This is a genomic window from Leucobacter japonicus, assembly GCF_001273855.1.
Lineage (GTDB): Bacteria > Actinomycetota > Actinomycetes > Actinomycetales > Microbacteriaceae > Leucobacter > Leucobacter japonicus.
In genome coordinates this window covers 1-230,686 of sequence record NZ_JHBX01000077.1, presented here as the reverse complement: position 1 = coordinate 230,686, position 230,686 = coordinate 1, and the positions used below count along the sequence as shown (strand labels likewise).

Genomic DNA, 230,686 nt, shown 5'->3' with positions numbered 1-230,686 from the left:
TGCGCTCGACGATGCGCTCGTCGTCGTGGGATCCGACGAACCGTTCCCCGAAGTGGGTTCGGGGGCGCAGCCGACGAGCGAACCGACCAGCGTCACGCTGGTCGCGAGGAGTACCGTCGCGCGAATAGTCAGTAGTGGTCGTTTCGTCATGCCTGCTCCTCAGCTCAACCAATCGTCGTCATCTGGGTCATCGTCAGACTCCGGTGCCGACCCAGTCGAACTGCCGTGCGGTTCGAGATCTGCTGCGAGCATCGTTCCCGAAGCACCTGGGAGGGCGCCGCTCAGCACCCTCCCGCGAACGTCGAGACCAACGAAGGCGATGTCGTCAAGCACGCAGCGCGGCCGGCCCTCAAGCCAGGTCAGTGTCCAGGAGCCGGCGTTCGGATGTGCCGACTCCTGGCGAGCAATTTCGGCATGCAGCAGCGGGGGCACACTGCGATGTGGGGTCGCCCCCGTCTGCCACCGTGCCCCCAACTGCATGCTTAGGCCTCTACCGGTGCGAGCTGAATGTCGGCGACGACCACGCCCGAGGCGTCGTCGCCGGACGCCACGAGCTGCAGTTCCGCGATGCGGCCAACCGCCGCGAGATCAACTGAGGCGGATTCAAGACGGGGCAGGTCAGCGGCGGGCGCCTGAATGAGGGCGACGGAGACCGGCGTCTTCTGAGAAGCCTTAGCCGCGGTCTTCGCGCCTCGAATGCCGACGAGTGCGCCACCGACGAGGCCGAGCAGCCCGGCATCGGCACCCTCGCCTGCGAGATCGGTCGCTTCTGCGGCCACCGGCCACGCGGCTTGGTGCACCGATCCCTCGCCGAACCATGACCACACCTCTTCGGTCGCGTACGGCAGGAACGGAGCCAGCAGCCGCACGAACACCGAGAGCGAGGTGCGGAGTGCGGTGACCGCCGAGGCCTGAGTCTGGCCGCTGCCGTTGTGCGCGCGCTCCTTCACGAGCTCGAGATAGTCGTCGCAGAACGTCCAGAAGTAGGACTCGGTGAGTTCGAGCGCACGGGCGTGATCGTAATTCTCGAACGCGCGCGTCGCATCATCGATCACGGTAGCGAGCCCGGCGAGCACCGCGCGGTCGAGCGCTTCGGTGACGGTGCCCGCGCCAGACGCATCGAAGCTCAGAGTGAACTTCGCGGCGTTCAGCAGCTTGATGGCCAGGCGTCGACCGATCTTGATCTGCGTCGGGTTCTGCGGGTCGAAGGCCGCGTCGGTGCCGAGTTTCGCCGATGCCGCCCAGTAGCGCACGGCATCTGAGCCGTGCTGGTCGAGCATGCCCGCGGGGGTCACGACGTTGCCCTTCGACTTCGACATCTTCTTGCGGTCGGGGTCGAGGATCCAGCCCGAGATGCCCGCGTGCTGCCAGGGGAGCTGACCGCTTTCGAGTTCCGAGCGCAGCAGCGTCGAGAAGAGCCACGTGCGGATGATGTCCTGGCCCTGCGGGCGGATGCTGAAGGGGAAGACGAGATCGAAGAGTTCGGGATCGCGCTCCCACCCGCCCGCAAGCTGCGGGGTGAGCGACGACGTCGCCCACGTGTCCATCACGTCGACCTCGCCCTGGAAGCCACCCGCGACGCCGCGCTGATCGGCGGTGTAGCCCGCAGGCACATCACTCGATGGGTCCACCGGAAGCTGCTCGACGGAGGGAAGAATCGGCTGATCGAAGACGGGGTTGCCTTCGGCATCGAGCGGATACCAGACCGGGATCGGCACGCCGAAGAAGCGCTGGCGCGAGATGAGCCAGTCGCCAGACAGGCCCTCGACCCAGTTCTCGTAGCGCACGCGCATGAAGTCGGGGTGCCACGACAGCTCACGGCCGTGTGCCAGCAGCCGCTCGCGCAGGGACTCATCGCGCGCGCCGTTGACGATGTACCACTGACGGGTCGAGACGATCTCGAGCGGCTTGTCGCCCTTCTCGAAGAACTTCACGGGGTGCGTGATCTTGCGGATGTCGCCGACGAGCTCGCCCGACGCCTGCAGCGCCTCGACGACCGTCTGCTTCGCACTGAAGACGGTCTTGCCCGCGATGTCCGCGTAGGCGGCGAGACCGGCCTCGCTGGTGATCGCATCGGGGGCCTCGGCGATGACGCGCCCGTCGAAGCCAAGAATTGCGCGGTTCGGCAGACTCAGCTCACGCCACCAGATCACGTCGGTCACGTCGCCGAAGGTGCAGATCATGGCGATGCCGGTGCCCTTGTCTTGCTGCGCGAGGTGATGCGCGACAATCGGAACCTCGACGTCGAACAGCGGGGTGCGCACGGTGCTGCCGAACAGTGGCTGGTAGCGCTCGTCATCGGGGTGCGCGACGAGCGCGACGCACGCGGCGAGAAGCTCGGGGCGGGTCGTGTCGATGAGGATGTCGCCCGATCCGTCTGACTTGTGGAACGCCAGGGTGTGGTAGGCGCTCGGCTGATCGCGATCTTCGAGCTCAGCCTGCGCGACCGCGGTGCGGAACGTGACGTCCCACAGCGTCGGCGCTTGAGCCTGATACGCCTCGCCGCGCTCGACGTTGCGGATGAACGCGAGCTGCGAGGCGCGCAGCGACTCGGGTCCGATGGTGCGGTAGCTCTGCTTCCAGTCCACCGACAGGCCGAGGGTGCGCCACAGGGCTTCGAACTGCTGCTCGTCTTCCTCGGTCAGGCGTTCGCACAGCTCGATGAAGTTGCGGCGCGAGATCGGCTGCTGATCCGCCGCCTTGATGCTCTTGCCGTCGCCGCCCTCGTGCGGAGGCACGAATCCTTCGACGTAGGGGAGCGTCGGATCGCAGCGTACGCCGTAGTAGTTCTGCACACGGCGCTCGGTGGGCAGACCGTTGTCGTCCCAGCCCATCGGGTAGAAGACGTCTTTACCCTGCATGCGCTGATAGCGCGCGACGGTGTCGGTGTGGGTGTATGAGAAGACGTGCCCGACGTGCAGCGAACCAGAGGCGGTGGGCGGCGGCGTATCGATGCTGTAGACGTTCTCACGCGTCGCGCGCTCACGCGGGAAGGCGTATGTGCCCTGCTGCTCCCAGACCGGACCCCACTTCGCTTCGAGGCCTTCGAGTGCTGGCTTGTCGGGAATCGCGCTCATGCGTGGGGCTCCGCTTCTCGATCCCGTGACGTCGCGGGATCGGGGTTCGATGTGGACGGCACCGCGTGATCGTGCGGCAGATTTCGCTGCACTGGTGCCTGATGGTGTGGCATCCAGCTTACCCGGAGTCACTGAGCGCGGAGCGGCACCCCGAGCAGTGTTTCATTCAGTGCCGGGTCGCCTCCCGGCTCGGGTTCGGTGAGGTACTGCTCCCAGGAGATATCGCCGGCCGTCTCGCCCGCAGCGGCGATCCATTCGTGCAGACGCTGATATCCCGGGCCGATACCGGAGTAGTCGCCACGCACGAGCAGCGTTGCCGTGCGCGCAGCGGGGATCGTTTCCGACGACACCGCAGCATCATCCGGGTCGCCGAGCTCCGCGAGCGCGCACGCGATCGGCACGGCAACTGACAGGTCAAGGCCGGCCGCCGTCGGGTTGCCGTGCACGACCGCCATCGGGGGAGCGGCGGGGGCGCCCCCAAGTCGCTCGAGCGCGCCGAAGAGCGTCGGGTACGCACGATCGTAGAACGACGGCAACTGATCGAACGGAACGGTCTCGCGCACCACGATGAGGTGGGTGAGCGGTAGTTCACGGATCTCTGGCTGGGGTGCTGCTGCAGGGGACGTGCTCATCGGGTGCCTCCTCGGTGCCGTTCGGGCCGGATCCGCCCGCCGTTTCGATCCTAAACGCCGCGCGCGGACCGACCCCGGGGAGCTTCCCGTGAGTCGGCCCGCGCGCGGCGTACCGAAAGCCTCGCTCAGCTGGCGATCAATCCGGGGTAGGCGTCGCCGTACTCCTCGAGCCACGCGTCCACGGCGCCCTCGGGGTCGTTCTTGTACTCGTCGCCGGTCACGAGCCCCTCGAGTGCGCCGTAGGCCTCGTCGTCGAGCTTGATCTTCGCGATGTAGTCGGCCACCTCGGGCATCTCCTCCGAGAAGCCCTGCTTCGCGAGGAAGTGCAGCGACTCCGGGTCGCCCATCGCACCCTTGGGGTCGGCAAGATCCTTCATGGGGAAGGCGTCGTTCGCCCAGAAGGGGCGCCACAGGGTTACCACGACATCTTCCTGGCTCTTGATCTTGTCCTGCAGCGTCGCAAGCATCGTGGCGGTCGACGAGGTCACGAGCTCGTAGTCCGAGTCGAGGCCATACTCCGGCATCGCCACTTCCTGCGTCTGCTTCGTCAGGCCCGCACCGGGCTCGATGCCGATGATCTGACCGTCGAAGCGCTTTGCGTCGCCCGCAAGATCTTCGATCGAATCGATGTCGACGTAGTCGGGCACCGCCATCGTGAGCACCGCGCCGTCGTAGTAGGCGCCGAGGTCTTCGATGTCGCTCGAGTACTGCTCCATGTACGACGCGTGGGTCACCTCGGGCCAGGCGGAGGGGTAGATGTCGAAGTCGCCGCCGGCGAGTCCCGCGTAGAGCACGCCTGCCTCGGTCAGCTCGTCCATCTCGACCGTGTAGCCCATCTTGCCGAGCTGGTCTTCGAGCAGGTAGGCCGTGCTCAACCCGTCGGTCCAGGCCGGCAGGTATCCGAGCTTGACGGTGCCCTTGTCGTCGCCATCGGCCGATCCGCCGTCGCTCGAGCACCCCGCGAGTGCCAGGGAGGCCGCGGCGCCGAGGGCAATGACTCCGGCAATTGTTCGTTTCTTCTGCATCGTGCGTCCTTTCGTGCGGCGCACCGGGGTGCGCCAAATGGGAAGAGAGATGTGGTTAGGCGGCCTTCGCCACGGTCTGCTTGCGTGCGGCATCACGTCGGCGGCGCAGCGTGCCCAGCACGGAGCGGGGGTAGTCGCCGGGGTTGCCGAGGGCCGCCGTGACACGGTCGAGGAAGACGGCGAGGATCACGACCCCGAGGCCGGCTTCGACGCCCTTGGCGGTGTCGAGCGTCGAGATCGCTGCCACCACCTCCTTGCCGAGGCCGTTGGCGCCGGTGATGCCGGCGACGACTGCCATGGAGAGCGCCAGCATGATGACCTGGTTGATGCCGGCCATGATGGTGGGCGTTGCGAGGGGGAGCTGGATGCCGCGGAGGATCTTGCCGGGAGCCGCACCGAAGGCGTATCCGGCCTCGACGGTCTCGGAATCGACGCTCCGGATGCCGAGCTCGGTGAACCGCACACCCGGCGCCACCGAGAACAGCACGGTGGCGAACACGCCCGGCACGAAGCCGACGGTGAAGAACGTCACTGCGGGAATCAGGTACACGAAGGCCGGCATCGTCTGCATAAAGTCGAGCACCGGCTTCAACACGGCACTGAAGGTGTCGTTTCGCGCCGCCGCGATGCCGAGCGGCACCGCGATGACGATGGCGATCGCAGCGGCGATCAGTACGAGTGCGAGCGTGAGCATCGCGTTCTCCCACTGATCCATGGCGACGATGAGCAGCATCGTCACCAGCGTGCCGACCGCGAGCTGCCACGATCGCACGACCCAACCGATGAGGGCGAACACGACGATGAGCACGATGGCAGGCACGGAGGTGAGACCGTCGGCGAGGCCCTCGACCAAGAACTTGACGATAATCGTGATGACATCGAGCAGCCCGTCGAAGGTGTCCTTGATCCAGTCGAGGGCCGAGGCGACCCAGTCGCCGAGCGGAATGCGGAACCCGTCCATCAGCGCACCTCCTCAGTTCCGAAGGCGAGATCTTCGGCGGCATCGGCCTCCGAGGTCTCGCCGAGCGTTGCGGTAATCATGTCGGCGGGAATCGTCGGCGTCGGTTCGATGACCGGAATCTCCGTCGTGACGGCGGGGAGGTCGGTGAGCGCTGCGAGCAGCGTGACGCGAGGCACCACGCCGATGAGGCGATCCTCATCGTCGGTGACGGCGACCGGGAGCGGGCTTTCGACCGCGAGCTCGAAGAGTTCGGAGATCAACTGCTCACGCTTCACGATCGACGGCGTCGGGCGCAGTCGTTCGGTGATGTCGGTGCCGCCCTCGCGCACCTGACGGAGCACGTCCTTGTCGCGCACGACACCGAGCAGCTTCCGCGACCCGGTGGTGACGAAGCAGGCGGACGTCTGCAGATCTCGCATGGTGCGCAGCGCCGTCCGCGGTCCGGCGCTCGCCGGCACCACGGCGCGCGGCGGTTCCATGACGTCGCCGGCGGTCAGCACGCGAGCGCGGTCGACGTCTTGCACGAACTGGGCGACGTAGTCGTTCGCCGGATCGGTCAGGATGTCATTGGGGGTGCCCACCTGCACGATCCGGCCGTCGCGCATTACGGCAATCCGGTCGCCGAGGAACATCGCCTCGTTGAGGTCGTGCGTGATGAAGACGATCGTCTTGTTCAGCTCTTGCTGCAGCTCAACCAACTGCTCCTGCATCTCGCGTCGGATGAGCGGGTCGAGTGCCGAGAAGGCCTCGTCCATGAGCAAGATGTCGGTGTCTGCGGCGAAGGCGCGGGCGATGCCGACGCGCTGCTGCATCCCGCCTGAGAGCTCTCCGGGGAGGCGATCCTCCCAGCCCGAGAGTCCGACGCGCTCCAACCAACCGCCTGCGCGTTCGCGGCGCTCGGCCAGGCCGACGCCCTGCAACTCGAGCCCGTACGCGACATTGTCGAGCACGGTGCGGTGCGGCAACAGGGCAAAGTGCTGGAAGACCATGGACATCCGGTCGCGGCGGAGCTCGCGCAGATCAGATCCACTGAGGCCGACGACCTCGTTCCCGAATACGGTGATCGACCCGTCGGTCGTCTCATTCAGACCGTTCAGCATGCGAATCAAGGTCGACTTTCCTGAACCGGAAAGCCCCATCACGACAAAAATCTCGCCCTGGGTCACGGTGAAACTGGCGTCGATGACCGCTGCGGTTCCCTGCGCGCGAACCTCGTCGCGCGTCGCGCCTTTCCGGAGGCGCTTCACCACTTCCTTCGGGCGGCGCCCAAACACCTTGTACGCATGTGACACCTCGATTGCGGGTGATGCGGTTGTACTGGTCACTCTCAACTCCTCGTTTCGTGGCACGACGAAATCGGAGGCACGCCAGATACAGCGACGGGAACGCGGCAGTTTCAGCGCGCGTCTCGCCCGGCGGCCTCACGATTGGCCAGTTGTCTATTGCGGAGACGGAGCCGCCCGTGACACTCCGACGCATCGGGTACCGAATCTCGGCAGAATTTCCCCGGCGCGATTTCGGAGGTCTGGCACGCGGCCGGCCTCAACGCTGCTTCGACGCTAACAACGTGTTGCACGGATGTGCAAGGCGTGGAGGGCAGAAACACGCCCGGGATACCGAGTTATATATGAATTGATCGGGGATTTTGCGTAAACCGCATCGTTACCTCTTCGTGACCAAATGGGCGATCTCGGCTCGGCTGGCGGCGTATTACGCGGCGTCCCGGCCCGCGCGCAGCTCACGACAATGCGTACAGGGGAGACGCTTCCCGCTGAGGTAGACTCTCTCTATCGACTGCGATCCGGCCATCACCGGGGAGTCTTCGGAAGAACCGCCACCTGGGTTCCGGGAAACCGGAATGCGCTCGGCACAGTAGAACCGAACGGTCACGGCCCGTCATCGCCGAATGAAGCGGTTACCGCGACGCCCGGCACCGGGCGAGTGGTGGCAAGCGGGGTGGTACCGCGGGAGACGGATCGCGATCCGGAGCTCGTCCCGGCAACAGGAGTAACGACCGACGCCGGAATCGAGAAGGACCCATGCCGTATCCTCAGCAGCCCACGGGAACCCCGTCAGACCACGCCGCACCCTCGTCGCCCGCAGCCGGCGCAGCATTCGGTGTTTCGCCTTCACCCCGATTCCCCGAGATCGAACAGCGTGTGCTCGACTTCTGGTCGGCCAACGACACATTCGCGGAATCGATCCGCCAGCGCGAGCACGCCGAAGAGTGGGTATTCAACGACGGCCCGCCCTTCGCAAACGGCCTGCCGCACTACGGCCACCTGCTGACCGGTTACGCCAAAGACGTCTTCCCGCGGTTCCAGACCATGCTCGGAAAGAAGGTCGAGCGCCGCTTCGGGTGGGATACCCATGGTCTTCCCGCAGAACTCGAGGCGATGAAGCAGCTCGGCATCACCGAGAAGTCCGAGATCGAAGAGATGGGCGTCGCGGCGTTCAATGGCAAGGCTCGTGAATCGGTGCTGCAGTACACCCGCGAGTGGGAGGACTACGTCACCCGTCAAGCGCGCTGGGTCGACTTCGAGCACGGGTACAAGACGCTCGATCTGACGTACATGGAGAGCGTCATCTGGGCGTTCAAGCGACTGTACGATCAGGGTCTCGCCTACGAGGGCTCGCGGATTCTGCCGTACTGCTGGCGCGACGAGACCCCGCTGTCGAACCACGAACTGCGCATGGACGACGACGTCTACCAGATGCGCCAGGATCCCTCCGTGACGGTTGCGTTCCCCTTCATCGGGGAGCGCGCAGCGGAGCTCGACCTCACCGGCGTGCGCGCCCTCGCATGGACCACGACGCCGTGGACGCTTCCCACGAACGCGGCGCTCGCGGTCGGACCGGCCATCGCCTACGCGGTGGTGCCCGCGGGCCCCGCGGGTGCGGGCGACGGCGCCGACGCGACAGCCGCGTACCTGCTGGCCGAAGATCTGGTCGGCGCGCACGCCAAGGATCTCGGCTACGACTCGGCCGACGCCGCGGTCGCCGCGGTCTCGCGCGTGATCGCTGGGTCCGAACTGAGCGGGGTCCGCTACGAGCCGCTCTTCGACTACTTTTCCGATGTCGAGACGTGGGGCACCGAGCGCTGCTGGCAGGTGCTCGCCGACGACTACGTGTCGACCACCGACGGCACGGGCATCGTGCACCAGTCGCCGGCCTACGGCGAAGACGACTACCGCATCACCACGGCGGCCGGCATGCCGACCATCGTGAGCGTCGACGCGGGTGGCCGGTTCATTGCTGCCGTGACCGACGTCGCCGGTGAACTCTGGATGGATGCGAACCGCCCCCTGATTCGTCTCGTGCGCGAGCGGGGGCGCCTGCTGCGCGAGCAGAGCTACGAGCACTCGTACCCGCACTGCTGGCGCTGCCGCAATCCGCTGATCTACAAGGCGGTCTCCAGCTGGTTCGTGCGCGTCACGGACATCAAGGAGCGCATGCTCGAGACCAACGAGCAGATCACCTGGGTCCCTGAGAACGTGAAGCACGGTCAGTTCGGGAAGTGGCTCGAGGGCGCGCGCGACTGGTCGATCAGCCGCAACCGCTACTGGGGCAGCCCCATCCCGGTGTGGAAGAGCGACGACCCCGAGTACCCGCGCGTCGACGTCTACGGCTCAGTTGCCGAGATCGAGGCGGACTTCGGCGAGCTGCCGCGGAACGCGGACGGTGAGGTTGACCTCCACCGCCCGTACGTCGACGAACTCACGCGACCGAACCCCGATGATCCGACCGGCCGATCGACGATGCGCCGCATCGAAGACGTGCTCGATGTCTGGTTCGACTCCGCATCGATGCCGTTCGCGCAGGCCCACTATCCGTTCGAGAACCAGGAGTGGTTCGAGACGCACCAGCCGGCCGACTTCATCGTCGAGTACATCGGGCAGACCCGCGGCTGGTTCTACGTGCAGCATGTGCTCGCGACCGCGCTCTTCGATCGCCCGGCATTCACCAACGTCATCAGCCACGGCATCGTGCTCGGCTCCGACGGCAACAAGATGTCGAAGTCGCTGCGCAATTACCCCGACGTGAACGAGGTCTTCGACCGCGACGGCTCCGACGCGATGCGCTGGTTCCTGATGGCGTCGCCCGTGGTTCGCGGCGGCAACCTCGTCGTCACCGAGGAGGGCATCCGTGAGGGCGTGCGGCAGTTCATCCTGCCGCTGTGGAGCACCTGGTACTTCTTCTCGCTGTACGCGAATGCCGACGGGCTCACGGCCGAACGACGCACCGATTCGACCGACCCGCTCGATCGGTACATCCTCGCGAAGACGGGGCGCCTCATCCGCGATGTGCAGTCCCACCTCGAAGGGCTCGACACCACTTCGGCCGCTGAAGCGCTGCGCGCCTATGCGGAAGTGCTCACCAACTGGTACGTGCGGCGATCGCGCGACCGGTTCTGGGAAGGCGTCGCGGGCGACAACGGCAAGCCCGAGAACCAGCAGGCCTTCGACACGCTGTACACCGTGCTCGAAACGGTGGCGCGCGTCGCCGCCCCGCTTGCTCCGCTCGTCACCGAAGAGCTGTGGCGCGGCCTGACCGGGGGCCGATCCGTGCACCTCGCCGACTGGCCCGATGCCGCGGAGTTCCCGGGCGACGACGAGCTCGTCGACGCGATGGACGAGGTGCGCCAGATCACGTCGCAGGCGCTCGCCCTCCGAAAGAGCCGCGGCCTGCGCGTGCGCCTGCCGCTCGCAGAATTGACCGTCGTCGCGGAGCACCCCGGCGCGATCGAACCGTTCGCGGGCATCCTCCGTGAAGAGCTCAACGTGAAGTCCGTGCGTCTCGTGCAGCAGACCGACACGAGTGCGGACGAGCACGGCATCGTGCAGACGCTCGCCGTGAACGCCCGTGCGGCCGGCCCGCGACTCGGCAAGCAGGTGCAGCAGGCCATCAAGGCGGCGAAGACCGGTGATTGGAGTGAGACCGACGGCGTGGTGATCGCGGGCGGTATCGCACTCGAACCGCACGAGTACGAGCTCACCCTGCGCGCGGGTTCCGGAGACGCCGCCGATGGCGGACCGGCCCTGACGCTGCTGCCCGGTGGCGGTTTCGCGATCCTCGACACCGTGCTCACGACGGAACTCGAGGCCGAGGGCATCGCGCGCGATGCGATCCGCGCCGTCCAAGAGGCACGAAAGAACGCGGGCCTCGATGTCAGCGACCGGATCGTGCTCGCGATCAACGCCGAGCCTGCGCACGTCGAGGCGCTGGAGGCGCACGCCGCTCTCATCGCCGCCGAGACGCTCGCCGAGGGGTTCGCGGTGCAGGAGGCGATCGGGATCGACGCGATCGTCGACGATCTCGTCTCGCCGGGTGGCGGGGTGCACGTGTCGGGAGCCCGCGCCATCGGTGCTGAGAAGGCTCCGATCGTCATCACAATCGACGCCACCGAGTCCGCTTCGACGCAGGGAGGTGCCGCGTGACCGGTCCGGCGGAACGCGTCTACGCTGAACTCCTCGAGCGCGTCGGCGAGGCGAACCCGCGCCCACGCATCGAGCCGGTGCGCCGACTCGCCGAGCTCGCGGGATCGCCCCAGCTCTCGTACCCGGTGATCCAGGTGGCGGGCACGAACGGCAAGACGTCGACGAGTCGGGCCATCGCCTCGCTCATGCAGGCGCACGGGCTCCGCACGGGGCTGTTCACCAGCCCGCACCTCGTCGAGTTCACCGAGCGGTTCCAGCTCGATGGAGAGCCGATTGACGGCTCCGTGCTCGCGGGAGCGTGGGACGAGCTGAAGCTGCCCCTCGAGGTGGTCGATGCCGAGCTCGTCGCGGCCGGGCACGGCCCGATTACGTTCTTCGAGGCGCTCGCGGTACTCGCGTTCGCGGCGTTCGCCGACGCACCCGTTGATGTCGCCGTGATCGAGGTCGGCATGGGTGGCGAGTGGGACGCGACGAACATCGTCGAAGCCCAGGTCGCCGTGTTCACGCCGATCGGCCTCGACCACACCGCGATCCTCGGCACAGATGTCGAGACGATCGCGCGCACGAAGGCCGGAATCATCAAGGACGGCTCCACGGTGGTAACCGCCGAGCAAGACGTCGACGCGCTCGCCGAGCTCGAAGACGCGGCTGCCCGACACGGCGCGCGACTGTACATGCAGGGCCGCGACTTCGCGCTTGCCGACGATCGCCTCGCAGTCGGCGGGCGCCAGATCGATGTCGTCGGGCTCTCGGGCCTCGCCTACGATCCGATCTTCGTACCGCTGTTCGGCCACCATCAGGCTGAGAACGCAGCGCTCGCGATCGCCGCGGCCGAGGCGTTCTTCGGTGCGGATCGCCCGCTGCCGACCGAGGTCGTCGACGACGGCTTCGGAGCCTTGACGTCACCGGGTCGACTCCAGCTCATCGGAACCGAGCCGATCGTGTACGTCGACGCGGCGCACAATCCGCACGGTGCCGCCGCGCTCGTCACGGCCGTCACCGAGTCGTTCTCGTTCGAAGAGCTCGCGCTCGTCGTGGGCGTCCTCGCCGAGAAAGATGCCACCGGGCTGCTCTCGACGCTGGCGCCGATTGCGCACCGCGTCACCGTGACCCCCGTCGACTCGCCGCGCAGCACGAGCGGCGATGAGCTGCGCGAGCTCGCGGAGGAGGAGCTTCCCGGCACGCCGATCGAGGTCGCCGAGTCGCTCCCCGAGGCACTGGATGAGGCACGCGCCTGGGCGGCACGCGCCGACGGTCGCGCTGTGCTCGTCGTGGGCAGCGTGCTCCTCGCCGGCGAAGCCATCGCGTTCGCGCGTGCCGAGGGCTGGGGGATTGCATGAGCGGCACGCAGCCCGAGCACGACGGGCCGGGAACGGGCGGGCAGGATCCCGAACTGCAGTTGTCTCCGTCCGAGACCGCGGCCCACAACTCCGCCATGCGCATTGCCGGCGCCCGGCGCGGCCCGGCATCCACCCAGAAGGCACTGGCCTCCGTGGTGCTCGGCTTCGAGCTGTTCATCGTGGTGCTGATCGGCCTCACGCTGTTCGGGCTCGCGACGCTCGAGCCGCGCGAGCTCGGCCTGTATCTGGGCGGCGGGCTCGCGGTCGTGATTCTTGTTGGCCTTGCCGGAATGCGTCGCGGCCGCTTCGGCATCATCACCGGGTGGGTGCTGCACGCGCTCATGCTGCTCACCGCGATCATTCTGCCCATGGCGCTCATCGTCGGCGTACTCTTCACCGCGCTCTGGATCTACTGCATGGTGCGCGGTGCCCGCATCGACCGCGACCGCGCCGCGTGGCTGGCGGCACAGGGCGACACCGCCTGAATTCGCTACACTCGGTGCTCGGGCCACCCGCCCGAGCACTTCCCGATCACCGAACCATGAGGAGTATGCATGTCGGCAGAAGAGACCCTGATCCTGGTGAAGCCCGACGGCGTCGCCCGCGGACTGACCGGCGAGATCATCCGCCGCATCGAGGCCAAGGGGTACACGCTCACCGATCTCCGCTTCGTGCACGCCGACCGCGAGCTGCTCGCCGCGCACTACGCCGAGCACGAGGGAAAGCCGTTCTTCGAACCCCTGCTCGAGTTCATGTCGTCGGGCCCGTCGGTCGCGATCCGCGCAACCGGTGACCGCGTCATCGAGGGGTTCCGCTCCCTGGCCGGCACCACCGATCCGACCACGGCGGCCCCGGGCACCATCCGCGGCGATCTCGGCCGCGACTGGGGCCTCAAGGTGCAGCAGAATCTCGTACACGGCTCCGACTCGCCCGAGTCGGCCGCGCGCGAGCTGGGTCTCTGGTTCGCCTAACGCGCAACACACCACGACGGCCGCGGGGGAGCAACTCCTCCGCGGCCGTCCTGCTGTCTCGGCGACGCTCGACTAGATCTCGGGCACTATGCGCACCGCGCCCTTGTCGGCCGACTGTGCGAACGTGGCGTACGCGCGCAGCGCCGGCGACACCTCGCGTTCGCGGGAGCGCGGGCGATAGCCGCCCGCCAGTTCCAGCGCCGCGCGCCGTCGGTCGAGCTCGGCCGCGGGAACGTCGAGCGTCAGCTCGCGCGTCGGGATGTCGATGACGATGCGGTCGCCGTCCTCAACGAGCGCGATCACGCCACCGGCCGCGGCCTCGGGGGAGATGTGTCCGATCGAGAGCCCCGAGGTGCCGCCCGAGAAGCGGCCATCGGTGATGAGCGCGCAGCTCTTGCCGAGGCCACGGCCCTTCAAGAACGACGTGGGGTAGAGCATCTCCTGCATGCCCGGGCCTCCCTTCGGGCCCTCGTACCGGATGACCACGACGTCGCCGGCGCTCACCCGCTTGTTCAAGATCTTCTCGACGGCCTCGTCCTGCGACTCGCAGACGACGGCGGTGCCCTCGAAGTGCCAGATGGACTCGTCGACGCCGGCCGTTTTCACGACTGCGCCGTCGACCGCGACGTTGCCGCGGAGCACCGCGAGACCGCCGTCCGCAGAGTAGGCGTGCGCGATATCGCGGATGCACCCGTGCGCCGCGTCGAGGTCGAGGCTCTGCCACCGTTCTGACTGGGAGAACGCCGTCGAGGAGCGCTTGCCGCCGGGAGCGGCGTGCCACAGGTCGAGCGACTCCTGAGACGCGGTGCCGCCGCGCACGTCCCACTCGTCGAGCCACTCGCCGAGGGTGGCCGCGTGCACCGTGTGCACGGTGTCGTCGAGGTGCCCGCCGCGGCGCAGTTCGCCGAGGAGGGCCGGAATGCCGCCCGCACGGTGCACGTCTTCCATGTAGTAGGTGCGGTCGCCGGCGACGTTCGGTGCGACCTTGGCGAGGCACGGCACGCGGCGGGAGACCGTGTCGATCTCGTCGAGGCCGAACGCCACCCCGGCCTCGTGCGCGGCCGCGAGCAGGTGCAGGATGGTGTTCGTCGAGCCGCCCATGGCGATGTCGAGCGCCATGGCGTTGCCGAACGCCTCGGGGGTCGCGATGCTGCGGGGGAGCAGGGTGTGGTCGTCGCCCTCGTAGTGACGCTTCGTGATGTCGACGACGAGCGATCCGGCACGCTCGTAGAGCGCCCGTCGCGCCGTATGAGTCGCGAGCGTGGAACCGTTGCCCGGCAGGGAGAGTCCGATCGCCTCGGTGAGGCAGTTCATCGAGTTGGCGGTGAACATGCCCGAGCACGAGCCGCAGGTCGGGCATGCGGACTCCTCGATGGTCTGCAGGTCCGCGTCCGAGATGTTCTCATTCACCGCGTCCGAGATCGCATCGACGAGATCGAGCGTGCGCACCATGCCATTCGCGAGCACGGCGCGCCCCGACTCCATCGGGCCTCCCGACACGAACACGGTCGGAATGTTCAGCCGGAGGGCGGCGAGCAGCATGCCGGGCGTGATCTTGTCGCAGTTCGAGATACAGACGAGCGCGTCGGCGCAGTGCGCGTTCACCATGTACTCGACCGAGTCGGCGATGAGATCGCGCGAGGGCAGCGAGTAGAGCATGCCGCCGTGGCCCATCGCGATGCCGTCGTCGACCGCGATAGTGTTGAATTCGCGTGGCACTCCGCCCGATTCGGTGATCGCATCAGAGACGATGCGCCCGACCGGCGCGAGATGCGTGTGCCCGGGTACGAACTCGGTGAACGAGTTCGCCACCGCGATGATGGGTTTGCGGCCGATGTCGGCACCCGGAACGCCGGCGGCGCGCAGCAGTGCTCGCGCTCCCGCCATGTTGCGTCCGTGGGTGACCGTGCGTGAGCGATATGGAGGCATGCTTCACTGCATCACGGGCACAGTACTGCGCGGAAGAGAGCACTGGTCCTAGTACTCGCAGTACTATCAGAGTATGCCCCGGCCTCGCACTCCACGACGCGTGCAACTGGGTGAGTTTCTCGCGGCTCGCCGGCGGCAGCGGGATCGCGTCGGGCTCGGTCTCCCTGCGGCTGCGGGGCGCGGACGCGCAGGTGCGGCCCGGTCGCAGGGGCTCAGCCGCGAGGAGATGGCGACGCTCGCCGGCATGAGTGTGAGCTGGTACACCTGGCTCGAGCAGGGGCGCGACATCAATGCGTCGCGCCAGGTCATCGATGCGGTCGCCCGGGTTCTCGCGTTGACCGATGCCGAACGCGAGTATGTGCGATCGCTCGTCGAGACGGGCGATGTTGCCGGCGACGTGCCCGACCGTGCCACTCCGGCGCACCTGCAACGACTCATCGATGCGCTCGAGCACCCGGCATTCATCGTCGGCACGGACTGGGCGATTCTGGGCTGGAACCACCACTACGAGTGGCTCTACGGTCCCATCGCCTCGACGCCGAAGCCCGAACGCAATCTGCTCTGGCTCATCTACACCGACCCCCGACTGCGCGCACTGCTCCCCGACTGGGAGCGCGACAGTCGTCGCTTCCTCGCCGAGTTTCGAGCCGAGTCGGGGGTGCGGCTCGACTCGGACCGGCATCGCGCGCTCATCTCACGCCTGCACGCGCACAGCGCCGATTTTCGGGTGCAGTGGGCCGAGCACGCCGTGGAGCGGTTCGCCTCGCGGCAGCGCGCGTTCGTGCACCCGGACGTCGGGCCGGTGCTCTTCGAGCATCATCGCCTGGTGCCCTCGGACGCCACGGAGTTGCACGTCGTCATCTACGTGCCGATTCCCACGCACACACCCGCCGACGCCGACGGGGCCGTGTGGTTTCCGGTGCCGCAGATCGGCAGTGCCGGATCACCCGGCGCCCCCGACGCTCCGCGCCGCGATGTCGGTGGCGCGCGATAGCGTACCCGCATGACTCTTTCGCTCAGCGCACCCGAGGCCCGACGCGTCGCCCTTGCCGCACAGGGCTTCGCCAACACGGCGAAGCTGCGCGTGCGCCGACCCTTCGATACTGCTCTCGATCGGCTGCACGTGCTGCAAATCGACTCGGTGAACGTGTTCGCCCGGAGCCACCATCTGCCGGTGTTCTCGCGCCACGGTCGATACGATGCCGACGCACTCGATCGGCATCTGTGGGAGAGCGGTGAGTTCACGGAGTATTGGGCGCATGAAGCGGCGTTCATCCCCGTCGGCGACCGTCCGCTGTTCCAATGGCGCATGGCTGAGCGCCGCCTCCGCGACCAGCGGTCGGGCCGCGCAGACGCCCTCGCCCCGGTGCTCGACCGAGTGCGCGCGCACCTCGCCGACGCAGGCCCGTCGCTCGTGCGCGATCTCGAAGACGGCCCCCGCGCGAACCGCGGACCCTGGTGGGATTGGAGCGACACGAAACGCGCGGTCGAGGTGCTCTTCGCCTGGGGCGAGGTGGTGACGGCGGGGCGTACTGGGTTTCAACGCAGATACGCGCTCGCAGAGCAGGTGCTGCCGGCCGCGGGCCTCGACGACGTATCGGCGGTACGCGCGCAGCGCTCGCTTATCGAACGAGCCGCCCGGTCGCTCGGCGTCGGTACCCTCGCCGATCTCGCCGACTACCATCGGCTGAAGTCGACGCCGGCGCGCGCGGCGGTCGCCGAGCTCGAGGCCGAAGGCGTGCTGCTGCCCGTCGTCGTTGACGGGTGGCGCACGCGCTCCGGGGCACCCGAACGCGCGTGGATGCACCGCGACGCGGTGGTGCCGTCGCGCCTCGCACCGAACGCCCTGCTCACCCCCTTCGACCCGGTGGTATGGTTCCGTCCTCGCGCCGAGCGCATGTTCGACTTCCACTACCGCATCGAGATCTACACTCCGAAGGAGCAGCGCAAGTTCGGGTACTACTGCCTGCCGCTGATGGTCGGCGGCACACTGGCGGGCCGCATCGATCTCAAAGCGGATCGCGCCTCCGACACGCTGCTCGTGCAGGCCGCGTGGCAAGAGCAGCGCGCACCCGCGCGAACACCGGAGGTCGCGGCGTCGTTGCTGGCGCAGGCGGCGGCGTGGCAGGGGCTCGCAGACGTGCGCGTTTCGGGTATCGGCAACTTGCCGCTGCCCGAGACCATTGCCGTCGGCTGATCGCCATCCGACCGGCGTGACAGCGGCCGATCCGAGCTGACAGCGCTCCGACAGTGCTGTGACAGTGCCGGGCATCACACTGATGCCATGATCCAACAACACAGCGAATGGGCCGTCGAGGCCGAGTCTCTGGTCAAGGTGTTCGGAACGCACCGTGCGGTCGACGGAGTCGACCTGCAGGTACGCACTGGAACCGTGGTCGGCGTGCTCGGCCCGAACGGCGCCGGCAAGACCACCACTCTGAGCATGCTCGCGACGCTCCTGCGTCCAGATGGCGGCTCGGCCCGCGTCTTCGGGCACGATGTCGCGCGCGAGCCCCACATCGTGCGCCAGCTTCTCGGCGTGACCGGGCAGTACGCCTCGGTCGACGAGGCGCTGTCGGCAACGGAGAACCTCGTCATCTTCGGCCGACTGCTGGGCCTATCGAGCCGTGAGGCGCGCGCCAAGTCCGAGGAACTGCTCGAGCGCTTCGGCCTCACTGAGGCAGCGCGTCGTCCCCTCAAGCACTTCTCGGGCGGCATGCGACGGCGTCTCGACCTCGCGGCGTCACTGATCGCCCAGCCACCGCTCATCTTCCTCGACGAACCGACCACGGGCCTCGACCCCCGCACCCGCGGCCAGATGTGGGAGACGATTCGAGAACTGGTCGCCACCGGGTCCACCGTGCTGCTCACCACGCAGTACCTCGATGAGGCAGACCAGCTCGCCGATCGCATCGCCGTCATCGACCACGGGCGCGTCGTCGCCGAGGGCACGGCCGAGGAACTCAAGTCTTCGGTCGGCACGGCATCCCTGCACCTGCGCGTCGCCGAGCGGGGCGACCGCACGGAACTCGAGGTGCAGACCGCTCTCGAGGCGGTGCAGCGCGTTCTCGGAGTGCCTGCCGTGCGCTCACCCGAGGGGTCGCGCCTCACCGCGCCGATGACCGACCCCGATCGCCTCGCCGACCTCCTCATCGAGCTGCGCGCAGCCGACGTCTCGGTCACCGAGATCAGCGTGCAGAAGCCCACCCTCGACGAAGTCTTCCTCACCATCACCGGGGTGCCCGACTCCACGGCCTCCTCAGACACCTCGAGCGACGCCGAGCGCTCCAGCGCACAGGAGATCCACGCATGAGCACCACCGCTGCCGCACCCGCATCGCACACCCCGATCGTCCCGGCGCACGCGCGGTCGCTGCATCGTCGTCCGAGCTTCTCCGAGAGCTTCGCGCACACGCGCACCATGGCGTACCGCGGCCTCATCAAGATCCGGCGCACCCCCGAACAGCTCGTCGACGTCACGATCCAGCCCATCATCTTCACCCTGATGTTCGCCTACATCTTCGGCGGCGCAATCGCGGGCGACGTGCAGACGTACCTGCCGCAGCTGATCCCGGGCATTCTCGTGCAGACCGTCATCACCGGCTCCGTCGTGACCGGCACGCAGCTCCGCGAAGACATGGACAAGGGCGTGTTCGATCGATTCAGGTCCCTCCCGATCGCGCGCATTGCCCCGCTCTCCGGAGCGCTCCTCGCCGACACCGTGCGATACGCGATCGCCACGACCATGACGATGCTCATGGGCGTGCTGATGGGGTGGCGTCCGGGCGGCGGGCTCGCCAGCGTGGTGCTGGCAGGCCTGCTTGTCATCGCGTGCGCCTGGGCACTCAGCTGGATCTTCGCGCTCTTCGGCGTCATCGCACGCACCGCGGCCAGCGTGCAGGGCATCTCGATGCTGATCCTGTTCCCGCTGACCTTCCTGTCGAACGCGTTCGTTCCCGCCGATTCGCTGCCGAACTGGCTGCAGTGGTTCGCCGATATCAACCCGGTGTCGCACCTCGTGACCGCGGTGCGCGACCTGGCGAATTCGGGAACCGTCGGGGTCGACCTGTGGACCTCGCTGCTTGGCGCCGCCGTGGTTGTCGCGATCTTCGCGCCGCTCACCGTCCGGGCCTACATGCGGAAGGCGTAGACGCGGGTCAGCCCCGGGAAGCGGGTTCCGCGAGTACCTCGAGTGCCCGCGGCACCCGCGTCTCCGCGGCGGCAGCGGCCGCACGCGCGGCGGTGTCGGCGATGCGCGACGCGCCGTCGGCCCCCCGAGCTTCGAGCACCTCGATCGCACGAGCCCGGTGCGACTCGAGGCGCAGCGCCGGCTGATCCTGACGCGCCCCCAGCACACCGGCCCAGGCCAGCGCCTCGATGCCGCGGTCCATCAGCTCGTCATGCTCGATCGCCCACGCGCCCCAGGCGATCAATGCGGTGCCCAGAATCGGGCGATCAATGTATCCCTGCTGGACGCGATGCATAGCGATCACACGGGTGCGAATTCGGTTCGCCCACGATGCGCGTTCAGCTTTCGTGAGCGTGCCGTCGAGGCACGCGGCGGCAAGCATGCCCGACATGGCGACCAGATACCACGGCGACGCCCGCTGCTCCGGGGTTTCGAACGCGAGCATGGCACGGGCGAACCGCCGCGACGACTCTGCGGTGTCGCCCTCGGCGCGCGAGACCTCGGCCAGCCCGAACCAGGAAATTGCCGCGAACTCATGGCGATCCCGCGACCCCGGATGGGCATCGACAAGCTCCTCGAACAGCACGCGAGCCTCTCCGGTGCGACCGAGCGACAGCAGGGTCAACCCTCGCAACCAGTTCCGCTCGTCGGCCTCATCCTCCGCATCGAACGCGTGCAGACCTGCCGCCGCGCGATCGAGCCAGGTCAGTGCGTCGCCCGGGCGGGCCGACTGGCTCGCGAGTTGGGCCAGCGTGTTCGCCGCCATCGATTCCAGCCACACCTGGCCAGAGCTCCGTGCATCGCGCCAGGCTTCGCGAGCCGACTCCTCTGCACGGCGATGCTCACCGAGATTCTCATCGAGCATCGCGGCGAAGAGTGCACCGGCAAGCATTCCTTCGGGATCGCCGACGGCGCGCAACCGAGCAATTTCTGCGGCGACCCGCTCGAGATCCGGAAACACCGCGATGATCGCGGCCATGCCGCGCAACACCGAGCGCACCGCGCTCACCCGTCTCATCACCAAGCCGAGCAGCGCGACGAGTCGGGGCAAGCGCACATCTTCGATGCTCGCCAACCAGACGATACAGGTCAGCTGAGCCAGCACGATCGCCTCGTCGGGGAGCCCATCGAGCTCCGAACGCAGACGCGCGCGCGCCGTCTGAATCACGAGGTCCGCGGCTTCTGCGCACACCACCTGGAGTTCGGTGTGAGCACCGCGCACGATGTCCGTGTGCCCCAGGAGACACACGATCAGCACCGCTGTCTCCGAGTCGTTCTGGCGGATCGCGTGACGCAGAATCGCCACCAGGTTGTCGCGCTCCGCACGTACCTCGCGGTGCCGCGCAGCGCCGATCGCTCCAGGCACTCCGTACAACTGCGGGGCGCACCCGCGCACGAACCCGCGTGCCCACTGCGTGACCGCATGCTCAGCGCGTTCCCTCGTCGCCGACTCGCGCAGGCGATCCAGGCCGAATTCGCGCACGGTTTCGTACATTCGGAACCGCACGGTGTGGGTTCCCACATCGTCGTACGCGGTCAACATCGACTGCTCGACCAGGGAGGTGAGCGCCGCATCCGCATCTTCGGCGGCGATTCCGCTCAGTTCGAGCACAGCAAGGGCGGTCGGAGTGCTCCACCCGCCGGGCAACAGCGCGAGCACCGCCAACGCCTCTTGCGAGGTCGCATCGAGCAGTTCCCAACTCCAGTCGATGACCGCACGCAAGGTCTGGTGGCGCTCGGGCGCGCTCCGATCTCCGCCTTGCAGCAGGGTGAACCGCTGCTGCAGTCGGACCTCGATCTCGGAGATGCTCATCGTTCGCGTGCGCGCCGCCGCGAGTTCGATCGCGAGCGGAAGCCCGTCGAGTGCGCGGCACAAACGGGCAACGGTCGCAACGTCCCCGGCGGCACTCGCGCGAATCGAGCGGGCGCGGCGCTCAAAGAGCTGTTCCGCCGACCCGGTGCCGTCACCGACGACCTGCAGCGGGGCCAACTCGAACACCTGCTCGCCCGGGAGCCCGAGCGGTGCCCGACTCGTCGTCAGCACCGAGAGTGTCGGAATCTGGCCCAGCACATCGTCTACCCAGCGAGCGACGTACGCGATGATCTGCTCGCAGTTGTCGAGTACGAGCAGCGTCGGGCGCTCAGCCAGTTCCGCGAGCACCAATGCATGGAGGTCCGAGCGCACGTCTGAGAGACGTGCATTGGTGGTCGCCTCGCGCACACCGAGAGCGCTTGCAACGGCGCCGAGGAGGTCGGCGCCCGCGCGGACGGTCGCCAAGCGAACCATCACTACAGCGTGTTCGACTCGATGGGCGGCAGCCTGCACGAGGCTCGTCTTGCCGAGCCCGCCGATGCCGAGCACCGTGACCAGGCGGTGACTGTCGAGCACCGACTCCAATGCGGCCAGGTCGGCAGCGCGCCCGACCAATCCGTCCAGCGGCCCCGGCAGCGCACCGCGCGTGCGGCTCGCAGAACGTGTATCGAGTCGAGACCCATCGACCGGCCCCTCCGATGCGCGCAGCGCTTGGAGATGGGCCGACACGACCTCGGGGCCGGGTGAGGCGCCCCAGACTTCGCGAAGACGCACCTGCAAGCTTGCGAACACCGCGAGTGCTTCCGCAGTGTCGCCCTGTGCAACGAACGCTCCGATCGCCTCCGCGTGCAAATGCTCATCGAATGGACGCTCGCCGAGCAGGCCTCGGTAGGCGTCAAGAGCGTCTCGTCCGCGACCGGCGTGACGCAGGCCGAGCGCTCGCTGCATGCGAATCTCGAGATGCACCGCAGCCGCCTGCTCCGCGAGCAGCAGCCCAACCGGCGCATCGCCCAGATCGGCACCGGGTTCACCGGCCCAGAGCGCGAGTGCCGCCTCGAGATGCTGCAGGCGTTCGGGCGTGCGCGCCTCGGGATCTTCCCGGTCCTGCGCCACCGCTCGTGCGATGGCCCAATCGCTTCTCCCGTACTCGGCAGAGAGCGCGTACCCGGCGGCCGTCGTCACGATGACGGGCCCGCAGGCCGCACGCACGCGTGACACCAGGCTCTGCAGTGCCGCCTTGGGATGGGTCGGAAGCGCATCGCCCCAGAGCAGCTCGCCGAGCGCGGGAACGCTCATGCCCGATGAAGCCCCGCTGGCCACTGCGGCCACGAGTGCGCGGGGGAGTCGTCCCCCGGGATTGACACCATCGACGCGAATCTCGCCCAGCACCGTGATGCGTGGCGGCTCGATCGACATGGGAACGAGTGTATCGCCGCGGGCCTCCTCCTCAGCGCGTTCTCGGAGCCGTGCCGACGAATGTCGGCGGCCGCGAGTACGCTCGGAGACATGGAACCCACGCGCAGCGTCCGCCCTTTCGAAGTGGTCAGCGAGTACGAGCCGAATGGCGATCAGCCGAAGGCGATCGAAGAGCTCGCGCATCGCATCAACGCCGGTGAAACCGACGTGGTGCTGCTCGGAGCCACCGGTACCGGCAAGTCCGCGACGACGGCCTGGTTGATCGAGGCGGTGCAACGCCCGACTCTCGTCCTCGCCCATAACAAGACGCTCGCCGCGCAGCTCGCAAGCGAGTTCCGAAGCCTGCTTCCGAACAACTCGGTCGAGTACTTCGTGAGCTACTACGACTACTACCAGCCTGAGGCCTACGTGCCGCAGACGGACACGTTCATCGAGAAAGACTCCTCCGTGAATGCCGAAGTCGAACGCCTGCGGCATTCGACGACCAACGCATTGTTGAGCCGGCGTGACACCGTGGTCGTCTCCACGGTTTCCTGCATCTACGGACTCGGTAAACCGGAGGAGTACTACGAGGCGATGGTGCCGCTCGCCGTCGGCGATCGGCTCGACCGCGACGTGCTGCTGCGCCGCTTCGTCGACATGCAGTACCAGCGCAACGACATCGAATTCGTTCGCGGCAACTTTCGCGTGCGCGGCGACACGGTCGAGATCATCCCGATGTATGAGGAACTGGCGATTCGCATCGAGTTCTTCGGCGACGAAATCGAAGCGCTGTACTATCTGCATCCGGTGACCGGTGACGTGATCAAACAGGTCGAGACGATCTCCGTGTTTCCCGGCTCTCACTACGTCGCGAGTCGCGAGGTGATGCATCGCGCGATGGGGCAGATCTCGGAAGAACTCGACGTGCGCACCCGAGAACTCAAGCAGCAGAACAAGCTGGTCGAGGAGCAACGGTTGCGCATGCGCACCACTTTCGATCTCGAGATGATGGAGCAGATCGGATTCTGCTCGGGCATCGAGAATTATTCGATGCACATGGACGGGCGCAGCCCCGGCGAGGCTCCGCACTGCCTGCTCGACTACTTCCCCGACGATTTTCTCGTCGTCATCGATGAGTCGCATGTCACCGTGCCGCAGATCGGTGCGATGTTCGAGGGTGATGCGTCGCGCAAGCGTACCCTCGTCGATCATGGCTTCCGCCTGCCGAGCGCGCTCGACAATCGACCGTTGAAGTTCAGCGAATTCAAAGATCGCGTCGGCCAGACGGTCTACCTGTCGGCCACTCCCGGTAAGTACGAGCTCGAGCGGGCCGATGGCGTCGTCGAGCAGATCATTCGGCCGACCGGCCTCATCGATCCGAAGATCGTGGTCAAACCGAGCGAGGGGCAGATCGACGACCTCCTCGAAGAGGTGCGCCTCCGGGCCGAACGCGATGAGCGAGTGCTGGTCACGACGCTCACGAAGAAGATGGCCGAACAGCTCACGACGTTCATGGAGGAGTCGGGCGTACGCGTGCGCTATCTGCATTCCGATGTCGATACCCTGCGCCGCGTCGAACTCCTCTCAGAGCTTCGCGCCGGTGTGTACGACGTGCTGATCGGTATCAATCTGCTGCGTGAGGGTCTCGACCTCCCAGAGGTCTCTCTGGTCGCTATTCTCGACGCCGATAAAGAAGGGTTCCTGCGCTCAAGCACCTCCTTGATCCAGACGATCGGTCGCGCCGCGCGCAACGTTTCCGGTGAGGTGCACATGTACGCCGATCGCGTCACGCGCTCCATGCGTGAGGCCATCGATGAGACCGATCGTCGCCGTGAAATCCAGGTCGCGTACAACGCGGAGCACGGCATCGATCCTCAGCCCCTGCGCAAAAAGATTGGTGACATCACCGAAATGCTGCAGCGCGAGGCGGCAGATACCGAAGACGTGCTTTCTCGCACGGGGGCGCATGCGCAACGCAGTTCGGGCGGATCATCGCAGCGGGCCAAGGGCAAGGCCGCAGCGCGAGCGGGAGCGATCGCAAGCGAAGGCGCCGGCAAGCTGCAAGAACTGATCGCTGATCTGACCGACCAGATGCTGGTCGCCGCCGAAGAGCTCAAGTTCGAGCTCGCCGCGCGGCTCCGCGATGAGGTCTCAGAGCTCAAGCGCGAATTGCGCAGCATGGACCAGGCCGGCCACCTCTAGGCCCGAATCTGAGGCGGCCGAGATGTACCGGGAGTTCGCTGTAGCGGGCATCGGCGTGCTGTGGCGCGCCGATGCCGATTACCCCGGTGCTCGCGCCCATGCGGTGCTCGCTGAGCGCTCTCGCCGCGTGCTCATCCCGGCCGATGGCTGCACCGACCTCGTGCTGCATCGCGATGAGTTGCGGATTGCGGGGCCATCGACGCGCGTCATCCATGCTGACGCGGCGACGCCAGGTTCAGCGGCGTCCGTCGGTATCCGCTTCCAGCCCGGAACCGCCAGCGAATTCCTCACCCACCCGCTTACCGAGCTGCGCGATCAATCGATCGTCGCGGACGCGGTCGTCGATACACGCCTCGCCCGAAGCCTACGGCTCGGCATGGAGCAGCTGGCTGCGGCCCCCGCTGACTTCGTGCATGACCTCGGAGAGCAGCTGTTCCGCGAACTGCGGGAGGTCCGCGCCAGTCGGCGAGGCATGCACGCGTTCGACCGCGAGAACTCCGTCGACTGGCGAGCGTGCGTGCGGCGAAGCGCCGAACGAGGCCTCTCGCTCCCGGCGGTGCTCTCCGAACTCGACTTCTCAGAACGTCAGTTGCACCGCCGTATGGCGTCGGAGTTCGGGTACGGGTACACGGCACTCCGCAGAGTGCAGCGGTCGAGGCAAGCCCGCACCCTGCTCCGGTCGGGAGTCACCGCGTCCGACGTTGCCGCGCGCCTGGGGTTCGCCGATCAATCGCATCTCACCCGCGACCTGCGCAGCACAGCGGGCGTCACCCCGGCCACGCTGCACCGAAGTGAGGCACGGCCGGCGGAACCCTCCGCGGCCGCGGGCTAGTCCGCGGCTGGCAGCGCCGCGTAGAGATCGATCGAGTTGCCGTCAGGGTCGAGCACCGTCGCGTAGCGCTGACCCCACGGGGCATCCCATGGCGCCGTCTCGCCGGCGTTCGGATGCTCACGGACGATGCTGGCGTAGGCCTCGTCGACGGCGCTGGGGGATTCGGCGCTGAACGCGAACGCGATCCGATTGTCGCCGGTCGGCAGCGTGAATCCAGGAATAAAACTTTCGAGTGTCGAGACCGGATCCCATGCGAGCTTCATGCCATTCGGGAGCACATGCTCGACATGCGGAGCCTCGTCCTGCCCGTCTGGGATGTTCAGACCGAGCGAACGATAGAACGCGAGCGAAGCGCCGAGGTTTGAGGTAACAATGCCGATGAAATCGAATGTGAGCGTCATGGCTTCAGAGTAAGCGGCGCGGAGCCTGACGTATTGAACAATTCGGACACCGACGCATCGGACTCACAGGATCAGGTACCCGTAGCGATCGGCCGCGCGATCGACCACGCCCGAGAGCTCATCGCGATCCAAACGCATGCGCGCGAGCGGATGGCGGGGGAGCGCCGACTGTGCCGGCGCCCACATCGCGACGACGCGCTCGCTGGGGATCACCGAAGACGCAGAGATCACGCCGTCGAGCTGAGGGTAGGCCTGTCGAATCGCGCGTGCCCATCGCCGGCTCTGTGCTCGTTCACCCGATGAGATCGCGGCGTTGCCGCCGGCGACGGAGATCCAGTCACTGTCGCTGACGTCGAGGAGCCGGAGCTCTCGGGTCACCGCAAAGATCGTCACCTCGGGCGCATCTTCGCAGCGACGGATGATGCGCGTTGATTGGAACACTTCGAGCACGCAGGCGTCGAACGCCGTGATCGCCGGCCGTTCGAGGACCGCGTAGAGCACGCCCTCCTCGGGGTGCTCACCGACCGGCTCGGGGTGCGGATCGAACCGGGCGTCGAGCGGGCCGTAGTTCCGGAAATCATGCCAGCGCACGGGGTGCGGGCCGGCCGTCTTCGAAATACGAGCGAATGCGGTGCCGGCGGGAAGTGAGCGCACCCAGGTGGGGTCGGCCTCGAGGTCGGGGAAACGAGAAGGATCGACCTCGGGCAATCGTTCACTCATGGGAGTCGATGCAGCGCATCGTCGACCGCAATGGCCGCGGCCGCCGGATCCCCGCCCTGTGCGAGCCATTCGAACGGAGCGAGTTCCTCCCCATCGCCCCGAAGCGACGGTGCCGGTGACGTCAGTACCCGTTCAGCCAGCAGCATGGGGGTGCCTGCCGGAATCGCCCGCGCCACCGTGCCCCAGCCGTTGAGCTCGCGGTCATGCGGGAACTGGAATCGCGGCAGGTACCAACCGTCGCTGCGGCGCTGCGCGAGCAGCGAGCCAGCCGCGCACCGCTGCCGCACCCGGGCCGCAGTCACGCCGAGCATCTCGGCGGTTTCCGTCACCGTCGCGCTTCGATCGGCGACGTGGCGATCCCACAGCATTCCACGCGTCGTCGCTGCAAGCGGGGTCGGCTCGCGGAGTTCGGTTTCCGTCACCCCGAAACGTGCCAACGACTGAACTTCGGAGGCGCTCAGCCCTCGCGAGTCTGCAGCTTGATGCGCGAGCACGCCGGCGAGCAATGCCTCGGCGGCGTCCAGGCGCTCGTGATCGATCTGCGTGACGAGCGCATGGACACGCTCGACGGCGGGATCAGTACGTGCGCGGGTGGAGCGACGCGCGATGGGCGAGAGCTGCGGCAGGGACACGGCGATTCCTTTCGTTGCCTTATGTCGATAATACTCGCGCGCGATCGAACTCGCCAAGGCCGAAAGGCGATCCATCGTACGTATGTTCGAATTCTCGGCAACGGCGACGTAGAATGGAGCGGTGACTACGACGCCCACTGCTCCCATCCGCTCCTCATCCGCTCACGCCCAGATCAGCGTGCAAGGGGCGCGCGTCCACAATCTCCAGAACGTTGACCTGTCGATTCCGCGCGACTCAATGGTGGTGTTCACCGGGTTGTCCGGCAGCGGCAAATCGAGCCTGGCGTTCGACACGATCTTCGCCGAGGGGCAGCGACGTTACGTCGAATCGTTGAGCGCCTATGCCCGACAGTTCCTCGGCCAGGTGGATCGGCCTGACGTCGATTTCATCGAGGGCTTGAGCCCCGCCGTGTCCATCGACCAGAAATCGACCAACCGCAACCCTCGATCGACGGTGGGCACGATCACCGAGATCTACGACTACATGCGGTTGCTCTGGGCCCGCATCGGCGTGCCGCACTGCGCCGTATGTGGGGAGCGAATCGCCTCACAGACGGTGCAGCAGATCGCCGACCAGTTGATGGAGCTTGACGAGCGCACGCGCTACCAGGTGCTCGCGCCGGTCGTGAGCAAGAAGAAGGGGGAGTTCGTCGACCTCTTCCAAGACCTCGCCGCGAGCGGGTATTCTCGCGCACTCGTCGACGGCGAGATGATCCAGCTCTCCGATCCGCCCCAGCTGAAGAAGCAGGTGAAGCACGACATCTCAGTCGTCGTCGACCGGCTCGTCGCAGGCCCCGAGATCCTCGGCCGCCTCACCGACTCACTCGAAACCGCACTCAGGCTTGCGAGCGGCATCGTCGCGATCGAATTCGTCGATCAAGACGCCAACGCCTCTGATCGAGTGCAGCTCTTTTCGGAGCATCTCTCGTGCCCGAACCAGCACCCCGTGCAACTTACCGAAATCGAGCCGCGCACATTCTCGTTCAATGCACCCTTCGGCGCATGTCCGACCTGTTCCGGTCTCGGCACCAGCATGTCGGTCGATGAAGATCTGGTTTTGGGCGACCCCGAGCTCTCCATCGCGGAAGGCGTCATCGTCCCCTGGACCAGCCAGGGCAAGAGCCTGTACCAGTACTACGAGAAGCTGCTCGTCGGCCTGTCCGACGACCTCAATTTCTCGCTGAAGACTTCATGGTCCGATCTCGGTGAAGAGGTGCAACAGGCCGTTCTCTACGGCAACGACTTCAAGGTGAATGTGCGCTGGCGCAACCGGTTCGGGCGCGAAGTGAAGTACTCCTCGGGGTTCGAAGGGGTGATTCCCTTCATCGAACGCCAATACGCGGAGGCAGAGTCCGACACGAAGCGCGATCGCTGGTCTGAGTTCCTGCGCGAAGTGCCTTGCCATGCGTGCCAGGGGCAGCGCCTCAAGCCGGAGGTGCTCGCGGTGACCGTCGACGCGCAGTCCATCGCGAGCGTCGGCGAGTACAGCTTGACCGACGCGAAGCGCTTCTTCGACGAGGTCGTGCTCTCCGACCGTGAGGCGAAGATTGCCGCGCAGGTGCTTCGCGAAATCCGATTGCGCTTCGACTTCCTGATCGAGGTCGGTCTCGGCTACCTCACTCTGGCACGGGCGGCAGGCACGCTCTCGGGCGGCGAAGCGCAGCGCATTCGTCTCGCCACTCAGATCGGCTCCGGTCTCACGGGTGTGCTGTACGTGCTCGATGAGCCCAGCATCGGGCTGCATCAGCGAGACAACCGCCGCCTCATCGAAACCCTGATCAAATTGCGCGACCTCGGCAATACGCTGATCGTCGTCGAGCACGATGAGGAAACGATCGAGGCCGCAGACTGGATAGTCGACATCGGCCCAGGTGCCGGCGTCGAGGGTGGAACCGTCGTCCATTCAGGCAAGTACGACGAATTGCTCGAGAACACCGCTTCGATGACCGGTGACTACCTGGCAGGTCGGCGAGGCATCGACACTCCGAAGCGTCGGCGCAAACGCGACCGCAAGCGCGAACTCAAGGTCATCGGTGCGCGCTCGAACAACCTCCGCAACGTCGATGCCACGTTCCCGCTCGGAGTGATGACCGCGGTGACCGGCGTTTCGGGGTCAGGCAAATCGACGCTCGTGAACGACATCCTCTATCGAGTGCTCGCCAACCAGCTGAACGGCGCGCGCCTGGTGCCGGGTAAGCACACGCGGGTGACCGGCCTCGAACACCTCGACAAGGTCGTGCACGTCGACCAGGCGCCGATCGGCCGCACGCCGCGTTCCAACCCCGCGACGTACACCGGTGTCTTCGACAAGATCCGCAACCTCTTCGCAGAAACTCCTGAGGCGAAGACTCGCGGCTATCTGCCCGGTCGTTTCAGCTTCAACGTCAAGGGCGGTCGGTGCGAGGCGTGCTCCGGTGACGGCACCCTGAAGATCGAAATGAACTTCCTCCCCGACGTGTACGTCGCGTGCGAGGTCTGCGGCGGGTCGCGGTACAACCGAGAGACGCTGCAGGTGCGATACAAGGGCAAGAACATCTCCGAGATTCTTGAGATGCCCATCGCGGAAGCCGAGCAGTTCTTCGAGCCGATCTCGTCGATTCACCGGTTCATGAAGACGCTGGTCGACGTCGGCCTCGGCTATGTGCGCTTGGGGCAGAGCGCGACGACCCTCTCCGGTGGTGAAGCGCAACGCGTCAAGCTCGCAACAGAACTGCAGAAGCGGTCGAACGGTCGCAGCATCTACGTACTCGATGAACCGACGACGGGGTTGCACTTCGAAGACGTGCGCAAGCTCCTGCTCGTCTTGAACGGTCTGGTCGAGAAGGGCAACACGGTGATCACGATCGAACACAACCTCGACGTCATTCGGAGCGCCGACTGGGTGATCGATCTGGGCCCCGAGGGCGGCTCCGGTGGCGGCATGATCATCGCGGAAGGCACCCCTGAACAGCTCTCGACCGTCGCCGAGAGTCACACTGGCCAGTTCCTCGCCGAGGTCCTGAACGGTCGCGCGAAAGCGTCCGCTTGATCGACACCGACCGCAGAGCCGATTTCCGTCCGGCTCAGGGGGAGATCCCGACGTCACCTGGGGTGTATCGCTTCAGCGATCGACACGGTCGCGTGCTGTACATCGGCAAGGCGAAGAACCTGCGTGCGCGGCTCGCGAACTATTTCCAGCCGCTGCACTCGCTCATGCCGCGCACGCGCACGATGCTCTCGCTCGCCGCGAAGCTCGACTGGACCGTGGTCGCGACGGACACTGAGTCACTCGTGCTCGAGCACACCTGGATCACTGAATACAAGCCGCCGTTTAACGTCCAGTTCAAGGACGATAAGACCTATCCGTATCTTGCGGTGACCCTGCGGGAAGAGGCGCCCCGCCTCGTCATCACGCGGAATGAGCGTATTCGCGGCGCCAAGTACTTCGGGCCGTATCCGAAGGTGTGGGCGCTGCGCGAAACCACTGCGCTCTTGCAGCAGGCATTTCCGATTCGCACCTGCAACGACAGCGACTACCATCGCGCGATGTCGACGGGCCGTCCGTGCCTTGCCGGCCAGATCGGGCGCTGCAGCGGTCCGTGCTCGCAGCTCGTCACCCTCGATGAGCATCGGGAACGAGTGAATGATCTGGTCTCGTTCTTGAACGGGGGAGACACGCGGCACCTGAAAGACTTGCACGTCGCCATGCGCTCAGCCGCACTCGAACAGCGCTATGAAGACGCTGCTCGACTGCGCGATCAGGCCCAGGCGGTCGAACACGTCATGGAGAAGAACGCGGTGGTTCTGGCACTCGACGTGAACCTCGATGTGTTCGGACTGCGCTCGGATGAACTGGCCGCAGCCGCCCACCAGTTCATCATTCGCGGCGGCAGAATTCGCGGCGAACGCAGCTGGATCGTGGATGTGGAGCTCGACGATTCTCCTGAAACGCTGCTCGAACAAGTGCTCCAATCCGCATACGAAGGCGAACGCGAACCGCCGCCTCAGGTCCTGGTACCGCGGCTTCCCGCCAATGCTCCCGATCTGGAGGTGGCTCTCGCCGCACGACGCCCGCGCAAAGGCAAGGTGCAGATCCGCGTCCCGGAGCGCGGCGACAAAGTGCAATTGATGGACCGGGCGGTGCTCAACGCCGGCGAGCATCTGATTCGGCACAAGTTGAAGCGCGCCGCAGATCTGACCGCGCGTACCGATGCACTTGCCGAGTTGCAGCGCTCGCTCGACATGGACGAGCCTCCGTTGCGTATCGAATGCATCGATGTGTCCCATCTGCAGGGAACCGGAGTCGTGGCGTCACTGGTGGTGTTCGAGGACGGGCTGCCCGCCAAGGGCGCGTATCGCAAGTACCGGATCGAGCAGACCACGGACGACACCGACTCGATCTATCAGGTGGTCTCGCGCCGCGCTGCACAGCTGAACGCCGCACGCGAGTCTGGCGAGGCTCCCAGCGGCATCTACCGAGACCGGCCGCAACTCCTCATCGTCGATGGCGGAGAACCGCAAGTTCGGGCGGCGGCGCGCGCGCTCGCGGAAGCCGGGATCACTGATGTGGCACTCTGCGGCATCGCCAAGCGCCTCGAAGAGATCTGGCTGCCGAACGACCCGTTCCCGGTGATCCTTCCGCGCACGAGCGAGGCACTCTTCCTCGTGCAACGAGTTCGCGACGAAGCACACCGCTTCGCGATCACCTTCCAACGGCAGCGACGTAGCACGTCAATCTCGAGTCGACTCTCCGAGGTTCCCGGTCTCGGGCCCAAGCGCGTGCAGGCACTCCTGAAACACTTCGGGTCGGTGACCCGTCTGCGTGCGGCCTCCCTCGCCGAGCTCGCAGCAGCTCCGGGCGTCGGCGAGAAATTGGGTGAGCAGATTCTCGCCCACCTGCAAACGGATCCTCAGCCGGGCGCTAAGCTAGAGGCCGCACCGGACGCGATTCAAGGAGAGGAGCACGGCGCATGAACGACGCGGCAACTCGACAGGAAATCCTCATCGTCACCGGCATGTCCGGCGCAGGTCGCAGCACCGTCGCGAACACCCTTGAAGATCTGGGCTGGTACGTCGTCGATAATCTTCCCCTGCCGATGTTGAAGACGCTCGCCGATATGGCCGATCGTTCCGGGGGAGCGCTCCCGCGCATCGTCGCGGTTGTCGACGTTCGCGGGCGCGATCTGTTCGAAGACATTCAGGCCACCGTCGCTGAGCTCCGTGATAACGCGACCGTTCGCGTCGTATTTCTCGACGCAACGGACGACATCCTGGTCCGTCGATACGAATCCGTTCGTCGGCCGCACCCGCTACAGGGCGATGAGCGCAGCCTCGCCGAGGGTATCGGCTTGGAGCGCGAGCGTCTTCAAGAGCTTCGGGCCTCCAGCGATGTCGTCATCGACACTTCGCGTTACAACGTGCACGAACTCTCGACGGCGACCCGCGAGCTGTTCTCCGATGACAACACTCCCGGCCTGCAGCTCTCCGTATCGAGTTTCGGCTTCAAATACGGCGCGCCGACCGATGTCGATCTGATGGTCGACATGCGTTTTCTGCCGAATCCGTTCTGGGAGCCCGAGCTGCGCGCCCTGACCGGAGTTGACCCAGAAGTGAAAGACTACGTGCTCAGTCGCGAAGGTGCGACCGAGTTCCTGGACCACTACGTCGCAGCTCTTGCTCCAGTGCTCGCGGGCTTCCAGCGAGAGAACAAACGACATGCTTCGCTCGCGGTAGGATGCACCGGCGGCAAACACCGCTCCGTTGCGACTGCGCGAGAACTCGCGGACCGGCTCGCCGGGCTGCCGGGCGTCAGTGTGAATCTGCGCCATCGCGACCTCGGTCGCGAGTAGTCGACGCTGCACCGTCGACCGATCTACCGAACCACCCCTTCCCGAAAGGACCCCATTCGTGCTGTCTACCACCGAGGTCAAAAGTGAACTCGTGCGATTCCCGGTGCAGCGCACCGGCGAACGCGTCGCCGAGGTCGCCACGATCCTCCGTCTTGCAGGCGGGCTGCACACGATTTCCGGCCGAATCGCCCTCGAGGCCGAACTGCACACTCCGCAGATCGTCCAGCGCGTGCGCAAGGATTTGGCCGAGTTGTACGGCATCCGCTCAGAAGCGAAGCAGTTGCCCCCGTCGAGCACCCGCCCGGGTGCGCCCCAGTTCCTCGTCCGCGTACTCGATGGCGAAACCCTCGCGCGTCAGCTCGGACTCCTCGACCAGCGTCGTCGCCAGATCCGCGGCCTTCCGAACCGTTTAACCACGGGGGCTCAGCCCGAGCTCGCCGCGATCTGGCGCGGTGCGTTCCTCGCCCGCGGCGGACTCACGGCGCCTGGCCGTTCCGCAAACCTGGAGATTGTCTGCCCGAGCAACGAGGTCGCCATGGCGTTGGTCGGGGCCGCGGGGCGCATTGGCGTCGATGCGAAGAGCCGTGAGATTCGCGGGCAGCACAAGGTCTTGATCCGCGACAGCGAAGCCATCAGCCAGATGCTTGGGCTCATGGGCGCTGAAGACGCTCGGAGCAGTTGGGATGAGTTGCGTCGCGCGCGTGAGACTCGTGCAACGGCGAATCGCCTCGTGAACTTTGACGATGCGAACCTGCGACGCTCAGCCCAGGCTTCGGTGGCGGCATGTGCGCGCGTGGAACGCGCGCTCGAGATTCTCGGTGACGGTGTGCCTGAGCACCTGCGGTACGCGGGGGAGCTGCGTCTCACCCACCGTGAGGCGAGCCTCGATGACCTCGGTGCGCGCGCCGAGCCGGTGTTGACGAAAGACGCTGTGGCCGGTCGCATTCGACGCCTCCTCGCCATGGCCGACAAGGAGGCTGAGTCCCGCGGCATCCCGGGTACCGAGGCAAGCCTCCCCGACGAACTCGACGCAATTTAGCGCAAGGCGAACATCCCGGCAATCCCCGGTGTCACTCGGCGCCATCCTCTCCACGAGGGTGGCGCCGAGCCATAGACTGAAGTTGATCGACTGTCCCCGAGAGATTGGATCGCCACATGGCTGCCTACTCACTTCCTGAACTTCCCTATGATTACGCTGCCCTTGAGCCGCACATCAGCGGTAAGATCATGCAGTTGCACCACGACAAGCATCACCAGGCATACGTGACCGGAGCGAACACCGCTCTCGATCAGCTTGCTGAGGCCCGCGAGACCGGCAACCTTGCTGCCGTGAACAAGCTCGAGAAGGACCTGGCGTTCAACGTCGGCGGTCACGTGAACCACACGATCTTCTGGAATAACCTGTCGCCCGAGGGTGGCGGAAAGCCTGAGGGCGAGCTTGCAGCTGCGATCGACGAGTACTTCGGCGACTTCGAGAAGTTCCAGGCCCACTTCACCGCCACCGCCCTCGGTGTGCAGGGTTCGGGCTGGGCAGTGCTCGCCTGGGACGCGCTTGGACAGCGCCCGAACATCGTGCAGCTCTTCGACCAGCAGGGCAACCTTCCTGCAGGCACCATTCCGCTGCTGCAGCTGGATGTCTGGGAGCACGCGTACTACCTCGATTACCTCAACGTGCGCGCGGACTACGTGAAGGCCTTCTGGAACATCGCCAACTGGCAGGACGTCGCACGTCGCTTTGAGGCAGCGCGCACGCAGACGCCCGGCCTGATCTAACCCGCCGGTCAAGGAGCCCCCACACCCCATGCGCACCATCGACACTCTGGGATCCCTGCGCGCCAAGACGGTTATCGTCCGCGTTGATCTCAATGTTCCGCTCAGCGACGACGTCATCACCGATGACGGCCGCATTCGCGCCTCGCTCACCACGATCCGCGAGCTGAAAGATGCGGGCGCCAAGCTCGTACTGATCAGCCACCTGGGCCGCCCGAAGGGTGAGCCCGACCCGCAGTACTCGCTGCGGCCGGTGGCGGAACGCATGGCTGAACTTCTGGGGGCTCCGGTCGAGTTCGTTCCGGAGACGATCGGAGACGCAGCCTCGGCCGCGATCTCCGGTCTCTCCGAGGGCGACATCGTTCTGCTCGAGAATCTCCGATTCAACGCTGCGGAGACCAGCAAGAACCCTGATGAGAGGCTCGCTTTCGCTCAGCGACTCGCGGCTGGCGCCGATGCGTTCGTCTCCGACGGGTTCGGAGTCGTGCACCGTCAGCAGGCGAGCGTCTTCGAGCTCGCACAGATACTCCCGAGTGCTGCTGGCCGCTTGGTCGCTGCCGAACTCGAGGTGCTGCAGCGTTTGACGGTCGATCCGGCGCGGCCGTACACGGTCGTGCTCGGCGGGTCGAAAGTCTCCGACAAACTGGGCGTCATTTCGCACCTGATCGAACGTGTCGACACCCTGCTGATCGGTGGCGGAATGGTCTTCACTTTCCTCAAAGCACAGGGTCATGCGGTTGCGTCGAGTCTCCTCGAAGAGGATCAACTCGACACGGTTCGTGGGTACCTCGCAGATGCGGAGCGCCGTAACGTTCAGATTGTGCTCCCGACGGACATCGTGGTCGCGGAGAAGTTCGGCGCCGACGCCGCGTTCGAAACCGTGCCGGCTGACGCGATCGAGTCGTCCCGCTTCGGTGCGTCAGGTCTCGGCCTCGATATCGGCCCTCAGTCGGCCGCAGCGTTTGCGCAGGTCATCGCCGAATCGAAGACGGTCTTCTGGAACGGCCCCATGGGCGTGTTCGAGATCGACGCATTTGCGTCAGGAACACGTGCGGTCGCTCAAGCGTTGACCGACACCAGCGGTTTCACGGTCGTCGGCGGTGGCGATTCAGCCGCTGCAGTTCGCGCGCTGGGCTTCAGCGACGATCAATTTGGTCATATCTCCACCGGCGGCGGTGCGAGTCTCGAATATTTGGAGGGCAAGACCCTCCCCGGTCTGGAGGTACTCGCATGAACGACACCGCACCCGAACAGTCCACCGTGCCGACCGTGCGCGAACCGCTCGCGCCGACCGAGCGCACGCCGCTCATCGCCGGCAACTGGAAGATGAACCTCGATCACCTGCAAGCCATTGCGCTGGTTCAGAAGCTCTCCTGGGGGCTGCAAGACGTGCGCCACGACTACAGTGATGCCGAAGTCGTCGTCTTCCCCCCCTTTACGGATCTTCGCTCGGTGCAGACTCTGCTTGCAGCCGACAAGCTCTCACTGGGTCTCGGTGCACAGGATCTCTCACCCCACGCATCCGGCGCCTACACCGGAGACATCTCTGCTGCGATGCTCTCGAAGCTCGACGTCGCGTATGCGCTCGTCGGGCACTCTGAGCGACGCGACGGCCACGGCGAAAGCGATGAGGTCGTAGGCAACAAAGCTCGAGCCGCGCACGAGGCCGGCATCGTTCCGGTGATCTGCGTGGGGGAGACCGCCGAAGATCTCGAACAGCACGGTGCCGCGGCGATCCCGGTCGCGCAGCTCACCGCCGCGCTCGCGCTTCTCCCGAGTGACGCCGAGTTCGTCGTCGCATACGAGCCGGTCTGGGCGATCGGAAGCGGGCAGGCCGCGACTCCCGAGCAGGCCGAAGAAGTGGCTCGCGCGCTGCGCGAGCATCTCCGCGACATTCGCGATGACGCGCGCGCGGCATCGACGCGGATTCTGTATGGCGGCTCGGTGTCCAGCCAGAACATTGCGGGGTTCCTCGCCCAGCCCAATGTCGATGGCGCGCTCATCGGAGGCGCCAGCTTGAAGGTCGATGAATTCACGCGAATCATCCAGTTCAAGAAGCACGTCACGGCCGGCTGAACCCGGCCCCGGTATACTGGGGTCTGGCCTCTCGCGCCCGCGACCCCTGAAAGGTGCACTTCGTGCTCATTCTGAAGATCATTCTGCTCGTTATCCTCGTGCTGACGAGTTTGCTGTTGACGCTGTTCATCCTCCTGCACAAGGGGCGTGGCGGCGGTCTTTCCGACATGTTCGGTGGCGGCGTGACCTCGAGCCTCGGTTCATCGGGCGTGGCTGAGCGCAACCTGAATCGCATTACGATCGTCGTCTCACTCGTGTGGTTCGCGGCGATCGTCGGGCTCGGGCTGATCGCGCGTTTCTCCGTCGTCTAATCGACAGAGTGACCGCACCCCGCACCCGTATTAGAAAGGCAACTCTTGGCAGGCAGTAACGCCATTCGTGGCGCTCGCGTCGGTTCCGGCCCGATGGGCGAAAAGGATCACGGCTCGCGCGCCGAACGCACCCAGATCTCGTACTGGGACGCTCTCGGCAATGAGACGGTTCGCTATTTCGCGGCTGACGTCCCCGAAGACGAAATTCCCGAGCAGATCGATTCCCCGACGACTGGCCTTCCGGCTGGCCGTGACAAGGAGAATCCGCCGCTGCTCCCGAAGAACGAGCCCTTCAAGACGCACCTTGCGTACGTGAAGGAGCGCCGTACCCCTGAGGAAGCCGAAGAGCTCCTTGAGGCTGCGTTGGAGAAGCTGCGGACCCGTCGCGGTACCGCGCGCAAGTCCGCGTAGTTCAGTCCGCGATACGACGAAGGCCCCGGTGTTCCACCGGGGCCTTCGTCGTTGGTGCAGGTATCGCTCAGTTCAGAGCGCTGCGCCCAATGCACGAACCGTTGCCGCGAGGTCATCCGCAGCCAGTGCAAACACCGGTCGCCCGCGCTCGATGAGCACGCTGCGATCGCCTCGCGCCTGAGCGGTGATGAGCGCATCAAAGCCGCCGTCGCCGCCCGGAATCGGGAAGGGCTCAGGCGATGCGTCGGAAATCTGCAGGAAGACGGCGTTCGCCGGCCCGCCCTTGTGCAGCTGTCCGGTCGAGTGCAAGTAGCTCGGCCCCCAACCCAGCGCCACCGGAATCTGCAGCACTCCGGCAAGCTGGTCTCGAAGCTGTTCCAGGGGAGCGACGGCATCGCCGTGCGGATCCGCATAGGCCTGAAGCGAGAGATAGCCCGCGTCAGCGGCCGCCTGCTGCAGCGCGGAGACGAGCGACGCGGCATCAGAGACGTGCGCGCCCTCGGGTTCCGCAAGGAGGATGGCCCCTGCGAGCTCGGCGAGCACCGTGCCCGTGGGGGCAGTAGTCGTCGGCTGCGCGGCAAGTGCGGAGCGTGCAGCGACCTTTGCCGATTCGACGTCGGGTTGGTTGAACGGGTCGATCCCCATCAGCCGGCCCAACGCAGCAGTCGCGACCTCCCACAGGAGGAACTGGCCACCGAGAGAGCCCGACACCGAGACGTCGGGGAAGAACGACGCGGCAGATTCCGCGTCGGACTCATCCGTCACCGCGACCACCTGTGCGCTCTGCGGCACCGCGCTCAGTTCTGGCGCATCGGCCTGGAGCGCGATCGGGAGCACCCCGAGCCCGTCCTTGCCCGTCGATTCCGCGACGAGCTGTTCGATCCAACGGCCCAACCCCCAGCGCGCGCTGGTCGACTCAGCGACGGCCAGCACAAAGCGACGGGGGAGGCCCGCAAAGATTGCAGCCGCGAGGCGCAGCGCCGGGTTCTCCGCGTCATCCGACGCGACGATGTCACGCACAGACTGCTCCTCCGCGATCAAGCGAGCAAGATCGACGCCAGCCAGTCCGGAGGGCACGAGCCCGAACGCGGTGAGTGCCGAGAAGCGGCCGCCGATCGTGGGATCTGCCGTGAAGACATGACGCCCGGCAGCAATCGATTCTGCCTCGAGCGGGGAGCCGGGGTCGGTCACGATGACGACACGCTCCGACGGCGTGATTCCCGCGACGCGGAACGCGTCCTCGAATGCGGCGAGGTGGCTCCTGGTTTCGATCGTGCTGCCCGACTTCGAGCTCACCACTACGGCGGTTCGCGCGAGATCGCCTGCAAGTACACGACGCACCTCTGTCGGAGCGGTGGAGTCGATCATGGTCAGCTCGACGTCTGCCCACTGCGTGATGACGGCGGGAGCCAAACTCGAACCACCCATGCCGCACAACACAATGCGATCGACACCCGACTCGTGGAACGCGTCGCGAAGTGCGGTGATTCGAGGAATCAGATCGTTGGCTGCAGAGGTAATATCCGTCCAGCCGAGACGAATCGATGCTTCGGGCTCCGCTGCCGAACCCCAGAGCGTCGCATCATGCGCAAAGATGCGACTCGCGACGCGGTCTGCGACGAGCTGCGCAAGGGCGGTGTGCGCAGCCTCGCCGAACTGCGCTACTCGAACGTCGAGCGTCATGATCAGCGTGCCTCGCGGAGCGCACGCTCCACGGTGCCGAGCAGGTCCGCCCACGAAGCATCGAACTTCTCCAGGCCTTCGCGCTCGAGCAGTTCGGTGACCTCGGAATATGCAATGCCCTGTGCGTCGATCGCGTTGAGCACCTGGTTCGCTTCCGCATAGCCCGAGGTAACCGTGTCACCCGGGGTTTCGCCGTGATCGGCGAACGCATTCAGCGTCGCCTCGGGCATCGTATTGACCGTGTGCGGCGCGATCAGCCCGGTGACGTATGCGGTGTCGGGAAGCGCGGGATCTTTCACACCCGTCGATGCCCAGAGCGGACGCTGCAGGTTGGCGCCGAGACCGACCAGGAATCGGGCCCGCTCGCTCGCGAACGACTGCTCGAATACCTCGTAGGCGAGACGCGCGTTGGCGATGCCTGCTTGGCCGGTGAGCGCCAGCGCTTCGGGTGTGCCGATCTCGCGCAGTCGGCGATCGACCTCGGAATCCACGCGCGAGACGAAGAACGATGCGACCGAGTGGATGCCGGCGAGATCGATGCCCGCCTCGCGCGCGCGCTCGAGACCGGTCAGATATGCGTTAATGACTTCGCGGTAGCGCTCAAGGCTAAAGATCAACGTGACGTTGACACTAATGCCCGCAGCAATCGTCTCGGTGATGGCATCGAGGCCCTCGACAGTCGCAGGGATCTTGATCATTGCGTTCGGGCGGTCGACCCGTGCCCACAGCTGCTTCGCCTGCGCCGCAGTGCCGGCGGTGTCGCGTGCCAGGCCAGGCTCGACCTCGATGGAAACGCGGCCGTCACGACCGTTGGTCGACGCGTACACGCCTGCAAGCAGGTCGCACGCGTCGGCGACATCGGCCGTGGTGAGCTCGACGATCGCGGCGTCGGCGTCGAGGCCGCGCGATGCGGCGTCGGCGAGACGATCGCCGTATCCGTCGCCTCCGCCGATCGCGTTCGCGAAGATCGTCGGATTCGTGGTGACACCGACGACGTTGACGTCTTCGAGCAGGCGCGCCAGTTCGCCGCTCTCCAGTCGTCGACGCGAGAGATCATCGAGCCAGATGCTGACGCCGGCCTCGCTGAGGGCGGCGGTACGGGTATTCGACATCGCGTGATGTTCCTTTCGGGAGGGCAGATTCAGGCGGCGAGCGACGCGTGGGCAGCGGCCACAACGGCGTCGGTCGTGATCCCGAATTCACGGAAGAGGGTCTCGTAGTCGGCCGATGCTCCGAAGTGCTCGATCGAGACGGAGCGGCCGCGGTCGCCGACAATGCGCTCCCAGCCGAGCGAGAGGCCTGCCTCAACGCTGACACGAGCAGTGACGCTCGCAGGAAGCACGCTCTCGCGGTACTCCGCGGTCTGCTCGGCGAACCATTCGAGGCTCGGTGCGGACACGACGCGTGCACCAATGCCTTCGGCGGCAAGTCGTTCACGCGCTTCGACGGCCAACTGCACCTCGGAGCCCGTGGCGATGAGCAGCACGTCGAGCGAATCGCTGGGGGAGTCGGCGAGCACGTACGCGCCGCGGCGCACGCCCTCGGCGGCCTGAGCCGCGGTGGCGAATCCGTCACCCTGAGGCAGCACCGGCACATTCTGACGGGTCAGCGCAATACCAGCGGGACCCGCGGTGCGCGTGAGGATCTCGTGCCAGGCGATCGCGGTCTCATTCGCGTCGGCCGGGCGCACGACAGCGAGGTTCGGGATCGCGCGCAGCGTCGCCAGTTGCTCGATGGGCTGGTGCGTCGGGCCGTCCTCACCGAGGGCGATCGAGTCGTGCGTCCACACGAACACACTGGGCACATTCATCAACGCGGCGAGGCGAACGGCGGGCCGCATGTAGTCGCTGAAGATCAGGAACGTGCCGCCGTAGCTGCGGGTCTTGCCGTGCAACTGGATGCCATTGAGGATTGCGCCCATGGCGTGCTCACGAATACCGAAGTGGAGCACGCGGCCGTAGGGATCGCCCTGCCAGGTCGAGGTGGAATGGTCGGCGGGCACGAACGACGGGACACCAGGAATCGTGGTGTTGTTGGAGCCCGCGAGATCAGCGGACCCGCCCCAGAGCTCAGGCATGACCGGGCCGAGGGCCGCGAGCACTTTGCCGCTCGCAGCGCGGGTCGCAATGCTCTCGCCGGGTGCGAAGCTGGGGAGCACGTCGAGCGCCTCCGCCGGCAGCTGCTGCGCCTCGATGCGATCGAAGAGCGCCTTCCGCTCGGGGTTCGCCGCGGCCCAGGCGTCGAAGCCGACCTGCCACTCAGCCCGCTTTGCCGCACCGCGGGGCACGGCCTCGCGGGCGTGCTCGATGACCTCAGGGGCGACTGCGAAGTGCTGATCCGGGTCGAACCCGAGCGCGGTCTTGAGGCCCGCGAGCTCCTCAGCGCCCAGCTTCGATCCATGGATGCCGCCGGTGTTCTGCTTCCCGGGCGAGGGCCAACCGATGATCGTCTTCAAGATGATGAGCGACGGCTTCGTCGTCTCGGCCTGGGCAGCCGTGATGGCGCGATGCAGCTCAGCGATGTCTTCGACGTACTCGCCGGACTTCTTCCAATCGACCTCGAGCACCTGCCATCCGTAGGACTCATAGCGCTTCGCGACATCTTCGGAGAACGAGATATCGGTGTCGTCCTCGATCGAGATCTGGTTGGAATCGTAGATCGCGATGAGGTTGCCCAGATCTTGGTGGCCTGCCAGCGAAGACGCCTCGCTGGTGACGCCCTCCTGCAGATCGCCATCGCCGGCGATGACGTAGATGAAGTGATCGAAGGGGCTCGTGCCGGGCGCCGCCTCCGGATCAAACAGCCCGCGCTCGTATCGCGCCGCGTAGGCGAAGCCGACCGCCGAAGCGAGCCCCTGGCCGAGCGGGCCGGTCGTAATCTCCACACCGTCGGTGTGACCGTACTCCGGGTGCCCCGGCGTCTTCGAACCCCAGGTGCGCAGCGATTCGAGGTCTTCGAGCTCAAGCCCGTAGCCGCCGAGGTAGAGCTGCACGTACTGCGTCAGCGACGAGTGGCCCACGGACAGAATGAAACGGTCACGACCGACCCACTTCGGATCGGTCGGGTCGTGGCGCAGCACTTTCTGATGCAGCAGATACGAGACCGGTGCGAGGCTGATCGCGGTGCCGGGGTGACCGTTGCCGACCTTCTCCACGGCGTCAGCCGCCAGCACGCGCGCAGTGTCCACTGCGCGATCGTCGAGTTCGTTCCACTGCAGTTCGTTCGCCAAGAGTTCCCTTTCGACCGGAAGCGTGCGCGCAGCCTTGCCGCACCTCGCACAATCTTATCGAACGGCGAGGTACCATAGGAGGTGATGTCCACGCAGATCCCAGCCCAGACTCAGGCCCGCGCTACCGCCGGGCGACCCTCGTTCGGCCGCACGGTCAAGAACTATGTCGCCCTGACGAAGCCTCGGGTCATGGAGCTGTTGCTCGTCGTCACGGTGCCGGCGATGATCCTCGCTCAGGGCGGCTTGCCGAACCTCTGGTTGGTATTCGCAACGCTCATCGGCGGGGCGATGAGCGCCGGGTCTGCCGGCGCATTCAACTGCTACATCGACCGCGACATGGATCGCAAGATGAAGCGCACCGAGAACCGTCCGCTCGTCACCGGCGAGATTTCGGATCGCAACGCGCTTATTTTCTCCTGGGTCATGGGCGCACTCTCCGTCGTGTGGCTCGCCGCCACCACGAACTGGCTCGCCGCGGCGCTCTCCGCCGGCGCGATCTTCTTCTACGTGGTCATCTACACGATTGTGCTCAAGCGCCATAGCGAGCAGAACATCGTTTGGGGCGGTATCGCCGGGTGCTTCCCGGTGCTCATCGGCTGGGCTGCCGTCAACAACTCGCTCGACTGGCCCGCGTGGGTACTGTTCCTCGTAATCTTCCTCTGGACGCCGGCCCACTACTGGCCGCTCTCGATGAAGTACCGCAACGACTATGCGAACGCTGGAGTGCCGATGCTCGGCGTGGTCCGCGGACGGGTCACGGTCGGCCTGCAGGTGATTCTCTACACCTGGGCGACGGTCGCTGCGAGCCTGCTCCTCATTCCCGTGGCAGATATGGGTTGGACCTACACCGTGGCATCGATCGTCTTCGGCGGCTACTTCATTTACCAGGCGCACCGCCTGTACGCGCACGCGATCCGCGGCGAGGCGGGGAAGCCGATGCAGGTCTTCCACACGGCCAACATCTACCTCTCGGTGCTCTCGCTGGTCATCGCGATCGACGCACTGCTGCCGTTCTAGGCACGCCCGCGCGCACCTGAGTGCGGCTCCGCCTGGACGGTGACTCGGGGCCGCGCGCCGGGGTCTGTGGCTTCTGTCGCGTATGTCTCGGGTGGGCATCCCTCGCTGACTTCAGGCTTCTCGAAACACCAAGAACCCTCACTCGCAGGGTGCCGCATCGACCAGAGAACGTCGTCGAAAGCCATCTCGATTCACTCGGCTGAGTGAGCGCTTTTCGTCCGTATCTGCGCGCAGAATGGCAGCATTTGCTCACTTACGGGCGTGTCATGCCGCAGGCTGCACGAACTCGGAGTTCCCCGCACCGGCAGGCTCGACGTGGCCTGTACTGGGTCGCAGGCTCGCGACACGGGTCACAACAACGCGAGCTCGCGCATCAACCGCGGTTGCACAGTGGTGAGCACTTCAGACGGGTCACCGCACTGTCACCGCGTTCGCGGTCATCGACGTGGACGCCTCCCTGGCGCCCCGATAGCAGTGCGGAGTTCTTGCGCGTTCGATGCGGGGGAGAGCCCCGGGCTACTCTGCCGAGACCGGACGCTTGAGGCGCAGCACGACGACGGTCATCGTCGCCGCTGTCAGCGCCGCGAGCACCATGTGCACGCCGACCGCGAGCTCAGGCAGGCCATGGCGCGCTTGGTAGACCCCGACGGAAATCTGCACGATCAGAGCGGCGAGCAAGACGAGCGTCCACTTCAGCGGGCGGAGTCGGCGGGCAACCGCCCACACGAGTACGGCCACCGTCAGAGCGAAAGCGGCGTACCCGGGCAGGGAATGAATATGACTCATGAGCGTCGCATCGACGCCGTCGCGCTGAATAGTTGCATCACCCGAATGCGGCCCCGAGCCCGTGGTGAGCACCCCGAACAGCACCGTGATCGCCATGAAAAGCGTTGTCACGTGGGTGAGGATCGCAAACCCCTTCGGGACCGCACGTTCGCGTGCGGTGCCCGGTTCGTACATTCGCGTCAGGAATGCCGCGGTGATACAGACGAGCGCGAGCGAGATGACGTAGTGAATGCCCACGAGGTTGGCGTTGAGGTGCAACCACACGATGACACCGCCGATGAGCGCCTGCAGCAGCACCAGCCCGAACACGACGATCGAGATGACGAACAAGTCGCGACGTGCGGTTCGGATGCGCCACGCGAGGATCACGACCAGGATCGCACTGATCAGCAGCGGGCCCGAGATCGTACGATTGCCGAACTCGATCAGGGAGTGGTAGCTGAGTTCTTCGGTCGGTACGAGGGAACCGGGCGAGCAGAGCGGCCAGTTCGGGCAGCCCAAGCCGGACCCGGTGAGGCGCACCGCGCCGCCGGTACCGATGATGACCGTGTTCAACACGAACGAGATCCAGGCGACGACGCGCAGGAACCGCGGCGGGGTGCCGATCCCTGAGCGCGGGGCTCTGGGGGCGGACGTGCTGGCGATGGGCGCGCTGGACAACGAGTCTCCTCTCGGGCGCTTCCCCTGAGTTTGCGAAGCCCTGAGCGGACATCCCACCGAAACTATCGGAACCCTGTAGAATGGGAAGCTGTGGTTGCGAACGATACGTCGGGCGTTCGATGCTCCGCATCGGATCGCTCCGGCCCCGTCCGAGGCCCAGAATACTGCACCGCTGCAGGGAACCCGATGTGTGCGTGAGCTCGCCGAGCTCACACGCCGTCAGGCCGGATCCCTCCGGCTCGACACCGGGTCCCCGTGCGAGACGAAGAATGAGGGAGGGATCATGCCTGAGGTACTGATCGACCGACCCGAGCTCGAAGGCTTGGGCCAGTACGAGTTCGGCTGGCACGACAGCGACGAGGCCGGCGCGATCGCCAAGCGCGGCCTGAGTGAGCAGGTCGTGCGCGAGATCTCGGCACTGAAGAACGAGCCCGAATGGATGCTGAAGCGTCGGCTCAAGGCATTGCAGATCTTTGATCGCAAGCCGATGCCCGCATGGGGCGCCGATCTCTCTGAGATCGACTTTGACAACATCAAGTACTTCGTGCGCTCCACGGAGAAGCAGGCGACCACCTGGGAAGACCTGCCCGAGGAAATCAAGGAGACGTACGAGCGTCTCGGTATCCCCGAGGCGGAACGCCAGCGCCTCGTCGCCGGTGTCGCGGCTCAGTACGAGTCCGAGGTCGTCTACCACCAGATCCGCGAGGATCTGGAAGAGCAGGGCGTCATCTTCCTCGACACCGATACCGCACTCAAAGAGCACCCGGAGATCTTCGAGCAGTACTTCGGCACGGTCATCCCGTCGGGCGACAACAAGTTCGCCGCACTCAACACCGCCGTGTGGTCGGGCGGCTCCTTCGTGTACGTTCCGAAGGGCGTGCACGTCGAGATCCCGCTCCAGGCCTACTTCCGCATCAACACAGAGAACATGGGTCAGTTCGAGCGCACGCTCATCATTGCTGACGAAGACAGCTACGTTCACTACATCGAGGGCTGCACGGCTCCGATCTATCAGTCGGACTCGCTGCACTCGGCCGTCGTCGAGATCATCGTGAAGAAGAACGCTCGCGTGCGCTACACGACGATCCAGAACTGGTCCACCAACGTGTACAACCTCGTGACGAAGCGTGCGATCGCTGAAGAGGGCGCCACCATGGAGTGGGTCGATGGCAACATCGGCTCGAAGGTGACGATGAAGTACCCGTCCATCTACCTCACTGGTGAGCACGCCAAGGGCGAGACGCTCTCTGTTGCGTTCGCCGGCCCGGGGCAGCACCAGGACACGGGTGCGAAGATGATTCACCTCGCTCCGAACACCAAGTCGTCGATTCTCGCGAAGTCCATCGCCCGCGGTGGCGGCCGCACGGGCTACCGCGGTGAGGTCCGCATCGAGGCGAACGCACGCCACTCCGCCAACTCGGTGGTGTGCGACGCGCTGCTCGTCGACACGATCTCGCGCAGCGACACCTACCCGGCGATCGATATTCGTACCGACGACGCCGAGCTCGGCCACGAGGCCACTGTTTCCCGCGTCAGCGAGGAGCAGCTGTTCTACCTCATGAGCCGCGGCCTCGCCGAAGAAGAGGGCATGGCGATGATCGTGCGCGGCTTCATCGAGCCGATCGCACGCGAGCTGCCCATGGAATACGCGCTCGAACTGAACAAGCTCATTGAGATGGGCATGGAAGGATCCGTCGGATAATGACCGAAGCTGTCGCTACGAAAGAAACGGCTCAGCACGGCCTGACCGAGCATTCCGACGGAGACTGGGCCAACCGCGTGCCCGTGCAGACCCGATCGGATCGCCCGAAATCGACGAATGTCGCAGATTTCGCCGCGGTCACCGGCCGCGAAGCGGTCTGGAAGTACACCCCGGTCGCGAAGCTCGACGTGGTGTTGCACGGCGACCTCGACGGTGCGCGTGTACCGGTATCGGTGACGGAGATCGCCGGAGTCAGTTCCGAGTGGATTCCTCGCGATGACGCACGCGTCGGCCGCGCCGGGATTCCCGAGGAGCGCGGTGCCGCCGCGGCCTGGTCTGCATTCGGTGAAGCGCATCTCGTGACGATCTCGTCGGAGGAGCAGGTCACCGCGATCATCACGCGTGACGCACTCGATGCCGCACCGCGCGCGGCGCACACCATCATCGAGGCGGCTCCGCACTCGCAGGGCCTGGTCATCATCGAGAACTCGGGCGACGCGCAACTCTCCGAGAACGTCGAGATCGTCGTCGGCGACGGCGCCAAGCTGACCGTCGTGAGTGTGCAGCAATGGAACGATGAGGCGATCCACCTCGCGAGCCACTACGCCACGGTGGGCCGCGATGCCTCGATTACGCACATCGTCGTCTCGTTGGGAGGCAGCATCGTTCGCCTGAACCCCTCGATTCACCTCGACCACGAGGGCGCGAACGGCGAAGCGCTCGGCGCGTACTTCGCCGATGCGGGCCAGCACCTCGAGCACCAGGTCTACCTCGATCACGATGCGCCCCACACGCGCAGCCGTGTCACCTACAAGGGTGCCCTGCAAGGCGAGGGGGCGCACACGGTGTGGATCGGTGACGTACTCATCCGCAACAACGCCACCGGCACCGACAGCTATGAGCAGAACCGCAACCTCGTGCTCACCGAAGGCACGCGAGCGGACTCGATTCCGAACCTGGAGATCGAGACCGGCGACATCGAGGGCGCCGGTCACGCGAGTGCCACCGGTCGTTTCGATGACGAGCACATCTTCTATCTCCAGAGCCGAGGCATCTCGGCAGAAGAGGCGCGGAAGCTCGTCGTCCGCGGCTTCCTCATCGAGGTCATCGCGCAGATCGGTGATGCCGCGACCGAGGAGCGCCTGCAGGCGGCGGTCGAGGCCGAACTCGCCGGCTCCGTCCGCTGATGCCGAGGCAGAAGGTGCTCGCCGTGAGCGATCTGGTGCAGGATCAGGCGACCCGCGTGGTGGTCGACGACGTACCGATCGCGATCGTGCTCGACGGCAACGGCGAGATCCACGCGATCGGCGACACCTGCAGCCACGGTCAGATCAGCCTCGCGGAGGGTTTCGTCGAGGGCGACACCCTCGAATGCTGGGCCCACGGGTCGGCATTCTCCCTCCGCACGGGCGTTCCGCAGAACCTTCCGGCGTATGAGCCGGTTCCCGTTTACGCCGTCGAGATCGCAGACGGCGACGTGTACATCGACCCCAACGTTACGAAAGAGATTGAACAATGAGCTCCGTTCTGGAAATCAAGGACCTGCACGTCAGCGTCGAGACCGAGCAGGGTGCGAAGCAGATCCTCAAGGGGGTCGACCTCACCATCAAGCAGGGTGAGACCCACGCCATCATGGGCCCGAACGGCTCGGGCAAGTCGACGCTGGCGTACGCCATCGCCGGCCACCCGCGCTACGAGGTCACGGGCGGGTCGATCCTGCTCGACGGCGAAGAGGTGCTCGAAATGGGCGTCGACGAGCGCGCTCAGGCGGGCATGTTCCTCGCGATGCAGTACCCGGTCGAGATTCCGGGAGTGACGAACGCCAACTTCCTCCGCACGGCGAAGACCGCCATCGACGGTGAAGCGCCCGCCATCCGTACCTGGATGAAGGACGTCAAGGAAGCCATGGGCAACCTGCGCATGGACGAGTCGTTTGCCGCGCGCAACGTCAACGAGGGCTTCTCGGGCGGCGAGAAGAAGCGCAACGAGATCTTGCAGCTCGAACTGCTCAAGCCGAAGTTCGCCGTGCTCGATGAGACCGACTCCGGCCTCGACGTCGACGCGCTGAAGATCGTCTCCGAAGGCGTGAACCGCGCCAAGGAGAACACCGGCCTCGGTGTTCTGCTGATTACGCACTACACCCGCATCCTCCGGTACATCAAGCCCGACTTCGTGCACGTGTTCGTCAACGGCCGTGTTGCCGAGCAGGGCGGCCCCGAGTTGGCCGATCGTCTCGAGAACGAGGGTTACGATCGCTTCCTCGAGTCGGCCTAGGGCGTAGGCTGGTCGTATGAGCGAGGAAACCACGACGGCACCGCAGTCGATCGACCCGGAGTTCCGCGAGCAGGCGATTGACTCGTTGAAGAACGTGTCTGACCCCGAGCTCGGCGTGAACATCGTCGATCTCGGCCTGATCTACGATCTCGCCTTCGATGAGGAGCACGATGCGCTCGTCATCAGCATGACGCTCACCAGCGCGGGTTGCCCGCTCACCGACGTCATCGAGAACGATATCGCTGAAGCGCTCGACGGGCTCGTCACGGCGTTCCGCATCAACTGGGTGTGGATGCCGCCGTGGACGCCGGAGCGCATTACCGACGATGGGCGCGACATGATGCGCGCACTCGGCTTCGCGATCTAACGCCGCGTGAACAACACGGCAGACGCCTTCGCAGTGCCCGGTCCGGGCTGGGAATCTTCGGGTTCCACCCGGCCGGGCAATCCGCTGCGCTCAGCAGACGACCCGCGGCTCAGCCGCATTGCCGGCCCGAGCTCCCTCGTCATTTTCGGGGTGACCGGAGACCTGTCGCGCAAGAAGCTCATGCCCGCGGTCTACGACCTCGCGAACCGTGGGCTTCTGCCCCCGGGCTTCGCGCTGGTCGGCTTCGCCCGCCGCGATTGGAAAGATCGTGACTTCGCGGAGATCGTGCACGATGCGGTGCGCAAGTACGCTCGCACACCGTTCCGCGAAGACACCTGGCAGCAGCTCGCTGAAGGCATTCGTTTCGTACAGGGCCAGTTCGACGATCCCGAGGCGTACGATCGCCTGCGCGACACGGTCGAGACGCTCGACCGTGAGCGGGGCACGATGGGCAATCACGCCTTCTACCTGTCGATACCGCCGACGGCGTTCCCCGAGGTCGCGAAGCATCTCTCGAGTTCGGGGCTGGTCGATCGCACACCCGATGATCAACGGTGGCGTCGCGTCATCATCGAGAAGCCCTTTGGCCATGACCTCGCCTCGGCGCGCGATCTGAACGATGTGCTCGAGTCCGCGTTCCCCGCCGACTCGATCTTCCGCATCGATCACTATCTGGGCAAGGAGACGGTCCAGAACATTCTCGCGCTGCGGTTCGCGAACGCGATGTACGAGCCGATCTGGAACCGGAACTACGTCGACCATGTGCAGATCACCATGGCGGAAGACATTGGCGTGGGCGGCCGCGCGGGCTACTACGACGGCGTGGGCGCAGCACGCGACGTGATCCAGAATCATCTGCTGCAATTGCTGGCGCTCACCGCGATGGAGCAACCCATCAGTCTCTCCGCGCAGCATCTGCGCGACGAGAAGGAGAAAGTGCTCGAAGCGGTCGTGCTACCCGATGATTTGGAGCACTCGACCGCTCGTGGCCAGTACGCGGCCGGCTGGCAGGGCGGCGAGTTCGTCAACGGCTTCCTCGATGAAGAGGGCATGGCGCCCGATTCGCGCACGGAGACGTTCGCCGCGATGAAGCTCGGCGTGCAGACGCGTCGCTGGACGGGCGTGCCCTTCTACCTCCGCACCGGGAAGCGTCTGGGGCGCCGCGTCACCGAGATCGCCGTCGTCTTCCGCAAGGAGCCCGGCGAACTCTTCGGCCAATCGCAACGGCAGGAGCAGGGTTCGAATGCGCTCGTCATCCGGGTACAGCCCGACGAGGGCATCACGATTCGGTTCGGGGCGAAGGTGCCGGGCAGCGGCACGCGCGTGCGCGACGTGACGATGGACTTCGGCTACGGCCACGCGTTCACCGAGGCGAGCCCCGAGGCCTATGAGCGTCTGATTCTCGACGTCTTGCTGGGTGACGCCCCACTCTTCCCTCGGCAGCGCGAGGTGGAGCTCTCATGGCGCATCCTCGACCCCATCGAGCGCCACTGGGCAGCGCAAGACGCATCGCTCGAGCCCTACGTTCCCGGTTCCTGGGGCCCCGCATCCGCGGATGAGATGCTCGCCCGCGACGGTCGCACCTGGAGACGCCCATGATTGAGAGCCTGCCGAACACCACCGTCAGCGCCGTCACCCGCCGACTCGTCTCGATGCGCCAGGAGAGCGGCGTCTCAGCGTTGGGCCACGTGCTCACGCTCGTCATCTCGGCGTCGGGCGAACTCGACGAGTCCGTCATCGAAGCGGCGAATCACGCCTCGAGTGAGCACCCCATGCGGGTCATCGTGCTGCAGGCGACTCCCGACGCCGATGCACGTCTCGACGCGGAGATCCGCGTCGGTGCTGACGCGGGCGCGAGCGACGTCATCGTGCTCCGCGCGTTCGGCGATGTCGCGAGCGGGGTCGAAGGCCTGGTCACCGGCTTGCTGCTGCCCGACGCCCCGGTCGCGGTCTGGTGGCCCGATGAGGCCCCGGATCGCCCGGGCGCCGATCCACTCGGTCGCATCGGGCAGCGCAGGATCACCGACGCGGCAGCACCGGACGGTTCGGGGTGGGACACCCGCATCGCGGGGTACTCCGCCGGCGACACCGACCTCGCGTGGACGCGTTTGACCCGGTGGCGCGAGTATCTTGCCGCCGTACTCGATCAGCCCCCGTTCGAACCGGTCACCGCGGTCGAAGTGGTCGGGTCGGAGGCGTCCCCTTCGACGGAATTGCTCGCGGCCTGGCTGGAGCTCGCACTCGGTGTGCCCACGACCTGCACCCTCCTCGATCGTGCACTGCACGCCGAAGGGTTGCACTCGGTGAAGCTGGTGCGCGCGAGCGGTGAAGCGAAGCTCAAGCGGCTCTCGCCGACGCATGCGGCGCTCAGCCAGCCGGGCCAGCCCACCCATCAGATCGTGCTGCCGCGGCGCACGCTGAGCGAGTGCCTCGCAGAAGAACTGCGCGGGCTCAATGAAGACGTGATGTACGGCCGCGTGCTCGAGCAACTCTCGCGCACGCGCGCTGCCGCATCCCAGCACTGAACACACTGACGAAGGAGCGAGCGTGACTGACAGCGCAGCGAACATCGGGGTCGTCGGCCTCGCCGTGATGGGTGCGAACCTCGCACGCAACCTCGCGAGCCGCGAGGGCAACACCGTCGCGGTGCTCAACCGCAGCCCGGAACGCACCCAGACGCTGATCTCGGAGCACCCCGAGGCCGGATTCGTGGCGGCATACGATTACGCGGAGTTCGCGGCATCGCTGTCGCGCCCCCGCACCGCGATCATCATGGTGCAGGCAGGTGCCGCGACCGACGCGACGATCGACGCCCTGGTCGAGGTGTTCGAGCCGGGCGACATCATCGTCGATGGCGGCAACGCGTTCTTCCCCGACACGATTCGTCGCGAGCGCGCGGTGCGCGAGACCGGGATCAACTTCGTCGGTGCCGGCATCTCCGGTGGTGAAGAGGGCGCGCTCAACGGTCCGAGCATCATGCCGGGCGGCTCGGATGAGGCCTGGCAGACGCTGGGCCCGATTCTGAAGTCGATCGCTGCGGTCGCCGAGGGCGAACCGTGCGTCACGCACGTCGGCCACGATGGTGCGGGGCACTTCGTCAAGATGGTGCACAACGGTATCGAGTACGCCGACATGCAGCTCATCGCGGAAGCGTACGACCTGATCCGCCGCGGCACCGGCAAATCCCCGGCAGAGATCGCAGACATCTTCGCCGAGTGGAACCAGGGCGAGCTCGAGTCGTACCTGATCGAGATCACCGCCGAGGTGCTGCGTCAGATTGATGCCGCAACGGGGGAGCCGCTCGTCGACGTGATTCTCGACCAGGCCGGCGCGAAGGGCACGGGGGCGTGGACGGTGCAGACCGCGCTCGCGCTCGGGGTACCGGTGTCTGGAATCGCCGAGGCGACGTTCGCCCGGTCGCTGTCGTCGCACCCGGAGCAGCGCGCCGCCGCGTCGGCACTGCCCGGGCCCGCCGCGGGCGTCGCGGTCGCCGATGAGGCCGCCTTCATCGAAGACGTGCGACAGGCGCTCTACGCCTCGAAGATCGTTGCGTATTCGCAGGGATTCGACGAGATTCGCGCGGGTGCTGCAGAGCATAACTGGACGATCGACCTCGGAGCCATTTCGCGTATCTGGCGTGCCGGGTGCATCATCCGCGCACAGTTCTTGAATCGCATCGCCGATGCGTATCTCGCAGAGGCCGACCTGCCGCTCCTGATGAGCGCACCGTACTTCGCCGAGGCGCTGACCCGTGGGCAGGAAGCATGGCGTCGTGTCGTGGTGCACGCGACGCAGACCGGAATTCCGGCCCCCGCCTTCTCATCGTCGCTGGCGTACTACGACGGGCTGCGCGCGGAACGCCTGCCCGCGGCGCTCATTCAAGGGCAGCGCGACTTTTTCGGAGCGCACACCTACCGCCGCACCGATCGCGACGGCAGCTTCCACACACTGTGGTCGGGCGACCGCACCGAGATCAGCGCGTAGTTCGGCTGCATCATGCGCATCGAGTCACGCACTGACCTGGCGAGCCTCGCAGCCGATGCGGCCGCGTCCGCGATCGAATTGCTCGCCGGCCGCCAGGCGCAGGGGGAGATTCCCTGCGTCGTGCTCACCGGTGGCACCGGGGGTGCACGGGTGCTCGAAGCGATCGGCGCACACGCGGAGCGCGATCGCGTGGAGTGGTCGCGAGTGCGCGTGCTGTGGGGCGACGAACGGTGGGTGCCGGCGGGGCACGAGGATCGCAATGACCTGCTCGCCGACCGCACGCTGTTGCAGCACGTCGAGACGGACCCGGCGCTCGTGCACCGGGTGGCGGGCGCTGACGCGGGTCTGACGCTCGACGACGCCGCAACCGCCTACGCCGAGATCGTCGCGCGCATCGACCGCATCGACCTCGCACTCAACGGAGTGGGGGAGGACGGGCACGTCGCGTCGCTCTTCCCCGGTCGCCCGGAGATCGATGCGGTCGCCGCCGACACTCCGAGCGCACTGGCGATCCGGAACTCGCCGAAGGCGCCTCCCGAGCGCGTCACGCTTTCACTCCCCGCGCTCAATCGAGCGGAGCACGTGTGGCTCATCGCGGCCGGCGCGGGCAAGGCCGATGCCATTTCGCAGGTGGTGACTGCGGTTGACCCCACGCTGCCCGCCGCTCGGCTCGTCGGGCGCACCGACACCGTGCTCTGGGCCGACGAGGCCGCCCTCGCTGGCGTGTGATCTCAGCACCGTCCACTAGACTGTTGCGGTTGCCGTGCAGACGCACGGACGGTGTATCTGGGAGCCCCACAGCATGATTTCGGTCGAAGACCTCGCCATCGACGTCGGTGCACGGCGCCTCATGTCGGAGGTGACCTTCCGCGTGAACCCCGGCGACAAGATCGGGCTCGTGGGGCGCAACGGTGCCGGCAAGACGACGCTGACGCGCACGCTCTCGGGGGAGCTGCAGCCTGCAGAGGGCAAGATTACGGTGACCGGCGAGCTCGGCTTCCTGCCGCAGGATCCGCGCACCGGCGACCCCGAGCAGATCGCCCGCCATCGCATTCTCGATGCGCGCGGGCTCGGCACGCTGCAGCAGAACATCGCGAAGGCGACCGAAGACATGGGCTCAGACGATCCCGCCGTCGCCGAAAAGGCGATGAAGCGCTTCGGCAACCTCACCGACCGCTTCCAGGCTCTCGGCGGGTACGCCGCAGAATCTGAGGCCGCCTCGATTTCGAACAACCTGGGCTTGCCGGATCGCATCCTCGATCAACCGCTGAAGACGCTGTCGGGCGGTCAGCGTCGCCGCATCGAGCTGGCGCGCATTCTGTTCTCGGATGCCGACACGATGATTCTCGACGAACCGACCAACCACCTCGACGCCGACTCGATCGTCTGGTTGCGGGAGTTCCTCAAGAACTCGAAGGCCGGGGTCATCGTCATCAGCCACGACATCGATCTCGTCGGCGAAACCGTGAACCGCGTCTTCTATCTCGACGCGAACCGCCAGGTCATCGACATCTACAACATGAACTGGAAGCTGTATCTGCGACAGCGCGCCGCCGATGAGGAGCGCCGCCGCAAGGAGCGCACCAATATCGAGAAGAAGGCGTCGGTCCTGAAAGATCAGGCGGCGCGCTTCGGCGCGAAGGCGTCAAAGGCAGCCGCCGCGCACCAGATGGTCGCGCGAGCCGACAAGATGCTGGCGAGCCTGGAAGACGAGCGCCAAGTCGAACGCGTCGCAAAGCTCCGTTTCCCGGACCCGGCCCCCTGCGGCAAGACCCCGCTTATGGCCGAGGGGCTTTCGAAGTCGTACGGGTCGCTCGAGATTTTCGCGGGTGTCGACCTCGCCATCGATCGCGGGTCAAAAGTGGTCGTGCTGGGGCTGAACGGCGCCGGCAAGACGACGCTGCTCCGCATGCTCGCCGGGGTCGACGAGCCCGATACGGGAGAACTCATCGCCGGTCACGGCCTGAAAGTCGGGTACTACGCGCAAGAGCACGAGACGCTCGACGTGAAGGCGAGCGTGCTCCACAACATGGTCTCGGTGTCGCAGCACCTCACCGAAACCGAAGCCCGCCGCGTGCTCGGCTCATTCCTCTTTACGGGAGACGACGTCCACAAGCCCGCCGGCGTGCTGTCGGGCGGTGAGAAGACGCGCCTCGCGCTCGCCATGCTCGTCGTTTCGAGCGCGAATGTGCTGCTGCTCGACGAGCCCACGAACAACCTCGACCCGGCCAGCCGCGAAGAAGTACTCGATGCGCTCGCGCACTTCTCCGGCGCAGTGGTGCTCGTGTCGCACGACCCGGGGGCTGTCGAGGCGCTCAACCCGGAGCGCGTGCTCATCATGCCCGAGGCCACCGAGGATCACTGGTCGAAGGAGTACCTGGAGCTCATCGAGCTCGCCTGAGCGGACGCCGCAACTGCGTGCGTCGCGTCTGACAGCGGCAGCTCAGCCGTCGCTGTCAGACGGCGTCGGAGTCGGCACGACGCTCGGCGTCGGGGGAGTCCGTGAGATCTTGTCGTCGTTCGCGGACTTCTCCAGGGCGTCGATCCGGGCCAGCACGAAATCGGCACCCTCAGACGGCATGCCGTTCGAGTAGTACGCGATATGCGGCTTCTCGTCGAAGTCGAGGCTGCTCTGGCAGATGAAGTCTCCGGCGACGCAGTAGTCGCGTATGCGGTTGGCGACCGCGTCGAGCGCGTCTTCGGGTCTCGGAAGGAGCCCGTCGAGCGACGCATCGAAGCTTCCGACGTTGTACTCAGCCGCTCCTTCGAAGCGCGGATCACCGAACAGCACGACCGCGAGCACGCGTTCCATCGCGCCCTCGTCGACGGTGCCGACGGTCTCGCCGACCATCCGGTCTTCAGGGGGCGAGAGGGAGTCGCCGATCACGAGTGCGCCCTGCGAATACCCGAGCAGCACGAACCGCTGATCCGGGCAGGCCTCCGACTGCACATTCAGAATGTCGACCAGGGTCCGCGCACCGATCGTGCCGCCCTCCTTGACATCGCTGTCTGCCGGGTAGTCGACGTCGAGCACACGAACATCGCCCGCGTGCGCCTTCGAGATTTTTCGCGTCATCCCGGTGACGAGCTGCCCGGAGCTCGGTTCGCCGGTTCCGCGCGCTGTGATCAGCAGATAGGGCTCACACGATCCGGCATCCACGACGGGATCCGGGTGCAACTCGGCGCTGTACGCATCAGCGGCCTCGGGAGGCGCGGGATCTTGGGTGACGTCCGAGAGAGACTCGCGCGCCTCGACGGGATCGACCGGTGCCGCGCAGGCGGAGAGCAGCAGGGCGCCGCCGAGCACGATCACGAGTGCGGAGATCGCCGTCACTCGCGAGCCCCGACGCTGGAACGCATCACCCATCGAGCAGCGCATCCTCAATGTCGGCGTCACTCGGGCCGCGACGCCGTTTGCGTTCGGCCTCTCGCAGATCCTGCGCCGCCACCTCATCGCTGCCGGCGTTGAAGGTGCGATACTCCCGACGGGCGGCATAGACGACCCCGATCGCGGCGATGATGATGAAGATGTACCACTGCACCGCGTACGACAGGTGGGGACCCTCGTCGCGCTCGGGTTTCGCAGGGAGCACGCCGTGATCAGCCGTCGGCGACTCAGCGACGAGCATGCCGTACGCTCCCGTATACGACTCGGTCGGTGCGCCGGCGAGCGTCGCGAGTTCGGGCAACTCGATACTGGCGACGGCGCGACCAGCGGTCGTGCGGTTCGCAATCGCGGGCTCCGAAGCGCGCAGGCGCACCTCGACGGTCACACGCCCAGACGGGGGAGTGGGGAGGTCGGCATCGTCCACGTGCTCCGCAGCGGCACCATCGACGGGCACCCATCCGCGGTCCACGAAGAACAGCAGCCCGTCGTCGGTGCGCAGCGGCTGGATCAGGTCGGACCCGACGCCCTGCGGCCCGGGACGGTTGCGCGCGAGATACGGATCGCCGACGTACTCGCCCGTCACGGTGACCGTGCGCCACTTCTGGCGATCCTCATCGAAATGCGAGGGATCGGGCAGCTCTTCTTCGAGAGCCACCGGTACGGCGTCGTAGTTGTTGTCGATCCGATCAATCTCCGCTCGTGCTTCGGCGCGGCGAGCGAATTGCCAGTTGCCGAGCAGCACGCAGGCGATCGAGAAGACCAGGAGCATCGCGACATAGCCCACCCATCGACCGGACCGCAAAAAACTCCACCCCACGTGTGTCGGTATGCTCCCAGGCTCCGCCGCATCGTCGACGGACGCGCGCAGATCAGTCATCGAGTTCTTCCACCGTTCGTACGTCGAGCGGGAAGCCGCGAGCTTCCAAGAAATCGTGCAGCACCTGACGGTGCTCCGTGCACGCGAGCCAGGTCTTGCGGCGATCGGGCGTGTGGATCTTCGGATTGCGCCAGAGGATCGCGAATGCCGCGGCCTCCCGACAACCCGCCCGCGAGCACATGAATCGATGCTCCGGCGTACCTCCGAGCGTCAGCGTCGGGGTGACCACGCCGCTCACGAAGCCTCCTCGGCAGCGGTCGAATCGGATTCGGCCGATGCTCCGGTCGCAGGTGCGCTCCGGCGTTCGGGGTCGACATCAATCACGATGACCTCCGACGCCGCACTCGGCGGCGCGACTGGCCCAGTCTCGGTCGCAGTGAGTTCCAGCGGGTCGGGCGCATCGGGGGTCTGCTCACCTCCGTGGGCCACCGCGTTGCCCACGAGCACCGCAAACCACGGGAGGATGATCGCTCCGGCAGCAGCGAGAAGCACCCACCACCCGCGCACCCAGAAGAGGGATACCACGCAGAGCACGCGCAGACTCATGGCGATGAAGTACATGCGCATGCGGTGCGCGCGATCTTCGACCGGGTTCACCCCGGCCGACGTCACGTCGTAACTCTTCGCCATGCGTCCCTTCTCCGTACCCGTCTAGCCTACGCCGTCCGGCTGGATCCAAGCCCGACAACGCGCATGCGCGTCTGCCGAGTTGCGCGTCGGTAGGCTGGTGCGCAGTTGTCCGTACGGAAGGAACCCCATGACCACTTCGCGCACCGTCCTCGTCACCGGCGGGAACCGCGGCATCGGATACGCCATCGCCGAGCGCATGATCGCCGAGGGGCACCGCGTCGCGATCACGTCGCGTTCAGGTGAGGGCCCGGAGGGCTCGATCACCGTGCGAGCGGAGATGACCGATGCCGCATCGATCGATGCCGCATTCACCGAGATCGAGGCGCAGCTCGGGCCCGTTGAGGTCGTGGTGGCCAATGCCGGGATCACCAAGGACACGCTGCTGCTGCGCATGACCGAGGAGGAGTTCACGAGCGTCATCGATACGAACCTCACCGGCACCTTCCGAGTCGTCAAGCGCGCCGCGAAGGGCCTGCTGAAGGGTCGTTTCGGCCGTGTCATCCTGATCTCGAGCGTCGTCGGTCTCTACGGAAGCCCGGGCCAGATCAACTACTCCTCGTCGAAAGCCGCCCTCGTCGGCTTCGCCCGCTCGCTCACGCGGGAGCTCGGATCGCGCGGCATCACGGCGAACGTCATTGCCCCGGGGTTCATCGAGACCGATATGACGGCTGCGCTTCCCGAAGCACAGCAGCAGCAGTACCTCGCCTCGATTCCCGCTGCCCGCTTCGGCCAGGTGGCCGAGATCGCGGGTGCCGCGGCCTTCCTCGCCGGTGACGACGGCGGCTACATTTCCGGCGCGGTCATCCCGGTTGACGGCGGCCTCGGCATGGGCCACTGACCTTCCACAGCGTTCTCCGTAGGAACGCCGTCGCCTGTTCGCGGAGAGCGAGCGGCCGACGGCGTTCCTATGCGCCCACCCCCTTTCGCGGGGTTCGATGCGCGCACTAGCCTGAGCGCATGAGCACTCCAGAGCAGCCCCGTACCGCCACCCGCGTCGCCGTCGACGCCCAGACCCTCGCCGAACTCTACGCAGCCCCCGAGGTGCTGCGCGTCGTAAACGTCTGGGACGCCGCGAGCGCCCGCGTTGTCGCAGACCTGCCCGGCACTCGCGCGATTGCGACCGCGGGGCACGGCATCGCTGCGAGCCATGGCTATGCAGACGGCGAACAGATTCCGCTCGACTCCATGATCGCCGCAATCGCCCGAATCGCCGCGGTGACCGATCTGCCGGTCACGGCCGACCTCGACGGTGGATTCGCCGACGCGGGGGAGACGGTGCGACGCGCGATCGGGGCCGGTGCCTCGGGGGCCAACATCGAAGACCGGCTGCGCCCACTCGACGAATCGGTCGCGATCATGCGCGCGGCGGTGCAGGCCGGTGAGCGCGAGGAAGTCTCATTCGTGCTGAACGCCCGCACGGACGCGCTGGTGCGCGGCGGCGACCGGCCACGCGCCGAATCGATCGCCGACGCGATCGAGCGCGGCCGAGCCTATCTCGACGCCGGCGCGACCGCGATCTTCGTGCCGGGCGTGCTCGACGCCGACGACACCCGCGCGCTCGTGGAGGGTATCGGAGAGCGCAAGGTGAGCGTGATCGGGTTGCCCGGGGCACTGACCGCCGCAGAGTACGAGGCGCTCGGCGTCGCGCGGGTCTCGTACGGCCCGATGCCGCAGAATGTGGCGCTGACAGCGCTCAAGCACCTCGGAGTTTCGCTGCTCGACAACGGGGTGATCCCGAGCGATACCGAGGTACTCAACAACCTCTAGGCGGTCAGGAGAGCCGGTCGAGCAACGGGATCGCGAGCGACAAGTCGTCATCGATCGACACGTCGGCGCGCTCGCGGACGACCGGCTTTCCGTTGAACGCCACCCCGATCGCCGCGATCGCCATCATGTCGAGGTCGTTCGCACCGTCTCCGATGGCGATCGTCGCGCTCAGCGGAATATCCTCTGCCTGCGCCCACTCACGCAGGGCGGCAGCCTTCGCCGCTGCGTCGATGATCGGCCCGACCGTGCGGCCGGTGAGCACGCCGTCCACGACCTCCAGCCGGTTCGCGCGCCAGGCGTCGAGCCGTAGGTCGCGCGCGAGTGGGTCGAGCACCTCATGGAAGCCCCCGGAGACCACGCCGACGCGGCCGCCCCGATCGTGCACCGCAGTGATCAACTCCGTGATGCCCGGGGTCGGCCGAACGCGTCGGTAGGCGTCGTCGAAGACCGTCTCAGGCGTACCGGCGAGCGTCGCCACGCGTGCCGCCAGGCTCTCGGCGAAGTCGAGTTCTCCGCGCATCGCGCGTTCGGTCACCTCGGCGACCTCGGCGCGGCTGCCCGCCGCATCTGCGAGCAGCTCGATCACCTCGTCCTGGATCGTGGTGGAGTCGCAATCGAGCACGACCAGGGGGCGTGTGGCGCCGAGAGAAGTCATGCTTCCCAGGATAGGCTGAGGGCCATGGTCAATGTGCTCCGCCTCACCGATGTCAGCTTTGTGCGCGACCGCCGGCCGATCCTCGACGGGATCACCTGGTCGGTTGACGACTCCGAGCGGTGGGTGATCCTCGGCCCGAACGGAGCCGGCAAGACCTCGCTCATGAAGCTCGCCACCGCGAACGATTTTCCGACGAGCGGCAGCGTCGAGGTGCTCGACGAGCGACTCGGCAAAGTCGATGTCTTCGAACTGCGCAACCGCATCGGCTTCGTCTCGTCGGCGTCCGCCCGCCGCATCCCGGCCTCGGAACTCGTGCGCGATGTGGTGCTCACCGCGGCGTACTCGGTCGAGGGCCGCTGGAATGAGCACTACGACAGCATCGATGTGCGCCAGGCCGATCGCATTCTCGCCGAGTGGGACCTCGCGCAGTTCGCCGATCACGCGTTCGGCACGCTCAGCGATGGCGAACGCAAGCGCGCTCTGATCGCCCGCGCGGTCATGACCGACCCCGAGCTGCTGCTGCTCGACGAGCCGAGCGCCAGCCTCGATCTGGGCGCTCGCGAACGCCTGCTCCAGATGCTCTCCGGTTTCGCGGCGTCGCCGGCGTCACCGGCAATGATCATGGTCACGCATCACGTCGAGGAGGTGCCGCCGGGCTTCACGCACGTATTGCTGCTGCGCAACGGCACGATCCAAGCCGCGGGCCCCATCGCCGAGACGCTCACCGCGGACGCGCTCGAAGCGACGTTCGGGCTGCCGTTCGACCTGTCAGTGCACAACGGACGCTACTCGGCGATCGCGCGCCCCGCTCCGCAGGCGTAAGCGCACATGTGCGCACCGCCCGAAAAGCGAGTCTGCTAAAGTAGAACGTTGGTGCGGTGAATCCGCCGATCCCAAGTCCTCAGAGCGTGCTGCTACACGCTCACCCCCAGGCAAACACTAAGGAACTCCCATGAAGACCGAAATCCACCCCGAGTACAACGCGATCGTGTTCCGCGACCTCGCGTCGGGCGAGACCTTCCTCACCCGCTCCACGCTGACCAGCGAGAAGACCATCGAACTCGACGGCGAGACCTACCCCGTCATCGATGTTGAAATCTCGAGCGCATCGCACCCGTTCTACACGGGCAAGCAGCGCATCATGGACTCGGCCGGTCGCGTCGAGAAGTTCAACCAGCGCTTCAAGGGCTTCGGCGCCTAAGTCGCAGTTCCGCACGAAGGGCGGGCGATCCGATCAGGATCGCCCGCCCTTCGTCGTACCCCCACGTTTCAGGCGGGGAGCACGAGAGCGCTCAGCGGAGCGGCCACCGCCCGTCGGCGACGAAGCTGGGGTCGCGCACGCGGCGCATGTAGTCCTGGAAACTGGCGGCCTGGGCAGCAGCCCATCCGATCTGCGCCTGGTGGAGTTCGTCGAGTTCGCCCGGAATCACGTCCGCGTATTTCGTCGCGATGTGCTGCAGCACACGGCCGGCCGCGATCGCATCGTCACCAGCGTCGTGCGCATTGCCGATGACCACACCGTAGTGACCGGCAACCGCCTCGAGGGTGCGCTTGCCCTTGCGGTACCGGTCGAGTTGTTTATCGAGCACGAGGGGGTCGATCACGGGTGCGAGCTCGCGGGGGAGCGGCACGCCGTGCCGTGCGGCTTCGGCGGAGAGCAGGGACAAATCGAAGGGGGCGTTGTACGCCACAACGGGAAAACCTCGCTCGATCATCTCAAGCAGCTGCTCAACGATCTGTCGCACGCCGACCGACGCCTCGATGCCGCTCGTGCGCGCGATCTCGGTGCTGATGCCGTGCACCTGCACTGCGGCAGCGGGTATCTCAACCCCCGGATCGAGCAACCAGTCGTAGCGTTCCTTGACGTCACCGCCATCGCCGAGCAGGGCGACCGTCGCGCTCACGATGCGGGCCTCGTTGGTGTCGATGCCGGTCGTCTCCGTATCAAAGACGGTAAGGTCGGTCGCCCAGAGCGGAAGCGTTGCGGTCACATCAGTCCTTTCGACGGCGAAAATTCGTCTCCATCGATGCTATCGAGTGCGGGGGCGACGCGTGCCGCATCAGGAGGTTTGTCGGCGGCCACCGGTAGAATTTCCCTGTGAATTCCGACCCGACCGACTTCGCCGTTCCCACGCTCGGCATGCAGACGCGCGCGTGGCGATACGGTGCTGATGCCGGCGAGACCCTGGTGCTCGTGCACGGGTTCCGTGGTGATCATCACGGTCTCGCCGGCATTGCCGCCCGCATTGTCGAGCTGCGCCCCGAGCTGCGGGTCATCGTCCCCGATCTGCCCGGCTTTGGTGAGACTCCAGCGATTCCCGATCGTGCGCACGACATCGAGCTCTACGGGGAGTGGCTGTCGACATTTGTCGCTGCCGTCGCTCCCGATGGTGCCGATGTGCTCGGCCATTCGTTCGGCACCCTGGTGGTCTCTGCTGCAGTCCGCGCGGGCCTCTCGCCGCGACGGCTGATACTCATCAACCCGATTTCCGCGCCGGCACTCGAGGGGCCGCAGGCCGCGCTCACCCAACTCGCGATTGGGTACTACCGCGCCGCTGATGTGCTCCCCGAGCGTGCTGCGCGGCAACTGCTCGGCAATCCGCTGATTGTCCGCCTGATGAGTGAGGTGATGGCGAAAACCGGAGATCGCGACCTGCGCCAGTGGATCCATGGCCAGCACGCGCAGTACTTCAGTGCATTCGCGGATTCGACGACGCTACTCCAAGCCTTCCGGGCCTCGGTCTCGCACACCGTCGCCGAGGCTGCAGCCGCGCTGACAATGCCGACACTGCTGATCGCCGGCGACCGCGACGACATCACGCCGCTCGCCAAACAGCTGGAGTTGCGACGGCGTCTGCGCGACGCGAGGCTCCACATCGTGCCAGGCGTCGGGCATCTCGTGCACTACGAAGCCGTGGCCGATGCGTCAGGTGCAATCGTCGATTTTCTCGCTCCGCTCGTTCGTTCCACGGGTCGACCTGTCTCTGAACTTCCGGCGACGCTTCAACACACGGGGGAGCGCACCGCGTGAAGCTGACACGAATCGACGATCTCACGGCGCCCGAGCTCGCGGACTATACGCAGCTCACCGACGTCGCACTCCGCCGCGTGCGCGAGCCCGAAGAGGGCCTCTACCTGGCGGAGTCGCCCAAGGTCATCGAGCGCGCCCTGCGCGCCGGCCACCGCCCGCGTTCGGTACTGCTGCTTGAAGAGTGGGTGCCGAAGGTCGAGCCACTACTCACGGCCTACCCCGATGTTCCGGTGTATGTGGGTGAGACCGATCAGCTCGCCGCACTCACCGGGTTCCACCTGCACCGCGGCGCCCTGGCGTCGATGCATCGCCCCGCTCCGCTCGACCCCGGCGAGCTGCTGCAGCAGGCGCGTCACGTCGTGGTGCTTGAAGACCTCGCAGACCATACCAACGTCGGCGCAATCTTCAGATCCGTTGCCGCGCTCGGTGCGGATGCCGTACTCCTCACCCCGGCATGCGCCGACCCGCTGTACCGCCGGGCCGTCCGCGTCAGCATGGGTGCCGTGCTGCAGGTGCCGTGGGCCCGTCTGCCCGAGTGGCGCGAGGCCGGCCCGCTGATTCGCGACGCCGGGTTCGAGCTGACTGCTTTCGCGCTGCGAGACGACGCCGAAGATCTCGCCGACTACGCAGACGAGCTTCCGGACCGGTTGGCCCTCATGTTCGGCACCGAAGGCGCTGGGCTCAGCAGGCGTGCACTGGCGGCGTCCACACGATCCGTGGTCATTCCGATGGAACACGGCGTCGATTCGCTGAACGTGTCGACTGCTGCGGCATTGGCGCTGTGGGCCGTGCGCACCGCAGATCAGCGAGCGGCCCCTCACGAACTCGGCGCGTCTCGGTGACCGGGATCCGTGTGAGCGGCCGCCGCAGAGCCGTCTGGTTCCTCATCTTCTGGTCTGCCGTCGGCATCGCCTCGTATCTCCTCGGCGTGCGCAATGCGCTCGGACAGCGCGCAGAGGACAGCGTGCTCGATGCGGCCCAATTCACCACCGATCCGCCGCCGCCACTGAATCTCGTCTCCATTCCGACCGTCGCGATCGCGCTGATCATCGTCGGCGTCATCGCGTGGATCTCGCATGGCTTCAGTCGGGCGATCGCGGTGACCGTCATTCCTGCAACGGCGATCGTCGCCTCACAGTTACTGAAGCTCCGCTTGCTCACGCGACCCGAACTGTTCGAGCTCGATGCGGCGAATACCTTTCCGAGTGGTCACATGACGGTCTTCGCCGCGCTCACCGCGGCCCTCGTCTGGGCCGTCCCTGCGGCCGCCCGAGGCTTCGTCGCGCTTCTCGGCACCGCACTCGTTGCGGCAGTCGGCTGGCAGTTGCTCGCCTATGGTTGGCATCGTCCCAGCGACGTCTACGGCGGAATCGCGCTCGCCGTCATCGCGTTCTCACTCGCCGCCCTCGTGCGTCCCGCCGCATCCCGAGGTGCAGTGGTGCTCGGTGGAACGGTATCCATCGGGCTCGCACTCGTCGGGTGGATCACGGTCGGGGGAGCACTGCTGCTCGCCGCGATCGCGGCTGCAACGAGCAATCCCGCATTGATGCTGAGCGCAGGGGAGTTCGGGGGAGTCGCCGCTGCCGCCCTCGCCATGCGTTCAATGCTGCACTTGGCCGCCGGGCGCGTCTAGGCGCGTTCGTGGTCGCGCACTCAGTCGGCGCCTAACGGCGCCTCTGCGGCATCTCGCCAGGTTGCAGGCTCCCACGCCCGGTGTGCCAGGGGGAGTCGGTGCATGTCTTCGAATGCGAGCTCGGCCGCGACCGGATCGCCGGTGAGAAGCGCCGTGCGCATGCCTGACCATCCGTGCAACAGCAGTTGCCAGTTCGGTGTACGCTCTTCGAGTTTGCGACCGTACCGGATCCGCATTTGGGCGAGTGTGGTCGCCGCGAGTTCCGAGAGTGTCGCATTCGGGCACCGCGTGATGAGCCAATCGTAGAATTCGAGCGCGACAACGGTGTGCGCTGCGGCGTCTCGTTCTTCCGCGGCGATGCAAGCGCGCTCGATGATCTCGAGTACGTGGAGCTCACCGTCGACGTCGAGTTTCGGGGTCACAATACGCATGACGCCGCCGAGCACGACGCCGAGTGTCTGAATAGCATCCTCCGCGTTGCGGCGATCGTAGTGGGTCGTGACCGCGCGTCGCGCACGTTGTGCGGGCATGGAGCAGGTTCCTTCCGGTGGGGTAACAACTCAGATTCGGGTGCGGGCTGATTCGGGAACACCAGCACGGAGGTGTCGGAGGGCGCACACCGCGAGAGCGTCATCACGTGCGCCGAAGGCGACACGCAGGAGTCTCGCGCCATCGTCGACCTGTCGCGCATGCTCGGTTGACCATTCGCGCTGTGGCAGCTCATCGGCGGCGAATTGCAACACTTCTTGCGCTGCTTGCGCCAGGTCACTGCCGAACCGACTGAGCTCGATGATCCGCATCGCGAGCCTCATGACCGTGCTCGAGAGCTCACTCGAGCCAGTCGCCGAAATCTCTGTACAGAGCGCGACACAATCACGCGACAGTTCGTCGAGCGATGCCTGAGACCACGAGCGCATCGGGTCATCCACGGCGTCGAAAGCGACCGTTCGACTGCGCAGCGCCACCGACATCCTTGCATCCATTCACTCACTTGTACTCTATATTTTAGATTCTAGTGCATTGGACGCAGGTTGGCCACAGAAATACATGGCGGCCCAAAAACAACAGCAACTCCGGCAGGCCCGGCTGACCGAGCGCCGGCATTGAGCACCTGAGTAAGCAGGCAACCGATGATGTGCACCCCGAAGCCGGTCACCCAAAGGGAAACTCCGAGCGAAACGGTCGTCGAGCGATCAGCGCAATATGTACACGCGGGCCGGCAATCGACCCACCATGAGATGTGCACGATAATCTATATTATGTCAGCTTGAGTAGACGAAGCCTCCCCACAGAGCTGCTGTGCGCTCTGCACCCGCAGAGCGCACAGCAGACAACGAGTTCAGAGCAGATCGTCTGCAGCCTCCTCCAGCGGACCAGACCACCAGCACGAATCCTCGAGCGCCGCAGGGTCAGCGGCGCCCAGAGCAGCCCTGAGCGCCGCAAGACGCTCATCGTGTGTTGCCGGGGCGGCAACCGACTGCGCGGGCACAATGGCGCCTGCTCGGAAGGCGGCAAGTTTCGCCGCAGCCTGTTCCGCCGTCATCATTGTGGGAGCCGTCGTCGGTGCACCGGAGTGCGCATATCGATGAAACGCGGCGAGACAGACTTCCGCGGCGTCGCGGTTGCGATTGAGGTGGTGCCACTCCCCGGTGCCGGCGTCGACGATCCGCATGGTCCGGTCGGTGACGACCTCAACGACCAGGTGTTCGCCACCCCAGAGCGTACCGACGACGCGACCATCCCAGGCCTCCTCGTGCACGCTCCCGAACACTGCTGGGTACTCAGCGTCTCGATCCAACCAGGAGAATCCGAGCACGGGTGAAAATGCATCGTCGACCATGGTGTCATCGTAGTCCGCGCACCATCGCTCCTCCCCTGGTGACCGCCGCGACTTACCCCAGCCACCCGAGCGCGCCGCCGAGCGCGCCGCCGAGCACCACACCCCAGGGCGGCACTCGCGCGTGCAGTGCAGCCAAAGACGCGCCCACCCAGATGACTGTCTGAAGACCGTCGACACCGTGCACGAGCACCGGATCGAACCACGCGGCCGCCAGCACTCCGACAACCGCCGCGTTGATACCGCCCAACGCACCGCGCGCACGCGGCGAACGCAGCATCCGTGACCAAACGGGTGAAACGGCGGTGACGAGGAGCATTCCGGGCAGGAAGATCGCGAAGGTCGCAGCGGCCGCGAGTGCAATGCGCGCACCCCACGCGGCATCGGGTTCGAACATCATGCCCAGGTACGTCGCGAGGGTGAACATGGGCCCCGGCACCGCTTGCGCCGCGCCGTAGCCGAGGAGCAGGTGATCCTGAGCAATGCTCTGCCCCACGGCGGGTTCGCTGTGCAGCATCGCAAGCACCACGTGCCCGCCGCCGAACACTGTGGCACCCGCCCGCGTGATCGCGTCGAGCAACTGCACCGTCGGGTCGCGCGTCAGCACGGCGAGCAGCGGGAGCGTTCCGAGCAACACGACCAGTGCGATCGCAGCGCCCGCCGCATGTCGAGGAGTCGCTGCGAGCGGCGACCCCGGCACCGCTTCGGTCGCATCGGTGCTCCCCCGGAGCCAGATGAGGCCGGCGATGGCACCGATGACCACCGCGCCGAGGGATGCCCCAGGGCTCCCCCAGACGAGCACGAGCGTGCCGCACAGGATCGCGATGAGCGCGCGAGCCAGATCCGGCGCGAGCGCAACCGCCATGCCGCGCACGGCCAGCGCGATGACAGCGACCGCGACGGCGAGCACCCCGCGAATCGCCCCCTCACGCGCGCGTTCGAGACTCGGATCGCTGAGGTCGCCGTCCGACGTCATCACCCCGAGGGCCAACGCCCCGAGCAGCAGTGCGGATGGCAATGTGAAGCCGACCCAGGCCGCGACTCCCCCAGCGACGCCGGCGCGATACCGGCCGATCGCGAATCCCACCTGGCTCGAGGTGGGCCCGGGCAGCACCTGGCACAGGGCCACACACTCGGCGTACGCGGCATCGGTGACCCAACGGCGACGCACCACGAACTCAGTGCGGAAGTACCCGAGATGCGCGATGGGCCCACCGAATGAGGTGCACCCGAGGCGCAGACACACGATGAACACCTCCCAGATCGCGCGCACGAGCCGATCCTAGGGGGCGAAGTGGCGCTCGTGGAGTGCATTCACGAGGAGTTCATACGCGCTCTCCGGCGCACCGCCACGACACGAACCGGAGCGATCGGGCTACGCTGAAGTGTCGAAGACGCCCGGCATCACGAGTGCAGGGCCAGGGCCGAACGAGGGACACCGAATGTATGTCAAGATTTGCGGACTGCGCGAACCGCAGCACGCCGCCCTTGCCGCAGAGCTCGGCGCCGACGCGGTCGGGGTGGTCATGAGCCCCGCGAGTCCGCGCCACGCCAGCAGTGACGAGGCGCGCAGCGTACTGAGTGCTACGCGCGCCGTCCGCGCCGGCATCGACACGGTGCTGGTCGTGAATACGTTGCCCGCCGACGAGGCCGCTCGTATCGCCGCGGACCTCGGGTTCGACGTGCTGCAGCTCCACGGCGCCTACACCGCGCGCGACGTCACCGTGGCCCAGGAGATCATTCCGCGGGTCTGGCGCGCGACGTCGCTCGCCGACGCTCCGCAGCTCCGCGCCGGCGAGCTCGGCGAGGAGCGACTGCTGCTGGATGGGGCCGTGCCCGGATCGGGATCCTCCTGGAACGTCGCTCCCCTTGGCGTCCCGGGCGAACTGCGCGAACGCATTGGCGACTCGTGGCTGCTTGCCGGCGGCCTCTCCCCCGAGAACGTCGCCGACGCCATCGTCGCGGCGCGGCCGGGTGGAGTCGATGTTTCAAGCGGCGTGGAGTCGAGCCGCGGAGTCAAGGACCCGGATCGCATCGCCCGCTTCATCACCGCCGCCCGCAGCTGAGCGCGCCGCAATCGTTTTGCCTCACCCCGCACCGACCGCTTCGAACGGAGAGGGATCCCACGCATGAGCACCTCGCAGCCGCCCGGCAAACGCACTCGCAAAATCACACTGCCCGCGCCGCCGCCGCTCCCCCACCCCGGCCTGATTCCCGGCATCGGCGTGGAGCAGACGGGCCTGCGTTTCGCGACGAACTGGGTCGTGTTCGGCGTCGCCATGACGTTCACTCTCGGGGTCATCGTCTGGGCGTTCATCGCTCCAGATTCGATTGCTGTCGTCGGCGGCTCGTCACTTCAGTGGGTCACCGAGCACTTCAGTTGGCTCTTCGGTGCACTCGCGATTTCGGTGGCGGGCTTCATGCTGGTCGTCGGCTACGGTCGCACCGGCGGTATCCGACTGGGCGCCGATGACGAAGAGCCCGAATTCACGACGACGTCGTGGATCTCGATGCTCTTCGCGGCAGGGCTCGGAATCGGTCTCCTCTTCTACGGGCCGCTCGAACCGCTCACGTACTTTCTCAACCCGGCACCGGGAGTCCACGTCGAACCGGGCAGTGCCGATGCCGCATTGCCCGCTCTGGCGCAGACCATTCTCCACTGGGGCCCGATCGCCTGGGCGTTCTATGCGCTCGTCGGCGGCGCCATCGCTTACAGCGCGTATCGTCGCGGGCGCGCGCCGCTGATTTCCGCGCTCTTCGAACCTGTATTCCCGGGCAGCAGTCATCGCGTGCTCGGGCGCGTGATCGACATTTTCGCCATCATCGTGACACTCTTCGGCACCGCGGTTTCGCTGGGCATCGGCGCCCTCCAGATCGAGAGCGGGTTCCGCCTCGTCACCGGACTCGGCCCGATGGGCAACGCGTTCATCATCGGCGCGATCGCCATTCTGACGGCGTTGTTCATCGCCTCCGCGGTCTCCGGCGTGAAGAAGGGCATTCGGCGGCTCTCGAACCTGAACATGGCGTTGACGGGCGCGCTCGGAGTCTTCGTGCTGATCGCGGGCCCGACCGTCTACATCCTGAACTTCATGCCCGCCTCACTCATCGAGTTCTTCGCGCAGGCGCCCGCCATGCTCGCCCGCAACCCAAACCAGGGAGAAGCCGCGACGACCTTCCTCTCGAGCTGGACCACGTATTACTGGGCATGGTGGGTCTCGTGGACGCCATTCGTCGGCATGTTCATTGCCAAAATTTCGCGCGGTCGCACGCTTCGAGAGTTCGTGACCACCGTTGTACTGGTGCCCTCGGCAATTGTCGTTGCCTGGTTCGTGATCTACGGCAGCACCGCGATCTTCCAGACGTCTCAGGGTGCCGATCTCGAAGCCGGTGGTTCGGGTGAGGCGGTCCTTTTCGAAGTGCTCCATGAGTTGCCCCTCGGCGCAATCACGTCGGTGGTCGCGATGGTCGCCGTGCTCGTGTTCTTCGTGACCGCGGCCGATTCGGCTTCGATCGTCATGGCTTCGATGTCGCAGGGTGGGCGCCCGGAGCCGGCGAAGTGGGTCACGATTGTCTGGGGTCTCCTCCTCAGTCTGATCGCTGTGGCGCTCCTGCTCGCCGGCGGGCGGAATACCCTCTCGGGTCTGCAGTCGCTGATGGTCGTATCGGCGCTCCCGTTCGCCGTGATCGTCATCGGGATCATGATTTCGTGGGCGAAGGATCTGCGCACCGATCCGTACCTCATCCGCCGCGCGTATGCCCGAGCCGCCATCGCGCAGGGCGTGCGCCGCGGCATCGACGAGTACGGCGACGACTTCGTTTTCGGTACCGATCAGGTGCCTGCCGACGAGGGCGCCGGTGCCGGGTTCGACAGCGACGACCCGGCGCTCACCGACTGGTACGTCGACGCGACCACCGGTCCGATCCAGCAGATCACTCCGCCAGATGTACAGCGGACGCTCGACCCCGGGCGCATCCAGCCGCGCGGGCCCGAACGCGCTGACCACACGGCCTCGGGCGACGCGTCGCTCGCCACGGGTCGCCGCTCCCCCGACGGTCGCCCCATTGCGAAGCGCGATCTCTCCACGGCATCTGAGCACGGGCACGACATGCGTGAGGACGACGACACGCGCTCGTGACTCCCCCGAAACGTTGACGTCGTTTCCGACCCTTCACTAAGCTGGGAGACGCACTGTTTTGAAACGATTCAACTCAACGGCGAGTGCAGAGGTGCATTGACGCCGTTGTCGCAAGGGAGCGCACACGCATGTCTTCACCCGTCCACGGGCAGCCGTATGGCCTGACTCGCCGGCAACTGCTCAGATACTCGGCGATTACGGCCGCTGGGGTCGCGGCCGCGACATCCGCGAGCCCAGCATGGGGCGCGCCGCCCCCGGGCGCGGTCGACAGTGCCGCCGCCACGCCCACCCTCGAAGGGTTCACGGCGCCGACGGCGGCGACCGCGCCCCGATTCCGCTGGTGGTGGCCGAATGGTCAGGTCGACCTCGATGAAATCGCTGCGGAGGTGCAGCAAGCAGCCCGTTCGGGGTTCGGCGGCCTGGAGATTTCTGACGTGCATCACAGCGTCAAGGGCGGGCTCGATCTCGACACGTACGGCTGGGGCGGCGAGCACTGGGTCGCCGCCGTCGAACGCGCCTTGCAGACCGCGGCCGAAGAAGGCATCGAGATCGATATCACACTCGGACCGTCATGGCCGGCGGCGACGCCGAACATCACACCGCAATCTGCGGCGGCGATCAAGGAGCTCGCGCACGGCAGCGTGACCCTCGCACCGGGCGCCGAGTTCAGCGGCGCACTGCCCGAACCGATCACTCCACCGGATACTGGCGTGACAGAGCGCCACTTGATCGCAGTGCATGCGTTCGAAATCGTCACCGTCGTGACCAACAAACCGACGGTGCTCAAGCGGGGCAGTTTCATCGATCTCACCGCCCAGGCTTCCGGCGAGACACTCTCGTGGACGGCACCCGGCACGGGCGGCAACTGGGTACTGCTCGCCTATTGGGAGCGCGGCAGCGGTCAACGCCCCGAAGGCGGCGATCACACGAACCCGACGTCTTATGTCGTCGATCACTTCAGCGCGGCGGGCGCCCAGACGCTCATCGACTACTGGAAGACGAATCTGCTGACCCCGCGCATCATCGAACTCCTCGGTTCGGTGGGCGGCACGTTCTTCGAAGACTCTCTCGAAATCGAGACGCACGCCACCCTGTGGACTCCGGCGATCGCCGCCGAGTTCCAGACCCGCATGAGCTACGACATCCTGCCATTCCTCGCCGCCATCGTCGAGACCAAGGAAAAGTACCAGTACGACTTCGACGACATCGTGACGACCCGGGTGCGCGACGACTACAACCAAGTCATGAGCGAGCTGTACTCGGAACACCATCTGATCCCGCTTCGCGATTGGGCGCACTCGTACGGCCTCGAGTACCGGGTGCAGGCGTACGGCCTCGAGCAGGATTCGCTCGAGCAGGCCGGCATCGTCGACATTCCTGAGACCGAGTCACTCGGGGCGAAGAACATCGACGACTACCGAGTGCTCGCGAGCGGCCGCGACATCGCCGGACGCACGCTGCTCAGTTGCGAATCCTCCGCATACCTCAATAAGGCATACCTCACGACCTGGCGTAATGAGGTGCTGTTCACACTGGCCGAAACCTTCTGCGGGGGCGTCAATCAGACCGTCCTGCACGGGTTCCCGTATGCGGCGGCACCGGGTGCCGGATGGCCGGGTTTCGCAGCGTTCTCCCCGTATAACGGAGGCGTCGGCTATTCGGAAGCCTGGGGACCCCGCACCCCGGTGTGGGGGCATCTCGATCGCGTCGCGGCAGCGATCGCACGGACGCAGTGGGTACTGCGTCAGGGACGCGCCGAATACGACATCGCGTTCTATCGGCAAAAGGGCTGGGCGCAAACCGGCATCGGCGCGCCGTGGGCAACCGCCTCGGGAATACCGATTGGCTGGACGCACGGATTCCTGAACGAATCCGGCCTCTTCCAGGAGGCATCAGTGCTTGCCGGCGGTCGCTTCGCTCCCGACGGTGGAAACTATCGGGCCCTGATTCTCGACATCGACCGGTTCCGCGGCAACGAGGCGACGATGTCGGTGCGCGCCGGCGAACGCCTGCTGGAACTCGCGCAGGGCGGGCTTCCCCTGGTGTTCTTCGGTGACTGGAACAAGCCGGCGTCGACCGGCTACCGCGACGCGGCGACGAACCAACGGGTGGTCGAGCTCATCGCCGCAATGCGCGCGCTGCCCAATGTGGCGACGGCCGCCGGCAATGACGACATCCCCGTCGCGCTCGCTACGCTCGGCGTGCAGCGCACCGCCAGCTATGCGTTCTCAAACCTCAAGCACATCCACCGCGTCGCTGATGGAGTGGACTACTTCTACCTCGTGAACGCGAAACACAACCCGGCAAAAGACAAGCTCGTACGCATTGAGCAGGAAGTCGCGCTCACCGCCCGCTCCGAGGCGCACGTGCCGTACGAACTCGACTCGTGGACCGGGGAGGTGCGACCGATCGCGCGCTACACCCGCGACGGTGCCACGGTCTCGCTCACTATTCGTCTGAACCCTGCGCAGTCCACCGTGGTCGTGCTCGCGCCGGAAGGCTGGGCCGGAGCCGTCACGCCCCGCGCCGTGGTCACGACCACAACGGGTGACGCCATTGCCGTCGACCGCGACGGATCGGTCGTCTTGCATTCCACGCAACCGGGAACCCACACGGTCGCGTTTGCGGATGGCCGAGAGAAACGCACACTCGTCCCCGCGCTTCCCGACCCCATTGCGCTCAACGACTGGTCGCTCGCGCTCGAAGATTGGCATCCCGGCGGGGATGGGGTGAGTACGGAGCGTTCGACGACGCAGATCGATTCGACGCCGCTCGGCGCCTGGAAAGATCTCGGGTTCGCGGACACTGCAGGCGTCGGCACCTATCGCACCACGTTCAGCCTCGACGGGGCGTGGCGCGCAGGAACCGGTGGCGTCCGGCTCTCACTCGGTCAGGTGCTCGACACGTTTAAGGTCTGGGTCAACAGCGCACCGGTCGCCCACGTTGACCTCACGGACACCGAGCTCGACATCTCGGAATATGTGCGCTCGGGTCGCAACACGCTTCGCATCGAAGTCGCCTCTCCGCTCATCAATCGCCTGCGTGTGGTCAACCCCGCGGTGTACGGCTCCATCGCCAGCCAGTCGTACGGGCTCATCGGCCCGGTGTCCGTGCTCCCCTTCGGAAAGGCGCGGGTGGCCTGATCATGCATCTCATTCAGTTCGTCAACAGAAAGCGCACGATGTCACTCTCCCGTACAGCGCCCCGAATCGACCGCGTCATCGGCCGCCTCGCGGCGGCGTCGGGACCACAGCGGGCGATGCGCAGTTCGGGTGCCGGATCGAACCGGCTCGTCGGCTCCGCCGTGGTCGTCGGTCTCGCGCTGACTGGCATCGCACTCCCGTGGAGTTCGACGGCTGCTCGCGCGGTTGATGCCACCATCGGCGGAATCGTCCGTGAGGGTGATACGGTGCTCGATCGCGTCGAGGTATCCGCCTACCGATGGGATGACGGAGTCGGGGCGTACGTGTTCGAGCAGGAAACCGAATCCGACGCCAGCGGGGCCTGGCAGCTCGGGTTCCTGCCCGACGGCGCGTACACCCTGGATTTCGCCACCGATGTCTCGAACGCCCGGTTCGCACTGGGTGAGTCACTCGGCGGCAACGCCGACTACACCGACGATTCTCCAGAGTTCACGATTGCAGACGGAGCAACGAACGATGGTGCATTCGCTGATGTCAGCCTCACACGACTCGGAGGCGAAGCGGTGCTGCGCGTCGTCGAAGGCGATGACACCCTCATCGATCTCGATGACGCGGCCGCACAGTTGCGCGGCATCGATGCAGCGGGTGCCTCTGTGACCTCGGCCCGCGTCTTTGCCGACGCGGATGGCACCGTGACCATTCCCCGGATTCCTTCCGGAGGGTATGTACCTTGGGTGGCAGCCCGCGGCAGTGACTTCGCACCATCGACGACCGACGCGCTCATCTTCTCCCAGGATCACATCGATTTCGGCGACCTCGAACTCGGAACCGGCCCCGAAGCCACCCTCGAAGCCGCCCCGCCAACGCTGTCAGGCGATGCCCGAGTCGGAGCGGTGCTCACCGTCATCGACCCGGAATTTGCCGCGGCGCCCGACTCGATCTCGCACCATTGGAGCGCCGACGCCGTCGCCCTCGAGCACGCGAGCACGGAACTCGCACTCACTGATGCACACGCCGGCGCGACAGTGTCCGCCTGGGTCTTTGCACATGCGGCCACCAGCGTCCCGTACATCGGGGTCGTCTCATCTCCCCCGGTCGCTCCGTCGACCTCGGGTGCTGCGGATGCCGGTTCAGACGCCGACTCGGCCAACGCCACCGCCGATGCCGACGCCGCAGTCGACGGCGGATCCGGCTCAGCGGGAGCAGCGACTGCCGCCAGCGACGCTGGCGCCGCGGCGAGCTCGAACGCCGCCGGAGCCGGCTCACGCGGTGCGGACGGCAGCAGCGACGGGCGCGGATCGGGAAGCGACGGTCACGGGACACTCCCTCTCACCGGCGGTGCGGTCGCAGCGACGGCGCTTCTGGGCGCGGCCCTCATCGCGGTCGGAGCCCTGGTCTTCCTGCGGCGACGGCGCGTCCGCAGAGTCGAGGAGTCCGCATAACAGCAGGTCGGGGCGGATTTTCCGCCCCGACCTGGCACGAGGCCACCAGACCTTGTAACCTGAACGTTATCTTTCGGGTTGAAGATCAGCACCCCGATCCCGACCCGAAAGCCCGCATGACCGATCCTGAACTTCGCCCGGCGCAGCACGTCGTTACGTCCGGCACGACGCTCGGTCCTGGCGACTCCGTGGTCAGCCCGCGCGTCGCCCACGTGCCCGACGATGCCCCACTGGCAGATTCCCCTGCGCCTCGGCCGCGCCATCGCATCGCACGACTTGCCGCAGGCATCAGCGTCTGCGCACTCGTGGGCACACTCGCACTGCCGCTGGTGCAGCAGTCGAACGCGCTCGAAACGCCTGCCGCACAGCAGAAGCTCTTCTCGGAAGTCACAGGTGACGACGTGCCTTCGACGCTCACGGAAGTCGCGATCGTCGACACGGACGAGCCCTCAACGATCGGATACGAGTTCCGCGCACGCTCCCTGGTGAACTACCCCTTCGCCTCACCGGTTCCGCTGACGGACACGTTCGGGTATCGCACCGCACCCGTCGCGCAGTTTCATGACGCGCAAGACTTCGGGGCGGGCGCTGGCACTCCCGTACTCGCCATCGCCGATGGAACGGTGCTCGAGGCGGGCTACGCCACCGACGGCTGCGGGTTCGGCCTGAAGCTCGAGCACGAGATCGACGGCCAAGAGGTGACCAGCCGCTACTGCCACATGCAGAACGACTCGCACACGTGGAAGGTGGGAGACACCATCAAGATGGGCGACCCCGCCGGCAAAGTCGGCGCGACGGGAATCGCCTTCGGCGCACACCTCCACCTCGCACTCCGCGTGGATGACAAACCCATCGATCCGATGCCGTTCCTTGCGAAGTACTACCGGCTCGACCGCGACGCTCCTGCTCGAACGCCGCAGAATGCCACGGCAACGACCGAGCCAGCTACTACTGAGAAACCGGAGTAGCGCCGGCCGCCGAGGTCGCTCCGGCCCATGCTGCGAGCTTTGCCGCAGCTCGTCCGGAATCGATGGCGTCGGCGGCGACCTGAAGTTTCTCAGCGAGGCGATCGAGCAGTGCTCGCTCGACCGACTCGGGGTTCTGGGCCAAGTCGAAGGCGACAAGGCCCGCCGCCGCATTCAGCAGCACGATGTCGCGTACCGGGCCGGTCTCGCCCGCGAGCACGCGGCGCACGACCTCGGCGTTCTCCTCCGGGGTGCCGCCGACCAAGTCGCTGATCTGAGCGCGCGGGATCCCCAGATCTCTCGGGTCGATGTCGTGCTCGGTGAGCCCGCCTCGACTGACCTCCCACAGTCGGGAGTGACCGGTAGTCGTGAGCTCGTCGAGCCCATCATCTCCGCGGAAGACCAGCGCGGAGGCACCGCGAAGGCGGAACACACCGACGAAAATCGGGACTCGGTCGAGATCCGCGACGCCGACTGCCGACGCCTCTGGGCGCACCGGATTGCACAGCGGCCCGAGAAAGTTGAACACCGTTGAGATGCCGAGATCTTTGCGCGCTTCGCCCACGTGACGGAAACCGGGGAGGAATCGTGCGGCGTGCACGAACGCGATCCCGGACTCTTCGAATGCCGTCACCAGCTGTCGTGCGTCAAGACCGAGATTGATGCCGAGTGCGCTCAGCACGTCTGACGCCCCCGACAGGCTGCTCGCTGCACGGTTGCCGTGCTTGACGACCGGCGCACCAGCAGCCGCCGCGGTGATCGACGCCATGGTTGAGATATTGACGGTGCCGAAACGATCGCCACCGGTGCCCACAATGTCCAGCGACATTGCCGGAAGCTCAATCGCGAGCGCTTCCGCAAGAATGGCGTCGCGGAAACCGATGGTCTCATCGACCGTCACCCCCTTGGAGCGGAGCGCAACGAGAAACGCCCCGATCTGAGCCCCGCTGGCCTCACCCGTCATGAACCTTGACATTGCCCACTCGGCCTGAGAGACGCTGAGATCGTCGCCCTCGAGCAGTGTCGTCAGTACAGTCGGCCAGGTACGTTCGTCGATCATGGCTCGATTCTATCGAGGGGCCGAAAACCGCGTCGTAGCGCCACTTCATCGGATGAATGCGGGTCGCTTGAGGCGCTTCAGGCCCCCCGGAAGACGGTAGGCTACCGGGGAAGGATGCAGAAAGTTCGGCGCGCCGTGTCCGAGTGAAAATGCACACCTGACTTTCAGCCATAATGGAGGGGTGACAACGACCACTATGAATACCAAGTCAGCCGTGCCTGCGGTGAAGCGACCGAATATCGTCGCCGTCGGCACGATCGTGTGGCTCGGCAGCGAGGTCATGTTCTTCGCGGGCCTCTTCGCGATCTACTTCACGCTGCGCGCAATGAACCCCGAGCTGTGGGCAGAACAGACCGAGAAGCACAACTTCACGTTCGCGCTGATCAACACGCTGATTCTGGTCGCGTCTTCGTTCACCGCTCAGGCCGGCGTCTTCGCCGCCGAGCGCATGCAGCCGCGCGCCACCGGAGCGAGCCCGAAGAAGTGGGGCACCGTCGAGTGGTTCTACCTCACGTTCTTCATGGGAGCGATCTTCGTCGCGGGCCAGTCGTTCGAGTACGCGACGTTCGTTTCCGAGGGCATCACCCTCGCTTCTGATCCCTACGGTTCAGCCTTCTACATGACCACCGGCTTCCACGGCATTCACGTTTCGCTGGGTCTGGTCGCATTCCTGCTGGTCATTGGTCGCATCTACGCGGTCAAGAACTTCACGCACAAAGAAGAGACCACTGCTGTCGTGGTGTCGTACTACTGGCACTTCGTCGACATCGTGTGGATCATCCTCTTCATCGTCATCTACGTCCTCAAGTAGGGTCAGGAGTCATCGACAACATGGTTCGCACCAAGAAGAACCTGCGCAAGTCCGGCCGCCGGCACCCGCTGGCCACAGCCGCTCTCGTCGCAGTCGGTCTGCTCGTGACCGGCGCCGCGTACGCCGGCTTCAGCCAGACGTCGGCAACGGCAGAGGTCGATCTGACCTCGCCCTCCACCATCGAAGCCGGCGAGAAGCTCTTCGGCGCCAACTGCGCCACCTGCCACGGTGCCGCGGCTCAGGGCACGAACGACGGCCCGACGCTGATCGGCGTCGGTGCGGCCTCGGTGAACTTCCAGGTCGGCACGGGGCGTATGCCGCTGGCCTTCCAGGGCCCGCAGGGCATGGTGAAGCCTCAGCAGTTCACCGAGGAGCAGACGCTGCAGATGGCGGCCTATGTCGCCTCGCTCGCTCCCGGCCCGGGACTGCCTGAGACGCAGTACCTCCAGGCCGACAGTGACGACGAGGGCGTCGCGAATGGCGCCGAGCTCTTCCGCATCAACTGCGCGATGTGCCACAACGTGGCCGCGGCAGGCGGCGCGCTCACCGAGGGCAAGTTTGCGCCGAAGCTCACCGGGGTGGCCCCGACGCACATCTATGAGGCCATGATCACCGGTCCGCAGAACATGCCCGTGTTCAACGATGCGAACATTTCGCCGCAGGACAAGGCCGACATCATCTCGTACCTCAAGTACATCGAGAACCAGCCGGCCGTCGGTGGATTGACCCTTGGGTCGATCGGCCCGGTCGCAGAGGGCCTCTTCATCTGGGTGATCGGACTGGGTGCCGTGATCGGCCTCACGGTCTGGGTCACCGCGAAGTCGAACTAGTCGACGACGCACACAGCATTCATGAGTCAGGAGTCAAGGAGCAACATGGCAGAGGAAGCGAAGCACAACGGCGAACACGCCGTTGTCGCCGCGGACGGCCACGGCTCGGTCGAAGCCGCCGTCGGTACCGCGGTGATCTCGTCCGACGCCGTGCAGAATCCGGGCCTGCCCCCGCATCGCAAGCGCGTCACGGATCTTGATCCGAAGAAGGCGAAACGTGCTGAACGCACCGTTTACACCCTCTTCTACCTCTCGATCGCCGGCAGCCTCGGCGCCGTGCTTGCCTACATGTTCTTCCCGATTGAAACGGGAGATCTCATGGCGGTGCGCCTGCACACCATGTTCGTCGGTCTCGGCATGGCACTCGCTCTGCTCGCCGTCGGCATCGGTGCCGTGCACTGGGGCAAGGCCATCATGGCCGATCACGAGTCGATCGACATCCGCCACGACGTCGCCAGTGATACGCCGACACGCGAGGCCTCGGCCGAGGTCTTCAAACTGGCCGATGAGGAGTCGGGCTTCTCCCGTCGCTCACTGGTGCGCAACAGCTTGATCGGTGCATTGATCGCGTTCCCGCTGCCGGGCATCACGCTGCTTCGCGGCCTGGCGCCGCAGGACCGCGACGCTGTGGAGCTGCTGCACCACACGATGTGGACCGAGGGCGTGCGTCTTGCGCGCGATCCCTCTGGTGTTCCCATCAAGGCCAGCGAAGTCACGATCGGTTCGGCCTTCCACGTCATTCCCGAAACCCTCAATCATGAGGATTTTGAGAAGATGACGCTCGACGAGCGTGGTGGCAGCACCCATCTGCTTGATGCCAAGGCCAAGGCCATCGTTCTGCTCATGCGCCTCGATCAGAAGGACCTCAAGGAGCTCCCCGAACGCGAGGGCTGGTCGTACAACGGCATCGTCGCCTACTCGAAGGTCTGCACCCACGTCGGTTGCCCAGTGGCGCTCTACGAGCAGCACACGCATCACCTGCTGTGCCCCTGCCACCAGTCACAGTTCGATGTCTCCGAGCACGCCAAGGTGATCTTCGGGCCTGCGAAGCGACCGCTTCCCCAGCTTCCGATCACTGTTGACGACGAGGGCTACCTCGTCGCCCAGAGCGACTTCCACGAACCTGTCGGCCCGAGCTTTTGGGAGCGTCTCAAGTGAGCAGCACCGTCACCGAATCACCGTCGAGCCAGCAGGCTCAGAGCGGATCGAGTCGCTTCACCGCCGCTGCGGCGAACTATATCGACGAGCGCACCAAGATCGGTGTCGCCGTCAAGGAGTTCGGTCGCAAGGTCTTCCCCGACCACTGGTCGTTCCTGCTCGGTGAGGTCGCGCTCTACAGCTTCGTCGTCATCCTGCTCTCGGGCACCTTCCTGACGCTGTTCTTCCAGGCATCGATGGTCGAAACACACTACACCGGCCCCTACGTGCCGATGAAGGGTGTGGAGATGTCGGCCGCAATGGCTTCGACGCTCGATATCTCGTTCTCCGTGCGTGGCGGCCTGCTCATGCGTCACGTGCACCACTGGGCGGCTCTCCTCTTCGTCGCTTCCATCGGCCTGCACATGCTCCGTATCTTCTTCACGGGCGCATTCCGCAAGCCGCGCGAGCTCAATTGGGTGATCGGCTTTGTGCTCTTCATCCTGGCCATGGCCGAAGGCTTCACCGGCTACTCGCTCCCCGACGACGTGCTCTCCGGCAACGGCCTCCGCATCATCGACGGCATCATCAAGGCGATCCCGGTCGTGGGAACCTACCTGTCGTACTTCTTCTTCGGAGGCGAGTTCCCGGGTACTGCCATCGTCGGTCGCCTCTACATGCTGCATATCATGGTGCTGCCCGCCTTGGTCATCCTCTTCGTCGCGATGCACCTCGCCTTTGTGATCATTCACAAGCACACGCAGTACCCTGGCCCGGGCAAGACGCAGCAGAACGTGGTCGGCTTCCCGATCCTCCCGGTCTACGCAGCAAAGGCCGGCGGCTTCTTCTTCATCGTGTTCGGTGTGATCGCACTGATCGCATCACTCGTCGGCATCAACCCGATCTGGAACTACGGGCCGTACGACCCATCCCCCGTGTCGGCGGGTACGCAGCCTGACTGGTACATCGGCTTCGCCGACGGCATGCTCCGTCTCGTGCCTCCGGGCCTCGAGACCGAGTGGTTCGGTTGGACATGGTCGTGGAACATGTTGCTGCCGCTCGGCATCATTGGCCTGTTCATCGTGCTCGTGATGGTCTACCCCTTCATCGAAGCTTGGGTCACCGGCGACAAGCGCGAGCACCATATCCTGGACCGCCCCCGCAATGCGCCGACGCGTACCGCAATCGGCGCTGCCGGCGTCACGTTCTACGCAGTGATGTGGGCCGGTGCGAGCTCCGACCTGATGGCGACTCACTTCCAGCTGTCCATGGAGGGTGTCATCCACGCCCTGCAGTTCCTGCTGATCTTCGGGCCGATCTTCTCCTACCAGGTCGCGAAGCGCATTTGCCTCGCCCTGCAGAAGAAGGACCGCTCGATCGCGCTGCACGGCTACGAGTCCGGTCGCATCGTCCGCATGCCCGGTGGTGAGTTCATCGAGGTGCACAAGCCGCTCGACGCGTACGAGTCGTGGCAGCTGGTGAGCTACCACGACTACGCACCGCTGATGCTCCGTCCGAACGATGATGGTCGCATTCCCTTCTCCAAGCGACTGCGTGCCGGCTTCAGCCGTTGGTTCTTCGAAGACCGCATCGTTCCCCCCAGCAAGGGCGAACTCGAGCAGGGACACCACGAGGGCCACTAACCCCTCAGTCCCGCTCCGCGGCTCGCAAGAACGCCCCATCCGAACATGTTTCGGGTGGGGCGTTCTTGCGTTCTTCTCCCCCACGGCGCGTGCGGTTCACGAAGCCGTAGTACCGACTCAATCCATCATGCCGAGCTGCCAGAGGCACCCACATTACCGGCTGCCAGCAGACGAACCCTCCAGCGCAGGCGAGACATCACCCAAACCACTGCAGCGCGGTAGCTTCGCGTGCAGCTGCTCCCCTGGCTCATGCACATCGCCGACTACAGTACTTGGCGGGTCGGCCAGGCTCCTGCGCTGCGCCGGGACAACCCGTGGCCGACGCACGATTCGACGGTAAAGCGCTCCTCCTCACACATTGCGCGTACCGAAATTTCCGCACGTGTTTTGCCCAGCCGTTCGAAACACGGTCGGGCGCCGCACGGTTCAATTCGCGATCAGTGACCCTCGCGAGTCGCTCTGAGGCACGCGCATATGTCGCTCGAGCGATGTTCAGGCGTCAGCTGATGTCGCAGAGGGCACGATCCAGTGATTCGATCACAACGCTCCCGAACCGAGCAATCATCCAAGCAGATCCGAGACGTTCACGCAGCTCCGCGAGAATCCGTGCGAGCGGGTCACGAAGCTCGGCGACACCCAGCGCTGCGAATGCCTGCAACACGCACTGAAGCGCCGCCGGCGCCGTGATATTGCTGACCACATCCTTGGCGCCAAAATGCGCCTGAGGGCTGTCTCGAGGGCGTTCTCCGTCTTGCCCAGAGACGTCGACGTGCTCTACGGCTGGGCTGGGCACGACAGGCTCGGTGAGTATCTGCGATGCGAGGGTGCAGCATTCGAGAAAGAGAGCCTGCTTCGTCGCAAAGCTCGCGTAGACGTGTGGTTGGGGCACATCTGCCCGCGCGGCAATGCCGGCGGTTGACGCCCCGTGAAAGCCAAAGAGGCCGAACTCGATGAGTCCGGCCTCTCGGAGACGTTGACGGTTCTCGCCGGGCTTTCGCCGCGCACGACGTTCCGTCATGCGCTATCCCAGTTCGAGAATCTTGCGGTAGTGCTCACCAACCGCTTCAAAGCCGCGGTGATTGTAGAAGGAACCGAATCGAGCGGTCGAGGCCGACAGCTGTCGCACGCCACGTCCCATGCAGTAGTGCTCGTTGGCCTGCATCAGTCGATCGCCGACTCCGTGGCCGCGTGAACCTTCGTCGACCACGATCTCTTGGAGATGCGCGGTAAGACCCGGTGCGTGCAACAGCCGAGAGACCGTCATCAACGAGTAGCCGACCACACGATCTTCGAGCTCTGCAACGAAGAGCACGTTCGCTTCCTGGTCGCGGTGCCGCAGCACGTTGTCGAAGGCGACGGTGAACTCATCGCGACCGATGGGCTCGCGGCCCGTGGTGAACTGGCGCGCCAGTCCGAGAACGTCTGCGCCGTCTTCGCTGCGACCGCGTCGAATGATGATTCCCAATTGCAACCGCCTTAGCGCGCGAAGTTACCGCGGTAGTACTCGTAAACCCAACCGACGACACCGACGATGACGATGGGGAGTGTCAAGAACGACAGCCAGAAGTTGAACCCGATGCAGAGGCCGAGCACCACGATTGCGGCGCCGAAGGCAAGCACGAGCGGCCACCAGCTCCAAGGGCTGAATTCGCCGAGCTCCGGGTCTCCATCATCGATATCGGAGTCCTCGAGATCTTCGACGAGCACGCCGCCCTGCTTGCGCTGCACAAGCACCAGGTAGGAAGCGATGAAGCCCGTCAGGGCACCCGACAACAGGATCGCGGTGGAGCCGACCCATTCGACATAACCGTGAGCAATGATGTTCCACACGGTGTACACCGCGGCAAGCACGACCAAGTAGACCGTGAGAATCCAGAAGATAACGATATTGGATTTCATAACTGGTGACTCCTCAGCTCACTGCTTGTCAGCGAGCTCGCGCTCGGTCTGCCGAATCGGCTGCTCCACACCGCTGATCTCGGGGTGGTTGAGATCGAATGCGGGCGACTCCGAACGAATGCGCGGAATCGACGTGAAGTTGTGGCGCGGCGGCGGGCAGGAGGTCGCCCACTCGAGCGAACGGCCGTAGCCCCACGGATCATTGACCGTGACCTTCGGTGCGCGGCGCGCGGTGATGTACACGTTCAGCAGGAACGGAATCATCGATGCGCCAAGAATCATCGCACCAACGGTCGAGAGCTGGTTGCCCCAGGTCACGCCGTCAGAAGGCAGGTAGGTGTAGTAACGACGCGGCATCGCCATCACGCCCAACCAGTGCTGCACGAGGAACGTGGTGTGGAACCCGATGAACAGCACCCAGAAGTGGATCTTGCCGAGACGCTCGTCGAGCATCTTGCCGGTCCACTTGGGCCACCAGAAGTAGAAGCCCGCGAACATCGCGAACACGACCGTTCCGAAGACCACGTAGTGGAAGTGCGCGACCACGAAGTACGTATCCGACAGGTGGAAGTCGAGTGCCGGCGACGCGAGAATGACGCCCGTGAGACCGCCGAAGACGAAGGTGACCAGGAAGCCGATCGACCAGAGCATGGGCGTTTCGAACGTGATCGATCCGCGCCACATGGTGCCGAGCCAGTTGAAGATCTTCACGCCCGTCGGCACGGCGATGAGCATCGTCATCAGTGCGAAGAACGGCAGCAGCACCGAGCCGGTGACATACATGTGGTGAGCCCACACGGTCATGGAGAGCGCGGCAATCGCAATGGTTGCGTAGATCAGCGTCTTGTACCCGAAGATCGGCTTGCGGCTGAACACCGGGAAGATCTCGGACACGATGCCGAAGAACGGCAGCGCGATGATGTACACCTCGGGGTGGCCGAAGAACCAGAAGAGGTGCTGCCAGAGAATGGCACCGCCCTCACCGTTGTAAATCTGAGCGTGGAAGATTCGGTCGGCGGCGAGGCCGAACATCGCCGCAGCGAGCACCGGGAACACCAGCAGCACCAGGATCGAGGTGATCAGCGTGTTCCAGGTGAACACGGACATGCGCCACATCGTCATACCCGGAGCGCGCATCGTGATGATCGTCGTGATGAAGTTCACGCCACCCATGATGGTACCGAAACCGGAAACGCCGAGGCCAAGCACCCAGAGATTGCCGCCCACACCTGGCGAGTACGTCATATCTGACAGCGGAGCATACGCGAACCAGCCGAACGAAGCCGCTCCCTGCGGGGTGAGGAAGCCGCCGACGGCGATCAGCGAACCGAACGTGTAGAGCCAGAACGCGAAGGCGTTGAGTCGCGGGAAGGCGACGTCAGGAGCACCGATCTGCAGCGGCATGATGACATTGGCGAAGCCTGCGAACAGCGGGGTCGCGAACATCAGCAGCATGATGGTGCCGTGCATGGTGAACAGCTGGTTGTACTGCTCTTTGGTCGGAATGACTTCGAGGCCCGGCGCAAACAGCTGCGCACGGATGACGAGAGCCATGAGGCCGCCGATCAGGAACCACACGAAGGAGCTGATCAGGTACATGTACCCGATCACCTTGTGGTCCGTGGACGTCAGCCACGAGACAATGACATTGCCCTTCTTCATGTTTTCGTATCCCTCGTTACTCGTTCTGAGCCTTGGCCTGGTCGCTCTGGAACTTCTCCTGGTTCGGGTTCAGATCTTCAGAGACCTGCCCCTCGTTCCCGGATTCGCGGAGCGACTTGACGTAAGCGTCGTACTCGTCTTGTTCGACGACCTTGACCTGGAAGAGCATCATCGAGTGGTACTCGCCGCAGAGTTCGGCGCACTTGCCCATGAAGGTGCCGGTCTTGGTCGGAGTGAAGCTCATGTAGTTCGTCTGACCCGGGATCATGTCCTTCTTGTAGAGGAACTCCACCACCCAGAAGGAGTGAATGACATCGCGGGTCTCGAGACGAATCTCGGTGGTCTTGTCGACCGGCAGGTAGAGCACCGGCATGGTATCGGCCTCGGCCTCACCGTCGTCATCGGTCTGCACCTGGACGCCCTGGAAGTAGACATCGTCGTTGACGTAGTTGAAGTCCCACGACCAGCGCTTGCCCACAACCTCGACGATGTTCTCGGGGTTGTCGTAACGCGCCTCGATCTTCGACTGTTCCTGTGCGGTGAACGCGAAGAAGCCGATCACGAGGATCACGGGGACGACCGTGAAGAACGTCTCGATCGGCATGTTGTAGCGCAGCTGCACGGGCAGGCCAGTCTGGCCCTTCCGGCGCCGGTAGGCGATGGTGGCCCAGATGATGAGCCCCCACGTGATGACGCCCACAGCAAGCAGCACGATCCAGGAGGTGACCCAGAGGCCCGTCACTCCATCGGTGTGGTTCGTGGCCCCCTCGGAGCCTGCAGGGAGGAAGCCTCGCTGCTGCTCGGGAGTACAGCCCGCCAGAAGCAGCGCTGCGGAGAGCGCTACCGGGGCCGCGACCCATTTCATTCGACGATTGGAACGCACCGCATACCTTTCGAAAACATTGTTTCGCTTCGATTCGCACGCATGCGAGCGAAGCTGATGACTCCCTGACAGCTTAGCGCGAACACGACCGTTCCCCGAACCACGAGGGGGTGTCGCGGATACTGGTGTCGCGCGGGCGCGGATTCAGCTGAAGCTGTCGCCGCATGCGCAGCTGCCCTGCGCGTTCGGATTGTCGATCGTGAAGCCCTGCTTCTGAATCGTGTCTTCAAAATCGATCGTGGCACCGTTGAGATACGGAATGCTCATCGCATCGACGACCACGCCGACACCGTCGAAGTCGACCACTGCATCGTTGTCGAGCTCGCGCTCGTCGAAGAACAACTGGTAGATCAGCCCCGAGCAACCGCCGGGCTGCACGGCGATGCGCAGACGCAGGTCGCCTCGTCCCTCCTGGGCGAGCAGGCTGCGCACCTTGTCTCGTGCGTTTTCGCTCAGTGCGACGCCGTGCGCCTGTTCTGCTGCGGCCGCGGTACCCGCCGGTGCGATCGTATCGATGCTCATGCGTAACTCCTCGCTCACGTCGTGATCGTTTGCAAGCAGTCTACCGCGCCGGGCGCGTCGTGAACGCGGAGCCGAGCACGGTACTCTTGGGGGTATGTCGGCCCCGGCCGATCACCGCGTGCACCGAGCGCGTGCAGCACCACCGGGCGCAGCGTTTGCGTGCAGCCCACGACTTCCGTGCCTCGGCGCGGCCAATGGAGAGGATTCGCGTGGCAGAGAAGGGCGCTGCGAACGAGCAGCAGGCATCAGACGGCGACGACGCCGTCGTAGGCAAGGGCCGCCCGACGCCCTCGCGCAAGCAGGCCCAGGCCGCGAACGCTCGCCCGATCGTCGGCTCACGCGACAAGTCCGCGGTCAAAGAGCAGCGTCGTCAGCAGGCAGAGACTCGCGAGCGGATGCGCGTCGGCATGATGCAGGGCGATGAGCGCTTCCTCGGCCCGCGCGATCGCGGCCCGCAACGCCGTTACGTCCGCGAGTATGTGGACGCTCGATGGAACGTCGGCGAGATGCTGATCCCGATGATGCTCGTGGTCCTCGTGATGACATTCATCCCCGGCCCCATTCAGGTCGTGAGCCTCTTCGTGATCTGGGCGTTCGTCGGTCTTGCTGTGCTCGACGCCGTCTTCCTCGGCATGCGCTTGAAGCGCAAGCTCGGCGACAAGTTCGGTGAGGATCGCGTGCAGCCGGGCTTCCGCTGGTATGCAGCGATGCGCGCGTTCCAGTTCCGGCCGCTCCGCGCACCCAAGGCGCTCGTCAAGCGAGGCGCGTTCCCCAGCTGAGCCCATTCCGAACACGCAGTGAGCCCGCGCCCCTCATCTGGGGCGCGGGCTCACTGCGTTGCGGAGCAGAAGCAACACGACAGGCGCGGCTTCGGAACCCGCCGGGTCACTTCGGGGCAGCACTCCCCCGGTAACCGGCGCGTCGCAGTCCCCGGTTGATTGCGCGGGCCCACAGCGGCCCTTCGTAGATGAAGGCCGTGTACCCCTGGACGAGTGTTGCACCGGCCCGCAGACGCTCGAGCACGTCAAACGCACTCGTCACTCCACCGACGGCGATGACGCAGAATTCGGGATCGGGTTCAACCGCTCGGATGCGTCGCAGCACGTCGAGTGCACGATCACGCAGTGGCTCGCCCGATAGTCCACCGGCCCCGATGCGCTCGATCTCCGCCGAAGACGCGTTGAGCCCCTCACGAGCGATCGTGGTGTTGGTCGCGATGATGCCACTCAGCCCCGTCTTGCACGCCAGCGCGACGATGCCATCGATCTGTTCGTCGCCCATATCGGGGGCGATCTTCACGAGCACCGGAGTCGTTCCGGCGGCATCACGCACTGCCGCGAGCAGAGGCTCGAGCATTTCCAGTTCCTGGAGCCCGCGCAGGCCAGGGGTATTCGGCGAACTGACGTTGATCGCGAGGTAATCCGCGATGGGAGCGAGACGCTCTGTGCTCCACACGTAGTCGTGCACGGCGTCTTCGACTTCGGTCACCCGGCTCTTGCCGATGTTCACCCCGATGATCGGCCGGTGGCGTGCGAGTCGCGCACGTTCGATCCGCGGCAAGGCTGCTGCGGAGCCACCGTTGTTGAATCCCATGCGGTTCACGAGCCCTCGGTCGCTCACGAGTCGGAACATGCGGGGCTTCGGGTTGCCGGGCTGCGCGTGTCGCGTCAGCGTGCCCACTTCGACGTGGCCGAAGCCGAGCGCTCCGAGCCCCGCGATCGCAGTCGCATTCTTATCGAATCCGGCGGCGAGCCCGAACGGGCTGGGAAACACGGTGCCGAGCGCCGCGACGCGTAGCGACGGATCGGCACCGGTCACGCGCCGAGCGATTGCACCGGCGAACGGAATCGCCTGGATCACGCGGAACGCGAGGTGGTGCGCCCGTTCGGGATCCATGCGGCGGAGCACGGTCTGGAACAGCAGCGGATAGCAGCGCACGGGTCAGGCCTCCGGGTCAGTCGTGGACGCAGCGGTCGCCGCGGCCGGGCGAGCACGCAATTCTTCGATCGCGGCATCGAAGTCTTCGAGCGACTCGAATGCCTGGTACACGCTCGCGAAGCGCAGGTACGCCACTTCGTCGAGCTTGCGCAGATGGGGCAGGATCGCCAGCCCGATCTCGTTAGCATCGAACTGGGCGATGCCGCTCGAGCGAACCGACTCCTCGACCTGCTGGGCCAGCACGGCGAGATCTGCCTCGGTGACGGGTCGCCCCTGGCACGCTTTGCGCACGCCGCTCATCACTTTCTCTCGGCTGAACGGCTCGACGACGCCGGATCGCTTGATCACGGTCAAACTTGCCGTCTCAGTGGTGGTGAATCGGCGTCCGCACTCCGGGCACTGGCGGCGGCGGCGAATTGACAGTCCGTCATCAGCGGTGCGCGAGTCGATGACGCGCGAGTCGGGGTGACGGCAGAACGGGCAGTGCATCAGCGGGTCTCCATTGCTGATTCGAATCGAACGCTCACGGCGTCTCCGTGGGCGGGGAGGCCTTCGGCCTGCGAGAGTGCGCGCAACGGTTGCTCGACAGACTGGAGCGCGTCACGGTCGTAGCAGATGATCTGCTGCGGGCGCAGAAACGTGTGAGCGCCGAGCCCCGACGCGAATCTGGCGGTGCCGCCCGTCGGGAGCACGTGGTTCGAGCCGGCAAGGTAGTCGCCGAGACTGACCGGCGTGTAGGCCCCCAGGAAGATGGCACCGGCATCGGAGATCTGTGCCACGACGGCCTCGTCATCGCGGGTGTGGATCTCGAGATGCTCGGGCCCGTAGGCGTTGCTCACCTGAGCTGCTGCATCGAGATCGTCGACCAGAATGATGGCGGATTGCGGGCCCCGAAGAGCCGTCGCCACGCGTTCGGCGTGGAATGCCACGACTGCGCGATCCGCAATCTCGGCCGCGACTCGATCAGCGAGTTCAGGCGAATCCGTCACCAGCACCGAAGCTGCGGCTTCATCGTGCTCGGCCTGACTGATGAGATCGGCCGCCACGAATGCGGCATCAGCCGTGTCGTCGGCGATCACGAGGATCTCGGTCGTCCCGGCCTCGGCGTCGATGCCGACGAGTCCGCTCACCACGCGCTTCGCCGCAGCGACGAACACATTGCCCGGTCCCGTCACGACGTCGACCGGGTCAAGGCCGATCTCCGGCACACCGTGCGCGAACGCGGCGATCGCTCCTGCGCCGCCGATGGCATAGACCTCGGTGATGCCGCACAACGCGGCCGCCCACAGCACCGCGGGGTGCGGCAGGCCGTCGTTTTCGAGTTGCGCCGGCGACGCAAGCGCCAGGCTGGGCACACCAGCGGTCTGCGCCGCCACCGCATTCATCACGACCGAGGACGGATAAGCGGCTTTTCCACCGGGTGCATAGAGCCCCACCCGGGAAACCGGCTGCCAGCGCTGACGGATCACTGCGCCATCCGCGATGCGCGTTTCTCGCGCTTCGGGAACCTGGGCTGCCGAGGCGACCCTGAGCCGCGCGATGAGCGCTCGCAGCGCCGCTTCGACGTCAGGCGGGCAGTCGTCCAACGACGCTCGCACCGCTTCAGTCGGCACGCGGAGCGCATGATCTGCCACTCCGTCGAAACTACGGGCCTGGTCTCGCAGCGCGGCTTCACCGCGTTCCGCGACGTCGGCGACCAGCGGCCGCACGCGCTCCACTGCGATATCAGCGCTGACTGCTGCACGCGGCACGAGCTGCAGCAACGTAGATCGCGACAGGTCGGAGCCGCGCAGGTCGATCGTTCGCATCACCGAATCAGTCTACCGGCGCAGCTTCACTGCCCGGCACGACCTCACTCCTGGGTGCGACCATTCCAAACCAGGCGAGTTCGGTGATTCCGGCGACGAGTGCGTCTGCGGCCGCGGATGCATCGACCTCGAGGAGCGTCGCGAGCGCGTCGGCGATCTGCCGCAGCGTGAGCTCTCCGTCGCAGGCTCCGACTGCGGCGGCCAACAGTGCATCGGCGGCAACACGTCGGGCGATGGGCTGGTCGGTGGTGAGGGTGATGCGCCGCGGGGATTCTTCGCCGGGGCGGTGTTCTCGCTCTTCGACCACGGCGTCGTCGAGCACCCAGCGGGTCGCAAGCACCGTCGCGGCGTCGGCCGCCGAAGTGGCCGCACCGACCGAGAACGCGCGCTGCAGCCGATCCCCCGGTGCCTCAGAGAATGCACCCAGCGCTGAGTCGAGTTGGACGACGGATTCGGCGGTCGCGGGGCGCCGTCGCAAGCGCACGGATCCCAGACCGATCGCCGTGATGCGTCGAGCCGTGAAGTCGGCGAGCCAGTCGTCAAGGAGTCTTTCGAACGCGGGATCTCCCGGTCGCGCTCCCCCGTCACGCACCCAGGTTTCCGCGTACGTCGCCGGCTCGACGCGATCCCGCTCGAGTACCCAGGCCGCGAGTGGTCCGGCGATCCCGATCGCACGCTCAATCCAGTCGCCCACCCGACCGAGTCCGTTGGTGCCCCACGGTGACTCCCAGTTCGCCAGGCAGAGAAGCGTGCCCCCTATTTCGAGGTGCTCGGGCCCCTGCGTGATCACCCGTTCTGCGAGCGCGTCACCCGTAAGTCCGCCGTCGCGATACTCGTACACGGGTGTGCCGGCGCCACGGGGCGTGATGACGAACGGAGGGTTCGACAGGATCAGGTCAAACTTCTGGTCGAGCACCGGCGCGAACAGATCACCCTGCCGAAACTCGATCTGATCGGCAACGTCGTTCAGTACGGCGTTCGTGCGGGCGAGCGCGAGAGCCCGCTCCGAAATGTCGGTCGCGACCACGCTCGAGGCGAATCGCGTCAGCTGCATCGCCACGATGCCGCAGCCGGTGCCGAGATCGAGCGCTCGTTCCACCGTTCGGCGGGGCGACTGTGCGAGCAATGAGCGTGTTGCGCCGCCGACACCCATGACGTGGTCGGGCCGGGCCGGGCCGCGTCGCAATTGGTCGTCGAGATCGGAGAGTACCCACCACTCGGCATCGGCGTCGACAACCACGGAGTTGAGCGAGAGTGCGGCACGCCATGCCGACGACGGGGTCACGCCGTCATCGGGCGCGTCGAGGGGCTGCTTCGCAGCGCCCCCGTCGGCCACAATCAGGCCAAGCTGATGCGCCCCGGTGGCGCCGAGTGCGGGGAATGCAGCCTCGATGTCGCGATCCGGCACCGCCTCACCGAGGAGAAAGACACGAACGAGCGTCGCAAGCGCACCGTGCGCACCGGCGAGGGCCTGGCGCGCCGGCGCGAACACGCCGCGCTGTCGCGCGTCGTCGGCCACGGATCCGAGCAGAGCGGCGACGGCGGCGGCGCGGTACGCCGCCGCCGCGAGGTCGGTTCGAAGACGTTGAGCGAGTTCATCGTGCACCTGCTCAGCGTAGTCCGCCCCGCGGCGGTGTCCGTTCAGACGAACGCGCGGTCGTGCGCGGTGACCGGGCTCGGTAGCACGGTGTCGCCCGTGAGGTACCGATCGACCGACGCGGCGGCGGCACGACCTTCGGCAATCGCCCAGACGATCAGCGACTGACCGCGGCCGGCGTCGCCGGCGACGAACACACCGGGGAGTTCGGTGGCGTAGTCGCGTTCCCGTTCGAATGCGCCGCGCTTCGAGCGCTCCAAACGATGAGCGGGGTCTTCGATCTCCTCGGGGCCGGTGAATCCCATCGCGATGAGCACGAGGTCTGCCTCGAGCAGTTCCTCGGTACCGGCGATCGGCACACGGCCCTCGTCCGTAAAGCCGGTCTCTGCCACGCGGAGCCCGACGACCTGACCGTCCTCGCCGGCGACGAATTCGACGGTCGACGCGAGGAACTTGCGCTCTCCGCCCTCTTCATGCGAACTCGACACCTCGAACAGGGTGGGGTGCACCGGCCACGGCTGGCCCGTGCTGCGGAACTCGGACGGCCTCTTGCCGATCGCGAGATTCGTGACCGACTTCGCTCCCTGACGGTGCGCGGTGCCGATGCAGTCGGCGCCGGTGTCGCCACCGCCGATCACGATTACGTGCTTACCCGCGGCGTCGAACGGCGTCTCGGCGAGCGCGCCCGACTGCACGCGGTTTGAGGCCGACAGGTACTCCATCGCGGGCATGATGCCGGCGAGTTCGCGGCCGGGCAGCGGCAGTTCACGGGGCACCGTGGCGCCGGTCGCGACGATGACGGCGTCGTAACGTCGACGAAGCTCGCTCCACGACATGTCGCGGCCGATCTCGATGCCGCACCGGAACCGTGTGCCTTCGGCCTTCAGCTGCTCCACACGGCGCGCGACGAGCGTCTTCTCGAGTTTGAAGTCGGGGATGCCGAACCGGAGCAGGCCGCCCGGCTCCTCATCGCGCTCGTAGACGGCGACCGTGTGACCGGCACGGGTCAGCTGCTGCGCCGCGGCGAGGCCCGCGGGCCCCGATCCGACGACCGCCACGGTCTTGCCCGTGAGGCGCGACGGCGGCTGCGGCACGACCCAGCCGTTCATGAACGCTTGGTCGATGATGCTGTTCTCGATCTGCTTGATCGTGACCGCGGGCTGGTTGATTCCCAGCACGCAGGCAGACTCGCAGGGTGCCGGGCAGGCGCGACCCGTGAACTCGGGGAAGTTGTTCGTCGCGTGCAGACGCTCGATGGCTTCCCGCTCGCGACCGCGGAACATCAGGTCGTTCCACTCGGGAATGAGGTTGCCGAGCGGGCAGCCCTGGTGGCAGAACGCGACGCCGCAGTCCATGCAGCGCGATGCTTGCTTGGCGACGAGTTTCGGGTTCGCGGGGTCGACGACCTCGCTCCAGTCCTTGAGTCGCAGTTCGACGGGTCGCTTCGGCGCGAGTTCGCGCTCGCGCACCTTCAGAAATCCGCGGGGATCAGCCATGAGTCGCCTCCAAGATCTCGGACCAGACACGGTCGCCATCGGGGTCGATGCCCTGTTCACCGGCGCGCACTCGAATCTCGAGGACGCGCGAGTAGCCGCGCGGGATCAGACGCGTGAATCGGGCAAAGGTGCCCTCGGGGTCGCGCTCGATGCTCTCGAGCAGTTCGGCGGCGACCGAAGAGCCGGTCTGCTCGCCGTGCCGCTTGACGAGCCCGACGATCTTCTCGCGCAGCGCGCGCTCTTCGCCGTCGGGCAGCCCCGGGCCGAGGTCGTCCGCTCCCCCGAACCGCTGCAGCAGCAGCGAGCCCGACGCGAGTTCGGCCGAATTGACGTCGGCCGGGTCGAGATCGAGCAGGATCGCCTCGCCGCCCGACATACCGGCACCGATGTTGCGGCCCGTGGGCCCGAGGATCAGCGCGAAGCCACCAGTGAAGTACTCGAGCGCGTGGTCGCCCGTGCCCTCGACCACGGCGGTCGCTCCCGAGCCGCGCACCAGGAACCGTTCACCGACGACGCCCGCGATCCAGAGCGAACCGCTCGTCGCCCCGTACCCGATCACGTTGCCGGCGATGACGTTGCCTGAAGCGGGGTGCCCGGATTCGGGGTGCGGGCGAATCACGACCTCGCCGCCCGACAGTCCCTTGCCGACGTAGTCGTTCGCGTCTCCCACCAGTCGCAGCGTGATGCCTGCGGGCATGAAGGCGCCGAGCGACTGCCCGGCCGAACCGGTGAGGGTGATGTCGATGGTTTCGGGGGCGAGACCCTCCGCGCCGAAGCGCTTGGTCACCTCGTGGCCGAGCGTGGTGCCGACGGCCCGATCGATGTTGCGGATCGGCAGGTCGATCACTACCGGGTCGCGACGCTCGAGCGCATCTGCTGCCATCGGCATCAGCTGCACGTCGAAGTGCTCGCCCAGCTCATGATCTTGCTCTCGTCCGTGACGGCGCGGCTCACCCTCGGCGAACACCGGTCCGCGCAGGATCGGCGTCAGGTCGAGCCCCGATGCCTTCCAGTGCGAGATCGCGTCGTCGACGTCGAGCGCCGAGGTGTCGCCCACGGCTTCGTCGATCGAGCGGAACCCGAGCGAAGCGAGAATCTCGCGCACCTCTTCGGCGATGAAACGGAAGAAGTTCACCACGTGCTCGGCTTGACCGGTGTAGCGCGCACGCAGGTCGGGGTTCTGCGTCGCGACGCCCACCGGGCAGGTATCGAGATGGCAGACGCGCATCATGATGCACCCGGAGACCACCAGCGGAGCGGTCGCGAAGCCGAACTCTTCGGCCCCGAGTAGCGCGGCGATGACCACATCGCGGCCCGTTTTGAGCTGCCCGTCGGCCTGGAGCACCACGCGCTCCCGCAAGCCGTTGAGCATCAGCGTCTGCTGCGCCTCGGCGAGGCCGAGCTCCCACGGCGATCCGGCGTGCTTCAGAGAGTTCATCGGGCTCGCGCCGGTACCGCCGTCGTGACCCGACACCAGAATCACGTCGGAGAGGGCTTTGGCGACACCGGCCGCAACCGGCCCGATGCCGCTCTGCGCGACCAGCTTCGTGCTGATCCGCGCAGACGGGTTCGCACGCTTCAGGTCGAAGATCAGCTGCTTGAGATCTTCGATCGAGTAGATGTCGTGGTGCGGCGGCGGGGAGATCAAGCCCACGCCCGGCGTCGCGTGACGGGTACGGGCGATCCAGGGGTACATCTTGGTCGGCGGCAGCTGCCCGCCCTCCCCCGGCTTGGCGCCCTGCGCCAGCTTGATCTGGATCTCATCGGCGTGCGTGAGGTACATCGAGGTGACGCCGAAACGACCGGAGGCGACCTGCTTGATCGCGCTGCGGCGCTCGGGGTCGAGCAGACGATCGTCAGACTCGCCGCCCTCGCCCGTGTTCGACTTCGCGCCGAGCCGATTCATCGCGATCGCGAGCGTTTCGTGCGCCTCGGGCGAGATGGAACCGTAGCTCATCGCGCCCGTCGCAAAACGCTTCACGATGTCGCTGACCGGCTCGACCTCGCCGAGCGGCACTGCGGGCCGCTGCGGTGCGAACTTGAACAGGCCGCGCAACGTCATCAGACGCTCTTGCTGCTCGTTGACCCGTTCCGTGTACGCCGTGAAGATGTCGCGGCGCCCGGTACGGGTGGCATGCTGCAGCTTGAAGATCGTCTCGGGATCGAAGAGGTGCGGCTCTTCCCCACGTCGCCAGCGGTATTCCCCGCCGGTCTCGAGGGTGCGGTGCGCGTGGGCCGCGACATCGTCGGGGTACGCAGAACGATGCCGCGCGGCGACCTCAGCAGCGATGACGTCGAGCCCGATTCCGCCGAGCCGCGAGGTCGTACCGGTGAAGTAGCGATCGACCACCTGCTGCGACAGGCCGATGGCCTCGAAGGTCTGCGCACCGCAGTACGACGCGACCGTGGAAATGCCCATCTTGGACATCACCTTCAGCATGCCCTTGCCCAGCGCCTTGATGAGCCCGGCAAGCGCGGCGTCTTCAGACACCTCCGGAATCGAACCGTCGCGCACCAGAAGTCCCACGGTTTCCATCGCGAGGTACGGGTTCACCGCGGCGGCGCCGTAGCCGATGAGCGCAGCCACGTGGTGCACCTCGCGCACGTCTCCGGCTTCGGCGACGAGAGCGACGCGCAGTCGCTTGCCCTCGCGAATCAGGTAGTGATGCACCGCCGACACAGCGAGCAGGGAGGGTACGGGGGCCTGATCCTTGTTCGAATCGCGGTCTGAGAGAATGATGAACTCGGCGCCGGCATCGATCGCGGCGTTCGCCTCGCGGCACATCGCGTCCAGTCGGTCGGCGAGGCCTCGGGCACCCGAATCAACCGGATAGAGCCCGCGAATCGTGACTGCGCGTTCCCGCTCAGGGTCGTCGCCGAAGTGCTGGATGCGCGCGAGAGCGTCGTTATTGATCACCGGGAAGTCGAGGATCACCTGGCGCGCATGATCGGCCGACTGCGTGAGCAGATTCTCCTGCGGCCCCAGACCGGCGCGCAGGCTGGTGACCAATTCTTCGCGAAGCGCGTCCAGCGGCGGGTTCGTCACCTGCGCGAACTGCTGCACAAAGTAGTCGAAGACGAGGCGCGGGCGATCCGACAGCGTCGCAATCGGGGTATCGCTGCCCATCGCAGCGAGCGGCTCGATCGCGTCCCGAGCCATCGGAGTGAGCAGCACACGGAGCTCCTCCTCGGTGTACCCGAAGGTGCGCTGGCGTCGCTCGATCGAGGCGGGCGGATGCACCAAGTGCTCGCGCTCCGGCTGCTCCGAGAGCCGGATGCGCCCCTCGGCGAGCCACTCGCCCCACGGCTGCGACGCCGCGAGTTCTGCTTTGACGGCCTCGTCATCGCGGATGACGCCGGTCGTGAGATCAACCGCCAGCATGCGGCCGGGCTGCAACCGACCGCGCTGCACGACGCGTTCGGGCGCGATGTCGAGCACGCCGGTCTCGCTCGCGATCACGAGCACCCCATCGGAGGTCACGAGATACCGCCCCGGGCGCAGACCATTGCGATCCAGCAGCGCGACGAGTTCGGTGCCGTCAGTCGCGATCATGGCGGCCGGCCCATCCCAGGGCTCCATGACGAGCGAGTGGTACTCGAGGAAATCGACGAGTTCGGGTGACAGTCCCGACTCCGACTCCCACGCTTCAGGCACCATCATCGCAAGTGCATGCGGCAGTGACCGTCCCGCCTGCACCAGGAGTTCCAAGACCTCGTCGAAACTGGCAGAGTCGCTGCCCCCGTCCGAGCAAATCGGCAGCAGCGGCGTGATGTCGCCGAGTCGCTCCGATTCGAGCTGCGCTTCGCGCGCACGCATCCAGTTGCGGTTGCCGCGCACCGTGTTGATCTCGCCGTTGTGCGCGACCATGCGCAGGGGCTGGGCGAGGTGCCAGGACGGGAAGGTGTTCGTGGAGTACCGGGAGTGCACAATGGCGAACCGGCTCGTGAATCGCGCATCGGAGAGCTCCGGGTAGAAGCCGGGCAGCTGCAGCGTCGTCACCATGCCCTTGTAGACGATGGTGCGCGCGCTGAGCGACGGCAGGTAGCAGCCCGTCTCATGCTGCACGCGCTTGCGCGTGCGAAATGCCTGACGCTCGAGGTCGTCCATGCTGATCGTCGTCCCTGCCGCGGCGACGAGCACGAGCTGTTCGATGACGGGGCTCGCGATACGCGCGCTTTCACCCAGCACGTCGGGGCGCACCGACACCGGGCGCCAGGCGAGCACGCTCAGCCCCTCTTCCGCGGCGATCGCCGCGATGCGATACTGCACGGCACGGCGTTCCGTGGTCGCCTGCGGCAGGAACGCGAGGCCGGCAGCATATGCGCCCGGCTCAGGCAGGCGCAGCGAGGCGTCTTGCGCGTGGAGCTCCCCGCGGATGAGGAGGTCGGGCAGGTCGCTCAATATGCCGGCGCCGTCGCCGGTTCCTGCATCTGAGCCGACCGCGCCGCGGTGCTCCAGATGCTCGAGCGCTTCAAGCGCCTGTTCGATGATCGTGTGGCTGGCCTGACCGGTGAGCGCGACGACGGAGGCGAGCCCGCAGGCATCGCGCTCGTCCGCGGGATCGTAGAGTCCGACAGGGGCGGGGAAAGTCGAGCCCGGGTGGGTGATCGGCGAGCGCTGCGGCATCGACGTCCTCTCGATCGTCGGGACGTCGTGCGCCCCGGTGCGGTCATGCGCTCACCGAGGTACCCAAGGGCTCCCCGGCTCTTGCGCGGTGGCTGAGCCCAAAATGTAGCACTCTGTTTCTTCGGCGAAATGCAAACGACATCGCAGTTCCTGCCTCGCGTGCGGGGACGCGCGGAAGATTGCCGAATTTTTGACGGAACTTATTGACTTTTGCCGCAGACGTTTCCGATTCGTAACGTCCCGGAAACACAGCGCCCCGGAGTCGCCACTTTGATAGAACAAACGCGGTGTTCGATAATCGAACCCGGTAGGGGGTGCCGTTCGATTATCGAACACCGCGTTGATGTTCTGGGAGGGAGTCAGGCTATGCGTCTGCGCCGAAGCTCGACGTGTCGCCCACGAGTCGCGTGTGGTCTGCAGGCACCGGGTCGACTGCCGCGCGAGCCACTTCCGCCGCAAACTCCGAAACGTTGTAGAGCTTGCCCGCCTGCTCACGACGCTCTTCAATCGCTCCAGGATTGAGACGATTGAGCAGTGTCGCGGTCACCGTGCCCTCGATCATGTCGCCCGACACGACGGTGAAGCCGATGCCACGCGATTCGAGTTCGGGGATGCGCGCTCGAAGTGCATCCTCACCCGCGCGCTTCGACTCCGCAACCGGCACATATTCCGGCATCGTCGGTGTCGTGCGAATGAAGTGCGCCTGGTGACTGGTGACGAACACGACACGCGATCCCTCACTCAGCAGCGGGAGCGCGGCGTCGAGCACCGAGAGCTGCGCGTCGCGGTTCAGCAGCAGTGCGTAGTCTTCGCCCATCCCGCTCTCCATACCGCCCGACGCGTTGAGCACCAAGATGTCCAGGCCGCCGAACTCCTCGCGCACGGCGTCGAACATCGACTGCACCGACGCGGGATCCGTCAAATCAGCTCCCTGCACCAGTGCGCGAACGCCCAATTCACGGAATTCGTTCGCGAGCTTCTCGGCCCGAGGGGCCTTGTTGCGGAAGTTGACAACCACGTCGGCGCCCGCCTCAGCGAAGTAGCGCGCCGTGTCCGCACCGATGCCTCGGGATGATCCCGTTACCAGGGCGCGTCGGCCGGCGAGACTGCCGGGCTCGAGAATCTGGGTCACATGTACTCCTCAATCGTGGTGATACCTGCATCCAGGGTACTGGACGGCCAGTCAATCCCCAGGTCGGGGGTATCGCGCAGCCAGGCCCGAGCGGTACCCTGCCACTGGAGGCACCGGCGCCACGACGAGACGTGGACGGCACACACGAGGGGGTTCCCACATGGCCGATCGAACACTCCGAGGAACGCGCATCGGCGCGACCAGCCTGCAAGGCGAGGCGGGCGTCGAGCTCTCCCCACGCCGTTCGATCGAGTACCTCACCGATCGCGGCGTGCGTTTCACCGTCATGTTCGATGCCGATGCGGAGCCACCCGCAGAGTGGGTCGATCAGAAGAGCGGTGAGACTGGGTTTCTCGACGACGAAGCCGGTCGAGCCGCACGTGCGGAGTTCGAGGAGAAGGGTGCCTCGCAGCGCACGCCCTGGGACATGCTGATCGAGCGTCGCACGCGCGAAGAGCTCGAGGAGCTGCTCGAAGAGCGTCTCCAGCTCTTGCGGCAGCGCCGCGGCACGTCAAGTTAACGTGCGCCGCGGCCGCCCCAATCCGACGATTCCGGCGATCAGACCCGCGATTCCCAGCCCGGTCGCGACCCACACAATCGCTGCGCCGAAACGCAAGGCCGGGGTCTCCCCGGTCACCAGCGGCACTTCCGCCACCATCGCGTCTGCCGTGAATGCGCGCAGCCGTGCGAGATCCGATCCGTCCGGGGCAATGATGGCGCTCGTGCCGACGGTGGAATCGTTGACGACTGCGCGCCCCGTCTCCACCGCGCGCGTTCGCGCGATCGCCAGTTGCTGCACGCTTTCATCGGTGTGCCCGAAATCGGCGTTGTTGGTCTGAGCGAAGATCACTTGGGCTCCGTCGCGCACCATCTCCACCGCCTGCGGGTCGAAGATGATATCGAAGCAGATGGCGATGCCTGCCTGCACGACCCCCGCGGGCGTCTCGACGTCGAGCGCGGCCGGCCGGGAGCCCGGCGAGTACTCGAGCTGCACGAGATCGACTAGGTCGGGCACGATGGCGTGGAAGAACGGTCGGTTGGGCATGTACTCCGCGAACGGCACCGGGTAGCGCTTGTCGTAGCGGTCCCCCGTCGGGCCGTCTTGCTGCCAGACGAGTGAGCTGTTGCTGTAGGTGCCATCCGGGTTCGCGAGCACCGACCCCACCACGATCGGCGCGCCCGCGCGCTGTGACAACTTCGCAAGTCGTTGGCTGCGAATGACGTTCTCCGGCAGGCCGAACTCCGCACTGTTCTCGGGCCAGACGATGACGTCGACCGATTCACCCGTCGCCTCCAACTGGTCGAGCAGCTGCTCCGTCGCGTCGAAGTGATCCCGGATCACGCCGCCCGCTTCGCGGTCGTCGAAGATTCCGGATTGCGAATTGCCCTGCACTGCGGCGACGCGCAGCGTGCCCGTGCGCTCGAGTGGGGCCGCAGGCAGCAGCGCCAGCACGACGAGCAGGGCGAGCCCGGCCCCCGTGCTCAGCATCAGCGGTCGCCGCAGCAGGCCGCGACGCTCGGAACCCGCCGCAGACATCTCAGTCGAGCGCGAACGACGATTGAACGCGACCGCGACAGGGAACGCGCACACCACAGCAATGCAGGCGCCCAGACCGGCGAACCCGAGCCACGATACCGATTGCAGCAGCGGGCTGTCGGCCTGCGTCGTCGCCAAGCGCCCCCACGCGAACCCGCCGTAGGGCCACGCTCCCTGCACTTGCTCGCGCAACACCCAGAGGCCGGCGACCGTGACGGCCTGCGCAGCCGAGATCGCCCAGGCGAGTCGACGGTCACCCCCTGCTGTGCGAGTGCCGCTACCGAAGCGGGCGAGCCCGCGCGTCGCAGTTGCGGCGAGCACCCCGAACAGACCGAACCAGAGCAGCATGAGCGAGCTCAGCGCCGCCCACGGAATCGGCCCGAGGTACAGGGTCAGCCACGAAATGTGCGGCATCCAGAACGCTGCGCCGGCAGCGGAGCCGCTCAGCAGCGCCCACGCTGCAGGCTGCTGCCAGACCGCAGCGCAGATCAGCGCGACCGCGGGAAATACGAGCGGCCACCAGGCGAGGCCGGGCGTCGCTGCATCGAGCAGCAGACCGCCCGCGAGCGCACTCATGAGAGCGACCCACCGTCGCAGCGCGACCACACCACCGCGGTCGACGCGGAGCAGCACCGACCGGCGTACCCACCGCGTCACGATGAGCTCGACGCTTCGACGATGCCGCGCTTCACCGAGCGCTTGGCCTCTCGCGCCAGACGAGCGAGCGCACCAAGCCGGTCTTCATCGAGCTCGTCGAGCACGGCGGCCTCGCACGCCTGAGCGACCTGGTCGAGCAGGTCGATCGTTTGCTTCGCCCAGCGCACGAAATCACCCGCACCGATTCCTGAGGACTCAAGTACCCGCTCGATCGGCCGACCGGCAGCCCAGCCATGCATGGTCGCGGCGAGCCCGGCGTGCGGCAGCTCGCTGCGCGTGAGTCGGGATCGCTCGGCGAGATCATCGAGACGCACCCAGAGGTCGAGCACACGATCGTAGGCAGCAGCGAACGCGGCGCCACCCGGGAGTCGCGGTTCGCCCTCATCATCGCGGCGCGGCTCGTAGCTGAGTACACAGGCCATGGCCGCGAGACCGGCAGCATCAAGGCCGCGCCAGGTGTCTTCGCGAATACACTCGGCGATCAGCAGATCACGGTCGCCGTAGATTCTGCGCAAGAGATTGCCCCACTGCGTCACGTTCACGTCACCATTGCGATCCGCCTCGACGTATTCGAGTTCGAGCAACTGATCGACGACGCGGTCGAACGTACGAGCGATGGTGCCCGTGCGCGAGGCGATCTGACGCCGTCCGCGCTCGACGCGTCGACGCAGTTTGCGCGCGCGATCTTCCCATCGCTTCCGATCCGATCCCTGCGCCCTGGCGGCGGCCTCGTCGTACCCGGCGAGCGACTCCTGCTCCGCGCGCAGCTCGCGGGCCTGATCGACGACGGCGCGGTCGGCTTGGAACTGCGCGAACGACAGCTCCAGCGTGTCGCGCGCCCGCGTGAGATCCATACGTTGCAGGAGGTTCACCGCCATGTTCGCGGTGGGGCGAAAACTCGAACGCACCGGGAACGAACGCGCCCCGGCCAGGTGCGCCAGCGCTTCGAGGTCGACCCCATCGCTCCACACGACAACGGCGTGCCCTTCGTGGTCGATGCCCCGTCGCCCGGCGCGGCCGGTGAGCTGTGTGAACTCCCCCGAGGTCAGCGGCACGCGCTGTTCCCCGTTGAACTTGTCGAGGCGCTCAATCACCACGGCTCGAGCCGGCATGTTGATGCCCAGCGCGAGGGTCTCAGTCGCGAACACGAGCTTCACGAGTCGTCGCTGGAACAGCCGTTCGACGACCGCTTTGAAGGCGGGCAGCAAGCCGGCGTGGTGGGCCGCGACGCCGCGTTCGAGGCCGGCCAGCCACTCGCGGGCACCCAGCACACGCTGCTCTTCGTCGGTCATGCCGGCGATCTCGGCACGGGCGATACGACGGATCTCGTCGCGTTCCTCCCGGGTCGTCAGTGCGATGCCCTCGTACAGGCACTGCTTCACAGCTTGGTCGCACCCGTTGCGACTGAAGATGAAGACGATGGCGGGGAGCAGTTCGGTCTCGTCGAGTGCTCGGGCGATGTCGGATCGCGAGATCCGCTTCGAACGCCGCACGGGGGGCCGCCCGCGCGCGCGATCTCGGCCCGACTCGTAGCCGTGACTCCCCCGGCCGGATCGCCCATCGCGACCCCCGCGACCGCCCCGAGACCCGCCGCGACCATCGAGCACGTGCAGCTCCGGGTTGATGCGACCTCCGGTCGCAAGTTCGCCGGCACGATCGACGTACAACGGCAACAACGCCCGCGACGTGAGGACGTGCTGGTACAGCGGCACCGGACGGTGCTCAGAGAGAATCACGTCGGTGTCGCCACGCACCGCGTGCATCCAATCCCCGAATTCCTCGGCGTTCGAAACGGTCGCGGAAAGCCCGACGATCCGCACCCGCTGCGGCAGGTGCAGGATGATCTCCTCCCAGACTGCCCCGCGGAACCGATCACCGAGGTAATGCACCTCGTCGAGCACCACGCACTCGAGCTCGTCGAGCGCGTGCGAGCCCGCATAGATCATGTTGCGGAGCACTTCCGTCGTCATCACGACGATCGGCGCGTCACCGCGGACGTTCACGTCGCCGGTGAGGAGCCCCACCTCTTCTTCGCCGTATGTCGCGCAGAGCTCGCGAAACTTCTGGTTCGACAGCGCCTTGATGGGTGCGGTGTAGAAGATTCTGGCATCGCGCTCCCGGCGGGCAAGATAGACCGCGAACTCCGCAACTGTGGTCTTGCCCGACCCGGTCGGTGCGGCAACCAGTACGCTGCGCCCCTCTTCCAGGCGCTCGCACGCGGTGCGCTGGAACGCATCGAGCGGATACTGCAGCGACGCGGCGAACGCAGCCACGGCGGTCTCGATCAGCGGCGCCTCATTCGGCACGGTGTCCCCCTCTGTCGCGCCGGTCATCGCTCAGCGATGGCCGGGCTGGTTCGTATCGTTCGTGCGTTGCGGCGCATCGAGGTCGTAGGCCGCGAACTCCTCGGCACGGCGCTTATCGACGCGCCGATCGTGCAGAATTGAGATTCCTGCGGCCGTAAAGTACAGCACGATGATGGGCGCGGCGAGCAGGAACATGCTCATCAGATCGGCAGCCGGCGTCGCGATCGCGGCGAAGAGAATGATGGCCAAAATCGCAATCCGCCAGCTCCGCAGGATCGACGCGCCTCTGAGCACACCGATGAAGTTCAGCATGACGAGCAGCACCGGCATCACGAACCCGACGCCCACAGCGAGCACGAGCTTGATCGCGAAATCGAGATAGCTTCGTGCGTTGAGATTGAAGGTGTCTTCGGTGGGCTGGAAGCTCGCCAGTAATCGAACGATGTTCGGCAGAACGAGCCAGCCAGCGTAGGCGCCGCCAAGGAACAGCGGCACCGCTGCGGCGAGAAAGCCCACACCGGTGAGCTTCTCCCGGCGGGTCAGCCCCGGCGCCAGGAACGCCCAGATCTGGTAGAGCCACACCGGCGAGGCAAGAATGACGGCGATGAACAGCGCGATCTGCACCTTGGTGTCGAACCCGCTCGAGATGTCACCGTAGGAGATCTGCGCGTCGCGCCCGACCGCAGCAAGATCTTGCACCGGGCTGCGCAGCATGTTCCACACCCAGTCGGAGAGGAACCAGCCGGCGACCAGCGCGACGACGATCGCGACAGCGGAGATGAGCAGGCGCTTACGGAACTCGACGAGGTGCTCCCCGAGGCTCATGCGCCCCTCGGGATTGCGCCGCTTCCGCGCCTGTTCAGCCATTGCCTCAGTGTATCTCAGCAGATACCGAGAACCCGCCGTCTGCGCCCCGTCACTCGTCGTACGACGCCAGGGCGCGTTCCGCCCATTCCGCCACGCTGGCGCGCGCTGACGCCGGCGCGACGATCTCGATGTCACCGGGGAGCACCTGCACGACCTGCACCGCGGCCCACGGGTGCCACGCCGCGATCTGCAGACGCAGACGTCCGTCGTCGAATTCTTCGACGATCTCAGGGGCGAATCCTCGCAACCGGGCAGCGGCCTGCGGTGAGGCGAGCGCCTCGATGAGAATCGCCGGAGGCTCCTGATCGGCCGGCTCACTCGCAGCGGACTCGCGCGACGTGGCGATACTTGGGCCGGATGCTGATGCCGCAGGCCACGGCGCAACTCTCACCTGGCCCGCGGGTGCGTCTGTATCGACCAGGCGCAGCCCCGAGATTTGATCGAGCCGGAACGTGCGCTCCGCAGCACGCTCGAAGCAGTATCCGCGCAGATACCAGGTCCCCGTCCCCTGCGTCAGTAGCCGAGGGAGCACCGTGCGGCTCGTCTCCGCACCCGCCGCATCGCGATAGCGGAACGAGAGACGCCGCCCCGATTCGATTGCGGAGAAGATGGCCGCGACCTCCGGCTGCTCCGTCGACGGCGCAATGGAGACCGCGGCGAAGCCAGACGAGCCCAGAGCTGCACCCAGTTTTTCTGCGGTGCTGCGCGCCAACGCCGCGTCTTCGGGCCCGAGCATGGCGGTGAGCGCCTGTAACCCGGCCACGAGCGCCGCGGTCTCCTGTGGCGCAAAGCGAGGCGCTTCCTCAACAGCGACCGTGCGCGTGAGGCTGACCGTGTCATGCAGCTCGAGCGCGTCCCAATCGATGTCGAAGAGGTCTTCGTCTTGGTAGCTCAGCGTCTCTCCGGGCACGCCGGCGGTGCCGAGAAATCGAACGAGGGTGCGGAGGAGCCGCGGGGCGACTCCAAATCGCTCGGCGAGTTCCGGCACCGGCACGGGACCGGCTTCGCGCAAGTAGGCGACGAGTGCCAGGAGCAGGGTGACGCGATCGGGGCCGAGGAGCGCGCTACGCACGGTGGCCTCCTTCGTGGGGTTCGGCGCTTGAGGGATCGAGGCCGGCACCTCTGCCGTGCGCTGCCGCGATGCGCCGGAGTCCCGCGATGACGAGCGCTCGCAACTCCGGCGGATCGCACACCGTCACATCGGGGCCGAAGCCGATGAGCTCATCGGCGAGCAGATGCGTGTCGAGCACGCCGAGTTCGACGTCAGTCGTGCCGCTCTCCGCGTCTGCGAGAGCCTCCCTTCGAATTCCCGGAGTGCCGCGTGAGGTCAATCGCGCCTCTGCGATACTGCCGCGTCGTACCCGCAGCATGGCACGGCGCTCACTGCGCAACCGTTCGAGGTCGGCGATCGCGATGTCGACGACCGGCGCGAGGTCATCAGGAATGCGCTCTTCGAGCACGTGCACGGTGCCCTCGATGCGCCCGAGCAAAAACGTGCGCGGCGACGCGCGGTCGAGATCCCACGACACCAAATGCCAGCGACCTTCGGCGCGATGCAGGCGCAGCGGGGCGACGCGGCGTTCAAGCGCCGTGTCGCGATCCGGCATGCGATAGGCGAACGTCACCACCAGGCCAGCGTCGATCGCGGATTGCAGTGGCGCGGCCGAGGGCTCCACTGAACCGAGTCGCGGAGCAATACCGAGATGCTGCACGTCGAGTCCGGCCCCCAGCGCCTCAAGCTTCATGGCCGCGCGCCGCGATTCGGCACTCAGGCTTCCCTCGCTCCAAGCGAGCGCTGCCAGACGGAGCAACATGAGCTCGCGCTCGCTGAACCGCAGGTCGGCCGGAAACTGCAGCAGATCCTTGGCGATCCGGTACCGCGTGAGCTGGTTGTTGCCGATCTCGGACGGATCGTCGAATGTCTCGATGGCAATGCCGAGTTCGCGCAATTGCTCCTTGTCGCGCTCGAACTGCTTCTCCAGCGACGCACTGATGTCGCCATGCGAGTAGCGATCGGCGTACCCGTACACCGACGAGAGGAGCTCCCGCTTCGTCGAGCCGTTCGGGCTGACGACGAGCGCGAGTACGAGGCTGAAGAGACGCTGCTCGCTCGGCACGCGCGATCGCTGCGCGGACGCCCCGCGATCCGCACCCGCCGTCGTACCGGACGAGCCGCCTGCCATTGCCGAACTCAGTTGACTCCGACGATGTCAACGACGACCACGCGTGCGGTCGACCCCGACTCGTGTTCGAGCACGACGACCTGCGAGCCGACCTTCGCGCCGGTGAGTTCCGTGCGGTAGGTGTTCCCGGACTGAGCAATGTCGGCTTCCGACCCCACGCGGATCACGCTGGAATCCCAGGTGTTCTGCTGCACGGTGCCGCTCCAATCGACCGAGAGCACTTGAGCAATCACGCTGTCGTCCGCGGTGACCTGCTTGCCGTCGCCTTCGATGCGCACTGCGGAAGTCGTCGCACCCGGTGCTTCCGTGGGCGGCAACACCATGCCGGGGCGGCCGTCCTCGGTCGTCACGATCGCGGGGTACCCGTTGGGCAGACCACGCACCGGGCCATCGGCGCGGAGCGGGCCGGTCGTCTCGACGTCGATCACCCCCACAATGGAGGCGCCGGTCGGAGCACCCAGCTGCCCGGCGAGCTGCGCGCTGTCATCTGGCGAAAGCGCGAGCACGACCCGGTCACCCGGGACCGTGCACCGCACGGCCTCACTGAGCGGGTTCGAGACGTCAGCGGAGACGAGCAGCAGTTCGGGGCTCGCCGCGTCATCCGAGAACCCAGCGCTTTCGTAGAGCGGGTCGCCGCCCGTCGACGCGAAGAACGCCATGTTGACGCCCACAACCGTGCCCTCGTCGGCAACGTGAACATTGGCGTCGCCGGAGTCGACGACGGTGCGCTGCGTGGTGTCGATCGAGACATTTTTCGGCACCGAGACCTGCGGCTGCTCACCGAATCCGCCGAGCACTGTCGTTCCGTCGCTCAGCGCGCCGGGCTGCAGCACCGACGAGCAGTCGGCCGCCTGCGCCTGCTGCGCACTGCAGCCGGTGACCCCGGCCAGAAGCAGCACGGCGGCTGCGGTTGCGGGAACGATGCGACGAAGCATGAGCACCTCTCGAGGAAGCCGATGTGAACCCGGCCATCTTATCGAATCGGCCCTGGGCACGAGCACACGGAGCGCTCGCACCCGGACCCGGACTATTCGGATTCAGGCAGTTCCGCGCCGCGCTCATCCGCGAACTGACGCGCCTCGCGCACCTTCTTGCGCAGGATCTTGTCGCTCTTGACCCGCTCACCCACAGCCTCCGGCGTCCAGACCTCAGCGCCCTCGGGCGCCTCGCCCTCAGGACCCAGATCGGGCAGCCAGTTGCCGAGATCAGCCGCACTGAAGTCGCTCTTCGACGCACGGCGCTTGAGTTCGGGGAGCACCGTGCCCGGCGCCAGCCGGCGCGCGGTCACCAGGAAGCCTGTGTGCGCCACCATGCGGTGATCCGGGCGCACCGCGAGTCCTTCGACGTGCCAACCGCGCACCAGCGTCTCCGATGCTTGGGGGTGCGCGAATCCTCCGTGGCGACGAATTTGCTCGACCGTGCGCGACAGTTGGGTCACGGTCGCGACGTAACAGATGATGACGCCGCCGGGCGCCAGAGCATCGGCGGCGACGTCAACGCACTCCCATGGCGCAAGCATGTCGAGCACGACCCGGTCGATCGTTCCGCTGCTGCAGACCGCGGGCAGCGTCTCCTGCAGATCACCGACGGTCACCGTCCAGTTCGGTGGGATCGAGCCGGCGAATGCCGCCACGTTGCCCGTGGCGACATCGGCGAACTCCTCACGACGCTCGAACGAGAACAGCTCCCCCGTGGTGCCGACACCGCGCAAGAGATGCAGGGAAAGCGCCCCCGACCCCACACCGGCCTCGACCACGCGAGCGCCCGGGAAGATGTCGGCAAGGGAGAGGATCTGCGCCGCGTCCTTCGGATACACGATCGCCGCTCCGCGGGGCATCGACATCACGAAATCGGAGAGCAACGGGCGCAGTGCCAGGTATTCCTCACCGCTGCTGTTCGCGATCACCGATGCGTCGGGGAGCCCGACGATATCGGCGTGGGCGATGACGCCCCGATGGCTGTGGAACTCGCCGCCAGTCACCAGCGTGATCGTATTGATGCGGCCTTTCGGGCCAGTCAGTTGCACGCGGTCTCCGTACACGAGCGGGCCGCGGAGTGCCGGCGATCCGGAATCCGAACCTTCGGCAACAGCACCCGCAGACAGGTGTGCATCGCGCAACTCGGCGAATCGGGCGCTCAGTGCCTCGGCGTCGATGCCCGAGAGCGTCGGCCAGATCTCGTGCGCCGGAGAGGTTGAGAGGTCGAGCAGATTCGGGATACCGATCGCAACCGCGCCGGATGCCTCGGCCGAGGTCACGCCAGTGACCGAGTCCTCGAGCGCGAGACAGTCTGAAATATCGACGCCGACGAGCGCGGCTCCGCGCAAATACGGATCGGGGTGCGGCTTCTCGTGAGCGACCTCGTCACCGCCGATGATGTCGACAAAGAGCCCTGCAGGGAGCATGGCGACGACAGCGTCCGCAATTTCGCGCACCGCCATCGTGACGAGTGCACTCGGAATGCCCGCGTCGCGCAGCGAATGAAGGAGCTCGACCGCGCCGGGGCGCCAGAGCGGTTCGGATGACGACAGGCCTGCGATGACTGAGGTCGTCCACTCGGAGATGATCTCGTCGGTGCTCAGGGGCACCCCGAGTTCCTGGAAGCGGCGCGCTGCGGCCTGCAGCCCAGACCCGACGAGGGCGTCGCGGATCTCATCGGTGAACTCGATGCCGTAGCGGTCAAGCATGCCGATTTCGGCTTCGAGCCAGACGGGCTCCGAATCGATCAGGGTGCCATCCATGTCCCACAAGACGGCGGCGGGGCGGGTGGCGGAAGTCCGCTCAGAGAGGAATGCATTCATCAGCACCAGTCTACCGATGCACAGCCGATACCCTGGATGCTATGTCTGTTCCTCCTGCACGACCCCGAGTGCTCATTCTCGCCTTCCAAGGCTGGAGCGATGCCGGCGACGCGACGACGGAGGTGCTGCAGCATCTCGGAGGACTGATCGATTCCGAGGTGTTGCATGTCATCAGCGCCGAGGGGTACGTCGACTTCCAGGTGCACCGCCCCAAGCTGGTGTTCGATGATGCGGGCAAGCGTCAGCTGGAATGGCCAGACACGCGCCTCTACGGTCCGATCCAGCGCCCGGGTGAGCACCCGGCTCCCGGTGACGATGACACTCGCGAGACCGTGCGACGCATCGACGGCACCCCGGTGACCGATCTCTTCCTGCTGCCCGGCGTCGAGCCGGCCCGCGACTGGCAGAACTTCGCCGACGAGATCGTCGAGCTGGTCGATGTCTGGGCGATCGATTTTGTGGTGATCCTCGGCTCGATGTTCTCGGATGCGCCGCACACCCGCCCGATCGTGACCACGATGACGTCGGAGAATGAGGCCCGACGCGCGGAAACCGGTGCGGTGCGCAGCACGTACGAGGGGCCCGCGGGTATCTCGTCGGTGATCGATCTCGCGCTGGGCGACGCGGGTATCGAGACGCTCTCGCTGTGGGCGCAGGTGCCGCACTACGTGCACAGCACGCCGTCACCCAAAGCCACACTCGCACTGCTCGACAAGCTCGAGGAACTCCTCGACATCGTGATTCCCCGCGGGGAACTGCTCGTGCAGGCCAATGAGTGGGAGGCGAACATCAACCGCATCGCCGAGTCCGACGAAGAGATGACGCGCTATATCCGCAAGCTCGAAGAGAATCGCGATGAGGAGCTCGCCGCGGAGACGACGGGCGACGCGATCGCGCTCGAGTTCGAGAAGTTCTTGAAGGGCGGTTCGCGGTTCGCGCGCGATGTCGACGCTGTTGCGTCAGCCCCCGTGCAGGATCGCCCGGCACCCGACGAGTCCGGAACCGAAGCTGGCGGCGCGCCCCCCGAAGACGACAAGAATGACGACTCCGAGGAGCGGCCGGGAGCGCAGCCCTAGAGGCGCACTCCCAACAGCGCGAGCACTGCATCGGAGATGAGCCCGGGCGAGTCCACGCCCTGATCGAGCGCAGCATCGAGCGTCGCCAGCATGACGGGCGTATCGAGGTCGTTCGCGATCGCCGAGCGCAACTGGCGCAGCACCGCAGCCGCAGCCGCAGGCTCTGCACTCTCCCGCGTCAGACCGGCGCGCCAGGCGTCGAGGCGTCGCTGCGCGGTCTCCAGGTCGGCGTCGTGCCACTCCCATTCTGAACGGTAGTGGTGCGCAAGCAGGCCGAGTCGGATCGCCGAAGGGTCGGCGCCCCCGTTCAGGAGTTTGGAGATGAAGACCAGGTTGCCCCGAGACTTCGACATCTTATGCCCCTGGTAGGCGACGAGGCCGGCGTGGCAGTAGGCGTGAGCAAGCGGCGTTCCCGAGAGCGCTGTCGCGTGTGCCGCGGTGAACTCGTGGTGCGGGAACACGAGGTCGGAACCGCCGCCCTGCACGGTGAACGCACCGCCGAGAGCGCCGCGAGCGATCACCGAGCACTCGATGTGCCAGCCGGGTCGCCCTTCGCCAACCGGGCTCTCCCAGCTGGGCTCTCCTGCGCGCGCGGCGCGCCAGAGCAATGGGTCGAGCGCACCGCGCTTGCCTGGCCGCTCGGGGTCACCGCCGCGCTCCGCACTCAGACGCAGCATGAGATCGCGGTCGTAGGGTGCCACGTCACCGAGGCGCCACTGCGACTCGCGCTCCGCGGCCGCGGTGTCGAAGTAGATATCCGATCCGGCTGCGTCCTCGGTTGGCACGTGGTACGCAAACCCCCGATCGAGCAGCTCGCGCACGGCATCGGCGATCTCGTCGATCTGTTCGGTGACCGCGACATAGTGCTCGGGCGGCAGCATGCCGAGGCGATGCATATCGGAGCGGTAAAGCCCGATCTGCTCGTCAGCCAGTACTCGCCAATCGACCCCGGTATCGTTCGCGCGCTCGAGGAGCGGATCGTCGACGTCGGTGATGTTCTGGGCGTAGACGGTCTCGATGCCGGCGTCGCGCCAGGCGCGCTGCATGATGTCGAACGTGAGGTAGGTGAAGGCGTGCCCGAGATGCGTCGCATCGTACGGCGTGATGCCGCACACATAGAGGTGCGCGCGGCCTTCCGGAATCGCGGGGTGCTCGAGGCGCTCCGTCGCGGTGTTGAAGAGCTTGGGCGCGACGCCCTCACCGGGCAGGTCGGGCAGCTCCGGAGGAGTCCAGGTTCTCAACGCAGTGCTCCCGCCACGAGCACGGACTGGCCCGCATCGGCCGCACCCTGCGCGACGGCTCCGCCGTCGGCCGAGAGCACACCGGTCGAGAGCAGCACAATGATGACCGCACCGATGACGACGCGGTAGATCACGAAGGGCAGGAAGCTGCGCTTCGAGATGTACTTCATGAACAAGCCGATCACGAACAGTGCGATGACGAAGGCGACGACGGTGGCGATGAGGGTCAGCCCCATCGGCGTTTCCCCGGCCGGTGCGCGCAGCGCCTTGAACACCTGATAGAAACCGGAGCCGAGCACGGCCGGAATGGCGAGCAAGAACGAGTAGCGTGCCGCAGCCTCACGACGGTAGCCCATGAAGAGCCCCGCGGTGATGGTGCCGCCCGATCGCGAGACGCCCGGAATGAGCGCGAGCGCCTGCGCGAACCCGTAGACGAGCCCGTGCTTCCAGGTGAGCTTCTCGAGCGGGCGCGTGTTGCGGCCGACGCGATCGGCGATCCCGAGCAGCAGGCCGAAGACGATGAGGCTGATCGCCACGAACCACAGCGATCGCAGTGTGGTCTCGATCTGATCCTGGAAGAGCAATCCCAGCACGACGATGGGCAGCGTGCCGATGATGATCCACCAGCCCATCAGCGCGTCGGGGTCGTTGCGCGGCACGCGCTTGCCGCCGAGCGACTGGGCCCATCGGCCGATGATGCGCACGATGTCTCGCCAGAAGAACACGATGACCGCGGCCTCCGTGCCGATCTGGGTGATCGCGGTGAACGCTGCCCCGGCATCGCCGATGCCGAGCAGCTCGCTCGCGATGCGCAGGTGCGCACTCGACGAGATGGGCAAGAACTCGGTGAGCCCCTGGATGATACCGAGGAGGATCGCCTCGAAGATTCCCATGATTCCTTTCCTGGCTGCGCGGCCTCGTCAATCGGACGCGCGGCATGTGGACCGCGGACCAGAATAACCCACCGGCCGGGAGAAGTCCCCGACCAGCGGCGCGCGGCGCGGCTCGCGGACGATCGGTCGCCGCTCGTGAGCGACGGCGCGGTCACCGTCGCGACCGCGCGGCCCGTGTCAGTAGGTGCGCAGCAGGTCTACGAGCACGGCATGGCCGAAGTCGAGCGCATCGAGCGGCACGCGCTCGTCGACGCCGTGGAACATGCCCGGGAAGTCGAGGTCGGCGGGGAGCCGAAGCGGAGCGAATCCGTACCCGGTGATGCCGAGTCGCGCGAGCGACTTGTTGTCAGTGCCACCGGAGAGCAGATACGGCAGCACGCGGGCCTCGGGGTCGGCACGGCGCAGGCTGGCCGTCATCGCCTCGACAAGCTCACCAGCGAACGGCACCTCGAGACCGATGTCGGAGTGCACCTGCTCCACTTCGATGTCGTCGCCCACGATGGCGCGAATCTGGTCAAGCACGGTGTCTTGGTCGGCGGGCAGCGCCCGGACGTCGACGAGGGCCTCTGCCGTGTCCGGGATCACGTTGTGTTTGTAGCCGGCCTGCAGCACCGTCGGGTTGCTCGTGCTGCGCAGGCTCGCCTGGATGAACCCGCCCGCCTTGCCGAGACGCAGAATCAGCTCCTCCGGGGCGACTTCGTGCGGGTCCTCCCCGAGGATGCCGGCGATCGCGTCAACGAGTTCGCGCGTGGTATCGGTGAGCGTCACCGGCCACTCGTGGCGACCGAGCGTGGCGATCGCTTCGGCCAGTCTCGTCACCGCATTGTCGTGCCAGACCCGAGAGCCGTGCGCAGCGGTGCCGCGCGCGCGCAGACGAATCCATTCGAGCGACTTCTCCCCCGTCTGAATCAAGTAGGCGCGCGTTCCCGAGATATCGATCGAGTACCCGCCGACCTCGCTGATGGCCGTGGCCGCACCGGCGAAGAGTTCGGGGTGGTGGTTGACGAGGTACTGGGCGCCGTAGACGCCGCCGTTCTCCTCATCCGCGAAGAAGGCGAGGATGACCTCTCGCCGCGGCCGCTCGCCGGCGCGCAGCAGTTCGGCGATGGCGGTCAGGATCATGGCATCCATGTCCTTCATGTCGACGGCGCCGCGCCCCCACAGCATGCCGTCCTTGATCACCCCGGCAAACGGGTCGACGGTCCAGTTCGCCGGATCAGCGGGCACGACATCGAGGTGGCCGTGCAGCACCAACGCGGGCAACGTCGGATCTGATCCGGCGACGCGCGCGATCACGCTCGCCCGGCCCGGATCGGACTCGAAGATCTCGGGCTCGAGCCCGAGATCGCGCAGGTAGGCGGCGACGTATTCGGCGGCCGGCCGCTCGGGCTCCGCGTCGCCGCCGCCGCGATTCGTCGTATCGATTCGAATCAGGTCGCGGGCGACTCGTGCCGTTTCTGACAGCTCGTGCTCGGCGCTTTCGGGGGTTTCGACGGTCATGCTCCCAGCGTAGTCTGCACGAGGGCGAGCGGCCCGGAGATGACGCCCAGGGGCACGTGTCCACGCGCGGCCCGTCGTTCGACCGAGCCGCGCGATAGGCTCGCGACGTGATGACGCGCTCCGTTCCCCTCACCGGATTCCTCCTCGCAATCGGCTCCGCGGCGAGCTTCGCGCTTTCCGGCATCTTCGCGAGCGCACTGATCGCTGCCGGCTGGTCGCCCGGGGCGGCCGCGACCGCGCGCATTGTCTGCGCGGCGATCGTGCTCGCGGGCCCGACGCTCGTCATGCTGCGCGGCAATTGGCAGCTCGTGCGACGCGCTTGGAAGTCGCTGGTGCTGTTCGGACTGCTCGCGGTCGCCGGGTGCCAGCTCGCATTCTTCCTCGCGGTCGAGTTCATTCCCCCGAGCCTGGCGCTGCTCATCGAGTTCACCGGCCCCGTGTTGCTGATGCTCTGGTTCTGGGTGCGCACCCGCGTCTCGCCCGGCGCGATCACGCTCCTCGGCGCCGCGATCGCGCTCGCCGGGCTCATCGCGATCTCCGCGAGCGGCGACGCCGGCGGTGCGCTGCACCCGCTCGGCATCGCATTCGCGCTGGTAGCCGCGGTGGGCAACGCGGCCTACTACGCGACGGGCGCGTCTGCAGACCACGGCATCGCACCGCTGCCGTTCGTGGGTTTGGGTCTCGCGGTCGCGGCGATCCTGCTCGCCGTCGTGAGCGGCACCGGCCTGCTGCCGTTCCGCGCGACGGCCGACCCCGTCGTCATCGCGGGCGCCGAGCTGCCCCCGGCACTGGCGGTCACCGGTATGGTGCTCATCTCGACGGTGCTCGCCTACGTGCTCGGTGTGGCCGCCGCGCGCCGCCTCGGGGCGACCGTCGCGAGCTTCACGGGCTATTCCGAACCCCTCTTCGGCATCTTCTGGACCATTGTGCTGCTCGCTGTCGTTCCGACTGGACGACAGTGGCTCGGCGCCGCATTGATCATCGCGGGTGTGATCGCGGTGAAGGTCGGCGAGCTGGTGCGGGCGCGCGGGCGGCGCGGGATCACCGCGCGTATGCCAGCCGACCGAGATTGATGTTGCACACATGAGTGCACTATTCTGCACTCATGTCACTGGAACCCGAAGCGCTCGCCTCCCTCATCGGGCAGCGCGTGAGAGCAGAACGCACCGCGCTCGGCTGGAGCCTTGACCGGCTCGCCGACGTCGCGACCGTCAGCCGTCGCATGGTCGTCAACGTCGAACAGGGGGCGGTGAATCCGAGCATCGGCACCCTGCTGCGCCTGAGCGATGCGCTCGGCATCGGGCTCGCTGCCCTGGTGCAGCCGCCCGAGCCCGCCATCGCCCGAGTCACTCCGGCCGGATCCGGCACCGCCTTCTGGCGCGGCGAGCACGGGGGCGTCGGCACCCTCCTCACCGCGACTGACGTCCCTGACGTGGTCGAGCTCTGGGACTGGACGATGGAACCCGGCGACGCGCTCGTGAGCGAGCCCCACACCGACGGCACCCAGGAGCTGCTGCACGTGCTGCAGGGCACTCTGAACGTGCGCGTCGATGGCACGGATTACTCGTTGCACCCCGGCGACGCCATCACGTTCGCCGGGAGCACCGCTCACGAGTATCGCAACGACGGCGATGCGACGACACACTTCACCATGACCGTGTTCGAACCCGGCGTGGGCGCGGCTCGTCGTGCGGAGTCACCCCATGCGTGAGCGCGCACCCGTCGCCACCGGCCACCCGACCGCGGCGCGGCGCATTCCGCCCTGGAGCCTCGCGGTGACGGCCATGTTCCTCATTCAATTGTCGAGCGCGCTCTCGGTGACACTCATCACCGAGGTCGGCCCCGCCACCACGGCGTGGCTCAGGCTCACCATGGGCGCCATCATCTTTCTCCTCATCGCTCCCCCCCGCCTGCGATCGATCAGACGGAGCGACCTGCTGCCGCTTCTCGGGCTCGGCGCCGCGAGCGCACTCATGAGCGTGGCGTTCCTCGCCGCCGTCGCCCGCATTCCGCTCGGCACCGCCGTGGCGATCGAGTTTCTCGGGCCGCTCGCGGTCGCCGCACTGCGCAGCCGTTCGAAGAGCATGATCGCATGGCCGGCGCTCGCCCTCATCGGCGTCGTGTTGCTGACCGAGCCGTGGCACGGAACCGCCGACCTGCCCGGCATCGGCTTCGCCTTGCTCGCGGGAGTCGGCTGGGGCAGTTACATCCTGCTGACGCAGCAGGTCGGCGACCGATTCCCCGGCATCAGCGGGCTCGCGATCACCATTCCCATCGCAGCGCTCTGCTCAACCGCAGTGGGAGTGCCCGGCCTCGCTGCGAACTTCGAGTGGCGGTTCCTCCTCATCGCGCTCGGCCTCGCCGTCATCGCCCCCGTGCTGCCTTTCGGCCTCGAGATGCTCGCACTCAAGCGCATGACCCCAACCGCATTCGGCACCCTGATGGCCATCGAACCGGCCATCGGCCTGCTGCTCGGTGCGGTCGTGCTCGGGCAAGCCCCCGGGCCGGTGCAGTTCATCGGGATCGCGATCGTGGTGATCGCCGGGGTCGCATCTCAACGCGGGGGCACCCGCGCGGGTGTCGGCGATCCTGCCGTCGCGCCGCTCTCGGAATAGGGTCGGAGAACGAGAAAGAGGCCCTCCCGAAGGAGAGCCTCTTACGTTCGTGCGCGGAGGGGGACTTGAACCCCCACGCCCTAATACGGGCACTAGCACCTCAAGCTAGCGCGTCTGCCATTCCGCCACCCGCGCGAACGATCCGGACCTTCATCGGCCGAACAGAAGATAACTTAGCACGAATTCTCGGGGCGAATCGAATCGGCCTGGGATCTCGCGCGCGTCGCGCCCTGCGACCCGTCATCACCGCCCGGATGGGCGTCCGATTGCCGCTCGGATCGCCCCTGTGGCCCGCGCGAGATCGCCCGGAGCGAGCTCGATGTCCAGACCGCGACGTCCCCCGGAGACGAGCACGGTGTCGAACGCATCCGCCGTGCGATCGATCACCGTCGGCAACGCCGTGCGCTGCCCCAGCGGGCTGATGCCGCCGACCACATAGCCGGTCTTGCGCTCCGCGACCGCCGGATCCGCCATGACGGCGCGCTTCCCCCCGAGGGCGCCCGCGAGAGCCTTCAGGTCGAGCATCCCCGCAACGGGAACCACGGCGACGGCGAGCGAGCCGTCGACCTCGGCGAGCAGGGTCTTGAACACCCGCTCCGGGGCGATACCGAGCTCGCGCGCTGCCTCCAGACCAAAGTCGGTGATCGACGGGTCGTGGGTGTAGGCGTGCGCCGAAAACGCGATCCTTGCACGGGTCAGAGCGACGGTGGCAGGGGTGGACGCTCCCCCGGACTGCTTCTTGGCCATAGCGGCCAGCTTACGGTTGCAGACGCCGCCGCAGCAGTTCGATGCGTTTCTGCAGCTGCGTCACCGACGCCTGAGCCACGGCCGGGCCGCCGCAGACGCGACGCAACTCCGAATGGATATCTTTGTGCGCGTCACCCGAGACCTTCGAGTACATGCCGACCAGCGAGTTGAGCAGCTTGCGCTGTTCACCGAGGGTGCGATGCAGCGCCTCGGGCGACTCCGACCGCTCGGGCGCGTGTTCGAGAATGCCCTGGCGACTCGCACTGCGTCGCGCCTGGCGAGCCTGGCGCTGTTGCAACAGCGCCGCGACTTCCTGCGGTTCGAGCAGCCCGGGGAAGCCCAGGAACTCGAGCTCTTCCTCGGTTTCCACCTCCGCGTATCCGCCAAACTCGGCACCGTCGAAGACGGCACGGTCGAAGTGCGCGTCTGATGACAGTGCTTGGTAGGTGAACCCTTCGCCCTCGAGCAGTTCAGACGACGCCTGATCTCCACGCTCGGCCTCCGCCATCAGCGCGGCCTCGGCATCCCACATTTCTTCGGCGCTCTTCGGCCCCTCGAGCACGTGGTTGCGCTCTTTTTCGAGCTCCGAGGCGAGTTGCATAAGCGCGGGCACATTCGGAATGAAGACCGAAGCGACCTCGCCGCGTCGCCGTGATCGCACGAATCGACCGATCGCCTGCGCGAAGAACAGCGGGGTCGATGAGCTGGTTGCGTAGACGCCGACGGCGAGCCGGGGCACATCGACGCCCTCGGACACCATGCGCACCGCCACCATCCAGCGCGACTCGCCCTTCGAGAATTCGTCGATCTTCTCCGAGGCTCCGGAGTCGTCCGAAAGAATGAGCGCGACGGGCTCCCCCGTGATGTCGTGCAGCTGCTGAGCGTACGATTTCGCCGACGCATGATCCGTCGCGATGACGAGCCCGCCGGCGTCATGGATTTGCTGGCGCACCTCGGTCAGGCGTCGGTCTGCGGCACGCAGCACCTTTCCGATCCAGTCACCGGCGGGGTCAAGCGCCGTGCGCCAGGCCTGCGATGTGACATCTTTGGTATTGCCCTCACCGAGCGCGGCCTCCATCTCTTCGCCCGCCGACGTCTGCCAGCGCATCTTGCCGGCATAGACCATGAAGATGACGGGGCGCACGATCCCGTCGGCGAGTGCGCGGCCGTACCCGTAGTCGTAGTCCGTCATCGAGAGCCGGGAACCGTCGCCCTGCGGCGCGTACTGCACGAACGGAATGGGCGCCTCGTCGGAACGGAACGGGGTTCCCGTGAGCGACAGGCGCCGGCGCGCGTTGCCGTAGGCCTCGCGGATGGCGTCACCCCAGCTCAGCGCGTCGCCACCGTGGTGCACCTCGTCCATGATGACGAGCGTGTCTTCGTGCTCGGTGAGCAAGCGATGCTGCACCGGCTTCATCGCGACTTGCGCGTAGGTGACGGCGACCCCGTGATAGTGGCGCCCGTAGGCGAGACCATCGCTGTTCGAATACGACGGGTTGAGCCTGATGCCGGCTCGCGCCGCTGCATCCGCCCACTGCGTCTTGAGATGCTCAGTCGGCGCGACGACGATGATCTGCTTCACGGTGTGGTTCGAACGCAGGATCGCCGCAAGTCGCAGTGCGAATGTCGTTTTGCCGGCACCGGGCGTTGCTGAGGCGAGAAAGTCGCGCGGGCTTTCGTCGAGGTAGCGCTTGATGGCCTCCTCTTGCCAGGCGCGGAGCGTGCCGGCAGTACCGTGCGCGGCGCGCTCCGGGTACGCGGGGGGCAGGTGCTCAGCTGCACTCGTGCCCGGAAGGTGGAGGCCCGGGTCCGAATCTGTCACGACGTTCTAGACTATCGCTGTACGCCGAACGCCGCGCGCTCGGCAGAACCTGTGCGATGCGTATGCGACGGCCGGGTTCTTCGATTCGAACCCGTAGATAACCGAATTCCCCGAGGTGAGCAATGGCACACGATGGCAGCATCGACCGGAGCGACGTCGAACTCCCCTGGTCTCGATTCGTCGCACTCGGCGATTCGTTCACCGAGGGCGTGGGCGACCCCGACGCCGACAGCCCGGGCGGGTTGCGCGGATGGGCCGATCGGTTCGCCGAGGTACTCGGCGCCTACAGCGATGAGTTCGCCTACGCGAACCTCGCGGTGCGCGGCAAGCTGATTCAGCAGATCACCGACGAGCAGGTGGAGGCCGCGCTCGATTTGCGCCCCGACCTGATCAGCGTCTGCGCGGGCGGCAATGACGTGATTCGCCCCGGCACCGACCCCGATGAGGTCGCCGCCAAGCTGGAGCGCATCGTCGAACGGCTGAGCGTGGGCGGAGCGACCATTCTGCTCTTCACGGGAGTCGACACCGCCTTCCAGCCCGTGTTCCGTTCGATTCGCGGCAAAGTGGCGATCTACAACGAGAACGTGCGCAAGGTCGCGCAGCGGCACGACTGCATCGTGGTCGATCAGTGGGCGCTCGAAGAACTGCACGACAGCCGCTACTGGGCGGGCGATCGACTGCATCTGAATGCGCTCGGCCACCACACCATCGCCCTCGCGGCACTGGATGCGCTCGGCGTGCCCCACGACCTGGTGCCGCTCGATCCGCCGCCACTGCCGATCCGCAATTGGCGCGAGGCCCGGCGCGAGGACGTCGTGTGGGCGCGCGAGCACTTCGTGCCGTGGGTCATTCGTCGCATCAAGCACGTGTCGTCGGGCGATCACATCGAACCGAAACGCCCCGTTCCTGCGGCGGTGCGCGCATCGCGTCACGGGGCTGACGAAGCCTAGGTCGAGCGAGTAGGGTGGGCCGCATGACTCACCTCACGAAGCAGATCGCAGACACCCTCGTCCAGGTCGGCGTCCACTCGGCGTACGGCGATCCGGTCGAGGTCGACGGCACCACCCTCATTCCCGTGGCCTACACGGCCTACGGGTTTGGTGCGGGCGAAGGCGCCGGTGCCGGCGAGGGCGTCGCCCAGGGTGAAGGCTCGGGCGGTGGTGGTGGCGGTTTCGCCGTGCCGCTGGGTTCTTACGTCACCCGTGAGGGAACGACTCGGTTCGAACCCAACATCATCGCACTGCTCGCCGTGGGCGTGCCCTTCGTGTGGGTCGCCGGGCGGGCGCTCTCCCGCATCATCCGAGCCCTCAAGAAGTAGCTGGCCGCCAGGTCCACGGCCCGGTCGGTACGGCCGCCGGGTCGAACCTGCTGAGTACCGTCGCCGCGGTCACGCGCTCCCCCGGCTGTGCCAGATGGAGCGAGCTCGCGAGCCACCCGAGCACCTCGCCGTCGGAGGCGCCGGCATCGCGCAGTTGTCCGAGCGTGACGGCACCGTCGCGCTTTGCGAGTCGCGCCCCTGTCGGACCGAGCACGAGTGGGACATGCGCGTACTCGACTTCGGGCGGCGCGGGCAGACCGAGCAGACGCTGCAGCAGAATTTGCCGAGGCGTCGACGGCGCCAGATCGTCACCGCGCACGACCTGGTCGACGCCCATCGCAGCATCGTCCACCACCACTGCGAGGTTGTACGCGACCGTTCCATCGCCGCGCAGCAGCACGAGATCATCGATATCGCCGTGCACCGGGCCGAGCACTCGATCAATGAAGCTGGGCGCCGACGTTCCCTCGGGTACGCGCAGCCGCACGGCGGGCAGCCTCGGCGCAATGCGCGCTCGCGCCGCGGCGCGCTCGGCCGGCGTTCGCTCGCGGCAGGTGCCGGGGTAGGCGCCGGGTGGCGCGTGCGGAGCGCTCGGCGCAGCCAAAATGTCTTTGCGGGAGCACGTGCATTCATAGACGAGGCCGGCATCGCTCAGCTGCGCGATCGCGGCGGCGTAGGCCGCAGCCCGATCCGATTGCTGAACCGGCTCGTCGTCCCAGTCGATGCCGATGCGCGCGAGATCGTCGAGTTGCCGCCGAGCCGCTCCTGCATCCCGCGCGCGGTCGAGGTCTTCGATGCGCATCAGGAAGCGTCGCCCCGATGCGCGTGCGAAACACCACGCGAGCAGCGCGGTGCGCAGATTCCCGAGGTGCAGATCACCCGAGGGGCTGGGCGCGTATCGACCGGCTCCGGCTGGCGATGTCATACCTGCCATCCTCCCATGCGCACGAGGTGCCGGATCACCCACCCGCGATAGCCTGGGGATTCGACCAAGGAGGCCCGTGTGAATGCTGTTCCGACCCCTGACGCGGCACCGAGCGGTGCGGAGCCGAGCGGTGCGGAGCCACCGATCGCCGAACTGAGGACGTCTCTGGGCGATCGACTGGTCGCCGATCCCGAGCTCGTTGCTCGGTTCGCACGCGATTCCTCTCGGGCGCTGCTCGATGGCGCCCCCATCGCCGTGGTGCTCGCGGAGACGACCGCAGACGTTGCGACAGCGCTGCGTTGGGCGCACCGCACCGGCGTCGCGGTCAGCGTACGAGGCGCCGGAACCGGGCTCGCGGGCGGCGCGATGGCATACGCCGGCGGGCTCGTCATCTCGCTCGAACGCATGAACCGCATCATCGACATCGACGCAGAGAATCGTCTGGCAGTCGTGCAGCCCGGCGTGATCACGGCTGAGCTCGACGATGCGGCGCGCGAGCTGGGGCTGTTCTTTCCGCCCGATCCGGCCAGCGCGCGCATCAGCACCGTAGGAGGCAACATCGCGACCAATGCCGGCGGCCTGCGCTGCGTCGCGCACGGAGTGACGAGCGACTCGGTCGCCGCGCTCGAGGTCGTGCTCGCAGACGGGCGAGTGCTGCGCACCGGTTCGCGCACCCGTAAGAACGTCGTCGGTTACGACTTGACGCGCCTCTTCGTCGGTTCGGAAGGCACCCTGGGCGTCATCACCGAGGCCACCGTGCGCCTCAAGCCAGTGGCACCGGGCACGCCCCGCACGTTCCGCGCAAGCTTTCCGACGCTCGAGTCAGCGGGCCGAGCCGTGACTGCCATCGTGGGCAGCGACCTGCACCCTGAGGTACTCGAACTCATGGACGCGTTGAGCGTCGAGATCATCGAGTCGTTCCAGCCCAGCGGATTGCGCGTTCCCGCGGGCGCGATGCTCGTGGGCCAGACGACGGGGCTCGATGCCGAGCAGCGCGCCGTGGGCATCACCGTCCTGTGCGCGTCACTGGGTGCCGACGACACCGAGGTGTCGGAAACCGATGCGCTGCTCGAGGCACGCCGCCTCTCGAATCCGGCACTGAACGCGCGTGGCCTGAAGATTTCCTGCGACGTGGGGGTGCCCGTTGCTGCACTCGCGACGGTGTTCCACGAGATCGGTGAGATCGCGGCCAGACACGGCAAGCGCGTGTCCACGGTGGCGCACTCCGGCGACGGCAACCTGCACAGCACCGTGGAATCACCGGATACGCCCGAGGGCATCGCCGCGGCCGATGCGGTGATCGATGACATCACGCGCCTCGCCCTGTCGTTGGGCGGCACGATCTCGGGTGAGCACGGCATCGGCTCGGTGAAGCGCCACGAGCTCGGGTGGCAACTGGACGACACCGCCCTCGAAGTGCAGCGCGCGATCAAAGCCGCGCTCGACCCCCAGGGCGTCCTCACGCCGCATCGAGCCATTTGACTCCTCCTTGTCAACCGCCTCCCCAGCAGCATGCGGCCGCGCAAAGCTGGTGATCCCGGTACACCCAGACAAGGAGCACATATGACCCACAGCGAGCTGACCCCGGAAACCGTCATCGAACTCATGCGCGAGGAGCGCTTCGTGATGCTCTCCACTGCGACCGCCGCGGGCAAGATCGTCTCTCATCCGATGACGCCGCAGCAGATCACGGACGACGGCACGGTCTGGTTCTTCATCGGACTGCAGGGGGATCAAGCGGATGCGATTCGTTCGAACCCTCAGGTGAACCTGGCGTTCGCCGAAACCGGCAGCTGGCTTTCGGTAGCGGGCGAGGCCGCGTTCGTCGATGATCGCACGAAAGCCGCAGAGCTCTGGGACGGCGAGGTCGACGCCTACTTCGAGGGTGGGCTCGACGATCCGAATCTCGGATTATTGCGCGTCTCGGGCGAATCTGCGCAGTACTGGGGCGTGCCCGGAGGTCGCGTGATGGCGGCAGTTAAGATCGCAGCGGCGAAGGTGCTGGGGCAGGAGAGCCCGGGGAAGTCGGGAACGACCGAACTCTAGAAGCAGCCGGCTTGCACCGGTGTCGACTCACGACTCTTGGTCCATGGGAACTTCCCCGTATTGGTTCAGCCGTTGAACCAGTGCAAGGATCGAACCCATGCGCGTTCTCTCGATTCAGTCCTCGGTGTCTTACGGTCACGTCGGCAATTCGGCCGCGGTGTTCCCGCTGCAGCGCATCGGCGTCGAAGTCATGCCGGTGTATACCGTCGCGTTCTCGAATCATACCGGGTACGGCTCGTGGCGCGGCCCGCTGATGTCGGGTGACGACGTTCGCGACATCGTCATCGGCATCGAGGAGCGCGGCGGACTCGCCGGTGTCGATGCCGTGCTCTCGGGCTACCAGGGCGGCGACAGCATCGGTGACGCGATCCTCGATGCCGTCGCCCGGGTGAAGCACCACAGCCCCGATGCCCTGTACGCGTGCGACCCCGTGCTCGGCAATGCAAAATCGGGGTGCCATGTGGCGCCCGAGGTGCAACGCCTGATCAAGGACCGCGTCGTGCCTCGCGCCGACCTCATCACCCCGAATCAGTTCGAACTCGGCTTCCTCACCGACACGACACCCGACACGCTCGACTCCACGCTCGAAGCGGTCGACCGGGCTCGCGACCTCGGGCCGAGCACCGTGCTCGTCACGAGCGTCGATCGCCCTGAACAACCGGCCGACGTCATCGAGATGCTCGCGGTGACGCCCGACGGCGCATGGATCATCGAGACGCCCCGCATCCCGTTCAAGGTCAACGGTTCGGGCGATGTAACCGCGGCGCTGTTCACGGCGCATGTCCGCCGGAGCGGAGACGCCGCAGACGCGCTCGAACGCACGACCGCCAGCGTCTACGCCCTCCTCGAGCGCACGTACGCGGCCGAATCCCGAGAGCTGCTGCTGGTGGAGTCGCAAGACGCGTACGCGCACCCCGATCTCCGGTTCCGCGCGCGTCAGGTGCGGTAGCTCGCGCCGGCAGGTGTGACGCTCACCTCACCGCGCACAGTTCAGCGCAGCAGGGCCCCGCACAGCAGACCGGCGATGGCCAGTGCCACGGCGACGACGAGCATGCCGACTCCGTTGACCAGTGCCGCGCCCCAGCGACGCGCCATCAGCAGTTGCGCGGTATCGAGGCTCGCCGTGCTGAACGTGGTGTACCCGCCGAGCAGGCCGCTCCCGATGATCGCGGCCAGCGGGTGATCCCACATCATGCCGGTGACGCAGCCGAGTGCGAACGAGCCGGTGAGGTTGATGATGAGAATGCCCCAGGGGTACCGTTCGCGCCAGCCCACGGGCACACTGGTGTCGACGGCGTGGCGCAGCGCTGACCCGGCACCGCCGGCGAGCGCGACGACGACCGCCAGCCACCCCGCACTCACGAGGCCGCCCCGCCCGTCTGACCTGCGGGCGCGCCACGCGTTGCGAGCGCTCGCCCGGCACCCAGGCCGAGCCCACTCGCGATCACTCCCCCGATGAGGGTGGCTGCCGCATAGCCGGCAACGACGCCCCATTGGCTGGCGAGGGCGGCCTGCGCGAGATCGGTCGCGAGCAGGCTGTACGTGGTGAAGCCACCGAGCACGCCCGTGCCGAGCAACAAGCGCAGCGTGCGCCACCGACCCGCACTCCCGCGGGAGGTGACGATCGCCACGACCATCCCGAGCAGAAATGCGCCGAGCAGATTGATGAGCAGTGTGGCGAGCGGAAAGCCATTGGTCGACTCTGGCCCGCCGATCGCCGAGGTGATCCCGTATCGCGCAAGTGTGCCGATCGCGCCCCCGACGGCGACGACGCCGAGGTCGGGGATCGCGCTGCGAGACATCACGGTGATCGAGTGTACAACCCCCTGGCGGCCCTCGCGGATCGGCGGTTAGTGCGCTAACCTGAATTCAAAAGTTCGACATACCGAACTTTGACATTTGCACCATCTCACCTTGGGAGTCGCATGACCTCGTTTTCGGGACGCACGTTCGTGCGCCGCATCGGCCTGGGCACCGCGGCGCTCGCCGTCGTCGCCCTGCTGCTCGCAGGTTGCGGTGCGGGATCGCGCGACACCTGGTCGGAAGACGACTGGGATGGCGATCCTGACGCCCCCGTCGTACTCACCACGTTCACGGTGCTCGCCGATATGGCGCGCACCGTCGGCGGGGACCGCATCAACGTTCGCTCCATCACCAAGACCGGCGCCGAGATCCACGGGTACGAACCGACGCCGCTCGACGTGGCGAAGGCATCCGAGGCCGATCTCATTCTCGACAACGGCTTCGGGCTCGAGGCCTGGTTCTCCCGATTCGTCGCGCAGGCCGACGTGCCGCACGTCGTCGTCTCCGACGGCGTCGAACCCATCGACATCGCCGGCGACGCCTACGCGGGCAAACCGAATCCGCACGCCTGGATGAGCCCCACAAACGCACAGATCTACGTCGAGAACATCGTTGCCGCCTTCAGCGACCTCGACCCCGCGCACGCCGACGAGTTTGCCGCCAACGGCGCCGTGTACCGCCAACAGCTGCAGGCGGTGCAGGATCGCCTGAGCGACGCGGTGGCGGATCTTCCTGAGGCACAGCGCGCGCTCGTGACCTGCGAAGGCGCATTCTCCTATCTCGCGCGCGACGCCGGACTCACCGAGCAGTACATCTGGCCGGTGAACGCCGAACAACAGGCGACGCCCCAGCAGATCGCCGGCACGATCGAATTCGTGCGCACGCATGACGTACCGGCGGTGTTCTGCGAGTCGACGGTTTCCGATCGTCCCATGCAGCAGGTGGTGACGAGCACCGACGCCCGCTTCGGCGGCACGCTGTACGTCGACTCGCTCTCGCTTCCCGACGGCCCGGTCCCTACCTACCTCGACCTCCTCACCTACGACGCCGACACCATTGCCGCCGCCCTGCACGGCACGAAGGGATCAGCATGACCACCTCTCCCGCGATCTCCGTCGATCGCGTCACCGTACGCTACGGCGACGTACTCGCGCTCGACGCAGCGTCGCTCGACGTGCCTGCCGGGGGCGTGACCGGGCTCATCGGCATGAACGGCTCCGGCAAGTCGACGCTGTTCAAAACCATCATGGGTGCGATTCGCCCCGAGCAGGGCACGGCTCGCCTCGCCGGCCTCGCCCCAGCTGTCGCCCGGAAGCGCGGCATCGTCGCCTACGTGCCGCAGAGCGAGGATGTGGACTGGGCGTTTCCGGTGTCCGTCGCCGACGTCGTCATGATGGGCCGCTACGGCTCACTCGGGGCGACGCGTCGCGCTCGGGCGAGCGACCGCCGCGCGGTCGCCGACGCGCTTGAACGCGTCGACCTCGGCGACCTCGCCGAACGGCAGATCGGCAAGTTGTCGGGAGGCCAGAAGAAGCGCGCGTTCGTGGCCCGCTGCATCGCACAAGACGCCGAGATCCTGCTGCTCGACGAACCGTTCTCCGGGGTCGACCAGCGCAGTGAGGCGACCATCGTCAGGCTGCTGCGCGAACTGGCCGAATCCGGGCGCACGGTGCTCATGTCGACTCACGACCTGCACGCACTGCCCGCACTCGCCGACGACGCCGCCCTGCTGCTGCGTCGCGTGCTCTTCCACGGCGCGGTCGCCGACGCGCTCGATCCCCCGCAACTCGCACGCGCCTTCGGGCTTGGCGACGTCACGTCTCCGGAGGCCGCCGCATGAACCCGCTCGACTACCTGCTCGAACCTCTCCAGTACGACTTCATGATTCGTGCGCTCATCACAACCGTCATCGCCGCAGTTGTCTGTGCGCTGCTGTCGTGCTGGCTCGTGCTCACCGGCTGGTCGCTCATGGGCGACGCGGTGTCGCACGCCGTGCTCCCTGGCGTGGTGCTCGCCTACCTGGTCGGTGCCCCGTTCGCCCTCGGAGCACTCATCTTCGGATTCCTCGCCGTCGCACTCATCGGCGCCATCCGGGATACGAGTCGCGTGAAAGAAGACGCGGCGATCGGCATTGTCTTCACCACCCTCTTCGCGCTCGGCCTCGTACTCATCTCGGTGATCCCGAGTCAGACCGATCTGAGCCACATCGTCTTCGGGAATATCCTCGGCGTCTCCGATGGCGACCTCCTGCAGATCGGCGTGCTGGCGGCGATTGCGTTCGCGATCCTCATCATCAAACGACGCGACCTGACGCTCTTCGCTTTCGACCCGACCCACGCGCACGCCATCGGCCTCAATCCGCGAGCGCTCGGCGCACTCCTGCTGGGCCTGCTCGCACTCACCGCAGTCGTCGCCCTCCAAGTCGTCGGGGTGATCCTCGTCGTCGCGATGCTCATCATCCCGGGGGCCACCGCGTATCTCCTCACCGACCGATTCGGGCGCATGCTCATCATCGCGCCGATCCTCTCGGCGGCCTGTTCCGTCATCGGCATCCTCGTGAGCTACTGGCTCGACGCCGCATCCGGTGGTCTCGTGATTCTCGTGCAGGGCGCCGCGTTCACCCTCGTGTACCTGTTCAGCCCTCGCCAGGGCGTGCTCATCCGCGCACTGACGCGTCGAGCACGTGCCACCCGTGGCCAGCGCGCCACCGCCGCGTAAGGACTCCGTATGCAGGGGCTCGCGCCCCGTATGGAAACCGTAAGGATCTTCCATACGGCACCCCTCGGGGTGTTCGATAGTGACATGCACACCTTCGCAAACGCATCATCGCTCGAAGCCCCCACCCTGGGTGCTCCGTGGCGCGATGCGCGAACCCGCCTGCGTCGTTGGCTCCTCGCCGACACCACGGTCTCCCCCGGCCAGCAGCCAGGCCCGCACGGACGCCCCGAGCAGCACCAGCGCACCCACTGGCTGCGCGTCATGTGCCTCACCGGGCTCGACTACTTCTCAACGCTTGGCTACCAACCCGCGATCGCCGCGCTCGCCGCAGGGGCCGTGGCGCCGCTCGCCACCATCATCCTGGTCGCGGTCACGCTTGCGGGCGCGCTCCCCGTCTATCGCCGGGTCGCGGAGGAGAGCCCGCACGGCACCGGATCGATCTCCATGCTCGCGAAGCTGCTGCCGCGGTGGGGCGGCAAGCTGACCGTGCTCGCCCTGCTCGGGTTCGCCGCAACCGACTTCATGATCACGATGACGCTGTCGGCCGCCGATGCCACGGCGCACCTGGTGGAGAACCCGTTTGCACCTGAGGCGCTCCACGGTCAAGAGATCGTGATCACACTCGCACTGCTCGCCGGCCTCGGCATCGTCTTCCTGCGCGGATTCCGCGAAGCGATCCGGCTTGCCACCGTGCTCGTCGGCGCGTTTCTCATCGTGAACGTCGTGGTCATCGTCGTCGCGATCGTGCAGCTCGTCGCGCACCCCGTCATGCTCGGCGACTGGTGGAGCGTGCTCACCACGCAGCACGGCAACCCGCTCTTCGTTGTCGCGGTAGCGCTGGTCGTCTTCCCGAAACTCGCTCTCGGCCTGTCCGGATTCGAGACCGGCGTGGCCGTGATGCCGCAGATCAAGGGCGACCCCGGCGACACCGAGTTGCAACCGACCGGCCGCATTCGCGGCGCCAAGCGATTGCTGACGACGTCGGCACTGATCATGAGCGGATTCTTGATCACCTCGTCGATCACGACCGTCGCGCTCATTCCCGCTGCGGAGTTTCAACCGGGCGGTGCGGCGAACGGGCGCGCACTGGCGTACCTCGCGCACACCTACCTCGGCGAGGGGTTTGGCACGGCATACGATCTGATCACGATCGCAATCCTCTGGTTTGCCGGCGCCTCGGCGATGGCCGGCCTGCTCAACCTCGTTCCCCGCTACCTGCCGCACTACGGCATGGCGCCGACGTGGGCACGAGCAACCCGCCCACTCGTGCTCGTGTTCACGGCGGTCGCATTCTTCATCACCGTGATCTTCGAGGCGAGCGTCGACGCGCAGGGCGGCGCCTACGCCACCGGCGTGCTCGTACTGATCACCTCGGCCGCCATCGCCGTGACGCTCGCCGCACGCCGCCGCTCGCAACGCGGGGCGACGATCGGGTTCGGCATCGTTTCGGTGGTGTTCGTCTATACGACCATCGCCAACATTATCGAACGGCCCGACGGCATCAAAATCGCCGCTTGCTTCATCGTGGGCATCATCGTCGTCAGCTTCTTCTCACGAGTGAAGCGGTCGACCGAACTCCGCGCGACCGCGGTGCGCCTGACCCCGAGTGCGCAGGCATTCATCGATCAGGCTCCGGGCGGCATCGTGCGACTCATCGCGCATGAACCCAACGACCTCAGCGCCGAGCGGTACCGCGCCAAGCTCGAACACGCGCGCGTGGCGCACCGACTCCCCGACGACGATGTCTTATTCATCGAGATCGTGGTCTCGGACAGCTCGGATTTCGAGAACGAACTGCTCGTCGAGGGGGTCGAGCGGCACGGATACCGAATTCTTACCGCGCACGGCAGCACGGTGCCGAACGGCATCGCGGCCGTCGCGTTGCACCTGCGGCAGGATCTGCGCTGCACCCCGCACATCTTCTTCCGTTGGACCGAGGGCAATCCGCTCGCCAACCTGCTGCGATTCCTGCTCTTCGGCGAGGGAGAGATCGCTCCGATGACGCGCGAGGTACTTCGGGAGGCCGAACCCGACCTCACACGTCGCCCCTGGGTGCACGTGTCGTAGGGGCTAATTCGCCGATTCGACCACCTGCGCCAGCGCGCGGAAGGCGGCATCGGCGGGGTGCCCGGCTTCCACGTTGGAGGCGTTCATGTAGACGACGATGCTGGCATTCAGATCGGGGTTGAAGAATGTTGCCGCGGTGAAGCCCAAGCCTTCACCGTTATGCCCCCACCAGTCGCCGGTGTGCCCCATGCCTGCGCCGTAGGTGTCGTACGGCGGCTTCGGGATCGCATGCCCCTCGCGGCGCAGCTCCTGCGTGGCGGGGTCGAGCAGTGCGCCGCTCCCGAGCGTGTGGGCCCAAACGCGACCGTCCTCGAGCGTCGAGAACAACGCACCGGCCGCGCCGAGAATCGATGGCGTCTCGTCCTGCGGCTCGAGCCCATCCGCTTTCGGGATGTACCCGGTCGCGTGCGGAGCAGCCCAGTCATCGCCGCTCCCCAGGTACGTCGTACCGCTCTGCTCGAGCGGCGAGAGGATCATCTCATCCAGCGCCTCAGCGTACGGCTTGCCCGTGACCTTCTCGACGACGGCGCCGAGCAGATTCGTGTTCGCGTTGGTGTACAGGTACTTCGAGCCGGGCTCGAACTGTGCCGGCTGGTCGATCACGAAGACGTTCAGTTCATCGATCGTGTAAACGTGGTCAGGGTGCGTCGCGAAGTCGGCGACGAACGCGTCGTTCACGTAGTCGGCGTTGCCGCTCGACATGTTCGCGAGCTCGAGCAGCGTGATACGGTCGCCATTCGTCACTCCATCGACATACTGATCGATCGTGTCGTCGAGGTTCAGCTTGCCGGCGTCCGCGAGCTGCAGAATCAGGGTGACCGTATACGACTTCGTGATGCTCCGGATCGGCCACACCATGTCCGTACTGACGGGCGACTTCGCATCGACGTCGGCGACCCCGCTCGCCGCCGTCCACGATCCCTCGCCGTCGATCCAGACCCCGGCCGCTGCACCGGGCACCCCGTACTCCTGCATTGTCGCCTCCAGCGCAGCTTCCAGTTGCTGCTGCAGAGACGTGGGCAGTTCGCCCTCGGGTGCAGCCGGGCGCTCGACCGCTGCGCTGCTGCTTTCGGTTTCGGCGATTGCATCGCCAGCACCGCTCTGTGGCGCGCCCGACGCGCTCCCGCAGGCGGCGAGTGTCGCGACAATGAGGAGCGCGGGGATCGCACGCGCGGCCCGGCGGAGTGAACGTGAGTGCAAGTACGTGCGCGGGTGCGGGTGCAGCGTCATCGTGAGTCTCCCCAAGCATCACACGTGATTCCCATGACCACGTTATGCGTCAAGTGTGAGTGAGCACTCGCGAGAGGGCAAGCATCGATTCGACAACACCCTCGAAAAACACAAATGCCCCGCCGAAGCGGGGCATTCATTTGGTGGATCTAAGGGGACTCGAACCCCTGACCCCCTGCATGCCATGCAGGTGCGCTACCAGCTGCGCCATAGACCCGTGGAAGTCGAACGAATGCTCGCCCGACAACTCTTTTACTTTACCGTATGTGACCGGGAGGTAGCCAAATCGGGCGTTCCCGGGCGCGTCACGACTCGGCGCCGACTGCGCCTGCGTCGGACTCTCGAGCCGGCAGCATCTCGGCCGTGTCGATGAGCGGCGCGTCTTGCCACAGCTTCTCGAGCTGATAGAAGTCGCGCTCCTCGCGATGGAAGACGTGCACGATCAAGTCACCGAAATCGAGCAGCACCCAGCGTCCGCTCTCACGGCCCTCACGGCGCACGGTGCGCACGCCGGACTTATTGAGTGCGTCCTCGATGCCGTCGGAGATCGCTTGCACGTTGCGCTCCACGGCGCCCGTGACGATCAGGAAGACATCGGCGAGACCGAATTGCTCGGTCACTTCGAGTGCGACCGGTGCCGTCGCGCCCTTCTCGTCGGCGGCGATCACGGCCGTGCGCACATCGGCGCGCACGTCCCGGGTCTGAGCAGCTGCTGCGTTCAGTTCATTTCCTTCGTTCAGAAGTGGTCAGGTTCGGCGGTTTAGCCGAAGAATCCATTGCTCGCGCCCCACGCACCCAGTGCTACGACCACGATCAGCAGTCCGCCGCCGGTCAGGGACAGGATCAGCGGGAGCTTGCTCTTCTCGCGCGCGGGCTTCGCGACGACCGGCATACCCGAATCGACGCGGGCGCTCACCGCGTGACGAGCCGACACCGGCGCGGGGCCGCTGCCGTCGCCCGACGGCTCGCTGAGCTGGTCACCGGTGATCGGGTCCATCTCGATCGAATCGTGAATCGCGGAGTGGCCACCGGTCTCGCCGAGCGACTTCGGCAGGTGCAGTGAGCCCGTGACGTACAGATCGCCGGTCGCTCCGAGCGGGCCGGTGAGCCCACCCGTATCCTCCGGCATCGTCGGCAGGATCAGCGCCGAGGTGCCGGTGCCGCCCGTCGACCCCTCCTGCGCGACCGCGCGAGAGATGAGGTCATCGAAATCGCCGCCCGGCTGCGTGCCCGGAGTCGGGAACTGCCGCGAAGCGGGGTCATCAAAGACAGAGCGCCACTCTTCTGGCGGTGCGATATCCGGGAACGAATAGCTGGACTTCTGCTCGGGGCTACTGGGGGTCGCCTCAGGCTCTGGCTGCTTCGGCGCGACAGCTGCCGCCTGCGTGGGCAGGGCGACCGTCTCTGCGGCCGGAGCAACCGGAAGATCGTCTGCGGGCTCACGAGGCGGAACCACCTCAGGGATCGACTCCGGCGCCTCTTCCGAGATTGCTCGCACCGCATGGCTGTCGATGACAGCGGTCGGCGCGGCGGCATCGACCGGTGACGCCGCGGACACGTCCGCATCACGCACCGCAGCGTTCTCCGCTTCGTCCTCCGATGCAACGCTCGCCTCGGGATCTGACTCCGCGGACACCTCGCTCGCGGGTTGCACCGGCTCGGCGGGTGCGGTCTCCGCAGACTCCGCCGGCACAGCTTCGGGGGTCGGCTCGGCCTCATCGGCTTTGGCGCGCTGCCAGGGGAAGCGTCGCTTCGACTTCTCGGGCCCACCAGCCGGCGAAGTCGCCGATTCAGTGAAGGCCTCTGGCTCGTCGGCGGGTTGAGCAGGCTCGCCCGAAGGACGAGCCTCGTCGACAGCAGCATTCGCTGCAGTTTCGGCCTCGCGCAGCTCTTCAACGGTGAATGGCTCAGTCGGCGGGGAAATCAGTGAATCGAAATCGACCTCGGGTGCAGCTGACGGCGTCGCGGCATCATCGACCGACGGTGCGGAGTCGGCACCGTTTTCGCCACGTGCAACGGCGGGTTCGGCGATCTCGGCTACAGCGCTGCTGTCGGCTACTGCAGGCTCCTCTGCCGCAGCAGGTTCCGGTCCGACCGGAGCCGCGGACACGGCAGCGTCGGCCTGCGCTGACTCAGCGCTCGACGCGTCCTCGGGCTGGGCCGCGGCACGCTCCGCGAGCGCGGCTTCGCGCAACTGGCGCAGCTCGCGACGACTGCGTGGGGTGCCGTCGGGGTTCACCGGCGAGATCTCGATATCGCCTGTTGCGGGGTCCGTCTGCGCAACCGGCGCCGAGTCTGTCGGCGCATTCGGAACCGATGCCTGCGTCGCCGGGGTATCAGCCGTCGGCTCTGGCTCGACGGCGGCCGGGGCGGAAGTTCCGGGCACGGCCTCAGCGAGGTCCATGGCGCCGGTCTCCCCCAGCTCCCGCATGCGCCGCTCTCGGCGGGTCAGCGGTCGTTGTTCGTCCTGCTCACTCATCACTCTGTCGCTTCCTCGGTGTAAAGCCCGTGCTTCGCAATGTACTGCACGACACCGTCAGGAACGAGGTACCACACCGGATAACCTCGTGCGACTCGGCCTCGGCAGTCTGTCGACGAGATCGCGAGCGCGGGAACTTCCAACAAGCTTACGTGTTCTGATGACAATCCTGAAAGCGAGAGCTCATGCCCCGGGCGAGACACCGCGATGAAATGTGCGAAATCCCACAGATGATCCGCGTCTTTCCAGCCCAGGATCTGCTCAACGGCGTCCGCGCCCGAGATGAAGAAGAGCTCATCGTCAGGCATCTGCTCATGCAGATCACGCAGCGTGTCGACCGTATACGTTGGGCCAGCACGGTCGACATCGACGCGACTCACGGTGAATCGCGGATTCGAAGCGGTAGCGATCACCGTCATCAAATACCGGTGCTCACTCGGCGACACGTTCTCTTTCTGCCAGGGTCGCCCCGTCGGCACAAAGATCACTTCATCGAGATTGAAGCTCTGCGCGACCTCGCTGGCCGCGACCAGGTGACCGTGGTGAATGGGATCGAACGTACCGCCCATCACCCCGATGCGACGCGGATTCGACACGTCGACTCGTTCGATTAGTGGTGCGAGTCCGAACCGTGCTCGCGTGCGTAGGCCTCGGCCTTCGCGGCGTGACGATTCGCGACGTCGCGGAACGAGAAGACGACACCGGCGAACACCGTGAAGATCGCGAAAGCGATGATGCCGTAGACGATCGCCGGGAACGGCAGCTCGTTGACGACGTGGTGCCCCTCTTCGGCGGCGACTGCGATCGTGGCAAGAAGTGACATGGGGTCCCCTGCATTCATAACGGTTGGGTGGTACCGATCCAGTGTATCGGTTTGGATCAACGAATCTGGCCAGTGCCGCGCACCAGCCATTTCGTGCTCGTGAGTTCGGGGAGGCCCATCGGCCCCCGTGCGTGGAGCTTCTGCGTGGAGATGCCGACCTCGGCACCGAACCCGAACTCTCCGCCGTCGGTGAACCGCGTCGACGCGTTCACCATCACCGCCGCAGAATCGACTTCGGCGAGAAAGCGTTCGGCATTGACGTAGTCGCTCGTGACGATGGATTCCGTGTGACGCGTCGAGTACCGGTCGATGTGCGCAATCGCCTCGTCGAGCGAGTCGACGACCTTGATGCCCATTTCCAGCGCCAAATGCTCGGTCTCCCAGGTGTCTGCCGTCGCAGCGGCAAGGTCGCTGCTCACGGCCTGCGCTGCCGGGTCGCCCCAGAGTTCGACGTCCGCGGCACGGAGTGCAGCGACCAGACGCGGCAGCAGTCGAGGTGCTGCGTCACGGTGCACGAGGAGCGTCTCGGCCGCGTTGCACACGCTCGGTCGATGCGTCTTCGCATTCAGCACGATGGCTTCCGCCATCTCGGCGTCTGCCGTGGCATCGACAAACACGTGGACGATACCCGAGCCGGTTTCGATCACGGGCACGGTCGATTCGTTCACCACCGTCGAGATGAGCCCGGCACTGCCGCGGGGAATGAGCACGTCGACATACCCGCGCGCCCGCATCAAGCGGCCGGCTCCCTCTCGCCCGAACGGGTCGATCGTCTGCACCGCGTCGCCCGCGAGCCCTGCACTCGAAACGGCTTCCTGAATCACCGCAACCAGCACACCGTTGGTGTGCTCGGCGGCGCTGCCACCTCTCAGCACGACGCCGTTTCCGCTCTTCAGCGCCAGCGCGGCGATATCCACGGTCACATTGGGTCGAGCCTCGTAGATCGCGCCGATGACACCGAATGGCACGCGCACCTGACTGATACCGATGCCGTTGGCCAGCGTGCTCCCGCGCACGACCTCCCCGATCGGATCGGGAAGCGCGATGACGTCGCGAACTGCCGCTGCGAGCCCCCGCACGCGCTCCTCGTCGAGTCGCAGTCGGTCGAGCAGCCCGACACCGATCTGCTGCTCCCGCCCACGCGCCAGGTCGCGCTCATTAGCCTCCACGATCTGTGGAATCGAGCCTTCGAGCCGTTCAGCGATCGCGGCGAGTGCCGCGTTCTTCTGAGCCGTGGTGGCGGTCGCGAGCGTGCGCGCCGCAGTGCGTGCGAGCGACAGGCGCTCGAGGAAGGCATCTCCTGCAGACATGGGATTCAGCCTAGTGCGTTCCGGGCGGGTCAACCGCCCGTGGGGCGTGCCTCGAACCGCGTGCCGTGATCCGCACCGTCGAGCACCGCCGAGAACAACCGCGTTTCAGTCAGCAGCACTGTCGCGCCGGCGTCGGCAGCGAGTCGCGCCGCCTGCACCTTCGTCGCCGCGCCACCGGTGCCCCATCCCGACTGGCTTTCGCCGATCTCGATGCCCGCCAGAGGATCCCCGTACGCGACCTCGGCAATGCGCTCCGCTCCGACGATCATCGGCGGCGCCGTGTACAGCGCGTCCACATCGGAAAGCAGCACCAGACGATCGGCATCGACCAGCCGGGCGACCAGCGCCGCAAGGCGATCGTTGTCGCCGAAGCGAATCTCGTGCGTCGCGACGGTGTCGTTCTCATTGATGATGGGCAGGATCCCGAGCTGCAACAGTCGTTCGATCGCTCGACGGGCGTTGCCGCGATGCGTCGGGTTTTCGATGTCGTGCGCGGTGAGGAGCACCTGACCGGCGATAATCTCGTGAGTCGTCAGCGCTCGCTGATAGCGATTGACGAGAATGTTCTGGCCGACCGCAGCCGCGGCCTGCTGCGTGGCAAGATCTTCGGGCCGCTCGTCGAGTTTGAGAAACGGGACCCCCGTCGCGATCGCACCGCTCGAAACGAGAATCACCTGCGCACCACCGGCGTGCAGTCGGGCGAGTGACGCGACGAGATCCGGGATCTGCGCTGCGTTGTCGCCGCTCACCGATGAGGAACCGACCTTGACGACGACGCGCCGCGCCGCGAGCAGGTCGGCCCCGTGGGTCACGATTCGTCCTTCCAGAGCCCCGCCTCGCGTTCGCGATCGAGCTCGGCACGAGCTTCGGCCTTCGCGTCCATCATGCCGTGATATTCGATGCGACGTTCTTTGTTCGTGCGACGGTCGTTGGGATCAACACGCAGGTCGGTGCCTCGGGCACCCATCTGCACCTCAGCAGCGCTGGTGACGGTCGGCTCCCAATCGAACACGACGCCGGATCCCGGGCCGATCACCACGGTTGACCCCGCAGTGGCGCCCGCCTTCACGAGGGCGTCTTCGATGCCGATCTTCTGCAGACGATCGGCGAGGTATCCAACTGCCTCATCGTTCTTGAAGTCGGTCTGCGCCACCCAGCGCTCGGGCTTCGCACCCAGGATGCGGTACAGCGTGCCGTAACTTCCGCCCTCCGTCACCACGCGATAGCCGCCATCGTTGACGGCTTTCGGCTGCAGCACGATGCGCGGCTGCGCCGGTTCTGCCGCGATACGCCGCTGGCGATCCTGGTCCACGAGTTCACCGAGGGCGAAGCCGAGCTCGCGCAGCCCCTCGTGCGACACCGTCGAGATCTCGAAGACCCGGTACCCTTGAGCTTCGAGATCGCCGCGCACGAAGTCCGCGAGCTCACGCCCCTCAGGTACATCGATCTTGTTCAGCGCGATGAGCTGCGGGCGCTCGAGCAGCGGAGTCTGGCCCTCCGGCACCGGGTACGCGGCGAGTTCTGCCTTGATGATCTCGAGGTCGGAAATCGGGTCGCGGCCGGGTTCGAGCGTCGCGCAGTCGAGCACGTGCAGCAGCGCGCTGCAACGCTCGACATGGCGAAGGAAGTCGAGCCCCAGGCCCTTGCCCTCGCTCGCGCCCTCGATCAATCCAGGGACGTCGGCAACGGTAAAGCGATGGTCACCCGACTGCACCACGCCGAGGTTGGGGTGCAGGGTGGTGAACGGGTAATCCGCGATCTTCGGCTTCGCCGCGCTCATCGCCGCGATCAAGCTGGACTTGCCCGCCGACGGGTACCCCACGAAGGCAACATCGGCGATGGTCTTGAGCTCGAGGGTGAGCGATCCGGCCCACCCCTCAGTGCCAAGCAGCGCGAATCCAGGGGCCTTGCGCTTCGTGCTCGCAAGGGCGTTATTGCCCAGACCGCCGACACCGCCCTGTGCGGCGACATAGCGCGCACCCGCCTCGGTCAGATCGATCAGGGTCTCCCCTGCCTCATTCTTGACCACCGTGCCAACCGGCACGGGAAGCAGCAGCTCGGCACCATTCGTGCCATCGCGATAATCGCCCGCACCGAATCCGCCGTTTTCGGCAGTGCGGTGCGGTCGACGATGATACTCGAGCAGCGTCGTCACTTGCGGGTCGGCGACGAGCACAACGTCTCCGCCGTGTCCGCCGGCACCACCGTCTGGGCCGGCGAGCGGCTTGAACTTCTCACGACGGATCGACACGCAGCCGTTTCCGCCGCGCCCGGACTGAATGTGCACCTGCACCTGATCGACGAACGTGACCATACTGTTTTCCCTGCCCTAGATACGGCAAAAGGCGAGCCGAAGCCCGCCTCGCCGTTGACTGCCTGTGGTTAGGCGGCGGTCACGATGTTGACGACCTTGCGGCCGCCCTTTGCACCGAACTCAACCGCGCCCGCTGCAAGAGCGAACAGGGTGTCGTCGCCGCCACGACCGACGTTTGCGCCGGGGTGGAAGTGCGTGCCGCGCTGACGCACGATGATCTCGCCTGCGTTCACCTGCTGGCCGCCGAAGCGCTTCACGCCGAGGCGCTGAGCGTTCGAATCGCGACCGTTACGGGTGGAGCTGGCGCCCTTCTTATGTGCCATGAGTCTCTACTCCTTGAATCGTTCCGAGGCGGATTACTTGATGCCGGTGACCTTGAGACGCGTCAGATCCTGACGGTGCCCCTGGCGGCTCTTGTAACCGGTCTTGTTCTTGTATCGCTGGATGACGATCTTGGGGCCGCGGAGGTCGTTGAGCACCTCTGCGGTCACCTTGACCTTTGCGAGCTTTGCAGCGTCGGTGGTCACCTGGTCGCCGTCGACGAGGAGCACCGCGGGAAGCTCGAGCTTGCCCTTGGCGTCACCCGAAACACGGTTGACGGTGATGATCGAGCCAACCTCGACCTTTTCCTGACGTCCGCTTGTGCGCACTACTGCGTAAACCACTTCATACCCTTTTCTCGAGGATCGTCTTACGAGCCGAATCGCAGCAGTGCCGCGTTCGAAGCCTGTGTTTGCTGCCCGACAGAGCAGCACCAACGGTCAATATTATCTCGAAGCACCGATTTTGGTCAAATAGGCGCCCCCGCGTGTCACTCGCGTTCTGCGTCTCGCCGCAGTGCCGTGAGGTCGAGCGCCTCCGCGAGCGCCCGCTGGGCCGCCTGCTTGGCATTCACCGGTTCGCCCTCGCCGGGCGTGGCATCCGCACGGCTCGGCTCGGCTCCGCCACGCACGGGCGCCGTACTCACACGGCGGTTGCGCGCGCGTCCGTTGCCGGCGGCCGGAGCATCAGGGAGCGCGTTCAGCACCGAATCGAGCAACCCGGTCGCCGGCGGCTGGGATTCCGAACGCGGGGCGCGCTGACCTGATGAGCGCTGACTCGCTTCAGAGCGATCGGCGTCGCGCGACCCGCTCCGCGATGACACGCGGCCGGTCACCGGAGCTGAGGACTCAGCTGCAGGGGCTGACTCCACCTCGCGAGCTGCCGCCTGAATCGCCTGAGCCAGTTCTTCGTGCTCGGGCTTCGGCGCATGCAGCGTCGAAGCGGCGACCTGAGCGAGCATGTTCTTCGCCCCGTCGCTGATCGCGTGCGTCTGGGACTTCGCATCGACGTGCGGCTGCTGCCCCTTGGCGCGCTTCGCATTGCGCGGCGACGATTCTGCTCGGTGGTGCTTGGCCACCGGCTCATGATGCACGATCACACCACGACCTGCGCAGACATCGCAGGGCTCACTGAACGATTCGAGCAGCCCGAGCCCCAGCTTCTTGCGCGTCATCTGCACGAGGCCGAGGGACGTCACCTCGGCGACCTGATGCTTCGTACGATCCCGGCTCAGGCACTCGACCATGCGGCGCAGCACCAGATCGCGGTTCGACTCGAGCACCATATCGATGAAGTCGACGACGATGATGCCACCGATGTCACGCAGACGCAGCTGGCGCACGATCTCTTCAGCGGCCTCGAGATTGTTCTTCGTAACCGTCTCTTCGAGATTGCCGCCCGAACCGACGAACTTGCCCGTATTGACGTCGACCACGGTCATCGCCTCGGTGCGGTCGATGACGAGCGATCCGCCCGAGGGCAGCCACACCTTGCGATCCAGCGCCTTGGCGATCTGCTCGGTGACTCGGTACTCATCGAAGATGTCTCGCTCATGCGCGAAGCGCTCGACGCGCTCGAGCAAATCGGGTGCCACCTGCGACAGGTAGCGCTCGATCGTCTCGTACGTATCTGCGCCCGAAATCGTCAAGCGGTGGAAGTCCTCGTTGAACACGTCGCGGACGATCTTGATCAGCATGTCGGGTTCCGAGTGCAGCAGCACCGGCCCGCCGCCCTTCTCCACACGCTTCTGGATCGACTCCCACTGACGAGTGAGGCGCTGCACATCGTGGGTCAGCTGATCCTCGCTGGCGCCCTCCGCAGCCGTGCGTACGATGACGCCGGCACCGCTCGGCAGAACTTCCTTCAGGATCTTCTTGAGCCGCGCGCGCTCCGTATCGGGAAGCTTCCGCGAGATACCGTTCATCGCGCCGCCGGGAACGTACACCAGGAATCGCCCAGGCAGGGAGATCTGGCTCGTCAGACGCGCACCCTTGTGACCGACCGGGTCCTTCGTCACCTGCACGAGCACCTGATCGCCCGGCTTCAGCGCATTCTCGATGCGGCGAGCGGTATTGCCGCCCTCGAACTCGGACCAGTCGACCTCGCCCGAGTACAGCACCGCATTCCGGCCCCGGCCGATGTCAACGAATGCCGCCTCCATGCTCGGCAGCACGTTCTGCACGCGACCGAGGTACACGTTGCCGATGAGCGAGTTCTCGCTCGACCGCGCAACGTAGTGCTCGACCAGCACCTTGTCCTCGAGTACACCGATCTGCACGCGATCCGCAGTCGTGCGCACGATCATCTCGCGATCGACTGCCTCGCGGCGCGCCAGGAACTCCGACTCAGTGATGACCACGCGGCGGCGACCAGCATCACGACCGTCGCGTCGACGCTGCTTCTTCGCCTCGAGGCGGGTGGATCCCTTCACCTTCTGCGGCTCCGTGATCACGGGGGCCTGACGCTGCGGGCGACGCGGCGCCTCTTCGTCGGGGTGCGCTGCCGGTTCAGCACCGTTGCGCCGCCGGTTGCGGCGCTGCTGCGCGGGCGACTCGCGATCCTCTGGCGCATCGTCGCGCGAGAAACGCTCATCGAGCAGGTCGTCGAGCTGACGCGACTCAGACGGGCGGAAATCGGAGCGCCGCGAGCGCGGGGCCACCGGGGGCACGTCGGGCGCCAGGAAGATCAGTCGCGTCGTCGCACGGAAGCGCTCCTCCGGAGTCATGTCGGCGAGCGGCAGCAGCAACTGCGGCTTCGCTGGAGCCTCCGGCGACTCCTCGGAGGCGTCGGAGGGTGACGCCTCTTCTGCCGGCTCCCCCGCATCAGCGGCGTCACCGTGCGCAGCGGGTGCGGCCTCCGGGTCGACATCGGCAGACTGGGCAGAGTCGCTCGCAGCCGGTTCGCCCGCAACCGGGGTGGCAACTAATGCCGCTTCCGCAACCTCGGTGGTGTCTTCCACCTGCTCTGTGTTCGGTTCTGTATTCGTCTCGTTCACCATTACTGGTGTCTCCTCTGCCCCGAGGTGCAGCAGCATTGCCCGGGGACACTTCTCGTGCGGGGTAACCCGCGAATCCTATTCTCCGCGGATGCCCCGCATCCGCGCTCGGTCGTTCTTCGACCGGTGAGGGTCTTGCGACCATCAAAAGACTGTGCGCACGTTTCGCCGGTTCGGCGCGCCGTACGCCCTCCATTATGTCACGGAGGTGTCGCCTGGTGCAGAGCAGATGAATTCGCAGGTGCGGCCGCTACGATCACCCCATGAGCTCTGAACTCCGCGCGCATTCGCGGCCTATCGCGTTCGCCCTGTTCACCCTGATCGCCGGCGTCGTGGGCTGGTTCGCGTCGTTCGAACTCCTCACCGAATACATCAAGACACTCCAAGATCCCGGCTACATTCCGAACTGCTCGGTGAGCATTCTCGTGACCTGCGGCCCCAACATGGCCTCGTGGCAAGGCTCGCTCCTGGGCTTCAGCAACACCATCATCGGCGTCTCGGCGTTTGTCGCGCCCATCGCCGTGGGTGTCGCCCTGCTCGCCGGGGCACGCTTTTCGGCGTGGTTCTGGGCGTTGTACCAGGTCGGCCTGCTGGCCGGGTTCACCCTCATCTGCTGGCTCTTCAGCCAGAGCGTCTTCGTGATCGGAACGCTGTGCCCGTGGTGCATGGTGGTGTGGACCGTTATGATCCCGCTCTGGTGGGTCTCGTTCTTCCGGCCCTACGCCGTTGGAGACATTCCGGTGTCGGCCGGCACACAGCGCTTCTTCGCGAAGTGCTATTCGTGGAGCTGGGTCGTCATTCTCGTCTGCTACGCGGTCATCGCATTCGTTGCGCAGTTGCAGCTGAACTGGATCGCCGAGTTCAGCCGGATGTAGTGAGGCGCCGCCACAGACGGTCGACCTGAGCGATCGTCTCCGACTCCGTACCTGATGTGTCGATCACGTGGTCGGCGACGGCTCGACGCTCGGCATCGGTCGCCTGATTCGCGATACGTCGTCGAGCATCGTCTTCGGCCATGCCGCGAAGATGCACCATGCGAGCGACACGGGTCTCGACATCGGCTTCCGCGACGACAACCTGATTCCATTCGCCATCACGAGCCTCCGTCTCGACGAGCAGCGGTATCTCGTACACCACGATGGCCGAAGCATCCGCCGCTTTCGCCGCGCGTGACCGCTCTGCGAAGAGGCGCCGCACTTCAGGATGCACGATGGCGTTGAGCGCGGCGAGTGCGTCGGGATCGCCGAACACTCGGGCACCGAGGGCGGCGCGATCCAACGACCCGTCAGCGAGCAGCATCTGTGGTCCGAAACGATCGATGACAGCCGCGAGTCCTGGCGAACCCGGCGCAACCGCTGCACGAGCCAACTCGTCGGCGTCGATTCGCGTGGCCCCGAGCTCTTCGAGTCGCTTGCCGATCGTCGACTTTCCCGCGGCGATCCCGCCCGTGAGTGCGATCACCTGCATGCCGCACAGCTTATCCGGTGATCTGCGTATGCTGAGACGCAGGAGGTGACCATGCTCGAAATCCTCACCGGCATGACGCTCGCGGCGTCAGCCGGATTGAACGCCTACATTCCGCTGCTCGGGCTCGGCCTGCTTTCACGCTATACCTCGATCGTGCAGTTGCCCGATGGATGGGCCTGGCTCGAGAACGGGTGGAGTCTCGGGATTCTCGGCGCACTCCTGGCCATCGAGATACTCGTCGACAAGATTCCCGCGCTCGACTCCGTGAATGACGTGCTCCACACCCTCGTTCGGCCGGCATCGGGCGGCATGGTGTTTGCGGCCGGCTCTGGCAGCGACACCTGGGCCGTGTCTGACCCCTCGGCACTCGTGCAATCCGGGAGCATCTGGCCATTCGTGCTCGGTGTGATCACTGCACTGGTGCCGCATCTTCTGAAGATGATCGCCCGACCCCTCATCAATGCGATGACCGCGGGAGCTGGTGCGGCGGTCTCGAGCGCTCTCGAAGACTTCGCGGCGGCCGCGCTCACGGTGCTGGCCGTTATCGTACCGGTGCTCGCGCTCGTCGGTGTCATTGCGGTCTGCGCCCTCTTGATCAAGCGGCTGCGGCGCGCCCTGCGCGATCGTCGCCAGAGAACCGCACCCGCAACCGTCTGATCTCGCTGACAACGCCGAAGGCCCGGCCCCCGAGAACGGGGACCGGGCCTTCGAGACTGGCACGCAGAGCGTGCCGTGAGGGTTAGTTGCCCTCGAGCTGTGCCTTCAGAGCGGCGAGTGCCGCATCGTCGGCGAGAGCACCGGTCGAAGCCGAATCGCTCGAGAAGCTCGAAGACGGTGCCTCGACTGCCGGAGCCGCAGCGGCCTCGGCGAGCATCGAAGCGACCTGCTTCTTGTGTGCTTCCCAACGCTCCTGGGCAGCAGCGTACTCCTGCTCCCACTTCTCGCGCTGCGACTCGAAGCCGTCCTTCCACTCCTGCGTCTCGGGGTCGAAGCCCTCGGGGTACTTGTACTCGCCGTTCTCGTCGTACTCCGTGGTCATGCCGTAGAGCGCGGGATCGAACTCGGTGCCCTCGGGATCGACGCCGTCGTTCGCCTGCTTGAGGCTGAGCGAGATGCGGCGACGCTCGAGATCGATGTCGATGATCTTGACGAAGACCTCCTGGCCGGCCGAAACGACCTGCTCAGCGAGCTCGACGTGCTGACCCGACAGCTCCGAGATGTGCACGAGGCCCTCGATGCCATCGGCAACGCGAACGAATGCGCCGAAGGGAACGAGCTTGGTGACGACGCCCGGTGCGATCTGGCCGATCGCGTGGGTGCGTGCGAAGACCTGCCACGGATCCTCCTGCGTCGCCTTCAGCGAGAGCGACACGCGCTCGCGATCGAGCTCGACGGAGAGCACCTCGACGGTGACTTCCTGGCCGACCTCGACGACGTCAGAGGCGTGCTCGATGTGCTTCCACGAGAGCTCGGAGACGTGCACGAGGCCGTCCACGCCGCCCAGGTCGACGAACGCACCGAAGTTGACGATCGACGAGATGACGCCCTTGCGCACCTGGCCGGGCTTGAGCTCAGCAAGGAAGGAGGAGCGGGTTGCCGACTGCGTCTCTTCGAGCAGCGCGCGACGCGAGAGCACCACGTTGTTGCGGTTCTTGTCGAGCTCGAGGATCTTCGCCTCGATCTCCTGGCCGAGGTACGGCGTCAGGTCGCGCACGCGGCGCAGCTCGATGAGCGAAGCCGGGAGGAAGCCGCGGAGCCCGATGTCCACGATAAGGCCGCCCTTGACGACCTCGATGACGGTGCCGGTGACGACGCCCTCGTTCTCCTTGATCTTCTCCACGTCGCCCCAAGCGCGCTCGTACTGTGCGCGCTTCTTCGACAGGATCAGGCGACCCTCTTTGTCCTCTTTCTGGAGCACGAGCGCCTCGACCGAGTCACCGACGTTGACAACCTCATCGGGGTTGACGTCGTGCTTGATGGACAGCTCGCGCGAGGGGATGACACCCTCGGTCTTGAACCCGACGTCGAGGAGCACCTCGTCGCGGTCAATCTTCACGACGGTGCCCTCGATGAGGTCTCCGTCGTTGAAGGACTTAATGGTCTTTTCGACCGCTGCAAGGAAGTCTTCGGCCGAGCCGATGTCGTTTACTGCAACCTGCTTGCGTTCGGTCGTTGCGTTCGTCATGTAATTGGTCTCCAGAATGGACAGGGTATTCAGGCGGAAGCACGCCGATCTTGGCCGAACCCGACGGTTCGCGAGTGCTCCCACGTGTGGACATGGTTGAGTCGCCACAGATGTGACGCTCTATGGTACCCCGGGAACACGCCCGGGATCAATTACACGGTGGGAACGGCGCGTCCGGTGCGCGAGGCGCGGACGATCGCGCTGACGCCGAGCAGGAGCGCGATGAACAGTGCACCCACCAGCACGAAGAACTGCACGTTCGCGTTGATAGTGGCGTCGTCCCAGCGCGTGAGATCGAGGGTGCCGCCTGAATCTTCACCGAGCACTCGATCGACGGCACGGTCGATCGCAAATGCGCACACACCTGCGATCGCGACCGCGACCGCCCAGCGGCCGAGACGGTTCACCGGGAGGTATCGCAGCACCAGTGCAATCACCCAGATGGGGGCGAGCGCAATCGCGGCGAGTGGGAGCACGGGGTGCAGCCAGAGTTCGGGGGCACCGATCGACACCATGATCACGAGCAGGAGAAGGAGTGCACCCGCGGTGTCGAGTGCCAGCGCAATGACGGTTCGGTGCCTGGACAGCGCAGTGGGGAGTTCGAGCAGCGCCAGCCAGATCGGGCCGAACACCACGATCAGGCCAAAGAGCACGGAAGCAAGCGCGATCGGCAACCAGGATCCCCCGTCGGAACCGATCCAGACCACGCACAGAAGCGCAGCTAGGCTCAGCACAGCGCCCCACAGCGCACTCCACCCCGGCTTCGGGATTGGCAGCAGCGGCAAGCTCGTCAAGCAGAAGGCGAGCAGCACGGCCGGCAGTACCGTCCAGAACCAGGTCAGCGTGTGCGATACCGAGAGATTGACAATGAAGCAGGCCAGGATCGTTGCGGCGTACGCACTCAGGCTGGTCCAGAGCACGGCGCCCCGCCAGCGCCGGTAGGTGCGTGCGTCGCGCTGGTCTGCGCGACCGAGTCGATCTTCGCTGGCGCTGATGAGCTCTTGGGTACTCACACCGAGTGCGTCGGCAAGATGGGCGACGATGGTGATGTCGGGGTACGACAGACCGCGCTCCCACTTGGAGACGGCGGACTCAGTGACGTGCAGGTGCTCGGCGAGTTGTCGTTGAGTTAGGCCGGCGTCACGGCGTCGTTCCGTGACGAAAATGCCGAAGTCGTGTTTGGTGATGTTCATGAGAGTTATCCAAGCAGCGCGGGTCGCCCGGCCAGCCCGAAACTCGTGATTTCACCACTCGACTGTTGAGCCAGTGGCGGAATCACGCGGAAGTCGGGTTGCGCGAACCGGTCAGTGTGCCGCCGCGTTCCAGTTCGGACCGTGCCCGACCTGCACCTCGAGTGGCACCGAGAGTTCAGCCGCGCCCGCCATTTCCTCTCGCACAATTGCCTCGAGCGCATCCCATTCGCCATCGGCGACCTCGAACATGAGCTCGTCATGAATTTGGAGCAACATGCGCGAGGAGAGATTCGCCTCGCTTATGCGGCGTTCCACTTCGATCATGGCGCGCTTGATGATGTCGGCTGCCGACCCCTGAATCGGCGCGTTCAGCGCGGCGCGCTCGGCATTTTCGCGGAGCACGCGATTCGGGCTCGCGAGGTCCGGGAACGGGCGGCGGCGACCGAAGATGGTTTCGGTGAACATGTCGCGCTTCGCCTGGTCGACGACGGAGCGCAGGTAGTCGCGCACACCGCCGAAGCGTTCGAAGTAGTCGGTCATGAGCTGCTTGGCCTCGGCAGCGGAGATGTTGAGCTGCTTCGAGAGCCCGAACGCCGACAGACCGTATGCAAGACCATACGACATCGCCTTGACCTTCGATCGCATCTCGTTGGTGACCTCGTCGGGTGCGACTCCGAAGATCCGGGCGCCGACGAATCGGTGCAGGTCTTCGCCCTCATTGAACGCCTGGATCAGCCCGGCATCGCCCGACAGGTGCGCCATGATCCGCATCTCAATCTGGGAATAGTCCGCGGTCATCAGCGTCGAGAACTCACCGCTGTGGATGAAGCCCTCGCGGATGCGACGCCCTTCTTCCGAGCGCACGGGAATGTTCTGGAGATTCGGATCGGTCGACGCAAGTCGTCCGGTGCTCGAACCCGTCTGCACGAAGGTGGTGTGGATTCGGCCGTCGGGCTGCACCGCTTTGATGAGCGACTCCACCATCTGGCGCAGCTTGTTCGCGTCGCGATGGCCGAGCAGTGCGTCGAGGAACGGGTGAGGCTGCTTCGTCTGCAGGTCGGCGAGGGCCGCCGCATCGGTGGTGTACCCACGAGTGGTCTTGCGCGTCTTCGGCATGTCGAGCTCGTCGAAGAGCACTTCCTGCAGCTGCTTCGGCGACGACAGATTGACCTCATGGCCAATCGAGTCGAACGCCTGTTGCTGCAGTTCGGCGACGCGTGCCGTCAGCTCCGCGTCTTGCGCGGCGAACAGCGGCTCATCGATCTGCACCCCGCGGTGCTCAAGTGCGTGGAGCACCGGTACGAGCGGCAACTCGATATCTCGATAGACCTCGCCGGCTCGCGACTCGAATCGTTCAACGATCGCGGCGTGCAGGCGCACGACGTACCAGGCGAGTGTCGCGATATCGGCGACACTGCCCTCGTCTGGGACGAGCTGATTGGGATCGCCCTCGGGCACCTGCTCCCCCAAATACCGGAAGACCGCATCGTTGATGCTCTTCTCCGCGTTCGACGGGCGCAACACCCACGCGGCGAGCAGTGCATCGCCCGCGATCCCGCCGATGATCACTCCCCCGCGCCGCGCGACGGCGAGTTGCTGCTTCGCGTCATAGAAGGTCTTCGGCGCATCGGATGCGAGCCACTCCTCGAAGAGCGTGTAGTCGCGCCCGCCCGGCTGCCAATCGAAGCGAACCGAGGATTCAGGGGTCGCCACCCCCACTTCGAAGCCGCCATCAAGCTCGCGAACCAGTACTGCGGGGTTCTCGTTCTTCTGCAGCCAATCTGCGAGTTCCTCATCAATGAGGTTCTTCGACTCCGGCCGCTCGGGCGCGAGCGGCACAGCGGCCGACACCGTCGACCCGCCCGTGGGCACCTCTGCGCCGGCAAGCTTGCCCACGCGCTGGAGCAGCGTGCGGAACTCAAGCTTCGCAAAGATCTGCTGCACCGCCGCCATGTCGATCTCGCCACGCTTGAGTTCATCGAGTTCGACATCGAGCTCGACATCGCGCACCAGTCGGTTCAACCGACGGTTTCGTTCGGCCAGGTGCGCGTGCTCACGCAAGCTCTCGCCGACCTTACCGCCGACCTCGTCTTGCCGACGCAGGATCTCTTCGAGGGAGCCGAACTGATTGATCCATTTCACGGCCGTCTTCTCACCCACGCGGGGAATGCCGGGCAAGTTATCGCTCGTCTCGCCGACGAGCGCCGCGATCTCAGGGTATTGCTCGGGCCGGATGCCGTACCGCTCCATGACCTTCGCTCCGTCGTACCGCGTCAGCTCGCTCACCCCCTGCTTCGACGGGTAGAGCAGGGTCACTCGATCATCGACGAGCTGAATGGTGTCGCGGTCACCGCTGACCACGAGCACCCGGTACCCGCGCTCTGCGGCACGCGTCGACAACGTCGCCAGAATGTCGTCGGCCTCGTAATTCTCCTTCTCAAGGGTGCGGATGCCCATCGCGTGCAGCGCCTCTTGCAGCAGCGGGATTTGCCCCTTGAACTCTGCGGGCGTCTCGCCGCGAGTGCCCTTGTACTCCGGGTACTCCTCGGTACGGAACGAGTGTCGAGAAATATCGAACGCGACCGCGAGCGCATCGGGCTGTTCGTTGCCGAGCAGATTGATGAGCATGGCGATAAACCCATGAATCGCATTCGTGTGCTGACCCGACTGAGTCTGGAAACTGTCTACCGGCAAGGCGTAGAACGCACGGAATGCGAGCGAGTGGCCATCGATGACCATGAGAGTAGGCTGAGTGTTCGACACGGCATCAGCCTACAATCCGCCGCCGACATTCCCCAGGGCGTGCACCGATACGGTCGACTCGCGCGTGTCACATCGTCTCCGAAAGGTTCCCATGACTGACTCCCCCGCACGCGCAGACGCCGCACCGATCGATGGTCTCGCCTACATCCGCGAACGCGGCATGGGTGCCCTTGCCGATCGCATGGGCATCGAAGCCATCGAATTCACCCGTGACCGCGCGGTCGCGACCATGCCGGTCGAGGGCAATACGCAACCGATCGGCCTCCTGCACGGCGGCGCGTATGTGGTGCTCGGAGAATCGCTCGGATCCATGCATGCGAACCTCGTCGCCCCCGAGGGGTATGTCGCGGTCGGTGTCGACATCAACGCGACGCACACCGGCTCGGCAACGTCTGGCCTGGTCACCGGCGTGTGCACTCCGATCAAGCTGGGGCACAGCATTGCGGTCCACGAGATCGTGATCACCGACGAACACGGCAGCCGTTGCTCCACGGTGCGCATCACCAATTTTTACAAGCAGCAGCGCGCCTAGTCTCCGGCACACAGGAAGGCCCCGGAACCCGCATTCGCGGGCCGGGGCCTTTCTGTATTCGCGGTCGAACTCGACGGCGACAGATTAGTCCTTCTTCTGCCCGAGCTGATCGATGATCGTCTTGGCGACATCTTGCATGGTCAGACGACGATCCATCGACGCCTTCTGAATCCAGCGGAATGCCTCGGGCTCGCTCAGACCCATCTTGTCGTTCAAAATGCCCTTGGCGCGATCCACGAGCTTGCGGGTCTCGAAACGCTCAGCGAGATCGGCGACTTCGCTCTCCAGCGCCACGATCTGCTGGAATCGCGACAGGGCGATCTCAATCGCGGGGATCAGGTCGGCCGGGGTGAACGGCTTCACGACATAGGCGAGCGCGCCGGCTTCGCTTGCGCGCTCCACCAGCTCCCGCTGGCTGAACGCCGTGAGCAGCACGACCGGGGCCATGTGCGTCTTATTGATGCGCTCTGCTGCGGAGATGCCATCGAGCTGCGGCATCTTCACATCCATGACCACGAGGTCCGGGCGGAGCTCCTCGACGAGCTTGACGGCGGTCTCGCCGTCACCGGCCTCGCCGACCACCTCGAAACCGTTATCGCGCAGGGTCTCGACGATGTCGAGACGGATCAGGGATTCGTCTTCCGCAACGACAACGCGTCGCGGAGCGCTCGGTGCAGTGCTCTGGTCATTCACCCGTCCAGCTTACGACATTCACACTGCGGAATTCCGAAAAGCGGCTTGAATTCGAGGGTTCGCACCGAGGCCCACACGCACGGATGCCCCGCTGCGTGACGTGAGTCACTGCAGCGGGGCATCGAGTTCGTGCCGAATGCGGGACTTGAACCCGCACGCCTTTCGGCAACGCATTTTGAGTGCGCCGTGTCTGCCAATTCCACCAATTCGGCGAACTCCACCAGCCTAGCGCACAGTCAGGCGAAGGTTGCGCGCGACGCAGCCCCGATGGGCGCGTCGCGCGCTTTCGAACGGACTAGTTGCCGAACGTACGCGGACCAGCTTCGGGCAATTGCCCCGTCGATTCGCCCATGCGATGAATGCGAAGCGTGTTCGTCGTGCCGACCACTCCGGGAGGCGATCCGGCAATAATCAGGACCTTCTCGCCGAGCTCCGCACGTGAGTGTTCGAGCAACACCTTGTCGACCTGCTCGAACATCTCATCGGTGCTGCCGACGCGCGGCACCTCATAGCTCTGCGCACCCCAGGTCAGCTCCATGCGACGGCGCGTGCCCGGGTCAGGCGTGAAGCCGACGATCGGAATCGGGCGGCGCAATCGCGACATGCGACGCACGGTGTCACCGGACTCCGTGAAGACGCAGATGAAGCGGGCTCCGATGAAATCGGCGACCTCAGAAGCTGCGAGGGTGAGCGCACCGCCCTGGGTGCGGGGAGCACTCCCGAGAGGTTCGATGCGGCCGAGCGCGTGATCCTCCGTGGCCTCGATGATTCGCGCCATCGTCGAGACAGCCTGCACCGGGTACGCACCGACGCTCGTCTCGCCCGAAAGCATCACCGCATCGGCACCGTCGAGAACGGCGTTCGCGCAGTCCGAAGCTTCAGCTCGGGTGGGGCGCGGGTTCTCGATCATCGACTCGAGCACCTGGGTGGCCACGATGACCGGCTTCGCATTGCGTCGTGCGATCGACACTGCTTCAGCCTGCACCAGAGGCACCTGCTCAAGCGGCAGCTCGACTCCGAGATCGCCACGCGCCACCATGATGCCGTCGAAGGCTGCGACGATCTCTTCGAGGTGCTCGACCGCCTGCGGCTTCTCGATCTTGGCGATCACGGGCAGACGCACGCCGGCTTCGTCCATGATCTCGTGCACGCGCGTGATGTCGGCGGCGTCACGCACGAAGGACAGTGCAATGTAGTCGACGCCCAGCGCCAGCGCCCAGCGAAGATCTTCTTCGTCCTTATCCGAGAGCGCCGGCACATTGACGGCAACGCCCGGCAGGTTGATGCCCTTGTTGTTTGACACCTTGCCCGGAATTTCCACGGTCGTGTACACCGTGTCTTCAGTCACCTTGACCGCGCGCAGAGCGACCTTGCCGTCGTCGACGAGCAACGGATCTCCGGGGCGCACATCTCCGGGAAGCCCCTTGTGTGTCGTTCCACAGATCGTACGGTCGCCCACGATATCTCGGGTCGTGATCGCGAATTCGTCGCCGACCTCCAGCTCGTACGGACCATCGGCGAACACACCGAGGCGGATCTTCGGCCCCTGCAAGTCGGCGAGCACTGCGATGGGACGCTGCACCTCGGCCTCGGCGCGACGGATATTGCGATAGATGCCCTCATGCACGTTGTACGTGCCGTGAGACATGTTCAGTCGAGCCACGTTCACGCCGGCCTGGATCAGCGCGAGCGTGTGGTCGTAACTGGAAACAGCGGGGCCCCAGGTGGCGACGATCTTGGCGTGACGCATGCAGCGGTCTCCTTCGGTTAGTGAGTCTTACCGGGGGCGTCCGTCTCGGCTACCGGAGCGGCCTCGACGACGTCTTCGGCGTCAGATGGGGTGTCGACCGCGTCCGCGGCGTCGCTTTCGCTTGCGTCTCCACGATCGATGATGTGATAGAACTCGTCGGCGTTCGCCGTGTCCTGGAGCACCGTGTCGCTCGGGTTTCGACGCCCGGGCAGGTACACCGAGTTCTCGATACCGACGTGACGCTGACGGCGCACGATGAAGAGAATGAGACCGACCAGGATGGCGATCAGTGCTGCAAGGACATTGGTGCGGATGCCTAGGAAGAGCAGGCTCGGGTCCACGCGGAGCGACTCGGTGAACGAGCGGCCGATACCGTACCAGATGAGATACAGCGCGAAGAAGGTACCCCAGCGCGGACGCCACTTGCGCTCAATCGCGAGCAGCACGACGACACCGAGCAGGTTCCAGATCGCTTCGTAGATGAACGTCGGGTGGAACAGGGTCCCCTCCGGCAATCCGATGGGGAACGCAGCGTTGCTCGACTCGATCTCCAACCCCCAGGGCAACGTGGTCGGCCCTCCGAACAGCTCATGGTTGAAGTAGTTGCCGACACGACCCACCGCTTGCGCGATGAGCAGGCCGGGTACCAGTGCATCAGCGAACGACCAGAATCGGATTCCGGTGATGCGTGACGCGATTAGTACGCCGATGGCTCCGCCGATCAGCGCACCGAAGATGGCAATGCCGCCGTTCCAGAATGCGAAGATTTCGAGCGGATTCTTGCCTGCGCCAAAGTAATCGCCCCAGTGCGTCACCACGTGGTACAAACGCGCGCCGATGATGCCGAGGACCAGCGACCAGACGAGGAAATCGAACACTGCGCCGCGTTCACCTCCGCGCTGACCGAGGCGACGGGCAGTCCAGATCCCGGCGATGATGATCCCCAGAATGATGCAGAGTGCGTAGAAGTAGATCCGCAGCGGCCCGATCTGCAGATACTGCAGCTCCGGGCTCGGAATGCTCAACGGGAGAATCATTCACTCCTCTTTCGATCGCGGCGCGCTGCCGCGGGACTTCGATGGAAACCGCGCGGAAACGCCGTGCGGAAGACGGGTCAATCTTACCGCGCGGTGCCCGCAGCGATACTGCGCACCGTGTCGGCAAGCTGTGCCACGCCGCCGTCGCGCAGCGCGCGAACGAACGCTGTGCCGACGATCGCACCGTCAGCATAATCAAGCGCTGCGGCGACCTGTTCGGCCGTGGAAATACCGATTCCGACGCAGGCAATCTCTGCGCCCTGTTCGCGCAGTCGCTGGGTCAGCCCGCGAGCCGCCGCATCGAGCTGAGCGCGTTCACCCGTGATGCCCATGGTCGACACGGTGTACACGAATCCACGGCTCGACTCGCTGACGAGCGCGAGACGCGCATCGGTCGAGCTCGGTGCGGCGAGAAAGACGCGATCGAGCCCGTGCGCTTCGCTGGCTTCGATCCAGTCTGACGCGGAATCCGGAGTGATGTCGGGCGTGATGAGCCCGGCACCACCAGCAGCGGCCAGTTCCCGCGCAAAACGATCCACACCGTATTGCAGCACTGGATTCCAGTACGTCATGACGAGTACCGGAGTATCCACCGCTTCGCGAATGCGCCGAACGGCCTCGAAGACGTCCGAGAGACGGAATCCCTCAGCGAGCGCCGTCTGCGTCGCCTCTTGAATCACTGCTCCGTCCATCACTGGATCGGAGTACGGGACTCCCAACTCGAGCACATCAGCTCCACTGCGTGCCATGGCGATCGCCGCATCGATGCTCGTGTCGAGATCGGGGAAGCCAACGGGAAGGTAGCCGATCAAGGCTCCGCGGCGATCTTGCTGCGCCGCGCGAATCGCGCGCGCGACCTGTGATTCCGCCGCGCTCATCCGTCGACCTCCGGTCCGTTCTCGTCGAGAAGACCGAAGTATCGGCCAGCCGTCGCCATATCCTTATCGCCACGCCCGGAAAGACTGACCAAGACGATGCCGCCCTCGCCCAGCTCCGCGCCGATGCGCTGCGCGCCGGCGAGTGCGTGCGCCGACTCGATTGCGGGAATGATGCCCTCGGTGCGGCTCAGGAGCCGCAGTGCCTGCATCGCTTCGTCGTCGGTCGCCGGAATGTACTCGGCACGACCGATGTCGGCGAGCCACGCATGCTCCGGCCCGACACCGGGATAGTCCAGGCCCGCAGAGATCGAATGCGACTCGATGGTCTGCCCGTCCGCATCCTGCAGCACATAGGTTCGCGCACCGTGCAAGATACCGGGTCGACCGCGTTCGATCGATGCGGCGTGCTGTTCGGTATCGACGCCGTCTCCAGCTGCTTCAACGCCATACAAGCGAACATCGGCGTCGTCGAGGAACGCATCGAACATACCGATTGCGTTCGATCCGCCGCCCACGCACGCGACGACGGCATCAGGGAGACGACCGACGCGCTCGAGCAGCTGCGCGCGAGCCTCTTCGGAAATGATCTTCTGGAAGTCGCGCACCATCGCGGGGAACGGGTGCGGGCCCGCTGCCGTACCGAAGATGTAGTTGGTGCGATCCACACTCGCGACCCAATCTCGGTACGCCTCGTTGATCGCGTCTTTCAGCGTGCGCGAGCCGGTGCGCACCGGGATGACCTCGGCGCCGAGCAGGCGCATGCGAGCGACGTTCAGCGCCTGACGCTCGGTATCGACCTCGCCCATGTAGATCGTGCATTCGAGACCGAACAGCGCAGCGGCCGTGGCCGTGGCCACCCCGTGCTGCCCCGCCCCGGTCTCCGCGATGACGCGCGTCTTGCCGAGGCGCTTCGTGAGGAGCGCCTGTCCGAGCACATTATTGATCTTGTGTGAACCGGTGTGGTTGAGGTCTTCGCGCTTCAAGAAGACGCGTGCGCCTCCGGCATGCACGGCGAAACGGGGCACCTCGGTGATCGGAGACGGGCGGCCCGCGTACGAGAGCAGCAGCTCCGTGAGTTCGGCGCGGAACTCGGGATCTGCTTGGGCCGCGGCGTACGCCTCGGTCAACTCGTCGATGGCAGCGATGAGCGACTCGGGCATGTACCTGCCGCCGAATTCTCCGAAGAACGGGCCGTGCTGGTCGCGCAGGCTCGTCGTCGCCGGGTTCTGATCGGTCACAGTGTCCTCTACAGATTCAGTCAGACGCTGAGATAGGACTGCAGCGTAGCGATGGGGTCGCTCGTCACGAGCGCTTCGCCGACGAGCACCGCGTCGGCACCGGCTGAGCGATAGTGCTCGACATCTGCCACGTTGAGCACTGCCGATTCCGCAACCCGAGTCACTCCGGCGGGAATCTGGTCGGCCACACGGCCGAACAGATCGCGGTCGAGCTCGAACGTCCGGAGATCTCGGGCGTTGACTCCGATGAGCTGTGCACCGAGGTCGACCGCAAGGGCAACTTCGGTATCGCTGTGCGCTTCGACGAGCGGGGTCATGCCCAGTTCACGAATGAGGTCGTGCAGACGCTCGAGTCGGGGCTGCTCAAGCGCCGCGACGATGAGCAGCACGAGGTCAGCACCGGCTGCTCGCGCCTCGAACACCTGGTACTCGTCGCCGATGAAGTCTTTGCGCAGCACGGGAATGCTGATCGACTTGCGCACCGCTTCGAGGTCGGCGAGCGAGCCCTTGAACTTGCGCTCCTCCGTCAGCACGCTGACCGCGCTGGCACCACCGGCTTCGTACTGCGTCGCCAGGTCCTGAGGCTCAGGAATTTCGGCGAGATCACCGCGTGACGGGCTTGCGCGCTTCACCTCAGCGATGACCTTGATGTGATCGGCCGGTGCCAGTGCGGCGAGTGCGTCGAGGGCAGGCCGCGCGGCCAGCGCATCCGCCTCAACCTCGGCGAACGGTCGCGTCAGCTTCCGTGTCGCAGCGTCTTCGAGTGAACCTGCGAGGAGATCTTCGAGCACGTCAGTCGTGAGCCGGAGGGGTGAACTTCGGCCCGTTCACGCCGTAGCCGGCCTTGGAGAGAACCCACCCGAGCAATGCGCCCACCACGACAACGCCGACGCACACCCACACCATCAGTGCGTTGTGCAGGAAGAAGAAGACGGTGCCGGCAGCAATGCCGAGCAGCATCACCACGACCGCCGTCCATGCGGCGGGCGAATCGCCGTGACCGGGGTCTCCGTGCTGGGTACTCATGAATCTCCTCTGAACAGATTTCGACGGTTCCAGACTAGCGGAAATCAGAAGCACCGTTCGGCGCCTCCCCGGCGACATCGTCATCCGCCGCAGATTCCGCGTCTGTATCGGGGGTGCGGTCAGCATCGAGGTCTTCGTCGTCGCTCGGGTCGTCGCCGCCGGAGAGGGCATCCCAGTCGGAGATGCGATCCGGTTGACCTGCCGCAGTCGCAGCCGTCGGTGCCGACGCATCGTACTTGCGTCCACCGGTCACCCAACGGCCGCCCCAGACGACGACGGTCACCCCGAGCAGCGCGGCGATCACCCCCGCGGCGACGCACACCCAGACCCAGGCCGAAAGCTGGCTCCACACCACCAGTGACGTCGTATTCGCCCCAGTGATCCCCGTGAGTGAGGTAATTGTTCCCGTGATTGCCTCGAGCGGCCGCACGACGACACTGATGGTGAGCGCGGCGAGGCCCGCCCCGAGCAAGACGATCAGTGCACCCAGCACCCGCCGGAACACCCGGCCGGCAATCGTGAGGGCCAGCGCTGCGGCGAAGATTGCGATAGCAATGGGCGACACCGCGGAGTTCACATCATGCCCGGCGACGGATTCGAGGCTGTGGGTGCCGTCGAGCATGAATGAGATCCAGGTCTGCGATCCGGCAAGCAGTGCAAGCGCACCGGCCGCGGCCAGCCCGGTGATGGTCAACAACTTAGGCCGCATCGTGGGCCTCCCCCAACGCGTGCAGCGTGTTCGCGATGGCAATCGCCCGCAGCGGCGCCGCGGCCTTGCTGCGGCATTCGGCGTCCTCGGTCTCGGGTACCGAGTCGGCGACCACTCCGGCACCGGCCTGCACCATCGCGACACCGTCCTTGATTGTTGCCGTGCGGATCGCGATCGCGAGATCCGCGGCTCCGCCCAGCCCGAAGTATCCGACGACGCCGCCGTAGACGCCACGCTGCACGGGCTCGAGCTCATCGATGATCTGCAGTGCGCGCGGCTTGGGGGCGCCCGAGAGCGTGCCCGCGGGAAACGTGGCGCGGAATACATCGATCGGGTTCTGACCCGAGCGCGCTCGGCCTTCGACGCTCGACACGATGTGCATGATGTGGCTGAACCGTTCGATACGCATGAACTCGGTCACCTCGACCGACGAAGGCTCGCACACTCTGAGCAGATCGTTGCGCGCCAGATCGACGAGCATGAGGTGCTCTGCGCGCTCCTTGGCATCGGCGAGGAGATCTCGCTCGTGCTGCTGATCTTCTTCAACCGAGGCTCCGCGCGGCCGGGAGCCGGCGATCGGATGCGTCATGACGTGACCGTCCTCCTGCACCGTCACGAGGGCCTCAGGGCTCGAACCCACAACCGCGAACGGATGCCCTGCGGCATCTTCGAGCTGCAGCAGGTAGAGGTACGGGCTCGGGTTCAGATGGCGCAGTACCCGGTAGACGTCGAGTGGGGCTGCGGTGCACGGCTGGTCAAATCGCTGCGAGGGCACCACCTGGAAGATGTCGCCGTCGACGATGTACTGCTTGGCGGCTTCAACCGCCGCGACGTACTCCGGAGTCGACGTGAGACGCTTCGGGTCGGGGGCAGCATCACGATCCACGGAGTTCAACGGGGAAGCTTCAGGAGCGGCGAGCGCGTGCTGCAGCGCGTCGAGTCTCGCCTGCGCATCCGCCCACTGCGCGTCAGCGAGCGCACGGTCGTCGTTCGCATCTGACGGTGCGGGATCGCCGAGCGCGGCATCGTGCAGCACGTTGGCGAGCAGTACCACGCTCCCCTCGCGGTGGTCGATGACGACGAGCTCGGAGACGAAGCTGAGCCCCTGCGTCGGCAAGCCCGGCCCGTCGACGGGGCCGTGCTCGAGCTTCTCGAACTGGCGCACCGTCTCCCACCCGAGGTACCCGACGAATCCGCTCGCGAGCGGCGGCAGCCCCTCTACCTGCGGCGACCTCCAGCGCTCGTAGACCGCGCTCAGCGCCTCGACCGGGGCCAAGTCACTAATACCGCCGGGAAGCAGTCGCTCCTCCGATACTTCACCACCGTCGGCCGGCGACCAGTGTGCACGACCGCCGCGCTCACCGAGCACACCGAAGCTGCCGGCGCCCACGAAACTGAACCGCGTCCAAACGCCGCCCTGCTCGGCCGATTCCAGCAAAAAGGTTCCTGGGCGCGAGCCCGCAACCTTCCGGTAGATGCCGACCGGTGTATCTGCGTCGGCGAACACTTCGCGGCACACCGGAATCACTGCGTGGGAGGCGCGCGCGGCGTCGAACGCGGCGCGCGAGGTCGTCAAGCTCACCGTGTCAGCCTACCGCGCGTCGGATGTGAGCCTGGAGCCGCAGAAGCCCTCGGCGACTCAATTTTCGGTGTCGCTCAGTCGTCGACAGGGTCGCCGACGAGCGCTGTGATCTCACGATCATCGAAGCAGGTGCGCGTGCCGGTGTGGCACGCCGCACCGATCTGGATCACCCGCACGAGCAGGGTGTCGCCGTCGCAGTCCATCGACACGCCGCGCACGTACTGTCGGTGCCCCGAGGTGTCGCCCTTGCGCCAATACTCCTGCCGTGAGCGCGACCAGAAGGTGACCCGGCCCGTCGTGAGGGTGCGCCGCACGGCTTCGCGGTCCATCCAGGCGAGCATGAGCACATCGCCGTTGGCGTCGTCTTGGATGATCGCCGGCAACAGGCCGTCGGCCCCAAACACCAGATCTGCGGGTACGGGATCGATCGCGGTCATGATGCCCGCTCAGCATCGCTCAGGCGCACCTCGTGCCCCGCATCCGCGAGTGCGCGCTTCACTTCCCCGATGGTGAAGGTCCCGTCGTGGAAGACGGACGCGGCGAGTACGGCGTCGGCTCCCGCATCGACAGCAGGGGCGAAGTGCTCGAGCGCCCCTGCGCCGCCGGAGGCGATCACGGGTACCGGTGAGATGTCGCGCACGAGTCGGGTGAGCTCGAGGTCGAAGCCCGCGAGCGTGCCGTCCGCATCCATCGAGTTGACGAGCAGTTCACCTGCGCCGCGCTCGACTGCCTCGCGGCACCAGGCGAGCGCGTCTATATCGGTCTCGCGCTTGCCGCCGTGCGTGGTCACCACGAAGCCCGAGGGCATGCGTTCGCTCCGCTTCACGTCGAGCGACAGCACGAGCACCTGAGCCCCGAATCGATCGGCGATCTCGCCGATCACTGCGGGTCGGGCAATTGCGCCACTGTTGATGCCCACTTTGTCGGCGCCGACGCCGAGCAGACGCGCCACGTCGTCGACGCCGCGCACGCCACCGCCAACGGTCAGCGGAATGAACACCTGTTCAGCTGTGCGCTGCACGACGTCGTAGGTGGTCGATCGGTCGTCAACGGTCGCGGTGACGTCGAGGAACGTGAGCTCATCAGCGCCTTGCGCCGCATATCGTGCGGCGAGTTCGACCGGATCACCGGCGTCGCGGAGGTTGAGAAAGTTGACCCCTTTGACGACGCGCCCGCCGGCGACGTCGAGACACGGGATCACACGGGTTGCGATGGACATGATGCTCCGCTCAGAGTCGCGCGGCGTGAATGGCGGTCACGAGGATCGCGCGTGCGCCGAGGTCGTAGAGGCGGTCCATGATCTGGTTCGCGTCGTCCGATCGCACCATGACGCGCACGGCCACCCAGCGCTCGTCTTTCAGTGGCGATACGGTCGGCGATTCGATACCACCGGCGATGCGCGTCGCCTCCTCGAGCTGCTCGACCGGCAGGTCGTAATCCATGATCACGTACTTCCGCGCCACCAAGACGCCGCGCAGTCGACGCAGCAGGCGTTCGATGTCGGCGTGCTGTTTCGGGCCGCCGATCAGCACCGCAGTGGATTGGAGAATCACCGGGCCAAAGATCTCCAACCCGGCCGCCCGCAGTGTGGCACCCGTCGAAACGACGTCGGCAACGGCGTCGGCAACACCGAGCTCCACCGCCGATTCGACTGCGCCGTCGAGTTTGACGAGTTCAGCGATGACGCCGCGCTCGCGCAGGAAGTCGTCGACGAGCTTGGTGTAGCTGGACGCCACCCGGCGGCCGGCGAGGTCAGCGAGCTCGGTGATACCGCTCCCGGCAGGCGCGGCGAACCGGAACGTCGAGTCCGCGAATTCGAGCTCTTCGATCTCGGTCGCGCCAGAACCAGAGTCGAGCAGCAGATCACGCCCGGTGATGCCGACGTCGAGCGCGCCCGAACCGACGTAGGTCGCGATGTCCTTCGGACGGAGGTAGAAGAATTCCACCTGATTGCGCGTGTCGGCGTGTACGAGCTTGCGGCTGTCGGAACGCCCCGTGTAGCCGGCCTCCGCGAGCATCTCGGCGGCGGTCTCGGAGAGCGAGCCCTTGTTGGGAACTGCGATGCGAAGCATGGTGCGTGGAAATCCTTCCGTGCGGCCGGTTCTGCCGGCCAAGAGTGAGAGGTCAGCGGCGAGCATCGGCGCTCGGGAGTCCCGGCGCGCCGATGCTACAGATGCGCGTAGACGTCTTCGAGGGTGAGGCCCTTTGCGAGCATCAGCACCTGCAGGTGGTACAGCAGCTGGCTGATCTCTTCCGCGCAGTCTGCGTCGGATTCGTACTCGGCAGCCATCCAAACCTCGGCGGCTTCCTCGACGATCTTCTTGCCGATCGTGTGCACGCCGGCATCCAGGCGCGCGACGGTGTCGCTGCCTTCGGGGCGGGTGGCCGCCTTCTCGCTGAGCTCGGCGAACAGCACCTCGAACGATTTCACGGGACTAGCCTACCGGGTTTCGGCGGGGTGCCGGATCGCACCGTCGCTCTCGACTCAGTGCGTGTGGGCGGATGCGGCGGCTCGCAGCTCTGCGATTCGTGCTTCCGGGACGCCTCCGTACACGGCAGAACCCGCGACGAAGGTATCCGCTCCGGCTTCCGCGGCGACCCCGATCGTCTCGGTCGTGATGCCACCATCGACCTGCAGCCAGACATCGAGGCCGAGCCGCCGCTTGGCGTCGGCGAAGCGACGCAGCTTCGGCATCATGTCGGGCATGAACGATTGCCCGCCGAAGCCAGGCTCCACGGTCATGATGAGGACCTGGTCGAACTCAGGAAGCAACTCGAGGTAGGGCTCGGGGTCGGTGCCCGGCTTCAGCGCGATACCGGCTCGGGCGCCGCGCTCGCGCAACGCGCGTGCGAGCGAGACGGGGTCTGCCGCGGCCTCCGCGTGGAAGGTGACCGAGTAGGCCCCGAGCTCCGCGTAGGCGGGCGCCCAACGATCCGCGTCCGAGATCATGAGGTGCACGTCGAGTGGAACGGGCGATACCGCTTGAATGCGCTCGACGATTGGCGGGCCCATGGTGAGGTTCGGAACGAAGTGATTGTCCATGACATCGACGTGCACGAGGTCGGCAGAACGAATCGCCTCCAGCTCGGACTGCAGGTTGACGAAGTCGGCGGACAGGATGCTCGGGTTGATGCGCTGCGCGGTCACGGGAACAGCCTACGGCCTCCCAACGACGCGGACTCCGACGCTCTAGTCTGGAGCCATGACGGACCCCGAGGACGCGCATCCGCTGCTGCCCGATGAGCCGCAGCCGACCTCCGCTGCTCCCCCGGGGTTGCTGCCTCCGCCTGGGCTCGCACCGTCTCCGGGGCTGACCCCGCCGTCGTTCGGGCCACCGCCCGGCCTGACAATGCCGCCCGGGATGGGTTCGCCCGGGCCAGGCGCTGCCCCGGCGCTGCCCGAGACTCCCGCGATGCCCGACCTCCCGTCGGCTGACCCGTCGTTCCTTGCCGTCGATCCCGAGTTGCAGCCCGCGGTGACGGCACCTCCCGAGGTTCCCGTCGCACCACCGCATCCCGAGCCCGTGCGCGCGGACTTCGCCCATGCGAATCCGTCACCCGCTCAGCCCGCACCGGGCACACCGGTCGCGCCTGCGGCTCCCGCAGCATGGTCTCCCCCTTCGAATGCCGCCAAGCCCCCCGCACCCCCCGCTGCGAAGGGCACGGGCAAAGCCGGCTGGGGCGCCCTCATCGGTCTCGGTATTGTGGCGATCTTCATGGTGATCGGATTCGCCTCGTCGAATGGTGACCCGTCAGACGAGGCGCCGAGCGACCTTGAGCTGAGTGCGAGCGACACAGCAGTGTCCTATCTCACCGCGCTGGCGAATGGCGATGGCGCCACGGCCCGGGAGTTCGCCGGTGTCGACGGCCTCGAGCCGCTGCTCACCGACGAAGCGCTGCGGGACGCGATCGACGCCGCTCCAATCACCGATATCGAGGTGCTCGACGAGCGCGACTCGGATGACCTCGGTGACCGGGTCGTGACGGTCGCATACGAGGTCGGGGATGTCGCGGTCACCCGAGAATTCTCGTTCTGGGAATTTCCCGATTCCTGGCTGATGACGAACGGGACCGTGCACCTGTACACCGGGGCGTTCGAGGGGATGGATCTGCGCATCGGCGGCGCCGCCCCGGAAGACAGCGCGTTAGAGGGGTTCCCGATCGCATATCCCGTCGAGTTCAGATCGGACTGGTTCGAACTGTCGACGGGCACGGACCGACTGGTGCTCGCGGACGACTCTGCGCTTACCGAGTTCGCGGCTGCGACTCCGGTGCTCTCAGACGCTGGCGTCGCAGAGTTCCGCCGTCTCGTCACCGCGTCGCTCACGGAGTGCCTCCCGGCGCAGACCCTGGAGACGAGCTGCGGCATGTCAGTGCAGCGCACGTTCTCTGAAGGATGGACAGCCGTCGACGGCACCGTGACTCGAACGCTGCAGGCCGGGGTCGACGACCGGTTGGCTGCGATGATTCCCGATCCGGATTACGGCACCCCCACCCGGGTGACGACTTATGAATGGATCGCCGCCGACATCGCGTTGGACGTGTCGCGATCGGGCGAGGTGGCGCGAGCCGATCTTGAGTACGGCGAGGAAGCCCTGCAACCCTACGTCGACTTCAGCAGCGCCTCGCCCACACTTACGTGGGAGTGACGGCGCCCGCACCCGGAACGGGCGGGACCTCGCCGGTGCCCGTCGATCCGTCGGAATCGTGCGCGTTCGGCACCGGAACGGCCGCATAGCTCCGCGACAGCACCCGATAGGAGCGAGTCAGAAACGCCCCGAGACCGAGGAGCACCATCGCGACGCCCGCCCACACGAAGATGAGGGCGATGCCGCGACTCTGGCCGTCGCCGAGCAACCACCCCCAGTCTGCGGCTCCTGCAGGCTCGCGCATGTAGGGCACGATCCAGAACTCGGCGATGGGCGCGATGAGCAGCGAAGTGATTGGAGCTGCGGCCGCTTCGAAGGTCATTGCAAGCCCGAACACACGGCCTTGTTTCTCGAACGGCACGACGCGTTGGATCACGGTTTGCTCCGCCGCTTCGACGGCGGGCATCAGTGCCATGAACACCCAGATTCCCGCGATGAACAGCCAGGGCCACTCGCGCAGGGTGAAGCCGATTCCGAGCACCCCGAGCAGGATCACGAGCACGAGCATGGTGCGGATCGGATTCTTCCCGAGGCCGAACTTTGCCACCGCGAGGCCGCCGACGATGAATCCGGTCGAGGCGAGCCCGAACACCATCCCCCACACCTCGACGGGGAACATCTCGAGCCCGTACGGATCGAGCAGCGCCATGAACACCCCTCCCGAGAGGTTGTTTAGCGTCGAGAAGAACACGAGTGCCAGCAGTCCCGGCACTGCGAGCATCGCAGCCATGCCTCCCCGAAAATCGACGGCGCTGCGGGTGGGATCGGGCACGATCTCGGGTTCGGGGATGCGGAGCGCGAGGAGATGCAGGATCGGCGCGCCCACGCAGACCGTCGCGATGATGATCGTGCCGCCCATGCCGAGCAACCCGACCGACAACCCGCTGAAGACGCTGGTAGCGATGAATGCCAAGCCCTGAACGGTTCCGACGAGGCCATTCGCATTGGCGTGCTTCTCGACCGGAACCAGCAGCGTCACCGTCGTGGCCAGCGCGAGGTTGCGCAGCAGTTCGACCACGCACCCCGCAAGCACGACGAGGGTGAACACCCAGAACCAGGGCCGGTCGAGTCTCAGCAGTTCCGGGCTCGGCACGGCGAAAAAGATGGCGCACCCGACTCCGAACGCCGCGAGCGACGACCACGCCGAGATGAGCATCACGCGGCGCTTGCGCAGTCGGTCGACCAGTGACCCGAACCACATCGAGCACACCGCCAGCATGATCATGTACACGCCGCCGAGCACACCGGTCGCCAAGATACTTCGGGTCTCCAGATACACCCAGAAGACGACGGCGAACCAGAGGAAGTTGGTCGTCAGGTTGGCCACGGCAGTATTGACGAGCACGTGGGCGAACGTGCGCGAGCCACCGACCGGCGGTGCGATCGGCACCGGCGGCCGCCCTGCCTCCGGGCCCAGATTCGTGGTCATGGCCTCAGGCTAGACGTGACCGCCGACATCCGCTAGATCCTCGTCGTGCAAGCATCACCGGACCGATGCCGCAGACCAGTCGTCAGCGCCGTTCGAGCAGCGCGATAAACATCGCGTCCGTGCCGTGCCGGTGCGGCCAGAGCTGCGCGCTCAGCGTCTCCCCCGGAAAGTCGATCGCTCCCTGGGCCACGGCGGCTACGGCGTCGCGCGCGCTGCGCTCGACGAGCTCGGGGTGTCGTCGGAGCAGACGATCAACGGTGACCCGGGTTTCAGCCAGATGCGGAGAGCACGTGACATACGCGAGCAACCCGCCGGGTGCGAGGTGATCCGCCGCCGCGTCGAGCAGCTCGCCCTGCAACTGCGTGAGCTCGGGCAGATCCGATGGCTGCTTGCGCCAGCGCGCCTCTGGCCGACGGCGCAGCGCACCGAGACCCGAGCAGGGAGCGTCGACGAGGATCCGATCAAACGTCGCGCCCGAAGACGAGCCGAAGGCTGCCTCCGAACGGCCGTCGTGCGAGACGACCTCGACGGCCTCCGCAACTCCGGTCACGGATCGGCGCACGAGCTCGGCCCGGTGTTCCGATACTTCGTTCGCGCGCACCGTCGCGCCGCCCGCATTGGCTTCGGCACCCAGCACGGCAGTCTTTCCGCCGGGCCCGGCGCACAGGTCGAGCCAGCGCTCCCCCGATTGCACCGGGCGGGCCCGGGTGAGCGCGAGCGCAGCGAGCTGCGAGCCCTGATCCTGCACCCGCGCGAACCCGGACCGCGCTCCGGTCTCCTCGATCGCGCGTGCCGGATCGCCGCCGCCAACTTCGAGCCCGAGCGGCGAGGGGCCGGTGAACGTGAGTTCCACCCGGTTGTCGCGGTCGGCGATGTCTTCCGGCGCGACACCGGCACCTGGCAGCACCGCCAGGCTCACCCGCGGCGCGACGTTGTCCGCGGCGAGCAGGTCCTCGAGCTCATCCCGCCGTCCTTCGGCGTGCAGCGCATCGCGCACGGCGCGGATCACCCAGGCGGGGTGCGAGGACTGAGCGGCCAGTGCGTCGTCGGCGTTCCGCGCGTTCTCAGCGATGCGCGTATCCCACTCGGCAGACTCGGTGCGCCCGATCGTGCGCAATACTCCATTCACGAATCCCGCGGCGGCACGGTTGCCGACGCGCCGCTGCAGCTCGACGCTCTCGTTCACCGCGGCGTGGGCGGCGGTGCGCATGCCGAGCAGTTGATGCGCGCCGAGTCGAAGCACATTGCGCGTACGGCTATCGATCCGTTCGATCTCGCGCCGAGCCGCGAGCTCGATGATGCGGTCGTAGCGGCCGCGCCAGCGCAGGGCACCCGCCGCAAGCTCGGTCGCGAGACCCGCATCGCGCGCGTCGAGCCCGGCTTCGCGGATGCGCGCTGGCAGCGCCAGGTTCGCATAGGCATCGCGATCCTCCACATCGCGCAGCACATCGTAGGCGACGAGTCTCGGCTTCGAAATCGCACTCATGACACCACCGCCTCTCCGTCGCGGCCGCGCAACCATGCGGCGCCATCCATCGCGGGCTTGCCGGCCGGCTGCACGCGCTCGAGTACCAGTGCGCCGTCGACGAGCTGCACCACGGCCTCGCCGTCCGCGAGCACCACCTGGCCAGCCACCGCGCCGGGCAGAGCCTCAGCACGACGCACCACGTGCAGCTTCAGCGGCGCCTCGTCATGGAGCACGAATGCTCCCGGCTCGGGCGTCATGCCGGCCCATGTGGCCAACACCTCGGAGGTCGGCCGTGAGAGGTCGAGACGGCCGTCGTCGCGCGACAGTTTGTGCGCGTAGCTCGCCTCGCCCTCCTGCGGTTCCCCGGCTTCGGCGTTCTTTGCGAGCAGCGCCACCGCGTCGACCAATGCCGCCGTGCCGAACGACGCGAGATCGGTGAGCGCCGCTCCGGCGGTCGTGCCCTCGGGCACCTCGCGAGCATCGCGCGTGAGCACGTCCCCGGCATCGAGCGCCTCCACGAGACGGAACACCGTGACGCCGAGCCGCTGCTCGCCCGCGGCGAGTGCGCGCTGCACGGGAGCTGCGCCGCGCCACTGCGGCAGTGCGGAAAAGTGCAGGTTGATCCAACCGTGTACGGGGGTCTCGAGCAGCGGGGTGCGCACGAGCCCGCCGTAGGCCACGATCACACCGAGTTCGGGCGTGAAACCCGCCACCCACTCGGTCGCCGCGGCATCCAAACGATTCGCCTTCAGCACAGGAATGCCGAGCTCGTCGGCCGCCGCCGCCACGGGCGACGGAGTGAGCACGCGCTTGCGGCCCAGAGGTGCGTCGGCGCGGGTAATGACCCCCACCACGTCATGACCGGCGGCGACGAGCGCTTGCAAACTCGGAACGGCGAACTCGGGAGTGCCCGCGAAGACGATACGCATTCGACCATTCTCCCACCTGACTCGGGCTCGTGTGGCCCGCTGCGATCCTGCTATGCTCCCCGTATGCGTACCGTGCAGCAGTGGTGGACCGCCTAGGCGGTCTCCCTCTCGTGCGCATGCACACCGACACCGCCTCTCGAGGGCGGTGTTTTTTCGTCTCCGAGTGGCGCAATGAAGCAAAGGACCACCCATGACTCAGACCTCCCCCTACCGTGCCGATGCCGAAGGCAATTTCGGTGAGTTCGGCGGCGCAGAACTGCCGCCGTTCCTCGCCGGACCGATCGCCGAGGTCGCCACGGCCTACGCCGAGGCGATGCAGGATCCGGATTTCCAGGATCAGCTGCAGGCGCTCCTGCGCACCTACGTCGGTCGCCCCTCGCTGCTCTACTTCGCCGAAAATCTCACCCGGAGGCTCGGCGGCGCAAAGATCTACCTCAAGCGCGAAGACCTGAACCACACCGGGGCCCACAAGATCAATCACTGCCTCGGCGAGGCGCTGCTCGCCAAGCGAATGGGCAAGACCAAGGTCATCGCCGAAACGGGTGCCGGTCAGCACGGCGTCGCGCTTGCGACCGCGGCCGCGCTCGTCGGGCTCGAGTGCGAAATCCACATGGGTGCGATCGACGTTGAGAAGCAGCACCCGAACGTCGTACGCATGGAACTGCTCGGCGCGAAGGTCGTCGCCGTCGAAGCAGGCGGTCGCTCGCTGAAGGAGGCCGTCGACTCGGCATTCGGCGTCTACGCGGCATCTCCCGACGAGTACTTCTTCGCCATCGGCTCCGTGGTCGGGCCGCATCCTTACCCCTCGATGGTGCGCGACTTCCAGTCGGTCGTGGGCCGCGAAGCCCGCGCACAGATTCTCGAAGCCGAGGGCAAGCTGCCCGATGTGCTGGTCGCCGCGGTCGGCGGCGGGTCGAATGCGCTCGGCCTGTTCGACGCGTTCCTCGAAGATGAGTCGGTACGCATTCAGGGCGTCGAGCCCGCCGGTGAGGGGCTCGAGGGCGACCGTCACGCCGCGACGATGACGCTCGGCACGCCGGGCACGCTGCACGGCATGCGTACCAAGGTGCTGCAAACCGAATCGGGAGAACCATCACCCGTCCACTCGATCGCTTCGGGGCTCGATTACCCGGGAGTCGGACCGCAGCACGCCCACCTCGAGCAGCTCGGGCGCGTCGAGTACGTGTCGGTGACCGATGAGGAGACGCTCGCCGCGTTCCAGACGCTCTCGAAGGTGGAGGGCATCATTCCGGCGCTCGAGTCTTCGCACGCACTCGCGCAAGTCATCAAGCTCGCCCCGACGCTGCCCGAGGGCGCGGTCATCATCGCGAACCTGTCGGGGCGCGGCGACAAAGACGTGGACTTCGTCGCGGAGCGCCTGCGCGACGCCGCAGCGGTCTGAGTCGCACGACGCGGCCGACCTAGCCGTCGAAGACGCCGCGATCGTCGAAGCGCAGACGGAGCGCTTCAGGGCGTGCCCGCCCTGGAGCGCTGCCGCGCGTGCGCGAGGCCGAGCCGGCGGCATCGGCGACGAGTGCGCCGCGCAGGCGGCTTGCGACCTCTGCACCGTGACCGTATTCGAACCGAACGATGGCGCGCACCAAGCCCGCCGGCGTCTTCGCAAGGCCTCCCGCGGGCACCTGCGTCGGCCCGAGATGATCGGTTCCCGGAACCTCCGCGAGTTGCAGCAGCGCGCGCTCGACCTCGTCGGGCCCGCCGCTGACGCTCGCCACGCGCACCGCCGGCGGATACCGCAAGGCGTGGCGGTCCCGCAGCTCGCCGTGCAGCCACTCCTCCGTGCGCCCGGTCACGAAGGCACGCACCACCGGACCCCCACCCGAAGCCATGAGGCAGACGCCGTCTGCTGCGGTGAGGGCTGCAGCGTTCTCCCACCAGCGCAGACAGTCTTCGCCTGCCCGGAGGGTTTCGATGCTGAGCAGGCGTTCGGCATCGAGCAGTACGACTGCGCGGTAGCCCCCCGCGGCCAGCGGCTCGGCGCCGCGCGTTGCGACGACGATAGCGGGTCGAGCGTCGACGCGTTCCCGCGGATGGTCTCCGTCACTGAGCAGCACGCGCGCGCCGGCGAACTGCCGTTCGAACTGTTCGACGGTGCGCCCGGATCCCATACCGCGCTCAACGAGCGTGCGCCCGTCGCACGTGCGGCACTGCCAGCGAGCCGGGTGCTCCCCGCACCAGCGGCACGATGCTCGACCGATCGCTCGGAAGCCGATCGGTCCCGCACAGACCTGGCATCGAGCCAGGTCGCCGCACTCGGCGCACACCGCGACCGGGGCGTAACCCGGCGTGGCGACCTGCACGAGCACCGGTCCGCTCCGCAACCCTTCGCGGATCGTGCGCGCGGCGAACTCGGGGACGCGGCCCGCAAACGCGTCGGGCGCCAACGACGCGTCGGCATGCTGGATGCGGGCGCGCCGCGGCGGGTTGCGCTGCGCTCGCACGTAGCCCAGGTCGACGAGTCGTTGCACCTCGGCGCTGCGCGTGTGCCCGGCGAAGAACAGCCCGGCACCGGTCTGCTCGGCACGCACGAGGGCGGCGTCTCGCGCGTGCACGTAGGGGGTCAAGGGTTCGGCGAGCACGGGGTCGCCGTCGTCCCAGATGAGGATCGCCCCGAGTTCGTGGGCTGGCGCGTATCCGGCAGAGCGGTTACCGAGAATGATGCGGGGTTCGGCGTCGAGCGCGCGGAGGAACCCCGCGTAGCGCTCGCCATTCGACTGACGCGAATCGACCCGCACCACGTGCTCGTGCCCGAATGCGGCGAGTGCATCGCGCAGTTGGTCGAGGTCGCGATAGTCAGGCGCAATGATGATCACGCTGCGCCGTGACTCGTACACCGCGAGTGCAATGCGTGCCAGCTGCCCGGCCCACCCGCCGACCCACTCCCCCGTGTGCAGCCGCTCGGGACCGTGCGACGCGGTCAGCGCAAGACGTGCGCCGGCGGTGAGCTGTTCGGCGATGGTGTGCTCCGCCGACTGCGCGACGTCGTCGGCGATCGCGGTCGCCGTGATCGCTTCCGCCTCGGCCGGATCGACGCCATCGGTCTCCGGGCTCTCCAAGACCTCAGGGGCTTCCCTGGATTCCGCGTCTGCCGAATGCTCTGCGCCCGAACGCTTCGACTCCGGGGCCGACGCTGCCGCCAAGTGCTGCTTCTCGACGCGCACTTGGCGCGTGGGAATGGCAAGCCGCAGGATGTCACCCGCCGAGCCTCCCGCGCGATCGGCGACCGCTCGAGCCAGGCGCCAGACTTCCGGGGTCAGCTGGGGTACGGGAGTGACGAGATCGGCGACGGGCGACAGCTCGCCGCCGAAGTCGCTGCGCTCGGAGAACCCGACGACGAACCCGAATGTCTTGCGCTCTCGCGAGCGGAACGGCACGCGTACGCGTTGCCCCACGCGAATCTCGTCGGCAAGCTCGGGCGGCACCGCATAGTCGAAGAGGTGATCGAGTTGTGGAAGAGCGGAGTCGAGCAGGATCTGCGCGATGGGTCGGCCCTGTGCCCCTTCAGCCCGTTCATACCCCGACCATCCGCGTGCGGAGACCGGTGACGCGCTTGACGCCATACGCGTGCCTAGAGCCCGGCGGCGGCCCGCAGCTCTGCGACGCGCGGGGTAGCCTCCCAGGTGAACTCGGGCAGTTCGCGGCCGAAGTGCCCGTACGCGCTCGTCTTCGCGTAGATCGGGCGCAGCAGTTCGAGATCACGGATGATGGCGAGGGGTCGCAGGTCGAAGGTCTCGCGCACGGCGCGCTCGATGCGGTCGAGCGGCACCGTCTCCGTGCCGAAGGTCTCGACGTAGAGACCGACCGGGTGGGCACGACCAATCGCGTACGCCACCTGCAGTTCCGCGCGCGAGGCCAGCCCGGCGCGCACCACGTGCTTCGCGACCCAGCGCATCGCATACGCGGCAGAACGGTCGACCTTCGACGGGTCCTTGCCACTGAAGGCGCCACCGCCGTGTCGGCTCGCACCGCCGTAGGTGTCGATGATGATCTTTCGGCCGGTGAGCCCGGCGTCGCCCATCGGGCCGCCGACGACGAACGGGCCGGCCGGGTTGATGAACAGGTCGGCGTCTGCACTCGAGAGTTCGACGCGCTCGAGCACCGGACGAATGACGAGGCGTTCGATCGCGTCACGGAGCGCGGGCTGCGTCAGATCGGCGTGATGCTGCGTCGAGACCACGACGGCTTCGACACTCGCGGCACGGTCTCCGTCGTACCCGATCGTCACCTGCGTCTTGCCGTCGGGGCGCAGCTCGGGCAGCTCACCGCTCTTGCGCACCTCGGTGAGGCGCTCGGCCAGGCGATGCGCGATCCAGCTGGGAAGCGGGTGGAGCTCCGGCGTCTCGTCCGTGGCGAACCCGAACATGATGCCCTGGTCACCCGCGCCCTGACGGCTCAGCGCGTCGTCGTCACCTGAACCGCTGCGCACCTCGAGCGACGTGTCGACACCGCCGGCGATATCGGGCGATTGCTGGCCAATCGACACAGAAACACCGCAGGACGACGCGTCGAACCCCATTTCGGAGCTGGTGTAGCCGATCTCACGCACGGCGTTGCGCACGAGCTGCGGGATTTCGACGTACCCCGTCGTGGAGACCTCACCGGCAACGTGCACCAAGCCCGTGGTCACGAGCGTTTCGACGGCGACGCGAGCGCCCGGGTCTTGCGCGAGCATCGCGTCGAGGATCGTATCCGAGATGCGGTCGCAGATCTTGTCGGGGTGCCCCTCGGTAACGGACTCTGAGGTGAACTGACGCAACGACACGGGTCTCCTAGAACTGCGATGACGGGGCGGAAATACATCCACCAGATGAAAAAACGCCGGTGGCGTCGGACCCTTTCAGGGTATCCGACGCCACCGACATTGCTGAGCCGCATCACTCAAGATTGCAGAGCACAGCGAAAGATTGCGGCTGCAATCGCGACTTACGCCTCTTCGTCGAGCTCCGGCGTGGCCTCAGCGCGCCGGGTCATCGTGAGCTTGCCCTCGACGATCTCGTGCAGGGCGATCGAGAGCGGCTTGTCGTCGACCGACGAATCGACCAGCGGGCCGACGTTATCGAACAGATTGCCGTCGTGCAGATCGGTGTAGTAGTCGTTGATCTGACGGGCACGCTGCGAAGCGAAGACCACCAGGGCGTACTTCGAATCGACCTTCTCGAGCAGATCGTCGATGGGCGGGTCGATGATGCCGTTGGGGTTGGCCATTACACACTCCTCTTGTTGACCGTCCTATCCTACCCGAGGAACGAGGGATTCGCTGGACGCGCAACTCGACTACCCCAGAAGCGAGCGCACCAGCACATGCCCGCGCGCCGCGGTGAGACGCGTCCACGTCAGCGAACGCGCAATGTGGACCGGCGCGTCATCACCGAGAAACCCCAGCGTCTCGGCGGCGAATGCGGCCGCTGCCGGCACACCGGGCGCCATCTCCAACCCCCACACCGTTGCTCGAACGCGGTGCACCACAGCTTCGCCGGGATCGGCGGGCAGCGCCGCGGCCACGCGGTCGATTCCCTCGAGTGCAACCCGGCGCACCGACGCCGCGTCCAGCGAACCGGCCGGGATCCAGCCCGAGGTGGGCGGCAGTACGCCGGCCCATGCCGCCATCGGGCTCGGAACCGGCAGTTCCAATTCACGGCCGATGAACCCGAGTCGGGCAATGCGATCGAGCAGCGCGCGCGCCTCGACCGTGGTGTCGACATCTGGCTCCGTCGACGTTGCCAGAGCGAACGCACGCATAACGAGCACCACTGGCACCGGATCGGTGATCCCGCGCGGCGCCTGCGTGCACCCGAACACCGCGAGCGCAGTCCCCCGCGACACGATCCGCACCTCGGGTTGACCCGCGCGCAGGAGTCGTTCGAGAAAGATCTTCAGGTCGTCGCGTGTCGCCGCATCGGCGAGCGAAAGGGTCGCAGGCATCGCTGCCGAGTCTAGTCCGCGCAGGCCAGAGCACCCCGGCCGCAGCCCTAGACTGGGGCCATTCCAGTCCGCGCGCACACGACGGAGGCTTCCATGACCGCATCACCGAACCTGCTTGAGATGCTCACCGTGCTCGATTCGGGCGCACGCACCCGTGAGAACATCCTGACCGGCCCGCCGCTGCCCACCCCGCACGGGCGATCCTTCGGTGGACAGGTGCTCGGTCAGGCGATCGCCGCTGCCGGCACGACGGTCCCCGACGATCGACACATCCACTCGATGCACGGCTACTTCCTGCGCCCGGGCGATAGCGACGAGCGTATGACTTTCGAAGTCGACCGCCTCCACGATGGGCGCTCGTTCTCGACCCGACGCGTGCAGGCCTATCAGCACGGCGAGGCGCGCATGTCGATGATCTCTTCGTTTCAGACCCCGGATGCGGGTGTGGAGCACCAGCAGACGATTGATCTTGCGACGGTTCCCGACCCGGACACGTTGCCGACCGTCTGGGAAAAGTACGGCCACCTCGGCGGCGATGGGCGTGCCTCGTGGGTACTCAACCGACCGTTCGACTTTCGCTACGCCGAGTCAGACATCATCCTGCGCGTTGCCGAGCGCACCTCGACGCAACGCGTCTGGATGCGCAGCCGCGAAGCATTCGACGCGTCACCGCTTCTCAATGCCGCGGCACTCGCCTTCGGCAGCGACTACCTGCTGCTCGAACCGGTGGCGCGACAGCACGGCATTCCGTGGGCCACACCGGGGATGCGGGCGGCGAGCCTCGACCATGCCATGTGGTTCCACCGCCCGTTCCGGGTCGACGAGTGGTTGCTCTACGAGCTCGATTCGCCGACCTCACAGGGCGGTCGCGGGCTCGCGCATGGCCGCTTCTTCGATCGTGACGGCAACCTGGTGGCAAGCGTGGCGCAGGAGAGCATGATCCGGCTGCCCGGCCAGGAGTAAGCCGAAAAACCGCGCTCAGCCGCGCCGCATGCGCAGCGGCTCGTCCATCCAGGGTTCGACCGACGCTCGACCGACCTCAGAGAGACGCACCGGACGCAGCGTCACCCCGTCGACGATGACGATGTGGGAGATCGCCTTCGCGACGACCGAGCGTTCGGCAGCCGCGCCATCGACGATTTCGTAGTGGACTTCAAGGCTCGAACCCCCGAGCTTGCCGATCCACAATTCGACGGTGATCGGGCGCTCCGAATACTCGAGCACGCGGGTGTACTCGATCTGTTGGCTCGCCACGAGCATCTTCGGGCCGTTCGGATCGTCGCCCCGGAAATGAAGCTCCATTCCAGTGCGCTCGCGCCCCGACCCCAGCCAGAAGGTGCGCACGCGAGCCTCCTCGAGAAATCGCGCGAATGCGACGTTGTTCACGTGCCCGTAGGCGTCTTGATCGCCCCAGCGCAGTTCCATATCGACGCGTGTCCGTGCCATGAGTGATCCCCTCTCACCTCGCCGCGCTGCCGCCCGCGAGGCGAACGATGTGCGCCCCCAGCAAGCGAGGCGCGGCTCCCAATCGGGAGCCGCGCCTCGCTGCGGTTCAGTCGCGCGTGAGCTTGCGGTAGGTGACCCGCGACGGCTTCGCCGCGTCGGCACCGAGGCGCTCGACCTTGTTCGCCTCGTAGGCCTCGAAGTTGCCCTCGAACCAGTACCAGCTCGCGGGGTTCTCCTCGGTGCCTTCGTAGGCGAGGATGTGCGTCGCGATGCGATCCAGGAACCACCGATCGTGCGTGATGACGACCGCGCAACCCGGGAACTCGAGCAGCGCATTCTCGAGGCTCGTGAGCGTCTCGACGTCGAGGTCGTTGGTCGGCTCGTCGAGGAGCAGCAGGTTGCCGCCCTGCTTGAGCGTCAACGCCAGGTTCAGGCGGTTGCGCTCGCCACCGGAGAGCACGCCGGCCGGCTTCTGCTGATCCGGGCCCTTGAATCCGAAGGTCGAGACATAGGCGCGCGACGGGATCTCCACGTTGCCGACTTTCATGTAGTCGAGGCCCTCGGAGACCACCTCCCACACGGTCTTCTTGGGATCGATGCCGCCGCGGGTCTGATCGACGTAGCTCAGCTTGACCGTCTCACCGATCTTGAGCTCGCCGCCGTCGAGCGGCTCCATGCCCACGATCGTCTTGAAGAGCGTCGTCTTGCCGACACCGTTCGGGCCGATGATGCCCACGATGCCGTTGCGCGGCAGCGAGAACGACAGGCCGTCGATCAAAGTGCGGCCGTCGAACCCCTTGTTCAGGGACTTCGCCTCGAGCACGACGTTGCCGAGACGCGGTCCGGCGGGAATCTGGATCTCCTCGAAGTCGAGCTTGCGCGTGCGCTCGGCCTCCGTCGCCATCTCTTCGTAGCGGGCCAGACGGGCCTTCGACTTCGCCTGGCGTCCCTTGGTGTTCGAGCGCACCCACTCGAGTTCCTCTTTCAGGCGCTTCTGCAGCTTCTGGTCCTTCTTGCCCTGGACCTCGAGACGCGCGGCCTTCTGCTCCAGGTAGGTGGAGTAATTGCCCTCGTACGGATACAGGCGACCGCGGTCGACCTCGCAGATCCACGTGGCGACGTGATCCAGGAAGTACCGGTCGTGGGTCACGGCCATGACCGCACCCGGGTACTTTGCGAGGTGTTGCTCGAGCCAGAGCACGCTTTCGGCGTCGAGGTGGTTCGTCGGCTCGTCGAGGAGCAGCAGGTCCGGCTTCTCGAGCAGCAGCTTGCAGAGCGCGACGCGGCGCTTCTCACCCCCCGAGAGATTCGAGATGATGGCGTCAGCCGGCGGGCAGCGAAGTGCGTCCATGGCCTGCTCGAGCTGGTTGTCGAGATCCCAGCCGTCGACCGCGTCGATGGCTTCCTGGAGCTCGCCCATCTCGGGCAGCAGCGTGTCGTAGTCAGCGTCGGGGTTGGCCATTTCGGCCGAGATCTCGTTGAAGCGATCGAGCTTGCCCTTGATTTCGGCAACGCCCTGCTGCACGTTCTCGAGCACCGTCAGGTGCTCATCGAGCTCCGGCTCCTGCATCAGGATGCCGACAGAGTACCCGGGGGTCAGGATCGCGTCACCGTTCGACGGGGTATCGAGCCCCGCCATGATCTTCAGAATCGTGGACTTACCGGCCCCGTTCGGGCCGACCACACCGATCTTCGCGCCCGGCAGGAACGCCATGGTCACGTCATCGAGGATCACCTTGTCGCCGTGCGCCTTGCGCGCGCGAACCATCTGGTAAATGTACTCAGCCATAGACACTTTCGGGCGCGAAGGCGCCCCGAACTCCTTTGTGGGCAGGAATGGATGCGGATCGCCACCACTCTACCGCGCGGAGCGTTGCTCAGCTGATGGGCGCGGTCTCCCCGATCAGGCACAGATCCTGATTCGGCCCCACAGCGGGTTCGTTCTGAGCGACGAAGCTCCGATCGGCCGCAACGACTTGACCGATCAAGCAGTCCGTACCGATGCGCACCGACACAAAGATGTTGTCGGCGGGCAGATTGGTCTTGCTCGCGTCGAAACTCACCTGCATCGCGCTCTTGTCAAAACCGGCATCGGCAACGGCCTCCACGATCGGTGCGCCTTGCACGGCCCCCGTACCGGCACTGTACGCCCGCAGCACTTCCGTGAAATACGGCAGATTCTCGGCGGCGGACCCCCCGGGGACCAGCTCGGGGGTGGTCTCGGGCGGTGCCTGCGTCTCGCGCTTCGGAGTCTCGGGAGTGGGACCCTCGAGCAGGGCGCACCCGCCGAGCAGCAGTGCGCTCAGCGCGAGCGCTGCGACAGCGGCAAACGCGGATCGGCGGGAGGGATGCGGATCAGTAGGCACACGCACAGTGTACAAAGCGGGTGCACGACCTGGCTGGTGATGCGCTGGAACAGGGCCCCTCCCGCAGCCAGGTGCAATGATGCGCTCACTGTTGTGGATTCTCCCGGACTGCTCCTGCGGCGTTCACAATTCGCGCGCACCCGCCGGTGGGAGCCGCGTGGATCGCGCAGGCTATGGGTGAGCGGGCGGCACGGACTCCGCACGGCACGCGCCGCCCGCTCATCACATTCCCCGCCGTTCGCGGCATCAACGAAGGAGCGAAGCATGACCACCACTGTCTGCGTCGTCGGCACGGTTGCGACGACCCCCAAACTGATTTCGACACCGGGCAAGGTAACGCTCTGCACGTTCCGCATCGCCGCGACCGAGCGGAAATACGATCGCGAGCGTTCCCAGTGGGTCGATGGCGAGACCAACTGGCTGACGGTCAACACCTTCCGAGGCCTCGCCGATCACTCAGCCGCGTCGTTTTCCACCGGCGACCGCGTCATCGTGAATGGGCGATTGCGCGTTCGCGCGTGGGAGACGGAGGAGAAGTCTGGCACCTCCGTCGAAGTCGAAGCCGATGCGATCGGCCACGACCTTCGCTGGGGCACGAGCACGTTTGCGAAGCAGAACGCCGCACCCCCACCGATCGAATCTGACGCATCGGCTGAGCCGGCGAGTCCCGGAGCCTTCTCCGACGACGCACTCACCCCGTCGGATTCGGGATGGCCGGTGACCCCGGTGACTTCTGACGATGCCGAGCGTGCGCCGTTCGGCGAAGGCGACGTCGCCGAGGCGGATGCGCTGCCGGCTGCCGCCTAACGCAGGTACTCGGCGAACGACGCCCGAACCTTGTTCACCTTCGGCACGGCGACCGCGAGGCAGTATCCCTGGGTCGGATTCTTCGCGAAGAAATCCTGGTGGTACTCCTCAGCCGAATACAGCGCGCCGAGCGGTTCGATCGTCGTAACGACCGGACGAGGCCAGAGTCCGCCCGCCCGCTCGCGGGCGGACTCGAACTCGGCCCGTTGCGCGTCGTCTGCTGGGAACATCGCGGATCGGTACTGCGTTCCCACGTCGTTGCCCTGCCGGTTGAGCTGAGTCGGGTCGTGCATCGTGAAGAACGCATCCAGGATCACCGAGGAAGGAATGACCTCCGGGTCGAATGTCACGGCCACGGCTTCCGCATGCCCCGTTGCTCCCGTGCACACCTGCTCATACGTGGGTTGGTCGCTCTCGCCACCCGTGTAGGCCGACACCACATCAGTGACACCCCTGAGTGCGCGATACGCGGCATCCAAGCACCAGAAGCAGCCCCCGGCCAGAACGTAAGTCGTGTTCGTCATTTCTCTCCTTCAGCCGGCACCCACCAGTCATCGCTGGGCGAGACCGGCTGACGGCGCTTGTGCTCCGTCGCGCGGTACCGGCGCTCGAGGTTCTCAACGCTCGACGGGTCGACCGTGTTCCCGGTGAGGAACGCGTCAATCTCGGAGTAGCTGACGCCGAGGCTCGATTCATCGGTCTGCCCCGGCTGGTCGTCGAGCAGATCGGCGGTCGGTGCCTTCTTCCAGAGCCGCTCCGGGGCATCGAGCGCCCGGAGCAGCGAGGCACCCTGCCCCTTGGTCAATCCGTCGAGCGGTACGACGTCGGCCGCCCCGTCGCCAAACTTGGTGAAGAAGCCGGTCACCGCTTCCGCAGCGTGATCTGTACCCACCACGAGGAGTCCGCGGTCGCCCGCGATAGCGTACTGCGCGACCATGCGCATTCGCGCCTTGATGTTGCCACGATTGAAATCGGTGACCGGTGAGCCGAGGGCATCCGACACGGCCGCATCGAGCGCGGAAGTCGCGGGCTTGATATCCACCGTCAACGTCTGATCGGGCGCGATGAACTGGAGTGCGAGTTGCGCATCGTCTTCATCCTGCTGCACGCCGTGCGGCAGCCGCACGGCGACGAACTCTGCCTCGCGACCCTCGGCGCGCAAGCGTTCGACAGCGAGCTGCACCAGCCGACCCGCCAGCGACGAATCTTGGCCGCCGGAAATTCCGAGCACGAAGCCGCGCACCCCTGGAATGGAAGCGGCGTATGCGGCGAGAAAGGCGACGCGACGTTCGATCTCCGCCTGCGGGTCGATCTCGGGTTGCACGCCCAGGGCGTCGATGATCTGCTGCTGTGACTCGCTCATACGCACACCCTACTCCGGCCTGATTGCCGCACGGTTACAGCAGATCTTCCACGGGCAGCAGACACCGCGGGCCGAGCAGGCCCTTCAGCTCGCCGAAGAGATCAGCCGTGATGCGCACCTGCTGCGGAAGCTCGAAGACGCGGATCGCCGTCGACGTCATCAGGTTCAAACGCACCTCGCTGTCACCCCGGTGACGCGTCAGGGTATCTTTCAACTCCCCCATCACCTTCTCGGTCGCTCGGGAGTCCGCAAGGGAGATCATCAGCATCGACGCGTCGTCTTGCGCAGAGACGTCGATCGGTTTGACCCCGTAGGCGTGCATAGACATGCCGTCGTCACGCGCATTCATCTTCCCTCGGAGCGCCACCACGCTGTCGGGCTGCAGCAGGCTGCCGAACTCCTGATACGACTTCCCCATGAAGAGCGCCTGCACCTCGCCGGTGAAGTCCTCGATCGTGACCATGCCGTACAGGTTGCCGGACTTCGCCGTGCGGTGCTGCACACTCGTGAGGAGCCCGGCGACCGTGACAATCTCGCCATCGAAACTCGGGCTCGCTTCGGGGTTGGTCACCTGCTGCACGGTGGCACTCGCCTCTTTCGCAAGGGCGGCGTCGAGTCCGCGAAGCGGGTGATCCGAGACGTACAAGCCGAGCATCTCTCGTTCGAAGGCGAGCTTGTCTTTCTTCGTCCACTCCGGGCGATCGGGAACCTGCGACACCGAATCACCGGCACCGTCCGCCTCGGCGACTTCAGCGAACAGGCTGTCGAAATCGAAACCAACATTGCCGTTCTCAGCGTCACGCTTCTCCTTGACCGAACTTTCGATCGCGGATTCGTGAATTTCGACCAGTGCCCGTCGCGTACCCCCGAGCCCGTCGAAGGCACCCGCTTTGATGAGTGATTCGATCGTGCGCTTGTTCAGCCCGACCAGCGACACCTTCTTGAGATAGTCGTGGAACGTCTCGAAGTTGCCCTTGGTCTCGCGCGCCTCCCGGACTGCCTCGACGACGTTCGTACCGACGTTGCGAATCGCGCCGAGGCCGAATCGAATATCGGTGCCGACTGCCGAGAAGTTCGCGAACGATTCATTCACCGCGGGCGGCAGCACCTTGATGCCCATGCGGCGGCACTCGTTGAGATAGATCGCGAGTTTGTCTTTGGAGTCGCCGACGCTCGTCAACAGCGCCGCCATGTACTCGGCGGGATAGTGCTCTTTGAGATAGGCGGTCCAGTAGCTCACCACGCCGTACGCTGCAGAGTGCGCCTTGTTGAATGCGTAGTCCGAGAAGGGCAGCAGAATGTCCCAGAGCGCTTTGACAGCGGCCTCAGAGTACCCGCGCTCTTTCATGCCGCCGGCAAAGCCTTCGTACTGTTTGTCGAGCTCGGACTTCTTTTTCTTGCCCATGGCGCGTCGCAGAATATCGGCCTGACCGAGCGAGAAGCCCGCGACCCGCTGCGCGATCGACATCACCTGCTCCTGGTAGATGATGAGGCCGTACGTCGTCTCGAGGATGTCTTTCAGCGGCTCGGCCAGCTCGGGGTGAATCGGCGTGATCTCTTGCAAGCCGTTCTTGCGGAGCGCGTAGTTCGTATGAGAATCGGCGCCCATGGGACCCGGGCGGTACAGTGCGAGCACCGCGGAGATGTCTTCGAAGTTGTCGGGCTTCATGAGGCGCAGCAGGCCGCGCATCGGCCCGCCGTCGAGCTGGAACACTCCGAGTGTGTCTCCGCGCGCGAGCAACTCGTACGACGGCGCATCGTCGAGCTCGAGGCGCTCGAGGTCGAGCTCCTCGCCACGGTTCAGGCGGATGTTCTCCAGCGCATCCGAGATGATCGTGAGGTTGCGCAACCCCAGAAAGTCCATCTTGATCAGCCCGAGGCCCTCGCAGGTCGGGTAATCGAACTGGGTGACGATCTGACCGTCTTGTTCGCGCTTCTGCAGCGGAATGATGTCGATGAGCGGATCGCTCGACATGATCACACCGGCGGCGTGCACACCCCACTGCCGTTTCAGGCCTTCGAGCCCGAGTGCGGTGTCGTAGACCGTCTTGGCCTCGGGGTCTTCTTGCAGTACCGCGCGGAACTCGGCTGCCTCTTTGTACCTCGGGTGCTTGCTGTCGGTGATACCCGAGAGGGGAATGTCTTTCGCCATGACGGCGGGCGGCATCGCTTTGGTCAGCTTCTCGCCCATGCCGAAGGGGAACCCGAGCACGCGCGACGAATCTTTCAGCGCCTGCTTCGATTTGATCGTGCCGTAGGTGACGATCTGAGCGACACGCTCATCGCCGTATTTCTCCGTCACGTACTTGATGACCTCGCCGCGGCGACGATCATCGAAGTCGACGTCGAAGTCGGGCATCGAAACACGGTCGGGGTTCAGGAAGCGCTCGAAGATTAGCCCGTGCTGCAGCGGATCGAGATCGGTGATGCGCATCGCGTACGCCACCATCGAACCGGCACCCGAACCGCGGCCGGGGCCCACGCGGATACCGTTGTTCTTCGACCAATTGATGAAGTCGGCGACGACGAGGAAGTAGCCGGGGAACCCCATCTGCGTAATGACGCCGATCTCGTACTCGGCCTGCTTGCGCACATTATCGGGAATGCCGTTCGGGTACCGGTACTGCAGTCCCAGCTCGACCTCTTTGATGAACCAGCTATCTTCGGATTCCCCTGCGGGCACCGGGTATCGCGGCATATAGTTCGCCGAGGTGTTGAATTCGACATTGCAGCGCTCGGCGATGAGCAGGGTGTTATCGCACGCCTCCGGGAAGTCGCGGAAGATGTGCCGCATTTCAGCGGCCGTCTTCAGGTAGTACCCCGACCCGTTGAATTGGAATCGGTTCGGATCGTCAAGGCGCGACCCCGACTGCACGCACAGGAGCGCCGAGTGCGCCTCGGCATCGGCCTCGTGCACGTAGTGGAGGTCATTCGTCGCGACGAGCGGAATCGAGAGATCGCGGGCGATCTTCACGAGATCGCTCTGCACACGGCGCTCGATCTCGAGTCCGTGATCCATCAGCTCGCAGAAGAAATTCTCGCGCCCGAAGATGTCCTGGAATTCTGCCGCGGCCTGACGCGCCTCCTGGTACTGCCCCAGGCGCAGTCGGGTCTGGATCTCGCCCGACGGGCAGCCGGTCGTGGTGATCAGCCCCTTCCCATAGGTCTGGAGGAGCTCACGATCCATACGCGGCTTGAAGTAGTAGCCCTGCATCGACGCGTAGCTCGAGAGTCGGAAGAGGTTGTGCATGCCCTCCGTCGACTCGGACAGCATGGTCATGTGCGTGTAAGCGCCCGAGCCCGAGACGTCGTCGCCACCGCCGTCGCCCCAGCGCACACGTGTCTTGTCCGTGCGATGCGTGCCCGGCGTGAGGTACGCCTCAATGCCGATGATGGGGTTGAGCCCGTGGTCTTTGGCCTGTCGCCAGAAGTCGAACGCACCGAACGTGTTGCCGTGGTCAGTGACGGCGATCGCCGGCATTCCCTGCGCAGCCGCGGCCTCCATGAGCGGCCCGACACGCGCCGCCCCGTCGAGCATCGAGTACTCGCTGTGCACGTGCAGGTGCACGAACCCGTCTGAATCTGACACCGGTGAAACCCCTCTCGCGGACCATCACCAGGGTACTGCGCGCCTCTGACATTCGACACTTCGCGAGACGGCGCGCGCGGCGCGGCGCGATCCGGCGATCAAGCGATCAAGCGATCAGGCAAGTACCCCGCGCACCCAAGGGATGCACCGCAAAAGCAGTGAGGCCCCGAGACTCAGTGCGGCGACTGCGACGGTGAGCACGGGAACCGAGATCCAGGGGCTGGCGATCTCCGTCGTCACTCCGACCTGCCGCAGGCACCACAGGAAGAAGGGATGCACGAGATAGATTCCGAATGATGCCCCGGCAAACAGGGTCACCGCGCGAGACCACCTCGTGCTCAGCCGGTGCGACACGTTCCAATCGCGTGCGCAGACGAAGACGGCGACAGCGACGACGGCCACGGTGATCGACACGAAGTCGAAGTACCGCTCATCAGTCTCTCCCGCTGCCCGCGACGCGTCGATCGTGCCCCAGACCGTCGCCGCGATGCCTGCAGCTGCGCAGATGATCCACCCCACGCGTGCTCGTGTCGTGCCGCGCGCCGTATGCAGCAGATAGCCGAGCACGAAGTAGCCGGAGTACCCGAGCACGAGGTCGAAGCGCATCGTGCCGAGCACCGACCGCAACAGGTCACCGGCACCCGAGATGGATTCGAGCAGCGGAAACACCGCCGCGAACGGAACCGCGAGTGCGACGAAGTACCACGAGATGCGACGGTCGGTCGTGATCCGGCGCAGGATCGGCGTCGCCAGGTTCAACCCAATCAGTGCGATCAGGAACCACAAGTGGAAGTGACCGGTCACGAATTCGGAGATGAACTCCCACAGATCCCGGCTTCCACCGGGGCCGTACACCGTGAGCGCCGCGTACAGCAGCGACCACACGGCATATCCGAAGGCGAGACGTGCAATTCGTCGCCGCAAAGAACGGGCCCGAAGCGTGCGCTGGGGGTCGAGGAAGAGCGCTCCCGAGATCATGAAGAAGATCGGTACGCAGAACCGGAGTGCACCGTTGATCCACGTCAACTCAACCCATCGGGTGTCGATGATCAGAATCGCATGCCATTCGGTAATCGCGGCGTGGATCCCGATCACCGCGATCGTCGCAACGACGCGCAACACCTCGAAATACTCGATGCGCTTCGGGTCCTCCCGCACGGGAGTGGTCGTCGCTGCCTGAGTATCCATGCCTCGGAAGCGTATCAAGCTCTGCGCACCGAGGCTCACAGCCGGCCGACCCAGCGGGTCGTCACAGCGGTTCAAAACCTCGCCGGGAGTAGGGTGAACGGACGGCGGGTACGAACGCGCTCTCCCAGCGCCCCGTTCCAAGTACGAGGTTCCATCGACATGGGCCGCCGCCGCTAGCGATACTTCGAGGAGTTGCCCAGTGAACGAACGCATCCCGCGCGTGAGCGTGGTGATTCCCGTCTACAATTCGATGCCCTACCTCACCGGGACGCTCGAATCGTTGGTCGCTCAAGACCTGCGCGACATCGAGATCATCGCCATCAACGACGGTTCGACGGATGGATCAGGCGCAGAACTCGACCGCTTCGCCGCCCTGGATCACCGGATCACCGTCGTGCATCAGGAAAACAGCGGATGGCCCGGGATGCCGCGCAACCGGGGCCTCGAACGCGCGCAAGGACGCTACGTACTGTTCATGGATGCGGATGACACGATGGTGCCGCATGCACTCCGCGTGATGGCGGATCAGGCCGACTGGGCGGAGGCCGACGTCGTGATCCCTCGATTTGCGGGGACCGGGGGTCGCCACGTGCAGGCGTTGTTCGAGCGTCACCCGGAAGGCCCGATCTCGCTCGAGCGCGCCATGGAAAGCCTGTCACCGCAGAAGCTCTTCCGGCGCGACATGCTGGAGACGGAGGGGCTCCGATTCCCCGAGGGCAAAGTGCGCCTGGAAGACGGAATCTTCGTGACGCGCGCCTACGTGCTCGCCCGCCGAATCCTGTTCTCGGGATCCGGCCCGTTGTACCTCATCGCGTTGCGCGACGACGGCGGAAACATTTCGAGCCAGGCGATCGACCCGCAGAACTACGTGTCGTCATGTCGCACGATTGCCGAGACGCTGCGTGCCGGTGTTCCAGATGAGACACGCAGCAGCACCCTTATCCGTCAGTTCTTCACGCGCAAGGGCTTGCGGTTCTATGCGCCGAAGCGCTGGATGCTCATGGATTCCGATCGTCGACACGAATGGGTCAATCTTCACCGCGCCTTCCTGCACGACTTCCTCCCCGAGTCGAGCGACGCGCGGATCGCGCATCCGACGGACCGATTGAAGCTCGAACTCATTCGGGCCGGAGACGTATCAGGCCTGGACCGCCTCATCGCGTCGGCGCCTGAACTCGATCATCTCCCTCGAGCGGTCGGGGCTCGCGCCGTTCCCGGCGGGCTCGAATTGACCATCTCGATGTCGCCGACATCGGAAGATTCGCCGCTGCGGAGTGCCGGAGCGGGAATTCGAGCGCGACTCGCGGACCGCGTGTACCGTGCCTCGCGCCCGTACCTCGACCGCCGCGTCGTCCGCGGAGGCTCGCGATGGATCGCGCGACTGCTCACCGGTGATGCTGCGGGGGCGACGCTGCTTCTTGCCGGACGCAAGGTCGCGCGCGCGGCAGCCATTCCCGGCCGACTCGCCTATCGCGCTGACGCATCCTCATCTGGCGACACCGACGGCCCCAGCTACCGATTCGTCGTGCCGAACTCGCTCCTGCGCCGATACGGTGCGGATCGCGTCGACCTCTGGACGGTTGCCCGTTCGGGGCGCCGGCTCAGTGGGGACCGCATTCGCGTGACGGCGGATCGCCGACCCGCTCGCGAGGTCGCCGGTGTGCGGCTGTACACGACCGACCGCGGCAACCTCAGCCTGCACGGTCGCGGCACACGCCGCAGCACGAACGACTAGGCGTCGAGCACGTCGAGTGCGTGCTGCAGGTCTGCAGGGTATCGACTCGAGTACGTCACCCGTTCTCCCGACCCGGGGTGACGGAAGCCGAGTCGCATCGCGTGCAGCCACTGCCGCGTGAGCCCGAGCCGAGCCGAGAGGGTCGGGTCGGCGCCGTACATGCCGTCGCCCACGCACGGATGCCGCTGGGCTGCCATGTGTACACGAATCTGGTGGGTGCGACCGGTCTCCAACTGGATCTCGAGCAGCGTGGCGTAGGGGAAGGCCTCGAGCGTTTCGTAGTGCGTCACCGAAGGTTTGCCGTCGCGCGTGACGGCAAACTTCCACTCGTGACCGGGATGACGACCAATCGGCCCATCGATGGTTCCCGCGAACGGATCCGGATGACCTTGCACGACGGCGTGATAAATCTTCTCCACCTCGCGCTCCTTGAACGCGCGCTTGAGGTCGCTGTACGCACGCTCGCTCTTGGCCACCACCATGAGTCCGCTGGTGCCCGCGTCGAGGCGATGCACGATGCCCTGACGCTCGGGCGGGCCTGAAGTGGCGATCCGGTACCCGGCTCCCGCCAGCGCGCCCAGCACCGTGGGTCCCTGCCAGCCCAACGATGGGTGCGCAGCAACGCCCGCGGGTTTGTCGATCACGACGATCTCATCGTCATCGTGCACGATTCCGAGCTCCGGGAGGTCGACCGGAACGATCTCGGGGCCGCGCTTCTCCTGCCACGACACTTCGAGCCAGCCGCCTGCCGTCAAACGATCCGACTTGCCCAGCGTCCGACCGTCCAGCACAACATCGCCCGAGCTCGCGATCTCCGCGGCGAAACTGCGCGAGAAACCGAGCATCTTGGCGAGTGCCGCGTCGACGCGCTCGCCCGCGAGACCGTCCGGGACCGGAAAACTACGGTGTTCCATGCGCCTGGTCTTCTGCACCGTGTGCGTCGTCGCGCGACTCCCCTGCGGGATCGGTGTCGTCTGCAGCGGACGTCGAATCGCGGTCGCTGCGAGGTCGGGCATCGATCGAAACGCCGAGAAGCGTGATCAGGATGAACAGGATCATTCCGGAGACGATGGCGATGTCGGCGATGTTGTAGATCGCTTCATTGAAGCCGAGCCACAACCAGGGCGTCGAGATGAAGTCGATCACGTGGCCCTGCGGAAAACCTGGCTCACGGGTCAGACGATCCGTCAGATTGCCGAGCACCCCGCCCAGGAGCAACCCGAGGAACAGCGCCCACGCGACCGAACGCAGTCGTCGAATCTGCCAGAGGACGACCACGACGACGGCGACCGCCAGGATGGTGAAGATCCAGGTCGAACCGGTTGCGAATGAGAACGCAGCTCCGGGGTTGCGCACGAAGTGCCACCGCAGCAGCTCGCCCCACACGGGCACCGTCTGGCCCTCGACCAGATGGTCGACGACCCAGTTCTTCACGAGTTGATCGGCGGATAACACCACAGCCGCCACTCCCAGGAGGAGCAGCGGCACGAGCGCACGCCGTCGCGAGGCGGTGGGGGTGCCCACCGCCTCGGAACCGTCGTTCACGTTCGCGACTACTACTGCAGGCCGTCAGGCGCGCCGGCCGGCTCAGGAGAGCCGTCGAGTCCACGCAGCTGGGACTGAATGTAGGAGCGAAGCGTTGAGCGGTACTCGCTCTCGAACTGACGCAGGTCCTTGATCTTGAACTGCAGGTCGCTGCGTTCTTCGCCGAGCTGACGCAGTTCTTCGGCGCGCTGCTTCTGAGCCTCATCGACGAGCTGCTTGGCAGTACGCTCGGCGTCCTGGATCATCTGATCGCGCTTCGCCTCAGCGTCCGAGATGAGCTTGTCGCGGGTGGCTTCACCCTCGTGCACGTGCTTGTCGTGCAGCTCAAGCGCCAGCTGCAGCATGGCGCTCGACTTGACCGCATCGGGCTGCGGAAGCGCCGTGTCGGTCGATGCGGCGGGTGCCGATACCACGGGCGCGGCCACCGGCTGCGGTGCCGGCGCCTCAACCACGATGGTCTGTTCAGATGCTGCACCATCGGAGGCGTCAGCGCTCTCCGCAGCAGCAGTGCTCGACCCGGCAGCCGCGAGTTGCGCGGTCAGATCGTCGATCTGCGAGCGCAGTTCGGCCTTCTCCTGCTCGTGCTGGCGCAGCTCCTCGACGATGGTGTCGAGGAAATCATCGACCTGGTCGAGATCGTAGCCATCGCGGAACTTGGTGATCGTGAACTTCTGGTTCACGACATCTTCGGGAGTCAAGGCCATCGTTACGTCTCTTTCGCTTCGGGACCACTGACGTGGTCTAGAACAACGCTAGCAAATAAAGTCGGGTTCGCGCAGGCGAAGCGCAGCTGACTACAGGGCGGAGAGGATCGCGATGAGGATCCAGCACGCGATCATCGTGAGCATCCACCCGAGATCGAGCGCTACCTGACCCAATCGAATTGGCGGAAATACCTTCCGGAACAGCTTGATCGGCGGGTCGGTCACCGAGTACACGAGTTCGACCAGCACGACCCAGAATCCGCGGGGCCGGAAATTGCGATTAAGTACGGTGACCCAGTCGAGCACGAATCTCGCCCACAGCACAAAGGTGTAGACGCGCAGCGCGAGGATCAGGATGAAGGCGATCGCCCCAACGATCTGCACGCTCAGGCCGAGGGCGCGACGAAGAACGAACCGCTGTCGCTCTTCTGAGAATCATCACCAGCGGTCTCGATGTGCTCCGGCGAGAGCAGGAAAACCTTGCTCGTGACCCGTTCGATGCGCCCGTGCAGGCCCATCGTCAGACCGCTCGCGAAGTCGATCAGGCGCTTGGCGTCGCCGTCGTTCATGCGCGACACATTGACGATGACGGGAACACCGTCGCGGAAGCTCTCCGCAATGACCGTGGCATCGCCGTACGCCGTCGGGTGCACCGTGAGGATCTCGTTCAACGCCTGGGGCGCCGCCTGGCGTGTCGGCGTCACGCGGCGGAGCGGGGTCACGGACGCGCGCTGGGGCGCCTGGCGCGGCGCGTCCGCCTTCGGCGCAGACGCCGCGGGCTGGGCAGCGCGGGGGGCCGCCGGCTGCGGCGACTCGGTGCTCTGCGCGTCGAGGTCTTCCTCGGCGAGGCCCAGGAACACCATGGTCTTCTTCAGCGGGTTGCTCATTGTTTCTCCCAACGGTGCGGTGTTTCGAGACTACCGGGGGTCCGGGCGTTTCCCCGTGATTGCACTGCCGATCCGCAGGTGTGTCGCGCCAGCGGCAATGGCCTCCCGGAAGTCGTGCGTCATGCCCGCAGAAATGGCGGTCGCCTCGGGTGCGAGCGTACGCACGCGATCGGAGTACTGGGCGAGTCGCTCGAACGCGGCGGCCGGCGGCTCTTCGAGCGGGGCGACAGCCATCACACCGCGCAGGCGAAGATCTTCGGCGCGCAATGTCCGTTCGACGAGTGCTTCGAGCCCTTCGGGTGCAACTCCCCCGCGCCCCGGATCATCCGTGAGATTGATCTGCAGGAACACGTCGAGCGGCGTACCGACACCGTCCAGGGCATCAACGAGACGTTCGCGATCGATGGAGTGAATCGCGCGCGCATAGCGGGCGGCCTGGCGCGCCTTCTTCGTCTGCAACTGTCCGATGAAGTGCCAGGACAGCGCGGGATCAGCTACCGCATCCGCCTTCTCCTGGGCTTCCTGGTGCCGGTTTTCACCCACATCGCGAACGCCGTGCGCGATGAGTTCCGTGACCAGTGCAGCCGGGTGAAACTTGGTCACCACGATCAGCGTCAGATCGTCGGGCTCCCGCCCGACGGCCCGAGCAGCGTCAGCGATCTCGGCGCGCACAGAGGCGAGGCGCTCCCCGAGACCCGGGTATGCGAGCGTTGCATCGTCTGCCATGTGCGCGAACCGTCGCCGTTACCGGAGGAACTCGGGGATGTCGAGATCGTCGTCGTCGTCTCCGTCGAATGCCGGATCCGACAGCTGCGCCTCAACCGGAGGGTTGGAGAGCACCTCGCCGAACTGCCCGGTCGGCGGATTCTGCGTAGCGGCCTCGCGATCCTGCGATGCATTGAATCCCGGGTAGCCCAGACCGGTGGCTTCGGCGGTCGCACCCGCTGCGCGCGGCGCCGGCGCGGCGACGTCTTCCAGGCTCTCGACGTGGCTGCCGCGCCGTCCGCGCTCGGGGCCGGTCACCTGCGGGCTCGGCTCCTCGTCGAAACCGGCAGCGATCACGGTGACACGGACTTCATCACCGAGCGTGTCATCGATGACGGTACCGAAAATGATGTTGGCTTCGGGGTGCACGACGTCCTGCACCAGCGTAGAAGCCTCGTAGATCTCACTGAGCGCGAGGTTGGATGACCCCTGAATCGACAGCAGCACGCCGTGCGCGCCTTCGACCGATGCTTCGAGCAGCGGCGATGCGACGGCGAGTTCTGCGGCCTTGATCGCTCGGTCGGCTCCCCGTGCGGAACCGATGCCCATGAGGGCCGCGCCCGCGCCCTGCATGACCGACTTGACGTCGGCGAAGTCGAGGTTGATGAGTCCCGGTGTCGTGATGAGGTCGGTGATCCCCGAGACTCCGGCGAGCAGCACCTGGTCCGCGGCGGCGAATGCCTCGATCATGCTGATTCCCGGCTCACTGATGTCGAGCAGGCGATCGTTCGGCACGACGATGAGCGTATCCACGGCCTCACGAAGCGTGTGCACCCCAGAATCGGCCTGTGCGGCGCGGCGCTTCCCCTCGAAGCTGAACGGTCGAGTGACGACGCCGATGGTGAGTGCGCCGATCGACTTCGCGATGCGTGCGACCACGGGAGCGGCGCCGGTTCCGGTGCCGCCACCCTCACCCGCGGTGACGAAGACCATGTCGGCCCCCGACAGGGCCTCCTCGATCTCCTCGGCGTGGTCCTCGGCCGCACGTCGCCCGACCTCGGGGTCGGCGCCGGCGCCGAGACCGCGGGTCAGCTCACGCCCCACATCGAGCTTGACGTCGGCATCGCTGAGCAGCAGCGCCTGGGCATCGGTGTTGACAGCGATGAACTCGACTCCACGGAGTCCGAGCTCGATCATGCGGTTGACGGCGTTCACGCCGCCGCCGCCGACGCCGACGACCTTGATCACCGCAAGGTAGTTCTGGTTCGCTGACACGTGGTTCCTCCGCCCCTAACCTTCAACCTCTACTTAAGGTTAAGTGTTAGTATCGCCGTATACATTTCCTGCGCACCACCGTATGGGGAGCGCCCCGCCACCAGAGGCAGACACGCCGCGACCGGTACGAAACTTCGTCCGAACGCGTCCGTGCGCATGCCGCCACGCCGTTACTGCACGAATACGGGAGCCTCGGACGACGAGACATCGATTCGACTCACGGACTGATCGGCGAGCGCGGTGAGCATAGTCTGCAGCACCACTGCCTTGCGACGCGTATCCGTCGCGTCGCCCCAGAGCACCTCAACCCCCGAGGCGAGCGTCAACGTCACGTCCTGTGCACTCGTCGCCGTCGCTCCCACGATCTGGGCCCGAAGCTCGTCGGGCATGTCGCGCAACGACCGAGCGGCCGAGTGAAACGCGTCGGAATCGAGGTCGGAGAGGGCGCCGCCGGCCACCGGCACACCGGCCGGGGCCGCCTCGGCGGTACCGAGCAGCACTCCCGCCGCATCGTACATCGAAACCCCCGCGTCACCGGCGACCGAGAGGACGGGCACGCGTTCTTGGATCCGCACGATGAGGGTGTGCGGCGGCACGCGCTCAACGGCATAGCGTTGAATGACCGGGAACGGTTCGAGCGCGCGATGCACCTCGGAATCGTCGACGAGAGCAAGAGGCACGCCGGTGAAACGCTGCAGGGCCGCCGAAATATCTGCTTCGTTGACCGTCGCCGCGCCTTCGACGCGCACGTCGCGCACCGCCATGAGTGGCGTGAACACCCCTGCCGCAACGAAGAGGGCGAGGGCCGCAACGGCACTTCCGGCGATGATCCAGAATCGCCGTCGCCCTCTCGAGGCAGCAGAGAAACGCTTCCGTTCCAGACGAAAGCGTGCGCGCCGCTGCTTCGCGGCAGCTTTCAGTCGACGTTCTGCGGCACGCACACTGTCGGCCTCGCCCCGATCTCGCCAGCGATCGGGTGACGTCACTGCGCCCGCACGAATCGCGCGCACGTCGCTGAGGTCGACCGTCGGAGCCACCGCTGCCTCGCCGCTCAACGATTCGGCGTCATCAACCGGGGAAGCGGGAGACCCCGCTTCAGGCGCTGTCTCTCCCCCGGTATCGGACCCGGATGGGTTCAGCGGCCTGCTCGCCCCGGCACGGCGTCCCCGGAGTCGATCCACGATCGAAGGCGCGTCGCCGCGCTCCGCCGCACTCGCGTCGAACGGTGTTGCATCGTGCGCCCGCTCCGGCGCACGCGCCCCCGCGGAAGCGGGCCGCGATGCTTCGGGCTCTGGCTCTGGCGAGCGATCGAACCCGCTCGGCCGCTTCACCGTGCCTCGGACTCGAACCGGTCGCGCAGCGCTTCGACGACCTGGGGAATAATGCGATACACCGTGCCGCAGCTCATCGTGACCATGACGTCACCGGGCCGTGCGATCTGGGCGAGGTACGCCGCGGCGTCGCCCCACTCGGGCAGATAGGTCACTCGCTCAGCATCGACGAAGTCGTCAGACACGAGCGCGCCGGTCACTTCGGGCACCGGATCTTCGCGTGCGCCGTCAACCGCGAGCACCACGGTGTGATCAGCTCCCTGCTCGAGCACCTCGGCAAATTCGCGGTGGAACAGGCGGGTGCGGCTGTAGAGGTGCGGTTGGTGGATCGCGATGAGCCGTCCGTCCCCAACCACCGCGCGCGCGGAATCCAGCAGAGCAGCAACCTCGGTCGGGTGATGCGCGTAGTCGTCATAGACACGCACCCCGCCCACCTCAGCGTGGAATTCGAACCGTCGCTTCGTACCCCCGAACTCGGCGATGGCATCGAGTGCCGCTTCGGGCGCCCAGCCGAGCCCGGTCAGCACCGCGAGTGCACCGACGGCATTCACGGCGTTATGCGTACCGAACACGGAAAGCTGCGCGCTGTAGCGCTCGCCTGCGATTTCAACGGCGAAACGCACCGGCCCGGAGTCATCGACCTCGACGATGCGCACATCGGCGCTCTCGTCACTGCCGAAGGTGCGAATCGCAGCAGCACTCCCCTGTGCACGCACAGCCTCGAGCACTTCGCGCGCTCCCGGGTCGTCCGCAGAGATGACGATCTGCTCGCTCGCCCCGCGGGCGAAATCGACGAATGCCTGCATGAAGGCCTCGCGCGAGCCGTAGAAGTCGAGGTGCTCGGGATCGACGTTGGTGATCAGCGCGACGGCGGTGTCGTAGAGCAGGAAGGATTTGTCGGATTCATCCGCTTCGATCACGAAGAGGTCGTCTGCTCCGGTTCCGGAACTCGTTCCCAACGACTCAATAATGCCGCCGTTGACGAACGACGGATCTGCGCCGAGTCCGAGCAATCCGGTCACGAGCATGCCCGTCGATGTCGTCTTTCCGTGCGCGCCGGCCACCGCGACCAGTCGCCGCGAACGCGCGAGCCAGGCGAGTGCCTGTGAGCGGTGCAGTACGGGGATGCCCGTCTCCAGTGCGCGCTGGTACTCGGGGTTGTCCGTCCAGAGTGCACCCGTCACGACGAGGGTGTCCGCGTCGCCTACGTTCGCCGCATCGTGCCCAATGCTCACCTGAATGCCGAGGGCCTCGAGCGCCGCGGTTGAGTAGTTCGCGCTCCGGTCAGAACCGGTGACGCGCACCCCTGCCTCATGCAGCATGCGAGCGATTCCGCTCATGCCCGAACCGCCGATACCGACGAAATGGACGTTGCCGAGATCTTCAGGGATCTCCAGCTCGAGATCGGGATAGATCATGGCGCCTCCTCAGCACGAACCGACAATCAAGAGTATCGCGCGACACCCGCGCGACGAGTTCACGCGCTGCGCGTCGCGCTCAACGCTTCGCGCACGAGGCTCAGCAGTCGCGCCGTTCCGTCGAGCGAGCCGGCGCGGCGCGCGCGCTCCGACATGTCGGCCAGTCGCGCATCATCGACGATCAGCGGGATCAGCGTGTGCCGTACCCATTCGGCGCCGAGCTCGCCGTCTTCCACCAGCAAAGCACCGCCCGCTTCGACGACGCCCGCAGCGTTGAAACGCTGCTCGCCGTTACCGACCGAATAGGGCACGAGCACTGACGGGATTCCCAGTCCGGCGAGCTCGCTCACGGTGGTCGATCCCGCGCGCGACACCGCAAGATCGCAGGCAGCGAAGGCCAGATCCATCCGATCACAATAGGGCACCACCGAGTAGCCCGGAACCCCCGGGTCGGCGAGCTCGGTCAGTCCACCCCAGACGTGCAGCACCTGCACTCCGGCCGACACCAGTTCACGGGCAGAACCAGAAATCCCCTGGTTCAACGCCCGCGCGCCAAGCGATCCGCCAGTAACGAGCAATGTGCGGTGGTCGGGTGCGAGCCCGAAGTGGGCACGTGCCTCGGCACGAAGCGCCTGCCGATCGAGGCCCGCGATCTCGGGCCGCAGCGGCATTCCAGTCACGCGGGCTCCCGTGATCGGGGTGCCCGCAAAGGTCACCCCGACGTACGGCGTGCTCCGCGCACCGAGCTTGTTCGCCATTCCTGGCTTCGCGTTCGCCTCGTGAATCACGACCGGAACGCGCTCGCGCGCGCCGGCACGATAGGCCGGAGCCGCCGCGTACCCGCCGAATCCGACGACCACATCGATGTTGCGCTCGCGAATCAGGGCGCGCACCCGCAAGACCGCACGAGCGAATCTCCAGGGAAACCGGAGCGCGGCGAGGTTCGGTCGACGCGGAAACGGGAGCCGTTCGATGTGCACGAGTTCGTACCCGCGTTCCGGAACCAGTCGCGCTTCCAGCCCTTCTCGGGTGCCGAGCACCACGATCACCGCGTCCGGCTCCTCGGCACGGATCTGATCAGCGAGGGCGAGGAGCGGATTCACGTGCCCGGCGGTGCCGCCGCCGGCGAGCAAATAGTGGGTCATTGCGGTGAGATCTCCTCTGAATGCTGTGCGGTGTCGCGCGCGATCGAAATCACCACGCCGATGGCGATGAGACACGCGATGAGTGCGGTGCCTCCCGAACTGATGAGCGGGAGCGGCACCCCGAGCACGGGCAGGATGCCGATGACGACGCCGATGTTCACGAATGCCTGGCCCACGATCCACACGAGAATGCCCCCGACGACCGTGCGGCCGAAGCGGTCGCGCGTACGCGTGATGAGGCGCAGCATGACCACCGTGAGCACGACGAATAGCGCGATGACCAGCAGCGCGCCGATGAAGCCGAGCTCCTCGCCGATGATGGCGAAGATGTAGTCGTTGTCGGCCGCGGGGAGCCACGACCACTTCGCCTTCGAATTGCCCAGTCCGACCCCGAAGAACCCGCCGCCAGCGAGCGCCCAGAGCCCGTGCGTCGCCTGCCAGTCGATGCCGCTGTAGTCGTCAGTGCCGCCGGCATGGCTGAGGAGCCGCTGCATGCGGTTCGGGCTGGACAGCACGAAGAAAGCCACCGCAAGGGCTCCGCCCAGGGCGGTCACCCCGAGTGTCTTCCAGCTGATGCCCCCGAAGTACATCGCACCGAACACGATGGCGGCCATGATGAGCACCGTGCCGAGATCTCGGCCGAGCAGCACCACGCCGAGCGCGATGACGGCGCCCGGCAGCACCACCGGAATGAGTTCGTGTCGCATCTGCCCGAGAAGCGGTTCCTTGCGCTGCAAGACGGCACCGACCCAGACCACGAGGGCGAGCTTCAGCGCTTCAGAAGGCTGGGCGGTGAACCCGCCGATCTGAATCCAGTTGCGGTTGCCGTAGACCTCGACGCCGAGTGGCGTGAACACGAGCAGCTGCAGCACGATGCCAATACCGAGGAACAGCCACGCGTACCGCTTCCAGAACTGCATCGGCATCGCTGCGGCAACGAGCATCAATGGGATGCCGATCACCGCGAAGATCACCTGCCGCCAAAAGCCGCCGAAAAAGCCCTGGTCCGCAAGATAGGAGGTAATCGAAGATGACGACAGCACCATGATGAGGCCGAACCCCACCAAGAGGAAGGTGATGGTGTAGAGCGCGACGACGGTGCGATCCGACCCGGTGCGCAGCACCCCGCCCAGGCGGATGATCGCCTGAATCGGAGCCTTGCCCGTGCCCTCGCTCGGCCCCGCACCCGCTGACATCACTCCAGCTCTCGCACAGCCGCCTGGAACCGACGGCCGCGATCGGAGTAGCTCTCGAACTGGTCCATCGAAGCCGCCGCCGGCGAGAGCAGCACGATGTCTCCGGGTTGGCCGATCCCGAGCGCTTCCGTCACGACCGCGCGCATGATCCCGTCCGCATCCAGGTCTGCGTCGATGATGTCGATCACCGGTCGTTCGCCGAGGTGCCGCCGCAGCGCCTCGAGCACGGGAGCTCGATCCCGACCGATGACGATGGCCCCACGCAGTCGATGCGCGTGGGCACTCACGAGCGCGTCGATATCGACGCCTTTGAGGAGTCCACCCAGCACCCACACGACATTCGTCAACGCACGCAAGGAGGCGTCGGCAGCGTGCGCGTTCGTCGCCTTCGAATCATCGATCCAACGCAGATCGCGGATTTCGCCGAGGTGCTGCGCACGGTGGGGGTCCGGCGTGAAACTCAGGATCGCACTCGCGATTTCGCCGGGTTCGACTCCGCGCGAGCGTGCGAGTGCGCTGGCCGCGAGAATGTTCTGCACCATGTGGGGCGCACCGAGATCGTGCTCGGCGAGCTCGTCGACGGTCACCAGCTCATACGCTTCGGATCGCCGACCCGCATGGAACCCGCGATCGACGAGAATTCCCTCGACGACCCCGAATCCGCTCGAGGGCGGGGTGTCGAGACCGAAGCTGATCGCGCGAGCACCCTCGATCACGTCGGCTGCTTCGACCATGCGTTCCGTCTCGGCGTCCGCACGGTTGTAAACGCACGCGATTTGCGTGCGTTCGTACACCTTTGCCTTCGCCGCCCAGTAGGCCGCGGGGCTCCCGTGCCAATCGAGATGGTCGTCAGCGAAGTTCAGGCACGCACTCGCGTACGGCGAGATCTCGCCGAGGCGCTCGAGCTGAAAGCTCGACAGTTCGACGACGATGACGTCGTAGCCCTGAGGATCACGGAGCGCGTCGAGAATCGGCGTGCCGATATTCCCGGCCGGCGTGACGCGAAGTCCCCCCGCCGCGAGCATGTGCGCGGTGAGCTGAGTGGTCGTGGTCTTCCCGTTAGTACCGGTGATGCAGATCCAGTCGGCGACGCGATGGGTCTTATCGCGCAGGCGCCAGCCGAGCTCGATATCGCCCCACACCGTCACACCGCGCTCGGTCGCCCACATCGTCAGCGGGTGATCGGGTCGGTAGCCCGGCGACACCACGATGAGTTCGGGATCGAAGTCAGCGAGATCCGCGAGCTGCGCCGTGTCATCGTCATCCACGAATCGTTCCGCGCCGATGACGTCGAGTAGCCGTTCGCGCTCTGCATCGGGCGCTCCGAAGATCACCCGCACCCGCGCGCCGAGCTCGACGAGCGTATCGGCGACCGAGAAGCCGGTCACGCCGAGTCCGAGCACGGCCACGCGCAGCCCGCTCCAGTCGTGGTGCCAACTGGAGAGCGCCGAGACCCGTTCGGCCACCAGTCGTGCGTAGATTGCCGCCGATCCCCCGGGTTCCTGCGCCTCCACGTTCGTGTCGCCCATGCTCATCGCGTCGTGTCCTTTCACGGCTGCTGCAGCAGCCATTCGCCGTAGAAGGCACCGACCCCAGCGATGACGAACAGTGCCGCGATGATCCAGAATCGAACCACGACGGTGACTTCCGCCCATCCCTTGAGTTCGAAGTGATGGTGAATCGGGCTCATCAAGAAGATGCGTTTGCCATGGGTCACCTTGAAGTAGATGCGCTGCACGATGACCGAACCGGTCTCGATGATGAAGAGCCCGCCGATGAGCAGCAGCAGTACCTCGGTGTGGGTCAGGATCGCGAGGGCCGCGATGGCGCCGCCGATGCCCATGGAGCCGGTGTCGCCCATGAAAATGTGTGCGGGATTCGTATTCCACCACAGGAAGCCGGCGACGCCGCCCAGGAATGCCGCGGCGATGACCGCGAGATCCATGGGGTCGCGCACGTCATAGCAGCCGGGTTCGGCTCCCGTGCTGATGCAGCTCTGCGCCGACTGCCAGAACCCGATCAGCAGGTAGGCGCCGAAGGCGAAGATGGCCGAGCCCGCGGCAAGACCGTCGAGACCGTCAGTCACGTTCACGGCATTCGTCGTTGCCGTCACGATGACCATCACCCAGATCACGACCAGGCCGACGCCCACGATCGCTCCGAAAGTCATGAAGTCGAACGGCAGGTCCCTGAACACCGAGATGTGGGTCGAGACGGGCGTAATCCCGGCCTCATTCGCGAACTGCAGTCCGAGCACTGCGAATGAGACAGCGATGATGACCTGACCGGCGATCTTCGCCCAGCCACCGAGCCCTGCGGACTGCTGCTGGCGTGTCTTCATGAAATCGTCGATGAACCCGACGATCCCGGCCCCGACCGCCATGAGAATGACCAGCAACGCCGAAGGCGACGGCTGCTCACCCATGATGAGCTTGCCCACGAAGTACGCAATCACCGACCCCGAGAGGAAGATGATGCCACCCATGGTGGGGGTGCCCCGCTTGACCTCGTGCTCTTTCGGCCCGTCGACACGGATCGGCTGGCCCCAACGCAGGCGATTGAAGATTCGCACGAACAGCGGTGTCAACAGCAGCGAATAGAGCAGCGAGAACCCGCCCGCGATCAGCAGCGCGATCATGCGTGCGCCTCCCCGAGTCGGTCGCCGAGCTGCTGCAGCCCTGCGGCGTTCGAGGACTTCACGATGACCGTGTCATTCGGCCGGAGTGTGTCGGAGAGGTAGGCGAATGCTTCGTCCTGCGTCTCGAAGAACACGCTCTCGCCGTCCCAGGATCCCTCGTTGATCGCGCTGATATGCAGCTGGCGAGCTGCGGCACCGACGACGACGAGTTCAGAGATGCGCAGGCGCACGGCCTGCAAAGCGACTCGGATGTGCTCTTCGATCGAGTACTCGCCGAGCTCGCTCATCGCTCCCAGCACGGCGACGGATCGCCCGTCAGGCTTACGGATCTGCGCCAGCGTGCGGAGCGCCGCGCTCATCGAGTCGGGGCTGGCGTTGTAGGCATCGTTGATGATCGTGATGCCGTTACGGCCGCCGAGCACCTCCATGCGCCCCGGTGCGGCGAGTGTGGCCGCTTCGAGCTCGGCGACGACGTCGCTGAGTTCCAGGCCGAGTTCGAGGCCGACCGTTGCCGCCGCGAGTGCGTTCATCACGTGGTGCTCCCCCAGCACCCGGAAGTGCACGGCAGCTTCGGCACTGTCGGCGCGGATGGTGAACCGCGTGCCCTCGGCCGACGATTCGATGTCGGTGGCGCGCACGTCCGCGTCCGCGCCCAGACCGAACCACCGCACACGCGCGCGCGTCAGGTCGGCCATCTGCGCGACGCGCGGATCATCGCGATTGAGCACGGCGACGGCGGACTCAGGAAGGTCGCGCACCATCTCGCTCTTGGTGCGGAATGTGGTTTCGATGCCACCGAACTCGCCGGCGTGGGCGAGCCCCACGGTGAGCACGACTCCGATGTGCGGGGGCGCCATGGCGGTCAGCCGGGCAATCTCGCCTTCGCCGCTCGCGCCCATCTCGGCGACCAGCGTGCGAGTGTCTGCGGCGACGCGCAGCATCGTCAACGGGCCGCCGACCTCGTTGTTGAACGATTTCGCGGAGGCCACGGTGGCTCCGGTGCGCTCGGCCATGGATTGCACGAGGTTCTTGGTCGTGGTCTTGCCGTTGGAGCCGGTGATCCCGACAATGGTCAGCTCACCCGCCGCACGCACTCGACTCACGACTTCGGTCGCGAGATCGCCAAGCGCGATCGTACTGTCGGCGACCACGATCTGCGGAACTCGGTCGTCGACTTCGTGTTCGACGACGAGCAACGACGCGCCTGCGTCGACGGCACGATCGGCGAAGCGGTGCCCGTCGGTCTCTTCGCCGCGGCGGGCGAAGAAGATATGCCCGGGGCCGACCTCGCGCGAGTCCGTCTGGGATTCACCGGAGACGAGCGTCGTGTCGGGCACGCCGGTCGCTCCCGGAACGAGGCGTCCGCCGACGGCGGTCGCAATCTCGGCGAGTGTCAGTTCAATCACGGGAGCAATCCTGCCTCGCGGAGTGCGCCGCGAACTTCGTCACGCGCCGAGTACGGAAGGAATTTCCCGGCGACTTCCTGGTGGTCCTCGTGTCCTGGACCGGCATACAAAATAACATCCCCGGGTTCGGCAAGCGAAATGGCGAGCCGCACGGCGGTGCGCGGGTCTCCCTCTTCAATGACCGTCGCGTGGTGTGCGGAACGCGCTCCGGCGAGCAACTGCGCGCGAATCGCCTCCGGCGGCTCGGAGCGAGGGTGGTAATCGCAGACGATCACGGTGTCAGCCCCAGCTGCGGCGATACGACCCATCTCCTCGCGCTTCGTGGTGTCGCGATCCCCGTCGGCGCCGAACAAGAAGATCACCTTCCCCGGAGCGACCTCGCCGAGTGCATCGAGCATTGCTTCGAATGCGCCCGGGGTGTGTCCGTAGTCGACGTAGAAGCGCGGACCGTCGCTTCCGGGCAGCGTCATCTGTTCGAGCCGCCCCGGAATGAATACCGAAATGCGCCCTCGTTCGAGACCCGCTTCAACCTGGGCGAGCGGGATGCCTGCCTCGTGCAGCATGATGAGCGCCAACGCCGCGTTCTCGGCCATGAACCGGCCGAACACCGGCACGCTGCCCCGGAAATGCGCGCCCTCCGGCCCCTGCAGTACGAACGATACACCGTCGAGGTTTTGCCGGGTGACCGCCAGATGCCAATCGGCGTCTTGGCCGTACTCCGTGGCCAGTCTGGTGACGGGAATCTTCGATTCACGCGCAATGCGCTGACCCCACGGAGTGTCGACGACGACGACCCCGCGCGCGGCATGCTCCGGAGCGAACAGCGCCAGCTTGGCCGCGAAATAGGTTTCGAGGTCGCCGAATTCGTCGAGGTGATCCTGCGAGAAATTGTTGAACGCAACGACATCGAAATGTACGCCGTCCAGGCGATGACGCACGACCGCCTGCGCCGAGACCTCGAGCGCGACGCCCGCCACACCGACCTCGACCATGCGGGCGAGCAGGCCATGCAATTCGGAAGCTTCGGGGCTCGTCAAGTTGCTCACGATGACCTCGTCGCCGATGCGGCGCTCCGCGGTCGAGCTCAAACCGGCCGTGATGCCCGCGGCGCGCAGCAGTTCGGCGATGAGGTACACGACGCTGGTCTTGCCATTCGTTCCGGTCACCCCGAAGGTGCGAGCCGACAATGCCATCGTGCCGTAGACCTGCGCAGACACGTCGCCGAGCACCGTGCGCGGGTGGGCCTCCGAGACGAGCACGGGCACATCGAGACCTGCTTCGCGCACCCGGTGCACACCGGCCGCGTCCGTGAGGATGGCGACTGCGCCTGACTGCACGGCTTGCGCCGCAAAATCGGCACCGTGCCGGTGCGCACCCGGCATCCCGACGTAGAGATCCCCGGGGCGCACGTCGCGCGAGTCCAGCGAGATCCCGGTCGCGGCGACTCCTGCGATGGATCCATCGACCGTGAATCCGAAGTCGCCGACCACCGCCTCGAGCGAAGCGGGATTGGGGCTCTGCGGGCGAATGCTCAAGGCATCTCCGGTACTCACGGGTGCGTGCCTCCTGAGGCGTGTATCAATATTCGGTCGGGAGCGGGGTGAACTCGCCCGTCGACGGCGGAATGTGGAAGGTGCGAATCGTCGCTTCAGCCGCGTCACGGAACGCCGTGATCGCGGCGACGCCGCCGTCGCCATTCGTGGGGAACGCCACTGATGCTACCGCGACATATTGCGGGTCGTCGGCCGGGAAGATACCGGCGAATGAGTTCACGTAGTTGGTTCGATACAGGCCGGTCGCCGGATCGACCTGTTCGGCGGTACCCGTCTTGCCGGCGATCCGATACCCCGGAATCGCCAAGATATCTTTGAACCAGGCCTCGGTGGTCACGGTCTCGAGCATGGCCATCATGTCGGCCGCCGTGCTCTGCTGAATCGCAGTCACGTCGTCGCCATGATCCATCGTGGTCTTCGTGCCGTCCGATGCGACGCAGTCCGCGACCAGCGCGGGCGGCACCCGCACTCCGCCGTTCGCGATGGTCTGGTAGACGCCCGCGGTCTGCACGATCGTCGACGAGAGCCCCTGCCCGAACATGGTGTTGTACGCCGTCTGCCGGTCCCAGTCCGTGTAATTGGCGAGTTGGCCTGAATCTTCGAGCGGCATGCCCGCCTGGGTGGACTCGCCGATCCCGAATTTGCGGAGATAGTCGTAGCGCACTTCGGGGCTCAGCTGGTTGCCGAGCATCGAGGTACCGACGTTCGACGACTGCGTCAAAATCCCGGTCAGCGTCCACGGCATTTCGGGGTGCGAAAACGCATCGCCGAAGCGCACGTCGGGTTCGGGCGTGAGGTAATCGGGTGTCAGATTCTGCGACAGCGGCGTCGAGACACCCTGGTCGATGAGTGCGGCAGCGGTGATCGCTTTAAACGTCGAGCCGGGCTCGTACGGGCTCGTGAAGGATCGCGCCTCGCGCTTTTCGGGGTCGCCCGCGTCGACATCGTTCGGGTCGACCGAGCCGTCCTCGGCCACTGCGACGAGCTCACCGGTTTTCACGTTCATAATGACGAGCAGGCCCCACTCGGCCGCGACATTCTGCACCTGCTGGTTGATCGCCTGCTGCGCTTCCCACTGCAGGTCGCGATCGAGGGTGAGCTCCACCGTTCCGCCGTCTTGCACCTTGCGCGTCACCACGACGCTGCCCGGGAGTGCGACATTGTCCTCGCTCCGCTCGTAGGTCTCGGTGCCGTCCACGCCGGTCAGGCACGCGTTCTGCGAGAGTTCAATGCCCGCCAGCGGCTCGTCGTCCGCGCCGAAGAACCCGACAATGTTGCCCCCGACTGCGCCGTTCGGATAGGTGCGCTGATGCTGGCTCTCGAACGTGAGCCATGGGATGTCGAGCGCCTTGAGTGCGTTGAGCTGGGTGAGATCGATGGATCGCTTCACGTAGGCGAAGTCAGACTTCGGGTTGTCTTTCAGCGCGTCATCGACGATCTGCTGAATATCGTCCGCGCTCTGACCGGTGATCTTGCCGACCTCTGCAAAGGCTTGCGCGGCGGTCACTTCGACCGTACCGACGCCGCGTTCGGTGTCTGCACGGTAGAACACGCCCTTGTTGAGCTTCGTGTTCTTCGGGGACAGTTGCACGTCGTAGCGTTCATCGGTCGTCGCGAACACCTCACCGTTGCGATCGACGATATCGCCGCGCACGCTCGGAATCGCCACGGGCACCGCGCGTTTGTCTTTCGCATCCTCGTTCAGCGCCGCGGCTGACACCACCTGCACATCGACCAGTCGCACGAGAAAGACGAGTGAGGCGACGACGATGATGCCGAGCGCAATGGCTCGGCGCAGCGACGAACCGCGCATTCTCAGCATGCCGTACCTCTCCCTCTTCGGCCGCCGACGGGACGCGCTAGTGGGTGTCGGGAGCCGGAAGCTTTCCCGACAACCGTACCGGCGGATCCATGGTTTCCGACTGAGCGCCCGCGGCCTGTCCGCGAGGCACCAGCAATCCCGCAGCGTCGACGACCGGCATGTTCTCGAGCGTCGAGTTCGGAATCAGGTTGCCACTGGCTTCGGTCGTCTCGGAATCGAGCGCACCCAGCACCGCGCCGTCGCTCAGACGCAGGGTAGCGGGGCGCGTGTTCTGCACCATTCCGAGGGCGGCAGCGTTCTCCGCGAGGTTCTGCGGGGAGGCCAGCTTGTCGACGTTCTGTGACAGCACACGCTCCACGCGGCCCAGGTCGCGCTGCTCGGTTTCGAGCGCGCGCGTCTCGTAGGCGCCCTGTGAAATCGCGATGCTGAGGCCGAGCTGCGTGGCGAAGATGGCGAGGATGATGCCGACTCCTGCGAGCGCGATGGCAAGCGGGCTGCGGCGCGGGCGGGGTACCGCTGCCGGCACCGAGACCGGCCGCAGATGGCGCTCCCCCGGCGTCGTCGTCGGCGTCTGAGCCGGCGCACCGAGCCGCAGCGCGGCGGATTCAAAGTTGACCGGAAGCGTTGCGCTCATCGCACGTCCCTCACTCGTTCGGCGGCGCGAAGCCGGACCGGGATGGCCCGCGGATTGCGGGCCCGTTCTGCATCGTCTGCGAGTTCCGCGCCTCGGGTGAGTAGACGGAACTCGGGCCGGTGCTCGGGCAGTTCCACCGGAAGCCCGGCGGGAGCAGTCGACGTCGATCGGCGCGACAGTTCGCGCTTGACGAACCGGTCTTCGAGCGACTGGTACGACATGATGACGGCACGGCCGTCAACTGCCAGCAGGTTCAGCGCTGCGGGTATCGCGCGCTCCAGCACGGCCAGCTCTGCGTTGACCTCGATGCGCAGCGCCTGGAACACGCGCTTGGCGGGATGCCGCTGGTCGCGTACGGCTGCGGGGGTGGCCTCCTGCAGCACGTCGACGAGCTCTCCGCTGCGCGTGATCGGCGCGAGTGCGCGGGCGGCGACGATGGCGCGCGCGTACCGCCCCGCCAGCGGCTCCTCGCCGTAGCGCTCGAAGATCGCGCGGAGTCGCCCCTCAGGCGCTTGCGCAAGGACATCGGCGGCGGTCTCGCCACGGCTCTGGTCCATGCGCATGTCGAGCGGTGCGTCCTGCGCATAGGCAAAACCGCGATCGGCTTCATCGAGCTGCAGCGAAGACACTCCGAGATCGAACAGCACGCCGTCGATCCGGTCGAAGCCGCTGTCGTGCACCGCGCGCGCGATGTCGTCGTACACCGCGTGCACGCGGATTGCGCGGGCACCGAAGCGCTCCAGTCGCTTTCCGGCCAGCGCGAGCGCTTCGGTGTCACGGTCGAGGCCGATCACCGTGAGGTTCGGAAAGCGCTCGAGCAGAGCTTCCGTGTGCCCGCCCATGCCGAGCGTTGCGTCGACGATGACCGGCCCGTCGGTACTCCCGGCAGTCATTGCGACCGGAGCGAGGAGTTCGATGCAGCGGTCAAGGAGCACTGGCGTGTGCAGCTCGCTCGGATCGCGTGAGATGTCGTGCGTCATGGGATTCCGGGCTAGAACAGCCCCGGGATCACCTCCTCCTCGATTTCGGAGAACGACGCTTCCTGCGCCGCCAAGTAGGTCTGCCAAGCGTCGAGATCCCAGATCTCAGCGCGTGTGCCGGCACCGATGACCGCGACGTCGCGGTCGAGCCCGGCGTAGGTGCGCAGATTCTGCGGGATCGTGACGCGGCTCTGCTTATCCGGCGTCTCGGGGTGCGCCCCCGAGAGAAACACGCGCAGGTAATCGCGTGCCTGCTTGGAGGCAAGTGGAGCCGATCGGACCTGATCGTGCAGCACCTGGAACTCGGTTTCGCTGAACACGTACAGGCTGCGCTCTTGACCGCGAGTAATGACGAGACCATCCGCGAATTCATCCCGAAACTTCGCCGGCAGGATCAACCGGCCTTTGTCGTCCAGGCGCGGCATGAAGGTTCCCAGAAGCATGGGCCCTCCCTCCACCGTCTCGTCCTGGTTCCCAGTTTACTCCACTTTCCTCCACCAGTTGCGAGATTGGCTCCACTTTATTCCCGAATTCGCGGAAATTCGCAGATGCATGCCGCTGAGTCGCGAGCGCGACCGGGCCTGAAACTGCCCGCGCAGTCGCCAAATATCGCCGAGAATCCGCGCCGTCTCGCCGATGATCACACCGTCGCGCGACGCCGGGGAGCAAAGTGGAGGGATTTTCGCCGTCGATGCAGAATCAGACGACGCATCCCAGCTACGGGGCTACGACAGGACGCGCCCGATGGCAGTCAGATGTCCGCTTTCAGGCCGAGGAGATGCGAGTGCGTGCGAGCGGTCTCACCCGGGAAACACAGAACGGGCGCCGGACCCAGTCCGACACCCGTTCACGGTGCACTTACGCGCGCCTACGGCGCATCTATCATGCGTTCCACCCGCGCTCCGCCCTGTGGGCCGGCACTGAAGCGCCGCCGAACGCGGTTCAGAAACGCGATGCGTTTCCGATCAGCGTTCCACCCTGCGCTCCGCTCCATGGGCCGGCGCTGTTGCGCCGCCGAACGCGGTTCAGAAACGAGATGCGTTTCTGATCAGCGTTCGCCCTCCATGCGCTGGTCCCAGCGGCGCTCCATGCGCTCGCTAAAAGACTCACGCGAAGCCTTGCTCGACCCGCCGCCTGACGGAGTGGAGGTGATGTCCTCGACGGTCAAAGCATCTGAGGATCGTCGCGACAGCATGAGCATGACGCCGCCCAGCATGACGGCAAACCCGATGAGCCCCAGCCACAGCTGCTGGGCTGCAACGCCTCCGATGAGTACGCCGATACCGATGATCACCACGACGATGCCGAGCACGAGCGAGCGGTAATTCAACCGGCGATGCTCTGATGATCCCGCCTGCATGACGTCGGCTTCGCTTTGATAGAAGCCGCGCTCCATCTCGTCAAGCAACCGCTGTTCGTGTTCTGACAGCGCCATGACGACCCTCCCGGCTCGGTGAAAACTTGGTACCCGTCAGTCTACGACTCCCAGCCGTGAGTAGGCTAGGCGCGTGGAAGAAACGACCCGACTCGCAGCCCTCGTCCAGGAGCGCATCACTGACATTCTGGCTCGGCATCGCGAAGATCTGGCGCCGCTCGGCGACGACGCCGACCTGCTCCTCGACTCGGCGGAACGCTTCCTGAGCGGCGGGAAGCGCTTTCGCGCGCAATTCGCTGCGCTCGGGTACCGCTCCGTGCGCGAACTCGACATCTCCGGCGATATCGATGGTGCATTCTCCGGCGTCCTCGATGCCGCGTGCGCGCTCGAATTCTTCCATGCGGCTGCGCTGATTCACGATGACATCATCGATCGCTCCGATACGCGACGTGGGCGCCCCGCGGTGCATCGTGCGTTCGCCGAGCGGCACGCCGCCGCGAACTGGTCAGGCGCCTCAGAGCATTTCGGTGTCGCCGGGGCGATTCTGCTCGGCGACCTCCTCCAGTCCTGGGCCGACGAACTGATGCACTCAGCCTGCGCCCATGCAGCGACCGCCGCAGCCGCGATTCGCGCACGCGAGCACTTCAATCGGATGCGCAGCGAGGTCGCGATCGGCCAGTATCTCGATGTGCTCGAAGAGCAGCAGCCCGAGTTCGCCGAGCACGACTTGCAATTGGAGCGGTCAACCCGGGTGCTCGTCTACAAGTCGGCGAAGTACAGCGTCGAGGCGCCGCTGCTGATCGGAGCCGCACTCGCCGGCGCCGACGAATCGCACGAACAGGCGATGCGAGACTTCGGGCTTCCGATCGGCGTCGCCTTCCAACTGCGTGACGATCTGCTCGGGGTGTTCGGTGATGCCGCGGTCACCGGCAAGCCCACCGGTGACGACCTGATCGAGGGCAAACGCACGGTTCTGGTGACATTGGCCCGGCACCACCTGCCGACGACGCAGCGCCGCATTTTCGATGATCTGCTCGGCAACGATCTCGATGAAGAGCAGGTCGCGATCCTGCAGCGCACGATTCGCGAAAGCGGTGCGGTCGATCGCGTCGAAGAGATGATCAGTCGAAATGTCGAGCGCGCGCTCGGCTCACTCGCCGGTGCTCCCGTGCGTCGGGATGCAAGCGATGCACTTGCGCGTCTCGCGGATCGCGCCGCTCGACGCGAGTTCTGAGGCGGGCGACCGCCGTCAGGTCGTCGCGCTAGAACGCGAGCGACTGCGTGGCGCGCCGCACGGCACTCTTACGCCCCGCCTGTAGCGAATCGACCGGGCGCTCGCCCAACTCCGCATTCTCAGCGAGCAGCCAGATCACCGCTTCCTCTTCCGAGAAGCCTGCGTCGTGCAGTACGAGCAGCGTGCCGCGCAGCGGCGGCAATGGCTCGTCGCCCTGCAGAAATTCTGCGGGTACACGCATGACCCCGTCGATGCGCACGGATGCGAGGTAGTGCTCCTCGATCAGGCGATGGAGCCGGCCCGGCGTGACGCCGAGACGGTCAACCAGGTCGGCGATGCCGAGCATGGGCGCGGTCGTCAGCGGGCTGCGATCAGAAGAGGTGTTGTCTACCACGGTTCTACTGTGCCAGCGCCTCGCATCTCGCGCAATCCGCGCGACTCCGGCGCGCGTCATGATTCGTCGCATCAGACTTCCGTAGACTCGACGGGTGACTACCGTGCCCACCGACCCGTTGATCGGGCAGACGCTCGACGATCGGTATGCAATCCGCTCGCGCATTGCGCGGGGCGGCATGGCCATGGTGTATCTGGCGACCGACCTCCGTCTGGAGCGGCGCGTCGCGGTCAAAGTCATGCACGAGCATCTCGCCGAAGACGACAACTTCACGCGTCGCTTTGAGCAGGAGGCGCGGAGTGCCGCACGCTTGTCGCACCCCAATCTGGTCAACGTCTTCGACCAGGGGCACGACCTCGGCCGCACCTATCTCGTGATGGAGTACCTGCCGAGCATTACGCTCCGAGACCTCCTCAAGCAGCAGCACCGGCTCACCACCGAGCAGACGATCGAGATCAGCGATGCGGTGCTCTCGGGCCTCGCTGCGGCGCATGCGGCGGGCATTGTGCACCGCGATTTGAAGCCCGAGAATGTCATGCTGGCTGACGATGGCCGCATCAAACTCGGTGATTTCGGTCTCGCTCGCGCTGTGTCGGCCAACACGACCACCGGCCAGGCGCTCCTCGGCACGATCGCCTATCTCTCCCCCGAACTGGTCACGCGCGGGATCGCCGACGCGCGCAGTGATCTCTACGCCTTCGGCATCATGCTGTACGAAATGCTCACCGGCGCCCAGCCCTTCACGGGCGAGCAGCCGATGCAGATCGCGTATCAGCACGCGCACTCCGAGGTTCCCCTGCCGTCGCTCGTCACCCCCGAAGTTCCCGCGGATCTCGACGACCTCGTGCGGTGGATGACGCAGCGCGAGCCCGACGCACGACCCGATAACGCGGGCATCGCCCTCGCAGCCCTGCGCGACGGTGCGGTGCGTGACGCACCCCTGGGATCGACGCGGGTACTGCCTCGCGGGGCCGACGAGGGCATCCCGACGCCGTCCACCTCGGTTCTCGACCCGCAGCAGCAGTGGGCGGTGGCCTCGGGCGCCGATGCCACCACGGTCGCTCCGCAGATCGACGCGACAGAGTCGCCGGCGAACACCGCCGCAGCTGCCACTTCCATCGATCGCGCAGCTGGGCACGCCCGATCCCGAAGCCGCCGAGGCCGTTGGATCGCGCTGCTCGCGGCAGTGCTCGTCGTCGCTGCCGGCGGCATCGGATGGTGGTTCGGGCAGGGTCCCGGATCCCAGGTGTCTGTACCCGATGTCTCCGGGCAAGAGATCGCGGCCGCTCAATCCGCGCTGGAACAGCACGATCTCGTGGTGTCGCTCGTCGAGTGCTCGAGCCTCGAGGTGCCGGCCGGCAGTGCGGCAGGCAGTGATCCGCAAGCCGGTACACGTGTCGATCGAGGCACCGCGGTGCAGCTCTGCCAGTCGACAGGGCCGCAAATGCTGCCGGTACCCACCCTCGTGGGGCTCCCCCAAAGCGACGCCGAGGCGGCGATCGCTCAGGCCCAGTTCGCCTTTGGCTCCATCGTGGAACAGCGTTTCTCCGACGCTGAGGCCGGTACGGTGCTCGCTGCGCTCGGCAGCGACGGCGATGCCCTCGGCGACACCTACCCTGAGCAGGGCGTGGTCGACCTCATCACCTCAGCGGGCGCCCTGCCCGACGTTTCTGGGGCGTCCGTTGCCGACGCGACGGCGACGCTCGCCGACCGCAAGCTGACGGTCGACGCATCCCTGCAGCAGGATGCGTATAGCGACACCGTCGATAAGGGATCCGTGATCGCCCTGCTCCCGCAGACCGACCCGGTACGCCCAGGCGATCCCGTCGGATTGCAGGTGTCGCTCGGCCCCGAACTCTTCCCCGTTCCCGACGTGTCGGGCCTGAAGAATATTGGCGAGGCGATGGATGCAATCAGCGCTGCCGGATTTGCTCCGACGGTTACTGGCGTCGAAGGGCTAGACGCGATTAGCGAACGGTTGCTGCGACGGTTACCGTTCGATAGCGTCGATCCAGCACCAGGTACGATGCTCGAAAAGGGAACGACGGTTCGAATTCTCGTGTTCTAGCCGCGTTCCAAGTACGCACGAACGCCCCCGCACACCTCAACGGTGAGCGGGGGCGTTCGTCGCGAGCGGGTCAGGAGATCTTCTTGAGCTCCTCAGCCACCTGGAACGCAAGCTCGAGCGACTGCATGTGGTTGAGGCGCGGGTCGCAGAGCGACTCGTACCGCGTCGCAAGCGTGTCTTCATCGATGTTCTCCGAACCACCGAGGCACTCGGTGACATCGTCACCGGTGAGCTCGATGTGGATGCCGCCGGGGAACGTGCCGACCTCGCGGTGCGCCTCGAAGAAGCCACGCAGCTCGTCCATCACGTCGTCGAATCGGCGCGTCTTGTAGCCCGTGGCCGTCGTCATGCCGTTCCCGTGCATCGGATCGGTGACCCACAGCGGAGTCGCTCCGGCGTCACGTACACCCGCAAGGAGACCGGGAAGGACGTCGCGGATCTTGCCCGCCCCCATGCGCGTGATGAACGTCAGTCGGCCGGGCTCGCGCTCGGGATCGAGCTTGTCGATGAGACGCAGCGCATCGTCAACCGACGCCGTCGGGCCGAGCTTCACACCGATCGGGTTGCGCACATGCGAGAGGAACTCGACGTGCGCGCCGTCGAGGTCACGAGTGCGCTCACCGATCCAGAGCATGTGCCCCGAGGTGTCGTAGAGGTTGCCCGTGCGCGAGTCGACGCGCGTCAGCGGTCGCTCGTAGTCGAGCAGCAGTGCCTCGTGGCTGACGTAGAACTCGGTCTGCGTCAGTGCTGTGTTGTCGACGCCGCACGCGGCCATGAACTTGAGAGCGCGGTCGATCTCGGCGGCCAGGGACTCGTAGCGCTGGTTCGCCGGGTTCGAGACGAAGCCCTGATTCCAAGCGTGCACCTGACGCAGGTCGGCGAAGCCCCCCTGCGTGAACGCGCGAATGAGATTCAGCGTCGACGCGGAGACGTGGTACCCCTGCACCAGTCGCTGCGGGTCCGCGGTGCGCGAGTCGGTCGTGAAGTCGTAGCCGTTCACGAGATCGCCGCGGTAGGCCGGCAGCGTGACCCCCTCACGGGTCTCCTCGTTGCTCGATCGCGGCTTTGCGAACTGACCGGCCATGCGGCCGACCTTGATCACCGGCATCGAGGCGCCGTACGTGAGCACGACCGCCATCTGCAGCAGCGTCTTCACGCGATCACGGATCTTGTCGGCCGTCGCCGCGGCGAACGTTTCGGCGCAGTCCCCGCCCTGCAAGAGGAAGGCTTCACCGCGCGCAGCAGCGGCGAGACGCTCGCGCAGCTGGTCGGCTTCGCCGGCAAAGACCAGCGGAGGCTGTGCAGACAGTTCGCGCGACGCATAGGCCACGGCATCGGGATCGGGCCAGACCGGCTGCTGCTTGGCCTCGAGCGCCTGATAGGCGTCGAGCTCCGCGAACGCTCGTTCGGCAGCAGTCTCGTGAATCTGGGTAGTCATTGCGATCCCTCACAGTAGGTACGTGAAATCGTCGCGGCGGATCGCCGCAACCCTGTCAGCCTACTGCCTCAGGCGGGCCCGCAACGACTCGGGGACGGTTGAGCGAGACGCTCGAAGCGAACGTGCGACGCCACGGCGCGTGCTGCCGTGGTCGACGGGGCGATCAGCGGTTGCGCACGCTCGACGCGTAGACGTCGACGTAGCTCTGGCCGCTCAGTTTCTGGATCTCGAGCATGATTTCGTCAGTGACGCTGCGCAGCACGAATCGATCGGCGCTCATCCCAGCGAAACGAGTGAAATCCAAGGGCTTGCCGACGACGGTTCCGATGCGACGGATCTTCGGCACCTTTGCCCCGATGGGCATGGCCTTCTCCGTATCGATCATGACGATGGGCACGACCGTGGCACCCGATTCCACGATCAGACGCGCGACACCCGTGCGCCCGCGATACAAACGGGCATCGGGGCTGCGCGTGCCCTCGGGGTAGATGCCCAGCACGTCACCGCGATCCAACACCGCGAGACCCGTGTTCAATGACGCTTCGGACGCTTTGCCGCCGGAGCGGTCGATGGGCAGCTGACCCACGGCCAGCATGAACGACTTCACCAGCCAGCCCTTGAGGCCTTTCCCGGTGAAGTAATCGCTCTTCGCAAGGAAGTAGACCCGCCGCTCGATCATCGCGGGCATGAAGAAGGAGTCGATCACCGACAAGTGGTTTCCTACAAGAATCACCGGCCCGGTCGCGGGAATGTTCTCGGCACCCTCCAGCCACGGGCGGTAGATCGTTTTCAGCAACGGCCCGATGATCAGGTGTTTAAAAATCCAGTAGAGCACAGCCCACGATTCCTCTCGACTGAGAACACCATACCTGAGCCCGGGTGGACGCGGGGGTATGCATATAGGGTGGCAGAACAAGGTGCGACGCGAGACGCCGCGTCGCGGATGACGGATACATGAGTATCGAAGGAGCTGCCGTGAATCAGTCCGAAACCCCGATCCTCGTTCCGCCGGTGCCGGAGGACAACATCACGGATCTTCTCGAGCAGCGAGTTGAGGAGACGCCGGATCGCGCACTCTTCGCCGTCCCCGAAGGCGATGGCTGGCGCGACATCAGCGCGGCCGAGTTCCGCGCAGATGTGATTTCGCTGGCGAAGGGGTTCGCTGCCGCCGGCATCGAGCCGGGCGACCGCATCGCGTTCATGTGCAAGACGAGCTACCAGTGGACTCTAGTGGACTTCGCCATCCACTACACGGGTGCCGTGATGGTGCCGATCTATGAGACGTCATCCCCGCTGCAGGTGCACTGGGTATTGGAAGACTCGGGCGCGCGCGCGATCCTGACGGAGACCGAAGATCACGCAGAACGGTTCGCGGAGATTCGTGACGACCTCCCTGCCGTGTCGCTGTCTTGGCGCCTCGACCATGGCGCGCTCGACGAGCTCCGGGCGCAGGGTGCAGCCATCGACGACGCCGAGATCGAGCGTCGCCGCTCCATCGCCGTCGGAAGCGACGTCGCAACACTGATCTACACGTCCGGCTCCACCGGACGGCCGAAGGGCTGCGTACTCACGCACGCCAACTTTGTCGACCTGTCACGCAACACGGCTCCCGCACTTACCGAGCTGGTGCACCAACCGGGCGCTTCGACGTTGCTCTTCGTGACACTCGCGCACGTCTTCGCCCGGTTCATCTCGGTGCTCTCCGTGCACGGGGGCGTTCGCGTCGGGCACCAGGCCGATACCTCGCAGCTGCTGCCCGCACTCAGCACATTCAAACCGACGTTCTTGCTCGCGGTGCCACGCGTGTTCGAGAAGGTCTACAACTCGGCCGAGCAGAAGACCGAGTCCGAGGGCAAGGGCAAGATCTTCCGCGCCGCAGCCAAGGTTGCGGTCGCGCACTCTGAAGCGCTCGACGCCGGCAAGGTGCCGTTCGTGCTGGGCCTCAAGTTCAAGCTCTTCGACAAGCTCGTCTACGGCAAGCTGCGCGAGCGTCTGGGCGGCAACGTACGGTTCGCTGTGTCGGGCTCAGCTCCGCTCAGCCACTACCTCGGTCACTTCTACCGCAGCCTGGGTGTCAAGATTCTCGAGGGCTACGGGCTCACCGAAACCACAGCGCCCGCAACGGTGAACCTTCCGCACAAGTTCAAGATCGGCACCGTCGGCCCGGCGCTTCCGGGGCACACGATCCGCATTGCCGAAGACGGCGAAATCGAGATCAAGGGAATCGACGTCTTCAAGGAATACTGGAACAATCCCGAGGCCACGGCGGCTGCGTTCACCGCCGACGGGTTCTTCCGGACCGGTGACATCGGTTCGCTGGATAACGACGGGTACCTGTCGATCACCGGCCGCAAGAAGGAAATCATCGTGACCGCGGGCGGTAAGAACGTCGCGCCAGCGGCTCTCGAAGACCCGATCCGTTCGAATACCATCATCGGGCAGGTCGTCGTGGTCGGCGATCAGAAGCCATTCATCTCGGCACTCGTCACGCTCGATCCTGAAATGCTCCCAAGCTGGCTGAAGAACAACGGCGAAGACCCGAACATGACGCTCGAGGAAGCTGCCGTGCACCCGAAAGTGCTCGCTGAAGTGCAGAGCGCCGTCGATGCCGGAAACGAGTACGTGTCGCGTGCCGAATCAATCCGCAAGTTCGTCATTCTTCCGACGGAGTTTATCGAGGCGAATGGCCACCTCACCCCGAAGATGAGCATTCGTCGCGACAATATTCTCCGCGACTTCGCGGGTGAAATCGCCGGGATCTACGGCGAGAACCCGCAGACCGAGGCCGTCAACGTCGCACGGTAGCTGCTCCACCTCCGACAGTACAGCCCGGACCACCACACTTGTGGCGGCCCGGGCTGTATGTGTGACGTCGCGTCGCTCAGAACCAGGCAGAGGTGCGTATCTGACGCATTGCCTCGCCGCGTGATTCGCGGTCGAGACGAGAGAGGTACAGCTTGCCGTCGAGATGGTCGCACTCGTGCTGCAGCGCTTGCGCCATCAAGCCCTCGCCCGCGATCTCGATCGGGTTGCCGTCGAGATCGATTCCTCGAACCGTCGCACGCGGATAGCGCAGCACGTCGAACCAGAGGTCGGGAACGGAAAGGCAGCCTTCCCCGGTCAGCTCGGGTTCGCCCTCGAGCGCAACGATCTCCGGGTTCAGAACGTAGCTGATCTCTCCGTCGATATGCAGGCTGAACGCTCGCAGGGTATGACCGATCTGCGTCGCAGCGAGCCCGGCACGGCCGTCCATGTCGACCGTATCAATGAGGTCTTGCGCCAACGCTCGCACGCCGTCGTCAATGTCGACAATGGGATCGCAGACCGTGCGGAGCACGGGATCGCCAAAGACTCGGATGTCACGAATCGCCATGACATCCGAGCCTACCGGCACGGGCCGTCAGCCCGAAAACGCTACTCGGTGATGGTCGCGATCAAATCGCCCGACTCGGTCGCCCGCGTCCCGGTGAACACGACCCGCTCCACACGACCCGATACCGGGGCCGTGATCGCGGCCTCCATCTTCATCGCCTCGATCGACGCGACCGGCTGACCCGCTTCGACGACGTCCCCGACCGCGACCTTCACGGTCACCGTGCCCGAGAACGGGGCCGCGACATGCCCCGGAACCGTTCGGTCCGCCTTCTCCGCGATCACGGCCTCAACCTTGACCGACTGGTCCTTGACGTATACCTGACGCAACTGGCCGTTCACACGCACCATCACGGTTCGCACGCCCTTCGGGTCCGCCTCACCGATCGCTTCCAGGCCCACGTACAACCGCACACCCTTCGCCAGGTCGATGGCGTGCTCCTCACCCGCGGACAGACCGTACAGGTAGTCCGGAGTGTCGAGCACCGACACGTCACCGAACTGCTCGCGCGCATCCAGGAACTGACGCGTCGGCTGTGGGAAGAGCAGTCGGTTCAGTGTGTCCCGCCGCTCAGCGCTCGTGCCATCGAGCAGCGCCTGGTCGGCGTCCGACACCGGCGTGACTGCGATATCAACGTTGCGCCCGGCGAGCACCTTCGAGCGGAACGGCTCCGGCCACCCGCCCGGGATCTCGCCGAGTTCACCCGCGAGGAATCCGACCACGGAATCCGGAATGTCGTACTTCTCCGGGTTCGCCTCGAAATCAGAGGGGTCGGCGTCGACGGCAGACAGATGCAGAGCGAGATCGCCCACGACCTTCGACGACGGCGTCACCTTCGGGATGCGCCCGAGAATCCGGTCTGCCGCCGCATACAGGTCTTCGATCCTCTCGAAGTTGTCGGCGAGCCCCAACGCGATCGCCTGCTGACGCAGATTGGACAGCTGGCCGCCAGGGATCTCGTGCGTGTAGACGCGACCGGTCGGCGAGGGCAGTCCTGACTCGAACGGCTTGTACACAGCACGCACGGCATCCCAATACGGCTCCAACGCATACACCGCGTCCTGATCAAGGCCCGTGTCACGGTCCGTGTCCGCCAGCGACGCCACCAGAGCGGACAGCGACGGCTGCGACGTGGTGCCCGACATCGGTGCGGATGCCGCATCGACCGCGTCCACGCCCGCAGCGCTTGCCGCGAGCAGCGTCGCGAGCTGCCCACCCGGAGTATCGTGCGTGTGCAGATGCACGGGGAGAGCGAATCGCTCCCGGAGCGCGGTCACGAGCTTCGTAGCTGCAGCCGGGCGCAAGAGCCCAGCCATGTCCTTGATCGCGAGTACGTGCGCGCCCGCGTCGACGATCTGCTCCGCGAGACGCAGATAGTAGTCGAGGGTGTACTTGTCTTCGGTCGGGCTCAGCAGATTGCCCGTGTACGACATCGCGACCTCGGCAACGGCCGTTCCGGTCTCCCGGACCGCGTCAATCGCGACCCGCATCTGGTTCACATCGTTCAGCGCGTCGAAGATGCGGAACACGTCGACGCCCGTCGACGCCGCCTCTGCCACGAACGCCTGAGCAACTTGCTTCGGGTACGGGGTGTACCCGACCGTGTTCTGGCCACGCAGCAGCATCTGGATCGGCACATTCGGGAGTGCCTCACGGAGCACCGCGAGCCGCTCCCAGGGGTCTTCTCCGAGGAATCGCAGGGCGACATCGTACGTCGCACCACCCCATGCTTCAACCGACCACAGCTGCGGCGTCATCCGCGCCACATACGGGGCGATGCGGGCGAGGTCGCGGGTGCGCACGCGCGTCGCAAGCAGACTCTGATGCGCATCGCGGAACGTCGTCTCGGTGACCGCGAGTGCGGTCTGCGCGCGCAGCTGGGCGGCGTAGGCCTCGGGGCCTACCTCCAAGAGCAACTGCCGGTTGCCCGCGGGGGCCGGCGCCGCAAGGTCGATCGCGGGCACCTTCTGCGCAGCATCAATATGCCCCGGCCGTGCCCCGTTGGGTTGATTCACCGTCACGTTCGCGACATGCTGCAGAAGCCGCGTCGCACGATCCTTCGGCTTGTTCATCGACAGCAGCTCAGGCCGCTCCTCAATGAACTGCGTCGACACATCCCCCGCCCGGAACACATCATCAGCAAGCACCGCCTGCAAGAAGGGGATGTTGGTGGAGACCCCACGAATCCGGAACTCCGCGAGCGCACGCTCAGCACGATTCACGGCCTCAGGGAACGAACGCGCCCGACACGTGAGTTTCGCGAGCATCGAGTCGAAGTGCGGGCTGATCTGCGCCCCCACATCAATCGTGCCCCCGTCCAGGCGCACCCCGCCACCACCCGGGGAGCGGTACGCCGTGATCCGCCCCAAATCCGGACGGAAGCCGTTCGCGGGATCCTCCGTCGTGATGCGGCACTGCAACGCTGCACCACGCAACTGAATGCGATCCTGCGTCAATTCGAGTTCGTCGAGCGTGGCCCCGGCCGCGATGCGCATCTGCGCGCGCACGAGGTCGACATCCGTGACCTCCTCAGTCACCGTGTGCTCCACCTGGATGCGGGGGTTCATCTCGATGAACACGTGCTCACCCTGGCGCTCCCCCGCCGTGTCGAGCAAGAACTCGACCGTGCCCGCGTTCTCGTACCCGATCGATTTCGCGAACGCGATCGCGTCCCGCGTCAACTCGTCACGCTTCTCCTGCGACAAATTCGGGGCCGGCGCGATCTCCACAACCTTCTGATGCCGACGCTGCACCGAGCAGTCTCGCTCGAACAGGTGCACGGTCGCACCAGTGGAGTCCGCAAGCACCTGCACCTCGATATGGCGCGGGCGCAGCACGGCCTGCTCAATGAACATCGTGGGGTCACCGAACGCGGATTCAGCCTCACGCATCGCTGACTCCAACGCGTCACGCAGATCCTCGACCCGTTCCACACGACGCATGCCACGACCACCACCACCCGCGACCGCCTTCGCGAACACCGGGAACCCGATCTCCGACGCCCCCGCAATCAACGCATCCACATCCGTCGTCGGCGGCGTCGAACGCAGCACCGGCACCCCAGCCGCGATCGCGTGCTCTTTCGCAGCAACCTTGTTGCCCGCCATCTCGAGCGCGTTCTTCCCCGGCCCAATAAACCGGATCCCGGCTGCCTCGGCCGCCGCCGCGAGCTCCGGGTTCTCCGACAAAAACCCGTACCCCGGGTAGATTGCGTCGGCGCCCGATTCGACCGCGACCCGCACGATCTCAGCGACATCCAGGTACGCACGCACCGGATGCCCGACCGTACCAATCAAATACGCCTCGTCCGCTTTCAACCGATGCAACGAGTTGCGGTCTTCATACGGAAACACCGCCACCGTCTGGGCACCCAGCTCATGCGCCGCCCGAAACGCACGAATCGCGATCTCACCACGATTCGCCACCAAGATCTTCTGGAACACTCCGCCTCCTTGCTACTGCGCTTATCGCCGGGTGCCCACACCGTCGAACTGGTTTGATATCAAGATACATGGTCACGGTTACCGGCTTCTGCATTGAGCAACACCGGCACCCGCCCGCACCGCGAATTTCCCCACTGAATCCGTTGCGATCCGACTTCGCCGAGAACGAAGTCAGGCGATGCACACACCAAATCCACTAAACTTGCCGTGTGCATGTATTGAGTGTGAGTTCCCTCAAGGGCGGCGTCGGCAAGACGACCGTGACGCTCGGCCTCGCATCGGCCGCGTTTTCACGGGGTCTGCGGACCCTCGTCGTGGACTTCGATCCGCAGTCCGACGTATCGACCGGGCTCGCCGTCAACCCCGAGGGGTACGCCAATATCGCCAACGTTCTTGAGAGCCCGAAAGAGAAGACGGTGCGCAGTGCGATCGCGCACAGCGGGTGGAATGACTACCACGAGGGCGGCACCATCGATCTGCTGGTGGGCAGCCCCTCCGCAATTAACTTCGATGGCCCACACCCCTCGACGCGCGACATCTGGAAGCTCGAGGAAGCCCTCGCGATCGTCGAATCCGAATACGATCTCGTGCTGATCGATTGCGCCCCATCCTTGAACGCTTTGACGCGCACCGCCTGGGCAGCGAGCGACCGCGTGCTGGTCGTCGCAGAACCAAGCCTGTTCGCTGTGGCAGCGACCGACCGCGCGCTTCGCGCAATCGAGGAAATTCGTCGTGGCGTCAGCCCGCGCCTCCAGCCGCTCGGCATCCTGATCAATCGCACGCAGCCGCAGTCGATGGAGCACCAGTTCCGTATTCGAGAACTCCGCGAGATGTTCGGCCCGCTCGTGCTCAACCCGCAGCTTCCCGAGCGCCTCTCGCTGCAGCAGGCTCAGGGCGCAGCGAAGCCGGTACACATGTGGCCGGGCGAGGCATCTCAGGAGATGGCAGCGAATTTCGATCTCGTCCTCGACCGCATTCTGCGTTCCGCCGGCATCGACGCCGCACGAGCTTCTGAATCGGGAGCTCCGACGGCGACCGTGGTCACCGAAGACTGACGACGAACCGCGTCCCGTGAAATGACGAAGGGGCTGACCGCGAATATGCGGTCAGCCCCTTCGTCATTTCAGAACCGAATCAGGAGATCTTCCGGGTCTTCCGGCGAGCAGCGAGCTCATCGACCGCACGATCTTGCGATGCTTCCTCGCGATGCTCGTCCATGTCGACGAGCGACGTCTCCACCTCGCGCAGCACCTTACCCACGGCAATGCCGAAGACACCTTGGCCGCGACTGACCAGGTCGATCACTTCGTCATTCGAGGTGCAGAGATACACACTCGCCCCATCGCTCATGAGCGTCGTCTGCGACAGGTCATGTACACCGGCTTCGTGCAGCTGCGACACAGCAGTGCGAATCTGCTGCAGCGAAATGCCCGTGTCGAGCAGGCGCTTGACGAGCTTCAGCACCAGAATGTCTCGGAATCCGTAGAGGCGTTGCGACCCCGAGCCCTGTGCGCTGCGCACCGTGGGCTCGACGAGACCCGTGCGGGCCCAGTAGTCGAGCTGGCGGTAGCTGATTCCCGCGGCACGCGCCGCGGTCGCACCCTTGAAACCGCCATCTTGGTTGGGGCGCGGAAGACCATCATCGAACAGCACATCGGCATCGATCGCATACGACTGGAGCGTTTCCGTAGGCGTATCAGAGTGCGCCCCGGCGGACACAGCGTTTGGCTCCGCCTCCACCGATGGAGTCGTCGCATCGCCGTCAGGCTGCCGAGTGTGCTCCATCGTGTTCCTTTCTCATCGGCGCACCGTGAGAGCGGCGCCGAACTCCCCCAACGCTACCGAGCGCTCGACCCCCGTGCAACGACCGTCGAGTCTCAATTTGATCGTGTCGACTTCAAGTGGAACTTGAAGGTTGAAAACACGCCAAATACAAGTCGATCAGGCCGTTCCGAATCGCCGCCGCAACACGCCGGAGCGCACCGTATCCAGGTGCTCAGCGAGTTCAAGCGCTCCCTCGGTGGCCGCGGGTGACGCCGGCTTGACTCCACGTGTCGACACGGCGTGCGCGATCAGCTCGGCATCACGCTCAGCTGCAACGCGGAGCGGTCGGAGGTGTCGCGGCGTGATGCCCTGCTCGGCAAGCTTCAACAGTGACGTTACTTGCGCCACCGCGTCATGCGGAAACACCTCTGCGGCCGGCAACAGACCCGCCGCAATGGCTTCACCCAGGAATCGCGCGCTCGCCCCGGTCAGACGTCGGAGTTCCTCGCTGCTCAGCACCCGCTTCGGAGTGAGGATGCTCGACGCGCTGCGCGACGCGGCGCCGGGAATGATGGGATCTCGTCCCTGATCAATCTCGTCGAGCACCTCCGCAATGACCTTCAACGGCAAGTAGTGGTCGCGCTGCAGGGTCAAAATGAGACGCAGCCGCTCAATGTGCTCCTGCGAAAACTTGCGGTACCCCGACGCCGTGCGCTCGGGAGTGATGAGCCGCTGCTCTTCGAGAAAGCGAAGCTTCGAAGGCGTGAGATCGCCGAAATCGTCTTGGAGACGCGCGAGGACCTGACCGATGCTCAGGAGGCCAGAGGAATACGGGCGGGCCTGTGCCGCCACCACCCTAGTTCTCCTCGGCGAGATCGAATCGCGAGGCAAAGAACGTGAAACGGAACTTGCCGACCTGCACCTCTGAGCCGTCGGCGATCGAGACCGCACCCTCGATGCGCGTGCCATCGCTGAACGTCCCGTTCAATGACCCGAGGTCAGCCACAGTGAACTCCGTGCCTGACCGACGGAACTCCGCGTGACGTCGAGACACGGTCACGTCATCGAGGAAGATGTCGACAGCCGGGTGTCGACCGGCGACGGTCACATCTTGATCGAGCAGGAACCGCGCACCCTGATCGGGACCGCGACGTACGACGAGCAGGGCAGCACCCGATGGCAGCGCTTCGACCGCCTCGCGCTCATCGATCGTCAGGTCGGTGGCCCGGGTGCGAATGAGGGCTCCGAGATCTTCACGGAACTGCTGAGTCGATCGCACTTCTGTGCTGTCGTCGCGACGGGCATGATTTTCGCTGGTCATGTCCTCACCCATTCCTACTCCCGGAGCCAATGCGAGCCGGTCGACTCGGTACTTCTACGCTAGCGCAGCCCAGGCCAACGGCGCACCTTGGCATGAGGTTTTGTGCCGCATCACGGCGTGGCGTCCAGCAGATTCACCGCGTTTCGTGTGATTCGAGGAACGCGTAGACTTCGTGCGCGTCCACTCCTGGAAAAGTGCCGGTCGGCAACGCTGCCAGCAGACTCGTCGGTGTCGCTGCTTCTGGCCACGCCGCCGGCGCCCATTTCGTCGTCATCTCCGTGGAGGCGCTCCGGCAACACCGATCATCGGGGCAGAACGACTGTGAACGGTGCGGCGTCTCGCGCCCGCGGAACCACTTGACGTCCGAGAACTGCACCCCGACGCTGACCGAATAGAGCCCCTCTTTCGCGCGTTCGACTCGCGAGGTGCACCAGTACGTGCCGCCCGACGCCATATCGGTGTACTGGTACCACGGGTTGAAGTGGTCAGGCTGCCCAAACACCGTGCGTGCGGTCCAATTGCGGCAGACCATCGCACCCTCGACGTTACCGAGCGCGTCTGACGGGAACCGCACTCCGTCGTTCTCATACGCTTTGATCAAAGTGCCCGACTCATGCGCTTTCATGAAGTGCACATCGAGCCCCAGCCGCTCCGTGGCGAGATTCGTGAATCGGTGGGCTGCCATCTCGTAGGAGACTGCAAACGCGTCCCGCAGATCCTCCATTGAAATCTGCCGCTGACGTTTTGCTTCGGCGAGCAGCGACACCGTCGCCGGCTCGGGAAGCAGCACGGCGCCGGCAAGATAGTTCGCCTCAATGCGCTGACGCAGGAAGTCGCCGTAACTGGTCGGCTCTTCATGCCCACGAACGACGCTCGCGAGCGCCCGCAGAATCGGCGCGCGAGCGTCACGCGACGGAGTTCCGCTGCCGAGATACACCCGACCATTTCGACGGTCGATCACCGACCGAGTCGAGTGCGGCATATCGGCAACATAATGCAGACTGAAACCCAGCTTTTCCGCGATGTTTGAGACCAGCTGTTGCGAGACGGGACCTCCCGAATACCCCACCCGTTCGAGCATCGCGGCCGCTTCCCGCTCGAGGTCGGCGAAGTAGTTGCCTGCCACGCGCATTTCCGCTCGAAGCTCGGTGTTGGCGCGTCGCGCCTCCTCAGGAGTTGCTGCACGTTCGCGGTGCAAGCGCTCGACTTCGCGATGCAGGCCCAGCAGGGCACGCAGCGTCTCATCACTTGTCGTCTTCGATACCCGAATCGGCTGCAACCCGAGCGATTGGAACACAGCGCCACGCTGTGCCCGTTCCACCGCGATCTCGAGCCCCGCGCGTTCCGAGGGAGCCTCATCGCGCAGCAGATCGTCGACGCTCACTGCGAGCGCCGCTGCGAGGGAGCGAAGCATGGGCAATCGTGGCTCACGCCTGCCGTTCTCGATCGCCGACAGTTGCGATGGGGCGCGGTCGACGGCTTGGGCAAGTTGCTCGAGCGTCAAACCGCGTTGCGCACGGAGTGCACGAACGCGTCGGCCCAGTGTCAGGGCGTCGCTGCTCTCCTCGGCCGGGTCGAACTCGGCGGAGTGGGTCGGAGGTACTGACTGCAGTGTCATGACGACATCATGTCAGAGCCCCGAACTTCCGACAAGCAGAACTTTCAGGCTTCTTCGCAGCCCGAACCAGAGCGCAGAGTGCGGTGTGGAGCAATTTCACGGAAATTATCGCGATGCGCCTGAGTCGCCGGCTTCCCGATCCGCAGGCTCGACGCGGTCTGGGAGGCGAGGCCCGTACAGGTCACTTCGTTCGATCGCGGGGCCCAGCTCATCAACGACGAGCGTGGCCGTATCGAGCTGCCCGGTTCGATACGCGGCGCGACCCACCATGTGCGCAGCCACCGGAGCGGTGAGCGACTGGAAGACGAATACCGGGACGAGCGCGAGCAGCGTCGCGAAGGAACGTTGATCGAGCGCGATCGCGGCGATGACCAGCAAGAGTCCGAAGATCTGAGGCTTGGTCGCGGCATGCAACCGGCTCAACGCATCGGGGAACCGAAGGATCCCGATGCCTGCGGCAACCGACAATACTGCGGCCAGAAACACGCAGATCACCGCGGCCGTGTCGAGAATGATGTCAGACATGGCCCACCTCCGATGGTTGCGGCGGTGCCGGTTGCTCTGCACGACGCTTGACGAATCGTGCCACAACGATGGTCGCGAGCGTCGCCGTTGCGGCGATCACGGTCATGAGCGGAATCGTGTCGGTGTGCCCGCGAGCGACCATATCTGCCCCGACGGCAAGCATCAGCGTCGTGAGGAGCACATCGGATGCGACCATGCGATCGAGAATCGTCGGCCCCCGCACGATCCGAATGATGGCGGCAAGCGCGGTCACCGTGAGACCGGCGCCGGCAGCGATGAGCAGAGCGGCATTGACTACGGTCATTTGAGCGCCCTCATCTCTTCTTTGGAGCCGACCGCGCACACCAGCAAACGTTCGATGGTGCGCACGTCGTGCCGCATCTTGGTGAGCTCGCGCTGCGTCGGCGTATTGAGCACGTGCAAGTACAGAGTGGATTCGAATCGATCGATCTCGGCAACGAGCGAGCCAGGGATGAGCGAGTTCGTCAGGCCGACCATCGTCATGATGAAGTCTGAGCGTGTGTTGAGCTTGACGGCGATGATCGACGTTTTGGGTGGTGGCCCGGGCCTCACTGCGAGCCACGCGACCTCCCATGAGGCGCGCCCGAGATGCCAGATGAAGTACGCCAAGTACTGCACCGCGAACCACACGTTGAACCGACCGGCAAGTTCGACCGGTGGCAGGTAGAACAAACGCATGACGACGATGGCGACCACGAGCCCGCTCACCACGGAGAGCAGCGATACCTCTTGCCAGAGCATCATCCACAGCAGCACGAGTCCGATGACGAGTGGGAGCTCATGCAGTCGCACGCCCCATTCCATCCGGCGGGCGGCACGTGGTGATCCAGTACTCGACTCACTCATGCTCGCCCCCGTTCTCGAGCGTCGTCGTTCCGCTGCCGCCGCCCGGTCCACCACTGCCCGCACCCGAGCCGTCGCCGAGCACCTGGTCGACCACAGCGCCCGGGTGTGCCAGATCTTCTCCGGCGCGCGTTGCATACGCGTACAGGGGGCCAGCGAAGACGGTGAGCGCGACACTCACCACGACCATGCCTGTCGTCGCGGCGAACATGAGACGGGGAATCTCTTTCTGCTCGGCTTGCGGCTGCGCATCAGGCGCATCTTGCAAACGCTCGAAAAGTGCCCGCTCGCGTTCGCGCAGCACGAGTGCTTCAGTGGTCGCCGGCTTCGCCGCTTTCGCCTCGGCCTTCGACGGCGAACGCCAGAACGCGAGCACCCAGGCGCGAGCCAACGCGTACAGCGTCAGCAGGGACACCAACGCGCCGATGCCGATCAGCCAGTAGGCCTCGGGCGTTCCGAGGTCGGCGGCGACCGTGAACAGCCCGAGCTTGCCGATGAATCCCGAGAATGGTGGAATTCCGCCGAGGTTGAGCATGGGGATGAAGAACAGCACCGCGATGAACGGCGCGCTCCGCATCAGTCCACCCAGGCCCGAGATCGATGTGGTGCCGCCCTGACGTTCGATGAGACCAACCGCGAGGAACAGGGTGGTCTGCACGATGATGTGGTGAGCGATGTAGTAGATCGTGGCGGCGAATCCCGCGGAATTCGCCATGCCGATGCCGAAAATCATGTAGCCGATGTGGCTGATGAGCGTGAATGACAGCAATCGCTTGATGTCGAGCTGTGAGACCGCGCCCAGGATGCCGACGAACAAGGTGAGCCCAGCGATGATCAGGAGCAATCGATCAACGCTTGAGTTCGGAAACAGTTGTGTCTGCGTGCGGATGATGGCGTAGACGCCGACCTTCGTCAGCAGCCCGGCGAAGACGGCCGTCACCGGCGCCGGCGCCGTCGGGTACGAATCCGGGAGCCAGAACGCGAGCGGGAACACCGCGGCCTTGATACCGAATGCGATGAGCAGGGTGAGGTTGAGGAGCAACTGCACCTCGCTGGGGAGCTCAGCGATCCGCACCGTGAGCTGGGCCATGTTCACGGTACCTGTCGCGCCGTAGATCAAACCGATCGCCGCAAGGAACAGCACTGATGAAACAAGCGAGACGATGACGTAGGTGACGCCGGCTCGGATCCGCTGGGCCGTGCCGCCGAGTGTGATCAGGACGTAGCTCGCAACCAGAAGAATCTCGAAACCGACGTACAGGTTGAACAGATCGCCCGCGATGAATGCGTTGAACACGCCCGCGCCGAGCACGAGGTACGTGGGGTAGTAAATCGAGACCGGCGTATCGTCGTCGCCGTCGGCGAGACCCTGACCGATCGAGAACAGGAAGACCCCGAGGAGCACCACAGATGACACGGTGAGCATCAGTGCGGAAACACGATCGACGACGAGGGCGATGCCGAACGGCGCAGCCCAGCCGCCGACTTCCATGACGAGGGTGCCGTGGGCGTCGACGAGATACATGAGTGCGCCGCTGAGCACGACGACGGAACTCAACGCGACCAGTGTGATTCCCTGCTGCAGTTTGCGATGCCCGGGCACCGCGAGCGCGAGCGCAGCGCCGGCGAGCGGGATCAGAACTGCGAGCGGCACGAGTGGAATCATCGGGCGTCCTCCTCTGCGGAGTGAACGGTGCTGCTCGTCGACGTCTCGACGGAATCAGCATCCGAAACTTCGTCCGGGAAGTCCTCGGCGTCGTATTCCTGGGTTTCAGCCAGGTCCTCATCGGTGACCTCGGTCGCCGCGAGCGCTTCAGCAGTGGCAATCTCGAGATCGGCCTCATCGTCTTGCACACGATCATCGTCCTCGTGCGCAAGCCGCCATGAACGATAGATCAGTGCGAGCAGAAACGCGCTGACGCCGAACGTGATGACGATCGCCGTCAGAATGAAGGCCTGTGGCAGCGGATCGCTCATGTCTTCGGCGGCGGTCTCCCCCGAAATCGGTGCGGCACCGAATGAGCCCGACATCAGAAAGATCAGAATATTCGTCGCGTTGCCGACCAGAAGGAAACCCAGCAGCAATCGCGTCAGCGATCGGTCGAGCATGAGGTAGACACCGCAGGTGTAGAGCACCACCATCACTGCGACCAGAACGAGTGGCATGGTCATCGTGCGCTCACCTCCTCTTCCTCGAATGCTGCAATATCAGCTTCTTCATGTTCGTCGATCTCGGCGCCGAGGCTCCGCAATACATCGAGAATCAGACCGAAGACTACGAGGTACACGCCCACATCGAACAGTGTGGACGTGACAAGCGGCAACGTCCCGAAGATGCCGAGATCGACATCGACCCAGGCTGACGCCAACGCGGATTGCCCGAACAGCATGGGCAGGAAGGCCATCGACACTGCGATCGCCAGCCCAGTCCCCAGAATGCGCCCGGCATCGAGCGGTACCGTCGCACCGAGTTCGTGCCGACCTCCGGCCAGGTAGCGCGCGACGAGCGCGAGACCGGCCACCAATCCCCCAGCGAATCCGCCACCGGGCGTATTGTGCCCCGTCAGCAACAGGTAGATCGACAAGATGATCAGCCCGTGGAAGATCAGTCGCACCACGACCTCGAGCAGGATCGAGCGTCGTGCGGGATCGAGGTGCCGCCCCGCGAGCACCCACGACATGCGTCGCGCCGGGTCCTGCGGATCCGCCACGCGCATGAGATGCTCCTGCGCAGCCGAACGCGCCGCGCGGCGGCTGATCTTCGGTCGGGTATCGACGCGGGTACTCACGAAAACGAGGGATGCGACGCCCGTCGCCGCGGCCAGGATCACCGAGAGTTCACCCATGGTGTCCCACCCGCGAATATCGACCAGCATCACATTCACGACGTTGCTGCCGTGTCCGCCAGCGTAGGCGAGCTCGGGAAGCTGCAGAGAGATCGGCTCGGCGATTCGGGAGCCCAGAGCAATCACTGCAAGAGCACCGAAGACCAGACCGACTCCAAGACCAATCGCACCCCGCGCCCAGCGCTTCGGCCGGGTTGCGCGGCTGCCAATCCGCTGCGGGAGTCGACGAATCACGAGAACGAACGCGATCAGCGTGACGGTTTCGACGAGGGCTTGCGTCAACGCGAGATCGGGCGCCCCGTGCATCGCGAAGATTGCGGCCATGCCGTACCCGGTGACTCCGACCAGCACCACTGATTGGAAGCGCGTACGCGCACGCAGTGAGAACAACGCGGCAATGATCATCACGATGGCGATGGGAATCTGTACCGGTGAGGTCGCGAACACCACTTCACTGGGCCACTCGCCGGTGAGAAGCACCGTGCCGCCCAGCGACAAGACCAACACGATGAGGATCACAGCCAAGTAGAACGGCAACGAGCCGCGCTGCGTAATTGCGGTCACCCGAACGGCAAGCACATCGACGAAATGGGTGACGACCCAGTACGCGTGTGAGGCAGACCAGCGCTCAGCGGGTGGCGGTGCGAATGTACGTGTACGACTCAAACGCAGCGCGAGAAGCACGCCGAGCACCAGTACGACCACCGAGGCCAGCAGTGCCAGGGTCCACCCGTGCCACAGTGCAAGATGCTCCACTTCGATACCGCGTTCGTGCGCTTCGGGAACCAGCGGCTGCAGCACGTCATCCACACTGCTGGCAAGGATTCCGAGGAGCAGCGCGGCAGCTGAGAAAAGCGCCGGGGCAACGAGAATCAAGCGACCGGGATCATGGGCGACGCGGCAGGATTCGACACCGTTCTTGCGCCCGAAAGCGCCCCACAAGAATCGTCCCATGTAGGCGACGGTCAGCAGGCTACCGAGGACAGCGACGGCAAAGGCGACCATCGCGATCGGTTCGTCGCGACCCACTGCGAGCAATTCGGCGAACGCGGATTCCTTTGCAACGAACCCGAAGAATGGCGGAGCCCCCGCCATGGACGCTGCAGCGAGCAGAGTAATGACCGCGAGCACGGGCATCCGACGCCCCAACCCACTGAGCTTGCGCAGATCACGGGTGCCGGTTGCGTGGTCGATAATGCCCACTGACAAGAACAATGGAGCTTTTGCAACGGCATGCGCGAACAGCAACGCAAAGCCGGCGAAGCTAGCACGCGGATCACCCACGCCGAACACCATCACGAGCAAGCCCAGTTGACTCACTGTGCCGTGCGCGACGATCAGTTTGATATCAAACTGGCGAAGAGCACGAATACCGCCGTTGAGCATCGTCACGGCACCAAGTACCACGAGTGTCTCGCGGAATCCCGGAACGTCTGCGAAGGCGGGCGTGATGCGAGCGATCAAGTAGATGCCGGCCTTGACCATCGCCGCTGCGTGCAGATAGGCGCTCACCGGCGTCGGCGCCGCCATGGCACCCGGGAGCCAGAAATGGAAGGGGAAGATCGCCGACTTCGAGAGTGCGCCCGCAAGCACCAGGAATACCGCGGTGGTGCCCACAGCACCTTCGGGTCGAGTGGAAACAATCTCCGAAAGCAAAGAACTGTCGGCCTGGTGGGCAAGGAGCACCAGTCCGACGAGCATCGCGAGCCCGCCGAACGTCGTCACCATCAACGCTTGCAGAGCGGCAGCCGTCGATGTCCGCAGTCGCGTGAGGTGCCCGATGAGCAGGAACGAGAAGATCGTCGTGCCTTCCCAGAATACGAAGAGCAGATAGACATCGTCGGCGAGCACAAGCCCGAGCATTGACGTCGCGAACCCCATGAAGACAGCGGCAAAGCGCTCGAGTCCGGGCTCTCGGGGCTCAAAGTAGCGGGTGCAGTACAACAGCACCAGCGCACCCGCTCCAGTCACGAGCAGTGCGAACAAGAGGGCGACCGGATCAAGCCTGAATGTCAGCGTGAGATCGATCTGAGGTACCCACACGAATGCCTCGACAATCGTGTTGCCGCCGTACACGCCTGGAGCCAACGACAGGAGAACAACGAAGATCGCCGCCATCACGAGGGCAAATACCCCAAACACGCGACGCCCCAAGAGTCGGGCTGCGGGATGGGCGACAATCGAAACCAGAGCAAGGATGAGCAAGACACTCATCATCGCTCCCATAGGCGGCCCACTTCCGGTTCGGTCGTCGTTTGGATCTCAGTACAGTCTACCGGAACCGAGTCTCCAAAACTTCGCGGTGCGCCACTGGCGAACTCCCTGATCGCAACGGGGAACTTCCGTGTACGGCGAACCAGAACTCGCGATACTGTTCTCGGCGGCAAAACGGTCCCAGAAATAGCGAAAGGGTCGTACAGTGT

At 65.9% G+C, this 230,686-nt stretch carries 205 protein-coding genes, 3 tRNA genes and 1 pseudogene (1 of these 209 cut by a window edge); 73 read left to right on the top strand and 136 right to left on the bottom strand.

What is annotated here, in order from left to right:
- From AMS67_RS02210 to AMS67_RS02180, 6 genes are all read right to left on the bottom strand, one after another.
- Window positions 1-150 carry the beginning of a hypothetical protein gene (locus AMS67_RS02210; RefSeq protein ID WP_053385890.1) on the bottom strand. 471 nt of this gene lie to the left of the window's left edge, so only the first 150 of its 621 coding nucleotides appear in the window; its start codon is at window positions 148-150; its stop codon lies off the left edge, out of view.
- A gap of 332 nt (window positions 151-482) precedes the next feature.
- Window positions 483-3,077 carry a valine--tRNA ligase gene (gene valS, locus AMS67_RS02200; protein WP_053385888.1) on the bottom strand — a complete coding sequence of 865 codons (2,595 nt, stop codon included), beginning with the start codon at window positions 3,075-3,077 and terminating at the stop codon, window positions 483-485.
- Window positions 3,078-3,205: 128 nt separating this feature from the next.
- Complete coding sequence (locus AMS67_RS02195) at window positions 3,206-3,709, bottom strand: GyrI-like domain-containing protein (protein WP_053385887.1); 504 nt, start codon at window positions 3,707-3,709, stop codon at window positions 3,206-3,208.
- Window positions 3,710-3,834: 125 nt separating this feature from the next.
- Complete coding sequence (locus tag AMS67_RS02190; RefSeq protein ID WP_053385886.1) at window positions 3,835-4,734, bottom strand: glycine betaine ABC transporter substrate-binding protein; 900 nt, start codon at window positions 4,732-4,734, stop codon at window positions 3,835-3,837.
- A 55-nt stretch (window positions 4,735-4,789) separates the two neighbouring features.
- A complete protein-coding gene (locus AMS67_RS02185; protein ID WP_053385885.1) occupies window positions 4,790-5,695 on the bottom strand; it encodes an ABC transporter permease in 906 nt (301 codons plus the stop codon).
- Window positions 5,695-7,026: a quaternary amine ABC transporter ATP-binding protein gene (locus tag AMS67_RS02180; protein ID WP_370726578.1), complete on the bottom strand. Its 1,332-nt coding sequence runs from the start codon at window positions 7,024-7,026 to the stop codon at window positions 5,695-5,697. Before AMS67_RS02180 ends, AMS67_RS02185 begins: the two co-directional genes overlap by 1 nt.
- Window positions 7,027-7,734: 708 nt before the next feature.
- Here AMS67_RS02180 and ileS point away from each other — a divergent pair.
- The 4 genes from ileS (at window position 7,735) to ndk (ending at window position 13,444) form a co-directional block, all read left to right on the top strand.
- Window positions 7,735-11,133 carry an isoleucine--tRNA ligase gene (gene ileS, locus AMS67_RS02175; protein WP_053385883.1) on the top strand — a complete coding sequence of 1,133 codons (3,399 nt, stop codon included), beginning with the start codon at window positions 7,735-7,737 and terminating at the stop codon, window positions 11,131-11,133.
- Window positions 11,130-12,473 carry a bifunctional folylpolyglutamate synthase/dihydrofolate synthase gene (locus AMS67_RS02170; RefSeq protein ID WP_053385882.1) on the top strand — a complete coding sequence of 448 codons (1,344 nt, stop codon included), beginning with the start codon at window positions 11,130-11,132 and terminating at the stop codon, window positions 12,471-12,473. Before ileS ends, AMS67_RS02170 begins: the two co-directional genes overlap by 4 nt.
- Window positions 12,470-12,958 (top strand): DUF4233 domain-containing protein, encoded by a 489-nt coding sequence (locus AMS67_RS02165; protein ID WP_082305224.1) that lies wholly within the window; start codon window positions 12,470-12,472, stop codon window positions 12,956-12,958. Before AMS67_RS02170 ends, AMS67_RS02165 begins: the two co-directional genes overlap by 4 nt.
- 69 nt (window positions 12,959-13,027) lie before the next feature.
- The gene (gene ndk / locus AMS67_RS02160) at window positions 13,028-13,444 is read left to right on the top strand and encodes a nucleoside-diphosphate kinase (RefSeq protein ID WP_053353044.1); all 417 of its coding nucleotides are present in this window, start codon (window positions 13,028-13,030) and stop codon (window positions 13,442-13,444) included.
- 72 nt (window positions 13,445-13,516) lie between these two features.
- Here ndk and ilvD read toward each other — a convergent pair whose 3' ends face one another.
- Window positions 13,517-15,373: a dihydroxy-acid dehydratase gene (ilvD, locus tag AMS67_RS02155; protein WP_053385880.1), complete on the bottom strand. Its 1,857-nt coding sequence runs from the start codon at window positions 15,371-15,373 to the stop codon at window positions 13,517-13,519.
- A 73-nt stretch (window positions 15,374-15,446) separates the two neighbouring features.
- On the opposite strand from ilvD, the gene AMS67_RS02150 reads away from it, so the two are divergent.
- From AMS67_RS02150 to AMS67_RS02135, 4 genes are all read left to right on the top strand, one after another.
- A complete protein-coding gene (locus AMS67_RS02150; RefSeq protein WP_075201179.1) occupies window positions 15,447-16,367 on the top strand; it encodes a helix-turn-helix transcriptional regulator in 921 nt (306 codons plus the stop codon).
- Window positions 16,368-16,376: 9 nt separating this feature from the next.
- Window positions 16,377-17,570, top strand: a complete 1,194-nt coding sequence (locus AMS67_RS02145; RefSeq protein WP_053385879.1) for a winged helix-turn-helix domain-containing protein — start codon at window positions 16,377-16,379, stop codon at window positions 17,568-17,570.
- Between the two features lie 87 nt (window positions 17,571-17,657).
- Window positions 17,658-18,686 carry an ATP-binding cassette domain-containing protein gene (locus AMS67_RS02140; RefSeq protein ID WP_193787058.1) on the top strand — a complete coding sequence of 343 codons (1,029 nt, stop codon included), beginning with the start codon at window positions 17,658-17,660 and terminating at the stop codon, window positions 18,684-18,686.
- Window positions 18,683-19,522: an ABC transporter permease gene (locus AMS67_RS02135; RefSeq protein WP_082305223.1), complete on the top strand. Its 840-nt coding sequence runs from the start codon at window positions 18,683-18,685 to the stop codon at window positions 19,520-19,522. The genes AMS67_RS02140 and AMS67_RS02135 overlap by 4 nt, the downstream gene beginning before the upstream one ends.
- A 7-nt stretch (window positions 19,523-19,529) precedes the next feature.
- Here AMS67_RS02135 and AMS67_RS02130 read toward each other — a convergent pair whose 3' ends face one another.
- A complete protein-coding gene (locus tag AMS67_RS02130) occupies window positions 19,530-22,790 on the bottom strand; it encodes an ATP-binding protein (protein ID WP_053385878.1) in 3,261 nt (1,086 codons plus the stop codon).
- Between the two features lie 90 nt (window positions 22,791-22,880).
- Between AMS67_RS02130 and uvrB the strand changes: the two genes are divergently transcribed.
- Together uvrB and AMS67_RS02120 are read left to right on the top strand one after the other, a co-directional pair.
- Window positions 22,881-24,974, top strand: coding sequence for an excinuclease ABC subunit UvrB (uvrB, locus tag AMS67_RS02125; protein ID WP_053385923.1), 2,094 nt, complete (start codon window positions 22,881-22,883; stop codon window positions 24,972-24,974).
- A gap of 22 nt (window positions 24,975-24,996) precedes the next feature.
- A complete protein-coding gene (locus tag AMS67_RS02120; RefSeq protein ID WP_053385877.1) occupies window positions 24,997-25,806 on the top strand; it encodes a helix-turn-helix transcriptional regulator in 810 nt (269 codons plus the stop codon).
- Here the strand turns inward: AMS67_RS02120 and AMS67_RS02115 are convergent.
- From AMS67_RS02115 to AMS67_RS02105, 3 genes are all read right to left on the bottom strand, one after another.
- Window positions 25,803-26,207, bottom strand: a complete 405-nt coding sequence (locus tag AMS67_RS02115; RefSeq protein ID WP_053385876.1) for a VOC family protein — start codon at window positions 26,205-26,207, stop codon at window positions 25,803-25,805. The two genes, AMS67_RS02120 and AMS67_RS02115, sit on opposite strands and share 4 nt — an antisense overlap.
- 63 nt (window positions 26,208-26,270) lie before the next feature.
- The gene (locus AMS67_RS02110) at window positions 26,271-26,927 is read right to left on the bottom strand and encodes a hypothetical protein (RefSeq protein ID WP_053385875.1); all 657 of its coding nucleotides are present in this window, start codon (window positions 26,925-26,927) and stop codon (window positions 26,271-26,273) included.
- On the bottom strand, window positions 26,924-27,559 hold the full coding sequence (locus AMS67_RS02105; protein WP_156316492.1) for a hypothetical protein: 636 nt from the start codon (window positions 27,557-27,559) through the stop codon (window positions 26,924-26,926). The genes AMS67_RS02110 and AMS67_RS02105 overlap by 4 nt, the downstream gene beginning before the upstream one ends.
- 121 nt (window positions 27,560-27,680) lie before the next feature.
- On the opposite strand from AMS67_RS02105, the gene uvrA reads away from it, so the two are divergent.
- The 9 genes from uvrA (at window position 27,681) to AMS67_RS02060 (ending at window position 37,955) form a co-directional block, all read left to right on the top strand.
- On the top strand, window positions 27,681-30,587 hold the full coding sequence (uvrA, locus tag AMS67_RS02100; protein WP_053385873.1) for an excinuclease ABC subunit UvrA: 2,907 nt from the start codon (window positions 27,681-27,683) through the stop codon (window positions 30,585-30,587).
- Entirely contained in the window at window positions 30,584-32,512 is a 1,929-nt protein-coding gene (gene uvrC, locus AMS67_RS02095; RefSeq protein ID WP_075201178.1) for an excinuclease ABC subunit UvrC, read from the top strand. The genes uvrA and uvrC overlap by 4 nt, the downstream gene beginning before the upstream one ends.
- Complete coding sequence (rapZ, locus tag AMS67_RS02090; protein ID WP_053353035.1) at window positions 32,509-33,387, top strand: RNase adapter RapZ; 879 nt, start codon at window positions 32,509-32,511, stop codon at window positions 33,385-33,387. Before uvrC ends, rapZ begins: the two co-directional genes overlap by 4 nt.
- A 58-nt stretch (window positions 33,388-33,445) precedes the next feature.
- The gene (gene whiA / locus AMS67_RS02085) at window positions 33,446-34,426 is read left to right on the top strand and encodes a DNA-binding protein WhiA (RefSeq protein WP_053385872.1); all 981 of its coding nucleotides are present in this window, start codon (window positions 33,446-33,448) and stop codon (window positions 34,424-34,426) included.
- 116 nt (window positions 34,427-34,542) lie between these two features.
- Window positions 34,543-35,160: a superoxide dismutase gene (locus AMS67_RS02080; protein ID WP_053385871.1), complete on the top strand. Its 618-nt coding sequence runs from the start codon at window positions 34,543-34,545 to the stop codon at window positions 35,158-35,160.
- A 28-nt stretch (window positions 35,161-35,188) separates the two neighbouring features.
- A complete protein-coding gene (locus AMS67_RS02075; protein WP_053385870.1) occupies window positions 35,189-36,391 on the top strand; it encodes a phosphoglycerate kinase in 1,203 nt (400 codons plus the stop codon).
- On the top strand, window positions 36,388-37,233 hold the full coding sequence (gene tpiA / locus AMS67_RS02070) for a triose-phosphate isomerase (RefSeq protein WP_075201177.1): 846 nt from the start codon (window positions 36,388-36,390) through the stop codon (window positions 37,231-37,233). Before AMS67_RS02075 ends, tpiA begins: the two co-directional genes overlap by 4 nt.
- A gap of 62 nt (window positions 37,234-37,295) precedes the next feature.
- Window positions 37,296-37,544, top strand: coding sequence for a preprotein translocase subunit SecG (gene secG, locus AMS67_RS02065; protein ID WP_053353553.1), 249 nt, complete (start codon window positions 37,296-37,298; stop codon window positions 37,542-37,544).
- A gap of 45 nt (window positions 37,545-37,589) precedes the next feature.
- Window positions 37,590-37,955, top strand: a complete 366-nt coding sequence (locus AMS67_RS02060; protein ID WP_075201176.1) for an RNA polymerase-binding protein RbpA — start codon at window positions 37,590-37,592, stop codon at window positions 37,953-37,955.
- Between the two features lie 72 nt (window positions 37,956-38,027).
- On the opposite strand, the gene AMS67_RS02055 is transcribed toward AMS67_RS02060, so the two are convergent.
- The 3 genes from AMS67_RS02055 to tkt are packed head-to-tail and all read right to left on the bottom strand — an operon-like array spanning window position 38,028 to window position 42,867.
- Window positions 38,028-39,638: a glucose-6-phosphate isomerase gene (locus tag AMS67_RS02055; RefSeq protein ID WP_053385869.1), complete on the bottom strand. Its 1,611-nt coding sequence runs from the start codon at window positions 39,636-39,638 to the stop codon at window positions 38,028-38,030.
- 2 nt (window positions 39,639-39,640) lie between these two features.
- A complete protein-coding gene (tal, locus tag AMS67_RS02050; RefSeq protein ID WP_053385868.1) occupies window positions 39,641-40,750 on the bottom strand; it encodes a transaldolase in 1,110 nt (369 codons plus the stop codon).
- A 29-nt stretch (window positions 40,751-40,779) separates the two neighbouring features.
- Window positions 40,780-42,867 (bottom strand): transketolase, encoded by a 2,088-nt coding sequence (tkt, locus tag AMS67_RS02045; protein WP_053385867.1) that lies wholly within the window; start codon window positions 42,865-42,867, stop codon window positions 40,780-40,782.
- A gap of 84 nt (window positions 42,868-42,951) precedes the next feature.
- On the opposite strand from tkt, the gene AMS67_RS02040 reads away from it, so the two are divergent.
- Entirely contained in the window at window positions 42,952-43,884 is a 933-nt protein-coding gene (locus tag AMS67_RS02040; RefSeq protein ID WP_053385866.1) for a heme o synthase, read from the top strand.
- 516 nt (window positions 43,885-44,400) lie between these two features.
- Here the strand turns inward: AMS67_RS02040 and AMS67_RS02035 are convergent.
- The gene (locus tag AMS67_RS02035; protein WP_241487961.1) at window positions 44,401-45,330 is read right to left on the bottom strand and encodes a COX15/CtaA family protein; all 930 of its coding nucleotides are present in this window, start codon (window positions 45,328-45,330) and stop codon (window positions 44,401-44,403) included.
- Window positions 45,331-45,613: 283 nt separating this feature from the next.
- Here AMS67_RS02035 and sufB point away from each other — a divergent pair, with 283 nt between their 5' ends.
- From sufB to AMS67_RS01985, 10 genes are all read left to right on the top strand, one after another.
- A complete protein-coding gene (gene sufB / locus AMS67_RS02030; protein ID WP_053353551.1) occupies window positions 45,614-47,032 on the top strand; it encodes a Fe-S cluster assembly protein SufB in 1,419 nt (472 codons plus the stop codon).
- Complete coding sequence (gene sufD / locus AMS67_RS02025; RefSeq protein WP_053385865.1) at window positions 47,032-48,219, top strand: Fe-S cluster assembly protein SufD; 1,188 nt, start codon at window positions 47,032-47,034, stop codon at window positions 48,217-48,219. The genes sufB and sufD overlap by 1 nt, the downstream gene beginning before the upstream one ends.
- Window positions 48,219-48,551, top strand: a complete 333-nt coding sequence (locus AMS67_RS02020; protein ID WP_053353025.1) for a non-heme iron oxygenase ferredoxin subunit — start codon at window positions 48,219-48,221, stop codon at window positions 48,549-48,551. The genes sufD and AMS67_RS02020 overlap by 1 nt, the downstream gene beginning before the upstream one ends.
- Window positions 48,548-49,306 (top strand): Fe-S cluster assembly ATPase SufC, encoded by a 759-nt coding sequence (gene sufC / locus AMS67_RS02015; protein WP_053353024.1) that lies wholly within the window; start codon window positions 48,548-48,550, stop codon window positions 49,304-49,306. Before AMS67_RS02020 ends, sufC begins: the two co-directional genes overlap by 4 nt.
- A 16-nt stretch (window positions 49,307-49,322) precedes the next feature.
- Entirely contained in the window at window positions 49,323-49,673 is a 351-nt protein-coding gene (locus AMS67_RS02010; RefSeq protein ID WP_053385864.1) for a metal-sulfur cluster assembly factor, read from the top strand.
- A gap of 33 nt (window positions 49,674-49,706) precedes the next feature.
- Window positions 49,707-51,272, top strand: a complete 1,566-nt coding sequence (zwf, locus tag AMS67_RS02005; RefSeq protein ID WP_053385920.1) for a glucose-6-phosphate dehydrogenase — start codon at window positions 49,707-49,709, stop codon at window positions 51,270-51,272.
- On the top strand, window positions 51,269-52,198 hold the full coding sequence (locus tag AMS67_RS02000; protein ID WP_053385863.1) for a glucose-6-phosphate dehydrogenase assembly protein OpcA: 930 nt from the start codon (window positions 51,269-51,271) through the stop codon (window positions 52,196-52,198). Before zwf ends, AMS67_RS02000 begins: the two co-directional genes overlap by 4 nt.
- 22 nt (window positions 52,199-52,220) lie before the next feature.
- A complete protein-coding gene (gene gnd, locus AMS67_RS01995) occupies window positions 52,221-53,657 on the top strand; it encodes an NADP-dependent phosphogluconate dehydrogenase (RefSeq protein ID WP_053385862.1) in 1,437 nt (478 codons plus the stop codon).
- Window positions 53,658-53,669: 12 nt separating this feature from the next.
- Complete coding sequence (pgl, locus tag AMS67_RS01990; RefSeq protein WP_053385861.1) at window positions 53,670-54,386, top strand: 6-phosphogluconolactonase; 717 nt, start codon at window positions 53,670-53,672, stop codon at window positions 54,384-54,386.
- A 73-nt stretch (window positions 54,387-54,459) separates the two neighbouring features.
- The gene (locus tag AMS67_RS01985; protein ID WP_053353020.1) at window positions 54,460-56,058 is read left to right on the top strand and encodes an ABC-F family ATP-binding cassette domain-containing protein; all 1,599 of its coding nucleotides are present in this window, start codon (window positions 54,460-54,462) and stop codon (window positions 56,056-56,058) included.
- 42 nt (window positions 56,059-56,100) lie between these two features.
- Here the strand turns inward: AMS67_RS01985 and AMS67_RS01980 are convergent, their stop codons facing one another.
- From AMS67_RS01980 to AMS67_RS01965, 4 genes are read right to left on the bottom strand one after another with little or no spacing between them, the layout of a single operon-like run.
- A complete protein-coding gene (locus tag AMS67_RS01980) occupies window positions 56,101-57,024 on the bottom strand; it encodes a cutinase family protein (RefSeq protein ID WP_053385860.1) in 924 nt (307 codons plus the stop codon).
- On the bottom strand, window positions 57,017-57,922 hold the full coding sequence (locus AMS67_RS01975) for an SURF1 family cytochrome oxidase biogenesis protein (RefSeq protein WP_053385859.1): 906 nt from the start codon (window positions 57,920-57,922) through the stop codon (window positions 57,017-57,019). The genes AMS67_RS01980 and AMS67_RS01975 overlap by 8 nt, the downstream gene beginning before the upstream one ends.
- The gene (locus tag AMS67_RS01970) at window positions 57,915-58,160 is read right to left on the bottom strand and encodes a hypothetical protein (RefSeq protein ID WP_082305220.1); all 246 of its coding nucleotides are present in this window, start codon (window positions 58,158-58,160) and stop codon (window positions 57,915-57,917) included. The genes AMS67_RS01975 and AMS67_RS01970 overlap by 8 nt, the downstream gene beginning before the upstream one ends.
- Window positions 58,157-58,552: a DUF3099 domain-containing protein gene (locus tag AMS67_RS01965; RefSeq protein WP_053385858.1), complete on the bottom strand. Its 396-nt coding sequence runs from the start codon at window positions 58,550-58,552 to the stop codon at window positions 58,157-58,159. Before AMS67_RS01965 ends, AMS67_RS01970 begins: the two co-directional genes overlap by 4 nt.
- A 127-nt stretch (window positions 58,553-58,679) precedes the next feature.
- On the opposite strand from AMS67_RS01965, the gene fabG reads away from it, so the two are divergent.
- Together fabG and AMS67_RS01955 are read left to right on the top strand one after the other, a co-directional pair.
- Window positions 58,680-59,390 (top strand): 3-oxoacyl-ACP reductase FabG, encoded by a 711-nt coding sequence (gene fabG / locus AMS67_RS01960; protein ID WP_053353016.1) that lies wholly within the window; start codon window positions 58,680-58,682, stop codon window positions 59,388-59,390.
- 119 nt (window positions 59,391-59,509) lie between these two features.
- Entirely contained in the window at window positions 59,510-60,319 is an 810-nt protein-coding gene (locus tag AMS67_RS01955) for an isocitrate lyase/PEP mutase family protein (protein ID WP_053353015.1), read from the top strand.
- Between the two features lie 4 nt (window positions 60,320-60,323).
- Here the strand turns inward: AMS67_RS01955 and serB are convergent, their stop codons facing one another.
- Window positions 60,324-60,974 (bottom strand): phosphoserine phosphatase SerB, encoded by a 651-nt coding sequence (gene serB, locus AMS67_RS01950; RefSeq protein WP_053385857.1) that lies wholly within the window; start codon window positions 60,972-60,974, stop codon window positions 60,324-60,326.
- Between the two features lie 24 nt (window positions 60,975-60,998).
- Here serB and AMS67_RS01945 point away from each other — a divergent pair, with 24 nt between their 5' ends.
- Together AMS67_RS01945 and AMS67_RS01940 are read left to right on the top strand one after the other, a co-directional pair.
- Entirely contained in the window at window positions 60,999-61,796 is a 798-nt protein-coding gene (locus tag AMS67_RS01945) for an ABC transporter ATP-binding protein (RefSeq protein WP_053385856.1), read from the top strand.
- Window positions 61,797-61,926: 130 nt separating this feature from the next.
- On the top strand, window positions 61,927-62,175 hold the full coding sequence (locus tag AMS67_RS01940) for a type B 50S ribosomal protein L31 (protein WP_053353012.1): 249 nt from the start codon (window positions 61,927-61,929) through the stop codon (window positions 62,173-62,175).
- A 91-nt stretch (window positions 62,176-62,266) separates the two neighbouring features.
- On the opposite strand, the gene AMS67_RS01935 is transcribed toward AMS67_RS01940, so the two are convergent.
- The gene (locus tag AMS67_RS01935) at window positions 62,267-62,965 is read right to left on the bottom strand and encodes an exonuclease domain-containing protein (protein ID WP_053385855.1); all 699 of its coding nucleotides are present in this window, start codon (window positions 62,963-62,965) and stop codon (window positions 62,267-62,269) included.
- 149 nt (window positions 62,966-63,114) lie between these two features.
- Between AMS67_RS01935 and AMS67_RS01930 the strand changes: the two genes are divergently transcribed.
- From AMS67_RS01930 to AMS67_RS01920, 3 genes are read left to right on the top strand one after another with little or no spacing between them, the layout of a single operon-like run.
- Entirely contained in the window at window positions 63,115-64,005 is an 891-nt protein-coding gene (locus AMS67_RS01930; protein WP_053385918.1) for an alpha/beta fold hydrolase, read from the top strand.
- Window positions 64,002-64,847 (top strand): TrmH family RNA methyltransferase, encoded by an 846-nt coding sequence (locus AMS67_RS01925; RefSeq protein ID WP_053385854.1) that lies wholly within the window; start codon window positions 64,002-64,004, stop codon window positions 64,845-64,847. The genes AMS67_RS01930 and AMS67_RS01925 overlap by 4 nt, the downstream gene beginning before the upstream one ends.
- Window positions 64,844-65,638, top strand: coding sequence for a phosphatase PAP2 family protein (locus AMS67_RS01920; protein ID WP_053385853.1), 795 nt, complete (start codon window positions 64,844-64,846; stop codon window positions 65,636-65,638). Before AMS67_RS01925 ends, AMS67_RS01920 begins: the two co-directional genes overlap by 4 nt.
- Window positions 65,639-65,658: 20 nt before the next feature.
- On the opposite strand, the gene AMS67_RS01915 is transcribed toward AMS67_RS01920, so the two are convergent.
- The 4 genes from AMS67_RS01915 to chrA form a co-directional block, all read right to left on the bottom strand.
- Window positions 65,659-66,168 carry an FCD domain-containing protein gene (locus AMS67_RS01915; protein WP_053385852.1) on the bottom strand — a complete coding sequence of 170 codons (510 nt, stop codon included), beginning with the start codon at window positions 66,166-66,168 and terminating at the stop codon, window positions 65,659-65,661.
- 30 nt (window positions 66,169-66,198) lie between these two features.
- Entirely contained in the window at window positions 66,199-66,621 is a 423-nt protein-coding gene (locus AMS67_RS01910; protein WP_162230802.1) for a hypothetical protein, read from the bottom strand.
- A 356-nt stretch (window positions 66,622-66,977) separates the two neighbouring features.
- The gene (locus tag AMS67_RS01905; protein ID WP_053385850.1) at window positions 66,978-67,478 is read right to left on the bottom strand and encodes a hypothetical protein; all 501 of its coding nucleotides are present in this window, start codon (window positions 67,476-67,478) and stop codon (window positions 66,978-66,980) included.
- 52 nt (window positions 67,479-67,530) lie between these two features.
- Window positions 67,531-68,748, bottom strand: coding sequence for a chromate efflux transporter (gene chrA, locus AMS67_RS01900; RefSeq protein WP_241487959.1), 1,218 nt, complete (start codon window positions 68,746-68,748; stop codon window positions 67,531-67,533).
- Window positions 68,749-68,917: 169 nt separating this feature from the next.
- On the opposite strand from chrA, the gene AMS67_RS01895 reads away from it, so the two are divergent.
- The 5 genes from AMS67_RS01895 to AMS67_RS01875 all read left to right on the top strand — a co-directional run bounded on the left by AMS67_RS01895 (window position 68,918) and on the right by AMS67_RS01875 (window position 77,164).
- A complete protein-coding gene (locus tag AMS67_RS01895) occupies window positions 68,918-69,541 on the top strand; it encodes a phosphoribosylanthranilate isomerase (protein ID WP_053385849.1) in 624 nt (207 codons plus the stop codon).
- 63 nt (window positions 69,542-69,604) lie between these two features.
- Window positions 69,605-71,611, top strand: a complete 2,007-nt coding sequence (locus AMS67_RS01890; RefSeq protein WP_082305219.1) for a BCCT family transporter — start codon at window positions 69,605-69,607, stop codon at window positions 71,609-71,611.
- Window positions 71,612-71,739: 128 nt separating this feature from the next.
- Window positions 71,740-74,754, top strand: coding sequence for a glycosyl hydrolase (locus tag AMS67_RS01885; protein WP_053385848.1), 3,015 nt, complete (start codon window positions 71,740-71,742; stop codon window positions 74,752-74,754).
- Window positions 74,755-74,792: 38 nt separating this feature from the next.
- Window positions 74,793-76,196, top strand: coding sequence for an LPXTG cell wall anchor domain-containing protein (locus AMS67_RS01880; RefSeq protein ID WP_162230801.1), 1,404 nt, complete (start codon window positions 74,793-74,795; stop codon window positions 76,194-76,196).
- A gap of 116 nt (window positions 76,197-76,312) precedes the next feature.
- Window positions 76,313-77,164: a M23 family metallopeptidase gene (locus AMS67_RS01875; RefSeq protein ID WP_053385846.1), complete on the top strand. Its 852-nt coding sequence runs from the start codon at window positions 76,313-76,315 to the stop codon at window positions 77,162-77,164.
- On the opposite strand, the gene trpD is transcribed toward AMS67_RS01875, so the two are convergent.
- Complete coding sequence (trpD, locus tag AMS67_RS01870; protein WP_053385845.1) at window positions 77,145-78,221, bottom strand: anthranilate phosphoribosyltransferase; 1,077 nt, start codon at window positions 78,219-78,221, stop codon at window positions 77,145-77,147. The two genes, AMS67_RS01875 and trpD, sit on opposite strands and share 20 nt — an antisense overlap.
- Before the next feature lie 196 nt (window positions 78,222-78,417).
- Here trpD and ctaE point away from each other — a divergent pair, with 196 nt between their 5' ends.
- Genes ctaE through qcrB form a run of 4 tightly spaced genes read left to right on the top strand, consistent with a single transcriptional unit; the run spans window position 78,418 to window position 82,642 of the window.
- Window positions 78,418-79,032 carry an aa3-type cytochrome oxidase subunit III gene (gene ctaE, locus AMS67_RS01865; protein WP_053353002.1) on the top strand — a complete coding sequence of 205 codons (615 nt, stop codon included), beginning with the start codon at window positions 78,418-78,420 and terminating at the stop codon, window positions 79,030-79,032.
- A gap of 20 nt (window positions 79,033-79,052) precedes the next feature.
- Window positions 79,053-79,862, top strand: a complete 810-nt coding sequence (gene qcrC, locus AMS67_RS01860) for a cytochrome bc1 complex diheme cytochrome c subunit (RefSeq protein WP_053385844.1) — start codon at window positions 79,053-79,055, stop codon at window positions 79,860-79,862.
- A gap of 45 nt (window positions 79,863-79,907) precedes the next feature.
- The gene (qcrA, locus tag AMS67_RS01855; RefSeq protein ID WP_053353000.1) at window positions 79,908-81,020 is read left to right on the top strand and encodes a cytochrome bc1 complex Rieske iron-sulfur subunit; all 1,113 of its coding nucleotides are present in this window, start codon (window positions 79,908-79,910) and stop codon (window positions 81,018-81,020) included.
- A complete protein-coding gene (gene qcrB / locus AMS67_RS01850; protein WP_053385843.1) occupies window positions 81,017-82,642 on the top strand; it encodes a cytochrome bc1 complex cytochrome b subunit in 1,626 nt (541 codons plus the stop codon). Before qcrA ends, qcrB begins: the two co-directional genes overlap by 4 nt.
- A 499-nt stretch (window positions 82,643-83,141) precedes the next feature.
- Here qcrB and AMS67_RS01845 read toward each other — a convergent pair whose 3' ends face one another.
- The 6 genes from AMS67_RS01845 to AMS67_RS01820 all read right to left on the bottom strand — a co-directional run bounded on the left by AMS67_RS01845 (window position 83,142) and on the right by AMS67_RS01820 (window position 87,608).
- The gene (locus tag AMS67_RS01845) at window positions 83,142-83,660 is read right to left on the bottom strand and encodes a TetR/AcrR family transcriptional regulator (RefSeq protein WP_053385842.1); all 519 of its coding nucleotides are present in this window, start codon (window positions 83,658-83,660) and stop codon (window positions 83,142-83,144) included.
- A 3-nt stretch (window positions 83,661-83,663) separates the two neighbouring features.
- Complete coding sequence (locus AMS67_RS01840) at window positions 83,664-84,107, bottom strand: GNAT family N-acetyltransferase (RefSeq protein ID WP_053352997.1); 444 nt, start codon at window positions 84,105-84,107, stop codon at window positions 83,664-83,666.
- Between the two features lie 11 nt (window positions 84,108-84,118).
- Window positions 84,119-84,541, bottom strand: coding sequence for an aa3-type cytochrome oxidase subunit IV (ctaF, locus tag AMS67_RS01835; RefSeq protein ID WP_053352996.1), 423 nt, complete (start codon window positions 84,539-84,541; stop codon window positions 84,119-84,121).
- A gap of 18 nt (window positions 84,542-84,559) precedes the next feature.
- Entirely contained in the window at window positions 84,560-86,203 is a 1,644-nt protein-coding gene (gene ctaD / locus AMS67_RS01830; RefSeq protein WP_053352995.1) for an aa3-type cytochrome oxidase subunit I, read from the bottom strand.
- Window positions 86,204-86,219: 16 nt separating this feature from the next.
- Window positions 86,220-87,068 (bottom strand): aa3-type cytochrome oxidase subunit II, encoded by an 849-nt coding sequence (ctaC, locus tag AMS67_RS01825; protein ID WP_053385841.1) that lies wholly within the window; start codon window positions 87,066-87,068, stop codon window positions 86,220-86,222.
- Between the two features lie 162 nt (window positions 87,069-87,230).
- Window positions 87,231-87,608, bottom strand: a complete 378-nt coding sequence (locus AMS67_RS01820; RefSeq protein WP_053385840.1) for a HesB/IscA family protein — start codon at window positions 87,606-87,608, stop codon at window positions 87,231-87,233.
- A 209-nt stretch (window positions 87,609-87,817) separates the two neighbouring features.
- Between AMS67_RS01820 and AMS67_RS01815 the strand changes: the two genes are divergently transcribed.
- A complete protein-coding gene (locus AMS67_RS01815; RefSeq protein ID WP_053385839.1) occupies window positions 87,818-88,387 on the top strand; it encodes a DUF3043 domain-containing protein in 570 nt (189 codons plus the stop codon).
- Between the two features lie 106 nt (window positions 88,388-88,493).
- On the opposite strand, the gene AMS67_RS01810 is transcribed toward AMS67_RS01815, so the two are convergent.
- The 7 genes from AMS67_RS01810 to AMS67_RS01780 form a co-directional block, all read right to left on the bottom strand.
- Window positions 88,494-89,546, bottom strand: a complete 1,053-nt coding sequence (locus tag AMS67_RS01810) for a quinone-dependent dihydroorotate dehydrogenase (RefSeq protein WP_075201174.1) — start codon at window positions 89,544-89,546, stop codon at window positions 88,494-88,496.
- Window positions 89,547-89,549: 3 nt separating this feature from the next.
- The gene (gene nrdR / locus AMS67_RS01805) at window positions 89,550-90,035 is read right to left on the bottom strand and encodes a transcriptional regulator NrdR (RefSeq protein WP_053385838.1); all 486 of its coding nucleotides are present in this window, start codon (window positions 90,033-90,035) and stop codon (window positions 89,550-89,552) included.
- Window positions 90,035-91,354, bottom strand: coding sequence for a histidinol dehydrogenase (hisD, locus tag AMS67_RS01800; RefSeq protein ID WP_193787059.1), 1,320 nt, complete (start codon window positions 91,352-91,354; stop codon window positions 90,035-90,037). The genes nrdR and hisD overlap by 1 nt, the downstream gene beginning before the upstream one ends.
- Window positions 91,355-91,361: 7 nt before the next feature.
- Entirely contained in the window at window positions 91,362-92,960 is a 1,599-nt protein-coding gene (locus AMS67_RS01795; protein WP_053385836.1) for a DUF7059 domain-containing protein, read from the bottom strand.
- 35 nt (window positions 92,961-92,995) lie between these two features.
- Entirely contained in the window at window positions 92,996-94,447 is a 1,452-nt protein-coding gene (locus AMS67_RS01790; protein ID WP_053385835.1) for a glutamate synthase subunit beta, read from the bottom strand.
- The gene (gltB, locus tag AMS67_RS01785) at window positions 94,440-99,074 is read right to left on the bottom strand and encodes a glutamate synthase large subunit (RefSeq protein WP_053385834.1); all 4,635 of its coding nucleotides are present in this window, start codon (window positions 99,072-99,074) and stop codon (window positions 94,440-94,442) included. Before gltB ends, AMS67_RS01790 begins: the two co-directional genes overlap by 8 nt.
- A gap of 364 nt (window positions 99,075-99,438) precedes the next feature.
- Complete coding sequence (locus AMS67_RS01780; RefSeq protein ID WP_053385833.1) at window positions 99,439-100,206, bottom strand: SDR family oxidoreductase; 768 nt, start codon at window positions 100,204-100,206, stop codon at window positions 99,439-99,441.
- Between the two features lie 160 nt (window positions 100,207-100,366).
- On the opposite strand from AMS67_RS01780, the gene AMS67_RS01775 reads away from it, so the two are divergent.
- Window positions 100,367-100,726: an RNA polymerase-binding protein RbpA gene (locus tag AMS67_RS01775; protein ID WP_053385832.1), complete on the top strand. Its 360-nt coding sequence runs from the start codon at window positions 100,367-100,369 to the stop codon at window positions 100,724-100,726.
- Here AMS67_RS01775 and lnt read toward each other — a convergent pair.
- The 8 genes and pseudogenes from lnt to AMS67_RS17935 form a co-directional block, all read right to left on the bottom strand.
- On the bottom strand, window positions 100,718-102,400 hold the full coding sequence (gene lnt, locus AMS67_RS01770; protein ID WP_241487958.1) for an apolipoprotein N-acyltransferase: 1,683 nt from the start codon (window positions 102,398-102,400) through the stop codon (window positions 100,718-100,720). The genes AMS67_RS01775 and lnt overlap by 9 nt on opposite strands.
- Window positions 102,397-104,733: a DEAD/DEAH box helicase gene (locus AMS67_RS01765; RefSeq protein ID WP_053385830.1), complete on the bottom strand. Its 2,337-nt coding sequence runs from the start codon at window positions 104,731-104,733 to the stop codon at window positions 102,397-102,399. The genes lnt and AMS67_RS01765 overlap by 4 nt, the downstream gene beginning before the upstream one ends.
- 3 nt (window positions 104,734-104,736) lie before the next feature.
- Window positions 104,737-105,573: a twin-arginine translocase subunit TatC gene (gene tatC / locus AMS67_RS01760; RefSeq protein ID WP_193787057.1), complete on the bottom strand. Its 837-nt coding sequence runs from the start codon at window positions 105,571-105,573 to the stop codon at window positions 104,737-104,739.
- A 49-nt stretch (window positions 105,574-105,622) separates the two neighbouring features.
- Window positions 105,623-106,645 carry a helix-turn-helix transcriptional regulator gene (locus tag AMS67_RS01755; protein ID WP_053385829.1) on the bottom strand — a complete coding sequence of 341 codons (1,023 nt, stop codon included), beginning with the start codon at window positions 106,643-106,645 and terminating at the stop codon, window positions 105,623-105,625.
- Window positions 106,638-107,756 (bottom strand): helix-turn-helix transcriptional regulator, encoded by a 1,119-nt coding sequence (locus AMS67_RS01750; protein WP_053385828.1) that lies wholly within the window; start codon window positions 107,754-107,756, stop codon window positions 106,638-106,640. Before AMS67_RS01750 ends, AMS67_RS01755 begins: the two co-directional genes overlap by 8 nt.
- Before the next feature lie 8 nt (window positions 107,757-107,764).
- Window positions 107,765-108,691, bottom strand: coding sequence for a hypothetical protein (locus AMS67_RS01745; RefSeq protein ID WP_053385914.1), 927 nt, complete (start codon window positions 108,689-108,691; stop codon window positions 107,765-107,767).
- Window positions 108,692-108,783: 92 nt separating this feature from the next.
- Window positions 108,784-109,860 (bottom strand): tRNA (adenine-N1)-methyltransferase, encoded by a 1,077-nt coding sequence (locus tag AMS67_RS17940; protein WP_053385913.1) that lies wholly within the window; start codon window positions 109,858-109,860, stop codon window positions 108,784-108,786.
- A gap of 123 nt (window positions 109,861-109,983) precedes the next feature.
- Window positions 109,984-110,556, bottom strand: a pseudogene (locus AMS67_RS17935) (HAD family hydrolase); the annotation flags it as partial.
- 41 nt (window positions 110,557-110,597) lie between these two features.
- Here AMS67_RS17935 and AMS67_RS01735 point away from each other — a divergent pair.
- Window positions 110,598-111,632, top strand: a complete 1,035-nt coding sequence (locus AMS67_RS01735; protein WP_082305217.1) for a PAC2 family protein — start codon at window positions 110,598-110,600, stop codon at window positions 111,630-111,632.
- Here the strand turns inward: AMS67_RS01735 and mshC are convergent.
- The 3 genes from mshC to AMS67_RS01720 form a co-directional block, all read right to left on the bottom strand.
- Complete coding sequence (mshC, locus tag AMS67_RS01730; RefSeq protein WP_053385827.1) at window positions 111,629-112,873, bottom strand: cysteine--1-D-myo-inosityl 2-amino-2-deoxy-alpha-D-glucopyranoside ligase; 1,245 nt, start codon at window positions 112,871-112,873, stop codon at window positions 111,629-111,631. The genes AMS67_RS01735 and mshC overlap by 4 nt on opposite strands.
- On the bottom strand, window positions 112,870-113,766 hold the full coding sequence (locus AMS67_RS01725; RefSeq protein ID WP_053385826.1) for an undecaprenyl-diphosphate phosphatase: 897 nt from the start codon (window positions 113,764-113,766) through the stop codon (window positions 112,870-112,872). Before AMS67_RS01725 ends, mshC begins: the two co-directional genes overlap by 4 nt.
- Window positions 113,767-113,943: 177 nt before the next feature.
- A complete protein-coding gene (locus tag AMS67_RS01720) occupies window positions 113,944-115,266 on the bottom strand; it encodes a M20/M25/M40 family metallo-hydrolase (protein ID WP_053385825.1) in 1,323 nt (440 codons plus the stop codon).
- A gap of 110 nt (window positions 115,267-115,376) precedes the next feature.
- Here AMS67_RS01720 and AMS67_RS01715 point away from each other — a divergent pair, with 110 nt between their 5' ends.
- From AMS67_RS01715 to AMS67_RS01705, 3 genes are read left to right on the top strand one after another with little or no spacing between them, the layout of a single operon-like run.
- Window positions 115,377-116,339 (top strand): EamA family transporter, encoded by a 963-nt coding sequence (locus tag AMS67_RS01715; RefSeq protein ID WP_053385824.1) that lies wholly within the window; start codon window positions 115,377-115,379, stop codon window positions 116,337-116,339.
- Between the two features lie 32 nt (window positions 116,340-116,371).
- On the top strand, window positions 116,372-116,977 hold the full coding sequence (locus tag AMS67_RS01710) for a helix-turn-helix domain-containing protein (protein WP_053385823.1): 606 nt from the start codon (window positions 116,372-116,374) through the stop codon (window positions 116,975-116,977).
- Window positions 116,970-117,881: an EamA family transporter gene (locus AMS67_RS01705; protein WP_241487957.1), complete on the top strand. Its 912-nt coding sequence runs from the start codon at window positions 116,970-116,972 to the stop codon at window positions 117,879-117,881. Before AMS67_RS01710 ends, AMS67_RS01705 begins: the two co-directional genes overlap by 8 nt.
- A 50-nt stretch (window positions 117,882-117,931) precedes the next feature.
- On the opposite strand, the gene AMS67_RS01700 is transcribed toward AMS67_RS01705, so the two are convergent.
- From AMS67_RS01700 to AMS67_RS01690, 3 genes are all read right to left on the bottom strand, one after another.
- Window positions 117,932-118,016: transfer RNA gene (locus AMS67_RS01700), tRNA-Leu, on the bottom strand.
- Window positions 118,017-118,124: 108 nt separating this feature from the next.
- Window positions 118,125-118,628, bottom strand: coding sequence for a Cys-tRNA(Pro) deacylase (ybaK, locus tag AMS67_RS01695; protein ID WP_206541728.1), 504 nt, complete (start codon window positions 118,626-118,628; stop codon window positions 118,125-118,127).
- A 10-nt stretch (window positions 118,629-118,638) separates the two neighbouring features.
- Window positions 118,639-120,450 carry a DEAD/DEAH box helicase gene (locus tag AMS67_RS01690; RefSeq protein ID WP_053385821.1) on the bottom strand — a complete coding sequence of 604 codons (1,812 nt, stop codon included), beginning with the start codon at window positions 120,448-120,450 and terminating at the stop codon, window positions 118,639-118,641.
- Window positions 120,451-120,572: 122 nt separating this feature from the next.
- Here AMS67_RS01690 and AMS67_RS01685 point away from each other — a divergent pair, with 122 nt between their 5' ends.
- Window positions 120,573-121,400: an SGNH/GDSL hydrolase family protein gene (locus tag AMS67_RS01685; protein WP_053385820.1), complete on the top strand. Its 828-nt coding sequence runs from the start codon at window positions 120,573-120,575 to the stop codon at window positions 121,398-121,400.
- 23 nt (window positions 121,401-121,423) lie between these two features.
- Window positions 121,424-121,768, top strand: coding sequence for a spore germination protein GerW family protein (locus tag AMS67_RS01680; RefSeq protein ID WP_053352971.1), 345 nt, complete (start codon window positions 121,424-121,426; stop codon window positions 121,766-121,768).
- Here the strand turns inward: AMS67_RS01680 and gluQRS are convergent.
- Entirely contained in the window at window positions 121,758-122,693 is a 936-nt protein-coding gene (gene gluQRS / locus AMS67_RS01675; RefSeq protein WP_053385819.1) for a tRNA glutamyl-Q(34) synthetase GluQRS, read from the bottom strand. The genes AMS67_RS01680 and gluQRS overlap by 11 nt on opposite strands.
- 78 nt (window positions 122,694-122,771) lie before the next feature.
- On the opposite strand from gluQRS, the gene AMS67_RS01670 reads away from it, so the two are divergent.
- The 3 genes from AMS67_RS01670 (at window position 122,772) to pdxY (ending at window position 125,688) form a co-directional block, all read left to right on the top strand.
- The gene (locus AMS67_RS01670) at window positions 122,772-124,175 is read left to right on the top strand and encodes an FAD-binding oxidoreductase (protein ID WP_241487956.1); all 1,404 of its coding nucleotides are present in this window, start codon (window positions 122,772-122,774) and stop codon (window positions 124,173-124,175) included.
- 81 nt (window positions 124,176-124,256) lie between these two features.
- Complete coding sequence (locus AMS67_RS01665) at window positions 124,257-124,739, top strand: pyridoxamine 5'-phosphate oxidase family protein (protein WP_053385818.1); 483 nt, start codon at window positions 124,257-124,259, stop codon at window positions 124,737-124,739.
- A gap of 97 nt (window positions 124,740-124,836) precedes the next feature.
- Window positions 124,837-125,688 carry a pyridoxal kinase PdxY gene (gene pdxY, locus AMS67_RS01660; RefSeq protein WP_053385817.1) on the top strand — a complete coding sequence of 284 codons (852 nt, stop codon included), beginning with the start codon at window positions 124,837-124,839 and terminating at the stop codon, window positions 125,686-125,688.
- Between the two features lie 41 nt (window positions 125,689-125,729).
- On the opposite strand, the gene AMS67_RS01655 is transcribed toward pdxY, so the two are convergent.
- Both AMS67_RS01655 and AMS67_RS17800 read right to left on the bottom strand, forming a co-directional pair.
- Complete coding sequence (locus AMS67_RS01655) at window positions 125,730-126,101, bottom strand: fluoride efflux transporter FluC (RefSeq protein WP_053385816.1); 372 nt, start codon at window positions 126,099-126,101, stop codon at window positions 125,730-125,732.
- Window positions 126,098-126,541, bottom strand: a complete 444-nt coding sequence (locus tag AMS67_RS17800; RefSeq protein WP_053385815.1) for a fluoride efflux transporter FluC — start codon at window positions 126,539-126,541, stop codon at window positions 126,098-126,100. Before AMS67_RS17800 ends, AMS67_RS01655 begins: the two co-directional genes overlap by 4 nt.
- Before the next feature lie 123 nt (window positions 126,542-126,664).
- On the opposite strand from AMS67_RS17800, the gene AMS67_RS01645 reads away from it, so the two are divergent.
- The 4 genes from AMS67_RS01645 (at window position 126,665) to AMS67_RS01630 (ending at window position 131,327) form a co-directional block, all read left to right on the top strand.
- Window positions 126,665-127,636 (top strand): metal ABC transporter substrate-binding protein, encoded by a 972-nt coding sequence (locus AMS67_RS01645; protein WP_053385814.1) that lies wholly within the window; start codon window positions 126,665-126,667, stop codon window positions 127,634-127,636.
- Window positions 127,633-128,382, top strand: coding sequence for a metal ABC transporter ATP-binding protein (locus AMS67_RS01640; protein WP_053385813.1), 750 nt, complete (start codon window positions 127,633-127,635; stop codon window positions 128,380-128,382). The genes AMS67_RS01645 and AMS67_RS01640 overlap by 4 nt, the downstream gene beginning before the upstream one ends.
- Window positions 128,379-129,260 (top strand): metal ABC transporter permease, encoded by an 882-nt coding sequence (locus AMS67_RS01635; protein WP_053385812.1) that lies wholly within the window; start codon window positions 128,379-128,381, stop codon window positions 129,258-129,260. The genes AMS67_RS01640 and AMS67_RS01635 overlap by 4 nt, the downstream gene beginning before the upstream one ends.
- Window positions 129,261-129,344: 84 nt before the next feature.
- Window positions 129,345-131,327, top strand: coding sequence for an APC family permease (locus AMS67_RS01630; protein WP_370726577.1), 1,983 nt, complete (start codon window positions 129,345-129,347; stop codon window positions 131,325-131,327).
- 3 nt (window positions 131,328-131,330) lie between these two features.
- On the opposite strand, the gene AMS67_RS01625 is transcribed toward AMS67_RS01630, so the two are convergent.
- The 12 genes from AMS67_RS01625 to AMS67_RS01570 all read right to left on the bottom strand — a co-directional run bounded on the left by AMS67_RS01625 (window position 131,331) and on the right by AMS67_RS01570 (window position 142,802).
- A complete protein-coding gene (locus AMS67_RS01625; protein ID WP_053385811.1) occupies window positions 131,331-132,557 on the bottom strand; it encodes a serine hydrolase domain-containing protein in 1,227 nt (408 codons plus the stop codon).
- Between the two features lie 141 nt (window positions 132,558-132,698).
- Window positions 132,699-132,774, bottom strand: a tRNA-Ala gene (locus AMS67_RS01620).
- A gap of 88 nt (window positions 132,775-132,862) precedes the next feature.
- Entirely contained in the window at window positions 132,863-133,249 is a 387-nt protein-coding gene (rsfS, locus tag AMS67_RS01615) for a ribosome silencing factor (RefSeq protein ID WP_075201173.1), read from the bottom strand.
- 68 nt (window positions 133,250-133,317) lie between these two features.
- Window positions 133,318-135,036: a hypothetical protein gene (locus AMS67_RS01610; RefSeq protein ID WP_053385809.1), complete on the bottom strand. Its 1,719-nt coding sequence runs from the start codon at window positions 135,034-135,036 to the stop codon at window positions 133,318-133,320.
- Window positions 135,036-135,632: a nicotinate-nucleotide adenylyltransferase gene (gene nadD / locus AMS67_RS01605; RefSeq protein ID WP_370726576.1), complete on the bottom strand. Its 597-nt coding sequence runs from the start codon at window positions 135,630-135,632 to the stop codon at window positions 135,036-135,038. Before nadD ends, AMS67_RS01610 begins: the two co-directional genes overlap by 1 nt.
- 14 nt (window positions 135,633-135,646) lie before the next feature.
- Window positions 135,647-135,859, bottom strand: coding sequence for a hypothetical protein (locus AMS67_RS01600; RefSeq protein ID WP_053352959.1), 213 nt, complete (start codon window positions 135,857-135,859; stop codon window positions 135,647-135,649).
- 56 nt (window positions 135,860-135,915) lie between these two features.
- Window positions 135,916-137,169, bottom strand: coding sequence for a glutamate-5-semialdehyde dehydrogenase (locus tag AMS67_RS01595; protein WP_053385808.1), 1,254 nt, complete (start codon window positions 137,167-137,169; stop codon window positions 135,916-135,918).
- A 29-nt stretch (window positions 137,170-137,198) separates the two neighbouring features.
- Window positions 137,199-137,981, bottom strand: a complete 783-nt coding sequence (proB, locus tag AMS67_RS01590; RefSeq protein WP_053385807.1) for a glutamate 5-kinase — start codon at window positions 137,979-137,981, stop codon at window positions 137,199-137,201.
- The gene (obgE, locus tag AMS67_RS01585) at window positions 137,978-139,483 is read right to left on the bottom strand and encodes a GTPase ObgE (protein WP_053385806.1); all 1,506 of its coding nucleotides are present in this window, start codon (window positions 139,481-139,483) and stop codon (window positions 137,978-137,980) included. The genes proB and obgE overlap by 4 nt, the downstream gene beginning before the upstream one ends.
- Window positions 139,484-139,551: 68 nt before the next feature.
- Entirely contained in the window at window positions 139,552-139,806 is a 255-nt protein-coding gene (gene rpmA, locus AMS67_RS01580; protein ID WP_053352955.1) for a 50S ribosomal protein L27, read from the bottom strand.
- Window positions 139,807-139,839: 33 nt separating this feature from the next.
- On the bottom strand, window positions 139,840-140,148 hold the full coding sequence (gene rplU, locus AMS67_RS01575) for a 50S ribosomal protein L21 (RefSeq protein WP_053352954.1): 309 nt from the start codon (window positions 140,146-140,148) through the stop codon (window positions 139,840-139,842).
- 146 nt (window positions 140,149-140,294) lie between these two features.
- A complete protein-coding gene (locus AMS67_RS01570) occupies window positions 140,295-142,802 on the bottom strand; it encodes an Rne/Rng family ribonuclease (protein ID WP_053385805.1) in 2,508 nt (835 codons plus the stop codon).
- A 260-nt stretch (window positions 142,803-143,062) separates the two neighbouring features.
- Between AMS67_RS01570 and AMS67_RS01565 the strand changes: the two genes are divergently transcribed.
- Window positions 143,063-143,674, top strand: coding sequence for a vitamin K epoxide reductase family protein (locus tag AMS67_RS01565; RefSeq protein WP_053385804.1), 612 nt, complete (start codon window positions 143,063-143,065; stop codon window positions 143,672-143,674).
- Here the strand turns inward: AMS67_RS01565 and coaE are convergent.
- The gene (coaE, locus tag AMS67_RS01560; RefSeq protein WP_053385803.1) at window positions 143,661-144,266 is read right to left on the bottom strand and encodes a dephospho-CoA kinase; all 606 of its coding nucleotides are present in this window, start codon (window positions 144,264-144,266) and stop codon (window positions 143,661-143,663) included. The two genes, AMS67_RS01565 and coaE, sit on opposite strands and share 14 nt — an antisense overlap.
- Before the next feature lie 51 nt (window positions 144,267-144,317).
- Here coaE and AMS67_RS01555 point away from each other — a divergent pair, with 51 nt between their 5' ends.
- Complete coding sequence (locus tag AMS67_RS01555) at window positions 144,318-144,923, top strand: DUF4126 domain-containing protein (protein WP_053385802.1); 606 nt, start codon at window positions 144,318-144,320, stop codon at window positions 144,921-144,923.
- 82 nt (window positions 144,924-145,005) lie between these two features.
- Here AMS67_RS01555 and rpsA read toward each other — a convergent pair whose 3' ends face one another.
- From rpsA to polA, 3 genes are all read right to left on the bottom strand, one after another.
- Complete coding sequence (gene rpsA, locus AMS67_RS01550; protein WP_053352949.1) at window positions 145,006-146,451, bottom strand: 30S ribosomal protein S1; 1,446 nt, start codon at window positions 146,449-146,451, stop codon at window positions 145,006-145,008.
- 152 nt (window positions 146,452-146,603) lie between these two features.
- A complete protein-coding gene (locus AMS67_RS01545; protein WP_053385801.1) occupies window positions 146,604-147,644 on the bottom strand; it encodes a helix-turn-helix domain-containing protein in 1,041 nt (346 codons plus the stop codon).
- 111 nt (window positions 147,645-147,755) lie between these two features.
- Window positions 147,756-150,383 (bottom strand): DNA polymerase I, encoded by a 2,628-nt coding sequence (gene polA, locus AMS67_RS01540; protein ID WP_082305216.1) that lies wholly within the window; start codon window positions 150,381-150,383, stop codon window positions 147,756-147,758.
- Window positions 150,384-150,498: 115 nt separating this feature from the next.
- On the opposite strand from polA, the gene AMS67_RS01535 reads away from it, so the two are divergent.
- Window positions 150,499-150,939 carry a hotdog fold thioesterase gene (locus tag AMS67_RS01535; protein ID WP_053385799.1) on the top strand — a complete coding sequence of 147 codons (441 nt, stop codon included), beginning with the start codon at window positions 150,499-150,501 and terminating at the stop codon, window positions 150,937-150,939.
- A gap of 84 nt (window positions 150,940-151,023) precedes the next feature.
- On the opposite strand, the gene AMS67_RS01530 is transcribed toward AMS67_RS01535, so the two are convergent.
- The 15 genes from AMS67_RS01530 to rpe all read right to left on the bottom strand — a co-directional run bounded on the left by AMS67_RS01530 (window position 151,024) and on the right by rpe (window position 163,000).
- Complete coding sequence (locus tag AMS67_RS01530) at window positions 151,024-151,632, bottom strand: ANTAR domain-containing response regulator (RefSeq protein ID WP_053385798.1); 609 nt, start codon at window positions 151,630-151,632, stop codon at window positions 151,024-151,026.
- Window positions 151,633-151,762: 130 nt separating this feature from the next.
- Window positions 151,763-151,844, bottom strand: a tRNA-Leu gene (locus AMS67_RS01525).
- An 83-nt stretch (window positions 151,845-151,927) separates the two neighbouring features.
- Entirely contained in the window at window positions 151,928-153,382 is a 1,455-nt protein-coding gene (gene pyk, locus AMS67_RS01520; RefSeq protein ID WP_053385797.1) for a pyruvate kinase, read from the bottom strand.
- A gap of 17 nt (window positions 153,383-153,399) precedes the next feature.
- Window positions 153,400-154,419, bottom strand: a complete 1,020-nt coding sequence (gene lgt, locus AMS67_RS01515) for a prolipoprotein diacylglyceryl transferase (protein ID WP_082305215.1) — start codon at window positions 154,417-154,419, stop codon at window positions 153,400-153,402.
- 83 nt (window positions 154,420-154,502) lie between these two features.
- Window positions 154,503-155,297: a tryptophan synthase subunit alpha gene (gene trpA, locus AMS67_RS01510; RefSeq protein WP_053385796.1), complete on the bottom strand. Its 795-nt coding sequence runs from the start codon at window positions 155,295-155,297 to the stop codon at window positions 154,503-154,505.
- The gene (gene trpB / locus AMS67_RS01505; RefSeq protein WP_075201172.1) at window positions 155,294-156,535 is read right to left on the bottom strand and encodes a tryptophan synthase subunit beta; all 1,242 of its coding nucleotides are present in this window, start codon (window positions 156,533-156,535) and stop codon (window positions 155,294-155,296) included. The genes trpA and trpB (AMS67_RS01505) overlap by 4 nt, the downstream gene beginning before the upstream one ends.
- A 20-nt stretch (window positions 156,536-156,555) precedes the next feature.
- Complete coding sequence (trpC, locus tag AMS67_RS01500) at window positions 156,556-157,326, bottom strand: indole-3-glycerol phosphate synthase TrpC (RefSeq protein WP_053385795.1); 771 nt, start codon at window positions 157,324-157,326, stop codon at window positions 156,556-156,558.
- A gap of 1 nt (window position 157,327) precedes the next feature.
- Window positions 157,328-157,561 (bottom strand): HGxxPAAW family protein, encoded by a 234-nt coding sequence (locus AMS67_RS01495; RefSeq protein WP_053352940.1) that lies wholly within the window; start codon window positions 157,559-157,561, stop codon window positions 157,328-157,330.
- A 34-nt stretch (window positions 157,562-157,595) separates the two neighbouring features.
- A complete protein-coding gene (locus tag AMS67_RS01490; protein WP_082305214.1) occupies window positions 157,596-158,270 on the bottom strand; it encodes a Trp biosynthesis-associated membrane protein in 675 nt (224 codons plus the stop codon).
- The gene (locus AMS67_RS01485; protein ID WP_053385794.1) at window positions 158,260-159,852 is read right to left on the bottom strand and encodes an anthranilate synthase component I; all 1,593 of its coding nucleotides are present in this window, start codon (window positions 159,850-159,852) and stop codon (window positions 158,260-158,262) included. Before AMS67_RS01485 ends, AMS67_RS01490 begins: the two co-directional genes overlap by 11 nt.
- A gap of 74 nt (window positions 159,853-159,926) precedes the next feature.
- Window positions 159,927-160,289 carry a phosphoribosyl-AMP cyclohydrolase gene (gene hisI, locus AMS67_RS01480; RefSeq protein WP_053385793.1) on the bottom strand — a complete coding sequence of 121 codons (363 nt, stop codon included), beginning with the start codon at window positions 160,287-160,289 and terminating at the stop codon, window positions 159,927-159,929.
- Window positions 160,286-161,071, bottom strand: a complete 786-nt coding sequence (gene hisF / locus AMS67_RS01475) for an imidazole glycerol phosphate synthase subunit HisF (RefSeq protein WP_053385792.1) — start codon at window positions 161,069-161,071, stop codon at window positions 160,286-160,288. The genes hisI and hisF overlap by 4 nt, the downstream gene beginning before the upstream one ends.
- A gap of 10 nt (window positions 161,072-161,081) precedes the next feature.
- Window positions 161,082-161,924: an ATP phosphoribosyltransferase gene (gene hisG / locus AMS67_RS01470; protein WP_053353536.1), complete on the bottom strand. Its 843-nt coding sequence runs from the start codon at window positions 161,922-161,924 to the stop codon at window positions 161,082-161,084.
- A gap of 95 nt (window positions 161,925-162,019) precedes the next feature.
- A complete protein-coding gene (locus AMS67_RS01465; RefSeq protein WP_053352935.1) occupies window positions 162,020-162,283 on the bottom strand; it encodes a phosphoribosyl-ATP diphosphatase in 264 nt (87 codons plus the stop codon).
- A 54-nt stretch (window positions 162,284-162,337) separates the two neighbouring features.
- Window positions 162,338-163,000 (bottom strand): ribulose-phosphate 3-epimerase, encoded by a 663-nt coding sequence (rpe, locus tag AMS67_RS01460; protein ID WP_053385791.1) that lies wholly within the window; start codon window positions 162,998-163,000, stop codon window positions 162,338-162,340.
- 55 nt (window positions 163,001-163,055) lie between these two features.
- Between rpe and AMS67_RS01455 the strand changes: the two genes are divergently transcribed.
- Window positions 163,056-164,501: a hypothetical protein gene (locus tag AMS67_RS01455; RefSeq protein WP_156316489.1), complete on the top strand. Its 1,446-nt coding sequence runs from the start codon at window positions 163,056-163,058 to the stop codon at window positions 164,499-164,501.
- Here the strand turns inward: AMS67_RS01455 and AMS67_RS01450 are convergent.
- The 3 genes from AMS67_RS01450 to AMS67_RS01440 all read right to left on the bottom strand — a co-directional run bounded on the left by AMS67_RS01450 (window position 164,488) and on the right by AMS67_RS01440 (window position 168,327).
- A complete protein-coding gene (locus AMS67_RS01450) occupies window positions 164,488-165,930 on the bottom strand; it encodes an MFS transporter (protein WP_082305213.1) in 1,443 nt (480 codons plus the stop codon). The genes AMS67_RS01455 and AMS67_RS01450 overlap by 14 nt on opposite strands.
- 82 nt (window positions 165,931-166,012) lie before the next feature.
- The gene (locus AMS67_RS01445; RefSeq protein WP_082305212.1) at window positions 166,013-167,416 is read right to left on the bottom strand and encodes an RsmB/NOP family class I SAM-dependent RNA methyltransferase; all 1,404 of its coding nucleotides are present in this window, start codon (window positions 167,414-167,416) and stop codon (window positions 166,013-166,015) included.
- Window positions 167,413-168,327, bottom strand: coding sequence for a methionyl-tRNA formyltransferase (locus tag AMS67_RS01440; protein WP_053385788.1), 915 nt, complete (start codon window positions 168,325-168,327; stop codon window positions 167,413-167,415). Before AMS67_RS01440 ends, AMS67_RS01445 begins: the two co-directional genes overlap by 4 nt.
- A 190-nt stretch (window positions 168,328-168,517) precedes the next feature.
- Here AMS67_RS01440 and trpB (AMS67_RS01435) point away from each other — a divergent pair, with 190 nt between their 5' ends.
- The gene (gene trpB, locus AMS67_RS01435) at window positions 168,518-169,729 is read left to right on the top strand and encodes a tryptophan synthase subunit beta (RefSeq protein WP_053385787.1); all 1,212 of its coding nucleotides are present in this window, start codon (window positions 168,518-168,520) and stop codon (window positions 169,727-169,729) included.
- A 19-nt stretch (window positions 169,730-169,748) separates the two neighbouring features.
- On the opposite strand, the gene AMS67_RS01430 is transcribed toward trpB (AMS67_RS01435), so the two are convergent.
- From AMS67_RS01430 to AMS67_RS01415, 4 genes are all read right to left on the bottom strand, one after another.
- On the bottom strand, window positions 169,749-171,905 hold the full coding sequence (locus AMS67_RS01430; protein WP_053385786.1) for a primosomal protein N' family DNA-binding protein: 2,157 nt from the start codon (window positions 171,903-171,905) through the stop codon (window positions 169,749-169,751).
- A gap of 8 nt (window positions 171,906-171,913) precedes the next feature.
- On the bottom strand, window positions 171,914-173,107 hold the full coding sequence (gene metK, locus AMS67_RS01425) for a methionine adenosyltransferase (protein WP_053385785.1): 1,194 nt from the start codon (window positions 173,105-173,107) through the stop codon (window positions 171,914-171,916).
- Window positions 173,108-173,268: 161 nt separating this feature from the next.
- Window positions 173,269-173,550, bottom strand: coding sequence for a DNA-directed RNA polymerase subunit omega (gene rpoZ, locus AMS67_RS01420; RefSeq protein WP_053352927.1), 282 nt, complete (start codon window positions 173,548-173,550; stop codon window positions 173,269-173,271).
- Between the two features lie 69 nt (window positions 173,551-173,619).
- Window positions 173,620-174,267 carry a DUF8185 domain-containing protein gene (locus tag AMS67_RS01415; protein ID WP_053385784.1) on the bottom strand — a complete coding sequence of 216 codons (648 nt, stop codon included), beginning with the start codon at window positions 174,265-174,267 and terminating at the stop codon, window positions 173,620-173,622.
- A 93-nt stretch (window positions 174,268-174,360) separates the two neighbouring features.
- Between AMS67_RS01415 and AMS67_RS01410 the strand changes: the two genes are divergently transcribed.
- Window positions 174,361-175,230 (top strand): acyl-CoA thioesterase, encoded by an 870-nt coding sequence (locus AMS67_RS01410; RefSeq protein ID WP_053385783.1) that lies wholly within the window; start codon window positions 174,361-174,363, stop codon window positions 175,228-175,230.
- 15 nt (window positions 175,231-175,245) lie between these two features.
- Here AMS67_RS01410 and AMS67_RS01405 read toward each other — a convergent pair whose 3' ends face one another.
- The 3 genes from AMS67_RS01405 to AMS67_RS01395 all read right to left on the bottom strand — a co-directional run bounded on the left by AMS67_RS01405 (window position 175,246) and on the right by AMS67_RS01395 (window position 178,079).
- The gene (locus AMS67_RS01405) at window positions 175,246-175,713 is read right to left on the bottom strand and encodes an acyl-CoA thioesterase (protein WP_053385782.1); all 468 of its coding nucleotides are present in this window, start codon (window positions 175,711-175,713) and stop codon (window positions 175,246-175,248) included.
- A 106-nt stretch (window positions 175,714-175,819) separates the two neighbouring features.
- Window positions 175,820-177,502, bottom strand: a complete 1,683-nt coding sequence (gene ettA / locus AMS67_RS01400) for an energy-dependent translational throttle protein EttA (RefSeq protein WP_053385781.1) — start codon at window positions 177,500-177,502, stop codon at window positions 175,820-175,822.
- A gap of 88 nt (window positions 177,503-177,590) precedes the next feature.
- Window positions 177,591-178,079 (bottom strand): DUF6993 domain-containing protein, encoded by a 489-nt coding sequence (locus AMS67_RS01395; RefSeq protein ID WP_053385780.1) that lies wholly within the window; start codon window positions 178,077-178,079, stop codon window positions 177,591-177,593.
- Window positions 178,080-178,343: 264 nt separating this feature from the next.
- Here AMS67_RS01395 and ssb point away from each other — a divergent pair, with 264 nt between their 5' ends.
- Window positions 178,344-178,886: a single-stranded DNA-binding protein gene (ssb, locus tag AMS67_RS01390; RefSeq protein WP_053385779.1), complete on the top strand. Its 543-nt coding sequence runs from the start codon at window positions 178,344-178,346 to the stop codon at window positions 178,884-178,886.
- Here the strand turns inward: ssb and msrA are convergent.
- From msrA to AMS67_RS01370, 4 genes are all read right to left on the bottom strand, one after another.
- The gene (msrA, locus tag AMS67_RS01385; RefSeq protein ID WP_053385778.1) at window positions 178,883-179,410 is read right to left on the bottom strand and encodes a peptide-methionine (S)-S-oxide reductase MsrA; all 528 of its coding nucleotides are present in this window, start codon (window positions 179,408-179,410) and stop codon (window positions 178,883-178,885) included. The two genes, ssb and msrA, sit on opposite strands and share 4 nt — an antisense overlap.
- A complete protein-coding gene (gene nadE, locus AMS67_RS01380; RefSeq protein ID WP_053385777.1) occupies window positions 179,407-180,249 on the bottom strand; it encodes an NAD(+) synthase in 843 nt (280 codons plus the stop codon). Before nadE ends, msrA begins: the two co-directional genes overlap by 4 nt.
- Before the next feature lie 34 nt (window positions 180,250-180,283).
- The gene (gene dnaE / locus AMS67_RS01375; RefSeq protein WP_053385908.1) at window positions 180,284-183,787 is read right to left on the bottom strand and encodes a DNA polymerase III subunit alpha; all 3,504 of its coding nucleotides are present in this window, start codon (window positions 183,785-183,787) and stop codon (window positions 180,284-180,286) included.
- Window positions 183,788-183,952: 165 nt separating this feature from the next.
- Complete coding sequence (locus AMS67_RS01370) at window positions 183,953-185,026, bottom strand: acyltransferase (RefSeq protein WP_053385776.1); 1,074 nt, start codon at window positions 185,024-185,026, stop codon at window positions 183,953-183,955.
- A gap of 199 nt (window positions 185,027-185,225) precedes the next feature.
- Between AMS67_RS01370 and AMS67_RS01365 the strand changes: the two genes are divergently transcribed.
- Window positions 185,226-186,761, top strand: coding sequence for a glycosyltransferase family 2 protein (locus AMS67_RS01365; RefSeq protein ID WP_053385775.1), 1,536 nt, complete (start codon window positions 185,226-185,228; stop codon window positions 186,759-186,761).
- On the opposite strand, the gene AMS67_RS01360 is transcribed toward AMS67_RS01365, so the two are convergent.
- The 20 genes from AMS67_RS01360 to AMS67_RS01265 form a co-directional block, all read right to left on the bottom strand.
- Window positions 186,758-187,675, bottom strand: a complete 918-nt coding sequence (locus AMS67_RS01360; protein WP_053385774.1) for an RluA family pseudouridine synthase — start codon at window positions 187,673-187,675, stop codon at window positions 186,758-186,760. The genes AMS67_RS01365 and AMS67_RS01360 overlap by 4 nt on opposite strands.
- Window positions 187,662-188,306, bottom strand: coding sequence for a signal peptidase II (lspA, locus tag AMS67_RS01355; RefSeq protein ID WP_075201170.1), 645 nt, complete (start codon window positions 188,304-188,306; stop codon window positions 187,662-187,664). Before lspA ends, AMS67_RS01360 begins: the two co-directional genes overlap by 14 nt.
- A gap of 11 nt (window positions 188,307-188,317) precedes the next feature.
- Entirely contained in the window at window positions 188,318-189,010 is a 693-nt protein-coding gene (locus AMS67_RS01350; RefSeq protein WP_053352915.1) for a DivIVA domain-containing protein, read from the bottom strand.
- Window positions 189,011-189,100: 90 nt separating this feature from the next.
- Window positions 189,101-189,394, bottom strand: coding sequence for a YggT family protein (locus tag AMS67_RS01345; protein WP_053352914.1), 294 nt, complete (start codon window positions 189,392-189,394; stop codon window positions 189,101-189,103).
- A gap of 2 nt (window positions 189,395-189,396) precedes the next feature.
- Complete coding sequence (locus AMS67_RS01340; RefSeq protein ID WP_053385773.1) at window positions 189,397-189,897, bottom strand: cell division protein SepF; 501 nt, start codon at window positions 189,895-189,897, stop codon at window positions 189,397-189,399.
- Between the two features lie 30 nt (window positions 189,898-189,927).
- A complete protein-coding gene (locus tag AMS67_RS01335; protein WP_053385772.1) occupies window positions 189,928-190,623 on the bottom strand; it encodes a YggS family pyridoxal phosphate-dependent enzyme in 696 nt (231 codons plus the stop codon).
- A gap of 18 nt (window positions 190,624-190,641) precedes the next feature.
- Window positions 190,642-191,877 (bottom strand): cell division protein FtsZ, encoded by a 1,236-nt coding sequence (gene ftsZ, locus AMS67_RS01330; RefSeq protein WP_053352911.1) that lies wholly within the window; start codon window positions 191,875-191,877, stop codon window positions 190,642-190,644.
- Window positions 191,878-192,047: 170 nt separating this feature from the next.
- Window positions 192,048-192,932 carry a cell division protein FtsQ/DivIB gene (locus AMS67_RS01325; RefSeq protein ID WP_156316488.1) on the bottom strand — a complete coding sequence of 295 codons (885 nt, stop codon included), beginning with the start codon at window positions 192,930-192,932 and terminating at the stop codon, window positions 192,048-192,050.
- A 272-nt stretch (window positions 192,933-193,204) separates the two neighbouring features.
- A complete protein-coding gene (gene murC, locus AMS67_RS01320; protein ID WP_053385770.1) occupies window positions 193,205-194,626 on the bottom strand; it encodes a UDP-N-acetylmuramate--L-alanine ligase in 1,422 nt (473 codons plus the stop codon).
- 59 nt (window positions 194,627-194,685) lie between these two features.
- Complete coding sequence (locus AMS67_RS01315) at window positions 194,686-195,771, bottom strand: UDP-N-acetylglucosamine--N-acetylmuramyl-(pentapeptide) pyrophosphoryl-undecaprenol N-acetylglucosamine transferase (protein WP_053385769.1); 1,086 nt, start codon at window positions 195,769-195,771, stop codon at window positions 194,686-194,688.
- Complete coding sequence (ftsW, locus tag AMS67_RS01310) at window positions 195,768-196,967, bottom strand: putative lipid II flippase FtsW (protein ID WP_053385768.1); 1,200 nt, start codon at window positions 196,965-196,967, stop codon at window positions 195,768-195,770. The genes AMS67_RS01315 and ftsW overlap by 4 nt, the downstream gene beginning before the upstream one ends.
- Window positions 196,967-198,538, bottom strand: a complete 1,572-nt coding sequence (gene murD / locus AMS67_RS01305; RefSeq protein WP_241487955.1) for a UDP-N-acetylmuramoyl-L-alanine--D-glutamate ligase — start codon at window positions 198,536-198,538, stop codon at window positions 196,967-196,969. Before murD ends, ftsW begins: the two co-directional genes overlap by 1 nt.
- The gene (mraY, locus tag AMS67_RS01300; RefSeq protein WP_053385767.1) at window positions 198,517-199,605 is read right to left on the bottom strand and encodes a phospho-N-acetylmuramoyl-pentapeptide-transferase; all 1,089 of its coding nucleotides are present in this window, start codon (window positions 199,603-199,605) and stop codon (window positions 198,517-198,519) included. Before mraY ends, murD begins: the two co-directional genes overlap by 22 nt.
- Window positions 199,602-201,011, bottom strand: coding sequence for a UDP-N-acetylmuramoyl-tripeptide--D-alanyl-D-alanine ligase (locus tag AMS67_RS01295; protein WP_053385766.1), 1,410 nt, complete (start codon window positions 201,009-201,011; stop codon window positions 199,602-199,604). Before AMS67_RS01295 ends, mraY begins: the two co-directional genes overlap by 4 nt.
- Entirely contained in the window at window positions 201,008-202,564 is a 1,557-nt protein-coding gene (locus AMS67_RS01290; protein ID WP_053385765.1) for a Mur ligase family protein, read from the bottom strand. Before AMS67_RS01290 ends, AMS67_RS01295 begins: the two co-directional genes overlap by 4 nt.
- Before the next feature lie 25 nt (window positions 202,565-202,589).
- The gene (locus AMS67_RS01285) at window positions 202,590-204,386 is read right to left on the bottom strand and encodes a peptidoglycan D,D-transpeptidase FtsI family protein (protein WP_053385764.1); all 1,797 of its coding nucleotides are present in this window, start codon (window positions 204,384-204,386) and stop codon (window positions 202,590-202,592) included.
- 37 nt (window positions 204,387-204,423) lie between these two features.
- Window positions 204,424-205,020, bottom strand: coding sequence for a cell division protein FtsL (gene ftsL / locus AMS67_RS01280; protein ID WP_053385763.1), 597 nt, complete (start codon window positions 205,018-205,020; stop codon window positions 204,424-204,426).
- Window positions 205,017-206,000, bottom strand: coding sequence for a 16S rRNA (cytosine(1402)-N(4))-methyltransferase RsmH (gene rsmH, locus AMS67_RS01275; RefSeq protein WP_053385762.1), 984 nt, complete (start codon window positions 205,998-206,000; stop codon window positions 205,017-205,019). The genes ftsL and rsmH overlap by 4 nt, the downstream gene beginning before the upstream one ends.
- An 11-nt stretch (window positions 206,001-206,011) precedes the next feature.
- Window positions 206,012-206,443 carry a division/cell wall cluster transcriptional repressor MraZ gene (gene mraZ / locus AMS67_RS01270; protein ID WP_053385761.1) on the bottom strand — a complete coding sequence of 144 codons (432 nt, stop codon included), beginning with the start codon at window positions 206,441-206,443 and terminating at the stop codon, window positions 206,012-206,014.
- A 605-nt stretch (window positions 206,444-207,048) separates the two neighbouring features.
- Window positions 207,049-207,435, bottom strand: a complete 387-nt coding sequence (locus tag AMS67_RS01265) for an SCO2097 family morphological protein (RefSeq protein ID WP_053385760.1) — start codon at window positions 207,433-207,435, stop codon at window positions 207,049-207,051.
- A gap of 73 nt (window positions 207,436-207,508) precedes the next feature.
- Between AMS67_RS01265 and AMS67_RS01260 the strand changes: the two genes are divergently transcribed.
- Window positions 207,509-208,609: a polyprenyl synthetase family protein gene (locus tag AMS67_RS01260; protein ID WP_053385759.1), complete on the top strand. Its 1,101-nt coding sequence runs from the start codon at window positions 207,509-207,511 to the stop codon at window positions 208,607-208,609.
- A 28-nt stretch (window positions 208,610-208,637) separates the two neighbouring features.
- On the opposite strand, the gene AMS67_RS01255 is transcribed toward AMS67_RS01260, so the two are convergent.
- Window positions 208,638-209,003: an Rv2175c family DNA-binding protein gene (locus AMS67_RS01255; protein ID WP_306455205.1), complete on the bottom strand. Its 366-nt coding sequence runs from the start codon at window positions 209,001-209,003 to the stop codon at window positions 208,638-208,640.
- 94 nt (window positions 209,004-209,097) lie between these two features.
- Between AMS67_RS01255 and pknB the strand changes: the two genes are divergently transcribed.
- Window positions 209,098-211,071 (top strand): Stk1 family PASTA domain-containing Ser/Thr kinase, encoded by a 1,974-nt coding sequence (gene pknB / locus AMS67_RS01250; RefSeq protein WP_075201169.1) that lies wholly within the window; start codon window positions 209,098-209,100, stop codon window positions 211,069-211,071.
- Window positions 211,072-211,141: 70 nt separating this feature from the next.
- Here pknB and AMS67_RS01245 read toward each other — a convergent pair whose 3' ends face one another.
- A complete protein-coding gene (locus AMS67_RS01245) occupies window positions 211,142-212,509 on the bottom strand; it encodes a class II 3-deoxy-7-phosphoheptulonate synthase (protein WP_053385758.1) in 1,368 nt (455 codons plus the stop codon).
- 163 nt (window positions 212,510-212,672) lie between these two features.
- A complete protein-coding gene (locus tag AMS67_RS01240; protein ID WP_053352894.1) occupies window positions 212,673-213,344 on the bottom strand; it encodes a lysophospholipid acyltransferase family protein in 672 nt (223 codons plus the stop codon).
- Between the two features lie 140 nt (window positions 213,345-213,484).
- On the opposite strand from AMS67_RS01240, the gene AMS67_RS01235 reads away from it, so the two are divergent.
- The gene (locus AMS67_RS01235) at window positions 213,485-215,314 is read left to right on the top strand and encodes an AMP-dependent synthetase/ligase (protein ID WP_053385904.1); all 1,830 of its coding nucleotides are present in this window, start codon (window positions 213,485-213,487) and stop codon (window positions 215,312-215,314) included.
- 76 nt (window positions 215,315-215,390) lie between these two features.
- Here the strand turns inward: AMS67_RS01235 and def are convergent, their stop codons facing one another.
- Both def and AMS67_RS01225 read right to left on the bottom strand, forming a co-directional pair.
- Window positions 215,391-215,882: a peptide deformylase gene (def, locus tag AMS67_RS01230; RefSeq protein WP_053385757.1), complete on the bottom strand. Its 492-nt coding sequence runs from the start codon at window positions 215,880-215,882 to the stop codon at window positions 215,391-215,393.
- A gap of 41 nt (window positions 215,883-215,923) precedes the next feature.
- Window positions 215,924-219,325 carry a pyruvate carboxylase gene (locus tag AMS67_RS01225; RefSeq protein ID WP_053385756.1) on the bottom strand — a complete coding sequence of 1,134 codons (3,402 nt, stop codon included), beginning with the start codon at window positions 219,323-219,325 and terminating at the stop codon, window positions 215,924-215,926.
- A 209-nt stretch (window positions 219,326-219,534) separates the two neighbouring features.
- On the opposite strand from AMS67_RS01225, the gene AMS67_RS01220 reads away from it, so the two are divergent.
- Window positions 219,535-220,380 carry a ParA family protein gene (locus AMS67_RS01220; protein WP_053352891.1) on the top strand — a complete coding sequence of 282 codons (846 nt, stop codon included), beginning with the start codon at window positions 219,535-219,537 and terminating at the stop codon, window positions 220,378-220,380.
- 79 nt (window positions 220,381-220,459) lie between these two features.
- Here AMS67_RS01220 and AMS67_RS01215 read toward each other — a convergent pair whose 3' ends face one another.
- From AMS67_RS01215 to AMS67_RS01170, 10 genes are all read right to left on the bottom strand, one after another.
- Window positions 220,460-221,110 carry a MerR family transcriptional regulator gene (locus AMS67_RS01215; RefSeq protein ID WP_082305211.1) on the bottom strand — a complete coding sequence of 217 codons (651 nt, stop codon included), beginning with the start codon at window positions 221,108-221,110 and terminating at the stop codon, window positions 220,460-220,462.
- A gap of 156 nt (window positions 221,111-221,266) precedes the next feature.
- Entirely contained in the window at window positions 221,267-221,944 is a 678-nt protein-coding gene (gene ftsR / locus AMS67_RS01210; protein WP_053352890.1) for a transcriptional regulator FtsR, read from the bottom strand.
- 1 nt (window position 221,945) lies between these two features.
- Window positions 221,946-222,410 carry an FHA domain-containing protein gene (locus AMS67_RS01205; RefSeq protein WP_053385755.1) on the bottom strand — a complete coding sequence of 155 codons (465 nt, stop codon included), beginning with the start codon at window positions 222,408-222,410 and terminating at the stop codon, window positions 221,946-221,948.
- Between the two features lie 133 nt (window positions 222,411-222,543).
- Window positions 222,544-224,028 carry a helix-turn-helix transcriptional regulator gene (locus tag AMS67_RS01200; protein ID WP_053385754.1) on the bottom strand — a complete coding sequence of 495 codons (1,485 nt, stop codon included), beginning with the start codon at window positions 224,026-224,028 and terminating at the stop codon, window positions 222,544-222,546.
- A gap of 105 nt (window positions 224,029-224,133) precedes the next feature.
- Window positions 224,134-224,553: a monovalent cation/H(+) antiporter subunit G gene (gene mnhG, locus AMS67_RS01195; RefSeq protein WP_082305209.1), complete on the bottom strand. Its 420-nt coding sequence runs from the start codon at window positions 224,551-224,553 to the stop codon at window positions 224,134-224,136.
- Entirely contained in the window at window positions 224,546-224,857 is a 312-nt protein-coding gene (locus AMS67_RS01190) for an MrpF/PhaF family protein (RefSeq protein WP_053352887.1), read from the bottom strand. Before AMS67_RS01190 ends, mnhG begins: the two co-directional genes overlap by 8 nt.
- Window positions 224,854-225,420 carry a Na+/H+ antiporter subunit E gene (locus AMS67_RS01185; RefSeq protein WP_053385753.1) on the bottom strand — a complete coding sequence of 189 codons (567 nt, stop codon included), beginning with the start codon at window positions 225,418-225,420 and terminating at the stop codon, window positions 224,854-224,856. The genes AMS67_RS01190 and AMS67_RS01185 overlap by 4 nt, the downstream gene beginning before the upstream one ends.
- Complete coding sequence (locus AMS67_RS01180; protein ID WP_053385752.1) at window positions 225,413-227,083, bottom strand: Na+/H+ antiporter subunit D; 1,671 nt, start codon at window positions 227,081-227,083, stop codon at window positions 225,413-225,415. The genes AMS67_RS01185 and AMS67_RS01180 overlap by 8 nt, the downstream gene beginning before the upstream one ends.
- Complete coding sequence (locus AMS67_RS01175; protein ID WP_082305208.1) at window positions 227,080-227,589, bottom strand: Na(+)/H(+) antiporter subunit C; 510 nt, start codon at window positions 227,587-227,589, stop codon at window positions 227,080-227,082. Before AMS67_RS01175 ends, AMS67_RS01180 begins: the two co-directional genes overlap by 4 nt.
- Window positions 227,586-230,480: a Na+/H+ antiporter subunit A gene (locus AMS67_RS01170; RefSeq protein WP_053385903.1), complete on the bottom strand. Its 2,895-nt coding sequence runs from the start codon at window positions 230,478-230,480 to the stop codon at window positions 227,586-227,588. The genes AMS67_RS01175 and AMS67_RS01170 overlap by 4 nt, the downstream gene beginning before the upstream one ends.
- Window positions 230,481-230,686 lie beyond the last annotated feature (206 nt).

What these genes read in the sequence shown, in the direction of transcription:
- coaE (WP_053385803.1), bottom strand. Translation starts at nt 144,266, where the DNA reads ATGCAGGTGATCGCACTCACGGGCGGGATCGCCGCGGGAAAGTCGACG.
- AMS67_RS01630 (WP_370726577.1), top strand. Translation starts at nt 129,345, where the DNA reads ATGCACACCTTCGCAAACGCATCATCGCTCGAAGCCCCCACCCTGGGT.
- pgl (WP_053385861.1), top strand. Translation starts at nt 53,670, where the DNA reads ATGCGCATCGAGTCACGCACTGACCTGGCGAGCCTCGCAGCCGATGCG.
- AMS67_RS02145 (WP_053385879.1), top strand. Translation starts at nt 16,377, where the DNA reads ATGACTCTTTCGCTCAGCGCACCCGAGGCCCGACGCGTCGCCCTTGCC.
- AMS67_RS01680 (WP_053352971.1), top strand. Translation starts at nt 121,424, where the DNA reads ATGACTCACCTCACGAAGCAGATCGCAGACACCCTCGTCCAGGTCGGC.
- tpiA (WP_075201177.1), top strand. Translation starts at nt 36,388, where the DNA reads ATGAACGACACCGCACCCGAACAGTCCACCGTGCCGACCGTGCGCGAA.
- AMS67_RS01455 (WP_156316489.1), top strand. Translation starts at nt 163,056, where the DNA reads ATGACGGACCCCGAGGACGCGCATCCGCTGCTGCCCGATGAGCCGCAG.
- AMS67_RS02195 (WP_053385887.1), bottom strand. Translation starts at nt 3,709, where the DNA reads ATGAGCACGTCCCCTGCAGCAGCACCCCAGCCAGAGATCCGTGAACTA.
- msrA (WP_053385778.1), bottom strand. Translation starts at nt 179,410, where the DNA reads ATGACGAACACGACTTACGTTCTGGCCGGGGGCTGCTTCTGGTGCTTG.
- AMS67_RS01370 (WP_053385776.1), bottom strand. Translation starts at nt 185,026, where the DNA reads ATGGATACTCAGGCAGCGACGACCACTCCCGTGCGGGAGGACCCGAAG.
- AMS67_RS01185 (WP_053385753.1), bottom strand. Translation starts at nt 225,420, where the DNA reads ATGAGTGAGTCGAGTACTGGATCACCACGTGCCGCCCGCCGGATGGAA.
- AMS67_RS01245 (WP_053385758.1), bottom strand. Translation starts at nt 212,509, where the DNA reads ATGACTACCCAGATTCACGAGACTGCTGCCGAACGAGCGTTCGCGGAG.
- hisD (WP_193787059.1), bottom strand. Translation starts at nt 91,354, where the DNA reads ATGCGAACGATCGACCTGCGCGGCTCCGACCTGTCGCGATCTACGTTG.
- AMS67_RS01635 (WP_053385812.1), top strand. Translation starts at nt 128,379, where the DNA reads ATGAACCCGCTCGACTACCTGCTCGAACCTCTCCAGTACGACTTCATG.
- AMS67_RS01880 (WP_162230801.1), top strand. Translation starts at nt 74,793, where the DNA reads ATGTCACTCTCCCGTACAGCGCCCCGAATCGACCGCGTCATCGGCCGC.
- ettA (WP_053385781.1), bottom strand. Translation starts at nt 177,502, where the DNA reads ATGGCTGAGTACATTTACCAGATGGTTCGCGCGCGCAAGGCGCACGGC.
- hisG (WP_053353536.1), bottom strand. Translation starts at nt 161,924, where the DNA reads ATGCTTCGCATCGCAGTTCCCAACAAGGGCTCGCTCTCCGAGACCGCC.
- murC (WP_053385770.1), bottom strand. Translation starts at nt 194,626, where the DNA reads ATGATCTATCCCGATCTCGAGCTGGAGATCCCTGAAGATCTCGGCAAC.
- AMS67_RS01715 (WP_053385824.1), top strand. Translation starts at nt 115,377, where the DNA reads ATGACGCGCTCCGTTCCCCTCACCGGATTCCTCCTCGCAATCGGCTCC.
- AMS67_RS01535 (WP_053385799.1), top strand. Translation starts at nt 150,499, where the DNA reads ATGACTGACTCCCCCGCACGCGCAGACGCCGCACCGATCGATGGTCTC.
- AMS67_RS02020 (WP_053353025.1), top strand. Translation starts at nt 48,219, where the DNA reads ATGCCGAGGCAGAAGGTGCTCGCCGTGAGCGATCTGGTGCAGGATCAG.
- rapZ (WP_053353035.1), top strand. Translation starts at nt 32,509, where the DNA reads ATGAACGACGCGGCAACTCGACAGGAAATCCTCATCGTCACCGGCATG.
- ftsL (WP_053385763.1), bottom strand. Translation starts at nt 205,020, where the DNA reads ATGAGCGCAACGCTTCCGGTCAACTTTGAATCCGCCGCGCTGCGGCTC.
- AMS67_RS01665 (WP_053385818.1), top strand. Translation starts at nt 124,257, where the DNA reads ATGACCCACAGCGAGCTGACCCCGGAAACCGTCATCGAACTCATGCGC.
- trpD (WP_053385845.1), bottom strand. Translation starts at nt 78,221, where the DNA reads ATGATCGACGAACGTACCTGGCCGACTGTACTGACGACACTGCTCGAG.
- ctaE (WP_053353002.1), top strand. Translation starts at nt 78,418, where the DNA reads ATGAATACCAAGTCAGCCGTGCCTGCGGTGAAGCGACCGAATATCGTC.
- sufD (WP_053385865.1), top strand. Translation starts at nt 47,032, where the DNA reads ATGACCGAAGCTGTCGCTACGAAAGAAACGGCTCAGCACGGCCTGACC.
- AMS67_RS02190 (WP_053385886.1), bottom strand. Translation starts at nt 4,734, where the DNA reads ATGCAGAAGAAACGAACAATTGCCGGAGTCATTGCCCTCGGCGCCGCG.
- serB (WP_053385857.1), bottom strand. Translation starts at nt 60,974, where the DNA reads ATGACTTCTCTCGGCGCCACACGCCCCCTGGTCGTGCTCGATTGCGAC.
- AMS67_RS01980 (WP_053385860.1), bottom strand. Translation starts at nt 57,024, where the DNA reads ATGGGTGATGCGTTCCAGCGTCGGGGCTCGCGAGTGACGGCGATCTCC.
- def (WP_053385757.1), bottom strand. Translation starts at nt 215,882, where the DNA reads ATGGCGATTCGTGACATCCGAGTCTTTGGCGATCCCGTGCTCCGCACG.
- AMS67_RS01430 (WP_053385786.1), bottom strand. Translation starts at nt 171,905, where the DNA reads ATGGCGTCAAGCGCGTCACCGGTCTCCGCACGCGGATGGTCGGGGTAT.
- tal (WP_053385868.1), bottom strand. Translation starts at nt 40,750, where the DNA reads ATGTCGAATACCCGTACCGCCGCCCTCAGCGAGGCCGGCGTCAGCATC.
- rsmH (WP_053385762.1), bottom strand. Translation starts at nt 206,000, where the DNA reads ATGACGCACGACATCTCACGCGATCCGAGCGAGCTGCACACGCCAGTG.
- AMS67_RS01360 (WP_053385774.1), bottom strand. Translation starts at nt 187,675, where the DNA reads ATGGAACACCGTAGTTTTCCGGTCCCGGACGGTCTCGCGGGCGAGCGC.
- AMS67_RS01545 (WP_053385801.1), bottom strand. Translation starts at nt 147,644, where the DNA reads ATGAACATCACCAAACACGACTTCGGCATTTTCGTCACGGAACGACGC.
- AMS67_RS02010 (WP_053385864.1), top strand. Translation starts at nt 49,323, where the DNA reads ATGAGCGAGGAAACCACGACGGCACCGCAGTCGATCGACCCGGAGTTC.
- AMS67_RS01415 (WP_053385784.1), bottom strand. Translation starts at nt 174,267, where the DNA reads ATGCCTGCGACCCTTTCGCTCGCCGATGCGGCGACACGCGACGACCTG.
- rpmA (WP_053352955.1), bottom strand. Translation starts at nt 139,806, where the DNA reads ATGGCACATAAGAAGGGCGCCAGCTCCACCCGTAACGGTCGCGATTCG.
- AMS67_RS01600 (WP_053352959.1), bottom strand. Translation starts at nt 135,859, where the DNA reads ATGTCACTTCTTGCCACGATCGCAGTCGCCGCCGAAGAGGGGCACCAC.
- rpoZ (WP_053352927.1), bottom strand. Translation starts at nt 173,550, where the DNA reads ATGGCCAACCCCAACGGCATCATCGACCCGCCCATCGACGATCTGCTC.
- AMS67_RS01915 (WP_053385852.1), bottom strand. Translation starts at nt 66,168, where the DNA reads ATGCCCGCACAACGTGCGCGACGCGCGGTCACGACCCACTACGATCGC.
- AMS67_RS01910 (WP_162230802.1), bottom strand. Translation starts at nt 66,621, where the DNA reads ATGGATGCAAGGATGTCGGTGGCGCTGCGCAGTCGAACGGTCGCTTTC.
- AMS67_RS02075 (WP_053385870.1), top strand. Translation starts at nt 35,189, where the DNA reads ATGCGCACCATCGACACTCTGGGATCCCTGCGCGCCAAGACGGTTATC.
- dnaE (WP_053385908.1), bottom strand. Translation starts at nt 183,787, where the DNA reads ATGCTCGACGGGGCGGCGCGTGTCGGGCCGCTCATGGAGGCCGCGGCT.
- mraZ (WP_053385761.1), bottom strand. Translation starts at nt 206,443, where the DNA reads ATGCTTCTGGGAACCTTCATGCCGCGCCTGGACGACAAAGGCCGGTTG.
- AMS67_RS01955 (WP_053353015.1), top strand. Translation starts at nt 59,510, where the DNA reads ATGAGCACTCCAGAGCAGCCCCGTACCGCCACCCGCGTCGCCGTCGAC.
- ctaF (WP_053352996.1), bottom strand. Translation starts at nt 84,541, where the DNA reads ATGAAATCCAATATCGTTATCTTCTGGATTCTCACGGTCTACTTGGTC.
- AMS67_RS02150 (WP_075201179.1), top strand. Translation starts at nt 15,447, where the DNA reads ATGCCCCGGCCTCGCACTCCACGACGCGTGCAACTGGGTGAGTTTCTC.
- AMS67_RS01725 (WP_053385826.1), bottom strand. Translation starts at nt 113,766, where the DNA reads ATGGGAATCTTCGAGGCGATCCTCCTCGGTATCATCCAGGGGCTCACC.
- AMS67_RS01640 (WP_053385813.1), top strand. Translation starts at nt 127,633, where the DNA reads ATGACCACCTCTCCCGCGATCTCCGTCGATCGCGTCACCGTACGCTAC.
- AMS67_RS01205 (WP_053385755.1), bottom strand. Translation starts at nt 222,410, where the DNA reads ATGACCAGCGAAAATCATGCCCGTCGCGACGACAGCACAGAAGTGCGA.
- AMS67_RS02130 (WP_053385878.1), bottom strand. Translation starts at nt 22,790, where the DNA reads ATGTCGATCGAGCCGCCACGCATCACGGTGCTGGGCGAGATTCGCGTC.
- AMS67_RS01285 (WP_053385764.1), bottom strand. Translation starts at nt 204,386, where the DNA reads ATGCTGAGAATGCGCGGTTCGTCGCTGCGCCGAGCCATTGCGCTCGGC.
- AMS67_RS02115 (WP_053385876.1), bottom strand. Translation starts at nt 26,207, where the DNA reads ATGACGCTCACATTCGATTTCATCGGCATTGTTACCTCAAACCTCGGC.
- ftsW (WP_053385768.1), bottom strand. Translation starts at nt 196,967, where the DNA reads ATGTCAGCGGGTGCGGGGCCGAGCGAGGGCACGGGCAAGGCTCCGATT.
- AMS67_RS01350 (WP_053352915.1), bottom strand. Translation starts at nt 189,010, where the DNA reads ATGGCCTTGACTCCCGAAGATGTCGTGAACCAGAAGTTCACGATCACC.
- AMS67_RS01340 (WP_053385773.1), bottom strand. Translation starts at nt 189,897, where the DNA reads ATGAGCAACCCGCTGAAGAAGACCATGGTGTTCCTGGGCCTCGCCGAG.
- uvrB (WP_053385923.1), top strand. Translation starts at nt 22,881, where the DNA reads ATGGAACCCACGCGCAGCGTCCGCCCTTTCGAAGTGGTCAGCGAGTAC.
- AMS67_RS01180 (WP_053385752.1), bottom strand. Translation starts at nt 227,083, where the DNA reads ATGATTCCACTCGTGCCGCTCGCAGTTCTGATCCCGCTCGCCGGCGCT.
- AMS67_RS01735 (WP_082305217.1), top strand. Translation starts at nt 110,598, where the DNA reads ATGTCTGTTCCTCCTGCACGACCCCGAGTGCTCATTCTCGCCTTCCAA.
- qcrA (WP_053353000.1), top strand. Translation starts at nt 79,908, where the DNA reads ATGGCAGAGGAAGCGAAGCACAACGGCGAACACGCCGTTGTCGCCGCG.
- mraY (WP_053385767.1), bottom strand. Translation starts at nt 199,605, where the DNA reads ATGATCGCGCTGCTGATCGCGGGCGGGTTCTCGCTGCTCTATTCGCTG.
- lgt (WP_082305215.1), bottom strand. Translation starts at nt 154,419, where the DNA reads ATGATTCTCCCGTTGAGCATTCCGAGCCCGGAGCTGCAGTATCTGCAG.
- AMS67_RS01405 (WP_053385782.1), bottom strand. Translation starts at nt 175,713, where the DNA reads ATGGCACGGACACGCGTCGATATGGAACTGCGCTGGGGCGATCAAGAC.
- AMS67_RS01890 (WP_082305219.1), top strand. Translation starts at nt 69,605, where the DNA reads ATGAGCACCTCGCAGCCGCCCGGCAAACGCACTCGCAAAATCACACTG.
- AMS67_RS01215 (WP_082305211.1), bottom strand. Translation starts at nt 221,110, where the DNA reads ATGGAGCACACTCGGCAGCCTGACGGCGATGCGACGACTCCATCGGTG.
- AMS67_RS01985 (WP_053353020.1), top strand. Translation starts at nt 54,460, where the DNA reads ATGATTTCGGTCGAAGACCTCGCCATCGACGTCGGTGCACGGCGCCTC.
- ybaK (WP_206541728.1), bottom strand. Translation starts at nt 118,628, where the DNA reads ATGGCCAAGAAGCAGTCCGGGGGAGCGTCCACCCCTGCCACCGTCGCT.
- fabG (WP_053353016.1), top strand. Translation starts at nt 58,680, where the DNA reads ATGACCACTTCGCGCACCGTCCTCGTCACCGGCGGGAACCGCGGCATC.
- sufB (WP_053353551.1), top strand. Translation starts at nt 45,614, where the DNA reads ATGCCTGAGGTACTGATCGACCGACCCGAGCTCGAAGGCTTGGGCCAG.
- gltB (WP_053385834.1), bottom strand. Translation starts at nt 99,074, where the DNA reads ATGCCGCAGCGCTCGCCGATCACCCACCCGGGCTCGACTTTCCCCGCC.
- tatC (WP_193787057.1), bottom strand. Translation starts at nt 105,573, where the DNA reads ATGGCTGAACAGGCGCGGAAGCGGCGCAATCCCGAGGGGCGCATGAGC.
- AMS67_RS01930 (WP_053385918.1), top strand. Translation starts at nt 63,115, where the DNA reads ATGCAGACGCGCGCGTGGCGATACGGTGCTGATGCCGGCGAGACCCTG.
- AMS67_RS01190 (WP_053352887.1), bottom strand. Translation starts at nt 224,857, where the DNA reads ATGACCGTAGTCAATGCCGCTCTGCTCATCGCTGCCGGCGCCGGTCTC.
- pyk (WP_053385797.1), bottom strand. Translation starts at nt 153,382, where the DNA reads ATGCGTCACGCCAAGATCGTCGCCACCTGGGGCCCCGCTGTTTCCAGT.
- AMS67_RS01945 (WP_053385856.1), top strand. Translation starts at nt 60,999, where the DNA reads ATGGTCAATGTGCTCCGCCTCACCGATGTCAGCTTTGTGCGCGACCGC.
- AMS67_RS01200 (WP_053385754.1), bottom strand. Translation starts at nt 224,028, where the DNA reads ATGACACTGCAGTCAGTACCTCCGACCCACTCCGCCGAGTTCGACCCG.
- AMS67_RS01315 (WP_053385769.1), bottom strand. Translation starts at nt 195,771, where the DNA reads ATGACCCACTATTTGCTCGCCGGCGGCGGCACCGCCGGGCACGTGAAT.
- AMS67_RS01645 (WP_053385814.1), top strand. Translation starts at nt 126,665, where the DNA reads ATGACCTCGTTTTCGGGACGCACGTTCGTGCGCCGCATCGGCCTGGGC.
- AMS67_RS02040 (WP_053385866.1), top strand. Translation starts at nt 42,952, where the DNA reads ATGTCCACGCAGATCCCAGCCCAGACTCAGGCCCGCGCTACCGCCGGG.
- AMS67_RS01895 (WP_053385849.1), top strand. Translation starts at nt 68,918, where the DNA reads ATGTATGTCAAGATTTGCGGACTGCGCGAACCGCAGCACGCCGCCCTT.
- AMS67_RS02080 (WP_053385871.1), top strand. Translation starts at nt 34,543, where the DNA reads ATGGCTGCCTACTCACTTCCTGAACTTCCCTATGATTACGCTGCCCTT.
- AMS67_RS01445 (WP_082305212.1), bottom strand. Translation starts at nt 167,416, where the DNA reads ATGAGTGCGATTTCGAAGCCGAGACTCGTCGCCTACGATGTGCTGCGC.
- ndk (WP_053353044.1), top strand. Translation starts at nt 13,028, where the DNA reads ATGTCGGCAGAAGAGACCCTGATCCTGGTGAAGCCCGACGGCGTCGCC.
- sufC (WP_053353024.1), top strand. Translation starts at nt 48,548, where the DNA reads ATGAGCTCCGTTCTGGAAATCAAGGACCTGCACGTCAGCGTCGAGACC.
- ilvD (WP_053385880.1), bottom strand. Translation starts at nt 15,373, where the DNA reads ATGCCTCCATATCGCTCACGCACGGTCACCCACGGACGCAACATGGCG.
- AMS67_RS01610 (WP_053385809.1), bottom strand. Translation starts at nt 135,036, where the DNA reads ATGAGTGAGCAGGACGAACAACGACCGCTGACCCGCCGAGAGCGGCGC.
- AMS67_RS01820 (WP_053385840.1), bottom strand. Translation starts at nt 87,608, where the DNA reads ATGAGCATCGATACGATCGCACCGGCGGGTACCGCGGCCGCAGCAGAA.
- AMS67_RS01940 (WP_053353012.1), top strand. Translation starts at nt 61,927, where the DNA reads ATGAAGACCGAAATCCACCCCGAGTACAACGCGATCGTGTTCCGCGAC.
- AMS67_RS02000 (WP_053385863.1), top strand. Translation starts at nt 51,269, where the DNA reads ATGATTGAGAGCCTGCCGAACACCACCGTCAGCGCCGTCACCCGCCGA.
- AMS67_RS01335 (WP_053385772.1), bottom strand. Translation starts at nt 190,623, where the DNA reads ATGGCAGACGATGCAACGCTCGCATACCCGGGTCTCGGGGAGCGCCTC.
- pdxY (WP_053385817.1), top strand. Translation starts at nt 124,837, where the DNA reads ATGCGCGTTCTCTCGATTCAGTCCTCGGTGTCTTACGGTCACGTCGGC.
- nadE (WP_053385777.1), bottom strand. Translation starts at nt 180,249, where the DNA reads ATGAGCGAGTCACAGCAGCAGATCATCGACGCCCTGGGCGTGCAACCC.
- AMS67_RS01790 (WP_053385835.1), bottom strand. Translation starts at nt 94,447, where the DNA reads ATGGCTGATCCCCGCGGATTTCTGAAGGTGCGCGAGCGCGAACTCGCG.
- ctaD (WP_053352995.1), bottom strand. Translation starts at nt 86,203, where the DNA reads ATGAAGAAGGGCAATGTCATTGTCTCGTGGCTGACGTCCACGGACCAC.
- AMS67_RS01565 (WP_053385804.1), top strand. Translation starts at nt 143,063, where the DNA reads ATGAGCTCTGAACTCCGCGCGCATTCGCGGCCTATCGCGTTCGCCCTG.
- AMS67_RS01595 (WP_053385808.1), bottom strand. Translation starts at nt 137,169, where the DNA reads ATGTCTGCAGGAGATGCCTTCCTCGAGCGCCTGTCGCTCGCACGCACT.
- valS (WP_053385888.1), bottom strand. Translation starts at nt 3,077, where the DNA reads ATGAGCGCGATTCCCGACAAGCCAGCACTCGAAGGCCTCGAAGCGAAG.
- AMS67_RS01170 (WP_053385903.1), bottom strand. Translation starts at nt 230,480, where the DNA reads ATGATGAGTGTCTTGCTCATCCTTGCTCTGGTTTCGATTGTCGCCCAT.
- AMS67_RS01765 (WP_053385830.1), bottom strand. Translation starts at nt 104,733, where the DNA reads ATGACCGGCGCGACAGAGGGGGACACCGTGCCGAATGAGGCGCCGCTG.
- AMS67_RS02165 (WP_082305224.1), top strand. Translation starts at nt 12,470, where the DNA reads ATGAGCGGCACGCAGCCCGAGCACGACGGGCCGGGAACGGGCGGGCAG.
- trpB (WP_053385787.1), top strand. Translation starts at nt 168,518, where the DNA reads ATGACTCAGACCTCCCCCTACCGTGCCGATGCCGAAGGCAATTTCGGT.
- AMS67_RS01705 (WP_241487957.1), top strand. Translation starts at nt 116,970, where the DNA reads ATGCGTGAGCGCGCACCCGTCGCCACCGGCCACCCGACCGCGGCGCGG.
- AMS67_RS02135 (WP_082305223.1), top strand. Translation starts at nt 18,683, where the DNA reads ATGAGCACCACCGCTGCCGCACCCGCATCGCACACCCCGATCGTCCCG.
- ctaC (WP_053385841.1), bottom strand. Translation starts at nt 87,068, where the DNA reads ATGAAATGGGTCGCGGCCCCGGTAGCGCTCTCCGCAGCGCTGCTTCTG.
- AMS67_RS01490 (WP_082305214.1), bottom strand. Translation starts at nt 158,270, where the DNA reads ATGCGGCCTAAGTTGTTGACCATCACCGGGCTGGCCGCGGCCGGTGCG.
- AMS67_RS01845 (WP_053385842.1), bottom strand. Translation starts at nt 83,660, where the DNA reads ATGACGGAACGTCGTGCGCGGCGAAAGCCCGGCGAGAACCGTCAACGT.
- qcrC (WP_053385844.1), top strand. Translation starts at nt 79,053, where the DNA reads ATGGTTCGCACCAAGAAGAACCTGCGCAAGTCCGGCCGCCGGCACCCG.
- AMS67_RS01495 (WP_053352940.1), bottom strand. Translation starts at nt 157,561, where the DNA reads ATGAGTACCCAGCACGGAGACCCCGGTCACGGCGATTCGCCCGCCGCA.
- trpA (WP_053385796.1), bottom strand. Translation starts at nt 155,297, where the DNA reads ATGAGCGCGGCGGAATCACAGGTCGCGCGCGCGATTCGCGCGGCGCAG.
- AMS67_RS01750 (WP_053385828.1), bottom strand. Translation starts at nt 107,756, where the DNA reads ATGGCAGGCGGCTCGTCCGGTACGACGGCGGGTGCGGATCGCGGGGCG.
- AMS67_RS01440 (WP_053385788.1), bottom strand. Translation starts at nt 168,327, where the DNA reads ATGCGTATCGTCTTCGCGGGCACTCCCGAGTTCGCCGTTCCGAGTTTG.
- AMS67_RS01570 (WP_053385805.1), bottom strand. Translation starts at nt 142,802, where the DNA reads ATGGTGAACGAGACGAATACAGAACCGAACACAGAGCAGGTGGAAGAC.
- AMS67_RS17800 (WP_053385815.1), bottom strand. Translation starts at nt 126,541, where the DNA reads ATGTCTCGCAGCGCGATCCCCGACCTCGGCGTCGTCGCCGTCGGGGGC.
- AMS67_RS02110 (WP_053385875.1), bottom strand. Translation starts at nt 26,927, where the DNA reads ATGAGTGAACGATTGCCCGAGGTCGATCCTTCTCGTTTCCCCGACCTC.
- hisF (WP_053385792.1), bottom strand. Translation starts at nt 161,071, where the DNA reads ATGTCCATCGCAACCCGTGTGATCCCGTGTCTCGACGTCGCCGGCGGG.
- mnhG (WP_082305209.1), bottom strand. Translation starts at nt 224,553, where the DNA reads ATGTCTGACATCATTCTCGACACGGCCGCGGTGATCTGCGTGTTTCTG.
- ileS (WP_053385883.1), top strand. Translation starts at nt 7,735, where the DNA reads ATGCCGTATCCTCAGCAGCCCACGGGAACCCCGTCAGACCACGCCGCA.
- AMS67_RS01555 (WP_053385802.1), top strand. Translation starts at nt 144,318, where the DNA reads ATGCTCGAAATCCTCACCGGCATGACGCTCGCGGCGTCAGCCGGATTG.
- AMS67_RS02140 (WP_193787058.1), top strand. Translation starts at nt 17,658, where the DNA reads ATGATCCAACAACACAGCGAATGGGCCGTCGAGGCCGAGTCTCTGGTC.
- rpsA (WP_053352949.1), bottom strand. Translation starts at nt 146,451, where the DNA reads ATGACGAACGCAACGACCGAACGCAAGCAGGTTGCAGTAAACGACATC.
- AMS67_RS01885 (WP_053385848.1), top strand. Translation starts at nt 71,740, where the DNA reads ATGTCTTCACCCGTCCACGGGCAGCCGTATGGCCTGACTCGCCGGCAA.
- AMS67_RS01875 (WP_053385846.1), top strand. Translation starts at nt 76,313, where the DNA reads ATGACCGATCCTGAACTTCGCCCGGCGCAGCACGTCGTTACGTCCGGC.
- hisI (WP_053385793.1), bottom strand. Translation starts at nt 160,289, where the DNA reads ATGACCGCGATCGATCCCGTACCCGCAGATCTGGTGTTTGGGGCCGAC.
- AMS67_RS02120 (WP_053385877.1), top strand. Translation starts at nt 24,997, where the DNA reads ATGTACCGGGAGTTCGCTGTAGCGGGCATCGGCGTGCTGTGGCGCGCC.
- AMS67_RS01685 (WP_053385820.1), top strand. Translation starts at nt 120,573, where the DNA reads ATGGCACACGATGGCAGCATCGACCGGAGCGACGTCGAACTCCCCTGG.
- nrdR (WP_053385838.1), bottom strand. Translation starts at nt 90,035, where the DNA reads ATGCACTGCCCGTTCTGCCGTCACCCCGACTCGCGCGTCATCGACTCG.
- obgE (WP_053385806.1), bottom strand. Translation starts at nt 139,483, where the DNA reads ATGGTCACGTTCGTCGATCAGGTGCAGGTGCACATTCAGTCCGGGCGC.
- AMS67_RS01710 (WP_053385823.1), top strand. Translation starts at nt 116,372, where the DNA reads ATGTCACTGGAACCCGAAGCGCTCGCCTCCCTCATCGGGCAGCGCGTG.
- gluQRS (WP_053385819.1), bottom strand. Translation starts at nt 122,693, where the DNA reads ATGACATCGCCAGCCGGAGCCGGTCGATACGCGCCCAGCCCCTCGGGT.
- AMS67_RS01775 (WP_053385832.1), top strand. Translation starts at nt 100,367, where the DNA reads ATGGCCGATCGAACACTCCGAGGAACGCGCATCGGCGCGACCAGCCTG.
- AMS67_RS01450 (WP_082305213.1), bottom strand. Translation starts at nt 165,930, where the DNA reads ATGACCACGAATCTGGGCCCGGAGGCAGGGCGGCCGCCGGTGCCGATC.
- AMS67_RS01175 (WP_082305208.1), bottom strand. Translation starts at nt 227,589, where the DNA reads ATGACCATGCCACTCGTTCTGGTCGCAGTGATGGTGGTGCTCTACACC.
- AMS67_RS01720 (WP_053385825.1), bottom strand. Translation starts at nt 115,266, where the DNA reads ATGACCGTCGAAACCCCCGAAAGCGCCGAGCACGAGCTGTCAGAAACG.
- AMS67_RS02055 (WP_053385869.1), bottom strand. Translation starts at nt 39,638, where the DNA reads ATGACGCTCGACGTTCGAGTAGCGCAGTTCGGCGAGGCTGCGCACACC.
- polA (WP_082305216.1), bottom strand. Translation starts at nt 150,383, where the DNA reads ATGGTCATCGATGGCCACTCGCTCGCATTCCGTGCGTTCTACGCCTTG.
- AMS67_RS01410 (WP_053385783.1), top strand. Translation starts at nt 174,361, where the DNA reads ATGACCGCATCACCGAACCTGCTTGAGATGCTCACCGTGCTCGATTCG.
- AMS67_RS01625 (WP_053385811.1), bottom strand. Translation starts at nt 132,557, where the DNA reads ATGACGCTGCACCCGCACCCGCGCACGTACTTGCACTCACGTTCACTC.
- AMS67_RS01745 (WP_053385914.1), bottom strand. Translation starts at nt 108,691, where the DNA reads ATGCTTCGTCGCATCGTTCCCGCAACCGCAGCCGCCGTGCTGCTTCTG.
- AMS67_RS02185 (WP_053385885.1), bottom strand. Translation starts at nt 5,695, where the DNA reads ATGGACGGGTTCCGCATTCCGCTCGGCGACTGGGTCGCCTCGGCCCTC.
- AMS67_RS01265 (WP_053385760.1), bottom strand. Translation starts at nt 207,435, where the DNA reads ATGGCGCTGTCAGAACACGAACAGCGGTTGCTTGACGAGATGGAGCGC.
- ssb (WP_053385779.1), top strand. Translation starts at nt 178,344, where the DNA reads ATGACCACCACTGTCTGCGTCGTCGGCACGGTTGCGACGACCCCCAAA.
- AMS67_RS01905 (WP_053385850.1), bottom strand. Translation starts at nt 67,478, where the DNA reads ATGGTCGACGATGCATTTTCACCCGTGCTCGGATTCTCCTGGTTGGAT.
- AMS67_RS01975 (WP_053385859.1), bottom strand. Translation starts at nt 57,922, where the DNA reads ATGACTGATCTGCGCGCGTCCGTCGACGATGCGGCGGAGCCTGGGAGC.
- AMS67_RS01965 (WP_053385858.1), bottom strand. Translation starts at nt 58,552, where the DNA reads ATGGCGAAGAGTTACGACGTGACGTCGGCCGGGGTGAACCCGGTCGAA.
- murD (WP_241487955.1), bottom strand. Translation starts at nt 198,538, where the DNA reads ATGGCTGCTGCAGCAGCCGTGAAAGGACACGACGCGATGAGCATGGGC.